The organism is Actinosynnema pretiosum, from assembly GCF_024171695.1.
Lineage (GTDB): Bacteria > Actinomycetota > Actinomycetes > Mycobacteriales > Pseudonocardiaceae > Actinosynnema > Actinosynnema pretiosum.
In genome coordinates, this window is sequence record NZ_JAMTCF010000002.1 from 115,343 (window position 1) to 346,028 (window position 230,686).

Consider the following 230,686-nt stretch of genomic DNA (forward strand, 5'->3'; position numbering starts at 1 on the left):
TTGCCCGTCCGGGCTCCACGCGAGCCCGCCGCCCGGCCCGAGGTCCTTGCGCACCACGGCCGCGTCGCCGTTCGCGTCCACCCGCGCCAGCCAGCCGTCGGCCGCCTCACCGCCGTACCGGGTGGTCCCGGCCCAGATCCGCCCGGTCGGGTCGACCTCGGCCCCACCGGCGGACACCCCGTCGCGCGCCCAGTACACCAGCCACGTCTTGGTCTCGTTCGGGTCGATCAGCGCCACCCCGTCGCGCAAGTTCAGCACCAGCCCGCCGCGCGTGCGCGGCTTGGCCGCCCCCACCGGCTGGGGTATCACCAGCACCGCGTCGTCCCCGGTGGCGGGGGAGTGGCGGTGAACCCCGCAGGCCGGGACGTCCACCCAGACGAGCGTCGAACTAACGGGGTCCCAGGTGGGGCTGGCGCCCCAGGTGGCCCCGGAGCGCACGGCGACATCGGTCAGCACCGGGCCACCCTAAGGGCAAGGCGCCCGGCGGCACCCCAGCGCCCGAGCGGGACGCGCGCACCGCGACCGGGCCCGCCGCGCTCGCCCACCGCGTCCGCCCGCCGCGTCCGCCCGCCGGTGCAGCCGCCCGGCGGGACCGGACGTCGCCAAAACCGGCCGGTGCGCCCGAACCCGCAGGTAGCCTCGAAGTCGTGGACCCCGCTGCCCCGTCCTCCCGCGCTCCCCGCCCGCTCTCCCACCGCGTCATCCCGCCGAAGCCGCTGCTGTCGGCGGCGGTCGTGCTGCTGTTCACCGGCGCCCTCTACGTCATCGAGGGGATCGACACGGTCCTCCTGGGCGCGCTCGACGCCAACGGCGTCCGGCCGCGCGTGTGGTCCGAGTGGGACAACCTGCTCTGGGCCCCGGTGCTGCACGCGGGCTGGGACCACCTGATCGCCAACTCGCTGCCGCTGCTCGTGCTCGCCTTCCTGGCGTCCTCGGGCGGGGTCAAGCAGTTCTTCCAGGTCACCGCCGTCATCTGGCTCGCCAGCGGCCTGGGGGTGTGGGTGTTCGGCTCGGTCGGCGTGCACCTGGGCGCGTCCGGGCTGATCTTCGGCTACCTGACGTTCCTGCTGGTGCGCGGGATCTTCGTGCGCAGCCCGTGGCAGATCGTGGTCGCGATCGCGGTGTTCGCGGTCTACGGCGCGGTGCTGTGGGGCGTGCTGCCCGGCCAGCCGGGGATCTCCTGGGAGGGTCACCTGTTCGGCGCGGTCGGCGGCGTCCTGGCCGCTTGGGGCGTGGCACAGGACGCGAGGGCCGAGAGCAAGCGGACTACTGTCGGGATGTGACTTCCGCCGACGCGCCGATCGGGATCTTCGACTCCGGTGTGGGCGGGCTGACCGTCGCGCGAGCGATCATGGACCAGCTCCCCGCCGAACGCATCCGCTACGTGGGCGACACCGCCAACGGCCCCTACGGGCCGCTGCCGATCGCCCAGGTGCGCAAGCACGCGCTCGACCTGGCCGACAAGCTGGTCGCGGACGGCGTCAAGATGCTCGTGATCGCGTGCAACACCGCGTCCGCCGCGTGCCTGCGCGACGCCCGCGAGCGCTACGACGTCCCCGTGGTCGAGGTCGTGCTGCCCGCCGTGCGCCGGGCCGTCGCCACCACCCGCAGCGGCCGGGTCGGCGTCATCGGCACCCAGAGCACCATCACCTCCGGCGCCTACCAGGACACCTTCGCCGCCGCGCGCGACGTCCAGGTCACCGCCGTCGCCTGCCCGAGGTTCGTGGACTTCGTGGAGCGCGGCACCACCTCCGGCCGCCAGGTCCTCGGCATCGCCGAGGCCTACCTGGAGCCGCTGCAGCGCGCCGACGTGGACACCCTCGTGCTCGGCTGCACGCACTACCCGCTGCTCACCGGCGTCGTCCAGCTCGTCATGGGCGACGGCGTCACCCTGGTCTCCAGCGCGGAGGAGACGGTCAAGGACGTCGTGCGCGTGCTCACCGAGCGCGACCAGTTCCGCGAGGGCGAGCCCGATCAGCGGTTCACCTCCACGGGGTCGGTGGAGACCTTCGAGCGGCTCGCCCGCAGGTTCCTGCCGCAGTTGGCGCACGCCTCCTTCCACGCGTACGGCTGACCTGCCAGGCTCCCAGGCGTGCTGCTGACCGTGCTCGGCTGCTCAGGCAGCCTCCCCGGCCCCGAGTCCCCGTCGTCCGGCTACCTGGTCGAGTCCGGGGGGTGCGCCGTCGCCCTCGACCTGGGCAGCGGGGTGCTCACCGCGATGCAGGGGCGCGATTTCGACCCGTTCGACCTGGGAGCGCTCCTGCTCTCGCACCTGCACCCCGACCACTGCGCCGACTTCACCACCCTGGCCGTCATGCGGCGCTACCACATCACCCCGCCGTACGACGCCTACCAGCGCAAACTCCCCGTGCACGGGCCGAGCGAGGTCGCCGACCGGCTCGCCCGCGCCTACGCGGAGAGCGCCGAGGAGCTGGCGACCACGGACCTGTCCGACGTGTTCGACTTCCGCGTCCTGGACGGCGGGCCGTTCGAGGTCGGGCCGTTCCGGGTGTGGTCGCGCCCGGTCGAGCACTCCTGCGAGGCGCACGGCTTCCGGCTGGAGGCGGAGGGCGCGGCGATCGCCTACACGGGGGACAGCGGGCCGTGCGCCGCGCTCGCCGAGCTGGCGTCCGGCGCCGACCTGCTGCTCGCCGAGGCCACCTGGACCGACCACCCCGACCGGCCGCTCGGCGAGCACCTGTCCGGGACCCAGGCCGGGCGGCTCGCCCACGAGGCCGGGGTCGGCGAGCTGGTGCTCACCCACCTGGCCCCCTGGACCGATCCCGACGCGGTGCTGGCCGAGGCGCGGGCCGAGTACTCCGGTCCGGTGACGCTGGCCCGCGCGGGCGGGATCCACGAGGTTGCCGGACCGGCGGCACGGGTAGTAGGTGGCCGTGGCAACTGACGTCGTAGAGCTGATCCTGGCCGACCACCGCAGGTTCGAGGAGCTGTTCCGCGCGCTCCGCGACCGCACCAACGACCGCGCCGCCCTGCAGGGCGAGCTGTCCGCGCTGCTCGTCGCGCACGCCGAGGCCGAGGAGGCCGAGGTCTACCCGGCGCTCAAGCGGTACAAGCGCATCGACGACGAGGAGGTCGACCACGGCGCCGAGGAGCACGCCGAGGGGCACCAGGCGCTGCTCGCGCTGCTGGAGGTCGAGGACACCTCGTCGCAGGCGTGGGAGGACAAGCTGGAGGAGCTCGTCCAGGCGATGACGCACCACGTGGACGAGGAGGAGCGGACGATCCTCAACGACACCAGGTCGCGGGTGGCCGACGACCGGCGCGAGGAGCTGGGGCGGCTGTTCCTGCGGGTGCGGCAGGAGAAGCTGGACAGCGGGTGCGGCGACCTGGAGAACGTGCGCCGCGTCGCCGAGGCCACCGAGGAGCGGATCGACTAGCTCGGGCGAGGTGCGGGAGGACCGGGTCGGTTGAGCAGCCAGCCGGACCGGTGACCCGCTTCCCGGCGTTCCGCGCGGAGCCGGGGTGTTCCGCGCAGGGCCGGGGTGTTCCGCGCCGGGGCCGGGACGCGCTAGCGTGCCCGCCGTGTCCGGTGTCGAGGTGACCAGGGTCGGGGAGCACGTCTTCGAGGCGCGGAACGAGCGCGGCGCGGCCGTGCGGTTGGGGCGGGCCGGGCAGGACGGGGTGTTCAGCCCCGTCGAGCTGCTGCTGGCCGCCGCCGCCGGGTGCGCGGCCGTCACCGCCGAGAGCCTGGTGGTGCGCCGGGTCGGGGACCTGTCGGCGCGCGCCGAGGAGGTCAAGTCCGAGGGCGGGCACGAGCTGGCCGAGGTGCCGGTCGCGCTGGACTACGACCTGTCCGCGCTGGACGAGGCGCAGCGCGAGGCGCTGGCCGCCGCCGTCCGGCGGGCCGTCGAGGGGCTGTGCACGGTCACCAGGACGCTCAAGCTCCCGGTCCCCGCGCCGCTGACGCTGCCCGAGGCCTGATTCCCCGCGCCGCTGGCCCCGGCGCCCCCAGCCTCCGCGCCGCCAGTCCCGGCGCCGCTAGTTCCCCACGCCGTCGTACACGGCCGTGGAGCCGCTGTGGCCGATCCGCACCACCTGCGCGGTCGCCGCCGCGCCGGTCGCGATCACCAGCACCGCCACCACCACCGACACCCGCCGCCACGTCTTCGGCACGCCCGCGCTCCCCGGCTCCCCGGCGCCCCCGGCCTGCTCCGCCGAGGCGGCCCGCTCCCGGTCGGCCAGCCTGCCCGCCACCAGCAGCAGCACCACCGCCACCCCGAACCCCAGCGCGAACGGCAGCAGCGTGTCGCCCATGTCGGCGTGCTCGGTGATCAGCGGGTTCTCGAACCGCTGCGAGATCCGGTGCTCCAGCTGCTCCCCGGTCTTCGCCGCCACCGGCACCGCCAGCACCCCCAGCAGGGTCACGCCCAGCAGCGGCGCGCTGTAGCGCTGCCGCCAGCGCGGGACCAGCGCGGCGGCGATCGCGGCCAGCGCGGCCAGCGGCAGCAGGACGACCACCGCGTGCACCACCAGCGGGTGCGCCGGGAGCCCGAACACGGTGAACAACTCGCCTGTGGGTTCCATGACTCTCCTACGCCGGTGGGCTGCCACGGGCCTCAGCGGCCTAGGGTAGGGCTGTGCTGAGGACCGATGGCAGGAACGATGACGTGCTGCGTGACATCAGGATCACACGCGGCTTCCAGCAGTGGCCTGCGGGATCGGTGCTGATCGAGTTCGGCAGCACCCGCGTGCTGTGCGCCGCGAGCGTCACCGAGGGCGTGCCGAGGTGGCGCTCCGGCTCGGGCCTCGGCTGGGTGACCGCCGAGTACGCGATGCTGCCGTCGGCCACCCACACGCGTGGTGACCGCGAGTCCATCAAGGGCCGGGTCGGCGGGCGCACCCACGAGATCAGTCGCCTGATCGGGCGGTCTTTGCGCGCCTGCATCGACCTCGCCGCGCTGGGCGAGAACACCATCGTGATCGACTGCGACGTCATCCAGGCCGACGGCGGCACCCGCACCGCCGCCATCACCGGCGCCTACGTGGCGCTGGCCGACGCGGTGACCTGGCTGGGCGCGGCGGGCAGGCTCGCCGACCCGCAGCCGCTCTCGTGCGCGATCTCCGCGGTGTCGGTCGGCGTGGTCGACGGCCGCGTGCGGCTCGACCTGCCCTACGAGGAGGACTCGCGGGCCGAGGTCGACATGAACGTCGTCGCGACCGACGCGGGCACCCTGGTCGAGGTGCAGGGCACCGGCGAGGGCGCCACGTTCGCCCGCAGCACCCTGGACAAGATGCTGGACCTGGCGCTGAAGGGCTGCGCCGAGCTGAACCGGCTCCAGACCGAGGCGCTGGCGCAGCCGTACCCCGGCGTGCTCCCCGAGCCGAAGCCGAGGAAGAAGTGAAGCTGCTGCTCGCCTCCCGCAACGCCAAGAAGCTGCGGGAGCTCAAGAGGATCGTCGCCGCCGAGGGCATCGAGGTGCTCGGGCTGGACGACGTGCCGGAGTTCCCCGAGGCCCCGGAGACCGCCCCCACGTTCGAGGGCAACGCGCTGGCCAAGGCCCGCGACGCGCACGCGGCCACCGGCCTGCCCGCCGTCGCGGACGACTCGGGCATCTCGGTGGACGCGCTCAACGGGATGCCCGGCGTCCTGTCGGCCCGCTGGGCGGGCGCGCACGGCGACGACGCGGCGAACCTGGAGCTGGTGCTCGGCCAGCTGCGCGACGTGCCGGACGAGCGGCGCGGCGCGGCGTTCGTGAGCGCGGTCGCGTACGTCGCGGCGGACGGCTCGGAGGTGGTGGTGCGCGGCGAGTGGCGCGGCACGATCATCCGCGAGGCGCGCGGCGCGAACGGCTTCGGCTACGACCCGATCTTCCGGCCGGACGGCCTTGAGGTGACCTCGGCCGAGCTGTCGGCGGAGGAGAAGGACGCCCTGTCCCACCGGGGCAAGGCGCTGCGGCTGCTCCTGCCGCACCTGAAGGGTCAGTCGTCCAGGTAGCGCAGCTCCACGCCCGGTCCGAGTCCGTCGACGCCCGCGTGCCCGGCGGACCGGAACAGGGTGAGCCGCAGCGACGCCCCGGTGAGCGGGGTGAGGTCGAGCGGGTCGGTCTCGTCGTAGATCGCCAGCTCGGCCAGCCACTCCAGGTCGAGCAGCGGTTCGAGGTCGGCGACGCGGGTGTCGTAGAGGCCGACGCGCCCGGCGTTGGGGGCGAAGTCGGCGATGCCGGTCAGGTCGAGGTCACCGGACAGCGCGAAGTAGAGCGACGCCGCGCTCTCGCTGGTCGGCCAGCCCTCGAACCCGCCGATGGGGTGCTCGAAGAACCCGACGTGCACCAGGTTCTCCGGGACGCCGAGCGCTGAGCGGTCGGTCGCGTCGTCCAGCCCCGACAGGCGCAGCGACTCGACGTTCGGGCAGTGCGCGAGGAAGTCCAGCGACTCCCACGTCCGGCCGGGCGCGAGCCCCAGGTGCAGGTAGGCCAGCCCCGGAAGCTCGGCGAGCCGCTCCAGGTCGGCGTACCCGTCCGCGCCCTCCAGCTCCACGGCCTCCAGCCGGGGGTGGGCCGCCAGCGGCGCCAGCGACACCTCGCCCGCGACCTTGAGCGTGGCCCAGGTCAGGTTCGGCACGTCGGCCAGCACCGACAGCGGCTGGGGCCCGGAGCCGATCACCACGCTCACCCCGGTGAGGTGGCGCAGCGCCTTGAGGTGCGGGAGCAGGGCGGCGTCGGTGACCGCGATCGCGCCGTCGGCCAGCGGTGCGTCCGCCAGCACGACCTGGGCGTACGCCTCGGCGTCGTGGTGGCACCATCCGTCGCCCACCGCCTCCTGCACCGCCCGCCTGCCGTCCCGCGCGCACGCGGCCAACCACGGCAGGTCCTCGGCGGCCCCGGCGCGCGCGACCTCCTCGACCACCTCGGCGGCGGCCTCCTCCGACAGCTCCAGCAGGTCTTCCGGCGAAGGCCGCGACACCCTGGCAGTCCCCTCGATCCCGTGCCAGCCTCAGGAGGCGGGCAGCTCGCGCAGCAGCTTGGCGACGTGCCCGGTCGCCCGGACGTTGTACATCGCCTTCACGATCTTCCCGTCCGGCCCGACCAGGAACGTCGAGCGGATCACGCCCTGCACCACGCGCCCGTAGTTCTTCTTCTCGCCGAACGCCCCCCACGCCGTCAGGACGGTCTTGTCCTCGTCCGACAGCAGCGGGAAGTCCAGGCCCTCGGCCTCGGCGAACCTCGCCAGCTTCTCCGGCTTGTCCGGGGACACGCCGACGACCTCGTACCCGGACTCCGCGAGAGCGCCGGTGCTGTCGCGGAAGTCGCAGGCCTGCTTCGTGCACCCCGGCGTGCTCGCGGCGGGGTAGAAGTACACCACCACGCTCCTGCCGAGGTAGTCCGAGAGCGACACCGGCTTCCCGGAGCTGTCCGGCAGGGTGAACGCGGGGGCCTCGTCGCCCGGTGCCAGGCGGTTGTCCGTCATGGGGGTGAGCTTATCGAGGCCTCAGGCCTGACCCCCGAACGTCGCCACGGGCTCCTGGTCCGCGCCGTTCGGCTCGACGACCAGCCGGACGCGCACCGGCTGGGTGGGCACCGCGTAGGCCAGCGTGACGACCGCCTCGCTGCCCGGCGGCACCTCGGCCACGGCCGAGGCCATGCCGTTGAGGCCCTGCACGGAGTCCATGACCTCGGCTATCGGCTCACCGCCCTGCTGCGCGCGGACCGCCAGCTGGTTGGTGCGGTAGCTCGACGTGCTGCCGTTCGACACGGTCAGCGTGAACACCGCCGTCCGCGCGGACGGCGGGTAGGAGGTCTCGCTCGGCCTGAGCGACTTGGGTTCGGACACTGTGATGGACAGGCCGTTGGACCACACCCGCTCGGTGCCGAACGGCGATTCCGCCGCGGCGCCCTGGCTTGCGGTGGCCGCTGCTTGCGCGGGTGCCTGTGGCGCGGTGCTGACCTCGGGTTCGGTACCGCACCCGACGAGAGCCAGAGCCAGGCACGCGCAGGCGGCCAGTCCGGCGAACTTCACGAACTCCCCTTCCCGCCCCGGCGGTGGGCTTGCTGCGACTGCCACCACCATGACGGGCCGGACGGGGTGCGGGGGAGCTGAAAGGGCGCTTGATTCGGACCTGGTGCAGGCCTGTGGCCAACCCGTGATGACGCGCCGCCGCCCGCGCGGACGCCTCGGTTGGCCGAGGTGTCCGCGCGGGACCCGGCGGCGGCCGGATCGGGTGGCCGAGCCACCCGGAAGTTAGGGAGCGCGTCGGGGGGCGTGCGCGCTCACTCACATCATCGCGCTCAGTAGGCCTTCCGCTACACCTCTACTTCAGTCTTCACTCGTTCGGACGAACGAAGATCGGCGATCAGCTCGAAGGACCTGAGGCGGTCCGCCTGGTCCGCGACCATCGTCGTCACCATCAGCTCGTCCGCGCGGGTGCTCTCCAGCAGCCGTTCGAGTTCTTCGCGCACCGTCTCCGGCGAGCCGATGACCTGCGAGGACATCCGCTCCTCGAACACGAACCGCTCCAGCTCGTCGTACGGGTAGTCGGCGGCCTCCTGCGGCGTGGCCAGCGGGCCGGGCTTGCCCGAGCGCAGCCGCGCGAACGACAGGGCGCCGGGACCGGCGATCCAGCGCGCGTGCTCGTCGGTCTCGGCGGCGATCACCGAGGCGCACACCATCGCGTGCGGCTCGGACAGCACCTCGGACGGGCGGAACCGCCGCCGGTACAGCTCCAGCGCGGGCAGCGTGTTCTGCGCGCTGAAGTGGTGGGCGAACGCGAACGGCAGCCCGAGCACGCCCGCGACCTGCGCGCTGTAGCCGCTGGAGCCCAGCAGCCACAGCGGCGGCCGGTAGCCCTTGGCCGGGACCGCGTCCAGCTCCTCGGTGCCGTCGAAGTAGCCCATCAGCTCGTTGAGCTGCTGCGGGAAGTCGTCCACGGACAGCGGGCCCTCGGTGCGGCGCAGCGCCCGCGCGGTGCGCTGGTCGGTGCCGGGGGCGCGGCCGATGCCCAGGTCGATGCGGTCCGGGTGCAGCGCGGACAGGGTGCCGAACTGCTCGGCGACCACCAGCGGCGCGTGGTTGGGCAGCATCACGCCGCCGGAGCCGACCCGGATGCGCTCGGTGGCCGAGGCGACGTGGCCGATCAGGATCGTCGGGGACGAGCTGGCGATGCCGGGCATGTTGTGGTGCTCGGCCAGCCAGAAGCGGGTGTAGCCGAGCCGCTCGACGTGCTGGGCCAGCTCCGTTGTCTCGCGCAGCGCGGTCCTGGCGTCGGTGCGCGTGGTGACCGGCGCGAGTTCGAGGACGGACAGCGGCACCTCGCTGAGACGGCTCATGCCCTGTCCCAACGCGCGGGAACGCCCCTGGCTTCCACGAACGGGTGTGATCGAGGGCTCACGATGGGGTGAGCCGGTGGCGGCGTTGACCTGGGTGTGGAGAGCGCGGCGGGAGTCCTGGACGTCGTCGTGATCGGGGCGGGTCAGGCGGGGTTGGCGAGCGCGCACGCGCTGCGCCGCTCCGGGCTGGGCCACGTGGTGCTGGACGCCGAGGACGGCCCCGGCGGGGCGTGGCGGCACCGCTGGCCGACGCTGCGCATGGCCACCGTGCACGGCATCCACGACCTGCCGGGGATGCCGTTCGACCCGCCGCCGCCGGACGTCCCGGCCCGCGAGGCGCTGCCCGCGTACTTCGCCGACTTCGAGCGCCGCAACGGCGTCGAGGTGCTGCGGCCGGTCCGGGTGTCGGCGGTGCGCGACCGGGACGGGCTGCTGGTCGTGGAGACCGACCGGGGGGAGTGGGTCACCAGGGCGCTGATCAGCGCCACCGGGACGTGGACCCACCCGTTCTGGCCCCGCTACCCCGGTCAGGAGCTGTTCCGGGGGCGGCAGCTGCACAGCGCCGGGTACGCGGGGCCGGAGGAGTTCGCCGGGCAGCACGTGGTCGTGGTCGGTGGCGGGACCTCGGCCGTGCAGCAGCTGCTGGAGATCGCCGGGCACGCCACCACCACGTGGGTCACCCGGCGCGAGCCGGTGTTCCGGAGCGAGCCGTTCACGCCCGAGGTGGGGCGGGCGGCGGTGGCGCTGGTGGAGGAGCGGGTGCGCGCCGGGCTGCCGCCGCGCAGCGTCGTCAGCGTCACCGGGTTGGTGCTGAACGACGCCGTGCGGGCGGCGGTGGACAGCGGGGTGCTGCGCCGCGAGCCCGCGTTCGAGCGGATCACCGAGGACGGCGTGGTGTGGGCGGACGGGCGGTTCCAGCGGGCCGACGCGATCCTGTGGGCGACCGGTTACCGCGCGGCGCTGGACCACCTCGCCCCGCTGCGGCTGCGCGCGCCCGGCGGGGGCGTGCGGGTGGACGGGACCGAGGTCGTCGCGGACCCGCGCGTGCACCTGGTCGGGTACGGGCCGTCGGCCAGCACGGTCGGGGCGACCCGCGCGGGGCGGGTGGCGGTGAAGCGGATCAGGGAGCTGCTGGGGGAGCGGGTTCCGGCTTGAGGGGGCTGAGGCGGTCGTGGTGCGCGGCGGGGGTGCGGGCGGGGTGATCACGTCGGTGTGCGGCGCGCGTTCGCCTGCGGGGCGCACGGGGGTCGGGAACGCGGCGGCCGGGGGAGCGGGAGCCGGGGCGCGGGGTCGGAAACGCGAACGCCCGGTCGGGGAGGTCCCCGGCCGGGCGTTCGTCTGGTCGTCGTGCCCGCTGCGCGGGTCGCTAGCGGTCCATCGGGCGGAACTGCTGCGTGCGGTCCGCGTCCACGGTCCGGAACTGCTCCGTCGCGTCCTGGTGACCGGGGCCCTGGTGACCAGGCCCGTGGTGACCGGGACCGGCGTGGCCGGGACCGTGGTGTCCGGGGCCCGCCTGCGGGTGCCCGTGGTGCGGCTGACCTGGCCGCATCGGGACCCGCCCCGCCTGCACCGGAGCGGTCCGGTCCGAGGCTCCGGGCCCGGTGGTGCCCGGCCCGTCGAGGTCGGTCGGCTCGATGCGCGCGGTGCGCTCCGAGTCGCCCTCGTCCCCGCCCGGCTTGGCGTCGCCGCCCGCCGAGGCGTCCGCGCGCCGCTTGCGCAGCTTCCACACCACGAAGGCGACCAGGCCCACCAGGACCAGGACCACGACCACCTTCGACAGCACGCCCGCGTAGGTCTCCACCAGGTGCCACTGCTCACCCAGGAAGAAGCCCGCCAGGATCAGCACCGAGTTCCAGATCGCGCTGCCCGCCGTGGTGAGCAGCGCGAACTTGACCAGCGGCATCCGCTCCACCCCGGCCGGGATGGAGATCAGGCTCCGGAAGATCGGGATCATGCGCCCGAAGAACACCGTCGCCGAACCGTGCTTGATGAACCACTGCTCGGTCTTGTCCACGTCCGCGACGTCGACCAGCGGCATCTTCTCGACGATCCGGCGCACCCGCTCGCGCCCGAGAGCCGCGCCCACCCAGTAGAGCGCGAGCGCGCCCACCACCGATCCGATGGTCGTCCACAGGATCGCGGCGAACAGGCTCATCCCGCCCCGGCTGGCCGTGAAGCCAGCCAGCGGCAGGAACACCTCGCTCGGCAGCGGGGGGAACAGGTTCTCCAGCGCGATCGCCAAACCCGCACCGGGCGCACCCAGGGTCTCCATCAGACCGGTGGTCCAGTCGACGATCGAGTCGATCACTGACAACTCCCCGCACCTCCAATCAGGTGAAGGATATCCGGCGCGAAACGTGCATAACGCCCTAGGTGGGGCGAATCGACGCTGCGTAGCGGTCCGTGCACAATCCCTCCCCGTGAAGCGGACGCCGGTGCTCGTCGTCGCAGGGTTCCTCGGCGCGGGCAAGACCACACTGCTCAACCACCTCCTGACCGGTGCGCGGGGCACCAGGGTCGGGGTCGTCGTGAACGACTTCGGCAGCATCGGGATCGACGCGATGGCCGTCGCGGGGCAGGTCGACTCGACGGTCTCCCTTGACGGAGGGTGCCTGTGCTGCGCGGTCGACGTGAGCGGGCTGGACGACATGCTGGGCAAGCTCGTCGGGCGCGTGGACGTGATCGTCGTGGAGGCCAGCGGGCTCGCCGAGCCGCAGAGCGTGGTGCGGATGGTGCTGGCGAGCGAGCAGCCGGGGATCGGGTACGGCGGCTTGGTGCTCGTGGTCGACGCGGCCGAGTTCCCGGACGAGCCGGACCTGCGGGTCGCGGACCTGGTGGTGCTGAACAAGGTCGACCGGGTGGGTGATCCGGACGCGCTGGTCGCCGCGCTGCGCGCGCGCAAGCCGGGCGTCGCGGTGGTCGCGGCCGAGCACGGGCGGGTCGACCCGGCGCTGCTGTTCGACCTGGCCCCGAGGCGGCGGCACGGGCAGCTGACCCTGGACGACCTGGCGGCGGAACTGGGCGAGGACGACCACGCGGATCACGCGCACCACGCGTGGTCGAGCGTGGAGCTCACCGCGGAGCGACCGCTGAACCCGCTGCGCCTGATGGCGTTCCTGTCCGACCGCCCGGCGGGCCTGTACCGCGCGAAGGGGCACGTGTGGTTCGACGTGCCGGGGCACGGGCAGCGGTTCGAGGTGCAGGTGGTGGGGGACTACCTGCGGTTCGACCGCACCCCGTGGCCGGGGGGACCGCGCACCGAGCTGGTGCTGATCGGGGTGGACCTGGACGCGGAGGCGATCACGGCGGACCTGCGCGCGTGCGAGGAGCCGGACCCGTCGTCGGTGAACCCGCAGTCGATGCTGGAGGTGCTGCGGTACCTGGTGTGACCTGCGGTGAGACTGAACCGCTACCGCGAAGTGGTGGGGTTTACCCCGTCCGAGGGGGGTAGACTGAATCACAGAGATCGAAAGTGATTCAAGCCTGGGAGGCGGCAGTGGCGGAGGACGTCGGGACGCGGGTGAGAAGAGCGTGCGCGGATCTGGGGCTCAGCCAACGGGATCTCGCCGAGGAAACGGGGATCTCGCAGCCGACCCTCTCGCGGATCATCTCCGGAGACCGCGTGGCCAAACTGCCCGAACTGGTCGCGATCGCGGGGGCTACCGGACGCACCGTCGCCCAACTCGCCGGAATCAGCTCGGTGGCGGATCGGGTCCAGCACGCGGCCCGGTCGACGAACGAGTCGGAGATGACGGCCATGCGCGAAGCCCTGCTGCATTTCCTCGAACTCGACGACTACCTGGAAGAACAGGCCATCCCGGCCGTGGATTGAGCCGAAAGCGGAGAACGTGAGCGCTGAGAACGAGGGGCGTGAAGCCGCTGAGCGGTTCCGCCGTGAGCACCACTTGGGCGTGCAACCGCTGGGCGACCTCGTGGCGCTCATCGAGCAGACGGTGAAGGTCGACGTCGCCGTGCTCAAGGCCGAGCCGGATGAGCACGGCCTGATGATGCGCGATCCGAAGCACGGTTCCGTGTTCATCGGCGTGGCCAGCACGGAGAACCCGATGCGTCAACGGAGCACGCTCGCGCACGAGCTGGGCCACGTGCTGTTCGAGGACTGGGAGTCCGCAGACGCTCCCGTCGAGCGGCAGTACGCCGAGGACCGGGCGGCGGCTTTCGCCCGACACCTGCTCGTGCCGCTCGACGGTCTGGTGGATTTCCTGGGCGAGCGGAGGCAGGTGGGGCTGCTCACCTTGTCCAACGTCGTTCAGCGGTTCCTCGTGTCGCCCGCGATCGCCGCGATCGCCCTGCGACAGGCCGGGCGGATCGACGAGGAGACCGAGCGGGAGTGGAAGGAGGGGGTCTACACCCCCCAGCTCGCCACCAGGTTCGGTTGGATGGACCAGTACCAGGCCTTGCAGGGCAAGTCCGCCGGGCAGCGCGCACCGCAGCGGTTGCTGGCCAGGGCGATCAACGGGTACCTCGAGGGCGTGCTCTCCGCGAAGGCCATCGCCACCCTGCGGAAAGTGCCGGTCGCCACCGTCGAGGCTGATCTGCGCGAAGCGGGGATCGTCCCGGCCGATCACGTCGTGGAGTGGGCGGACGCCGCAGACCTTCCTGAGGTGGACGTCGACCTGACCGAGCTGGACGAGGTGCTCGGCAAACCCGAGGGGGAGGGCGAGGTGGGGCGGGAGCACGGGTGAGCAGCCGACCGATCATCGACGCGGGACCGAGCCTGAACTTCCTGTCGATCAACAAGGAGCGCCTCCTCATCGGGGTTCTGGGAAAGCTGAGCACCCCCGAAACGGTGGAGGCGGAGGTGCTGCGCAAGGCCCACGCGGACCGGAGGTTCAAGGCGGTTACGGCAACGTGGGGGAAGCTCACCCGGAGCTGCATCCAAGTGCTCTCCGACGATCTGACCCCCGAACTCGCGGCCGTCATCAGCCGAATCGCCGAAATGCCCGCAGAGCAACGGCTCAAGACGCCGAAGGACCTCGGCGAACTCATGGTCGTCGCGCACGCTGTCGTCGCCGCTGAACGCGGTGACGTGGTGACCGTGCTCATCGACGACGGCGCGGGCGCGCGGCTTGCCGCAGCCGAGAAGCGACGCCTCGACCGGTCCAGGCGCGCCGGGCGACAGGTCGGCGGGATCAGCCTGGTGAGCACGCTCACCGTCCTGGAGGGCGCCGCGAAGACCGAGCACCTGCCTGATCGAGGGGCGATGCGCGAGACCTACCTCAGGCTCCGAGGCCTGGACGACGGGCTCCCGCCGATCGAGCGCACCAGGCTGCTGGAGCCTGCTCTCTGGACCTGATTCCCCGCCCACTCACGCGAGCGGGACCCCACGCCGCAGCGCGAGGTCCCACCAGCCCGTTGTGGGGTCGGAGAGATTCGAACTCTCACTGGACGGCACCTAAAGCCGTTGCCTCTGCCGTTGGGCTACGACCCCCGCCGCGTCACCCTATCGACCGCCCCGCCCACGCCCCCGACCAGCCCGCCCACCCGCCGCCACCCGGTCCGGACCGCGCCCGACCCCGCGCCCGGCCCCCGGCGGCGCTCCCGGCACCACCGGGTCGCTCCACGTCGCCGCCCCAGGTCAACTACGGTAACTGCCAGCAGCCCGCGAGGAGGAGATGTGGCACGCGACCCCGACGCCATCCAGCGCGAGATCGAGCAAGCACGCGACGCGCTGGCGGCGACCCTGGACGAGCTCGGCACCAGGGCCAACCCCCAGCGCTTCGTGGAGGCGGGCAAGGCAGGCGTGCAGGCGAAGCTCGACGACCCCCGCGTCCGGTACGCGCTCATCGCGGTGGGCGCGGTGGTGGGCTTCGCCTTGCTGCGCAAGCTCTTCCGCTGACCCGGACGATCTAGCCGGGGCAACCGCGACCGCCGTCGCCCCGCCCGGCCGGTGCTACTGCCCCTTGGCCACGAGGGGCAGTAGCACCTGCTCCACCACGCGCTCCACGAAGGCCTCGTCCAGCGGTTCGCCGGTGAGCATCAGGCGGTACGTCAGCGCCGCGCCCGCCAGCTCCACCGCCATCGCCCTCGGCGCCCCGTCGCGCAGCTCGCCGCGCCCGTGCGCCCGCTCCAGCACCTGCCGCAGCACCTCGCGCTGCGCGATCAGGAACGTCTCCCGGAACGCCACCGCCAGCTCCGGCTCGTGCGGCAGCTCGCCCACCAGCGCCTGCGCCGCCTTGCCGATCGGCCCGGACAGGAACGCCGCGAACGAGCGCAGCGACTCCCTCAGGTCCCCCTCCAGCGACCCGGTGTCCGGCTGCACCAGGTTCTGGCTCGCCAGCTGCGCGCAGGTGTCGATGACCAGGTCGAGCTTCGACTCCCAGCGCCGGTAGATCGTGGCCTTCCCGGCCCGCGCCCGCGCCGCCACGGCGTCCATCGTCAGCGCCCGGTAGCCGACCTCCGCCATGACCTCCAGCGCCGCTCGCCGCAGCGCCTCGTCGCGGCTGGCGTCCCTGGGTCTGCCCCGCTGCGGAGTCCGCGTCGCCCCGCTGTACACCGGTGTAGCCATCCCTGCTCCCGTCGCCTTTGGCCGGACATCCTAGGCGTGCCCAGCGGAGCGGAATCCCCAGATCACCCAGGTCGTGAGGGGTGCTCGGATCACGATTCGCGCCGTCACCCGGCTTATCGCTCCAGAGGCCCGGTGTTGAACTCCGCCCGAAGCGATTCCGGTTCGGCCGATCACCGGAAGCACCCCCTCCTGGTCCGTTCGGGGTTACCGCGCTGCCCGGTTCGGGGGCATCCTCGGGTGGTGCGCGTCCTCACCCTCCTGTTGATCTTCCTCCTCACCGCCTGCACGACCACCGCCCCGAGCAGACCCGCCGACCCGAGCGGGTCGCCGAGCGGAACGGGCGCCGGCCGGGTCGTCGACCTCGACCTCCCCTCCGCGGCGCTCGGCCGCGACGCCCAGGTCCGGCTGCTGCTCCCCGACGGCTGGGCCGACCAGCCCGACCGCCGCTGGCCGGTCCTCTACCTGCTCAGCGGCTGCTGCGGCTCCCACCTCGGCTGGACCTCGCCCGGCCAGGCCGACCGGCTCACCCGCGACCTCGACGTGATCGTCGCCATGCCCGAGGGCGGCCTCGCGGGCTTCTACACCGACTGGGCCGACGGCCCGGCCTGGGAGACCTTCCACCTGGTCGAGCTGCGCGCGGCACTGGAGCGCGACTACCGCGCGAGCGGCGACCGGGTCGTCGCCGGCTACTCCATGGGCGGCTTCGGCGCGCTCTCCTACACCGCCCGCCACCCCGGCTTCTTCCGCGCCGCCGCCTCGTTCAGCGGCGTCGTCCACACCACCGGCACCGAGGACTCGCGCGCCCTGGTCCGCCGCATCGTCACCCAGGCCGACCTCGACCCGGCCGCCCTCTGGCCCACCGACGCCGACTGGGCCGCGCACAACCCGCACGACCTCGCCGACGCCCTGCGCGACGTCCCGGTCTACCTGTCCTGCGGCGACGGCGCCCCCGGCCCGCTCGACCCACCGGGCAACGAGGTCGTCGACGCCCTCGAAGCCGAGCTGTGGGCCGAGAACCGCGCGACCGCCGCCAGGCTCACCGAGGCGGGCGCTCGGGTCACCACCGACCTGTACGGGGCGGGCACCCACACCTGGCCGTACTGGGACCGCGCGCTGGAGAACGCCCTCCCGCTGCTCACCGCCGCCCTTCCCGGCTGACGCCAGGGGTCGCGCGAATTCGAACTCTCACTGGACGGCACCTAAAGCCGCTTCCCCTGCCGTTGGGCGCCGTCCCCTCAGCCGGTGCCCGCCCCCGCCTCGGGCGACAATGGCCACTGGTGCGAACGGGTGAACATCCACGAGGAGGAGCGACAAGTGCGGGCGACCACGATCCACGGTGCACGGGACATCCGAGTCGAGGAGGTCCCCGACCCGGTGATCCAGCTCCCCACCGACGCCGTCGTGCGGGTCGAGCTGGCGTGCGTGTGCGGCAGCGACCTGTGGGGCTACCGGGGCGTCTCGAAGCGCGCCCAGGGCCAGCGCATCGGCCACGAGTTCGTCGGCGAGGTGGTCCAGGTCGGCTCCGAGGTGTCGACGCTCAGCGTCGGCGACCGGGTCATCGCCCCGTTCTGCTGGAGCGACGGCACCTGCGCGCACTGCGTCGCGGGCCTCCAGACCTCCTGCCCCGATGGCGGCTCGTGGGGCTCGAAGGGCTCGGACGGCGGCCAGGGCGAGGCGGTCCGCGTCCCGCACGCCGACGGCACCCTCGTGCCCGTGCCGCGCGACGCGGACCAGTCCCTCCTGCCCGCCCTGCTGTCCCTGTCCGACGTCATGGGCACCGGCCACCACGCGGCGGTCGCGGCGGGCGTCGGCCGGGGCTCCACGGTGGTCGTGGTCGGCGACGGCGCGGTCGGCCTGTGCGGCGTGCTGGCCGCGAGCAGGCTCGGCGCGGAGCGGATCATCTCGCTCGGCCGCCACGAGGACCGGGCCGCCGTCGCCCGGCTGTTCGGCGCCACCGACCAGGTGCCCGAGCGCGGCGAGGCGGCCGTGGAGCGGGTCAGGGAGCTGACCGGCGGGCTCGGCGCGCCCGCCGTGCTGGAGTGCGTCGGCAACGAGCAGTCCTGGTCGACCGCGCTCGGCGCGGTGCGCGACGGCGGCCGGATCGGCTACGTCGGCGTCCCGCACGAGGCGCCCCCGCCGCCGCTGGGCGAGCTGTTCCGCCGCAACGTCGCCCTCGCCGGCGGGGTCGCGCCTGCCCGCGCCTACCTGCCCGAGCTGCTGGCCGACGTGCTCGCGGGCCGCCTCGACCCGTCCCCGGTGTTCGACCGCACGGTCGCGCTGGCCGACGTCGCCGAGGGCTACCGCGCCATGGACGAGCGCACCGCGCTCAAGGTCCTCGTCCGCCCCTGACCGAGCCGGGAAGAGCGACGGGGGCGGCGCCGAAGCGCCGCCCCCGTCACAACAGCCCGAACCGGATCAGACCCCGGCCGCCTTCGCCCGCTCCCGGCGCAGCCGCGTCACGGCCTCCAGGTCGAGCGGCTGCGGCTTGGTCCCGGTCGCCCACTCGATCAGCAGGTCGGCGATCTGCGGGTTGCGCGGCAGCACCGGCCCGTGCAGGTAGGTGCACAGGATGCGCCCCTGCACCAGGCCCTCCACCGACCCGTCGTTGCCCGTGCCGACCTTCACCTTGGCCAGCGGCCGGGCGGACGGCCCGATCACGGTGCGGCCCTGGTGGTTCTCGAACCCGGTCAGCAGGCCCTCGAACAGCCCGTCCACCGGCTCCGCGATGACCTCGCCGATCGCCCGGCTGCCACCGGCGTGCGAGCTGGAGTCGACCAGCCCGAGACCGGGGTGGGTCACGTCGTCGGCGCGGGTGAACTTCTCGCCGAAGATCTGGATGCCCGCGCACACGCCCAGGATCACCGCGCCGCGCGAGGCGGCCCGCTGCATCCCTGGGTGGTCGCGCAGGTGCCGCACCGCCAGGGTCTGCGCGGTGTCCTCACCGCCGCCGACCACGTAGATGTCGCACGAGTCGGGCACCGGCTCGCCGAACCGCACCGGCACGATCTCGGCCGGGATGCCCCGCCACGTCATGCGCTTCTCGAGCACGACCGCGTTGCCGAAGTCGCCGTAGGTGCCCAGCAGGTCGGGCAGCACCAGGGCGATCTGGACCTTACTCGCCATCAGCGGACCTCGCGTTCAGGTCGCGGAACGCCGTGTAGTTGGCGATGACCTCGACGTCGCCCTGCGGCATCGCGTCGATCGCCTCCAGCGGGTCCGGGATGATCGTGTGCTCGACCTCGGCGTACGTCAGCCGCACCGCCAGGTCCGTCGCGCGCTCGCCCGAGGCGATCACCCGCCTGCCCTGCAGCTGCTCGAACGGCACGTCCCACAGCCAGGACAGGTCCCGGCCGTCGGCCTCGTGCGCGTTGATCGCCAGCACCGCCGGGTGCGCGGACTCCCGCACCACGGTCAGCGTCTCGCTCCAGCCCGCCGGGTTCTTCGACAGCAGCAGCCTGGCGCGCCTGCCGCCCCGCTGGATCGTCCGGTAGCGACCGGCCACGTTGGACACCGTGCGGAGCCGCTGCACGGCGTCCGGCACCGCGACGCCCATCTCGGCGGCGGCGGCGGCGGCCATGACCGCGTTGGCCATGTTGAACTTGCCGGGCAGCCGCAGCGACAGCTCGACCCGCTCGCCCCTCGGCGTGATCAGGAAGCCGTCGCCGGTCACCCAGTCCGGCTTCGGGCGGGCCAGGTCGCAGCCGGTGCAGTGCCAGTGCTCGCCCTGCCAGCGGATCGGGTCGCCGCAGCGCGGGCACGAGGCCGCGTCGTTGTGCCAGCCGGTGCCGGTGGACACCCAGATCACCCGCGCGCAGTCCCGCGCCGCCGAGGTGACCATGATGTCGTCGCAGCTCGCCACGACGACGCCGGTGACCGTGTTCAGGGCCTCCCGCAGGTTCCGCTCGATCGTGCGGACCTCGCCGACCCGGTCGAGCTGGTCGCGGCTGAGGTTCAGCAGCACCGCGACGGACGGGTTGGACGCCCGGACGACCTCGGGGAAGTACCCCTCGTCGACCTCCAGCACCGCGTACGGCGCCTCCTGCTGCTTGCTCAGCGCGGTCACGTGCCCGTCCGGCATGTTGGCGCCGCCGTGGTTGGTCGCGACCTCGCCCAGGGCCGACACGGCCCTGCTGAGCATCATCGTGCTCGTGGTCTTGCCGTTGGTGCCCGTGACGAGCGCGACCCTGCGCCCGGACGTGAGGTGGGCCAGTGCCTGCGGGTCGAGCTTGAGGGCGATGCGGCCACCGATCATGCCGCCCGCGCCCAACCCCATCTTCTGCGACAGCTTCGAGCTCATGTTGCCCAGTCGCACGGCCGCCGCGGTGCGCAGCGGGAGGCGACCTGGGTCTGCACCTGGAGTGTTCGGCAAGCGACTTCCTGCGTTAGTAGGACAATGCGCCAGCGAGATGCTACCCGTGGCGGTTGTCCATCTCGCGCAGGGTCCTGATGAGGTCCACCGTGCTGAGCTGGCACAACTGGGCCATGTAATCGAGCGCGGGCAGGTCCAGGTGCACCTCGGGCGGCTGCTCGGGCCCGATCTGGGCGATCCTGCCCTGGGCCCACCGCCGCAGCGGCGCCAGGTGCGGCCTGCCGTCCGCCACGACGGCGGCCAGGTTCACCGGCAGGTGACCGGACGGCGAGTCGCCGAACACCCGCTCGTGCACTTTCGCCAGCACCCGGTGCGCGGGCACTCCCAGCGCGACGCAGATCTCCACCAGGCGCACCACCGAGCACTGGCGGGTGCCCAGCTCGTAGGTCGCCAGGGTCTGCAGCGAGATGTCGCTCTGGAGCCTCTGGTTCAGCTCCTTGCGCGTCCACCCGCGCTGCTTGCGGAGACTGCGGAGTTCGTCCCCCAGGACGCGCTGGTACTCCGCTGTGTCTATCTCCACCGTCAGGTCCTCCATGTCCGCATGTTCACGGAGATGGAAAGCGCGCGGGCGGCACCACTTACGCGAGTTGCATCAGATATCGCCCAATCAGGCTAAGCAAGTGATACCCAAAGTAGTCATTCAGCTTTCCAACGCCCTGCTGACCCCGGACTCCTGGGGACCCAGGAACCGGGGGTCGCGCTTCGTCACGGCCCCGTCCCAGAACGCCTTGACGCTCGCGACCGATTCGCGGAAGTAGCCGTAGAGGGTCGTGGTGCGGCGGGCGCCCCACGTGTCGTGCCCGACGCCGTACGCCTCGATGCCCGCCGCCCGGCACAGCGCCACCGCGCGCGGCAGGTGGAACCGCTGGGTCACCACGGTCGCGGAGGTCACGCCGAAGATCCGGTTGGCCCTGGCGCACGAGTCCCAGGTGTCCAGACCGGCGTAGTCGGACACGATCGCCGCGTCCGGGACCCCCTGGCGCAGCAGGTAGTTCCGCATCGCGGTCGGCTCGTCGTAGTCGGGGCGGCTGTTGTCCCCGCTGACCAGCAGCACCTTCACCTTGCCCCGGTGGTACAGGTCGGCGGCCACGTCCAGCCTGCCCGCCAGGAACGGCGTGGGGCGGCCGTTCCGGATTCCCGCGCCCAGCACCAGGGCGACCGGCGTCTCGGGCACCTCGGCGGCGGTGAGCCGGTACGGGGCGCTGGTGGCCTGCACCCAGGCCCACGGGGACGCGGCGAGCGCGCCCAGCAGGCCCACCACGCCCAGGGTGAGCTTCCAGCGGCGCAGCGCGGCGACGGGGGCGCGGCGGGCCGCCCCGAACCCGGCGCGGCCCGCCGCGCCGAGCAGCCTGCGCAGGCGCGCCCCGGTCGCCCTGGAACCCCGTGCGGTCATGCGACTACCCCCGTGCCCGTGCGTGCTTCGTGATGGCCGTGCCGTGCCGCCGCGCTCGCGCCGGTCCCCTCAGGACGCGCGAGGCGGCCCGCAGGTTCAACGCTCCGCGCCTCGAACCTGGTTCCCGAGGCCGGGAGCGCGGAAACCGGTTCCGCGCGCCAGGAGCCCCGAGCCCGCCAGGCGCGGACCGGACCGGCGCGGACCGGACCGGATCAGACCGGCGCGGGCCGGGCCTGCGCGGGCGGGCGCACCCGGAAACGGCGGCGGCCCGGCCGGACCCGAGGTGGGTCCGACCGGGCCGCCGCCAGGCCTCGCGCGCGACTAGTTCACGCAGCGGATGCCGCCCGCGTTGATCTCCGCGCCGGTCTGGTCCTCCTGCGGCCCCTGCTGGGTGCGGAACCCGCCGTCCAGCGCGAGCAGCCGCTGGCCGAGCAGGTTCGCCACGCCGGGACCGTCGTAGCTGGACCCGACGACCACGCGGGCGGTGCCCGCCGCGATCGTGGCGTCCTCCTCGATGGCCACGTCGCCGAGCGCGTCGGCGACGGCCTGCGCACCCGCCTCGCCGCCCTTGCCGTAGAGCACCGCGGTGTCGACCTGGTCGGCGTCGGCGTTGTCCGCGTCGCCCGCGACGAACTTCAGCGCCACCAGCTCCTGGAGCACCCTGGAGGCCAGTCCGGGGATGCCGGAGGCGTTGCGGACCTCGACGGTCACCGTCGCCGGGTCCACCGCGGCCTTGTTCTTCTCCTCCTCGGTCTTGGCGAGGTCCTTGAAGAACTTCTTCACCTGCGAGGGGATGACCTCGACGGCGTCGCCGTCGTCGGTCTTCAGCTCCGGGTTGCCGGTCGGGACGGTCTTGAACTCCATGCCGCCGCCGGTCAGGCCCTTCATCTGGGTCGCGAACTGGAGCACGTCCCAGCCCTCGTCCAGGGTGATGGACTTGGACAGCGCGGTGATCATGTCGCTCAGCTTCGTCGGGTCGGTCAGGGTGCCCGCGGAGAGCACCTTGTTCGCCAGACCGGCCATGAACACCTGCTGGCGCACGACCCGGTCCAGGTCGCCGCGCAGCAGGCCGTAGCGCTGCCGCACGAAGGACAGCGCGTCCTTGCCCTGGATGGTCTGGTTGCCCTTCTTGAAGTTCGCCCCGGACATCTCCTCCCGGACGGCGTTGTTCAGGCACACCTCGACGCCGCCGACGGCCTTGGTGATCTCGTAGAAGCCCACCAGGTTGACCTCGGCGTAGTGGTCGATCTTGACGCCGGCCAGGTTCTCGATGGTGCCGATCAGGCTCTTGCTGCCCGCCTGCCTCGCCCTGAGCTCCAGGTCGTTGCCGGTGACGCCCTCGGCCCCCAGCTTCTCCAGCGCGGCGTTCTTGCCGTAGCCGTACGCCGAGTTGATCTTGTGCTTCTCGCCGAGGCCCGCGATCTCCACGTAGGAGTCGCGCGGGAACGACACCGCGACCGCCTTGCCGCTGTCGTTCGGGATGTGCAGCAGGATCAGCGTGTCGGTGTTCAGACCGCCGTCCTCCGAGCCGCCCGCCTGGAGCTCGTCCAGGATCTCCTGCGGCAGCGGGTTGCCCTTGTTGTCCTTGCGGCTGTCCATGCCGACCATCAGGATGTCGATCGAGCCGTCCTGCGGCTTCTCGCCGCCCGCGTCGGCGCTGATGACGTCCGTGGTGGCGATGTTGTCCGTCAGGGCGTTCAGGTTCTTGTAGCCGTACCCGGTGGCCAGCAGCACGGCCGTCGACACCAGCGCCAGCGCCGTGCGCCCGACCAGCCTCACCCGCGACGGGGCGGGGGTGCGCTGCGAGGGCCGCCGCGCGGGCGCCGGCCTCGGCGGGATCGTCCTGGGGCGGGGTGACCTCGGCGGGGCGCTCTCGGCGTCGTCCTCGGCGTCCACGACGACGCCCTTGACGACCCGTCCGCGCCGCTCCGGCCTCGCCGGGCGGTCCTCCTCGCCGGGGCGCGCGCCGCTCCTGGGCCGCGACAGCTCCTCGGCCTCCGCCGCGCGGGCCGCACGGGCCGCGCGCCTGCGCTCCATCGCCTCGTCGCGCGCGCGGTCCAGCGCGGGCTCGCCGCTCCGGCCCTGGTTGCGCGCCCGCTCGCTGCGCATCGCCCGCGCGGGCGTGGTCCGCTCCGTGGGCGCGTGCCCGTTCGCCTCGCGGCGCTCGGCCGGGCGCCTGCGCGGGTCGTCCAGCCTCCCGGCGCGCGGCGGCTCGTCGCGCGCGCGGTCGGCGCGGACCGGCGCGGTGCGCTCGGTGGGCGGAGCCACGTTCCGGATCGGCGGACGGCTCCGCGCCCCCTCCGGCGGGCGGCTCCTGGCGCCCTCCGGGAGCGGCCTCCCGCCCTCGGGGGTCGGCCTGCCGCCGCGCTCGCCCTCCACCGGGCCGCGCCTGGGCGGGAGTCGGTCCCCACCGGCGGGCGCTCTGCGCGCGGAGGGGTCCCGTGGCGGGACGGGGCGCCTGCCGAACCCGTCGGGGTCGCCCTGCCTCGGCGGCCGGTTGTCCACTCGCACTCCCTCCCTTGTCTCACCGGTACACCCCTGGTGACGCACCGGAGGGGCTCCGGGTTGCGCACATAGAGTGGCACAGCGCGCTGTGCGAGCGGTGCTACCGCCTTGTTACGGCCTTTGACCAGGTGAGCCGACCGATTGTGAACCTCCCCATGCGCGCTTCGTAGACTGTCGCCCCGTGCTGACCATGCAGGACGCGCTGCTCGCGCTGACCAGGTACTGGACCGAACGGGGTTGCGTCGTCGTGCAGCCCTACAACACCGAGGTCGGGGCGGGGACGCTGAACCCCGCGACCGTGCTGCGCGTGCTCGGTCCCGAGCCGTGGCGGGTGTCCTACGTGGAGCCCAGCGTGCGGCCCGACGACGCCCGCTACGGCGAGAACCCCAACCGGCTCCAGACCCACACCCAGTTCCAGGTCATCCTCAAGCCCGACCCCGGCAACCCCCAGGAGCTGTACCTGGGCAGCCTCTCCGCGCTCGGCATCGACGTGCGCGCCCACGACGTGCGGTTCGTCGAGGACAACTGGGCCTCGCCCGCGCTCGGCGCGTGGGGCCTGGGCTGGGAGGTCTGGCTGGACGGCCTGGAGATCACCCAGTTCACGTACTTCCAGCAGGCGGGCGGCATGTCGCTCGACCCGGTGTCGGTGGAGATCACCTACGGCATCGAGCGGATCATGATGGCGCTGCAGGGCGTGTCCCACTTCAAGGACATCGCCTACGCGCCCGGCATCTCCTACGGCGAGGCGTTCGGCCAGGCCGAGTACGAGATGAGCCGCTACTACCTGGACGACGCGGACGTCGAGGCCAACAAGCGGCTGTTCGAGGAGTACGCCTCCGAGGCCAGGCGGATGCTGGACGCCCGCCTGCCCGTCCCGGCGCACAACTACGTGCTCAAGTGCTCGCACGCGTTCAACGTGCTCGACGCGCGCGGCGCGATCAGCACCACGGAGCGGGCGCGCGCGTTCGCCAGGATGCGCGGGCTGGCCCGCGAGGTGTCGCAGCTGTGGGCGGCCCGCCGCGAGGAGCAGGGCCACCCGCTGGGCCTGGTCGAGCCGCTGCCCGCCGCGCAGGCGCCGACCTCCTTCGCCGAGGTCGACGGCGCGCGCACGCTGCTGTTCGAGATCGGCACCGAGGAGCTGCCGCCGCACGAGGTGACCCGCACCACGCGGGCCGTGCGGGACGCGGTCGCCGCCAAGCTGGCCGCGACCAGGCTCGCCACCGGCGAGGTCACCGCGCACGGCACGCCCCGGCGCGTGGTCGTCGTGGTGCCGGACGTGCAGCCGCGCGAGCCGGACGCCGAGCGCACCGCGCGCGGCCCCCGCGCCTCGGCCGCGTTCGACGCCGACGGCAACCCCACCAAGGCCGCGCAGGGCTTCGCGCGCGGGCAGGGCGTCGACGTGTCCGAGCTGGGCCGGGTGGTCGAGAACGGCGTCGAGCACGTCGCGCTGACCAGGACCGTCACCGGTCGCGGCGCGGTCGAGGTGCTCTCCGGCGTGCTCGGCGAGGTCGTGTCCGAGCTGCGCGCCGAGAAGAACATGAAGTGGAACGACCCGAAGCTGTCGTTCACCCGCCCGGTGCGCTGGCTGCTCGCCCTGCTCGGCGACACCCCGGTGCCGGTGGTCGCGTCCGCGCTGGCCTCCGGGACCACCACGCGGGTGCACCGCACCGCCGACCAGCCCGTGGTGGAGGTCGCCTCCGCCGACGGCTACCGGGAGTTCCTGGCCGGTCACGGCGTGGTGCTGCCCGCCGACGAGCGGCGCGCGGAGATCGTCCGCAGGGCGCGGGAGCTGGCCGCGTCGGTCGGCGGCGAGGTCGACCTGGACGGCGTGCTGGACGAGGTCACCAACCTGGTCGAGCAGCCGACCCCGATCCTGGGGTCGTTCAACGCCGACTACCTGGAGCTGCCCGCGCAGATCCTGACCACGGTCATGCGCAAGCACCAGCGCTACCTGCCGGTCCGGTCCGCCGACGGCTCGCTGCTGCCGCACTTCGTCGCCGTCGCCAACGGCGAGGTCGACGAGGACCTGGTGCGCGCGGGCAACGAGGCCGTGCTGCGGGCCCGCTACGAGGACGCCGCGTTCTTCTGGCGCGCCGACCTGCGCACGCCGCTGGAGACCATGAAGGGCGGGCTGGACAAGCTCACCTTCGCCGACAAGCTCGGCTCCATGGCCGACCGCAGCGCCCGCATCGCCGCGCTCGCGGACAGCCTCGCCGAGGTCGTCGGCGCGGGCGACGAGACCCTGCGCCGGGCGGGCGAGCTGGCCAAGTTCGACCTCGGCTCGCAGATGGTCATCGAGCTGTCCAGCCTCGCCGGGACCATGGCCCGCGAGTACGCGGTCCGCGCGGGCGAGACCCCCGAGGTGGCGCAGGCGCTGTACGAGATGGAGCTGCCCCGCTCCGCCGGTGACGCGATGCCCGCGTCCGCGGCGGGCGCGCTGCTCTCCCTCGGCGACCGGTTCGACCTGCTCGCCGGCCTGTTCGCCACCGGGGCCAACCCGACCGGCAGCTCCGACCCGTTCGGGCTGCGGCGGGCCGCGCTCGGCGCGGTGAGCGTGCTGCGGCACTTCCCCGAGCTGCGCGCGATCACCCTGCCCAGGGCGCTGGAGCTGGCCGCCGCCGGGCTGCCCGATGGCGTCGCGCTGTCCGCCGAGGCGCTCGAGGGCGCGCGGGAGTTCGCGGTCCGCCGCTACGAGCAGCAGCTGCTCGACGCCGGGCACGACCACCGCCACGTCAACGCCGTGCTCGGGCTGGCCGACGCGCCCGCCGTCGCGGACGAGACGCTGGCCGAGCTGACCGCGCTGGTCGGCGACGAGGCGTTCACCGCGCTCGTGGCCGCGCTGCAGCGGGTCCGCCGGATCGTGCCCGCAGGAACCTCGGGCGGCTACGACCCGAGCGCCCTGCGCGAGCCCGCCGAGCTGGCGCTGCACGAGGCGCTCGGCTCGGTCAAGCCGGACGGCGAGGGCCTCGCGGCGTTCGTCGCCGCCGCCACGCCGCTCACCGACCCGGTCAACCGGTTCTTCGACGACGTGCTCGTGATGGCCGAGGAGCCCGAGCTGCGGGCCGCCCGCCTCGGCCTGCTGGCGACCATCCGCGACCTGGCCGCTCCCGTGCTGGCCTGGCAGGAGCTGCCGTCCTGATCGGACTCCGGTCCTGACGCGAGCGGCCCCCGCACTCCAGGAGTGCGGGGGCCGCTCGTCGTTAGGGAAGGTGCGGCTAGATCAGCCCGCCGCCCCTGGTCACCGCGCCGTACGCGTCGACGATGCCGTGGCCGTAGAAGCCGTTGAACTTCGCGTCGCCGACGCAGGTCGCGTCGAACTCGGCCGAGCGGCCGACGTTCACGTACGACACCGTCCTGGGCACCGGGCACGGCCGCTTGGTCGCGGTCCCGGTCAGCACGGTCTTCACCTTGTCCGGCGCCAGGGTCAGCGTGCCGGGGTGCTTCTTGTCGTTCTTGCCGTACTGGCTGACCACCAGCGCGGCCACGCCGGACGCGTGCGGCGCGGCCATCGAGGTGCCCTGCAGGAACTGGTAGTAGGCGCAGGTCCCGGTGGAGCAGTCCTTCCGCACGCCCGCCGACTCACCGGCCGGGGTGATGTTGCCGTCCGCGTCGATCGCCCCGTCCGCCAGCGCGACGTTGCGCGGGTAGGTCGACAGGATCAGGTTCTCGTTGGTGCGGTACCAGTCGGTGCCCAGGCCGTCGCGGAAGTACCCGCCGGGCGCGGACAGCTCGGTCTGCTCGGTGCCGTAGTTCGAGAAGTCCGCCTTGGTCAGCGACGGGCCGAGCGCCGACACCGAGATGACGTGGTTCCCCTCGGTCGGCAGGTTCAGGCAGCTGGAGTCCACCGGGCGCGGCCTGGCGTGGCCGGGCGGGTAGTTCGGGCTGAGCACGTCGGTCCTCGGGTTGCCGAGGTCCTCGTGGTTGTTGCCGCCCGCGCCGATCAGCGTGACGCCCTTGCCGTGCGCGTAGTCCAGCGCGCGCTGCACGGCGGTGATGGTGGTGCGCTGCTCCAGCTGCTCCTCGGCGGTGGCCGTCGGGTCGTTGCCGCAGTTCATGTACCACGGGTCGACGTAGAAGGACATGTTCACCACGTCCAGGCCCGCGTCCGCGCTGTAGGTGAGCGCGTCCACGACCGGCTGCAGGAAGAACGAGCCCGAGTCCTGGCCCGCCCGCACGTTCACCAGGGTGACGTTCGGGGCGACGCCGGAGACGCCGGAGCCGTTGGCCGCCGCGCCGATCGTGCCCGCGACGTGCGTGCCGTGGCCGCCGTCGTCGTGGTCGGCCGGGTCGACGCAGCCCCGGAACTCGCACGGGCCGTCGAACTCGTTGCCGTCCGCGTCGTAGGGCAGGTCGACGGTGAAGTTGCGGGACAGGTCGCGGTCGAAGTTCGGCGCGATGTCCGGGTGGCTGCCGTCGACGCCGGTGTCGATCACGCCGACCTTGACCCGCTTGTCGCCGGGCTGCTTGGCGCGGGCGATGTCGGAGCGCACCGCGCGCAGGCCCCACAGGTCGCCGTCCAGCGGGTCCAGACCGGCCTGCGCGGCTGCGGCCCTGCCCGCTGCGGAGGGAGCCCGCTTCGCCGCGCCCAGCGCGGTGTTCTCCTTCTCCACGTCGGACCACTCGCGGTTGCCCACCGAGCCGGGGGTCCGGCCGATCGGCTTGGCGGTGGCCGCGCCCAGCACCGAGGGCGACGCGGAGACGCGCCCGGCGAAGCCGGACTCCGGCGCCCGCACGACCAGCATCCCGACCGCGCCGTTCTCGCGGACCAGGTGGCCGCCCGCAGCGCGCACCGCCGCGACCGCGGCGTCCCGGCTGGCCCCGTCCTCGACCAGCACGGTGTACTCGGTGGTGGCCTGCTCGGCGGCGGCAGGCGTCGTCGCGGCGGCGACGAGTGCGGCGGCCCCCACCAGCACCAGGGCCGGGTGGGCGATTCTGCGTGATCTCACCTGAGCTGTCTCCTCACGCCCGTTCGACGACGTCGGGTCGGCCGTCACCCTGGCACAGAAAGCGATCGTGGTCAGGGTCCGTTCGTCGGACACCGAAGCGTAGTGGGGTATGCACCCTGAGTGATTTGCCCACGCCGGGTAACAATTCCCCGACCTGCGGCGATGTCGCGTGGAAGGTCGTGGACGGCCTCGGCGGCGGCGCGCTGGACCGGTCGGCCGCACCCCGCCGCCGGGCTCGCGCCCCCGGTCGGGGAAGGTGGCTTCGGAATCCCGCCCACCCGTGCGGGTGAAGGTTCGCGAGGGGTTGGCTTGATGCGAAGGCTCGGGAGGGCGCTCTGCGCCGGACTGCCCGCGCTGCTGCTCGCGGCCTGCGGCGGCGCCGAGGGGCCGCCGGAGCGCTCGACCAGGCCGCTCGTCGGCGTGATCCTGCCCGACACCGAGTCCTCCGCGCGCTGGGAGGAGCAGGACCGGCCGCAGCTCCAGCGCGCCCTGGAGGCCGAGGGGCTCGAACCGGTCATCGAGAACGCCCGCAACGACGAGTTCCGGTTCGCCTCCATCGCCGACGACCTGATCGCCAGGGGCGTCGCGGTCCTGCTGATCACCCCGCTGACCCCGGAGGGCGGGGCCACCGTCGTGCACAAGGCCCGCAAGGCGGGCATCCCCGTCATCGACTACGACCGGTTCAGCGTCGGCGGCGCGGCCGACTACCACGTGTCGTTCGACAACGAGGCGGTCGGCGAGCTCCAGGCGCGCGGGCTCGTGACCTGCCTGGGCGACCGGCCGGGCGCGCGGGTGATCGAGCTGCAGGGCGCGCCGCAGGACAACAACGCCGTGCAGTTCGCCGACGGGCAGCGCCGCGTCCTCGGGCCCCGCTACGAGCGCGGCGACTACCGGCTCGCCGCCAGCACGAGCGCCGACCGGTGGGACCCGCTGCTCGGGCGGGCCCGGTTCGAGCAGGCGCTCAACGACAGCGGCGGGCGCGTCGACGGGGTGCTCGCGGCCAACGACCGGCTCGCCGCCGCCGCCATCCAGGTGCTGCGCGCCAGGGGGCTGGCCGGGAAGGTGCCGGTGACCGGGCAGGACGCCACGGTGGACGGGCTGCGCGCGGTGCTGCGCGGCGAGCAGTGCATGACGGTGCACAAGTCCGTCCGGGACGAGGCGGAGGCGGCGGCGCGGCTCGCCTCGGCGCTGGCCGACGGGGACTCGGCGCGCGCGGACGCGCTGGCGAGCGCGGTCACCGAAGACCCGGCGAACGGGCGCTCGGTGAAGGCGGTGCTGCTGGGGGCGGTGCCGGTGCACCGGGACGGCGTGGCGCTGCTGGTGGCGTCGGGCGTGGTGCGCGCCGAGGAGCTGTGCGCGCCCGACCTGGAGCGGGTCTGCGCCGAGCTGGGCATCGCGCCGAGGTGACGGCGCCGGGCCGCCCGGCCCGGCACCCGCGCGGGCCGGTCACACCTCGTCGTGCCTGCCCGAGATGAACTCCTGCACCCGGATCTTCGCCTGGATCAGCGGACGCCGGATGCGGTGCTCCCTGCGCTCGGCGCGGCGCAGCTTCCGCGAGCCGTCCGGGTAGTGCCAGCGCGCCCACGGCGACCTCGGCCTGGCCAGCCGCAGCGCCCCGATCTGCGGCAGCAGCGGGACCAGCAGCCCCAGCAGGCCCGTCCACACCTTGCCCTTGAGCAGCGCCACGATCGCGAACCCCAGGTTCCCCAGCAGCAGCGCCACCCGCACCGGCACGCTCTCGCCGAGCACGTCGTTGTAGCCGAGCACGTCGTCGTAGCCGAGCGGCCGGGCGCCGAGCAGCAGCAGGCCGGTCATGCCGATCGCCAGGAACACCGCGTCCACCGACAGCCGCCCGTCCTTGGACCAGTACACGTCCCGCAGGTGCAGGATCAGCGCGAACTCGTCCAGCACCAGCGCGGCGCCGACGCCGAGCAGCGCGGCGGCGGCCAGCCGCAGGCCCTGCGCCTCGTCCGGCACGGCGATCCCGGTGACCCCGCCCACCATCATGAACACCGCGCCGAACACCACGTGGTGGATGTGCGTGCCGCCGGGGGTGAAGTTGCCCGGCCACCAGCGCACGCCCGCCCTGATCAGCCGGACGCTGATCCGGATGAACACGAAGGTGACCACCAGGCCCAGGAAGAAGAACATCAGCCTGGCCTGGCCGTGGTGGAGCGCGCCGAGCACCCCGCCTCACCGCCCCCCGAAGTCGTGGAAACCGGAACCCCGCCGGGGGTGCGCGCCACCGGATCACGCCCGGTGCTCGCACGCGGGCGTCACCGGAGACGACCTTCACCCGGTCGGTCGAACGCGGCACTGGCGACGATCTTCCCCCGAGCGGCGGCGACCCGCCCGCGCGACCCGCCGGGCGACGTGCGCGCGCTCCAGCTGCTCCCGGTCGGCCGCACCCACCTGCGGCGAAGCCGGATCTTCCCCCTCGTGCCCCCGCGCTGCCCGACCGGGGTCCTCGGCGCGCACACCGCTCACCCAGCGCGACCGGTTGACCGGTAGTGGCGTCCGTTCGGCCGCGAACACCCCCTGTGACCGCCGCCACGTCCACGGTAGCAGCGCAGAAGACCCGTTCCATCGCTCGACTCACGGGGCGCAGTCGTGGTTGACTATCTGCGGTCGTACCTTTCTGTGTTCGTGTTCCACCACGCTCGCGGAACGGAAGTTGCGGGCGCGTGTCCTTCCTCTGCGGTACCGGCGGAGAAGCCCTCGCCCTGACTGACCCGGTGGTCGCAAGCGCGATCCGGCACCTGTTAGAGGAGAAGTAGCAAGATGGCAGTTCAGGGCACCGTCAAGTGGTTCAACGCGGAGAAGGGCTTCGGCTTCATCTCCCCCGATAACGGTGGCGCCGACGTGTTCGTGCACTACTCGGAGATCCAGGTCAACGGCTACCGCACGCTGGAGGAGAACCAGCGCGTGGAGTTCGAGATCGGTCAGGGCCAGAAGGGCCCGCAGGCTCAGGCCGTCCGCCCGGTCTGAACCGCGGTTCGCGGTAACTGATCTTCCGTGCGCGGGCCGCACCCCCGGTGGGGTGCGGCCCGTTCGCACGTCGTGGTCCCGAAGCGGACCCGCTAGGACGGCTCGTCGCCGTAGAGCCGCTTGCCGACCAGGCTCGGCCCGTCGAACTCGAAGAACGCCGTGGTCCTCGCCCGGCAGGCCCGCCCGGTCCCCGGCTCGGTGCCCGCCACCTCCAGCTCCACGATCGCCGCGTCGTCCGCGTGGTGCACCCGCACGACCTCGCTGCGCAGGTCCGGCCACGCCCGCAGCGACCTGCTGTAGTACGCCGACACCTCGGCCCTGCCCTCGTACACCTCGCCGGTCGCCGCGATCTCGTAGCGCGTCCGGTCGAACGCCGCGATCGTGGTGGCGAAGTCGCGCTCGTTCTCCGCTTCCAGGTGTTCCAGCACGATGGCCTCGCGCAGCGCCCTGAGCGCCATGGACCCGGTCATCCGCCAGTCCTCCTCACGCGTCGCGTCGGGGGTCGAGACAACACTGGCGGTGACCGCCAGTCAAGACGCCTCACCCGGACAGTCGGAGCGGTGTCGCCCGAACGTCACCCGAGGGTGATCACTCGCAGGTGGCTTTCAGGTCGCCCCAGTCACCGTGGTCGCTGTCGACCCCGTTGCCCGCGTCGGTCACCACCAGCCGCACGGTCTGCGCGCCGGTCACGTCCGCGACCAGTTCGACCGCGTCGTCGCGGGTGGTCAGCACCCCGCTGTCGGCGACCTTCCGGTCGTCCGCCCACACCTGGAACACCACCGACCCGGCCGCGGGCTTCTCGTCGTCCACGCCCACGAACGCCGACACGCTCGTGCAGCGGCCACCGGTGAAGTACTCGACCGAGCTGGGCGCGTGCACCCCGAGGCCCTTCTCGAACACCCTCCCGTTGACCGTGAGCGGCCCGCCGTCGCCCGCCTCGGCCTCGCCGTTGCTGGTGTCGACCTCGACCGGCCCGAACCCGTTGCTCGCCCGCAGCCACGGCGCGTCGCTCAGGTACGAGGTGCCGGACGGCAACCGGTGCGGCACCACCACCTCCAGGTCCGCGCTCACCCGCCGCCCCCACCCGTACAGGTAGGCGAACAGCGCGGTCAGCCGGTACCGGCCGGGTTCGAGCCCGGCGGGCGGCAGCACCTCCCAGGTGGTGTCCAGCCGGTCCCCGCCCGCGAGCACCGACCGGGCCCGCTGGCCCCTCGGTCGCACCCGCCACCCCGGCGGGACCTCCAGGTCCACCCGCGCGCCGAGCACCGGCAGCCAGCCGTTGTTCCCCAGCGAGGTGGTCACCACCGACGGGGCGTCCGGGTCCACCAGCGGCAGCGCGCCCGGCCGGGACAGCACCGGCTCCAGCCCCGCGTCCACGGCGGGCGGCAGCAGCAGCCACGCCGGTTCGGGCGTCACCCGGTGGACGACGACGCCGTGCGGCGGCACCCACGCCGTGATGTCGCCCGCCGAGTGCGCGTCGGTCCGCGCCCACACGTCCCGCAGCCGGTAGCCGGTGGACCGGGGCAGCCCCGCCTCGGCCGCGCTGGTGGCGATCCGCGCGGGCACGTCGTTCTCGTTGAACAGCGCCACCGCGCGCCCGCCGTCGTGCAGCCGCTTCACCAGCACGTGCAGCCCGCCCTCGGACCGCACCACCCGCGCCTGCTCGCCGAGCGGGTCCTGGTCGAGCGCGATCACCTCGGCGTTGGTGAGGATCTCCACCGCCTCGGGGGCGACCGACCGCAGGTCGACGCCGATCAGCAGGGGAGCGGCCATCATCGCCCACAGGCTGAAGTGCGTGCGGCACTCCTCCCAGGTGAGCCCGCCGTTGCCGACCTCCAGCATGTCCGGGTCGTTCCACCGGTTCGGCCCGGCGTGCTCGGCCAGCGCCATGTTCGCCTTGGCGATCTCCAGCATCGAGTCCCAGCTGTCCCGGATGTCCGGGGTGGTGCGCCACAGCTGGCCGACCTCGAACGCCCACTCCCACGGCCGGTTCTCGCCCCACTCGCACACGCTCAGCACCATCGGGCGGCCGGTGGCGGCGATCGCGTCGCGCATGGCCCGGTAGCGCAGCCTCGCGTCGATCCCCTGGTTGTGGCAGTTGTCGTACTTCAGGTAGTCCACGCCCCAGGAGGCGAACAGCGCGGCGTCCCGCACCTCGTGCCCGAGCGCGCCGGGGAACCCGCGCTCGCTGCACGTCCGGGTGCCCGCGCTGGTGTAGATGCCGAACTTGAGGCCCTTGGAGTGCACGTAGTCGACCAGCGGCTTGATTCCCTCCGGGAACCGCGCCGGGTCGGGCACGAGGTCGCCGTCGGCGTCGCGCTGCGGGAGCGCCCAGCAGTCGTCGATGTTGACGTACTCGTAGCCCGCGTCCTTGAGGCCCAGGGTGAGGAACAGGTCGGCGACGCCCCGGATCATGGCGTCGGTGAACTCGGGGCCGCACTGGGTGGAGTTCCAGTTGTTGAAGCCCATCGGGGGAGTGGGGGCCAGCGGGGGCGGCCTGGTGTCCCGCGCCGCGCCGTCGCTCGCCGTCGCGCCGCCTGCTGCCGCGCCGTCCGGTGTTGTGCCGTCGCCTGGTGCGCCGTCCTGGTCGACCGGGGCGTACCCGGTCGCGTTCGTCGCCTCGTCCACTCAGCTCTCCCCGCCGGTCGTCGGAACGCCGCTCGCCGTGGCGAGGGCGGTGCTGGGAACGGCGGGCCATCTTCGCTGACGCACGCGCACTCCTCGGGGGTCCGGGTCCGGCGGCGGCCCTCCCGATCACACGGGCGGGCGGGGGCGTCCGTCAAGGGTGCAGACGGGTGCCCCCGCCCGGAGCGGGGTGCGCGCGGCGACCGCTAGGGCCGCATCTCGTACGCCCCCGACAGCCCCTCGACCCGCCGCCACACCCGGTCGAACCGCTCGCCGTCCACGACCGGCTTCACCACCTGCGCCAGCGCCCAGGCCTGCTGCTCCGGCGTGGACGCGGACTTCCCGTGCAGCGCCACCGCGCCCGCCGCGAAGTCCCGCACCAGCACGTCGAAGACCTGGTCGACCAGGTCCCGGTCCACCCCGGTCAGCGCGGCCTGCTCCAGCACCAGCTGCCCGTACACCACCAGCGTGAACAGGTGGCCGAGGGAGAGCAGGAAGTCCAGGTCGGCGCGCTGCCCGTCCAGCACCTGCAGCTCCCGCAGCGCGCGGGCCCGCTCGTGGAAGCGCGCCACGTTCGGCACGTCCGAGGCGGCCCGGTAGGGCTCCTCCCAGTCGGCGAACCGGATCGCGCCCAGCCCGCGCGCCGGGCCCTGCTCCCAGAAGAACGCGTCGTCGGCCGGGTCGTGCCTGGTCGGCACCGGCGGGTGGGCGTCGGTGGGGGAGAACAGGTAGTTCGGCAGGAACTTCAGCACCAGCGCCAGGTTGACGTGGACGGTGCCCTCCAGCTTCGGCAGCGCGCGGATGTCGCGGGCGGCCATGGAGAAGTACGTGTCCTTCTCGAACCCCTTGGCGGCGATCACGTCCCAGAGCAGGTCGACCACCCGCTCGCCCTCGGTGGTGACCTTCATCTTGGTGATGGGGTTGAACAGCAGGTAGCGGCGGTCGTCCGGGGAGGCGGAGCGGAAGTAGTCCACGGCGCGGTCGGCGAAGAGCTTCATCGCGGCCAGGCGCGCGTAGGCGTCCACGAAGTTCTGCCGCACGTGCGGGAAGTCGGTGACCGGCTTGCCGTACAGGACGCGGTTGCGCGCGTGGGTGATGGCCTCGTGGAACGCGTGCTCGCAGATGCCGATCGAGGCGGTGCACAGGTTGAACTTGCCGACGTTGACCGTGTTCAGCGCGGCGCTGAACGCCTCCTGGCCGGTGTGCAGCAGGTCGTCCCCGGTCACCGGGTAGTCGCGCAGCTCGAACTCGCTGACGAACATCTGCGAGTCCACCACGTTCTTGACCAGGTGGAACGCCGGGTGCTGCGAGTCGGCGGCGAAGAACACGTACGCGTCCGGGCCGTCCAGGTCGGCCCGCCGCCCGAAGACGGAGACCATGCCCGCGACGTTGCCGTTGCCGATGTAGTACTTGCTCCCCGACGCGCGGAACCCGCCGTCGCCGTCCGGGGTGAGCACCAGGTCGGTGGAGTAGACGTCGGCCCCGTGCTCCTTCTCGGACAGGCCGAACGCGAACACCGCGCCGTCGTCGAGCAGGTCGGCGGCGCGCTTGCGGGCGAGGGCGTTGCCGCTCATCCAGATCGGGCCGAGGCCCAGCACGGTGACCTGCCAGGCGTACCAGTACTGGAGGCCGTAGAAGCCGAGCACCTCGCTCAGCGCGGCGTTGCGCGCGGTGTCCCAGCGCTTGTCCGGGTTCCCGCCGGACTCGGCGGCCGGGGTGCAGAACGTGGCGAACAGCTTCTCGCGGGCGGCGAACTCCAGGAACTCCGAGTACCAGACCTTGGCCTGGTCGTCGGCGATCAGCCTGCGCTTGCCGCGCTCCTCGAACCAGTCGACCACCGCGCGCAGCAGGCGGCGGCTCTCGTCGTCCAGGTGGGCGGCGTCGTAGCGGTTGGGGTCGAGCAGCACGGGGGCTCCCTTCGTCGGGACCCGCACGTTACCAGTGGGTAACTTGGGCCGCTCGCGGCTCACCCCCGTCCGGGGAGGCGTCGGTACAGCTCGCGCAGCACTGGCCGCACCGGACGCTCGTCCACGAGCAGCTCGCCCAGCTCGTCCAGCACCGAGTCCACCCGCTGCCCGCTCACGTCCGCGCCGGTCAGCGCGTCCTGCCCGACCGAGGCCGCGCGCGCGGGCGGCCGAACCCAGAACGAGTCCAGCACCGCCGCCAGCGGGGGCGCGGAGCGCTCGTCGTCGCCGGGCGCGCGCGAGGCCCGCAACCGGTCGAGCAGCTCGTCCCGCTCCCGACCGCGCCAGGCGAGCAGCGTGAACGGGTCGTCGTCCAGCGCGGACGCCAGCACCTGGCAGGCGGCGGCGAGGTGCTCGCACGGCACCTCCCAGGCGGGGCAGGAGCAGTCCATGCCCAGCTCCCGCGAACCGCGCGGCAGCAGCGACAACCCCAACTCCCCGAACACCCCCTCAACCCCAGGGGGCAGCGTCCCGGCGAGCAGCTTGGCCACGAACACCGCCCGCCCGGCCAACGCCTCCTCCACCGCCGCCCACTCCCCGTCGTCGAACCGCCGAACCGCGATCCGAGCCCGGAACGGCCCCTGCCCGTCCCGCTCCCCGGCGACGAGCGCGACCACGAGACTGGAGGAGACGGAGAAGCTCATCACCCGCCCACCCCGAACCAGCACCCGCCCGCGCTTGACGGCGTCCGCCATCCCGAACGACCCGAGCACGTCGAGGAACCGCTGCGACCAGGGGAGGTCGGGGGAGGGGACGGGCGCGCTGGCCACCACGTTCCGGCCGGGGCCTGATTGTCCTGGACCTGCCTGCCCTGGACCTGCCTGCCCCGCGCCGCCCTGCCCAGCCACCGCCGGTCCCGCCACCCGCGCTGCTTCCGCCCGCTCGGTCGCGGCCCGTGCCGCCGCCTCCGCCTCCGCTTCCTCCCTGGCCACCCGAGCCGGTCGCCACTTGTCGCCCCCGCCCCACCCGGAGCCGCCACCCCCACCTCGGCTACTCATCGAAGACCTCCCCGGTCAGCGACAGCAGCTCGCGCAGCTGCTCGGTCGACAGCTCGGTGATCCAGTCCTCGCCCGTGCCGACCACCATCCGCGCCAGCCCGCGCTTCTGCTCCACCATCCGGTCGATCCGCTCCTCCACCGTCCCCGCGCACACGAACTTCCGCACCTGCACGTGCCTGCGCTGCCCGATCCGGAACGCCCGGTCGGTCGCCTGGTCCTCCACCGCCGGGTTCCACCACCGGTCCAGGTGGATCACGTGGTTGGCCGCGGTGAGGTTCAGCCCCGTGCCACCGGCCTTCAGCGACAGCAGGAACACCGACGGCCCGCCCTCGCCCTGGAACCGCTCGACCATCGCGTCCCGCGCCCGCTTGGGCGTCCCGCCGTGCAGGAACAGCACGTCCTCGTCGAACCGCGCGGCCAGGTGCGGCGCCAGCAGCGACCCGAACTCGGTGAACTGGGTGAAGCACAGCGCCTTGTCCCCGTCGGCGAGCACCTCCTCCAGCACCTCCTCCAACCGGTTGACCTTCCCGGACCGCCCCGCGACCCGCGACCCGTCGCCGAGCAGCTGGGCCGGGTGGTTGCACACCTGCTTCAGCTTGGACAGCGACGCCAGCACCAGCCCGCGCCGCTCCGGCCCCTCCGACTCGTCGACCTTGGCCAGCATGTCGTCCAGCACCGCCTGGTACAGCGACGCCTGCTCGGGCGTGAGCGGGCAGAGCTGCTTGACCTCGATCTTGTCGGGCAGGTCCGAGATGATCCGGGGGTCGGTCTTGAGCCTGCGCAGCACGAACGGCGCCGTGACCCGCCGCAGCCGCACCGCCGCGTCCTCGTCGGCGTGCCGCTCGACCGGCACCGCGAACCGCGCCCGGAAGGTGTTCACCGTGCCGAGCACGCCGGGGTTGGCGAAGTCCATGACGGACCACAGCTCGGCCAACCGGTTCTCCACGGGCGTGCCGGTCAGCGCGACCCGGTGCCGCGCGTCCAGCGACCGCACCGCCTGGAACTGGCGGGTGGAGCTGTTCTTCACGTTCTGCGCCTCGTCCAGCACCACCCGGTCCCACCGGATCGCGCGCAACGCCTCGACGTCCCGCACCACCACGGCGTAGGTGGTGAGCACCAGGTCGCACCCCTCGCCGAGCCCACCGACGTCCCGCTCGGGCCCGTGGTGCACGCGCACCCGGAGACCGGGCGTGAACCGCTCGGCCTCGCGCTGCCAGTTGCCGAGCACCGAGAGCGGGCAGACCAGCAGCGTGGGCGCCCGCGACCCGTCGTCCCCCTGGCGGCACAGGGCTTCGAGGGCGAGCAGCTGCACCGTCTTGCCGAGCCCCATGTCGTCGGCGAGGCACGCCCCGAGCCCGAGCGAGTCCAGGAACGCCAACCAGGCCAACCCGCGCGCCTGGTAGGGCCGGAGCACGGCGGTCAACCCCTCGGGCGCGGGAACCTCCTCCAGCACCCGGTCCCCACCCCCGGCGAGCAACGCCCCCAGCGCCCCGTCCCCGCGCACGGCGGTGACGGGCAGGGGCAACGCCCCGAACCAGCCGGAGGGGAGAGCGGAGGCGGTGGTGCTGGGCGGGAAGGGCTCCCCAGCACCACCGCTACCGCCACTCATCCCGCCGCTACCGCCACTCATCCCGCCGCGCCCGTCGCCACCATCGCCGACCCCACTGCTGCTGCCGACCCCACTGCCGCCGCCGATGCCGATGCCACTGCTGCTGGCGTTGTTGCTGCCGTCGCTATCGGGTCCGCCGTCGCCGTCGCCAACGCCGCTGCCGGGGGTCACGGTGTCGGCACCGGTGTTCCCATCGGCCTGAATCGATGTCTGGTCCGGGTCCGGGTCCGGGTTCGGCCTCGGGTTCGGGCTCGCGCTCGGGTTCGGACTCGGGTTCGGACTCGGGCTCGGGCTCGGGTTCGGGTTCGGGTTCGGGTTCGGTCGTGCCAGTGCGCCCGCGTGGGCGAGCGCCTGCCCGACCGTCATCCGCCCGCCACCACCGCGCCGCAGGAACGCGAGCCCGGCGGCGAGTCCGCGCTGGTCGACCTGCACCCACTGCCCGCGCAACCGCACCAGCGGCACCTTCGCCTCGGCCAGCGCCCGCAGCTCCGGTTCGGCCAGCTCCTCGTCCCCGAGCGCCAGCGACCACCGGTAGTCCAGCAGCACCTTCAACCCGAGCGAGCTCTCCTTGGCCACCGCCCCGGCGGCCCCGCCCCGCCCCGGTCCGTCACCGCCGCCGGACACCGACAGGGCCAGGCCCACCCGCCGGGGTTCGCGCCACCACGAGGGCACCAGCACCCCGAACCCGGCCTGCGACAACTCGTTCGCGCGCAGCAGGAACTCGTGCGCGCCCGCCACGTCCAGCACCATCCTGGCGGGCCGCCGCTCGGCCAGCGCCCGGTCGAGCGCGGGGTAGAGCCTGCTCGCCCGCCCGAGGTCGGCGAGCAGCACGTCCTCCGGCCGGGTGGCGAACCGCCGCAGCACGTTGTTCCCGAGCGACCACAACTGCTCGGCGGGCACCACGACGCTCGGCTCGTCGACGGCCTGCACCAGGAACTCCAGCTCCCAGCGCCCACCCCCGTCCGCGCCCGGCGCGGTCACCGGGACCGCGCTGACGTCCTCGTCGGCGGTGCTCTGGTCGGGCGCGGTGAGGCGGAAGCAGGTGCGCAGCAGGGGGCGTTGCAGCGCGCTGCCCTGCCAGCGGTCGACCCACTCCCGGAGCCTGGCCACGGCCCCGCTGGCCGCGCCCAGCACCGGGTCGCCGACCAGCGCGCGCAACCAGATCCCGGTGGCGCCGGGCTCGTCGAGGTCGACGCCGGAGAAGTCCCCGGCCCGAACCCGCCCGTCCACCGCCCGGTCCAGCGCGGCCCTGGTGAGCCGGTCCGGCTCGACCGACTCCTGAGCCGCCCGGAACGACGGGGGCATGTCCGCGCGCAACGCGGCGAACCGCACCGCGTCCACCCCGGACAGCACCGCACGCCACCGCGCCGTCCCACCGTCCACACCGGGCACCACGCGCCCCCTGGCCACCAGGTCGTCGGCGAACGCCAGGACCTCCAGGTAGAACCGCGCCGAAGCCCCGAGCCTCCCGTCCACCACCCGCTCGGGCAACGAGTCCACCCGCACCGCAGGAACGAGCCAGGTGTGCAACTTGGGCGCCCCGCGCACCGCAGCCGCGGCAGCAGACCCCCTGACCAGCTCAGGAGAAGCGATCGGCCCGGTCCCGGCGGTAGGCAACCGAACCGGCAACCGCAACGGCACGGAATCCACCGCACCCCGCAGAAGCCGCCCCAACCCCTTGTCCGCAACCGCGAACGGATGCCGAACAGCCCGCCCGGAAAGCCGCCGCCCGGTCCGAGGCGGCAACCCGGAGTCCTCACCCCAAGCCGCCACCCACCCGTCCTCGCTTCCCACGGCATGTACGACCAGCACGGCCCGACCCTATGCGTGCCACCCCACAAACCCGACGGCAGCCAGCGACCCGCAACCCGCAACCCGCAACCCTGACAGCAGGCCAGCAACCGCGACCCGCAAACCGCGCCCCTGATGGCAGCCAGCGACCAGTGCAACCAGACCGGGGAAGCCCCAGCAACCAAGGCAGGCGACAACCCACAGCCGGAAGCGGCAAGCCGGGACCGGTGACCGGTGACCGGTGACCGGTGCCGGTGACCAGTGCCGGTGACCGGTGTAGGGGGACGGCAGCCGGGATCGAAGGACCGGCAACCCGCTCCCCGACCGACAGCCACCTCTCAGCCCGCCAACAGCCCGGACCGCCTGACCGCCGACACCCTCGGACGCCAGCAACATCAGACTGGGCAACCAGGCCCAGACCGACCACCGGCATCACTGACACCGGCCCGGTGGACCATCGGCCCGCAAGCCCGCAAGCCCGCAAGCCCGCAAGCCCGGCGGCCCAGCGGCTGACTGCCAGCCCGGCGGCTGGCCGGGGTGGGCTGGCACTCCGGTGCGTTCGCGTCCGGTGGTGCCAGCCTCGTCCGGGCCGTGGTCTGTCCTAGCCGTGGTCCGCCTTGGTCGGGGCGTGATCGGGTCGTGGTGCGCCTGTTGTCCGGTGGTGTGGTCGTGCGAGGGGTCAGTGGTACTGGTGGGCCCTGCTGCGGTCGGACAGGAACGTCACGCCCGCGCCCGCCAGGCCCACCTGGAGCGCCAGTTCGATCCAGTCGACGCCCGCTGTGTCGGCGACACCCAGGACGGTGGCGCCGACGGTGCCCAGCAGGGCCGCGCCGATGCCGACCAGCACGGTCGTCAGCAGTGACATCCGCTGCTTGCCCGGCACCACCAACCTGCCCAGACCGCCCACGACGGCGCCGATCAGCAACGTCGAGATGATCCCGGTGATCTCCATGACGCACCCCTCCCCCTGCAACGCCCCGAACCCGGCGTTCCGCGACGCCGTGCTCACCACCGAGCATCGTCGGATCGGGTCGTCCCCGGATCAGGCTTGCCCCTGAGCCACCCCCTGATCCGCACCCTGAGAGGCCCCGATCCCAGGGCTGGTCCCGGCGCCGGTGTCGGTGCTGGCACCGGTGCCGACGTCCACGTCAGCGCTCGCACTCACGCCAGTGCCAGCACCCGCGCCCGTGGAACGCGCCGTCGACCGCGCAGTCACCGGCCCGGCCACCGCCGGTTCCCCGGCTGCCAGCCCGGCCACCAGCCCGGCCGACACCGGACCCACCGACCCCGCTCCCACCACCGGCCCCACCGCCGACCCCACCACCACACCCACCGCAGGCGGCGGCAACCCCACCGCCCCCGGCTCCCCGACCCCCAGCACCCCCGCGCCCGCCGGTGCCAGCGCCCGCCCCGGCACGTCCGGATCGCATCCCACCCGCGCCAAGCGCGCCCGGATCGACCAAGCCGACCGCCCCATCTCGCGAGCCGCCGCCCGCACCACCTCGGCCGCCGTCGCACCGGGCCCCGCCGCCAACCAGGAAGCCCGCAGCCGCCCGTCCAGCTCCGCGCTCCACGGCTGGTTCGCGTTCGCGGGCCGCCCGCGCCCGGTCGTCCCCGGCGCGCCCAACCGCCCCAGCGCCCCCAGGACCTGCCCCAGCAGCCTCCCGACCGCCACCCCGGAATCCGCGGGCAGCCGCAGCGCCCCCTCCGCCACCAGGGCCCCCGAGGTGTCCACGCCGGTCAGCTCCACCACCAGGTCGGGATCGGCCGAGGCCACCACGCGGTAGCTCGTCGTGCCCAGCAGAACAGTGCTCTCGTACGTCGCTGTCATCATGTCGACGACGCTAGGGGCGACCCCCGACAAAAACCGGCCCGGTCACGGGCAGAGCGGGCAGAAGTCACCCGGTCGAGCGACGCCGGTCAGCGCCCCGCGCACGTGCTCGGCCACCGCCCGCGCCAACAGCGGCGGCACCGCGTTGCCGATCTGGCGCGCCACCTCGCCCTTCGTCCCGCACCACTCGAACCCGTCCGGGAACCCCTGCAACCGCGCCGCCTCCAGGTGCGTGATCGGCCGGTCAACCCGGTGCCCGTCCTCGCCCGGCTCCCACTGCGGGTGCAGGTACTGCCCCTTCTCCGGCTTGTAGAACTCGGTCCGGATGGTCAGCGACGGCTCGTCCCACCGCATCCGCCCCATCACGTCCGTCGTCCCGGTCTTCTTCTCCCGCCAGCACCTCGGCAGCAGCTCGTCCGGCAGGTCGAACCGCCCGCCGCCGGGCGGCACGTGCCGGTACCGCAGCAGCGACAGCGGCGTCGGGTTGCGGCCGACGTGCAGGTCCGCGCTCGTGAACCGCCCCGGCACCGACCGCCCGAAGAACTCCGTCGCCGCCTTGGGCAGCGCGGTCGACCGCGGAACCTCGGGCAACCCGGTCAGCACGTCCCGCACCGAGTGCCACCGCGCGCGCTCGTGCGTGGGCGACGGCAGCTCCACCCTTCCGACCCGCGACCCGATCACGATCGCCCGCCGCCTGCGCTGGGGCACCCCGAAGTCGGCCGCCAGCAGCACCCCCGCCGACAGCTCGTACCCCTCGGTCTCGGCCTGGAGCAGCGCGAACTCGGTCGACGCCAGGAACCGCCCGACGTTCTCGATCACGAACACCGACGGCCGCGCCGCCCGCACCACCCGCAGGTACTCCCGCCACAGCGAGTTCCGGGGGTCGGTCACGTCCCGCGACCCCAGCGTCGAGAACCCCTGGCACGGCGGCCCGCCGACCACCACGTCGACCTGAGGCACGTCCGAGTCCGGCACCGCCGCGATGTCGGCCCACCGCACGTGGTCCTCGCCGAAGTTCGCCGCGTACGTCGACGCCGCGTGCAGGTCGTGCTCCACCGCCATGACCGGCTCGAACCCCGCCGAGGTGAAACCGGAGGTCATGCCGCCGCACCCGGCGAACAGGTCGATCATGGACAGCACACCGGTCAGGCTAGCCGAGACCGCGCCGCCCCAGGACCGCCTCCCGGACCCGCTCCGCCGCCACCGCCGGGTCCTCGTGCTCCCACACCCGCACCGCCGCCCACCCGGCCTCGGCCAGCACCAGGTCCGTGTTCGCGTCCCGCGCCCGGTTCGCCTCGATCTTGGCCCGCCAGAACTGGCCGTTCCGCTTCGGCCAGGTGCCGTGCTCGGGGCAGCCGTGCCAGAAGCACCCGTCCACGAACACCGCCACCCGCGTCGGCCCGAACACCACGTCCGCCTCGCGCCGCACGCCCCTCACCGGCCGCCGGTGCACCCGGTACCGCAGGCCCAACCGGTGCAGCTCCCGGCGCAGCGCCACCTCGATCCCGGTGTCGCGCGAGCGCTGCCTGCTCATCCTGGCGCGGACGTCGTCCGTGGTCTCCAGCTCCGGCACCCGCCCATGCTCCCGCACCGGCGAGGCGCACGTCACGGGGAGGGGAACGTCACCGCGCGCGTCACCGCCCGGCGTCCAGGTCCGCCCGAGCCGCCGCGTCCCACCCGGCGTCCCACCCGGCCGCGCTGCGCACCACCGTCGTCTTGGACACGGTCCGCGCGAACAACCGCCCGAACAACGTGTCCACCTCCTTGCGCCGCTGCGCCAGCACCGGCAGCAACCGGTCGTCCGACACCTCGTTCACCACCCGCAGCCGCTCCCCGACCCGCTGCGCGTACGCCAGCAGGAACGACTTGCGGAACCCCAGCGACCGCTCCTCCGAGGCCTTCCCGGCCCGCTCGCCAGCCGCGACCATCGCGCGCGTGGCCTGCACCAGCAGCGACCGCGACAGCAGCTCCACGATCTCCAGGTCCACCTCGGCTCCCACCAGCGCCACGAACCCCAGGTCGGAGTGCACGACCGCGCGCGCCCGGTTCGCCTCGGCGACCACGTGCACCACCTGGGCCTTGCCGTCGAAGTACTTCCGGTCCAGCCACAACCGCCGCGACCCGGCCGACGGCTCCTCGTCCGGCATCCGCTCCAGCGCGTGCCGCGTCACCAGCTCCTGCGCCTTCGCCGACAGCGCCTCCGCCTCCTCGGGGAACGCGGTCGACTCGGCCTTGGCCAGCAGCCCGCGAACCCGCTTCAGCACGCGCGCGTCCACGCCCCGGTGCTCCAGCCCGGCCAGCGGCGACCCCGGCGGCGGCGCGATCGCGGGCAGCGGCGGCAGCCCGATCAGGCTCCCGAGCACGCCGACCGCCACCTCCACCGCGTCGTCGCGCAGCTCGATGTGCCTGGCCGCCCACTGGTCCAGGTGCGGCAGCTCCGCGTCCCACCAGACCCGCGCGTCCAGCTCCGCCAGCTGCTCGCGCCACAGCGGCGGCAGCGCGCCCAGCCGCTCGGACTCGGCGGCCAGCACGTCCACCAGGTACGCCACCGCCCGCGCGTCCCCGGCCCTGCCCACCACCTCGCGCACGTCGCCGGGCGTCCAGCCGCGCTCCCACAGCGGGTCCAGCGCGTCCCGCAGCGCGGCGCGCACGGCGCCGTCCACCTCGGACGGTGACAGGGTCGAGGTGCGCGGCAGGCGCGCCCTCCGGGTGGTGGCGGCCCGCCACACCGCCTCGCGAAGTGACTCCACGAGCGGCCATTGTCCCCGTTCGGGTGCGGTGTCGCGCCGGCCGGTGCGGGGTGGCGCGCCCCGTGCCAGCCTCAGCCTGTGAGCCGCGACACGCAGAGCACGTTGCGGCGCCCGGCCCTGGTGGTGAGCCGTCCACAGGGGACACCCCTGACCCCGGCGCAGCGCAGGGTGGTGCGCCGCTGCCGGGACCTGCCCGCCGTGGCCGACCCGCTGGAGGCCGAGCTGACGCTGAGCAGCGCGGTGGCGGACTGCGCGGTCGACGACGAGTTCTGGGCCGGGCTGGTCGAGCACGCCGTCGCCCGTTCGGGGCCCTGCTCCGACGCCCTCCTGGGCGTCCTGGCGTCGGCGGTCACCGGGCGGCCTGGGCAGTGGGCCAGGAACGCGGTGCGCCCGGCGGGGCCGCCGCTCAAGGTCGGCGGCTCGTGGACGTGCGACCGCACCATCGACGCCGGTTACCTCGCGGTGCTCTGCGCCTACCGGTTCGGTGACCGGGAACACGCTCTCGTGTTCCTGATAGACGAATTGGTCGGCAGCGTCGTGCGAAAGGCGTTCGTCACCCGGCAGGTGAGCAGGACCTTGGCCGAACTGGCCGGGCAGGGACCGCTGACGCCGCTGGGCTCGGAAGCCGCGCACTGGTTGTTGGCGAAGTCCTACGAACGGCTCGACCGACGCGCTGACCTGCGGGTCGACCCCGATGTCGGCCTGACCAGGCTGATGGTGAGGAGACGGATAGCGCTGGCCTTCGGCTGAACGCAGAAATGGGGCCTTCGATTTCTCGAAGGCCCCATTTCTGGAGTGCGCCGCCAGGGACTCGAACCCCGAACCCGCTGATTAAGAGTCAGCTGCTCTGCCAGTTGAGCTAGCGGCGCTCAGACGGTCTTGCTTTCTTGCTTTGTTCTTGCTCCGTCCGACATGGAGAACATTAGCACAGCATCTGCCGCACTTCCCAATCGCCTGGTCAGGCCGGGTTTGCGGCTCCGGACGGCGCGGTCGGGTGCCGGTAACGATCCAGCATCTCCGGCAACGAGGGCAACCCCTATGACGTCCCCTATGCAGGGGACGCTGAACAGGGCGGATGTAGCTACGTTCGGTGTTCGGAATGGCACGGAAACGGACGGGGCAGGGGATGGGCAAGTCGCGCAAGCGGGGGGCGCTGGGAATCGCTGTGATCGGGGTCGTCGCGACCTTGCTCACGGCGTGTTCGAGCGGTGCGGGCGATTCAGCGGGCAACGGGAGCGACACGACGCCGGTGGCGGCGCAGTCCTCGGAGCCCGCGAAGCCGGTGTCGCTCAGCCTCGGGCCCGCCAACCAGACGGCGGACGTCGCACCGGGTCTCCCGGTCGTGGCCACCGCCACCGACGGCAAGATCACCGAGGCCGTGCTGACCAACGCGGAGGGCAAGACCGTCGCGGGCCAGCTCTCGGCCGACGGCGCGCAGTGGGTCAACACCGAGGCGCTCGGCTACCAGAAGCAGTACACGCTCGCGGTCACCGGCCAGGGCGCGGACGGCAAGCCGGTCACGCAGACCTCGACCTTCACCACGGTGAAGCCGAGGACGCAGACCTTCCTGTCGGTCAACCCGATGGACGGCACCACCGTCGGCGTCGGCCAGCCGCTGGCGTTCTACTTCGACGAGCCGATCGCGGACAAGGCCGCCGCCGAGGCCATGATCTCCATCACCACGGAGCCCAAGGTCGACGGCGCGTTCTACTGGTTCAAGAACGACGAGGTGCACTGGCGCCCGCAGAACTACTGGGCGGCGGGCACCAAGGTCACCATCGACGCCAAGGTCTACGGCAAGCACCTGGGCAACGGGGTGTACGGCGAGAAGGACCGCCACATCCAGACGACCATCGGCGACGCGGTGATCCACGAGGCGGACGGCCAGAGCCACCAGGTCGTCACCAAGATCAACGGTCAGGTCGCGCGCACCATGCCCACCTCCATGGGCAACGCGGCCAACACCACCCCGGTCGGCACGTACGTGCTGACCGAGAAGCACGACCACATGGTCATGGACTCGCGCACGTACGGCCTCGCGCTGGACGCGGGCGGCTACGTCACCCCGGTCGACTGGGCGACGCGCATGTCCAACAGCGGCATCTTCTTCCACAGCGCCCCGTGGTCGATCGGCGACCAGGGCGTGCGCAACGTCAGCCACGGCTGCCTGAACCTGTCGCCCGAGAACGCGAAGTGGGTCTTCGACCTGTCGAAGCCCGGCGACATCGTGATCGTCACCAACTCGGGCGGCCCGCGCCTGGAGTCGTGGGACGGCTTCGGCGACTGGCAGGTGCCGTGGGAGGAGTGGGTGAAGGGCGGCAACAAGTAGTCACCGCCCCAGCCCGTCAGCGGTCCGCGACGCGACCCGCCGCCACTTCCAGGCGGCGGGTCGTTCGCATCGTGGCCAGCATCCTGCGGTCGTGGGTGACCAGGAGCAGGGTGCCGGTGAAGCTCTCCAGCGCCGACTCCAGCTGCTCGATCGCGGGCAGGTCCAGGTGGTTCGTCGGCTCGTCCAGCACCAGCAGGTTCACCCCGCGCGCCTGGAGCAGCGCCAGCGCCGCGCGGGTGCGCTCGCCCGGTGACAGCGACGCGGCCGGGCGCAGCACGTGGTCCGCCTTCAGGCCGAACTTCGCCAGCAGCGTGCGCACCTCCGCCGACGGCAGGTCGGGCACCTCGGCGCCGAAGGCGTCGGCCAGCGGGAGCTCGCCCAGGAACAGCCCGCGCGCCTGGTCGACCTCGCCGACCACCACGCCCGGTCCCAGCGACGCCGAGCCCTCGGCCAGCTCGACCCGGCCCAGCAGGGCGCCCAGCAGCGTCGACTTGCCCGCGCCGTTCGCCCCGGTGATCGCGACCCGGTCCGCCCAGTCCACCTGCAGGTCGACCGGCCCCAGCACGAAGTCGCCGCGCCGCACGACCGCGCCGCGCAGCACCGCCACGACCGCGCCCGAGCGCGGGGCCGAGGCGATCTCCATCCGCAGCTCCCACTCCTTGCGGGGCTCCTCGACCACCTCCAGCCGCTCGATCAACCGCTCGGTCTGCCTGGCCTTCGCGGCCTGCTTCTCGGTCGACTCGGAGCGGAACTTGCGGCCTGCCTTGTCGTTGTCGGTGGACTTGCGCCGGGCGTTCTTCACGCCCTTCTCCATCCACGAGCGCTGCGTCCTGGCCCGCTCCTCCAGGTCCGAGCGCTTGTCCGCGTACTCCTCGTAGTCCTCGCGCGCGTGCCGCCTGGCGATCTCGCGCTCCTCCAGGTACGACTCGTACCCGCCGCCGTAGGACCGCACCTGCCGCTGCGCCAGGTCCAGCTCGACCACCCGCGTCACGGTGCGCGCCAGGAACTCCCGGTCGTGCGACACCAGCACCGCGCCCGCGCGCAACCCCGTGACGAACGCCTCCAGCCGCTCCAGCCCGTCCAGGTCCAGGTCGTTGGTCGGCTCGTCCAGCAGGAACACGTCGTACCGGCTCAGCAGCAGCGACGCCATGCCCGCCCGCGCCGCCTGCCCGCCGGACAGCGAGGTCATCGGCTGGTCCAGGTCCACGCCCAGCCCCAGCTCGGCGGCGACCTCCTCGGACCGCTCGGCCAGGTCCGCCCCGCCGAGCGCGAGCCACCGCTCCAGCGCCTCCGAGTACCCCTCGTCCACGCCCTCCGACAGCAGCTCGGTGAGCCTGTCCAGTTCGGACTGCGCCTGCGCGACCCCGGTGCGGCGGGCCAGGAAGTCCCGCACGGTCTCACCGGGACGGCGCTCCGGCTCCTGCGGCAGGTGCCCGACCGTCGCGGACGCGGGGGAGAGGCGGATCACACCGGACTCGGCGGGGACCAGGCCCGCCAGGGTGCGCAGGAGCGTCGACTTGCCCGCGCCGTTCACCCCGACCAGGCCGACCACGTCCCCCGGCGCGACCACCAGGTCCAAGCCGGAGAACAGCACGCGGTCGCCGTGCCCGGCGGCCAGGTCCTTGGCGACGAGAGTGGCGCTCATCGGCGAAAACCCCTCAAGACGTGGGAAACGCCCCCCGACCTTGTGGTCGAGGGGCGTTCTCTCGGGGTGAGTGACGGGACTTGAACCCGCGACACCTGGGATCACAACCCAGTGCTCTACCGACTGAGCTACACCCACCATCACCGGGCTGGCCCGGCGGATGAAGCATACAGTGCCACACCGCCAAGCCTGAAATCGCCCCTATTTCACGCGGTCGGCGGGCGTCACGCCGTCCGCCGCGAGCAGTTCGGCGGCCACCGACTGCGCCTGCTCCGAGGTCGGCCCCGGCTGCGGCACGAACGCGGTGCGGCGGTAGTAGGCCAGCTCCCGGATGGACTCCTCGATGTCCGCGAGCGCCCGGTGCGCCAGGCCCTTGCCGGGCTGCGCGAAGTAGATGCGCGGGTACCAGCGCCTGCACAGCTCCTTGATGGAGGACACGTCCACCATCCGGTAGTGCAGGTGCGCGTCCAGCTCCGGCATGTCGCGGGCGATGAAGCCCCGGTCGGTCGCGATCGAGTTGCCCGCCAGCGGCGCGGTGCGCGCGTCGGGCACCCACTCGCGGATGTAGGCGAGCACCAGCGCCTCGGCCTCGGCGAGCGTCGTCGTCGAGCGCCGGACCTCCTCCGTGAGGCCGGACTTGGCGTGCATCTTCACGACCACTTCCGGCATCGCGGCGAGCGCCTCGTCGTCGGCGTGGATGACCACGTCGACGCCCTCGCCGAGGACGTTCAGCTCCGCGTCGGTCACCAGCGCCGCGATCTCGATCAGGGCGTCGGAGCCCAGGTCCAGGCCGGTCATCTCGCAGTCGATCCACACCAGGCGATCCATCACCCCCCGAAGCCTAGTCGCCGCGCCCGCGCCGGACCGCGCGCTCGGGCCCGCGTCCACCTTGCGATTCCGTCACGCGCGCGCCGGTTCGTCCTGCGGGCTCGCCGAGGCGGCTCTCCGCCTCACCGCGAGGGACAGCCCGGCGGCGGCCACGGACAGCAGCCCGGCGGCGTACCAGGCGGGCGCGTAGTCGCCGAAGCCGTCCCTGACCAGTCCGGCGGCGGTCGCGGCGAGCGCGGCGCCGACCTGGTGCGAGGCGAACACCCAGCCGAACACGACGGCCCCGGACGCGCCGAACACCTCGCGGCACAGCGCCACCGTCGGCGGCACGGTGGCCACCCAGTCCAGGCCGTAGAAGACGATGAACACCAGCATGGACGGCTCCACGGAGTGGTGGAACAGCTGCGGCAGCACCAGCAGCGACAGCCCGCGCAGCGCGTAGTAGGCGGTGAGCAGCAGGCGCGGGTCGACGCGGTCGGTGAGCCAGCCGGACAGCACGGTGCCCGCGACGTCGAACACGCCGACCAGCGCGAGCAGCCCGGCGGCCGTGGTGGTGGGCATCCCGTGGTCGTGCGCGGCGGGGATGAAGTGCGTGCCGACCAGACCGTTGGTGGTGGCCCCGCAGATCGCGAACCCGCCCGCCAGGAACCAGAACGGGCCGGTGCGCGCGGCGGACGCGAGCGCGCCCAGCGCCCGCCCGGCCGCGCCGGTGGTGCGCTCGGGCCGGGGCACGACCTCGGTCCCGCCGTGCGGCGGCACGCCCAGGTCGGCCGGGTACTCGCGCAGGAGCAGCAGCGCCAGCGGCACCACCGCCAGCGCCGCGCCGGACACGACCAGCGACGCCACCCGCCACCCCGACGACTCGGCGAGCGCGGCCACCACCGGCAGGAACACCAGCTGCCCGGTCGCGCCGCCCGCCGTGAGCACGCCGGTGACCAGGCCCCTGCGCCGGACGAACCAGCGGTTGGTGATGGTGGCCACGAACGCCAGCGCCATCGACCCGGACCCGATGCCGATCATCAGGCCCCAGAACAGGACCAGGTGCCAGCTCGCGGACGACAGCGTGGACAGCGCGCTGCCCGCCGCGACCAGGGCCAGCGCGCCCGCCACGACCCGGCGCACGCCCAGCTGCTCCATCAGCGCGGCGGCGAACGGCGCGGTCAGGCCGTAGAGCAGCAGGTTCACCGACACGGCGAACCCGATGGAGCCGGTCGACCAGCCGAACTCGCGCTGCAGCGGCTCGACCAGCGCTCCGGGGGCCGCGCGGAACGCGGCGGCGCCGACCAGCGCGGTGAAGGCGACGGCGGCGACCACCCACGCCTGGTTCTGCTTGTTGCGGATCACGCGGCAAGCGTGCGCCGCCTGGGCGCGCCCGCAGAAGTGGCCGGTGGGCCATCATGTGCAAACATCCGGCCATGTCACCCCACCGCGTGGTCGTGCTCGTGCTGCCGGACGTGGTCGCGTTCGACCTCGGCGTCCCCGGCCAGATCTTCGGCGGCGCCCGCGACGCGGCGGACCGCAGGCTCTACCGGGTCGACGTGTGCACCCCCGGCGGCGCCCCGGTGCGCTCGGCCTCCGGGTTCACCGTCACCGCCGACCGGGGCCTGGGCCTGCTGGACGAGGCCGACACCGTCGTGGTGCCCGGCGTGCACGACCCCGCGCTGCTCGACCGGGGCGAGCTGCCCGACGGGGTCGGGGCGGCGCTGCGGAGGGCGTCCGCGCGGGGCGCGCGGGTGATGTCCATCTGCACCGGGGCCTTCGCCCTCGCCGCCGCGGGCCTGCTCGACGGGCGGCGCGCCACCACGCACTGGCTGCACGCCGACGAGTTCCGCCTGCTGTTCCCGCAGGTCGAGCTGGACCCCGGCGTGCTGTTCGTGGACGGCGGCGACGTGCTCACCTCGGCGGGCGTGGCGGCGGGCATCGACCTGTGCCTGCACGTGGTGCGCGCCGACCACGGCAGCGAGGTCGCCAACCGGGCGGCCAGGCGCAGCGTGGTGCCGTCCTGGCGACCGGGCGGGCAGGCCCAGTTCATCGACCGCCCGCTGCCTCGGGCCACCGGGGACTCGTCGACCGCGACCGCGCGCGCGTGGGCGCTGGAGCACCTGGACGAGCCGCTGGACCTGCGGGCGCTGGCCGAGCGCGCCCGGATGAGCGTGCGCACGTTCACCCGCCGCTTCCGCGAGGAGACCGGCACGAGCCCCGGCGACTGGCTGCTCGGCCAGCGGGTCGACCGGGCGCGCAGGTTGCTGGAGACCACGGACCTGCCGGTGGACCAGGTCGCCAGGCACGCCGGGTTCGGCACCGGCGCCGCGCTGCGCCAGCGGTTCGCGGCCGTCCTCGGGGTGTCCCCGAGCGGTTACCGGACCACGTTCCGCTCCGCAGGGTGATGCCCGGTTCGGTTTGCTGTCACCCGAACGGCCCATTGCCTGCGGCGTGATCCCGAGCAGAATCGGGTAGCAACGGGCAACAACGGAGGTAAACGGGCATGTACGCGGCGGAGCGGCACGCCCTGCTGGCGCAGCGGGCGCGGCGGGACGGCAGGGTCGACGTCAGCGACATGGCCGAGGAGCTCGGCGTCGCCCCCGAGACCATCCGCCGCGACCTGGGCGTCCTGGAGCGCCAGGGCCTGGTCCGCCGCGTCTACGGCGGCGCGGTCGCCGTCGACCGGCTCGACGTCGAACCGGGCGTCGCCCAGCGCGACCGCACCAACGCCGCCGAGAAGGACCGCATCGCCCGCGCGGCCCTGGAGCACCTGCCCGAGCGCGGCTCGGTCCTGCTGGACGCGGGCACCACCACCGCCCGGCTCGCCGCGCTCCTGCCGACCGACCGGGAGCTGACCGTGATCACCAACTCGGTGCCCATCGCCACCGCCGTCGCCGCCCGGCCGGGCGCCACCCTGCACCTGCTCGGCGGCCGGGTCAGGGGAGCCACCCTCGCCTCCGTCGAGTCCTGGGCGCTGGACGCGCTCGAAGGGCTCCTCGTGGACGTGGTCTTCCTGGGCGCCAACGGGTTCTCCGCCCAGCGCGGCTGCACCACCCCCGACCTAGCGGAGGCCGCCGTGAAGACCGCGATGGTCTCGGCCGCGCGCAGGCGCGTGCTGCTCGCCGACCACGGCAAGCACGGGACCGACCAGCTCAGCCGGTTCGCCAAGCTCTCCGACCTGGACGTGCTGATCAGCGACAGCGGGCTCGACCGGGCGGCGGCGCGCGAGCTGGAGGCCGAGGGCCCCTCGGTGGTGCTGGCGTGATCGTCACCGTCACCCCCAACCCCAGCCTGGACCGCACCGCCGCCATCGGCTCGCTCACCAGGGGCGAGGTGCTGCGCGCCTCGTCCGTGCGCCTCGAGCCCGGCGGCAAGGGCGTCAACGTGGCCCGCGCGCTCACCGCGGCGGGCGCGGACGCCGTCGCGCTGCTGCCCGTCGGCGGCGCGTCCGGCGGGCTCCTGCTCGACCTGCTCGGCGAGGTCCCCGCCGTCCCGGTGCCGGTCAACGGCCACACCCGCACGAACACCGCGCTGGTCGAGGCGGACGGCACCACCACCAAGATCAACGAACCCGGCCCCGAGCTGTCGCCCGCCGAGGTCGCCGCGCTCGTCGAGCAGTCCGCGCGGCTGTGCGCGGACGCCGAGTGGCTGGTGTGCTGCGGCAGCCTGCCGCCCGGCGCGCCCACCGACCTGTACGCCCGCCTCGCCGCCGGTTCCGGCCGCGCGCGCGTCGCCGTGGACAGCTCCGGCGCGCCGCTCGCGGGCGCCGGTCCCGTCGACCTGCTCGCCCCCAACCACGCCGAGCTGGCCGAGCTGGCGGGCGCGGAGCTGCCCACGCTCGGCGCGGTCCTCGGCTTCTCGCGCGCACTGCTCGCCGACGGCGTCGGCGCGGTGCTGGTCACCCTCGGCGCGCACGGCGCGCTGCTGGTCGACCCCCGAGGCGCGCACCACGCGATCGCCCCGCCCACCACCGTCCGCAGCACGGTCGGCGCCGGGGACGCGGCGCTCGCCGGGTTCCTGCGCGCGGGCGGCGGCGGACCGGACGCGCTGCGCGCCGCGGTCGCCTACGGCACGGCGGCGGTGGCCGCCGAGGGAAGCCGGATGCCCGGCCCCACCGAGGTGCACCCGGACGCGGTGCGCCTCGTCGACGTCGACGAGAACCTCACCCTCAGCGGAGGCGCCCCATGACCGAACTCATCACAGCCGACCTGGTCGACCTCGACCTCGCGCCGACCTCGCGCGAAGCGGTCGTGCGCGCCCTCGCGGAGCGGCTCGTGGCGGCGGGCCGCGTCACCGACCTCGACCTGTTCCTCGCCGACGTCGCCGCCCGCGAGGCGCAGATGCCCACCGGCCTCGAAGGCGGCATCGGCATCCCGCACTGCCGCTCGGCCGCCGTCACCGCGCCCACGCTCGCGTTCGGCCGCAGCGCGGCCGGTGTCGACTTCGGCGCCCCGGACGGCCCCGCGCACCTGGTGTTCCTGATCGCCGCGCCCGAGGGCGGCGGCACCGACCACATGAAGGTGCTCGCCGCGCTGGCCCGCAGGCTGGTCCGCGCCGAGTTCACCACCACCCTGCGCGAGGCGACCGACGCCGAGCAGCTCGCCTCCTACGTCCGGACCGAGGTCGCGCCGTGAGGTTCGTCGCGATCACCGCGTGCCCCACGGGCATCGCGCACACCTACATGGCCGCCGAGTCGCTGGAGCAGGCGGCGAAGGCGTCCGGCGACGAGATCACCGTCGAGACGCAGGGCTCCGCCGGGTCCGACCCGCTGCCCGAGGAGGTCATCGCCTCGGCCGACGCGGTCATCCTGGCCGCCGACGTCGCGGTGTCCGGCCGGGAGCGGTTCGCCGGGCTGCCGGTGGTGGAGGCCAGCGTCAAGCAGGCCATCAGCGGGGCGGCCGGGCTGCTGGAGCAGGCCAGGGCCGCCGCCGCGGAGGGCAAGCGGGAACCCGCAGCCGCCGCCGACCCGGCCGAACCCGCGCTGACCAGCAAGGCCAAGGCGGGCGACGGGTTCGGCACCCGGCTGCGCCAGTGGCTGATGACCGGCGTCAGCTACCTCATCCCGTTCGTCGCGGCGGGCGGCCTGCTGATCGCGCTCGGCTTCGCCCTCGGCGGCTACGACGTCACCGACGCGCCGCCGGTCACCGAGCACTTCGACCCGGCCAGCATCGCCAGCTGGGGCGCGCTCAGCCAGCAGACCGGCGCGCTCGCGTTCGGGTTCCTGGTGCCGGTGCTCGCGGGCTTCATCGCGTTCGCCATGGCCGACCGGCCCGCCATCGCGCCCGGCTTCGTCGGCGGCGCGGTCGCCTCGGCGACCGGCGCGGGCTTCCTCGGCGGCCTCGTCGCCGGTCTCCTCGCGGGCGCGGTGGTGCTCGGGCTCAAGCGCGTCAAGGTGCCGAAGTGGATGGCCGGGGTCATGCCGGTCGTGGTCTACCCGCTGCTCGGGTCGGCCGCCGTCGGCGTCCTGATGTACCTGGTGGTGGGCAAGCCGGTCGCGGCGGCGACGACCGGGTTGACCGAGTGGCTCGGCGGGCTCACCGGGACCAGCGCGGTCCTGCTCGGCGCGCTGCTCGGCCTGATGATGGCGTTCGACATGGGCGGCCCGGTCAACAAGGCCGCCTACACGTTCGCCATCGGCGGGCTCACCACCGACGCCCAGGCCTCGCTGGAGATCATGGCCGCCGTGATGGCCGCGGGCATGGTGCCGCCGCTGGCGCTCGCGCTGGCCACGGCCGTGCGCGGCGCCCTGTTCACCCCGGTCGAGCGGGAGAACGGGCGCGCCGCGTGGCTGCTCGGCGCCTCGTTCATCACCGAGGGCGCCATCCCGTTCGCCGCCGCCGACCCGCTGCGGGTCATCCCGCCGCTCATGCTCGGCTCGGCCGTGACCGGCGCGATGTCGATGGGCCTCGGCGCGACGCTGCGCGCCCCGCACGGCGGCCTGTTCGTGATCGGCTTCATCGGCGGACCGCTGCAGTTCCTGCTGTCCCTGCTGGTCGGCACGCTCGTGTCGGCCGCCGCCGTGGTGCTGCTCAAGCAGTTCACGGGCGCAGCAAGAACGGCCTGAGCAGGTCCGGGACGGCCTCGTCGGCGACGGCGAGGCCGTCCGCCTCCCCGACGTCCACCACGGCGTAGTGCCCGTCGCCCGCCGCCGTCGTGGCCACCACGGTCACCAGGCCCGCGCGGCGCTGGAAGAACGTCCGGCGCACCCGCCAGCCGATGATCCCGGTCCGCTGCAGCGCCACCGTCTCCCGCAGCAGCGAACCCGACCGCACCACCAGGTAGCGGTCGGTCAGCGCGTGCCCCAGCGAGCGGTAGCGGTCCCAGCCGACCAGCGCGGCCAGCGGCGCCAGCGGCAGCGACGCCTGCCACGCCCACGACGGCGCCCACACCACCAGCGCGGCCACCAGCACCAGCGCCGGGAGCACCGCGCGCACCATCCGCCTGCGCAGCGCCGCCGCCGGGTGCCCGCGCAGCGGCGCGGTCGTCGGCGGGTCCTCGACCCGCAGCACCTCGCTCGTCACCCGGTGCGCCTCGGCGCGCGGGGCGGGCGGCAGCAGCAGGCTGCTCTCGCCCTTCCTGCCCAGCCCCGTGGTCACCGCGACCGCCTTCGCGCCGCGACCGGCCCGCAGCAGCAGCGCCTCCTGCACCTCCACGCCGCGCAACCGCTGCTCCGCCAGCGACACCGAGCGCGTGGTCAGCAGCCCCCGCTGGACCCGGACCGTGCCGTCCGGCTCGCGGGTCAGCCGGTAGCCCCAGAACTGGAGCACGTACAGCAGCAGCGCGCCCAGCGTCGACAGCACCGCCACCACCAGCACCGACACCGCGATGGTCTGCGCGAGCGGCTGCCCGACCACCCAGTGCGCCGCGTCCACCGCCGGGTCCAGCACCTCGATGTCCAGCTCGCGGGCGAAGTTCACCACCACGCCGAACAGCGCGCCGATGCCGACCAGGCCGGACAGGGTCAGCGGGGCGTAGCGCAACCAGCGGGTGTCCAGCTCGGCCAGCGTCCTGCCCGGCTCCACCGGGCGCGGTGCCTGGTCGGGCGCGCCCGCCGTGCGCGGGGCGTGGTCGAGCAGCAGCACGCGCAACCGCTCGCCCTCCGCCGAGGTGACCGCGTCCAGCGTCAGGCCGTCCTCGCCCGGCTGGTCGCGGCTGCCGGTGCCCAGCCGAACGGCGGACAGGCCGAACAGGCGGTGGCCCAGCTTCGCGGTCAGGTCCACGCTGCGGATGCGGTCGCGCGGCACCGCCAAGCGCTTGCGCACGAACAGGCCGGTGCGCAGCTCGACCTGCTCCGGGGTGATCCGGTAGCGGGTGGTGACCCAGTTCAGCACGCCCAGCGCGATGACCAGGACCACGACGCCGACGCTCATGGCGATCCGCCAGCCGTCGCCGTTGCCCAGCACCAGCAGGCCGATCAGCACCGGGACCAGGCCGATGATCTCGTTGAGCGGGCGGACCACGACCATGCGCGCGTCCAGCCGGTGCCAGTCGACGACCAGCTCGTCGTTCAGCTCGGGGGCGGTCGGGTAGGCGGGGAGGGCCGGTTCCGCTCGGGGCGCCGGTGCTTCCGCGACCGCCGGGGCTTCCGGGTTCGCCTGCCCGCGCTCGTCCGGGGTCACGTCGCGTCGCCCGGCGTCGCCTGGGTCGTGGAGGTCAGCTCCTCGGCCAGCCGGACCGCCTCGGCGTGGTCGAGGCCCGCGATCTCCACCGGCCCCGCCGCCGACGCCGTGGTCACGGTCACCGTCGACAGGCGCAGCAGCTGCTGGAGCGGCCCGCGCTTGGTGTCCACGGTCTGGATGCGCGAGACCGGCGCGATCCGCCACTCCTGGGTCAACCAGCCGGACAGCGTGTACACCGCCTCCGGCGTGGCCTCCCAGCGGTGCACGCGGTACCGCCAGCGGGGCATCACCAGCGTGTGCGCCACTCCCGCGACCACCGTCGCGATCAAGCCCGCGACCTGCCAGGTCGACGCGTCGGACACCAGGAAGTAGGGGACCAGCTGGATCGCCAGCAGCACCAGCCACCCGATCGCCGCGTCCAGTGTCCAGAGGGTGATCGCCCTGCGGCTGACCCGGTTCCGGGGCGCGCGCAGGCGCAACACGTCGGTGCTCACTCACTCACTGTGCCCGAAGGACCGGGGTCGCGTCACACGACCCCGGCCGGTGAGCGGGTGCTCAGGGCTCGATGGAGTAGGGCGGGGTGAAGGTGTCCTCGATCGCGGAGGCGTTGACCGAGGGGCTCGCGCTCGCCGCGACGGCCGTGACCACGCCGAAGGACGCGCAGAGAGCGGCGACCGCGAGGATTCTGCGGAGAGAGTTAACAACCATCGTCAAGCTCCGTTCGCTCGGTGGCACCGCGGCCCGCGGCAGCGGTTCGCGGCCCTGGGACGCAGGGGAGGCAAACGTCCTTGCGGAGCATGGCACACATGGCGGCGCGCGCTCACCCCCGAGTTCCGCCCGATCACGCTCCGAGTTCGCGCTTGAGGACCTTGCCGGTGGCGTTGCGCGGCAGTTCCCGGTGGAAGACCACGGCGCGCGGCACGGCGAACCGCGCGAGCTCCGCCCGCACCCGTGCCAGCACGGCTTCCTCCGACGGGCCGTCGTCGTCCTTGACCACGTGGGCGACCAGCCGCTGCCCGAACCGCTCGTCCGGCACGCCCACGACGGCCGCCTCGCGCACGCCGGGCATAGCGGAGATCACGTCCTCGACCGCCGCCGGGTGGACGTTCTCGCCGCCGGAGACGACCATCTCGTCGTCCCGGCCGACGACGAACAGCAGGCCGTCCACGACCTTGCCGAGGTCGCCGGTGGGCATGAGGCCGCGCACCCGGTCCTTGGACCCGGCGTGGGTGTAGCCGTCGAACAGCATGTCGTTGCCCGCGAAGATCCGGCCGGTCTCGCCGGGGGGAACGGGGTCGCCGCGCTCGTCGAGGATCTCCAGGGCGGTGCCGGGCGGCGGTTTCCCGGCGGTGGTCGGGTGCGCGGCCAGCTCGTCGGGGCGGGCGACGGTGACCCAGGAGACCTCGGTGGAGCCGTAGAGGTTGTGCAGCGCGGGGCCCGTGCGGCGCAGGCAGTCCCGGACCACGCGCGGCGGCAGCGCGGAACCGCTGGACGCGATCACCCTGGGGCGGGGGAGGGGGCCGTTCACCTCCAGGAGGCGCTGGAGGTGGACGGGGACGGTGAACAGGGCGTCGCACCCGCGCAGGTCCTCGGCCAGTGCTTCCGGGGTCGGGTGGCGGCGCAGGACGAGCGTGCCGCCGAGCACGAGGGCGAGCTGGAACGCGGCGAAGCCCCAGGTGTGGAACAGCGGGGCGGGGATCGCGCAGACGTCGCCGTGCCGCAGGGGGATGCGTGAGAACAGCGCCGCGGCGGGCGCGAGGCTCGGCGGCTCGGGGCGGCGGGCGCCCTTCGCGGGGCCCGAGGTGCCGGAGGTGAGCACGACGACGTGACTGCGGCTCGTGCGGGCGGGGAGGGGCGCTGAGGTGGCGCGCAGGTCGTCGAGGGTGGTGCGGGGGTGGTCGCGGGTTCCGCCGGGCAGGCCGCCCGACCCTGCCCTGCCCGCTTCCGCAGGACTGCCCACGTGCTCGGCTCGCGTGCTTCCACCCGCTTCCGCAGGTCCGCCCACGTGCTCGGCCCGCGCGCTTCCGCCCGCCTGGTCGGCCTGCGCAGTTCTGCCCACGTGCCCGGCCCGCGCGTTCCCGGTTCCCGAGTTCTCCGCGTTCCCGCCCGCGTCCCTTGTCCCCGTGCTTCCCGTTCCCGCGCCGTCCGTTCCCGCGCCGCCTGTCCCCGCGCCGTCCGTCCCCGCGTCGTCCGCGCTCTCGCCGTCCTCCGGCCAGGCCGTGACGCGGATGATCCCGCCGGGAGCCCCGCTCAGCGCTCCGTCGAACTCGGCGTCGGCCACCAGCGCCACCGGTTCCTGCTCGCGCAGCACGCCGACCAGCCGCGCCGGGCTCAACCCGCTGTTGAGCAGGACCACGTCGGCGCCGAGCTTCGCGCACGCCACGACGGTCTCCACGAACCCCCGGTGGTTGCGGCACAGCACGGCGACCCGGTGCTCACCGCCCACCCCGAGCGCGGCGAGCCCCGCCGCGAGCCGGGTGGTGCGCTGGTCGACCTCGGCGTAGGTCAGCGCGCCGAGGTCGTCCACCAGCGCGGTCCGACCGGGGTGCCGAGCCGCGCCGGTGGCGTAGCCGAAGGGCAGGGTGACGCGCCAGCGCAGGTAGGCGCCGAGCACGCCGAGCAACCGGTCCGGCCGCATCGGGCGCACCACGCCCGCGCGGACCAGGGTCGCCAGCGCCCGTGCTGCCGAGTAGGTGCCCATCACTCGATGGTGGCACTACCTACCCGCGAGTAGGAAGAGGTTCAGGCTTCCGGGGCGTCGGAGGCGTTCACGACGGCGTCCCGCAGCGCGGCGCGCAGCCTGCCCACCTCCAGCGGGGTGAGCACGGCGGCCTCGCCGGGCGGCACCGTGACCACGACGTGCCCCTGGCTGACGAAGACGGTCATGTCACGGCGACGGGAAGCTATGTCGCGGCAGGCGATCTGCCACTCCTTACCTGTGCTCACAGGTTTCTACCTCCATTTTCCTCGACGCGGGGCGCTGCGGACGACCGGCGCGCGCCCGTGCGGGCGCGCTGGACCGGCCCCGTGGCGACGAGCGCCGGGCAGCCGTGTCGAGCCGTCCTTAGCGTCGCACGGCCCCTTCGGTCCTGTCCCCGAGAAGGGTGAAAATGACGGAACCGGAGCGTGCCGTGTCGACCCTGTTGCGTATCGGCTGTGCGTGAGAATGCGCTACTAGCTCTCACCTGTTCGGTGGATTATTACACCCGAATGGCGGAGCGTGCTGTGCACGTACCGTGCGTCTGGGTCGTTCTGCGTCGTTCCGTGCCGGTGCTGAGGCCGGGCGCGGGGTCAGAGGCAGGAGCCGCTGTCCGGGGTGCCCCGCTCGGCGCTGATCAGCCGGTACAGCAGGGCCTTGAGCAGGTTCGCCTCGATCGGGCTCAGGTCGGCCGTGAACTCCGCCTCGGCGGCCCCGTGCACCACCGCGACCTCTTGCTGCAGGGCGCGCCCCTGCTCGGTGATCGAGGGCGTGCGCACCCGGCGGTCGTTGGGGTCGGGCTTGCGCTCCACCAGCCCGGCCCGCTCCAGGCGGTCGAGCTCGGCGGTCAGCGTCGTCTTGTCCAGGCCGAGCATGTGGCCGAGCGAGAGCTGGGTCCTGGCGCAGCCGTGGCTCACGAGCGCGGTGAGGATCACCTGCCCGCGCGAGCTGATGCCGTGCTTGGCGGCGACCTCCTGCGCGGTCGCGTTGAGCTTCTGCGCGGCGCGGTGCAGCAGCCAGTTCAGGTCTTCGCCGCGGTTGTCGGGCTGAGGCGCGGTGAGGTCCATACCCGTGGATGGTACCCCCACGTTCGGATGATCCGCAGCAAGAACGTCTTGACTCGGAACGTTTTCACTCGTAACGTCTTCCCCAGGAACTTCCGAGAGGGGATCGAAATGCTGCTGCACATCGACACGAGCCTTCGCACCGAGGGATCGGTGTCCAGGGAGGTCACCGCCGCGTTCGCCGAGGCCTGGCGCGAGTCCCACCCCGGTGGCGGGTACGCGTACCGAGACCTGGGCGCAGAACCGCTCCCGCACCTCGACGCGGCGGCGCTGGCCAGCCGGATGCGCGGCGAGGAGAGTCCGCTGGCGCGCGAGTTGGGCGCCGAGCTGGAGGCCGCGGACACCGTCCTGCTGGGCACCCCGATGTACAACTTCACGATCACGTCGTCGCTGAAGGCGTGGCTGGACTGGGTGACCCAGGGCTCGTACATGGCCGACCGGGAAACGGGCCGGGGCGTGCTGAGCGGCAAGCGCGTCGTCGTGGTGACCGCCCGAGGCGGCTCGTACGCGCCGGGCACCCCGAGAGAGGGCTTCGACTTCCAGGAGCCGTACCTGAAGGCGACGCTCAGCCTGATCGGCCTGCACCACGACCTGGAGTTCGTGCACGCCGAACTGACCAACGCCAACGTGGTCCCCGACCTGGCCCAGTTCAAGGACCTGGCAGCCACGTCCCTGGCCAACGCCCACCGCACCGCCCGAACCCTGGCAGCCGCCTAGCCGCGCGCCACCTCAGCCGCCCACCCCAGGCCGCCCCCATCCCGCGCAGCCCTCACCACCTAGCCGCGCGCCACACCCACGCCCACTCGCGCTGACCAGCACCGACCAGCACATCACCGGGCCGCCGGCCTGCACGCCACTGTCCGGCTGACCTGCACTGACTCGCACATCACCGTGCTGCTGGCCTGCGTCGTCACCGTGCCGCAGACCTGCGTTGTCGCCGCGTCACCCCACGCTGCCACCACGCACCGCTGCGCCACTCACACCGTCACCGCGCACTGCCGCACCACTCCGTGCTGCCACCGCGCACCGCCACCTCATCCCAAGCCGCCGCTGCACACTGCCGTCACGACATGCAGCCACCGCGCCGAACTACCACCGCCGCCCCGCTGCCACCATCCGTCGCCAACCGCAACCTGCTCAACAATCCGCCAGCCACCAGCCGCTCCACCGCTGGTCGCCTAACCACCAGCCGCTCAACCACCGGCTGCCCAACCGCCAGTCGTTCAACTGCTGCTGCTCAACCCTCGGCTGCTCAACCGCCAGTCGCGCAGCCACCAGCCACTCGGCCAGCAGCCGTCCAACCGGCAGCCACCCGGTCGCCAGCTGCCCAACCACCCAGCTGTCCGGCTACCTGACTACCTGGTTGCGGTCTTGCCCGGCTGCTCTCCGCGCTTCTCCAGGGGTGTTCCCTTCTGCGCCCCTTTCTGATGTCTCTTCTACTTGCCGTGCACGGCACTGACGCGTCGCAGCCGGTCGTGACTGGCTGCGCAACCAGCCGCGCGCCGACAGCCACGTCACGGTCCGCAGCCTCAACTCCCGAAGGAGGTGTCGAACGAACCCACAACTGAATGAACGCACCAACCTCGTTGTCCGGTAAGGCCTCCGGTCGTCCAGCACCCCCGATCCCGGTGTGGTGACAGCGGTTCACGACTGCGGGACCTGGGCGCATCGCCCATTGGTGTCCGTAGTGGCGCTGTCACACTGGGTGAGACCTCCGGGAGGTGCCATGTCCGAACCGATCACCGCGGTGCTCGTCCGGGCGGCGGAGTTGACCGCGAAGGGCTTGCCCCACAAGGCGATCGACCTGCTCCGCCCGGTGCTGGCGGTCAACCCTCGGCACGCGCAGGCGTGGTGCGAGCTGGCTGCGGCGCTTCTGGACATCGACCAGCCCGATCCCGCGCTGTCGGCCGCGAAGCGGGCGCTGGTGCTGGACGGCGACCACTCGTGGGCGCAGCGCTTGGCCGCGTTGGCGCTGAGCGAGCTGGGGCGGCACCGGGAGGCGGTGGTGTCGGCGCGGGAGTGCGTTCGGCGCAAGCCGGGGGACTGGCGCTGCCTGGTGGTGCTGGCGGACGTGTTAGCTGCCGCGCCGGACGGCAGGCGGGAGGCGGTGGCCGTGGCGCGGGAGGCGACGCGGCTCGCGCCCGAGCAGGCCAGGACGTTCCAGGTGCTCGGTGACGCGGCGCTGCGCGTGAGCGACTGGGACACCGCCGAGCACGCCTACCGCACCTCGCTGCGGCTGGACCCGGAGAACGAGGACGTCAGGGCCAACCTGGCCACGGCCTGGCGCAAGCGCGGCGGCAAACCCACCGCCTCGCCCGCGCACGAGTCGCTGACCAAGGCGCACGCCCTGATCTGGTCCGCGCTGACCAGGCTGGCCGCACTGCTGGCGGCGGGCAACCTCCTCCTGCTGCTGGCAGGAATGCCCAAACCGACCCCGGCGCTGGCCTACCTGGCGGCGGCACTGGTGGGCGCGTGCGCGGTGACGGTCCTGACCGTGCTCTTCCGCGCGCGCAAGGGCACCCGCCGAGCACTGCTGGCAGTCCCACTCCACCGCCCGAAGGTGGCCCTGGCCGGTGTGGCCTTCACCGCCTCGACCGCCGTCCTGGTGGTGTGGACAGCCAGCCTGTTCCTAGGCGCGACCACGATGCAACCCCTGGTCCTGTCTTGGATCTTCGCCGTGCTCGGCGGCGCGGTGGTCGTCCTGAGCGGCAACCACCGCTAACCCGACCCAAGCCCAGCAGACCAACCCCAGCCCGCAGACCACCCCCACCTTGCAGGCTGACCCCAGCCCGCAGGCCGACCCCCACCCTGCGGACCAAACCCCAGCCGCAAACCGACCGCCAGCCCAATCCGTCCCGCCCTACCTGCCTGGCCTGACCCCAAGCCTGCGCCCCGAGCGGGACTCGCATCCAGGTCCACAACCGCCACCCCACCCAGGCCACCCCGGTTCGGCCCCGGCCCGGCTCGCTCAGCTCAGCTCGGCCCGCCCTGGACCCCGGCCCCGCTCGGTGTCCACCCCGCACCCTGCTCCAGGCACGGGCTCGCCCCCAACCCGCGCCTCCCCCCGTTCCCCCCGGCTGCCCGTTCCCCCTGCCCCACCCCCGTCCCCCCTGCCTCTAGCCTGGGTCAGGCAGGTCGTTCACCCGGTTCGTCCGGTTCAACTCGGCCAACCCGTCCGGTCCACCTGGTTCGACGTTCGGCTCATGGGGGAGGTGGAGTGGTCCACAGGGCTGTTCTGCTGGTCCTCGGGCTGGTCGCTGGCTACCTCTTCGCCAGTCCAGTCGAGCCCACCGACCCCCGTCCCGTCGTCGCCATCGCGTCGGCCGTCGCCGATGCCGCGCACCTGCCCGCCACCTCGCGGCCCACCGGGCACCCGGTCAAGCACGCCCCGGCCGGTCAGGTCGGGCAGCCGCTCGACGGGGTGCTGCCCGCCGTCCACCGGCCTCGGGCGCCGCAGGCGCGGCCCGCCGCCGTTCCGGCCGCGCACCTCGACCTCGCCCGCCGCGCCCAGGTCCCGCTCAACGACCGCGCGCCCCCACCCGACCTCCGGTAACGCAACCCGCTCGCCCCAACCCCCTCACCGGAGGTCATCCACCCATGCCGCGCCCAGCCGCGCGGCGGGAACTGCTCGTCCGGGGACTGCTGTCCCTGGGCGTTCTCGCCGCGTCCGCCTTCCTCCTGCTCACCACCGCCCCCCGCCTCGGCCTCGACCTGCGCGGCGGGACGCAGATCGTGCTCGAAACGCCCGACGGCAGCGCCTCCGAGGCCACCGACCGGGCCATGGAGGTGCTGCGCCGCCGGGTCGACGAGCTCGGCGTCGCCGAACCCGTGCTCGCCCGCTCCGGCGACCGCCGCATCGTGGTCGAGCTCCCCGGCGTCCAGGACCCGGCCGAGGCCGTCGAGGTCCTCGGGCGCACCGCGCAGCTCTCCGTTCACCCCGTCACCGGAACCGGTGACACGCCCTCCCCGTCCGGGGGCGGGATCGCGCTCGGTGACGCCGTCATGACCGGTGACGGCATCAAGAACGCCCAGGCCTCACCCGCTCAGGGCGGCATCGGGTGGACCGTCGGCATCGAGTTCCAGGGGGACGCCCCCGCCGCCTGGCAGCGGGTCAGCGCCGAGGCGGCCTGCGCCCCACCCGGTGACCCGCGCAGGCAGATCGCGTTCCGGCTCGACGACGAGGTGATCTCGTCACCGCAGGTCGACCCGTCCGTCGGCTGCGGCACCGGGATGATCGGCGGCAGCACCCAGATCACCGGCTCCTTCACCCAGGACGAGGCCGAGGACCTGGCGCTGGTCATCCGCTCCGGCGCGCTGCCCGTCCCGGTGGACGTGGTCGAGCAGCGCACCGTCGGCCCGACGCTCGGCGCCGAGGCCATCGACGCCAGCGCCCGCGCCGCGATCATCGGCGTCGCCCTGACCGGCCTGTTCCTGATCGGCGTGTACCGGCTCGCCGGCCTCGTCGCGGTGCTCGCGCTCGTCGCCTACGCCGCCGTGTCCTACGCCGCGCTGCTCGCGATCGGCGCCACCCTCACCCTGCCCGGCCTCGCCGGGTTCGTGCTGGCCGTCGGCATGGCCGTGGACGCGAACGTGCTGGTGTTCGAGCGCGCCCGCGAGGAGTTCGCCCGCCGCCGCCGGATGCCCCGGTCGGTCGACCTCGGGTTCCGGGGCGCGTTCAGCGCCGTCGCCGACTCGAACGCCACCACCTTGCTCGCGGCGGGCCTGCTGTTCTGGTTGGCGGTCGGACCGGTCAAGGGCTTCGGCGTGACGCTGTCCATCGGCGTCATCGCCTCGCTGTTCAGCGCGCTCGTGCTCAGCCGCGTCCTGCTCCAGCTGATCATGCCGGTGCTGGAGCGCCGCCCGCGCTGGAGCGGCCTGCACGACCTCGGCCGGGTGCGCACCTGGCTGACCGGGCGCGGCATCGTGCTGTTCCGCCGCCCGGCGCGCTGGCTGGTCGCCGCCGCGCTGATCGCGGTGGCCGCGCTGTCCGGCCTGGTCGTGCGCGGTCTCGACCTCGGCGTGGAGTTCACCGGCGGCCGGATGCTGGAGTTCACCGCCGCCTCCGCCGACACCGGTCGGGTGCGCGCCGCGCTCGCCGACGCGGGCTTCCCGGACGCCGTGGTCGTCACCTCCGGCGACAGCGGCGTGTCGGTGCGCACCGGCCCGATCGACGAGGCCGCGTCCGCGCGGGTCGGCGAGGCGGTCGACCGCGCCACCGGCGGCGCGGAGCAGGTCGCCAACGAGCTGATCGGCCCCAGCCTCGGCGACGAGCTGCGCCGCAACGCGCTGATCGCGCTGGCCATCGCCGTGGCCGCGCAGCTGGCGTACCTCGCCTACCGCTTCGACTGGCGCCTCGGCCTGGCCACGGTGTCCGCGCTGGTCGCCGACGTGGTCGTGCTGGTCGGCGCGTTCGCCTGGATGGGCAAGACGGCGGACGGCGTGTTCCTGGCCTCGCTGCTCACCGTGATCGGCTACTCGGTCAACGACTCGGTGGTGGTGTTCGACCGGGTCCGCGAGCTGCGCAGGGCCGATCCTAGGCGCGACTACCCGGAGCTCGTCGGCAGCGCCGTGCTCCAGACCATCCCGAGGACGGTCAACACGGGCATCGGCGTCCTGTTCGTCCTGGCCGCCCTGCTCGTGCTCGGCGACGGCTCGCTCGCCGACTTCGCCACCGCCCTGCTGATCGGCCTGGTCGCGGGCACCACGTCGACGATCGTCACGGCGGCCCCGATCGCGATCGCCCTGGACGGCCGGTGGGGGCCGAACGCGGGCCGCGCGAAGCGCCCGACCCGCAAGCGCAACGTGAAGCAGAGCGTGAAGCAGGGCGTGAAGCGCGACGTGAAGCGCGACGTGAAGCGGGACGTGCGAAGGGACGGCGAGCGGGACGAGGGGTGACCTGCCCGCCGCGCACCGGTTGACGCCACCGGGGGCCGCCGCCCCGTCCACGTGAGAGCCCCACCCGCAGGCCTGCGCCACGCGGGTGGGGCTCTCACGCGTCCACCGCCGCGCCCGTGCGCGACCGTGCGCCCGCGCACGACCGCGCCCCTGCGGAGTCGCGGCTTGCGGGTGCGGCGGGGTGGCACCAGCATGATCTGGAGTCCGAAGCGGTGCGGTGCGGCCCAGCGGAGGGTGGAACGACGTGACTGCTCAGTTCGCCGCCTACCAGAACGAGATCTACCTCCAGGGCTTGGCGGGCACCGTGCCGCCGTTCACCACCGACCCCGAGGGGTTGGCCGAGTCGGCCCGGCAGCGGCTCGGGCCCGGTCCCTACTGGTACGTCGCCGGGGCCGCCGGGAGCGGGGCGACGGCCCGCGCCAACCGGGAGGCGTTCGACGGGTGGCGGATCGTGCCCCGGATGCTCACCGGCGCCAGCCAGCGGCACCTCGGCGTCACCGTGCTCGGCACCGAGATGCCCGCGCCCGTGCTGCTCGCCCCGATCGGCGTCCAGTCGATCCTGCACCCGGACGGCGAGCTGGCCACCGCCCGCGCCGCCGCCGAGCTGGGCGTGCCGTTCGTGCTGTCCACCGCCTCCTCGCACACCGTCGAGGAGGTGGCCGAGGCCGCCGGTGACGGGCCGCGCTGGTTCCAGCTCTACCGGCCCAACGAGCCCGAGGTGTGCGCCAGCCTGCTCGACCGGGCCCGCGAGTCCGGGTTCACCACCCTCGTGGTCACCCTCGACACCTGGACCCTCGCCTGGCGCCCGCACGACCTCGACCACGCCTACCTGCCGTTCATCCGGGGCATCGGCACCGCCACCCCGTTCAGCGACCCGGTGTTCCGCGCGGGCCTGAGCGCGCCGCCCGAGGAGGACCTGACCGAGGCCGTGCTGCGCTGGGTGCAGATGTTCACCGGCACCGACCACCGCTGGGAGGACCTGCCGTTCCTGCGCGAGCACTGGGGCGGGCCGATCGTGCTCAAGGGCGTCCTGCACCCGGACGACGCGCTGCGCGCCGCCGACGCCGGGATGGACGGGGTCGTGGTGTCCAACCACGGCGGCAGGCAGGTCGACGGCGCGGTGGCCGCGCTCGACGCGCTGCCGGACGTCGTGGACGCGGTCGCCGGTCGGATCGAGGTGCTGTTCGACTCGGGCGTGCGGGGCGGGGCCGACGTGCTCAAGGCGCTCGCGCTCGGGGCGCGCGCGGTGCTGCTGGGCAGGCCCTACGCGTACGGGCTCGCGCACGGCGGGCAGCAGGGCGTGCGGCACGTGCTGCGCTCCCTGCTCGCCGACTTCGACCTCACCCTCGGCCTGTCCGGGCACCGCAGCCCGGCCGAGCTGGGGCGGGACGCCCTGCGCCCGGCGCCGGGGCGCTGACCCCGGCTCCCGCACCCGGCCGCAGGACCTGCCCCCGCCGCCTGACCCGCCGTCGCCTGCCTCCCGTCGCCTGGCCTGCCGCCGCCTGGCCTACCGCCTGCCCTCCGCCGCCTCGCCCCCGCCCGGCCGCCCCCGAGCGCAGCCCCGTCCGCCCACCCCGTTCGGGGGCGTGTCCGTTTCCTTCAAGACCGCGCCCCCGCCGCGCGCCTAAGGTCGGCCCCATGATCGAACGAGCCCGGAAATTCGTCTGGTTGCACGCCCGCGCCCTGGAGCAGCGGCGGTTCGCCCTGCTGTTCGACGGCGGCCCCGCCGAGCCCGTCGTCAACGCCGTCCTGGCGCACCGCAACGACGACGGCGGGTTCGGGCACGCGCTCGAACCCGACGGCCGGGGGCCCGCGAGCCAGCCGCTGCACGTCCACACCGCGCTCAGCCTGCTCGACGAGGCCGGTGACCGCTCGCACGGCTCCGCCGCCTGCGACTTCCTCGCCACGATCACCAACGACGACGGCGGCGTGCCCAACTCGCTGGCCTCGGACGGCCCGTCCGCGCCCTGGTGGGTCGCCGACCCGGCCAGCGACCTGCTGATGACCGGCCTGCTCGCGGGCACCCTGCACAAGATCGGCGCCGTCCACCCCTGGCTCGACGCGGCCACCGCGTTCTGCTGGGAGCGGGTCGAGTCGCTGGAGAAGTCGCACCCGTACGAGGTCAACGGCTGCCTGCGGTTCCTCGACCACGTCCCGGACCGGCCGCGTGCCGAGCGGGCCGCCGAGAAGCTCGGCGAGCTGGTGCGCGCGCAGGGGCTGGTCGAGCTGGGCTCGGGCGCGGTGCACGAGGGGTACGCGGCGGGCGAGGTGCACAAGCCGCACGACTACGCGCCCACCCCGGACTCGCTGGCCGCCCGCTGGTTCACCGCCGAGGAGCTCACCCGCGACCTCGACGCGCTGGCCGCCAAGCAGCAGGACGACGGCGGCTGGACGTTCCCGTGGCCGGTGTGGACGCCCGCCACCGAGCACGAGTGGCGGCCCATCGTCACCATCGAGGCGCTGCTGGCCCTGCGCGCGCACGGCAGGCTCGACGGCTGAGCCCTACCGCCCGACCAGCACTCCGAGCGGCACCCCGGCCAGCTCCCGCACCTCGCGCGCCAGGTGCGCCTGGTCGGCGTACCCGGTGCGCGCCGCGGTCTCCGCGAACCCGGTCCCGGCGCGCGCCAGCGCCACCGCCCGGTCGAACCGCAGCACCCGCTGCAGCACCTTCGGCCCGTACCCGAACGCCGCCGCGCTGCGCCGCCGCAGCTGCCGCTCGCCGAGCCCGACCCGGTCCGCGATCCCCGCCACCCCACCGGGGCGCACGACGGCCGCCGCGATCACCCGCGCCACCGGGTCCGGCGGGGACTCGCGCAGCCGCCGCACCGACTCCTCCGCCAGCACCGCCTCGGGGTCGGCGGCGGTCAGCAGCCGGTCGAGCAGGGCGTCGACCGGGCCCCACAGCGCGTCCAGCGGCACCCGCCGGTCGCGCAGCTCGTCACCGGGCACCCCGAACACCGAGGGCCCCACACCCGGTGGGAAGCGGACCGCGTGCAGCGCGCCCGACTCGGCGCTCAGGTGCGCCCGCGTGTCCGGCCCGGCGACGAACAGCCTGCCGTCGCCGGGGGAGAACAGCAGGTCCGTGCAGCCGTCCGGCACGACCCGCACGTCGCCGCCCGCCGCACCCGCGTCGACCTCGCGCCGCCACACGCAGCGCAGAGCCGGGTGCGCCCGCCTCTCCCGGTACACGCGTCCCACGGTAGCCGGGAGGGCGGGCGGTCACCCGTCAACCGATCAGTTGCCGAACTTCACCCAGTTCACGCTCACGAACGCCGAGGGCTGACCGCTGGTGAACGTGACGTACACGTCGTGCGTCCCGGTCACCCGGCTGATGTTCGCGGGCACCGTCCGCCAGCTCTGCCAGCCACCCGTGCCGCCCACCGAGAAGCTGCCCACCGGCGCCGCGGTCGGGCTGCCCAACCGCACCTCGACCAGCCCGCTGATCCCGGCGCCCGCGCCCGACGCGACCCGGCCGAGGAACTGGCTCGCCCCGCCGCCGCCGAACCGCACCCCGGAGAACTTCAGCGAGTTCCCGTTGCCCAGCCGCGCCACGGCCTGCCCGCCGCCGGTGTCCGAGGCGGACTCGACGGTCCCGCCGCTGCGCGTGGTCGCCTGCTCGGCCTGGATGTCCGCGTACGCGTCCCAGCCGCTGCCGCCGGGCGGGGGAGTGGTCGTGGTGGTCGGGTTCGTGCCGCCACCGCCCGCCGACCACACCGCGACGTAGTCGACCACCAGCGAGTGCCCGGACTGGGTGGCCGCCGTGGGCGTGCCGAAGCCCGCGACGCCGTTGGGGAACGCGCCGCCCATCGCCAGGTTCAGCAGCACGAAGTACCCGGCGTGGCCGGTCATGTTGCTCCACGTCGTGGCGTCGAACTGGCCCTGGTTGACGCTGTGGAACTGCTGCCCGTCGACGTACCAGCGCAGCTGCTGCGGGCTGACCGAGGTGTCCCACTCGAACCGGTAGGTGTGGAACGCCGACTGGCACGAGGAACCGGGGCACGCCCGGCTGGCGCCGAGGCCGTTGGTCTCGTTGCACGGGCCGCCGGGGTTGACGCCGCAGTGCAGCACGCCCCACACGCTGTTGAGGCCGTTGACGTTCTCCATGATGTCGAACTCGCCGATGGCGGGCCAGTTCCAGTAGTTGCCCCGGTACGGCGAGCCGAGCGCCCAGAACGCGGGCCAGTAGCCGAGCGCGGCGTCACCGGTCACGTTCGGCATCTGGAGCCGGGACTCGATCGCGAGCTTGCCGCCCGACGGGGGCTTGAAGTCGGCGCGCTGGGTCTCGACGCGGCCGGACGTCCAGTTGCCCGCGCCGTCCTTGAGGGCGGTGATGCGCAGGTTGCCGGAGCCGTCGAGCTTCAGGTTGCTGGTGCTGTTCGTGTAGTTCTGGATCTCGCCGGTGCCCCAGTTGGCGGGGCCGCCGGGGTAGCCGTGGCCCTGGTCGATGATCCAGTTCGACGACGACGGCAGGGTGTTCGCCGGACCGTCGAAGTCGTCGCTCCACTGGAGCGTCCATCCGGGCTGGCTCGGGACGGACGCGCTCGCCGAGACGGCCGCGAGCGTTGCCGCGGGGACCACCACGGCCAACGCGGCCGCGGCCGCCATGAGTCGTCTGCGCTTGGTGTCGGACATGGCTCGGGTGACCTCCTCGTCACGCGGCGGCCACATCATGAGAGCGCTCTCACGGGCCGAGGGCAAGGGGCCGACCGGCGCTACTTGCGACAAAACCGAAGTTCCGGCACCCAACGGACGGGGTGCGAGCGCCGCCGGAGGGCCGAGCCGGACCCGGCGGACGGATCGACCGGACCCGGCGGACGGATCGACCGCGCCAGGTGCGGCAGGTCCTCCCACCAGTCCGCCTACTTCGCGTCCGAGTACCGCTCCACCGCCACCGCCTTCAGCGGGAACCGCACGTCCGTCCCCCCGAACACCAACCGCGACGCCTCCTCGCCCGCCCCGACGACCTCCGCGCACACCACCTCCGCCACCCCCGCCGGGCAGTGCACCAGCACCTCGTCGTGCTGGAAGAACACCAGGTGCGCCTCCGGCGCCCGCTCGTGCAGCCGTCTTCGCAGCGCGCCCAGCAGCGCCGCCGTCCAGTCGGCCGCGCTCGCCTGCACCACGAAGTTCCGGGTGAACCGCCCCCACTCCCGCGCCGCCCGCTGCCCCTTCCGCAGCGCGTCCTCCCCGTCGTCCGCGCTGCCGGTCACCTCGTGCCAGGCCTGCGACGGCGCGGGCGAGGTCCGCCCCAGCCGCGACCGCACCACCCCGCCCCGCTCACCGGTGCGCGCCGCCCGCTCCACGTACCCGACCGCGTCCGGGAACCGCCGCCGCAGCACCGCCAGCAGCTCCCCGGCCCCGCCGCTGGTCCCGCCGTACATCGCCGACAGCATCGCGATCTTCGCCTGCCCCCGGTCGCCGCCGAACGAGTCCGCCGCGAGCGTCGTGTACAGGTCGTCCTCGCCCGCCACCTCGGCGAGCCGCCGGTCCTCGGACAGCGCCGCCAGCACCCTGGGCTCCAGCTGCGCCGCGTCCGCCGCCACCAGCACCCACCCCGGATCTGCCCGCACCGCCGTGCGCAGCGAGCGCGGGATCTGCAGCGCCGCCCCGCCCCTGGTCGCCCACCGCCCGGACACCACCCCGCCGACCACGTAGTCGGGCCGGAACCGCCCGTCCGCCACCCACGCGTCCAGCCACGACCAGCCGTGCGCCACCCACAACCGCGCCAGCTCCTTGTACGCCAGCAGCGGCTCGGCGGCCGGGTGGTCCAGCTCCTTGATCACCCACGCCCGCGCGGACGGCACGTCCACGCCCTCCCTGGCGAACGCGCGCACGATGCTCGCCGGGTTGTCCGGGTTCACCGCCCGCCCGCCGAACGCCGCCGCGATCCGGTCGGCCAGCTCTGCGAGCCTGCGCGGCCTCACCCCCGGCGCGGTCCTCGGCCCGAGCAGGTCGGCCAGCAGCTCCTCGTGCACGTCCCGCCGCCACGGCAGCCCGAAGTGCGTCATCTCCGCGCCCGCCAGCGCGCTCGCGGACTCGGCGGCGAACAGCAGCCGCAGCGACGGCGGCAGCCCGGCCGCGACCCGCCGCTGCTCGGCGTGCACCCGCAGCACCGCGTCCAGCGGATCGGCCCCGCCCGGCAGCGGCGCGCGCTCCGGCTCGAACAGCACCGGCTGGTCGTCCTTCTTGCGCGGCGCCACGTCGTCGGGCGCGGGCAGCCCGTCCAGCCTGGCCACGGCCGCCGCCAGGTCGCGCGGCTCGCGGTGCCCGCCCCGGTGCGCGAGCAGCAGCTGCTCGACGTGCCGCAGGTCGTGGCACCGCTCCACCCGGACCCCGCGCGCCAGCAGCTCCGGGTACACCTCCTCGGTCGACGCCCACAGCCAGCGCGGCCGGTGCGCGGCCTCGTGCGCCGCGACCTCGGCGGCCAGGTCGTGGGTGCGCACGGGCGCGCCGACCGGCACGCCGTCGTCGGACAGCGCCTGGAGGCGTCCCGCGTTGTCGCCCTCGCGGACCAAGGCAGCGAACATGTGTTTGATTCTGCGCGCCACCCCCGACAACGACGGCGGGGATGTCTCTTTCGTGTCACCCGCCGCTGAGGACGATGTGCGCCGTGGACCGGACGCCCTCCCCCGCTCAGCTGCTCGACCCGCTGCGCGCCGCCGTGCCCCTCCACGGGCGCACCGCCGAGCTGGGCCGGTTGCGGCGCTGGCGCGACAGCTCGCGCGGCCCGTCCCTGCTGCTGCTGCACGGCCCGGCCGGGGTCGGCAAGACCCGGCTCGCGCACGAGGCCGGGATCGTCGCGGTGATCGACGACGCGGACCTGCTGCCCGCCGCCGACCTGCGCGGGGCGCTCGCCGAGCACCCCCGGCTGCTGCTGATCGCGCGGGAGGCGGGCTGGTGGTGGTCGGCCGCCAGGCAGCGCGCCGCCGACTTCGACCACACCTCCGGCGAGCTGCGGCTCGACCCCGACCCCGGCGACTTCGCCCAGGCCTGCGGCTACTACGCGGCGGCCCTCGGCCTGCCCGCCCCGAACCCGCTCGCGGGCACGATCACCGGCGCGCGCGGCGCGTCCAGCACCGATTCGGTGTTCCGCACGGCGTTCGACCTGCACCTCGCCGCGCTGGCCGAGGTGCACGGCGTGCGCGGCGGCCAGGTGGAGCTGGTGCGGTGGCTGGTCAGCCTCGACCCCACCGCCGAACCGCCGCCGGGCAGGCTCGCCGAGGACGTGCTCGCCGTGGCGCTGCTGGACGAGCGGATCGACCCCGAGCGCACCCCCGGCTCCCTGCAGACCCTGGTGCGCGCCGCCCGGCGCTGGCCGCACGTGCTGCACCGGGTGGAGGAGCTGTTCACCGCCCGCCCCGAGCTGGTGCCGACCGCGACCGCCGCCACCCTGGCCGGACTGCCGCCGCGCGCGGTGGCGGCCGTGGCCAGGCGGGTGTTCGACGACGAGCGCTTCCACGGCGACCCGGTGGCCGCCCAGCTCACCCGCGCCCTGCTCGACCACGCCGGGGACGACCCGGTGGAGCGGGCCGAGCTGCACGGGACGCTCAGCGCCCGCGCCGCGCTCGCCCACCTGCGCGCGGAGGCCGTGGAGGCCGCGCTCGCCGAGGTCGAGCTGTACCGGGACCTCGCCGACGCCGACCCGGTCGAGCACCGCAGCGCGCTGGCCGACGCGGTCGGCGACCTCGCGGTGCGCCTGGTCGCGGCCGGTCGCCCGGTGGACGCGCTGCGCGCCTCGGAGGAGGCGGTGGCGCTGTGCGAGCTGGCCGCCGCCGAGGACGAGGACTGCCTGCCCCGGCTGGCCGCCGCGCTGGAGCAGCTGGGGCTGCGGCACGCCGGGCTCGGCGACCAGTCCGCCTCGCTGCTCGCGCTCACCGAGGCGTGCGCGCTCCAGCAGCGGTTGGCCGAGCACAGCCCGGCGCTGTTCCGGATGGACCTGGCCCGCGTCTCGCACCAGCTCGCGGTGCGCGCGTTCGAGTCCGGGAAGGACGGCGCGCAGGCCACCGACGCGGCGGTGCGGCGGTGGCGGCGGGTCGCGGCGGACGACCCGCGCTACGAGCCGGACTTCGCCCGCGCCCTCACCAGTGCCGCCGACCTGCTAGCGCCGCGCGGGCACCGCGAGCGGGCAAGGGCGCTGGTGGACGAGGCGATCTGGGTGCTGCGGCGGCTCGCCGACGTGAACCCGGTGGCGTTCGGGCCGCAGCTGGCCGCCGCGCTGGAGCGGCTGAGCAGGCTCGCCGGACCGGCCGAGGCGGGCGAGGCGGTGAAGGCCGCCGGTGAGGCGGTGCTCGCCCGGCGCGACCACGCGGCGGGCGGCGCGGAGCGGGCCCTCGCCGCGCTGGCCGGGTCGCTGGTCGGGCAGGCCGCGCTGCTCACCGGCGGGCAGCGGCTGTGCGCCTCGCAGGAGGCCGTCGACATCGCCGGTCGGCTGCGCGGCTACCCGGCCGAGCTGGTGGTGGCGCGGGTCGGGCTGGTGCGGGCGCTGCTGCACAACGGGCGCGGGCACGAGGCGGTCAGCGCCGTGGACGACGTGCTGGAGGCGGTGCGCGCGCTGCCGAGGCGGGTGCTGGTGGCGCAGGCGGACCGGGTCACCGGCGCGCTGCACGACCTGGTCGACGACCTCGCGGGCGCCGACCACGGGCCCACCGCGCTCCGGCTGGCCGAGCTGGTCGCCGAGCTGTGGCGCGACCTCATCGGGCACCACCTCGGCGCGCCGGTCGCGTACGCGGCGGCGGCGCACCGGGTGGCCGAGCACGACCGCGAGGGAGCGGGCCGGGCGCGGGCCGCCGTGCTGCTGTGGCACCTGGCGCGCGCGCCCGAGCAGCTGCGGGCCGACCGCCGGTACGCGGACGCGCTGGCCCTGCACGCCAGGCTCGCCGCCGCCGAGGGCGGTGCGGCGGCCCTGGAGGCGGCGCACCGGGCGGCGACCGTGCTGCGCGAGTCGGGCGCGCCCGCCGACCTGGTCGTCGGCGCGGTGGACGCGGTGGTGCGCGCCCACCCGGACCCCGAGGAGGCCAGGGGGCGGTTGCGCGAGCTGGGGGAGCGGGAGCGGTTCAGCGGCGCGGAGGAGCGCACCCGAGGCGCGCGCTAGGTCACGGCTTGCGGGCCAGCAGGAACAGGTGCTCCTCGGGCTCGGCGCCGGGGAAGTCCGGCCGGAACACCCCCGGCCGCTCGTGCTCGACCCGCAACCCGGTGGACTCGACCAGCGCGCGGAACGCGGGCGCCGGGAAGCTCGTGCAGCGCACCGGCTGGCCCAGCCAGAGCAGGTCGACGCCCTCGACGTCGGCGGGCACGGTCGCCACGGCCAGCAGACCGCCGGGGACCAGCCGGTCGGCGAGGTCGGCCAGCACGCGGGCCTGGTCGGCGCGCGGCATCTGGAGCAGCGGGAAGAACGCGGTGACCGCGTCCAGCGACTCCGGCGCGGCGGGCAGCTCGCGCACGTCCACCAGCTCGAACCGCGCCCCCGGCACCCGCTCGCGGGCCAGCTCGACCATCGTCGTGGACACGTCGCACCCGGTCACCCGGTGCCCGGCGGCCACCAGCCGCTCGGCGGTCGGCCTTCCGGTGCCCGACCCGACGTCGAGCACCCGCGCCCCCTCGGGCAGCTCCGCCAGCAACCAGTCGAGCGCGGCGAGCTGCTCGGGCAGGTCCGCGAAGGCCCGCTCGTAGTCCGCGCCGAGCGCGTCGAACGCCCGCGCGGCCGGATCGGGGAGGTGTCCGCCGTGGACGGTCATCGCGCAGCGCTCCTGTCCCGGCGCCGGGGGCGGCCCGGCACCACGATCGCCGGTGCTCCTGCCCCGGCACGCTAGCGCCGAGCGCGCCCGGCCGACACCGCTGCCGGTGGGATCAGCCGTCGTCGAGCCGGAACTCCTCGGCCCGCACCCAGCGGCTCCCTGGGGTCAGGTCGCACAGCCACACCTCGTCCGGGGAACCCAGGACGAGCTCGGTCGGCACCGGCCACCCCGCGCGGTCCTCCTTCAGCGGGCGCAGGCCCACCGCCCGCAGCTTCGCGGTCGCCTTCCGGCGCGACTCGGCGGCGGTGGCCGCGTACGCCGACGTGCAGCGCGCGTACGGGTTGTGCACCGTGAAGCCGTGCGCCTTCACGCGCTCCTCCAGAGCCGGAGAACGACGGAACCGGGACCCGCCTCGAAGGCAGGCCCCGGTCCCGAGTCCAGCACACCTCACGCGCGCCCGCGCGTCACCCCGTGGTCGCCAGCGACCTCAGGAAGAACGCCACGTTCGCCGGGCGCTCGGCGAGGCGGCGCATGAAGTACCCGTACCACTCCCCGCCGTACGGCACGTACACCCGCATCCGCCGCCCCTCGGCCGCCAGGCGCACCTGCTCGTCCGGCCGGATCCCGTACAGCATCTGGTGCTCGTACCCGTCCGCCCCGCGCCCCGCCGCCAGCTCGCCCGCGATCGCGATCAGCCTCGGGTCGTGCGAGGCCACCATCGGGTAGCCATCGCCCGCCATCAGCACCTTCAGGCAGCGCACGTACGCCAGGTCCACCTCGGCCTTGGACTGGTGCGCCACCGACTCCGGCTCCTGGTACGCGCCCTTGCACAGCCGCACCCGCGACCCCGCCACCGCCAGGTCGCGGCAGTCCTGCTCGGTCCGCCTCAGGTACGCCTGGAGCACCGCGCCCACCCACGGGAAGTCCACCCGCAGCTCGCGCAGCACCGACAGCGTCGAGTCGGTGGTGGTGTGGTCCTCCATGTCCAGGGTGACCGTCGTGCCCGCGTCGGCCGCCGCCGAGCAGATCGCCCTGGCGTTCTCCAGCGCGATCTTCTCGCCGTCCACCGGCAGGAACTGGCCCACCGCCGACAGCTTCACCGACACCTCGGCGCGGTCCGCGTACCCCGCGTCGTCCAGCCGCTTCAGCAGCTCCACGTACGCGCGCACCGTGCCCGTCGCCTGCGCGGCGTCCTTGGTGTCCTCGCCCAGGTGGTCGAGGGTGACGAGCCTGCCGTCCGCGAGCAGCTCACCGGTCGCGGCGATCGCGTCCGCGGTGGTCTCGCCCGCCACGAACCTGCGCACCACCGGCTTGGTCAGCGGGGTGCTCTCCACCAGGGACCTCGTCGCCGCCGAGCGCGAGGCCGCGAGCAGTGCCGAGCGCAGCACGGGTCAGCCCTCCTGGTGGGGGTAGGCGACCGAGGTCGGGGCCACGAAGGTCTCCTTGATGGAGCGCGGGCTGACCCAGCGCAGCAGGTTGTGCACCGAACCGGCCTTGTCGTTGGTGCCCGAGGCCCGGCCGCCGCCGAACGGCTGCTGGCCGACGACCGCGCCGGTCGGCTTGTCGTTGACGTAGAAGTTGCCCGCCGCGAACCGCAGCACCTGCTGGGCGTGCGCGACGGCCGCCCGGTCGCGGGCGATGATCGCGCCGGTCAGGCCGTACGGGGACACCGACTCCATCTGCTTGAGCACGGTGTCGTAGTCACCGTCCTCGTACACGTGCACGGCCAGCACCGGGCCGAAGTACTCGGTGCGGAACACGTCGTGCTCCGGGTCCGAGCCCAGCAGCACGGTCGGGCGCACGAAGAAGCCCTCGGAGTCGTCGGCCGTGCCGCCCGCCGCGACCTCCAGCGACGAGTCCGAGCGCGCCGCCTCCAGCACGCCGGACAGCTTGTCGAACGAGCGCCGGTCGATGACCGCGCCCAGGAAGTTGGAGAAGTCGGTGACGTCGCCCATCTTCAGCGACTCGACCTCGGCCAGGAAGTCGTCCTTGATCCGGTTCCACACCGAGCGCGGCACGTAGGCGCGGGACGCCGCCGAGCACTTCTGGCCCTGGAACTCGAACGCGCCGCGCACCAGCGCCGTGCGCAGCACCTCGGGGTCGGCCGACGGGTGGGCGAGCACGAAGTCCTTGCCGCCGGTCTCGCCGACGATCCTCGGGTACGAGCGGTACCCGGCGATGTTCGCGCCGACCTGGCCCCACAGGTGCTGGAACGTGCGCGTGGACCCGGTGAAGTGGATGCCCGCCAGGTCCGGGTCCGCGAGCGCGACCTCGGACACCGCGAGGCCGTCGCCGGGCAGCAGGTTGATCACGCCAGGAGGCATCCCCGCCTCCTCCAGCAGCCGCATGGTCAGGTGCGCGGCGAAGCTCTGCGTGGGCGAGGGCTTCCACAGCACCACGTCGCCCATCAGGGCGGGCGCGGTCGGCAGGTTGCCCGCGATCGCGGTGAAGTTGAACGGGGTGATCGCGTAGACGAAGCCCTCCAGCGGGCGGTGGTCGGTGCGGTTCCACACGCCGGGGCTGGACTGGGGCTGCTCGGCCAGCAGTTGGCGGCCGAAGTGGACGTTGAAGCGCCAGAAGTCGATCAGCTCGCAGGCCGCGTCGATCTCGGCCTGGATCGCGGTCTTGGACTGGCCCAGCATGGTGGCCGCGTTCAGCGTCGAGCGCCACGGGCCCGCCAGCAGGTCGGCGGCGCGCAGCAGGATCGCCGCGCGGTCGTCGAAGGACAGGGCGCGCCACGCGGGCGCGGCGGCGCGGGCCGCCTCCAGCGCGTCGCGGGTGTCCTGGTGGGTGGCCCCGTGCAGGGTGCCCAGCACCGCGCGGTGGTTGTGCGGCTGCACCACGTCGAACCGCTCGCCGCCGCCGACGCGCTGCTCGCCGCCGATGGTCGCGGTCAGCTCCAGCGGCTCCTTGGCCAGCTCGGCCAGCTTGGCCTGGAGCTCGGCGCGCTCGGGCGTTCCGGGGGCGTAGCCGAGCACCGGCTCGTTGACCGGGGCGGGCACTGAGGTCACGGCATCCACGGCAGGCTCCTTCGCGACGTGCTGCTGGGGTACCGCAACGGTAGGTCGCGGTCACCTGCACACCGTTGTCCGCACGTCTAGGCTTGCCATTCCGCCGTTGTACGAATGGACAAAGAGCATGAGCCTGCGCCAGGTGCTGATGGCCTTGGGCGAGGAGCTGGTGGAGGTGCGGGCCGCGCCGCGCGGGCTGGAGGCGGAGGTCCGCGACATCGTCATCCTCGACCCGGACGACGTGCCGGACGTGCGGCCCGGCGACCTCGCGCTGGTCATCGGCGCGCGCGGCCGGGCGGCGCTGCCGCTGGTCAGGGCGGCGGGCGCGGGTGGCGCGGCGGCGGTGGCGGTCAAGCTCGACCGGCCGACCCCGCAGCTCGGCCAGGCCGCCGCCGACGCCGGCGTCGCGCTGCTCGCGGTGCGGCCCGAGGTGCGCTGGGAGCACCTGGAGTCGCTGGCCAGGGCCGTGGTGCGCAGCGCCAGGCTGGCCGCCGACGCTGGCTCGGGCGAGGTCGCGGGCGACCTGTTCGGGCTGGCCCAGACCATCGCGGCGCTGACCGGCGGCGTCGTCAGCATCGAGGACACCGCCAGCCGCGTGCTCGCCTACTCGCGCTCCACCGACGACGTGGACGAGCTGCGCAGGCTGTCCATCCTGGGCAGGCAGGGGCCGGAGCCGTACCTGGCGATGCTCCGCGACTGGGGCGTCTACCAGCGGCTCCGCGCGGGCGAGGAGGTCGTGCGGGTCGACGAGCGGCCGGACCTGGGCATCCGGCGGCGGCTCGCGGTCGGGGTGCTCGCGGGCGACCAGCCGCTCGGCTCGATCTGGGTGCAGGAGGGCGCCACCCCGCTCACCGAGCAGGCCGAGCGCGCCCTCGTCGGCGCCGCCCGCGTCACCGCGCTGCACCTGGTGCGCCAGCGCGAGCCCCGCTCGGCGTTCCGGGAGAACCTGCTGACCTCCCTGCTTGACGGCCGCACCGACGCCGCCTCCGTCGCGGGCCAGATCGGCGCGGACCCGGCGAGACCGGCCGCCGTCGTGGTGTTCGCGCTGCGCGGCGACGCGGGCGACCGCACCGAGGGCGAGCTGCGCAGGGCCGAGGTGACCGGGCTGATCTCGGTGCACGCCGCCGCGTACCGGCGCAGCGCCCTGGTCAGCCGCAGCGGCGGCCGGACCTACGCCCTGCTGCCGGACCTCCAGCCCGGCGCGGCCCTGCTGCCGCTCACCCGCGAGATCGTCGCGGCGGCCCGCAAGCACACCGGGCTGGTGGTGCAGGCGGCGATCGGCGCCGAGGTGCCCACGCTGGACGAGGTCGCGGTGTCCAGGGTCGAGGCGGACCGGGTGCTCGACGCGATGGCGCGCGACCTGGACGCCCAGGTGGCGACCCTGGCGGACGTGCGGTCGCGGGTGCTGGTCAGCGAGGTGCTGGCCCTGCTCGCCGAGCACCCGCGCGTGCGCGACCCCCGGCTGGAGGCGCTGGACCCGGAGCTGGGGCGGTCGCTGCTGGTGTACCTGGACGCGTTCGGGGACGTGCGGTCGGCGGCGGCGGAGCTGCACGTGCACCCGAACACGCTCCGGTACCGGGTGCGGCGGGCGGGCGAGCTGACCGGGGTGGACCTGACCGATCCGCTGGTCAGGCTGTTCGCGCAGCTCCAGCTCAGGCTGCGGTGACCGGCGGGTCGGGCGGCCCGCCGGTCACCGCCGATCACCGCGCCTGGGCGCGGGCCCGAGCGGCGGCCTTGCCGCGCTTGCCGGCGCCCGCCTTCGGCTTCCGCGCGGGCTGCTTGGCCGGCGAGGCGGGCTCCTCGGCGGCCGGTTCCCCAGGCTCCGGCTCGACGGCGACCGGTTCGACCTGGGCCACCGGCTCGGGCTTCCCACCCGGCAGCGACCGGTGCAGCCAGGCCCGTTCCGCCAGCGTCCACGCGCCGCTGGTCAGCAGGTACAGCCCCGCCGCCAGCGGCAGCGAGGCGCCCAGCAGCACCGGGGTGAACGCCAGCAGGCGCAGCACCCGCACCAGCGTCGGCTGCGGCGCGCCCGAGCGCGCGGCCTGCCTGCCCTGCCACAGGTAGCTGCCCAGGCACACCGCCGCCAGCGCGGCCAGCAGCCCGAGGAACACCGGGACGCCCGCGCCGCCGTCGGACCAGTGGTCGCCCAGCCGCACCCCGAGCAGGGTGCCGTCGAGCAGCGGGTTCGGCGTGGTCACCAGCTGGTAGACCACCATGAAGAACGGGGCCTGGGCGAGCATCGGCAGGATGCCCGCGAACAGCGAGGTCCCGGCGTCCTTGTACAGCGCCAGGGTCTTCTCCTGGAGCTTCACCGGGTCCTTGCGGTGCTTCTCGGTCAGCTCGCGCAGCTGCGGCGCGAGCGCGGCCTTGGCCTTCTCCCCGCGCACGGCCGCGCGGGTCAGCGGGTGCAGCAGCAGGCGGACCAGGGCGGTGAAGGCGACGACGGCCAAGGCGGGGTCGAGCAGCGCGGCGAGGGCCGCGCCCAGGGTGTGGAACACGGGCGGTTGCTCCGATCACGAGCGTGGGAGGGGGGCTCAGGCGAGGCTGAGCGCCGCTCCCGGTGCTCGCGGGCGGGGTCGGCCCGCCGCGTCCGGATCGCGCAACCGCAGGAACGCCGTGCGCAGGGCCTTCTCGCGCAGCGACAGCGAACGCGCCCACGCGGGCGCGTCCAGGACCAGGGGAGCCGTGGTGAGCACCAGCACGACCAGCGTCACGGCCGTGACCACGGCCAGCAGCTCGGCGGGGCTGTTCACCAGGGACAGGGCGATCAGCGCGGACAGGCACAGCGCGAGCAGCAGGCGCAAGCGGTCCACGGCGGTCACCTCCCCCTAGTCACCCGCCACTGTACGCACCAGCGCAGGCCTCGTGGGGTGGTCGTAGCGGACCAGCACGTCCGGCTCCGGCTCGTACCCCTCGTACGCGGGCAGCGTCCACGCCAGCTCCGGCGGCGTGCGCCTGGCCAGCGCGGCGTCCGACAGCCACAGGTGCACGGACAGCTCGAACGGCAGCCACTTGTCCAGCAGCAGCGCCCCGTCGAGCAGCAGCACCCCGCCCTCGCCCAGGCGCGCGTACCCGGCCCGGCTGGCGCGGTCGGTCTCGGCGTTCCACAGCGACGGCAGCACCTCGCCCGACCCGCCGGGTTCGAGCGGGTCCAGCACCTCGCGCAGCAGGCCGCCGGTGTCCACCCACGAGTCCCGGTACGAGTCCGGGTCGGTCCGCCCGTGCTCAAGGCGCACCGAGGCCGGGCGCAGGAAGTCGCGCGCGGACACCCGCAGCACCGGGCGGCCGAGCGCGCGCAGCGGGTCCACCAGCGCGTCGGCGAGCGCGCCGGGATCGGTGGCGTCCGCGCCGTCGACCACCACGCGCGCGTGCCGGTCGCGGGGCAGCGCGTCGATCCGGCCGACGAGCTCGGCGACCAGCGCGTCCTGGGTCAGCGGGACGACCTTCACGGGAGGGGGTAGTCCTGCCAGCCGTCCGGCAGCACCGGCACCGGCCAGCTCGGGTCCGGCTCCCACTTCGCCCAGTCGCGGTCCCACCACAGCTCGCCCGACTCGGCCATCGCCTCGATCGCGCCGCCCACCGCCCGGATCGACCCGGCCTGCGCCTCGGTGTACTTGCCCGCCACGACCTGCTCCTCGAACTCCACCCGGTCGCGGTCCTGCCAGCCGCCCTCCGCAGGCAGCCAGTAGTCCAGCTCGTGGTCCAGGGTGTCGATGCCCAGCGGGGTGCGCCGGAACGGGTCCTGCAGGTTCAGGTACCAGCCCTTGAACCGCCGGTCCTCGCCCTCCCAGTACACGTCCACCGAGTACGCGTCGCCCGGCCGGTGCATCTGGAGCTTGCCGTTGCCGCGCCAGTGCGTGCTGCCCGACGCCCGCCAGCCGTGCGGCCACGGGTGCTCGGGGAAGCCGAACCGGGTGCCCGGCACGGTGAACAGCACCAGCAGGTCCGGCTCGTCCACGACCACGCGGGTCGGCGTCACCGCCCACGGCCTGCCCCACAGCACTTCCCGGCGCAGCGCCACGTCACCAGGCTGGAAGAACCCCATGCGCCGAGCCTAACCGCGCCCGCCCGACCGGATGCCGATCTTGGTCGGATCACGCCCCTGGATCACGCCCTGGGATCACGCCTCGGCGAGCGCCCGCCGCAGCCGCGACACCACCAGCTCCCGCCTCGGGTCGGCTCGCGGCAGCAGCCTGGCCAGCCGGTCCAGCGCCTCGGCGTCCTCGTCGCGGGCGAACCGCCACAGCGCCTCCGCGTCGCCCCGGTCCAGCACGGTCCGCCGCACCGCCGCCGCCAGGTCCTCCCGCTCCGCCCGCACCACCGGCGCGTCCGAGCGCGGCAGCAGCTCGTCGCCGTACCCGGCCGCCGCGGCGGTGACGTCCCCCGAGCGCAGCGCCGCCCGCACCGCCAGGAAGTCCCCGCGCACCTCGGCGTCCAGCCGGTACGGCCTGGTCAGCAGCACCCCGCCGAGCTGCGCCCGCAACCGGTGCAGCTCCGCGCGCACGGTCACCGGGTTGCCGCGCTCCCCGTACAGCCGCAGCGCGAGCTGGTCGGCGGTGAGCCCGCGCGGGTGCAGCGCCAGCGCGACCAGCACCTCGGCGTGCCGCAGGGTCAGCGCGACCTCGACCCCGTCCAGGGACGCGCTCGGCCCGCCCAGGAACCGCAGCGACAGCACCGGCCTTCGCCGCGCGCCCCGCTCCACCCGCAGCAGGTAGCCCTCGTCCAGCGGCTCCAGCACGCCGGTGCGCCCGTCGGCCAGCCGCACCCGGTCCCGCCCGACGTCGACCCGGCCGCCCAGCCCGGTGCCCGGCTCGGCGGCCAGCACCCGCCCGGTCGGGCTCAGCAGCGCGCCGGGACCGCCGCGCAGCGCCAGCAGGTGCCGCATGTTCGCCGACCGAAGCCGCTCGTCCCGCTCGGCCAGCCCGGCCCGCAGGTGCCCCTCGGCCAGCCGCGCCGCCGCCGACACCAGCGCGGGCATCGCCGGGTGCAGGCTGGTCAGCGGCCCGCTCACGTCCACGACGCCGAGGGTGCGCCCGCTGTCCGGGTCCCGCACCGGGCTCGCCGCGCAGGTCCAGCCGTGGCAGGTGCGCACCAGGTGCTCCGCCGAGTGCACCGTCACCGGGCCGCCGGTGGCCAGCGCCAGCCCCATCGCGTTGGTGCCGATCGCGTCCTCGCTCCACCGGGCGCCCTCGGTCAGGTGGACCCGCTCGGCCACCCCGCGCACCCGCGCCGAGCCCTCGCACCACAGCACCCGGCCGTCCGCGTCCGTGATGATCATGACGTGCTCGGCGTCGTCGGCGATGCTCACCAGCGTCTCCCGCAGCACCGGCAGCGCCTGCGCCAGCGGGTGCGCGGCCCGCAGGTCCGCCACCTCGGCCCGGTCCAGCACCAGCGGCGCCTCCCGGCTGTCCGGGTCGACCCTGGCGGCGAGCGAGCGCCGCCACGACTCCAGGATCACCGGCCGCGTGCCGCGCGCGGGACCGCCGGACAACGCCGCCTCGTGCTCGCGCGCGAGCAGAAGGGGGTCACCGCGCATCGTCGCCTCCAGGTCCCTCGACCCCAGGATGACCGGGGCGAACCCGCACGGCAAGGACCCGGCAGGCCGTTCGGCACTGGCGCTCCGAGCGTGCAACGCCGCTGCAACGTAGCGCGGCCTACGTTCTGCGGCCATCCGACGCAACGACGCGGGAGGCGACCACATGGCGAAGTACGCGGCACCGGGGCAACCGGACAGCGTGGTGAGCTACCGGAGCAGGTACGACCACTTCATCGGCGGCGAGTTCACGGCCCCGGCGAAGGGCGGCTACTTCGAGAACCCCACGCCGGTCACCGGCGAGGTCTTCACCGAGGTCGCCAGGGGCACCGCGGAGGACGTCGAGCGCGCCCTGGACGCGGCCCACGGCGCCGCGCCCGCGTGGGGCCGCACCTCGCCCGCCGAGCGGGCCAACGTCCTCAACAAGATCGCCGACCGCATCGAGGCCAACCTCGAAGCGCTCGCCGTCGCCGAGACCTGGGACAACGGCAAGGCGGTGCGCGAGACCCTGGCGGCCGACCTGCCGCTGGCCGTCGACCACTTCCGCTACTTCGCGGGCGCCCTGCGCGCCCAGGAGGGCGGCATCTCGCAGATCGACGAGAACCTCGTCGCCTACCACTTCCACGAGCCGCTCGGCGTGGTCGGCCAGATCATCCCGTGGAACTTCCCGATCCTGATGGCCGTGTGGAAGCTCGCCCCCGCGCTCGCGGCGGGCAACGCGGTCGTGCTCAAGCCCGCCGAGCAGACCCCGGCGTCGATCATGGTGCTGGTCGAGCTGATCGCCGACCTGCTGCCGCCGGGCGTGCTCAACGTGGTCAACGGCTTCGGCGTGGAGGCGGGCAAGCCGCTGGCCACCAGCAAGCGCGTCGCGAAGGTCGCGTTCACCGGTGAGACCACCACCGGCAGGCTGATCATGCAGTACGCCAGCGAGAACATCATCCCGGTCACCCTGGAGCTGGGCGGCAAGAGCCCGAACATCTTCTTCGGCGACGTGGCGGCCCAGCGCGACGAGTTCTACGACAAGGCGCTCGAGGGCTTCACGATGTTCGCGCTCAACCAGGGCGAGGTGTGCACCTGCCCGTCCCGCGCGCTCATCCAGGGCTCCATCTACGACCAGTTCCTCGGCGACGCCGTCGAGCGCACCAAGGCCGTGAAGCAGGGCCACCCGCTCGACACCGACACGATGATCGGCGCGCAGGCCAGCAACGACCAGCTGGAGAAGATCCTCGCCTACATCGACATCGGCAAGGCCGAGGGCGCCAAGCTGCTCACCGGCGGCGGTCGCGCGGACCTGGGCGGCGAGCTGTCCGGCGGCTACTACGTCACCCCGACCGTGTTCGAGGGCGACAACAAGATGCGGATCTTCCAGGAGGAGATCTTCGGCCCGGTCGTGTCGGTCGCCCGCTTCGACGACTACGCCGACGCCATCAAGATCGCCAACGACACGCTGTACGGCCTCGGCGCGGGCGTGTGGTCCCGCGACGGGTCCACCGCCTACCGCGCGGGCCGCGAGATCCAGGCGGGCCGGGTGTGGGTGAACAACTACCACACCTACCCGGCGCACGCGGCGTTCGGCGGTTACAAGCAGTCCGGCATCGGCCGCGAGAACCACCGGATGATGCTCGACCACTACCAGCAGACCAAGAACCTGCTGGTCAGCTACGCCCCCGGCGCGCAGGGCTTCTTCTGATGGACCGGGTCGCGCTGACCGAGGAGGCGGCGGAGCTGATCCGCCGCCTCCGGGCCGACCACGGGGAGCTGATGTTCCACCAGTCCGGCGGGTGCTGCGACGGCAGCGCGCCCATGTGCTACCCGGCGGGGGAGTTCCGCACCGGCTCCTCCGACGTGCACCTGGGCGACCTGGTCGTCGACGGCTCGCCGGTGCCGGTGTGGATGTCCTCCGCCCAGTTCGAGTACTGGAAGCACACCCACCTGACCATCGACGTCGTCCCTGGCCGGGGGAGCGGGTTCTCCCTGGAAGCCCCGCTGGGGGTGCGCTTCCTGGTCCGCTCCAGGCTGTTCACCGACGAGGAGGTGTCAGCCCTGCCACGGGACGGTGGGTGAGCGGTGGAAGGCGACGCCCCGCGACGCCCACCGGGGGCCCTGCGCGGCCAGCCGGGACCGGAACTCCGACCAGTCCCGGCCCGCCGCGCGGGTCCAGCCCACCTCGGCCGCCGAGGCCAGTCGCGGGAAGGCCATGAACTCCAGCTCGTCCGTCGTCGTGAGCGTCTCGGTCCACAGCGGCGCCTCCACGCCCAGCACCGCCGACTCGGGCACGCCGTCGAGCAGGGTCGCCGGGTCCCAGTCGTAGCTCGCGTCCACCTCGACCGTCCCGGCCCACTTCAGGCCCAGCTCGGTCTCCTCGGTGTACTTCATGTCCAGGTAGACCCGGTTCGCCGGGGACAGCACGAACCGCACCCCGCGCGCGGCGGCCTCGGCCAGCTCGGGACCGGGCGGGCGTTCGGTGTCCCAGTACTGCGCGACCGCCGTCGCGGGCAGGTCGGCGCGGGTGAACTCGGACCAGCCCATGGCGCGCTTGCCGTGCTCCTCGACCATCGGCAGCACCCGCGCCATGAAGGCCCGGTAGTCCTCGGGCTCGGTCGCGAACGCCTCGTCGCCGCCGATGTGCAGGTACGGGCCGGGGGTGAGCGCGGCGACCTCGCGCAGCACGTCGGCCACGAACCGGTAGGTGGTCTCGGAGGCGATGTCCAGGGTGGAGAAGCCCACCTCGATGCCGGTGTAGAGCTTGGGCGCGATGCCGTCCGGGTTCAGCTCCGGGTACGAGGAGAGCGCGGCGGCGGTGTGGCCGGGCAGGTCGATCTCCGGCACGACGGTGACGTGCCTGCGGGCCGCGTAGGCGACGATCTCGCGGTAGTCGTCCTGGGTGTAGAAGCCGCCGGGACCGCCGCCGACCGAGCTGGTCGACCCGTGCGCGGTCAGGTTCGGCCAGCTCTCGATCTCCAGCCGCCAGCCCTGGTCGTCGCTCAGGTGCAGGTGCAGGGTGTTGACCTTGTGCGCGACGGCCAGGTCCAGGTAGCGCTTGACGTCGGCGACGCCGAAGAAGTGCCTGGCCACGTCCAGCATCACGCCCCGGTGCGGGAAGCGCGGGTGGTCGAGCACGTGCACGGCGGGCGCGGTGAACGGACCGTCCTGCCGCTCCGGGCTCTCGACGGCGGCAGGCAGCAGCTGCCGCAGCGTCTGCACCCCGGACCACAGGCCCGCCGGGGTGTTCGCCCTGATCACGGCGGTGTCCCCGGCGGTGTCCAGCTCGTAGCCCTCGGCGCCGACCTCGGCGGCGGCGCCCTCCAGCAGCAGCACCACGCCGGGGCCAGCCGTGCCCTCCACCACCGGGAGCGGGTAGCCGGTCGACGGGCGCAGCAGCTCCGCCAGCAGCTCGCCGACGTCACGCGCGCCGGGTGAGCCCTGCGGGACGCGGACCTCGGCGTCGGGGGCGAGGGTGAACGCCGCGCCGGGGCGCGGTTCGACCAGGACGGGCGCGGGCACGATCGTGTGCGGCAAGGGGCTCTCCGAGGCGGTTCGGCGCCCCCGCGCTCGGCTCGGCGGGGGCGCGGTGCTGGCCGCCCCCACCGTGGCAAGCGCCCCCGAGAGGTGTCAAGGTCTGGACCAATCAGGCGAACTTGGGCTTGCCCAGCGCCGCCCACCGGGCGGGGAACCGCTCCTCCACCAGCGCCGCCCGCCTGCTCTCCAGGCCGTGCAGCACGCCGAACGCGAACCCGTTCTCCCCGGCCGCGCCCGCCTCCGCGCCGAGCTGCCGCAGCACCGGCCGCGCCACCACGCTGTCCTGGTGGTCGCCCAGCAGCGACTGGAGCGCCTTGACCTCCTTGCGGTAGCGGCGCGCGGGCTTGCCGTGCAGCGGCTCCACCGCCTCCACCGCGTACCGCAGCCGCTTCGCGCCCTTGCGCGCCTCGTGCAGCCCGGCGTCGTCGTGCGCCCGCGCGACCTGCCCGGCCAGCTTCCGGTAGGCCTTCGCGGCCAGACCCGGCAGCTCGTCCTCGGCCCTGCCACGCGCCCGCCTGGTCAGCGGCGGGTCGGCCAGCAGCGCGTCCACCGCGTCCAGCAGCGCGAAGTAGCGCGGGCTGTCCAGCGCCTCCACCGCCGACCGCTTGGCCTGCGCCTCGCGCGGGGCGAAGTGCCTGGTCAACCGGGCCGCCACCGGGCCGGGCCGCAGCTCGGGCTCCAGCCCGTCCAGCACCAGCTCGAACCGCTCCCGCAGCACCTCCAGGTCGCGGGCCTGCCCGAGCACCCCGGCCAGCCACTTCAGCTCGCCCGCCAGGTCCGAGGTCCGATCCTTGTCCACGATCCCGCCGAACACCTTCAGCGCGCTGCGCATCCGCCGCGTCGCCACCCGCATCCCGTGCACCGCGTCCGGCTCGTCCCGGCGCACCCTCGGGTCCTGGGTCCGCAGCGCGTCCGCCTGCTCGCGCAGGTAGGCCAGCACCACGCCGCCCGCCGACTTCCGGCCGACGTCCGGACCGGTCGGCCGCGCGGGCACCCGGTCGCCGAGCAGGCGGGTCAGCTTCGCCGAGGACCGCGACCGGCGCATCCCGGCCTTCTTCAGCCGCCGCTCCACCGCGTCGAGCAGCGCGACCGTGCCCCGCTCGCCCAGCTCGACCTCGATCTCGCGCCACGACCGCGCCTCGTCGCCGTCCTCGCCGCCGGTCGCCGACACCCGGTCCTCGACCACCTCCACCAGCAGGTCGCCGCGCCCGTCCACCAGCTGCCAGCGCTGCCGCTCGGTGCTGATCAGCGCCACCGGGGCCAGTTCGCCGCCCCTGGTGTGCACCCGCACCAGCGCGCCCAGCTCCTCCGGCGGCGCGCTGTCCTCCCCGCCGGGCGGCAGCCGCAGCTCCTCGCGGGTGTCGACCCCGGCGGGCAGCTTCAGGTGCCACCCCGCGTCGTCCCCGCCGGTGCGCCTGCGCAGGGTCAGGCCCGCGCTCGCCAGCCGCAGGTCGCCGGTGTCGTAGTACACCGCCTCCAGCAGCTGCTCGTGCGGACCGGCGTTGGCGGCCACCCCCGGCAGCCCCGTCATCGCGGGCAGCCGCACCCCGTCCGGGGCCTCGTACTTGCGCTCCGTCTCCTTCACCGAGGTCGTCATGGGGAAGGCATACACCGAAATCGGGCACTTCACCCGTTCACGCTCGGTGATCATCGGTTGCCCCGCGCGGGGGTTCCGCGCAGCCGTTTGCGTGGTTGTGCCTGCTCCGCCGTGAAGAGCCCCTATCCGTGCGGTTGGCTTGGGGGCATGGCCCCCACCGAGAAGGAGCGGCTCGACGTCCTGGAACCCGTGGTCGAGAGCCTCGTGGCGACGACCACCCAGCTGATCGCGGACCTCGGGCGGGTCAGTTCCCGCCTGCTGGTGCTGGAGCGGCGGCTGGCCGGGTTGGGCGCGGGCGCGGACGAGGATCTGGACCGGGTGGACGAGGAGATCGCCGGAACAGTCTCCGCGCTGCGCGCGGCCTGGGACGCCGAGCAGGACCTCCTGGCCGACGAGGTCCGGGCCGAGCTGCGCGGCGAGGTGGCCGAGTACGAGTCGCTGCAGGAGCGCAGGGACACCGGCCGGGCCCGGCTGGAGAAGCGGATGCAGCGCTTCGAGCGGGACGCCCTGCAGCACTCGGTGAGCCAGGCCGAGTGGCAGATCCACGCCCGCGAGGCCGACGCGACCGAGGCCTACCGCAGGCTGGAGGCCGACCGGAAGGCGGGCGAGGAGGCCTGGCGGCAGGAGGCCGTCGCGCTCGGCGACAAGGCGCGCGGCGAGATCCACGCGCAGTCCCGAGCCAGGCTGCAACGCGCGCTGGCGGCCGACGCCCGGCTGCCGGTGTGGTTCCGGGTGGGCCTCGGCGAGATCACCGCGCCTGACCCGACGCCGTGGCTGCGCGCCGCGATCGCCCTGGTGGCCTACCGCCTGGAGTACGAGGTGACCGACCCGGTGCGCCCGCTCGGCGACACCCCGTCGGCGGCCTCCGGCTCGGCCGCGTGGGTGCGGCGGGCGAGGGTGCACGGGGACCTGGTCAAGCAGTTCGAGGAGATGCGCCCCGACTCGCGCTCCTACTCGATCACCTGATCCGCACGGCTCGACCCGGCAGGCCCAGGACCGGCCTCACCCCGCGCGTTCGGCGAGCACGACGAACTCGCGGCCCGGCCGGTCCGGGGCCTGCCGCACGTCCAGGACGGGGTCCACGCCCAGCGCGGGCGCGTCGGCGGCCCCGCCGAGCAGCCAGCGGACCCGGTCGGCGCCCGCCTTGCCGCGTGCGACGTCCAGCGACGCCCCCGCCGGGTCCAGCCCGACCACCTCGATCCCGGCGCCCGCCAGCCGCACGGCCGGCGACCCCGTGCCGCAGCCGACGTCGAGCACCCGGCGGGCGCCCGGCTCGGCGACCAGGGCGGTGTAGGCGTCCAGGTCGACCCGGTCGCCGTCGAACACGCCGTGGAGCGCGGCCAACCTCGGGTCCGCGAAGATCGCATCCGGCACCGGGCGACCGTAGCGCCGCGTCCTGAGCGGGCTCGACCGCTTTCCGCCTGACCGCTTCCGCCCGACCGGTTCCCGCCCCGCCCCGTCTGGCCCCGTCCGGTCCCGGAAGCGCGAACGCCCCCTGCGCCACGGGGGCGAGGGGGCGTCAGCGAGGTCGGTCAGGTCGTCAGCACCCGGCGAGCGTGCTCGCCAGCGCGTCGTGCTCGGCCTGGTCGACGGTCAGCGCGTACTGCGCCTTCACCTGGATCCAGTGCGCGACGTACGTGCACGCGTAGTCCGCCTTCGGCGGCATCCACTTGGCCGGGTCCTGGTCGCCCTTGGCGCGGTTGGTCTTCGCGGTCACCGCGATCAGCTGCACACCGCCCAGGTCGTTCGCGAACGCCTTGCGCTTCTCGTCGTCCCACTTGTCCGCGCCCGAGCGCCACGCCTCGGCCAGCGGCACCGTGTGGTCGATGTCCAGGTCACCGGCCTTGGTCACCTCGACGCCGTCGTAGGCGCTGACCCAGGTGCCGGTGGTGGCCTTGCACTCGTCGTCGGTCTGCACCCCGGCGCCCTGCTCGCGCAGGACGACCTCGCGGGTGTCGCACGAGTTGCCCTGGCCCGCCCAGTGCGGGAACCGGTCCCGGCTGTAGCCCGCCATCTTGCCCTCGGCGGCGATGGTCAGCCCGGCCAGCTGCTCGCCCGCCTGGCCGCTGTTCGCCGCGGGCGGCTGCTGCGGCGAGGACGATGTGGGCAGTTGGCCGTCCAGCACGCCCTGGCAGCCCGTCAGGGCCAGGAGGAGCACCGCCACGAGAGTCGTCCGCTTGCCGCTCATAACACTGAATGATTACACAACGGGGTCACCAAACCTCACTTCAGCGACGGACCGTATCTCCGTCGTGGGATTGGTGACCCCGTTGGCACGCGCTACTGCGGACGGCTGGTGAGGTAGCCGCCCATGTGGGTGAAGTACTCGGTGGCGCCCAGCTCGACGCCCTCGTCGGTGCGGACCCGCTTCACCAGCAGCGCCCGACCGCGCCCGCGCCTGGCCTCGGGGCCCGCGACGATCGCGACGCCGTCGCCCTCGCGGTAGAAGATCCGGCCCGGCGTGCCGCCGTAGTTCTCCCGCGACACCTCGGCCTCCACGATCTCCAGCCTGCGGCCCCGGTGGAACGCGTAGGCGCTCGGGTAGGGCGCGCACTGCGCCCGCACCAGGCGGTCCAGCTCCTCGGCGGTCCAGGTCCAGTCGATCCGCAGGTCCTCGTCGGAGCGCTTGTGGAAGAAGCTCGCCTTCGAGCGGTCCTGCTTGGTGAACTCGGTGCGCCCGGACGCCAGCTCGGCCAGCCCGTCCACGGTGATCGGCCCGAACAGCGCCAGGGTCTTGTGGAACAGGTCGGCGGTGGTGTCGCGCGGCCCGACCGGCACGGCGCGCTGGAGCACGACGTCCCCGGCGTCGAGGGTGTCGTCCATCATGTGCGCGGTGACGCCGACCTCCTTCTCGTCGTTGATCAGCGCCCAGATCAGCGGCGAGAACCCGGCGTAGGAGGGGAGCAGCGAGTCGTGCACGTTCAGCGTCCCCCGCTTGGGGAGGTTGAACACCGTCGGGGGAATCCAGGTGCGCCAGTTCGTCGCCACGATGACGTCCGGGTCGACCTCCTCGAGGCGGGTCAGCAGCTCCTCGTCGTCCGGCCGCTCGCGGATCAGCACCTCGATGCCGTGCTCCTCGGCGAGATCGGCGACCGAGTCGCTCCAGATCCGCTCGTAGGCGTGGTCGCTCTTCGGGTGGGTGACGACGAGCGCCACCTCGTGCTCGGAGTCCAGGAGCGCCTGGAGCGTGCGGTGCCCCCAGGTCTGGTAGCCGAACATGACGACCCGCATGAACTCCTCCTCGGAATGGCAAGGCTAACCTAAGTTATCCAACCCTAACGGAGCTCGTCGTGATTACTCTGCGCGTGTGATCCTTGACGTGAAGTTGGTGCGCGGACGGGTCGTGACGCTGGACCCCGCCGGGACCGGGTCGGACGTGGTCGGGGTGTGGCGCGGTCGCGTCGTCGGGGTGGGGGACCAGGTCCGCGACCTGCCCGCCCGGCGCGTGGTGGACCTGGACGGCGCGGTGGTGCTGCCCGGTTTCGTGGACGCCCACACCCACCTGGCGTGGACCGGCCGGGCGGCCCGGATGCCGGACGTTTCGGGTTGCCGCACGGTCGCCGAGGTCGTGGCGCTGCTGGCGGCCCACCGGACCGAGGCCGGACTGGAGGCGGCGGGCTACGACCACCGCCTCCTGGACCGCCCGCTCACCGCGCGCGACCTGGACGCGGTGGGCGGGCGCGTCTACCTGCAGGACGTGTCCGGTCACGCCTGCGTGGTCGACTCCGGCACGCTGGCCGAGCTGCCCGAGCACGCCCTGGTCGAGGCCGAGCGCGACGCCGAGGGCGCCCTCACCGGTTTCCTGGCCGAGGGCGCCCAGAGCGCGGCCAGGTCCCTGCTCCTCCCGTATCCCCTCGACGGCGTGGTCGCCGACATCGAGGCCGGTGCCGGGCAGTGCCTGGCGGAAGGCGTCGTCCTGGCCGCCGAGGCGGGCGTGGGCGGTGGCCTGATCGGCGCCACCCCGCTGGAGGTGGCCGCCTACCAGCGCGCCGACCTCCCCATCCGAGTGCAGCTCATGGTCGCCGCGGACCAGCTGCGCGCGGCAGGCGGCCACCCGTCCGACAACGTGGACCGAGCCGTCCAACTGGGCCTGCGCACCGGCCTGGGCGGCGACCGCCTGGCCATCGGCGCCCTGAAGGTCTTCACCGACGGCGGCATGATCGCCAGGACGGCGGCCCTGACCGAGCCCTACGAGGGCACCGCCAACACCGGCCAGCTCCAGGACGACCCGGACCTGATGCGCGCCTGGATCCGGGACGGCCACCGAGCGGGCTGGCAACTGGCCGTGCACGCCATCGGCGACCGCGCGATCGACTTCGCCCTGGACGCCCTGGAGCACGCGCTGACCGAGCAGCCCAGGGACGACCACCGCCACCGGATCGAGCACTGCGGCCTGGTCCGCCCCGACCAGCTGGACAGGATCGCCGCGCTGGGCGTGGTGCCGGTGGTCCAGCCGACGTTCCTCTGGGCGTACGGCGACGACTACGCCGAGATCACCGGCCCCAGAGCCCCGTGGCTGTACCGAGGCCGCTCCTTCCTGGACCGGGGCATCCCCCTGGCAGGCAGCTCGGACCGCCCGGTGGCGGACGGCAATCCACTGCGCGCCATCCAGTTCCTGGTGGAACGCCGCTCCCGCACCGGCAGGCAGATCGGCCCGGACGAGGCGGTGACCGTGGAGCAGGCACTACGCGCGCACACGGCGGGCGCGGCGCACGCGTGCAGGCGCGACCACGACCTGGGCACGATCGAGGAGGGCAAACTGGCCGACTTCACCATCCTGCAAGACGACCCGCGCACGGTGCCCACCAGCCGCATCGCAACCATCCCACTGGCCGCGACGGTGATCGGCGGCGAGTTCGCCCACGACCCAGCAGGCCTGGCCTGACTCCACGACACCTCTTGGTCACGGCGGCCCCGCCCTGCCTGATGACACCCCCTGATCCAGGTGGCCCCGACCCGCGTGACGACACTCCCCGACCCAGGTGGCCCTGTCCTACCTGGCGGAGCCTTCCGACTCAGGCGGCCCCGTTCCGCTCGACGGAGCCACCTGCCCCAGGGGCCCTGTCCCGCCCGATGGAGCCACCTGCCCTCGGTAGGGCCGCCTCGTTGCTCGGTCCCGGCTGAGCCCGACCGCCGCAGCAGCTCGGCACTCCGTGCCAGAACGGCGCAGAACGCTGCCCCGCGCCTGCCCGCCCCTAGTCGGGCAGGCGCGGGGCAGCCGCCCAGCTCACGCCAGACGCACGAGGTCCCGCCCGGCAGGTCCGGTCAGGCGCACGAAACCCCGCCCACCCTGTCCCGCCAGCCGATCATGAGGCGCTGGCACAGCGGCGCGCCCAGCTCACGCGCTCGCCCTCCCTCCAATCCCGCTCAGCCCCAGTCCTCCTCCACCCCCGGCCCTTCCCCGCCTCCACCCCAACCGCTCACCCCTCCACGCCGCTCAGCGCCCCGTCCGCGCTCCCTTCCCTCTCAAGCGCTCATCCGCCAATGCACCACGTACCCCGCAGCCTCAGCCGCGATCAACGCGTCCAACTTCGCCAGGTTCGTCCGCCGCGACAACCGGAACGCCCGCCCCCGCCGAGCGTCCAGCACCAGCGCCCCCATCCCCGGCAACGCCTGCTGCACCACCCGCAGCCCCACGTTCGCCGCCTCCTGCGTCATCTCCTGCTCCTTGCAGTGCACCAGCACCGCCGATACCGACCCGTCCGGGAACCGCAACCCCAACTGCGGTCGCACCCGCAGCTCCAGGTCCCCCGACCGCCACACCGCAGCAGGCATCGCCACCCCGGTCGCCCGCGTCGACCGCAACCACGGCAGGAACCCGTCCCTGATCTCCTCGAACGCCCGCAACTGCCCGCTCCGCGTCGCCCCGTCCAGCGCGACGTCCAGCTCCGCGCCGGGGTCGGTCGAGTTGGCCGCGCGCCGCATCGCCGCGCGGACCGGGTTGTAGAACCCGCAGACCCACCGGTCGACCGCCAGGTAGATGCTGCGCTGCTCGGAAACGATGGTGATGCGGCCCCGCTGACCGCTCATCGCGTACTCGGTGAAGGACAGGGCGGTGACGCTGACCGGCTCCACGGCAGGCTCCCCTCGCAGCTGGTCGAACTACTGTTCGATTCTACCGCCGCACACCGACAAAAACGGTGCCCCGATCGGGTCGTCATCAGGCGTGTGACATGGGATAACAGCCCGAGCGGATCGACCTCACCTGAACGGGTGCCGCCCACGTGTGCGTCTACTGCCCAGGAGGCGCGCACAGCTTCGCGGCCGACCGCGAGATGGCCGACCGGGCGATCGCGATGTGGCCCGAACCGCCGCTGATCACGCAGGCCAACCGGGCGTTCCTGCGCCACCCCGCCGACGTGCCGCGCGCTGGTGCTCTCGCGCGCCACCCGCGACGGTCAGGACGCCCCCGTCGACGAGCACCGCGACCTGTGCCAGCAGCGCACCACCCCCGATGATCACGCGCTCCAAGGCGCACGTCGAAGAGCTGCTGACCCGCTTCACCCGCCCGTAGAGTTTTCACTCTCCCGTGTGAAAAAACCCGCACCCAACCGTCCACATCGGACACGTTCCGCAACCGCCACCCACGGGTCACCGCTGGCGGCGCGCCGTCGCCGGGGCCATCATCCAGCGGGTCCCCGCGCGGCGCCCGGACACCCGACCCCCGGAGCGCCGCAGGTCACCCGGAGCGGCACCGCCATGCGCTGTCAGCGAACACCGCGCCCTGTCGACCGGAGGCACGCCCACCTCTCCGATATCGTCGGGGTACGCAAGATCGGTCAACACCGTGGATGGGGTAACGAGGATCATGAACGCACGGAACAACCTCACGCTGCCGCGCATGGCGTCGACCGGCGGCATGACGCTCACCGACTCCGTCTTCGAGCAGCTTCTCCGGTCGCGCATCGTCTTCCTGGGCTCCGAGGTCAACGACGAGGTGGCCAACCGCCTCACCGCGCAGCTGCTGCTGCTGTCCGCCGAGGACCCGAAGTCGGACATCAAGTTCTACATCAACTCCCCCGGCGGCTCGGTCACCGCGGGCATGGCGATCTACGACACCATGCAGCTCATCGAGCCGGACGTGCAGACCTGGGGCATGGGCATGGTCGCCTCGATGGGGCAGTTCCTGCTGTCCTCGGGCACGCCCGGCAAGCGCTACCTGCTCCCGCACACCCGCGTGCTGATGCACCAGCCGTCCGCGGGCGTCGGCGGCACTGCCACCGACATCGCCATCCAGGCCGAGGCGTTCGCCTACACCAAGCGGCAGATGGCGGAGATCACCGCGCAGCAGACCGGTCAGACCTTCGAGCGGATCACGGCGGACGCCGACCGCGACCGCTGGTTCACCGCCGAGGAAGCCCTCGAGTACGGCTTCGTGGACCACATCCTCAACCGCGAGGAGCTCACCCGCTCGTCGGTCAGCTGACCCTGAGCCCACCTCACCGGCCGCCCGGCCGGCCGACCGCCTTGGGGACCCCCAGATGAACCCGAACCACCTGCCGCAGGCCAGGTACGTGCTCCCGTCGTTCGTCGAGCGCACGAGCTACGGCGTCAAGGAGTCCAACCCGTACAACAAGCTGTTCGAGGAGCGCATCATCTTCCTCGGCGTGCAGGTGGACGACACCTCGGCGAACGACGTCATGGCCCAGCTGCTCGTGCTGGAGTCCGACGACCCGGACCGCGACATCTACATGTACATCAACTCGCCGGGTGGCTCGTTCACCTCGCTGATGGCGATCTACGACACCATGCAGTTCGTCCGCCCCGACATCCGCACGGTCTGCCTCGGCCAGGCGTCCTCGGCGGCGGCGGTCCTGCTGGCGGCGGGCACGCCGGGCAAGCGCACGGCCCTGCCGAACGCCCGCGTGATGATCCACCAGCCCGCGATGGGCGGAGTCCGCGGCCAGGTCTCCGACCTGGAGATCCAGGCGGCGGAGATCACCCGGATGCGCAAGCAGATGGAGGAGGCGCTGAGCAGGCACACCGGCCGCAGCGCCGAGCAGGTCCACACCGACATCGACCGCGACCGAATCCTGACCGCCACCGAGGCGCAGGAGTACGGGATCATCGACGAGGTCATGCCGTACCGGAAGCTGTCGGCGAAGCGCTGACCCCTCCACCCCAGGCTGAGCGCCCGGCAGGTTCCCCGGAACCCGCCGGGCGCTGGCTTTTCCGCGTCAGTCCTGCGGCAGTGGGCGCACCCGCTGCCGCATGGCGTCGACGGTCTCCTCGGGCGAGTCGGGCACCTGGCACGTCGAGTCCGGGGCGCGCGGAGTAGTGGACGGCGCTCGGGTGCAGCCCGATCGACAGGACGGCGTTGTTGTGCACGGCTGTTCCCCAGGGACACCGCTGTTCCCGCAACCGTGCCACGTGGGCTGTTCTGGGCTCTGGCTCACCTGAACGGCCGAGCCTGGGCGGCCGAAAGAACTGGGTAAAACATGGATGGCACCCGTCCGTGATCACGGACCGGTGCCACCACCAGCGCCGAAGCGCCCCCGGCAGGATTCGAACCTGCGACCTCGGGATTAGAAGTCCCTCGCTCTCTCCACTGAGCTACGGAGGCTCGGGGTCGGTACCGCAGCAGTGCGGTCGGCCCCACCGGACACATCGTCCGGGAAGCGCTCACCGTTTCCGTTCCGGGGGTGGAAGAGTGATCAAATTGCCCAGAAGTGGCGCAAATCACGTTAGACGGGCGGTGGAAGCGCGTTCGATCAGTGAAACGGGGAGTCTCACGGGGGCGCTCGGTCTCGCTCCGTCCAGCAGGCTCAGCGCTAGTTCACCCGCTTGGCGGCCCTTCTCCGCCAGGGGTTGACGCACCGTGGTGAGCGGGGGTTCGGCGTGCTCCGCCGCCGGGACGTCGTCGAAGCCGACCACTGACAGGTCCTCCGGGACTCGCAAGCCCAGGTCGCGCGCCGCCGTCAGCGCGCCGAACGCCAGCTCGTCCGACGTGCACAGCAGCGCGGTCGGGCGGTCGGGGCGCGACAGCAGTTCCCTGGCGCCCGCCCTGCCCAGGGCCCGGTCGCTCAGCGGGCACTCCCACACCGGAACCCCGCCCAGCACGTCCAGGTAGCCGCGCACCCTCCGGCCCGCCACCGGGAACGGTGTCGAGCGCAGCCTCGCCCCGTCGGCAAGGCCTGTCACCCCATCGGGGTGCAACGCGAACGTCAGCACCGCCGCCCGCCGGTGTCCCAGCGCGCGCACGTGCTCCGCCGCCAACCGCGCCCCGCCCTCGTCGTCCACGCCGACCCACGCGACCCCCGGCGCCTCCGGCTGGTCCACCACCACCAGCGGCAAGCCCCGCGCCCGCGCCGCCAGCAGGCCCGGCGCGCCCTCGGGCAGCGAGTACGCCACCACGACGTCCGCCTGCGCCCGCGCCACGGTCTCCGCGCGCGGCCCCGCGCTCCCGGCCATCAGCACCAGCGAGTGGTCGTGGCCGTCGACCGTCGTGGCCAGGCCGTCGAGCACGATCGACAGCGCCGGGTCCGAGAACGCGGCCGTCAGGCGCTGGCCGAGCAGGAAGCCGACCGCCGCGCTGTGCCTGGTCGCCAGGCTCCTGGCCACCGGGTCCGGGCCCGCGTAGCCCAGGCGCGCGGCCTCGGCGAGGATCCGCTCGCGCAGCGCCGCCGACAGCTGGTCCGGCCGGTTGTAGGCGTTCGACACCGTCGCGCGCGACACGCCCACCACATCGGCGACGGTGTCGAGGGTGGGCCTGCGGGGGCGGGTGGTGTCCACTTGCCCGAGCCTAGTCAGCCTTGCCCTGCTGAAGCGCTTCAGTCACCCTGGGGCGCGTGCCGACCCCGCGCTTCGCCGTGTTCGCCGTCTTCGCCCTCAACGGGATCGTCTTCGGCTCGTGGGCCGCCAGGGTCCCCGCGCTCGCCGCCCGCACCGGCGCCACCGAGGGCGTCCTCGGCCTGTCCCTGCTCGGCGCCAGCGTCGGCCTCGCCGTCACCGCCCCGCTGGCCGCCCGGCTGTGCGTCGCGGTCGGCGCGCGGACCGTCGTGCTCGTCAGCGCCCTACTCGGCGCCCTCGTCCTGCCCGCGATCGGCCTGGTCGGCTCACCGCTCCAGCTCGGCGCCGTCCTGCTCGTCGTCGGCGCGCTCAACGCGGCCCTGGACGTGGCCATGAACCTGTCCGCCGTCACGGTCGTCCGCGCGACCGGTCGCGCCCTCATGCCCCAGTTCCACGCGGGTTTCAGCGTCGGCGGGCTGATCGGCTCGCTCGGCGCCGCCGCAGCCGCCTCGGCGGACTGGACCCCGCTGCGGCACTTCCTGGTCGCCACCGCCGCGTGCCTGGTCCTGCTCGCCTGGATCGCCCGCGCGATCCCCGGCGCCGCGCCCGAGCGCGGCCACCACGCCGGGGGCGGCTCCCCGCTGCGCCGCCCCGCGCTGTGGCTGCTGGCCGCCGTCGCGCTCTGCTCGGCCATCGCCGAGGGCGCCTCCGCCGACTGGTCCGCCCTGTTCCTGGTCACCGAGCGCGGCGTCGAGGACGGCGCGGCGGCGATCGCCTACGCCGCGTTCTCCACCGCCATGGCCACCGCCCGCCTGCTCGGCGAACCCGTCCAGCGCCGCCTCGGCCCGCACCGGCTGCTCCTGGTCGGCGCCCTGGTCGCCGCGTCCGGGCTCGCGCTGGCCGTGCTCGTCCCGCTGCCCGCCGCGGGCTTCGGCGGGTTCGCGCTCGCCGGCCTCGGCCTGGCCTTCTCGTTCCCGGTCACCATGGACCTGGCGGGCGAGGCCGGTCGGCGCGCGGACGGCGGTGGTGGCGAGCGCGAGATCGGCCTGGTGACCACGATCGCCTACACCGGCTTCCTGGCCGGTCCACCGCTGGTCGGCGGCATCGCCCAGGTGTCGTCGCTGGTCGTGTCGCTGGGTCTGGTGGCCGCCGTGGTCGCGCTCATCGCGCCGCTGTCCCTGCTGGCCCGCCGCGCCCGCGACCGCGAGGTCACGCCGGGGGCAGCTTCTCCAACCCGGTCTTGAGCAGCACCAGCATCGTCGCGGTCATCTCCTCGGCGTTCCCGGCGCTCTTGGTGTACCCGAGCAGCAGGCTCTTGTCGGCGCTCACCGCGAGCGTCGCGGTGCACACCATCACCCGGTCGTCCATCTCGCACGACACCCAGGCCGAGTTGCCCTCCACGAGCTCCTCGTGGCCGCCGGGCTGCTTCGTCCGCGACTCCGAGTACGGCCGGTACGGCGCGATCACGACGCTGGAGCGGGTCGCCGAGCCGTCCTTGAACATGAACTGGCACGAACCGGCGAGGTCGCTGTCCCTCGGGGTCGGCTCGCCGTCGAGCGCGCCGACCACCTTCATGTCGTTCGCGGACAGCAGCTCGCACGCCTCCAGGTCCGCCACCGAGCAGGCGTGCGCGACCTTGGCCGCCGCTCCCGAGGACTTGGGCGGCGCTGTCGAGGAGGGCGCCGTCGCCGACAGGCACGTGGGCGCGGCTGACTCGGGCGCCGAGACCGGGGTGCCGTTGACGGAGTAGCTGCACCCCGTGACGGTCAGCACAGCCACCAGGGGCGCGAGCCACGATCGGGAGCGTCTCACCCGGCCCAAGGTAGTCGAAGCCGTCCGGCGGTTGCCGGTGCCTTCACCGGTCCGCCTACGCTCGGTGCGTGTCCCCCACCGAGGTCCGCTCCAGCGCCCGCCCCGCCCGCACCGGGCTGATCCCCCTGCTGGCCGTCGGCGTCGCGCTCGCCGCGCTGCTGGGAGCAGGGCTCGTGGGCGGTCCGGCCGCCGGGCTCGTGGTGGTCAGGGTGGTGACCGAGAGCGCGGCGGTGCTGACCATCGGCTCGCTGCTGCTGGCCGCGTTCCTCGTGCCGCCGCAGGAGTCCGGCACGCTCGCCGCCGATGGTTACGCCGCGTTGCGCACCGCCGCGTGGGCTTCACTCGTCTGGACGGCGGGCGCGGTGCTGTCCGTGCCCTACACGGTCGCGGACGCGCTCGGGCAACCGGTGTCCGTGCTGCTCGACCTCTCGGTGCTGTCCGAGGTCGCGGGCGTGGTGGAGCAGAGCGAGGCGTGGATGGTGACCGCCGTCATCGTCGTGCTGCTCGCCCTCGGCTGCCGCCTGGTGCTGTCCTGGGGCTGGACCACCGTGCTGTTCTTCGTGTCGGTGTTCGCGCTGTTCCCCGTCGCGGTGACCGGGCACTCCTCGGGCGGCGGCTCGCACGACGTCGCCACCAACAGCCTGCTGTACCACCTGGTCGCCGCCGCGCTGTGGGTCGGCGGGCTGATCGCGCTGCTCGCGCACGGCCGCAGGCGCGGCGAGCACCTGGGCCTGGCCGCGTCCCGGTTCTCCTCGATCGCGCTGGTCTGCTGGATCGTCATGGCGGTCTCCGGCGTGGTCAACGCGTACGTGCGGCTGCCGCTGGACCAGCTCCTCACCTCCGAGTACGGCCTGCTCGTGCTGGGCAAGACCGCCGCGCTGCTCGCGCTGGGCGTGTTCGGCTACCTCCAGCGCGCCAAGGGCGTCAAGCAGGTCGTGGCCACCGGGTCCGGGCGGGCGCTGGTGCGGCTGGCGGGCGTCGAGGTGCTGCTGATGCTCGCCACGATCGGCCTCGCCGCCGCCCTCAGCCGCACGCCGCCGCCCGCCGAGGGCCGCACCCGGCCGAGCCCGGTGGAGCTGAGCATCGGCTACGACCTGGCGGGCGAGCCCACGCTCTACCGCATCCTCTTCGACTGGCGCTTCGACCTGGTCTACGGCACCGCCTTCCTCGCCGCCGCCGTCGTCTACCTGCTGGGCGTGCGCCGGTTGCGCAAGCGCGGCGACGCCTGGCCGGTCGGCCGCACGATCGCGTGGGTGCTGGGCTGCCTGACCGTGGTGTTCGCGACCTCGTCGGGCCTCGGCCGCTACTCGCCCGCGATGTTCAGCGTCCACATGCAGGCGCACATGCTGCTGGCCATGCTCGCGCCGATCCTGCTGGTGCTGGGCGCCCCGGTGACGATGGCGCTGCGCGCACTGCCGGTCGCCGGTCGGGGCAACCCGCCGGGGCCGCGCGAGTGGGTGCTGGCGCTGGTGCACTCGCCGGTGGCGAAGGCGCTGACCAACCCGTTCGTGGCGCTGGCGTTCTTCGTCGGGTCGTTCTACGGGCTGTACTTCTCCGGGCTGTACGACGTGGCGCTGGACCACCACTGGGCGCACCTGGCGATGAACGCGCACTTCCTGATGGCCGGGTACGTCTTCTACTGGCCGGTGATCGGGGTCGACCCCGCGCCGAACAAGCTGCCGCCGCTGGGGAAGCTGGGGCTGCTGTTCGCCTCGATCCCGTTCCACGCGTTCTTCGGCGTGGTGCTGATGAGCGCGCAGTACGTGATCGGCAGCGACTTCTACCGCAAGCTCGCGCTGCCGTGGGTGCCGTCGCTGCTGGAGGACCAGCGGCTCGGCGGCGGCATCGCGTGGGCGGCGGGGGAGATCCCGCTGCTGGTGGTGATGGTCGCGCTGCTCGCGCAGTGGGCCCGCTCCGACAGCCGGGACGCCAAGCGCGCGGACCGCAAGGCGGACGCGGACGGCGGCGCCGACCTCGCGGCGTACAACGAGATGCTGCGCAGGATGGCGGGCGGGGGCGGGTCGTCGGTCGCGGTCGCCGAGCCGAAGGCCGGGACCGAGGCCGAGATCGAGGCCGGGAACGCCGAACCCGGCGCCGCGAAGCCGAAGCCGGGCGCCGGGGGAGCGGGGCCGGACGAGGGCTGAGCCCCCGCGCCTGCCCGGTGGTCAGCCCGCCATCGGCCGCTTGAACCCGCGCTCCGCCGCCCACCACCCGGCGGCGGCCAGCACCGCGGTCGCCACCAGCGCCGACAGCACGCCCTCGGCGGGCTGGGCCAGCGACAGCGACCGGGCCGCGTCCACCGCGTGGGTGAGCGGGTTGATCGTGGCGACCGCCTGCAACCAGCCGGGCAGGTTGCCCACCGGCACGTACGCGCTGGACGCGAACATCAGCGGGAACATCGCCAGGAAGCCCACGGTCTGCATCAGCTCGGTGTTGCGCAACCAGGCACCCACTGCCAGGAACACCCAGCCCAGGCCCCACCCGACGGCCAGCGACAGCAGCAGCGCGGCGCCGACGCCCACGACCCCGCCGGACGGGGAGAAGCCGAACAGCACCGCCGCGAACAGCACCATCAGCAGCAGCTGGCCGGTGGTGCGCACCAGGTCGGACAGGCTGCGCGCGACCAGCACCGAACCCGGCCTGATCGGCAGCGAGCGGAACCGGGCCAGCACGCCGTTCTTCATGTCCGACACCAGCCCCACCCCGGCCTGGAGCGCGGACTGCATCGCGGTGTTGACCAGGATCGCGGGAAGCAGGTAGTCGATGTAGTCCACCCCGGCCGGGAAGCCGGGGGTCTGGGCGATGCTGCTGAAGATCTGGCTGAACAGCGCCAGCATCACCAGGGGTTGCAGGACGCTGAAGATGATCATTCTGGGATCGCTGACCAGCGCGCGCAGCGAGCGCTGGGTCAGCACGAGCACCTGGGTGCCGAAGCCGGTGCCGCGCCAGCGGGTCCGGGCGGGGGCAGCGGCGGCGAGGGTGGTCATGGTGGGGCTCCTCCGGGGTGCCGGGCGCTCAGGCCGCGTGCCGGGACAGGGTGAGGTAGACGTCGTCGAGGGTCGGCTCGCCCAGCGCCAGCTCGCTGGCCTCCAGGCCCACCTCGTCCAGCGCGCGGACCACGACGGCCAGCTCGCGCGAGGAGCCCACCGGCGAGGTGAGCGCGTGCTTGGCCGGGTCGGGCACCGGTTGCAGGCCCGCCCGCTCCAGCGCCGCGCGCGCCCGCCCGACCTCGTCGGCGCTGCCCAGGGTGACCGTGACGCTGCGCTGGCCGACCTGCGCCTTCAGCTCGGCGCTGGTGCCCGAGGCCACGACCTTGCCGGAGGACAGCACGGTGATCGAGTCGGCCAGCCGGTCGGCCTCGTCCAGGTACTGGGTGGTCAGCAGCACCGAGGTGCCGTCGGTGACCAGGTTCTCCACGATGCCCCACAGGTCGAGCCTGCTGGCCGGGTCGAGACCGGTGGTCGGCTCGTCCAGGAAGATCACGTCGGGGTGGCCGACGAGGCCGGCGGCCAGGTCGAGCCGCCTGCGCATCCCGCCCGAGTAGGTGCGGGCCGCGCGCCTGGCCGCGTCGGCCAGGCCGAACAGCTCCAGCAGCTCGCCCGCGCGGGCCTTGGCCTCGCGGGGGCTCGCGCCGAGCAGCCTGGCGATCAGGACGAGGTTGTCGGTGCCGGACAGCTGCTCGTCCACGGCGGCGAACTGGCCGGTCAGGCCGATCAGACCGCGCACCCGGTGCGCGTCGGACACCACGTCCAGCCCGGCGACCCTGGCGGTGCCCGAGTCCGGGGGCAGCAGGGTGGTCAGGACGTTGACCAGGGTGGTCTTGCCCGCGCCGTTGTGGCCGAGCAGGCCGAGGACGCTGCCCCTGGGCACGGCGACGCTCACCCCGTCCAGGGCCTTCTGGTCGCCGAACGCCTTGACGACGTCCACCGCTTCGATCATGAGGTCGTGCATCGGGTCCCCCTCAGCGCTCCGTGCAGGAAGAGATCGACGAGCTGTTCTGGTGAGGCGTCGGCCCCGGTGGTGGGCGCGCCGGGGCGGGCCCGGTTGGCCATGACCAGGCCGAGCAGGAGCTTCGCGGCGAGCGCGGGCTCGACGGCGAGGCGGTCGGCGTCGGGCTCGAACACGGCGGCGGCCTCGCGGTGCAGCCGCTCGAAGTGCTCGCCGGGGTTCTTGGGCTTGCCGCCGTGCTTCCGCTCGTGCGGGTCGAACCCGCTCTCGCGCAGGACGCCCGCCAGCGACCACATCCGCTCCAGGTAGCTGGAGAGGGCGTTGATCGTCCAGATCGCGCGGTCCCTGAGCTCGGGGAGGTCCGTGGTCCGGTGGAGCAGGTCGATCACCGGTTCGGGGGACAGCGCCTCGTGGACGCAGGCGTGGATCAGCTCCTGCTTGTCCCTGAACGCCCGGAAGACCGTGCCCTCGGCGATGCCGGCCGCCTGGGCGATCTGGCTGGTGGTGACGTTGGCGCCGTGCAGTTCGAGCAGCGGGAGGGTGGCCTGGACGATCGCGCTCCTGCGCTCCTCCTGGCTCATCGCCGGTGCTCGCCTGCGCTTGGGGGTGGTCTCCTCGGGCATGGGGCCAATGTATGAGTGAGCACTCACTCAAGTCAAGGAGTGAGTGCTCACTCATATGGGTCCATACCACTGGACGGGTGCGGAACCCCTGGGCATTTGGCTCGTTGTCCACAGGCGTGCGGGTTGTCCACAGCTCCGTTCCCGCCGCTTTCCGCGCGGCTCGGCGGGGGTGAAGCTGGACGGGAAAGAGGTGTCCGGCGGTGCGGAGGTGCGTGGTGGCGATCAACGAGACGAGGGTGACCCTGGTGGGCACGGTGGCCAGCGAGGTGGCGCTGAGCACGGTGGGGACGGGGTACCCCAGGGCGGTGTTCCGGATGGTCAGCGTGGAGCGGCGGTACGACCGGGACCTGGGGCGGTTCGTGGACGGGGACCGGCTGTTCGTGTCGGTGACGTGCTGGCGGGGGCTCGCGGAGAACGTGCGGGCCAGCCTGGGGCGGGGCGACCCGGTGCTGGTGACGGGCAAGCTGCGGCTGCACGAGCTGCGCACGGACGACGTGCGGCGCACCCACCTGTCGGTGGAGGCGTCCGCGGTGGGGCCGAACCTGCTGTGGTGCCGGGCCGCGCCCCGGCGGGGGGAGAGCGGCGAACCCGGTCCCGATGTCGGTTCCGAACCGGTTTCCGGCGCGGCCGGGCGCGGTATTTCAGAGTCGGCGGGTGCAGCGCCTACGCTGCCCGACGTGCTCGCGCCGCGCACCGAGGAGCAGTCGGTCTCCGTCGCGGAGGAGGCCCTCCCGGTGCCCTTCTGAGCCGAACAGCCCAACCGCCGGGATATCGCGCCCCACCGGGGGTTCGAGCGGCGGACAATGTGACGAAGTTTCCGCAGACGAGCAGCACTGAGGAGGGAGGTCGTGGACGGCGCCGGGTGATGCCCACGTCCAGGTGACAGTCCTTGACATTCCGGTAGAACTGCGCAGTTCACGACGTTCGCAGGTCACGGCTCCGGGTCCACGGGACCCGGTGCGCGGTGCCCCCGTTCGGGTGACAGCTGTGCGTCCTGGCTCCGGAAGATCAGGTTGCGCGTTGCCGACGACCGAGGTTCTTGCCCGAACGGCTCCGCTCTACGATCGCGGCTATGGCCGAGTTCATCTACACCATGAAGAAGGTGCGCAAAGCGCACGGGGACAAGGTCATCCTCGATGACGTCACCATCATGTTCTACCCCGGTGCGAAGATCGGCCTGGTCGGCCCCAACGGCGCGGGCAAGTCGAGCGTGCTGAAGATCATGGCCGGTCTCGACAAGCCCGGCAACGGCGAGGCCTACCTGTCGCCCGGCTACACCGTCGGCATCCTGCAGCAGGAGCCGCCGCTCAACGAGGAGAAGACCGTCCTGGGCAACGTCCAGGAGGGCCTCGGCGAGATCAAGGTGAAGCTCGACCGCTTCAACGAGATCGCCGAGAAGATGGCCGTCGACTACTCCGACGAGCTGATGGAGGAGATGGGTCAGCTCCAGGAGGAGCTGGACCACGCCAACGCGTGGGACCTCGACTCCCAGCTGGAGCAGGCGATGGACGCCCTGCGCTGCCCGCCGCCGGACGCCGACGTCAAGCTGCTCTCCGGTGGTGAGCGCCGCCGCGTCGCGCTGTGCAAGCTCCTGCTGAGCAAGCCCGACCTGCTGCTGCTCGACGAGCCCACCAACCACCTGGACGCCGAGAGCGTGCTGTGGCTGGAGCAGCACCTCGCGCAGTACGCGGGCGCCGTCCTGGCGGTCACCCACGACCGGTACTTCCTGGACAACCTCTCGCAGTGGATCCTGGAGCTGGAGCGCGGCCGGGCCCACGTGTACGAGGGCAACTACTCCACGTACCTGGAGAAGAAGGCCGAGCGCCTGGCGGTCCAGGGCAAGAAGGACCAGAAGCTCCAGAAGCGCCTCAAGGACGAGCTGGACTGGGTGCGCTCCGGCGCGAAGGCCCGCCAGGCCAAGTCCAAGGCCCGACTGGACCGGTACGAGGAGATGGCGGTCGAGGCGGAGAAGACCCGCAAGCTCGACTTCGAGGAGATCCAGATCCCGCCGGGCCCGCGCCTGGGCAGCATCGTCGTCGAGACCGACAAGCTCAAGAAGGGCTTCGGCGAGCGGGTCCTGATCGACAACCTGTCGTTCACCCTGCCCCGCAACGGCATCGTCGGCGTCATCGGCCCGAACGGCGTCGGCAAGTCGACCCTGTTCAAGACCATCGTCGGCCTCGAGCAGCCCGACGCGGGCAAGGTCAAGGTCGGCGAGACGGTCAAGCTGTCCTACGTCGACCAGAACCGCTCGGGCCTCGACCCGAAGAAGACGGTCTGGGAGACGGTGTCGGGCGGCCTGGACTACATCCACGTCGGCAACGTCGAGATGCCCTCGCGCGCGTACGTCAGCGCGTTCGGCTTCAAGGGGCCGGACCAGCAGAAGCCCACGGGCGTGCTGTCCGGCGGTGAGCGCAACCGGCTCAACCTGGCGCTGACCCTCAAGCTCGGCGGCAACCTGATCCTGCTGGACGAGCCGACGAACGACCTGGACGTCGAGACCCTGGGCTCGCTGGAGAACGCGCTGGAGCAGTTCCCCGGCTGCGCCGTGGTCATCTCGCACGACCGGTGGTTCCTGGACCGCGTCGCCACCCACATCCTGGCGTGGGAGGGCACCGAGGAGAACCCCTCGCAGTGGTACTGGTTCGAGGGCAACTTCGAGGGCTACGAGAAGCACAAGGTCGAGCGCCTCGGGGCCGAGGCGGCGAGGCCGCACCGCGTCACCTACCGCAAGCTCACGCGGGACTGATCGACGACGGAGCACGCTGGTCCGGTCGGCGCAAGCTCGTGCGGGACTGATCGCTGGTAGGGGAGACGTGGCGGCAAGGGGCGAGGCGGCGAAGGTCGACGTCGAGGTGAGCACCCTCGTGGTGCCCGCCTGGAGGTTGCGCCTGCGCGCGCCGGAGTTGGCGCTGGTGCTGGGTGAGCGCGCGGTCGCTCTCGCCACCGCACGCCGCGACGAGGTCGACCGGTTGCGCGCGGAGGCCATCGTGGTCTTCGCGGGCAACCGGATGGAGCGCCAGGTCAAGGTGGCCGACCGGGCCATGGACGCCCTGACGGCGGCCGAGGCCGTCCAGGACCTGGAGACGGCGTGGCGGCTGCGCGTCGAGCTGGCGGGCAGCGCCCGCTCGGTCGGCGCGCCGCTGACCGGGTTCGCCGCCGTCCGGCCGGTGCTGGAGGCGGCGGGCGTCCCGGACGGCCTGCGCGCCTCGGCGCTGGTGCAGGCCACCCAGTGCCTGGTCTCCGTGGGACGTGGTCCCGCGCTGGCCAAGGCCCTGGAGGACGCCGACCGGCTCTACCTGGCGGACGAGTCGCTCGACCACGACGTCACGCTGCTCATGCGGGGCCTGCTGCGGGTCGCCGCGGCGGGCCAGCAGCGCCGCTGGGGCGACCTGTCGGCGGCGACCGCGTCCGCGCGGGAGGGGCTCGGCCTGCTCGACGGGCTGTCCGACCCCACCGCCGACAGCGGGCAGGTCCGGGCGGCGCTGGCGCTGGAGCTGGTGTGCGCGCTGATGGACGCCGGTGAGACCGGTGCGGCGTCCGAGGTGGGCTCGCCGCTGCTGGAGGTTCCGGTGCGGGCCCCCTCCGCGTCCGCGCTCGGCTGGTTGCGGGTGGCGCTGGCGACCAGGCTGCACCTGCCCGCCGGGCGGGTCGACCAGGCGCGGGAGCTGCTGCGCGACGCTGCCGACAGCGCGCAGCGGCACCAGCTGGACACCCTCCTCGCGGAGAGCACGCTGGCGCTGGCCCACGTGCACGAGGTGTCCGGCGACCTGTCCGAGGCGCTCGTCGACCTGCGCGCCGCCCACGCGGCCGAGCGCAGGCGGGCCCGCGCCGTGTACGCGGTGCGGGCGAGGCTGGCGGCCGAGTTCTCCGGCGTGCGCCGCCAGCCGTCCGGACTGCACGACCAGCTGGCCGCCCTGCTCACCCCGGACGGCAAGGCGCCCGCGCAGCAGGCGGACAGCCAGCTCACCCCGGAGGCCAAGCAGCAGCTCCGCCAGTGGCGCCCCGGCCAGCAGGCCCGTCCCGAGGCGGCCAGGGGCAAGCGCGTCGGCGGCAGGCGCGCCGCCGAGGACATGACGGTGGACGGCCTGTCGGCGGCACGGGCCCACGCGGCCGACCGCTGGCGCCTGGTCTCCCCGTTCGGCGACCCGGCGCAGCCCGAGTCGGAGACCGGCTTCGCCGCTGCGGCGGCGGCCCAGGCGGGCGGGCGCAGGCGCGCGCCGGACCCCGCAGACCCCGCAGCCCCCACGAACCCCGCGGACGCGGACGGCGGGGGCAGGCCCTCCTCGGAGCCGAAGTCGGTGGCGGACATCATCAGCCACCTCCCCTTCCTCAACCGCGTCACGCGCCCCGACGGCGCCAGCCGTGGAACCGGCGCCGAGGTCGCGCCCCCGCCCGGAACCGGGACGGGGAGCGGCGCGCCGGCCGGGAGCGGCCCGACCGCCGGCCCGGAGGCCGGGACGCACCGGACGTCCGCCTCCCACCAAGCAGGCGCTCCCCACCAGGAAGCCGCTCCCCACCGGGCAGGCGCTTCCCACCGGGCAGCGGGTTCGCCGACCTCGGCGTCGCAGGACGCCCAGGGCGCGGCAGGCGCCGGTGGTGGGACCACCGCTGCGGGCTTCGAGGCTCCCGGTTCCGCGCCAGGGGGCGCGGCGGCCGGGCGGGCGTCGGCCACTGGCGCGCACGGGCGGGAGAGCGGTGGTGGGCACGCCGCGCAGGACTCCGGCGAGCACTACGTGACTCCGCTGCACGGGTCCGAGCAGCCGACTCCGGGGTACCACCCGGCCCGGCCCGGATCGTCGCGGCACAGTTCGCCCGACGTCGACTCGACGCAGGCGCACGCCGGGCAGGCGCCTGCCGGGCAGGCGCACACCGGCCAGGCCCACGCTGAGCCGTCGGCTGGCGGGCCGTCAGCAGGCGGGCCGTCGGCTGGCGGGCAGCCGGGTAGTGGGCAGTCGACCGGCGGACCGCTGGACAGCGGGTTGTCGGGCAGCGGAGTGCCGGGCAGTGGGTTGTCAGGTGGTCCGCAGGTCGGTGGCGCGCAGGTCGGTGGCGCCGATCGGCAGGGTGCTCCCGCGTCGCGCTCGGCGACCGAGGGCGGGCGGTCCAGGCACGGGCAGGACGAGGTCGAGGAGTCGACCGCCGCCCAGGTCGCCGCGCTCAAGGCGATGATGGCGCAGGCCGCGGCGACCAGTGGTGGCGCAGGTGACTCGGCTGCCGCGCACGCCGCCGCGCAGGCCGCGATCGCGGCTCGGATCGCCGCGCACTTCGCGGGCGAGAAGAAGGACGACGAGGGGTGGCAGGGGCCCGCTGAGCCGGTCGTGGGCGGTCCGATCGCTGACGGCGCCGGTGGTCAGCCGTCCGGGGTCGAGCAGTTCGCGGACTCCTGGCGGTCCGCCGTGCAGGCCGGGTGGCCGAAGGCCGCTTCCGCCGAGGAGCGCGGTGACGAGGACGAGGCGGGCGGGATCGAGGACGTCGACGACGACCTCGGGCTCCCCGACATCAGCCACCTCCCCACGCCGGTGCTGAACCTGCCGTTCAGCTCGTCCGCGCCCGGTTCCGCGTTCGGCGCCGGGGTTGCGGGGCGGTCGCGGGAGTCGGAGGGTGAGGTGGTGCCCGCCGCCGAGCAGACGGTGTTGATCCCTCCGATCCGGATCGAGTCCGATGACCGGGAGGACCGTTCCGCTGCCCGGACCGGCGCGGCTCCTGCGAACCCGGCGGACACCGCTTCCGGGAGCGCGGGTCCCACCCGTGGGGACTCCCGAGCCGACTCCGCTCGTGGGGACTCCTACGCGGACGCCGCGCAGTCCGCTTCCGCAGGTGACAGCGATGCCGTCGGGGAGCGGTCCGTGTCGGCCGCCGGGTTGATCGCCGCCTCCGGCGCGGTGCGCAGCGGGCGGCGCAGGGCCGCTCGGGAGGCGTCCGAGGACGGTGTGGACGGTGTGGCCCCCGAGGGTTCCGGGGTGCTGGAGAACTTGAAGGCCGCCGGACTGCTCGGCGGGCGGCGGCGGGCCGGTGGTCGACGGCGGGCCGCAGCCGACGAGGGTGGTGACGACGGCGGTGACGACGGTCGAGCGCGAGCTGGGACGGAGGCTTCGGTGCCCCCTGCTGACGAGGTTCCCTGGCGGGTCGAGGTGCCCGCGCGCTTCCGCGAGGAAGCCGCTGACCAGGGCGCTGAACGATCCGCTGACAAGCACGACCGGGCCGTGGACATGTTCGACTCGCCGACCATGGTCCAGCCCGTCGTGGGCGTGGACGGGTACCCGGTGGACGAACCGTCCGGGCTCGGTGTCGCGTTCGCCAAAGGACCGCTGATCCCGACGGCCCGCGTCCCCGAGGGGTACGGGCACGACCCCAAGCGGGACGAGTTCCCCGGCGACCCGCGACCCAGGGCCGCCGTCGACCCCAGGAAGCCGCTCGGCGCGCCCGACCCCTTCCCCGTCAGCCGCACCACGGGGGAAGACCGGGGCGCGACCCCGGCTGATCAGGGCTCGGGCGATCCGGTGACCGGTGAGCGTGGCGTGGACGGCTCCAGCGCGCGCGGTTCGGCCGGTGGGCACGGCGTGGACGGCTCCGGCGCGCGCGGTTCCGCTGCGGGTGGCTCTGCCACGGGCGGTTCCGGAGCGGACGGCTTCAGCTTGGCCGAGTGGGCGCTCGGCGGGGTCGGCTCCACCAGCGGTGGCTCGGGTGACGGTGGCTCGGGTGACCGGGGGGCGGACAGCCGCACCTCGGCCGACTGGGGTGCCTCGGACCGGAGCGCCTCCGACTGGAGCGCCTCGGACCGGAGCGCCTCGGACCGGAGCGCCTCGGACCGGGATGTCTCCGACTGGGGCACTGCTGGTGAGGACTGGCGGGTCGCCGGTTCGTCCGCTGGGCGCGGGGCCGGGAGCGACTACCTCGACGGGATGGACGCTGGCGCCTCGGGTGGGGCTGCCGCGTTCTTCGGCGGGACGCACGCCGCCGCGAGCGAGGCGAGCGCCGCCCCCCGGAGCGCCGACCCCCGGAGTGCCGACTCCTGGAGTGGTGACCCTGGGAGCGCGGGCAGCTCCTTCCGCGAGGAGGAGCGGTCGGGCAGGCATGGTGGTGGGGAGCGGGGCGGCGCCGGTGGGCTGCACAACCCCGGTGACACCAGCGGTGGGCTGCCGTTGCAGGGGCGGGGTGGGCCTGAGGTCGAGCGGGATGGTTCCGGGGCGGCCGGTGGCTCCTCCGGGCTCGGAGGGCACTCGACCAGCGGCGACTACAGCCTCGGGGACCACTCGACCAGCAGCGACTACGGCCTCGGGGACGGGAGCTGGTCGCGGCGGTGGGCCGAGGCCGGTGGGACGGTGCCGCCGGTTCCCACGCCCGACCCGATCCCGCCCGTTCCGACGCCTGAGCCGTCCCCCGCGCCTGAACCGGTCCCGACGCCGGTTCCCGAGCCCGAGCCGCCGCTGGGCGGGGGTTCGGACAGCTCCGGGTGGTCCGGTGGCGGGTACGCCGAGCTCGACGACTGGCGTGCGCGCTTCGCCGCCGAGAACGGCGACGAGGTCTTCGGCGCAGGCAGCAGCTTCGGTGGCGGCGCCACCAGCGGCGCGGACTTCGGTGGCAACGCCGCCGTGAGCACCGGTTTCGGGGACCCCGCCGGTAGCGGCTTCGGCGATGGCGGGGATGACGTCGTCAGTGCTGGTGACAGCGCCGACGTCAGCGCGGACAGCAGCGCGGACATCGGCGCCGTCGCCGACAGCGGCAGCTCCACCACCGGCGCCGAAGGCGAGGGCGAGAAGAACCCCTTCGTCACCTCCGTCGTCGTCGGCGGCCGGACGATCGACCTGCCCGTCGTCCCCGACCCCGCTCCCGCGCCCGACCCCGTCCCCGGTTCCCCCAGCGCCACCCGCGCCTCCCGCAGGCCCAAGAGCGACCTCAGCCTCGCCGAGCTGCTCGCCGAGGCCCTCGTCGCCTACGAGGCCGGGCGGCGGGAGGACGAGGAGGAGCAGCGGGCCAGGGCGGAGAGCAACGAGAGCACCGGGATCATCACGCGGCTGGACGACTGGGCGCCGCCCGAAAGGTGAGACGAATTCTTTGAGGTTTTAATAAGGTTCCAGGTTTCCTGCCGGTGACCAGCGTGAGTCCGGTAAATGACTTCGCTGGTCCCGGTTTTCCGTGCTTTGCCGCCGGGAACCCCGTGGTACTGCTGGGGAAGCGGCTGATCGATCAGGTGAACGATCCAGCTCGTGAAAAACGCGGGTCCCGCCTGCGCAGTTCCGAGTGTCTGGTTAAGTGGTGCGCAGACCCGGCACACAGAGGTGCCGGATAGCGTGGAGTCGCCTGAACATGACCTCGACTGGATTCCCGACCCGTTCCGAGCGCACCGCCCACGCCGCGGGTGGTGCCGCGCGTGCGGCCAGTCCTGAACACACCCGAGACGAATTGATCGGCAGAGCCGCCGAGAACGCGCCGGAGCTCGCCGAGCTGATCCGCCTCTACTACCGGCACGTGCCCGCCGAGGAAGTCAACGACGACGACCCGGCCGACCTGCTGGGCGCGGTGCGCTCCAACCACCGGCTCGCCGAGAGCCGCGTGGCGGGCCGTCCCACGGTGCGGGTGCTCAACCCCACCAGGGAGCGGGACGGCTGGCAGTGCCCCGCGACCGTCGTGCAGATCGTCACCGACGACATGCCCTACCTGGTGGACTCGGTCGCCTCCGAGCTCACCCGCAACGGCGTGCAGGTGCAGCGCGTGATCCACCCGATCGTCGTCGTGCGCCGCGACCCGGCCACCGGCGCCCTCCTGGAGGTGCTGCCCACCGCCGACCCGGCCGACCCGCCGCAGGGCGCCGCGGCCGAGTCGTGGATGCACATCGAGGTCGACCTGCTCACCGACGCCGACCGGGCGCACGAGCTGGAAGCCGGGCTGCGCTCCGTGCTCGACGACGTCCGCGAGGTCGTCGAGGACACCGACCTCATGGTCGCCACCGCCCGCAGGCTGGCCAAGTCGCTGCCGAACGACGGCCTCCCGCTGCCCGAGCACGAGGTGCAGGACGGCGCGCGGCTGCTGGAGTGGCTGGCCGACGAGCACTTCACGTTCCTCGGGTACCGCCGCTACGAGGTCGTCCGCGCCGAGGGCGGCGAGCCGGTCCTGCGCCCCTCCGACGAGGCCGGTCTCGGCGTGCTGCGCCAGGACAGCCCCGCCGCGCACGCCCTCACCGCCGGGCCCGACGCGGGCGCGCCGGACCAGGAGCTGCTGGTCCTCACCCAGGCCAGCGCCCAGGCCAGCGTGCACCGCTCGGTCTACCCGTACTACGTGGGCGTGCGGACCTTCGACGCCGAGGGCCGGGTCAGCGGCGAGCACCGGTTCCTTGGCGTGCTGTCCACGACCGCGCTGCACGAGGACGTCCTGGACATCCCCGTCATCGAGCGCCGCGTCCGCGAGGTCATCCACAGCGCGGGCTTCCCGCTGCACTCGTACTCGGGCCAGCGGATGCTGGAGGTCATCCAGAACTACCCGCGCACCGAGCTGTTCTCGGTGGACGGCGACACGCTGCACACCACCGTCACGGGCGTCATCGCGCTCGCCGAGCGCCGCCGCCTGCGGCTGTTCCTGCGCCGCGACCCGTACGGCCGCTTCTACTCCTGCCTGGTCTACCTGCCGCGCGACCGCTACACCACCACCTCGCGGCTGGCCATGCAGGAGGTGCTGATCGACGAGCTGGGCGGCGTCAACCTGGAGTACAGCGCCCGCATCGGCGAGTCCGCGCTGGCCCGCGTGCACTTCACCGTGCACACCGACCCGTCCGCCGACCAGGGCGCCACCCCGGACACCGGGAGCATCCAGCAGCGGCTCGCCGAGGCCGTGCGCTCCTGGGACGACCGCATGGTCGAGGCGGTGCTGGCCGAGACCGCGCGCTCGAACGAGCTGGGCGCCGAGTCGGCCGGTGAGCAGGGCCAGCGGATCGCGGGCGCGTTCCCCGAGGCCTACAAGGAGGACTTCACCGCCACCGAGGGCCTGTCCGACTTCCGCCGCATCGAGGCGCTGGGCCAGGGCGACCTGGACATGGTGTTCTACGTGCCGCGCGACGCCGAGCCTGGCGAGCGCCGGTTCAAGCTGTTCCTCGCGGGCGCTCGGGTCACCCTGTCCGACGTGCTGCCGATGCTCCAGCGCATGGGCGTGGTCGTGGTCGACGAGCGGCCGTACGACCTGATCCGCGACGACGGCGTCGAGTGCTGGATCTACGACTTCGGCCTGCGCCTGGAGCAGGCCACCCTGGACAAGCTCACCGGCGAGGACCTCGACTCGGTGCGCGTGCGCTTCCAGGACGCGTTCGCCGCCGCGTGGCGCGGCGAGTCCGAGGTCGACGGCTTCAACACCCTGGTGCTGCGCGGCGGCCTGACCTGGCAGCAGGCGGCCATGCTGCGCGCGTACGCCAAGTACCTGCGCCAGGCGGGCGTGTCCTACAGCCAGGACTACATCGAGGACGCCGTCCTCGGGCACACCGGGGTCGCCACCGCGCTGGTCGAGCTGTTCGAGACCCGCTTCGACCCGGCGCTGGACGAGGACACCCGGATCGAGCGCACCGACGGCCTGGCCGACCGGATCACCGGGCTGATCGACGACGTCACCAGCCTGGACGCCGACCGCATCCTGCGCAGCCTGCTCACCCTGGTGCTGGCGACCCTGCGGACCAACTACTTCGTCCGCGACGCCGGTGGCGCGCCCCGCCCGTACCTGGCGGTCAAGCTCAACCCGAGGGCCATCCCGGAGCTGCCGCAGCCCCGCCCCCGGTTCGAGATCTTCGTGTACTCGCCCCGGATCGAGGGCGTGCACCTGCGGTTCGGGCCGGTCGCGCGCGGCGGGCTGCGCTGGTCCGACCGGCGCGAGGACTTCCGCACCGAGGTGCTGGGCCTGGTCAAGGCGCAGGCGGTGAAGAACGCGGTGATCGTCCCGGTCGGCGCGAAGGGCGGCTTCGTGGTGAAGCGCCCGCCCGCCCCCAGCGGTGACGCCGGCCTGGACCGCGAGGCGTTCCTGGCCGAGGGCATCGCCTGCTACCGCCAGTTCATCTCCGGCCTGCTGGACCTGACCGACAACCTCAAGGCGGGCGTCACCGTCCCCGCCCCGCAGGTGGTGCGGCACGACGGCGACGACAGCTACCTCGTCGTGGCCGCCGACAAGGGCACCGCGTCGTTCTCCGACATCGCCAACGAGGTGTCCCGCTCCTACGGCTTCTGGCTCGGCGACGCGTTCGCGTCCGGCGGCTCGGTCGGCTACGACCACAAGGCCATGGGCATCACCGCCAAGGGCGCGTGGGAGAGCGTGAAGCGGCACTTCCGGGAGCTGGGCACCAACACCCAGACCGACGAGTTCACCGTCGTCGGCGTCGGCGACATGTCCGGCGACGTGTTCGGCAACGGGATGCTGCTGTCCGAGCACATCAGGCTGGTCGCCGCGTTCGACCACCGGCACGTGTTCCTCGACCCGAACCCGGTGGCCGCGCCCTCGTTCGCCGAGCGCTCCCGGCTGTTCGCGCTGCCGCGCTCCTCGTGGGACGACTACGACCGGTCGCTGATCAGCGAGGGCGGTGGCGTGTTCCCGCGCACCGCCAAGTCGATCCCGGTCAGCGAGCAGGTCAGGGTCGCGCTCGGCCTGCCCGAGGGCACCGTGAAGCTGTCCCCGCAGGAGCTGATGCGGGCCGTGCTGGTCGCCCCGGTCGACCTGCTGTGGAACGGCGGCATCGGCACCTACGTGAAGTCCTCCACCGAGTCGCACGGCGACGTCGGCGACAAGGCCAACGACGCGATCCGGGTCAACGGCCGCGACCTGCGGGTCAAGGTCGTCGGCGAGGGCGGCAACCTGGGCCTGACCCAGCGCGGTCGCATCGAGTTCGCCCGCACCGGCGGCAAGGTCAACACCGACGCGCTGGACAACTCGGCGGGCGTGGACTGCTCCGACCACGAGGTCAACATCAAGATCCTGCTGGACGAGCTGGTCAGGCAGGGCGCGCTGGACGCCGGGCAGCGCAACGAGCTGCTGGGCGAGATGACCGACGAGGTCGGGCAGCTGGTGCTGGCCGACAACTACTCGCAGAACGCGGTGCTGGGCGTCAGCCGGGCGCACGCGGCCCCGATGCTGTCCGTGCACGCCCGCCTGGTCACCGACCTGGAGTCGCGCGGCGTGCTCGACCGGGGCCTGGAGGCGCTGCCGAGCCAGGCCGAGTTCAAGGCGCTGGAGAAGGCGGGCGAGGGTCTGACCTCGCCGGAGCTGGCGACGCTGCTCGCGCACGTGAAGCTGGCGCTGAAGGAGGAGGTGCTGGCCAGCGACCTGCCGACGATGGACTCGGCGGCGCGCAAGCTGCCCGACTACTTCCCCAGCCAGCTGCGGGCCCGCTTCGGCGACGCCATCCCGGACCACCCGCTCAGCCGGGAGATCATCACCACCGTCCTGGTCAACGAGGTCGTGGACGGCGGCGGCATCTCCTACGCGTTCCGGCTGGCCGAGGAGATGAGCGCGTCGACCACCGACGCGGTGCGGGCGTACACGGCGGTCACCTCGATCTACGACCTGCCGTCGCTGTGGCGCAGCATCCGCGAGCTGGACAACGCGGTGCCCAGCGAGGTCCTGGACGACATGCTGCTGGAGACCCGGCGGCTGCTGGACCGCGCGTCCCGCTGGCTGCTGACCAACCGGCCGCAGCCGCTGGCGATCGGCGCCGCGATCTCCCGGTTCCGGGGCGTGGTCGAGCGGATCACGCCGAGGATGGTGGACCTGGTCAAGGGCCGCGAGCAGGAGTCGGTGCTGGCCAACGTCGACCGGCTGGTCGGCCACGGCGTGCCGCAGGAGCTGGCGACGCGGATCTCCACGCTGCTGTTCACCTACGGGCTGCTGGACGTCACCGAGATCGCCGAGCTGGCCGAGCACGAGGAGCTGAGCGCGTCGGCGGGCGCCGAGCGCAGCCACGAGGAGACCGCCGAGCTGTACTTCGCGATGTCCGACCACCTGGACATCGACCGGATGCTCAGCTCGGTGTCCTCGCTGGAGCGGGAGAACCGCTGGCACGCGCTGGCCAGGCTCGCGCTGCGGGACGACTTCTACTCGTCGCTGCGGGCGATCACGGTGGACGTGCTGCGCACCTCCGACCCGGAGGACAGCGGCGAGGAGAAGATCGCCGCGTGGGAGCAGGCCAACGCGTCCCGGCTCGGCCGGGCGCGGGCGGCGCTGGAGGAGATCAACCGGGCGAACCGGCTCGACCTGGCGACGCTGTCGGTGGCGGCGCGGCAGGTGCGGAGCATGGTGCGCTGACGGGGCGGTAGGACGACGAGGGGCGGTTGGCAGGCGCCAACCGCCCCTCGGGCGTTCACGGGACCGGTCGCGCGGGCTTCCTCCCGCGCGACCGGCCTCCGGCTAGTTCCGCCAGGTGTCGTTCAGGGTCGCGGGCGCGGTCGCGGTGCGGTTCGCGCCGCTCTCCCACGTCACGGTCCCGTTCGCCTCCTTGCGGATGTACTTGTAGGCGAACTGCGTCCCGCCCGGCAGCGACACCGAGGCCTTCCACAGCGGGTACGACGCCGAGGACAGCGCCACCGCCCGCGCCGGGTCCCAGCCGCCCAGCGAGGCGTGGTCGCCCACCACGAAGATGTTCTGCCCCATGACCGTGGTCGCGTTCACCGAGAACGCCGCCGCGCCCGTGCCGGGGTTCGACCCGTTGCCCATCGCGCCCACGTGCAGCGCGATCGCCTCACCGGCGTTCACCGTCGCGGTGAACTGCCCGGCCGAGTTGACCACGTGCGTGGCCGTGCAGCCGTCGCGCTGCACGTCGCAGTAGGTGCCCGCGGGCAGCGAGGTCTGGAACGTCCGCGACACCGCTGAGGACTCCCGGTTGACCACGGCGTAGCCCTTGTCGCCCCGGCCGAACGCGATGGCGTTGCGGCCGTTGTCCCACCAGTTCGTCACGGCCGTGCCGGAGGTGGTGTTGCGGAAGCCGACCATGTTCGCGATCTGCGGCCACCGGTGCTGGCACTCCCAGCCGCTGCTGTAGCACTCGCCGGGCGCGGGCGGGCCCTGGTCCTTGTTCGAGAACTCGTAGCCCGAGTACACCTGCGGCGAGCCGTACGGCCAGGCCAGCATGAACACGTTCGCCAGGGTGTAGTTCGAGCCGTCCTTGTACGACAGCGTCGACCCGTTGCGCTCGGTGTCCCAGTTGTCCACGAACGGGCGGGACTGCCCGCTCGGCAGGTGGCCCCAGCCCTCGCCGAAGTTCTTCAGGTAGGCCAGGTTCTCGCTGGTGAACACCCGCTTGAGGTCGTAGGCGTAGCGGAACTCGTCGACGTCGCCCGAGCCGGTGTACTCGCCGGGCTGCACCGCCTCGCCCGCGCCGTAGATGACCTCGTGCACCCAGAACGCGTCGCGCTTGGTCAGCTTCGCCTTGATCGCGGACAGGTCGGCGGCGGGCATGTGCTTGGCCGCGTCGATCCGGAAGCCGTCCACGCCCATCGACAGCAGGTTGTTCAGGTACTCCGCGATCTCGCTGCGGACGTACTCGCTGCCGGTGTTCAGGTCCGACAGGCCGCTGAGCTCGCAGTTCTGGACGTTGTCCCGGTTGCGGTAGTCGTTGATGTCGGTGCGGCAGGTGTGGAAGTCCTGGTCGCCGTAGTGACCGGGGTAGTTGTACTTCGTGTACTGGGTGCCGCCGGTCCCGGTGCCCGAGCCCGCCGACATGTGGTTGATCACCGCGTCGGCGATGACCTTCACCCCGGCGTTGTGGCAGGTGGTGACCATGTTCCGGAACTGGGCCTCGCTGCCGAGCCGACCGGCGATCCGGTAGCTGACCGGCTGGTACGAGGTCCACCAGGTCCCGCCCTGGATGTGCTCGGTGGCGGGGGAGACCTCGACGTAGCCGTAGCCCTTGGGGCCGAGGACGCCGGTGCACTCGGCGGCGACCCGGTCGAAGGTCCACTGGAACAGGGTCGCGGTCACGGTCTTGGCGCCGGGCGGGGTGGCGGTGGCCGTGGGCGGGGTCGAGGCCAGCTGGGTGGCCCCGGCGGCGACGACACCGGCTATCAGGGCTCCGGCGGCGAACAGGGCGATCTTCCGTGCAGGGGGTGCCACGGTGGCTCCTCTGGTGCAGGGGTGTTGTGCAGGGATGTGTCCTGGTCTTACCAGTTGCGTAAATTGCTGAAAACCGCTGCAACCTCTTTCGCGCACTGCTCCGAACGGGTGGCAGTGCTTCGGGATGGCCCCAGCGGTGGTTGCGAGCGCCCCACCGCGCCGGCCGTAAAGTCACGGAAGCGGAGCGGTGAGCGCGCGGTGGCGTTCTTCCCCCGCGCGCTCAGGCCGGAGCTTCTAGGAGTGACACAGTGACAGCTCGGCTCAGTGACATCGCGTCCCAGGCTGGTGTCAGCGAGGCCACGGTCAGCCGGGTCGTCAACGGCAAGGCGGGCGTGTCGCCCACGACCAGGCAAGCCGTGGTGGCCGCCATGGACGTGCTCGGCTACGAGCGCCCGCTGCGGCTGCGCCAGCGCACCCAGGGGCTGGTCGGCCTGATCATCCCGGAGCTGACCAACCCGATCTTCCCGGTGTTCGCCCAGGTCATCGAGCAGGTTCTGACCAGGGAGGGCTACACGCCGGTGCTGTGCACGCAGACGCCGGGCGGTTCGTCGGAGGACCAGCTGACGGAACTGCTGGTCGACCGGGGGGTGACCGGGATCGTGTTCGTGTCCGGTCTCCACGCGGACACAACAGCCGACCCCGACCGCTACGTCAAGCTCGCCGGTCGCGGTGTGCCGTTCGTCATGGTCAACGGCTTCACCGAGCACGTGTCCGCGCCGTTCGTCTCGGTGGACTACCGGGCCGCCGCCCGGCTGGCCGTCTCGCACCTGCTGGAGCTCGGCCACGAGCGGGTCGGGCTGGCCGTGGGACCGCCCCGGTACGTGCCCACGCAGCGGCTCGCCGAAGGCTTCGCGGCGGCCTTCCCGGCAGGCGTCGCGACCGGTCCGGTGGAGCACTCGCTGTTCACCGTCGAGGGCGGGCAGGCCGCCGCCGACGCCCTGCTCGACCGGGGCTGCACGGCGGTCGTGTGCGGCAGCGACCTGATGGCGTTCGGCGCGATCCGGGCCGCGCGGGGCCGTGGCCTGCGGGTTCCCGGCGACGTGTCGGTGGTCGGCTTCGACGACTCCCCGCTGATCGGGTTCGCCGACCCGCCGCTGACCACGCTGCGCCAGCCGGTGGAGGCCATGGGGCAGGCCGCCGTGCACGCGCTGCTGGAGGAGGTCGCGGGCACGCCCGCGCCGCACGCCGAGTTCGTGTTCCAGCCCGAGCTGGTGGTGCGCGGCTCGACCGCCGCCCGCCGGAGGCGACCCGAGGGGGAGTGACCCGCGTGTCACCTCCGGGCGAAGCGAAAAACCTTCACGACGGCCCGCTTAACCTGGACGCGGCACGTCGATAGGGTTTCGGCAAGGCGACTAAGCGGGAGGCGCGTTCAACTTGGGTGTGTTCGTCACCGGCGTCCGTCCGAGGTGGTCCGACATGGACGCGTACGGGCACGTCAACCACGCCAACACGGTCACTCTGCTGGAGGAGGCCCGCGTCGACCTGCTGTTCACCGAGGCCGTCCGGCTGGGGGTCCCCGACCTCCGCGAGGGCGTCGTGGTGGCCAAGCTCGTCGTCGAGTACCTGCAACCGCTGCTGTTCAGCGGTGACGAGGTGGTCGTGGAGATGTCGGTCCGCGAGCTCAAGTCCGCGTCCTTCACCCTCGACTACGCGGTCAGGGGCAGCCGCAGGCCGGACAGCCCGGTCGTCGCCAGGGCCGAGACCCTGATGGTGCCCTACAACGTCGCGGCGGGCCGCCCCCGCCGACTGTCCGAAGCCGAGCGCGACTTCCTCGCCGGGTGGCGCGCCGGAACGCCCGGAGGTGCCGGTGCCTGAGCTCGTCTTCAGCGACCCCAGCGAGCGCGACGACCTGGGGGCGTTCGTCGCCCGCGCGGTCCGCCTCGACCAGCAGGTGGTCGTCCGATTGCGCAACCGGCCGTCGGGCGAGCGCGTCGACGCCTGGGTGGCCACCCCGTTCGACACCCTCGCCACCCGCACCGTCGCGGGCCGCGTCGACCCCGGTGACGTCACCGTCTCCGGCAGCGACCTGCTCACCGGGCTGGCCGTGCTGCGCGGCGACACGGTCGACGCCGGTCCCGCCAAGGACCTGATGTGGCGCTCGGCCCTGCCGCCCCTGGAGGGCTGGCAGCGCGTCGACCTGCTGCCCGGCGCCGTGGTGACCGAGCTGGCCGACCAGGGCGTCGCGCTGGCCAGGGAGAACACCGGCCCGCACGGCACCCCGCCCGCGTCGCTGCTCGACCAGACCGTGCTGACCGTCTCCGGCTCCGGCCTGGACGTGAAGGTGCCGCTGCGCTGCCTGTTCGCGCTGTCCGGCATGGGCTTCCTGGGCGGCGACGACGTCCGGGTGACCGCGACCGACTCGTGGCTGCGCATCGACGCCCGCTTCGGCGCGGTGGTCAGGCGTCGGCACTCGATGCTGCCGCTGCTGGTGTGAGGACGAGGGCCGGGAGGCTGTGTCACTCCTAGAAGCGGAGGCTGTGTCACTCCTAGAAGCGGAGGCCTGACTGCGCACGGGGAAAAGCGCCCCGTGCGCAGTCACCGCTCCGCTTCACAAAGCAGGTCGGGGGTGCCGTTGGGTGTGGCTCAGACGAGCCAGACGGCGGTGTCCGGGGGGAGCTGGTCGCCGTCCATCGGCCCGCTGGAGAGCAGGACCTCGCCCGGCGGCAGCGGCACCGGTGCGCCCGAGGTGTTCAGGGCGCAGATCAGCCCCCCGCCCTTGCGGCGGAACGCGAAGCAGCCGGGGGGCGCCCCGTACCACTCCAGCTCGGTGCCGGACATGCCCTCGGTGGACTTCCGCAGCTCCAGCGCCTGCCGGTACAGCGACAGCATCGAGTCCGGGTCCTCCAGCTGCCGCTCGGCGGTCAGCCCGGCCCACTCCTCCGGCTGCGGCAGCCAGGTCCCGTGCCCGGAGGTGAACCCGAACGGCGGGGCCGAGCCCTCCCAGGGCAGCGGCACGCGGCAGCCGTCGCGGCCCCGGTCGGTGTGCCCGGAGCGCTCCCACGTCGGGTCCTGGAGCGCCCAGTCGGGCAGCTCCACGTTCGGCAGGCCCAGCTCCTCGCCGTTGTACAGGTAGACCACGCCCGGCAGCGCCAGCTGCACCAGCGCCATCGCCCGCGCCCGCTGCGCGCCCAGCGCGCCGCCGCCGTACCGGGTCACGTGCCGCACCACGTCGTGGTTGGACAGCGTCCAGGTCGGCGGGGTGCCGGTCGGCGCCACGGCGGCCAGCGCGTGCTCGATCGCCGCGCGCACCTGCTCGGCCTCGAACCCGGCCTGCACCAGGCGGAAGTTGAAGCCCAGGTGCAGCTCGTCCGGCCGCACGTAGCGGGCGAACCGGTCGTCGCCCTGCACCCAGATCTCGCCCACGGCCATCCGGCCGGGGTAGGAGTCGATCACCTTCCGGATCATCCGGTGGTGCTCGTGCACGCCGTCGTCGTCGAACCTCGGGTCGAGCGCGTTGTCGTGCAGCACCCCGGAGGCCTGCTCGGCGCGCACGTCCATGTCCGGCAGGCCGTGCGGCTTGGCCATGCCGTGCGCGACGTCGATCCGGAACCCGTCGACGCCCCGGTCCAACCAGAACCGCAGGGTCCGCGCCAGGTCGGCGGGCACCTCCGGGTTGTCCCAGTTCAGGTCCGGCTGCTCCGGCGCGAACAGGTGCAGGTACCACTGGCCGTCCGCGACCCGCGTCCACGCCGGGCCGCCGAAGATGCTGGTCCAGTTGTTCGGCGGCTGCGAGCCGTCGAAGCCCTGCCCGTCGCGGAAGATGTAGCGGTTCCGCTCGGGGCTGCCCGGCCCGGCCAGCAGCGCGGCCTGGAACCACTCGTGCCGGTCGCTGCTGTGGTTCGGCACCAGGTCGACGGTGATCTTCATGTTGTGCTCGTGGGCCTCGGCGACCAGCCGGTCGAACGCGGCCAGGTCGCCGAACAGCGGGTCGACGTCGCGCGGGTCCGCGACGTCGTAGCCGTGGTCGGCCATCGGGGAGGTGTAGAACGGCGTGAGCCACAGGGCGTCGACGCCCAGCAGTTCGAGGTAGCCGAGCCGGGAGCGGATGCCGTCCAGATCACCGACCCCGTCGCCGTTCGAGTCGGCGAACGAGCGGACGTAGACCTGGTAGAAGACGGCGTCGTGCCACCAGGCTGACTCGTCGGCCTGCTCGGGGCTGAGGTCGGAGGAACGTCGCACGAGGGTTCATCCTGCCATTCGGTGTGGTCGGCCGGGACCCGGTCGGGGCAGTCGCGGGAGTGCGGTCGGGGTACCGCTCAGCCCCAGGTGTTGACCAGGCTGTTCGCGGCCATCTCCAGGTACCCCCACAGCTGCTCCCGCTGCTGGGGCGTGAGGTCGGCCTCGTCCACGCCGACCTTGGCGCAGCGCAGCCAGGCGTCCCGCTCCCTCGGCCCGATCTCGAACGGCATGTGCCGCATCCGCAGCCGGGGGTGGCCCCTGCGCTCGGAGTAGGTGTGCGGGCCGCCCCAGTACTGCATGAGGAAGAGCCGGAACCGCTCCTCGGCGGGCCCCAGGTCCTGCTCCGGGTACATCGGCCGCAGCACCTCGTCCTTGGCGACCTCCTCGTAGAAGCGGGCGACGATGCGGCGGAACGTCTCGTACCCGCCCACCGCTTCGTAGAAGTTCTCCGGCGTGGTCACCCGTCCATCCTGACTCACCGCCGCCCGCGAGCGCGCACGGGGGCGGCCATCAGGACTTCTTGATCACGGGCGTCGGCGTGCCGTAGTTGCGGGGCGGGGCGGGCGTCACGGAGGGCGCCGTCGCGGCGGCCGGGCTCAGCGAGATGCCCTGGTCCTCCAGCGCGGGCATCAGCTTCGCCCGCAGCGCCCGCTGCACCGCCCACTGGCGGCCCGGCCGCACCTTCGTCGTCACCCGGATGGTCAGGCCCTCCGGGGTGACCTTCTCCACACCGAGCACGTCCGGCTTCGCGATCACGTCGTCGGACAGCGGCTCGGACTCGGTCGCCTCGGCGGCGGCCTTGGACAGGATCGCGGTGACGTCGGCCAGGTTCGCGCCGTACGCCAGCGGCAGGTCCACCACCGCCACGGCGAAGCCCTGCGAGGAGTTGCCCACCCGCAGGATCTCGCCGTTGCGCACGTACCAGACGGTGCCGTTGGTGTCCCGGATCGTGGTGATCCGCAGGCCGACGCTCTCCACGGTGCCGGTGGCCGGGCCGAGGTCGACCACGTCGCCGACGCCGTACTGGTCCTCCAGCATCATGAACATGCCGGACAGGAAGTCCTTCACCAGGTTCTGGGCGCCGAAGCCGATCGCGACGCCCAGGATGCCCGCGGAGGTCAGGATCGGCGCGACGTTCATGCCCAGCTCGGTGAGCACCTGGATGAACGCCACGCCGAACACGACCATCGTGACGACGGACTTGAGGACCGAGCCGATGGTGCGGGCGCGCTGCTCGCGGCGCTCGGACACCAGCGCGCCCAGCGCCTGCGGGGCCCGCTCGCGCAGCGGTCGCAGCAGCCGGGGCTTGCGGTCCTTGCCGTTCCCGCCGAGGGTGAGCCGGTCGATCAACCGCCGGAGCAGGAACCGGACGATCACGGCGATCAGCACCGTGAGCGTGATCCGGATCGCGCCCTCCGCGAGCTTCGGCCCGTTCTCCACCCACCAGTCAACGGCCAACGTCGACTTCACGTCGTCCACGACCTCCACCTGCGAATCCTCCCTAGCGGCTGACAACCCGGCGGTCCACGGCCCAGCGGCTCACAGCTCCAGGCCGGTCGCCCACGCCAGGAACGACACCTGGTCCGCGGCCAGCGCGACCGACCTGCTCACCGACCGGCCCGCGTGGCCGACCTCGGTCTCCCGGCGGATCAGCACCGGGTGCTTGACCGGATCGCTCGCCGTGGCGGCCTGGAGGGCCGCGCACATCTTGCGGGCGTGGTTGGGGTCGACCCGGCTGTCCGACTCGAACACCGTGAACAGCACCGAAGGGTACTCAACTCCGGGTGCGACCCGGTGGTACGGAGAGTAGGACAGCAGCCAGCCCAGCTCCTCCGGGACGGCCGCGCTGCCGTACTCCTCGGCCCACAGCCTGCCCAGCAGGAACCGCTCGTACCGGACCATGTCGAGCAGCGGCGCCGAGCAGACCACCGCCGCGTACAGCTCCGGCCGCTGGGTCAGCGCGGCCCCGACCAGCAGTCCGCCGTTGGACCCACCCATGATCGCCAGTTGCTGCGGGGTCGTCCACCCCTGTCCCACCAGGTGCTCGGCGGCGGCGTGGAAGTCGTCGAACACGTTCTGCTTGCGCTCGCGCCTGCCCGCCCGGTGCCACTCCTCGCCCTCCTCGTCACCGCCGCGCAGCGACACGTGCGCCCACACCCCGCCCGCCTCGGCCCAGGCCAGCGCGGTCGAGGTGTAGCCGGGGCCCCGGCCGACGGCGAAGCCGCCGTAGCCGGTGAGCAGCGCGGGCCTGGGCAGGTCGGGCTCGGCCGAGCCCGCGACCAGGAACATCCGCACGGTGGTGCCGTCCGGCGAGGTGAACTCGACCTGCCGGGTGGTCACGTCCGGCAGCCGCACCGAGCCGGGGTTGGGGGTGTCCAGGACGGTCTCGCCGGTCGAGATCGAGAAGCGGTGCACGGACACCGGCGTGGCGAAGTCGGTCCAGCCGAACCACAGCCGGTCGTCGTCCGGGTCGGTGAGCGCGTCGGTGGTCGTCCAGCCGTGCACCGAGCCCGTGCCCGGCGTCGGGATCTCGCGCACGTGCGCCCCGGACGCGTCGTGCAGGTGCAGCTCGGACACCGCGTGCCGGGTGCGCAGCAGCACCAGCGACCCCGCCACCAGGCCCGAGCCCTCCAGCACCGAGTCCTGCTGCTCGGGCACCAGCTCGGTCCAGTCCTCGGGCGCGCCGGGGTCGGCCGGGTCGGTGACGCACAGCCGGAACCTCGGGGCGCCCAGGCTCGTGGTCAGGTACAGCCTGCCGTCGCGGGCCACCGACGCGCCGGTCCGCGCGCCCGCGTCGGCGGTGATCACCGGGCGCAGGCCGCCGCCTGCCGGTGAGTCGGACGCGGCCAGGTCCGCGATCCACACCGAGTTGTGCTGCACCGTGCCCGCCGCGCCGCTGACCACCAGCCAGCGGCCGTCCGCCGACACCGACAGGCCGTAGTAGTAGGTGTGGTCCAGCTCGTCGCCGTGCACGTTCGCGTCGGTCGACGGGTCGGCGCCCACCCGGTGCCGCCACACCCTGCGGTGGAACAGCCGCTCGTCCTCCGGCACCAGCTCGGGGGCGAGCTGCCGCACGTAGAAGAACTCCTCGCCGCCGGGCAGCCAGCCGACGGGGGAGTAGCGGCAGCGGTCGATCGGGCCCTCGACCAGCTCGCCGGAGTCCACGTCCAGCACGTGCAGCAGCGAGTGCTCGTCGCCGCCCACCGACACCTGGTAGGCCAGCCGGGTCCCCTCGCGCGAGGGCGACCAGCCGTCCAGGGTCGTCGCGCCGGTCGGGTCCAGCGCCACCGGGTCGAGCAGCACCCGCTCCGAGCCGTCCGGCTCGCGCACGCGCAGCACGGCGTGGTCCTGGTCGGGGTCGCGGCGGGTGAAGAACGCGCGGCCCGCCCGCCACACCGGCGCGCCGACCGACCCGGTGCGGCTCAGCTCGGCCAGCCGGGCGGCCAGCGCCTCGCGGCCGGGCAGCGCGCCCAGCCAGGACGCGGTCAGCTCGTCCTGCGCCGCGGACCAGCGCTCGGTCTCGGGGGCGGCCGGGTCCTCCAGCCAGCGGTACGGGTCGGCGACCCGGCGCCCGTGCAGGTCCTCGACGAGGTCCAGCCGGGTGGCCGGTGGGTACGCGGGCGTCGCGGGCAGTGTCGCGGGACTGTGCTCGGTCACCTCGCCGAGCGTAGCCCCGCCGTTGAAAACGATCGCCGATAGGAGGCGGCGCGTCGGGGATCGGGCTTCCGGTCGACGACAGGTCGCATATCACAGGTGATTTTTGGGGGTGAAGTGTGGTCTGCTAGGCGCAGAACCGGTGGAGGTGGTCGCGTGCCAGACCGACAACCCACCCCGATCGGCGCCCTGGTGAACGCCGGGATCGCGCCGCCGGCCCCGTCCGGCCAAAAACAGCCAGGTGTGCACGCTGTGGCCGGTGGGGAGGGGTCCGGGTCGGTGGTCACGCCGATCGTGTTCCCCTGGGGTAGACGCAAGGTGCTGCTGCTCAACACGACCTTCGAGCCCCTGACCGCGCTGCCGCTGCGCCGCGCCGTCGTGCTCGTGGTCTGCGGCAAGGCCGAGGTGGTGCACGGGGACCCGGACGGGACCGTGCTGCACTCCTCGACGGCCGAGGTGCTCGTGCCCTCGGTGATCAGGCTGAGCAACCACGTCCGGGTGCCCTACCGCGGGCGCGTGCCGCTGACCAGGGCGGGGCTGATGCACCGCGACCGGTACCGGTGCGCCTACTGCGGCGGGCGGGCCGAGACGATCGACCACGTCGTGCCGAGGAGCCGGGGCGGCCCCCACACGTGGACCAACTGCGTGGCGTGCTGCGCCAAGTGCAACCACCGCAAGGCCGACAAGCTGCTGTCGGAGCTGGGGTGGCGGTTGCGCGTGGTGCCCGCCGCGCCCAGGGGCCCGCACTGGCGGCTCCTGGCCGGGGTGACCGAGGCCGACCCGCAGTGGCTCCCGTACCTGGGGGAACCGGCTGCTTAGGGGCTGACCCGGCCCCCTCTCACGCGGCGAGCGCGGTGATGCGCACGCTGTCGTCCTGGCGCGCCGTGATGCGGACGCTGTCGTCGTCGCGCGCCGTGATGCGCACCGAGTCGTCGTGCGCGGTGATGCGGACGCTGTCGTCGTGCGCGGTGATGCGCACCGAGTCGTCCGCCGCCGTGATGCGCACGGACCCGTCGTCCTGCCGCGCCGTGATGCGGACCGAGTCGTCGGCCGCCGTGATCCGGACCGAGTCGTCACGCCCCGTGATCCGCACGCTCCCGCCCGCCGTGATCCGCACGCTGTCGTCCGCACTGGTGCGGAGAGGGCCCGGCGCGCCCTCGAAGCGCCGGTCGGCCGCCGCGGTGCGCGCGCTGCCCAGGCAGGTGATCCGGACGGAGTCGGTCGCCGTGATGCGGACGGACTCGTCCGCCGTGCCGAGAGCGGCTCTGGCGGTCGCCGCGAACCGCCGAGTGGCCGTAACAGATTGCGTCCAGTGGGTGTCCGGCAAAAGGGTGACGACAACAGCCTGGGGGGACTCCGAGGTGTACATGTCGTGCCTTCCGTGGCTCAATGTGTGGGATTTGCCAACCTGGGGCGGAACCGCAAGGTCCGTACAGGTGAAAAGTTAGAAGGCTTGACCGGGAAGGACAAGACGCCAAACCGGCACCCGTCCACACCCGTCCGGTGGCAGACCGTCCGGCCGTGCGGGATGCTGCGCCCGGCTCGGGGCGCTGGGCCGAACGGTTGCCGGAGCCCTCGTGGCGCGGCTCGGCCGTTCACAGCCGGGAGACCCCTGGGGTCGCCCGCTGACCAGCGAAGGGGCGCTCGCCCCCGATCGGACGGCGCGCGGCTGATCGGTTACGGTAGCGGCCGTGACCATCGTGGAGACCGTTCTCGTCTTCGCGCTGATCCCGCTGGCCCTCTTCGGCGTGATCGCGCTACTGACGCTGAGGCGGAAGACGAACCGCGTCCAGCGCTACCGACCGGGCCAGGAGTGGACCCACCCGCCGGTCTGGTGGAGCGCGAACGCGGTGGGACAGCAGGCGACCAGCAGCACCGGGACCGCTCAGGCGGCAGGCGGAACGGCCAGGGGAGGCGCTCGTGGGAGCTGGTGAGGTGGCCCGTCCCGCGATCGACCCGGCGGACCTGAAGCCCGGTGAGGCGATCACCGGCAGCGGCCGGATCTCCGCGGCGCGGATGCACGAGGCCCAGACCCCGAGCCTGCCGTTCACGCCGGTGCAGCTCGCCGCCCTGGACGACGCCCTGACCCTGGCCAGCCGCACGACCGGCCTGGACTTCAGCGTCTACCTGGGCGAGCTGGGCGGCAAGGAGAGCAGGGCGAAGGCGGAGCAGCTGCACGCCTCGACCCCGAGGCCGTCGACCGCCGTGCTGGTCGCGGTGTCGCCCGGCGAGCGCGTGGTCGAGGTCGTGACCGGAGAGGAAGCGCACCGCAGGCTGGCCGACCGGGGCGCGAAGCTCGCGGTCATGAGCATGATCGCCTCCTTCAAGGAGGGCGACCTGTCCGGCGGCATCGTCGGCGGGCTGCGAATGCTGACGGACCAGGCAGGCAGAAAGTAAGTACCCCCGAACACCGAGAGCCCCGGTGGACACCGTCCACCGGGGCTCTCGCACGTCAGCACCCGTGAAGACGCCGAGGAGCGGTGCCTGCGCAGAGACGCTTTTCCTCTGCGCAGGCAGGCCTCCTCGGCGTTAGGAGTGTTACAGCCGGTCGAACTCCTGCGCCGCAAGCGCGCGCACGATGCCCGCGCGCCCCTCCGACACCAACCGCCGCAGCGCGGGCGGGCGCTCCTGGGCCAGCCACTCGTCCGAGGCCGCCACCGTCTCCTGGGTGATCGACCACGACGGGTACAGCCCCACGACCACGGACTGCGCCCGCTCGCTGGACCGCCGCTCCCACACGTCCGCCACGTCCCGGAAGTACCGGGCCGCGTACGGCGCCAGCAGCTCCTTCTGCGCCGGGTGCTGGATGCCGAAGACGATCGCCTCGCTCACCGCGTTCGGCAGGGCGTCGTCGTTCACCGCCCGGTCCCAGGCCTCGTCCTTGGCCTCCACCGTCGGCCGCATCGCGCGCGCCGACTGCGCCCGCCGGTGCCCGGTGGAGGTGGGGTCGCGCTCCTCCTCGGCCGCGATCTCCTCGGCACCCGCCGCGCCGTGCGCCACCAGCGCCTGGAGCAGCCGCCACCGCAGGTCGGTGTCCACGTCGAGCCCGGCCAGCGGCGCGGAGCCGTCCAGCCAGCCCTTCAGCACCGCCACGGCCTCCTCGTCCAGCACCGACCCGGTGAGCGCGTTGACGAACGCCAGCTGGTGGTCCGAGCCCGGCTCCGCGCTCCGCGCCAGGTCCAGGGTGGTGGCGGTGAACCGCGACCAGCCCTCCGCGCGCCACGACGCGTCCGCGTAGGACGACAGCGCGGTCTGCGCCTGGAGCAGCAGCCGCTGCACCACGCCCACCTCGGACTCCGAGCCCAGCCCGCCCAGCACCAGGTTCACGAAGTCGCGGGCCTTCAGCTCGGCCTCGCGGGTCATCTCCCACGCGGCCGACCAGCACAGGGTGCGCGGCAGCGGCTCGGCGATGTCGGAGATCCGGTCGACCAGCGTCGCCAGCGAGTCCGGGTCCAGCCGCATCGTGCAGTAGGTGAGGTCGTCGTCGTTGACCAGCACCAGCTTGCCCCGGTGCACGCCGACCAGCTCGGGCACGTCCGTGCTCTCGCCGGACACGTCCAGCTCGACCCGGTGCTTGCGCACCAGCTTGCCGTCCTCCTCGTCGTACACGCCGACGGCCAGCCGGTGCGTGCGCAGCTCGCCCGCGCCCGGCCGCGCCCCGCCCTGCACGACGGCGAACTCGGTGAACCGGCCCTCGGCGTCCACGGAGTACTTGGGGCGCAGCAGGTTCAGGCCGGTGGTCTCCAGCCACTGCGCGCTCCACCACGACAGGTCGCGGCCGGAGGCCTCCTCCAGCGCGCCCAGCAGGTCGGCCAGCGTGGCGTTGCCCCACGAGTGCTTGGCGAAGTAGACCCGCAGGCCCGCCAGGAAGTTCTCCAGGCCCACGTACGCCACCAGCTGCTTGAGCACCGAGGCGCCCTTGGCGTACGTGATGCCGTCGAAGTTGACCTCGACCGCCTGCACGTCCGGGATGTCCGCGGCCACCGGGTGCGTCGACGGGAGCTGGTCCTGCCGGTACGCCCAGGACTTCTCGATCTTCGCGAACGTGGTCCAGGCGTGCTTGTACTCGGTCGCGCCCGCCTGCGCCAGCACCGACGCCCAGGTGGCGAACGACTCGTTCAGCCACAGGTCGTCCCACCAGCGCATGGTGACCAGGTCGCCGAACCACATGTGCGCCATCTCGTGCAGCACGGTCTCGGCGCGGCGCTCGTACAGGTAGCGCGTCACCCGGCTGCGGAAGACGTAGTCCTCCAGGAAGGTGACGCAGCCCGCGTTCTCCATCGCGCCCGCGTTGAACTCCGGCACGAAGCACTGGTCGTACTTCCCGAACGGGTACTTCACGCCGAACGCCTCGTGGAAGAACCCGAAGCCCTGCTTGGTCTCGGTGAACAGCCGCTCGTGGTCCATGTGCGCGGCCAGCGAGGCGCGGCAGTAGATGCCGAGGGGGATCGTGGTCTCGCCGTCGGTGAACTCGTCGCGCCACTCGGCGTACGGTCCGGCGACCATCGCCACCAGGTAGGTGGACATGGGCTTCGTGGTGCCGAAGACGTGCTTGGCGGCGCCGCCCTCGCCCTCCGAGGTGGACTCGACCGCCGCGTTGGACACCACCTTCCAGTGCGCGGGCGCCTGCACGGTGATGTCGTAGACGGCCTTGAGGTCGGGCTGGTCGAAGCAGGTGAACATGCGCTTCGCGTCGGCCGTCTCGAACTGCGAGTACAGGTAGACCTCGCCGTCGACCGGGTCGACGAACCGGTGCAGGCCCTCACCGGTGTTCATGTACCGGCAGTCGGCCTCGACCAGGAGCTCGTTGGTCTCGGCCAGGTCGGACAGCGCGATGCCGTCCTCCTCGCGGTAGCCGGAGACGTCGAGCTCGACGCCGTTGAGCACCGCGCGGCGCACCGAGGCGGCCACGAGGTCGATGCGGGTGGAGGCACCCGCCTCGCGGCTGCGGAAGGTCACCGCCGTGGTCGAGCGGAACGTCTCCGAACCCGGCTTGCCGCCTCCGTCGGTCAGGTCCAGCTCGATCCGGTAGGAGTCGACTTCCAGCAGTCCGGCGCGCTGCTGCGCCTCGTCGCGGGTGAGGTTGGGTGCCGCCACTGGTCACCTCGTCTGTCGTCGCGCGGAGCGCCGACCTCGTCGGTACGGGGAAATGGAAATGGTGTCGTGTTGGTGAACACGGCCTCCGCATCCAATCACGCGCGGGCGGATCAGGTGGACTCCATCGCCGGGAAGAGGACGGGCGGCCGGGTGGTTGTCTGTTGACGGGGGACCGCAGTCGGGCACCCCGTCACGACCGCACCGGCAGTGAGGACAGCAGCATGTCGTCAGCAGGCAGCACCAAGGTCGACTTCTACTTCGACCCGCTCTGCCCGTTCGCGTGGATCACCTCCCGGTGGATCCTGGAGGTCGAGAAGCACCGGGACCTCGACCTGGAGTTCCACGTCATGAGCTTGTCCGTCCTCAACGAGGGCCGCGACCTCGACCCGCAGTACCGCGAGATGATGGACAAGGGCTGGGGGCCCGTCCGGGTGGCGATCGCGGCCGAGAAGGCGCACGGCAACGCGGTGCTGCGCGACCTGTACACCGCGCTGGGCACCCGCATCCACAACGAGGGCAACAAGGACTGGGACGAGGTCATCAAGCTCGCCCTGGAGGAGGTCGGGCTGCCCGCCGAGCTGGCCGCCGCCGCCACCTCCACCGAGCACGACGAGGAGCTCAAGGCCAGCCACCACCGCGGCATGGACCCGGTGGGCATGGACGTCGGCACGCCCACCATCCACATCGACGGGGTGGCGTTCTTCGGGCCCGTGCTCACGAAGATCCCGCGCGGCGAGGACGCGGTGAAGGTCTTCGACGGCGCCAGGCTGCTCGCGGGCTTCCCGGAGTTCTTCGAGCTCAAGCGCACCCGCACCGGGTCGCTCGACTTCTCCTGAGACCGGCTCCCCGCAGCGGCGCGAACCCGTGCCGCTGCGGGGCGGCTTCACCTTTAAGGGTGAAAAGTTAAGCGCTTTCCGGCCGTTGATCGGGCACCCGTCCGGGTGAGTGCGCCCGCAGCACGCCGTCGACGAGCCGGGGCGCGGACGTGCTCGCGCCGACCAGTGCCGCCAGCTCCACGTCGGCCGCGCGTCCCGCCGCGATCAGCTCCCGGCCCGAGCCGCACCCGCGCAGCGCCGCCGCCACGTCGGCGCCCGCCCACGCCGTCGCGGCCAGCCGGGCCTCCACCGACAGCAGCCCGTCCGGCGGCAGGTCCCCCTCGCCCGCCAGCGCCCTCACCAGCCCGGCCACGACCGCGCCCGCGCCCAGCAGGTCCTCGGCGCACGGCCGCAGCGGTCCCGCCGAGGCGGGAGTCCCCGAGGTCAGGTCCACGCCCCACCGCTCCCCGGCCGGGACCACCCCGATCGGCCCGCCGCCCGCCAGCTCCACCGCGGCGGCGGCCACCGCGCCCGCGTTGCGCAGGCAGCCGGCCAGCACCACCGCCCCCGTCGCCCCGGCGAGCGCGCACAGCGTCGCCCCGTTGGGCGAGGCCAGCACCACCTCCTCGCCCGGCGGGACCTCCAGCAGCGCCGAGGGCCGCAGCGCCCACCGCGACCCCTCGGCCGAGTCCCGCTCGCCCCACACCACCGGCCGCACGCTCGCGTCCCGCCCGACCACCACATCCACCGCCGTGGTGAACGACAGAACGTCGACCACCACGAGGACCGCGCACTCACCGCCCAGCGCGGACACCCCCTCGCCGCCCCACTCCACCCTGACCCGGCAACCCTGTTGTCCGAACACGGCGCGCAGGATGGCAGACTTCACCGACGTGCGCGTTTACCTTGGATCGGACCACGCGGGCTTCGAGCTGAAGACCCACCTCGTGCAGTACCTGACCGAGACGGGCCACGAGGTCGTCGACGTCGGCCCGGCGGTGTACGACGCCGAGGACGACTACCCCCCGTTCTGCATCGAGGCGGCCCGCCGCGTCGTCGCCGACGAGGGCAGCCTGGGCATCGTGATCGGCGGCTCCGGCAACGGGGAGCAGATCGCGGCCAACAAGGTCCCCGGCGCCCGCTGCGCCCTGGCCTACAACACCGAGACCGCCCAGCTCGCCCGCCAGCACAACAACGCCCAGCTGATCGGCGTCGGCGGTCGGATGCACACCACCGAGGAGGCCACGGCGATCGTCGAGGCGTTCCTCGCGACCCCGTTCTCCGAGCAGGAGCGGCACGCCCGGCGCGTCGAGATCCTCGCCGAGTACGAGCGCACCGGTCAGGCCCCGGCCCTGCCCTGATGCCCACCGCACGCGACCTGCTGTTCCGCGACGCGGACGGCGAACCGCTCTCCGAGCCCGACGAGGTGCTGTACTCCGGCGACCCGCGCTACCTGGCGCGGGTCGCGGACCTCAGGGCGCTGCTCACCGACGAGTCCGCCGAGGGCTACCACCGGTTCCTGGCGGTCCTCGCGCTCACCGCCTGGGGCCACGCCCCGGTGTACCCGGTCGTGGCCGCGATCGCGCGGGCCGGTCGGGGCTCCCCCTGGTACGGCAAGTTCCGCGCGGGCACCGACGGCGACTACTCGTTCCCGGAGCTGGCGGGCGCGGTCGCCGAGGGCAGGGGCCGCACCGACGACGAGCAGGCCAGGCTGACCGCGCTGCGCGAGCTGCTGGCCCGCGCCGACGAGGTCCGCTTCGACTGGCAGCTCGCCCACGCGGCCGACGAGCCGGAGCTGGCCGACGCGCTGGCCGAGGCGATCGGCCGCTGCCTGGCCCGCACCGACGAGCCGGACTTCGACCGGGTGCTGCAAGCGGCCGACCTGTGCGCGGTCCTGGCCCGCCACGACCGCCCGCGTGCCGAGGCGCTGGCCCGCGAGCTGCTGGCCCGCGACGCCCGCACGACCGTCCGCACCCACCTGTGCCCGGTGGTCCCCTTCACGCCCGAGGCGCGACCGGGGCGGACCGATGCCTGAGGGCCACGTCCTGCACCGCATCGCGCGGCTGCACCAGCGCACCTACGCGGGCCGGGCGCTCACCGTCACCAGCCCGCAGGGCCGCTTCGCCGCCGAGGCGGTGGACGGCCGGGTGCTGGTCAAGGCCGAGGCGCACGGCAAGCACCTGCTGCACGTGTACGGACCGGACGCGATCGTGCACGTCCACCTGGGCCTGTACGGCAAGTTCGCCGAGCACGAGCCGCCGATGACCGAGCCGGTGGGGCAGGTGCGGATGCGGATCGAGGCCGAGCACCACTGGACCGACCTGCGCGGCCCGGCCGCGTGCGAGGTGCTGACCCTGGACGGGGTGGCCGCGCTGCGCGCCCGCCTCGGCCCGGACCCGCTGCGCCGGGACGCGAAGCCCGCCGAGGCGCTGGCCAGGATCCGGCGCTCCAAGCAGCCGCTGGCCACCCTGCTGATGGACCAGAGGGTCGTGGCCGGGATCGGCAACATCTACCGCGCGGAGCTGCTGTTCCGCCACGGCATCGACCCGATGAAGCAGGGCAGCGCCGTGGACGAGGAGCTGTGGTCGGCGATGTGGCCGGACCTGGTGGCCCTGATGCGCGACGGCGTGAAGGCAGGCCGCATCGACACCGTGCGCCCGGAGCACCTGCCGGAGGCGACCGGCCGCGCCCCGCGCGAGGACCGGCACGGCGGCGAGGTCTACGTCTACCGGCGGGCGGGACAGCCCTGCCTGGTCTGCGGGACCCCGGTGGCGCACGCGGTCCTGGCCGCCCGCAACCTGTACTGGTGTCCTTCTTGCCAGCGACATTCCTAGAAGCGGAGCGGTGACACTCCTAGAAGCGGAGGCCTGACCCCGCAGGAGGAAAAGCGCCTCCTGCGTGGTCACCGCTCCGCTTCACAGGGCTTGCAGCGCTGAGGGCGGTTTCCCTGCGGGGAAACCGCCCTCAGCGCCGTCACGGCTCAGAAGTCGAAACCGCCGCCGAAGTCGCCGCCACCGTCGAAACCGCCGCCGCTGTCGAACCCGCCGAAGTCGCCACCACCGAAGTCGTCGCCACCCATGTCACCGCCGCCGTCGCCGCCGTCAGCGCCCTCGGCGCCGTCCGCGTACCCGTCGGCGTAAGCCTCGTTCAGCACGTCCGGCGACACCCCGGACATCCCGGAGAACATCGCGCTCATCAGCAGCATCGAGCCGACGCCCCAGGCGCCCGCGACCAGCGCGGGCTTCCACCAGGGCTCGCTGTACCAGCCCTGCGGCACCGGCCGCCCGGCCACCACACCGCCGGGGTAGTAGTGCGGCGTGTTCTGCCCCGGCTGCGGCGATGCCGCGTAGCTGTGGCCCTCCACGCTGACGTTCCGGTCCTCGGAAACGCGGCCCGCCTTGCCCTGGCCGGTCAGGTCCGGCAGCTCGGGGCCGGGGTCGATGCCCATGGCGGTCCGCGCGGCCCGCACGTAGTACAGGCCCTCCATCGCGGTCTGCGTCACGAGCCTGCACTGCTCGACCGTCTTGGCCTGCTCCATCTGCGACCCGGCGGCGGTGAACCGCTCGGAGGCGTCGGCGAGGGCCTGCGTCGACGCGGTGTCGGTGCCCGTCAACGACATCACCTGCCCGCCGAGCCGCTCGACCCAGCGCCGCGCGTCGGCCTGCGCGTCCTCAAGCTCGCGCTGCCGGGCCGCCGCGCGGTTGCGCGACGACACGAAGATCGCGCCCGCCACGACCACGAGCAGCACGAGCACGACTGCGGTGCCCACGGTTCCCTCCAAGGGGTCTCGGCTGTCCGTCCTGCCCGGTAGAACGAGCGCGGCCGTCCCCCGGTTCCCCTCCCGAGGCGGGAAACCGCCCGTTCGGGTCGAATCCGGCTCAGAACACCTCCGCGCAGTGCGGCTCCTGCTCGCCCAGGAACGCCTGCGTCAACCGGGAGAGCGCCCCCGGCGCCACCTCCCGCACCTCCTGCGCCGCGCCCAGGGTGCTCAGCCTCACCCCGCCCAGGAACGCCGCGCCCAGCGCGCGGGCGCTCGCCACCACCTCCGCGTCCGCCTCGGTCCGCACCACCGACGCCACCCCGTCCCGCACCGAGAACCGCCACCGCCCCGCGTTCCACGGGCAGAACGCGTCCACGACCTCCAGCACGACGTCCACGTCCACCGCGTACCGCCGCAGCGGCAGCGCCCGCTCCACGTCCACCAGCCGCACCCACAGCGAGTCCACCAGCCGCCGCGACGCCGCCCTCGGGTCGGCCAGCAACCGGGTCACCGGCTCGCCGGACCCCGCGTACTGCTCGACCGAGCCGACCATGTCCAGGTCCAGCAGGTACCGGTACAGCGCCGCGTACGCCTCGTCCGTGCGCGCCACCAGCTCCCGCACGTGCGCCTCGTGCCGGGGCCCGGAGTGCCCCCAGTCGTGCTTGACCCGGTACACCGCGTACCCGTCCGGGTGAACCGCGTACCGGTAGGCGCTGAGCCCGTCCCGATCGCCCGGCTCGTCGGCGAAGTGGATCTGCCAGTTCGCCGCGCTCCTGGACAGCCACCCGGTCCGCAGCGGGGTCAGCTCCTGCCGCAGCTCCACCATGAACGGCATCGCCTCCGCGCGCGATAGCTCCGCCACCCGCGTGCCGCCGACGTCCACGTGCGGCGCGAACGCGGCCCCGCGCGGGAGCGACAGCGCCTGGAAGTCGGCCGCGTGCCCGTACCCGAACCGCCCGTAGATCCCCGCCTCGGACGCCCACAGCGCCGCGATCGCCTCGCGCCCGCCCTCGCGCAGCCCGTGCAGCTGGACCCGCATCAGCTCGGTGAGCACCCCGCGCCTGCGGTGCCCCGGCTTGACCGCCACGCCGGTCACCGCCGCCACCGGGTGCTGGCCCGCGCCGGGCAGGGTGAGCCGCCGGGAGCAGATCGCCGCCCCGCCGATCAGCTCGTCGCCGTCCAGCACGGCCGTGCTGCGGGGCGCCTCGAACAGCGGCAGCCACCGCTCGGGCTCGGTGGTGTCCTGGAGGAAGGCGGCGTCGGACAGCCGCTGGAAGTCGCCCAGCTCGGTGATCGAGAAGCTCCTGGTGGTGAACGCCATGCCGCGTTCTTACGCCCGCACGGGGGAGAGCGCGAAGCGATTTCCCCCCGACCGGCGGCGCCTGCCCGCGCGCGCACCCCCCGGTGTGCACACTGGCCCGATGACGCGCGCGAAGCTGCTGGTGCTGCTCAGGTGCCTGTCCACCACCCTGATCGGGTTCCTGGTCGTGGTGCTGGCCGTCCACCTCGGCCCCCGCCTGCTCGGCTAGCCGCGCTCACCCCGGCGCGAGCGTCGACGTCGACACGATGATCTGCTCGGCCACGAACCGCGCCAGCGGCACCTCCGGCGCCAGGTGCGCGTCGTCGGCGAACGGCGTGAACCGGCCCTTGATGCCCTCGCGCCCGTGCACCAGCGCGTTGCGGGTCTTGAGGATGCGGCGGCTGAGCGCGCTGAACACCAGCGCCGAGTCCCGCCCGCGCAGGTCCACCTTGTCGCCCTCGGCGAACCGGACCGCCCGCGTCGCGTAGTGCTCGACCAGGCCCCGGTCGTACGTGGTGAGGTCCTGCGCGAGCACGGCCAGGTCCACGTGCCGCTGGAGCACCAGCCGCAGCGCGACCTGCTCGTTGACCACGATCTCGTCGCCCTCCACCCGCGCGGCTCGCCCGACCTTGCGGATCAGCTCCCGCAGGTCCTTCTTGCGGCGGTAGGAGAACGCGGGCGCGGTGAGCGACTGCTGCACCTGGTTGATCAGGTCGTCCTGGTACGCGGTCTCGAAGAAGTGCTCGGCGACGTGGTAGTAGGACAGGAACTCCAGCACCGGGCTGTCCGCCGAGACCCCCAGCTGGTAGTGGTGCACCAGGTCGCCGACGTACGCGCGGCGCGGCACGTCCACGTCGCCCGCGCGGGCCCTGCGCACCCGCGAGATCACCGAGGGGCGGACCACGTCGTCGAAGTCGCGCGCGGGCACCAGCGCCACGTCCAGGTTGTAGGCGAGGTGGAACAGCACGGCCTGCGCCGAGGCGGCCCAGGACGCGGCCGTGCGCGGGCGCTCCGAGGTGATCCGCAGGGTGAGCAGGCTGGTGGCCTCGCGCAGCAGGTCGAACACCGTCCAGTCGCGCTCCTGCCGGTCCTCCACCAACCGCTTGGGGTCGAAGGGCCCGAACACGATCCGGTCGGCGGGCACGCCGCGCTCCTTGAGCCCGTCCCGCATCCGCAGCAGGTAGCCCACGCTCGGCGGGCCGACCTCGTAGCGCACGCCCTGCTGGTCGTCGGCCAGCACCAGGCCCTCGCCCAGGAGCCTGCGCAGGTTCCCGCTGGGCCTGCTGAACTGCACCAGCACCTCGAAGGACTTGTCGGAGGCGACGGCGGTCCCGTCGAGCGGCCGGTGCGCCTCCACGGAGGCCGCCACCGAGGCCAGCTCCGAGGTCGCGGTGGAGATCGAGTGGAAGTCCCCGATGCGGTACGTGTAGGCCTCACCCGACCGCGTGACCTTCAACCGAAGGATCTGCGCGATGGCGTCGGCAAGGGAATCGACGTCGAGTTCCACGGCCCGCCTTCCGTCCTCTGCTGTCCCCCATTCGTGGTTAATCCGAATGGGAGAAGCAATTTTGCTAGTAGTCGAGCGCTCTTCCGGGCCGGACAATGCTAACCGCTGCGCCATTGTTCTCCGGGCACCCGTGGAATGCCGTGTCGCCCGCGCGCGGCCCGCGACCAGCGCGGTTGCCCGCCCCCGTTCCGGCGCGCCCCGGAGGGAAAAGCGCGCGGCCGAATTCCCGGTTCCGCATTCGGCGCGGGGGAGGGGTGCGCGAGTTCGCGGTTCGGGGCAGTTCTCCGAACGCCGACGGGCGGAGTCCGCGCGCCCGATCGGACCGCCGGGTCCCCACGCCGCGCCCCGACACCCGTGCGGCCGTTCGTGGACCGCGCCGCCCCGACCGGACGAGCGCCACCCCGCGCCCGCCGCCCGCGACACCCCGAGCGCGGCGGGCGGGCCGAGGGGGCGCGGGCGGTGCGCGAGCACCTGCCCCGGAAACGCCGAAGACCGTCCACGTGGGACGGTCTCCAGGTCTGCCACCAGCGATGATGTTGTGGAGCGGGTGACGGGAATCGAACCCGCATGACCAGCTTGGAAGGCTGGGGCTCTACCATTGAGCTACACCCGCGCAGCGCCCACCGGGTGGGTGCTGAAAACAGCTTAGCGCGTCGCGCTAAGCTCCTGGTGACCGGGGCGTGGCGCAGTTTGGTAGCGCACCCGCTTTGGGAGCGGGGGGTCGCAGGTTCAAATCCTGTCGCCCCGACGGTCTCGGCCCCCTCTGCGCAGCACGAGGGGGCCGCTCCGCATCACGGCCCTGCACGTCGGCGCCCCTAGGCGGGCGTCGCGGCCACCTGCTCGCTCACCACCTGCGCCGCCGCCGAGACCAGCGCGGTCACCGACGGGTTCGCCGAGTTGTCCTGGCGCCAGGCGAACTGGGTGAACACCCGGAACGGCGGGGTCCAGCCGATCCGGCTGAGCCTGCCGTCCGCCAGCTCCGCCGCCACCGTGACCTCCGGCACCAGCGAGATGCCCAGCCCCGAGGCGACCGCCCGCTTGGCCGCGTCGACCGAGTCCAGCGCCAGCACCGGCGACCGAGACTCGGCCTCGTGCAGGCCCAGCGCCCGCTCGAACTGCTCGTGGTAGCTCGCCCCGTTCTCGGCCCTGACCAGGGTGCTGCCCCGCAGGTCGGCCTCGGTCACGGCGCCCGTCCTCGCCAGCGCGTGGCCGGGGCCCGCGACCATCACCAGCGGTTCGGGGCACAGCACCGTCGTCTCCAGCCCGTCCCGCTGCTCGACCGGGCCGATGAAGAACGCGCAGTCGAGCCTGCCCTCGCGCACGGCGGCCAGGTTCGACCGGGTTGTTCGCGAGTGCAGCGAGATCTGGACGCTCGGGTAGCGCCAGCACATGTACTCGATCAGGGGTAAGAGCCGGTAGTCGGTGAGGCTCTGGGCGCTGCCGATCACGAGGTGCCCGTGCGGCTCCCCGTTCATGGTGATGGCCTTGCGGGCCTTGTCGGTGAGCGTGATGATGTTGCGCGCGAACGGCAGCAGCTCGACCCCGGCGGAGGTCATCTGGATGCCGCGCGGCAACCTGCGGAACAGGGCGACGCCGAGGGTCTCCTCCAGCGCCTTGATCCTGGTGGTGATCGTGGGCTGCGAGCAGTTCAGCGTGGCGGCGGCCTTCGTGAAGCTGCCGGTCTGCACCACTGTGGTGAACGCCAGAAGCTGACGGGTCTCCATGGAACTCCCCAAGGTCCGTGAGTGGATCACGGCGAGAGGCGGTTCGCCGTGGGTTCCGCGCGTGGCGGTGGTCGGCCGGTCCCGGCTGGTGGCCGGGCTCCTGCTCAACATCGCCTCGCGGCCGGGCCCTGGGGTTCCGGGTGGCGCGCAAGCCCGTGGTGCGGTTGCCCGAGCGGCGGACGGGCGGTCGCCCGCGTGTTCGGGGGAATCGGCGGAATGGTCTTCATCGGGGTCATCGGCACCTTTTCTGGTAGGTGGTAAAGAGCGCGATGACATGTCTCGCTCGTTCCGTGCCCGGTCGCCCGTCGCGTTCACTCGTTCGACGGTGGGGCGTCCGGATGACTTAATCTTCTTTCCTGGCCGCCTTCTTGCGGCCTGCGGCGCAACGGTACCGGAATCCCACACTAATGGACTACGGCGAGTGGAGTCATCTCCGGGCGTGAAAGTTTTCTGCGTACCGGTGCTCCAAATGGCCTCACTTCACCTGGAAAGGGTAGCGTTCCGCCCCGTTCGTCGCTGTGGGTAATAGTGCGCTGCGGCGCCAGTGTTACCCCACTTGAGCCCGCCGCTGTCCGGTTACGTTCGGTTTCACGCTCCCGGTGCACGGCGGGGGCCTGCGAACGGAGCAACGGGTGCTGGTCCAGGTGTCCGCTCCGGGGTGCTGGTACGCGGATGTTCCCCGCAACGGCGGAATGGGTGACCGCAAGGGCGGTAAAGGCTGCCCAAACCGGCGCGCCCGCCCGGTCGCACTCGTTGTCCGCACGACTGCCCGCGCGATCGGGCGTGCCGCGACCGCCCGGTTCGTCCGCTTCCGCGACGGCCGGGAAAACCCGGCCCGAGGTGATTCGACGGCGCCCGGCGCGCCGAAAACTATTTCGTGCGGGGAGTCATGTCGGAAAACCGCGCGCGCCTGCCGGGGCCTCGACTCGCTCACGCGCGCGGCGCGGGCCGCCCGCACCGACGCGCGAACCACCCGGTCGCGGGGTGCCACCCCGGCCGGGGGCGGCCTCGCCTAGACTCAGGCGAATCCCGTTTCGCCCCTGGGTGTCGCCCTGGGCGTCGCGGGATGTTCCGCACGTCCCGTTACGAGGAGACCACGTTGAAGAGCACCGTCGAGCACCTGAGCCCGACGCGGGTCCGGATCAACGTCGAGGTGCCGTTCGACGAGCTCAAGTCGGACTTCGACCGCGCGTACCGCAAGCTGGCCAAGCAGGTCCGCATCCCCGGCTTCCGCCCCGGCAAGGCCCCCGCCCGCGTCCTGGAGAGCCGCATCGGTCGCGCTCCCGTCCTGGACGAGGTCGTGCAGGAGGCCATCCCGGCGAAGTACCTGGAGGCCGTGAACTCCGGTGAGCTGCGCACCCTGGGCCGCCCCGACTTCGAGGTGACCAAGATCGAGGACGGTGGGACCATCGAGTTCACCGCCGAGGTCGACGTCCGCCCCGAGATCACCGTGCCCGCCTTCGGCGAGCTGTCGGTGAGCGTCGGCGAGCAGGAGGTCACCGACGAGGACGTGACCACCCAGCTCGACGAGCTGCGCGCGCGCTTCGGCACCCTCGCCGGTGTGAAGCGCCCCGCCCAGCAGGGTGACTTCGTCGTGGTCGACCTGTCCGCCACCGTCGACGGTGAAGAGGTCGAGGAGGCCAAGACCTCCGGCCTGTCCTACGAGATCGGCTCCGGCCAGCTCGTCGAGGGCATCGACGAGGCCCTGGTCGGCGCCTCCGAGGGCGAGACCAAGAACTTCACCACCAAGCTGGTCGCGGGCGACCACGCGGGCCGCGACGCCGACGTCGTCGTCGTGCTGAGCAGCGTGAAGGAGCGCCAGCTCCCCGAGCTGGACGACGAGTTCGCGCAGCTGGCCAGCGAGTTCGACACGCTCGACGAGCTCAAGGACGACCTGCGCACCCGCCTCGGCCGGGTGAAGAAGATGCAGCAGGGCGTCGAGGCCCGCGACAAGGTCCTGGAGGCGCTGCTCGCCAGCGTCGAGGTGCCGCTGCCCGAGGCCGTCGTGCAGAGCGAGATCGAGGTCCGCGAGCACGACGCGGTCCACTCGTTCGACCACGACCAGGAGCGCTTCGACGCCTGGCTGGCCGAGCAGGGCCAGACCAAGGAGGAGTTCGACGCCGAGGTCCGCACCGCGTCCGAGCAGGCGGTCAAGACCCAGCTCGTGCTGGACGCCATCGCCGACGCCGAGCAGCTCACTGTCTCCGACGCCGAGCTGACCGAGCGGATCATCTACCAGGCGCAGCGCTTCGGCATCAGCCCCGACGAGTACGTCAAGCGGGCGCAGCAGTCCGGCCAGCTCGGCGCGATCTTCGCGGACGTGCGGCGCGGCAAGGCCCTGGCCACCGTGGTGCGCCAGGCGACCGTGACCGACGAGTCCGGCGAGAAGCTCGACCTGGACGAGCTGTTCGGCGAGGCCAAGCAGGACGACTCCACCGAGGAGTGAAGCCCTGAGCGAACGCGGGCGGTGTCGGGAAGGCGACGCCGCCCGCCTTCGTTAAGGTCGAGGTGAAGGGGTTCGCACGGCGCAGCGGGCGCACCGCAGGCCTGAACCAGGCGGGCGGGCCCCACTGAAGACCGGCGAGCACAGGACCAGGAGATTCCAGTGAGCCAGTTCCACGCGCCGCAGTCCCGGTACGTGCTTCCCTCGTTCGTCGAGCGCACGAGCTACGGCGTCAAGGAGTCCAACCCGTACAACAAGCTGTTCGAGGAGCGCATCATCTTCCTCGGCGTGCAGGTGGACGACGCCTCGGCGAACGACGTGATGGCCCAGCTGCTCGTGCTGGAGTCCGAGGACCCGGACCGGGACATCCTGATGTACATCAACTCGCCGGGTGGCTCGTTCACCTCGCTGATGGCCATCTACGACACCATGCAGTTCGTCCGCCCGGACATCCAGACCTACTGCCTGGGCCAGGCGTCCTCCGCGGCGGCCGTGCTGCTGGCGGCGGGCACGCCGGGCAAGCGCCACGCGCTGCCGAACGCGCGGGTGCTGATCCACCAGCCCGCCACCGAGGGCGTGTACGGCCAGGTGTCCGACCTGGAGATCCAGTCGAACGAGATCCAGCGCGTGCGCAGGCTCCTCGAGACGACCCTGGCGCACCACACCAACCGCTCCCCGGAGCAGGTGCGCGCCGACATCGAGCGCGACAAGATCCTGACGGCCGAGGAGGCCAAGGAGTACGGGATCGTCGACACCGTTCTGCCTTACCGGAAGCTCTCGGCCCGGTCCTGACGGCGGGCCCCCGACACGCCGTGCCCGACGGGTTGCCGCCGGGTTCGCCGGGTCGGGGGCACGCTGGTGCTCCCACCCACGAGGGTGGGCCAGGTACCTTCGAGGGGAACACGGCGGTTTCCCGCTCTTTCCGCGGGTTCCCGCCTCATCAGCAGTCAGGCGCGCCGACCCCCGGTGCGCCGGAGGGGACAGAGGTCAGCGGTCATGGCGCGTATCGGTGACGGCGGCGACCTGCTGAAGTGCTCTTTCTGCGGCAAGAGCCAGAAGCAGGTGAAAAAACTCATCGCCGGTCCCGGCGTCTACATCTGCGATGAGTGCATCGACCTCTGCAACGAGATCATCGAGGAAGAACTCGCGGAGGCGGGCGACGTCAAGCTCGACGAGCTGCCCAAGCCCGCCGAGATCCACGACTTCCTCGACCAGTACGTGATCGGCCAGAGCGAGGCCAAGCGGACCCTCTCGGTGGCGGTCTACAACCACTACAAGCGCATCCAGGCGGGTGACCGGGGGCGTGAGGGGCGGGACGACGGGGTCGAGCTGGCCAAGTCGAACATCCTCATGCTCGGCCCCACCGGCTGCGGCAAGACCTACCTCGCGCAGACGCTCGCGAAGATGCTGAACGTCCCGTTCGCCATCGCCGACGCGACCGCGCTGACCGAGGCGGGCTACGTCGGCGAGGACGTCGAGAACATCCTGCTCAAGCTCATCCAGGCGGCGGACTACGACGTCAAGCGGGCCGAGACCGGGATCATCTACATCGACGAGGTCGACAAGATCGCCCGCAAGAGCGAGAACCCGTCGATCACCCGCGACGTCTCCGGCGAGGGCGTGCAGCAGGCCCTGCTGAAGATACTGGAGGGGACCACGGCGTCGGTGCCCCCGCAGGGCGGTCGCAAGCACCCGCACCAGGAGTTCATCCAGATCGACACGACGAACGTGCTGTTCATCGTGGCGGGCGCCTTCGCGGGCCTGGAGAAGATCATCCAGGACCGGATCGGCAAGCGCGGGCTCGGCTTCGGCGCCGAGGTCCGCACCAAGGCCGAGGTCGACGCGGCGGACTACTTCGCCGAGTCGATGCCGGAGGACCTGATCAAGTTCGGGCTGATCCCGGAGTTCATCGGCCGCCTGCCGATGGTCGCCAGCGTGACCAACCTGGACCAGCCGTCCCTGGTGCGCATCCTCACCGAGCCGAAGAACGCCCTGGTCAAGCAGTACCAGAAGCTGTTCGAGATGGACGGCGTCGAGCTGGAGTTCACCAAGTCCGCGCTGGAGGCGGTCGCCGACCAGGCGATCCTGCGCGGCACGGGGGCTCGCGGCCTGCGGGCGATCATGGAGGAGGTGCTGCTGCCGGTGATGTACGACATCCCGAGCCGCACCGACGTCGCCAAGGTCGTCATCACCGAGCAGACGGTGAAGGAGAACGTGAACCCGACCATCGTGTCCCGGCAGCCCAGCCGCCGGGAGCGCCGCGAGAAGTCGGCCTGACCGGTGTCCCCGCCCCACGTCCTGCTGCTGCACGGCCTCGGAGGTTCCGGGCCCGAGCACTGGCAGACGTGGCTGGCGGGGGAACTGGCGGCGCACGGTGCCCAGGTGGACGTCCCGTCGTTCACCGATCCCGACGCGCCGGAGCTGGAGGTGTGGCTGGGTGAGCTCCGCGCTCACCTGGCCGCGGCTCCCACCGGCGTGGAGCGGGTCGTCGCCGCGCACTCCCTGGCGTGCCTGCTGTGGCTGCACCACGCCGCCACCCTGACCGACCCGGCGCTGCGCGTGGACCGCGTGCTGCTGGTCGGCCCGCCAAGCCCGCGCTACGCGGGTGAGATCGCGATCCCCGCGCGGTTCCTGGACTGCCCGCTGGAGCCGGACGCCCCGCGCGCCGCCTCGGCCGACACCAGGCTCGTGGTCGGCGAGGGCGACCCGTTCTGCAGCCTGGAGCAGGCCAAGGAGTTGGCGGGCGCGCTGAGGCTCGAACTGGACGTCATCGTCGGCGGCGCGCACCTCAACACGGACGCGGGCTACGGCCCGTGGGGCGCGGCGCTGAAGTGGGTCCGCAGCAACCGCACCCCCCTCACGCCGCGCTGATCACCCCTGCGCCGACCGCCGCGCGGGCGGCCCTCGTGCCGACCTTCCGCGCGCCGCGCCACCCGGTCACGTCGCGCTGAGCTGCTTGCCCAGGAAGCGGACCACGTCCGGGGTGATGGTCTTGTAGAACTCGTCGTTGTGCCCACCGGACGTCACCGAGCCGACCTCGGGCCTCACCGTCTGGATGAACTTCTTGGTGCCCTCGATGAACGGGTCCCGGTCGCCGACCCACACCCCGACCGGCAGGTTCTTCAGCTTGTCCGGGTGCCGCAGCGGGTCCAGCGACTCCCACTGGCCGACGTTCTGGAACGCCTTGCGCTTGGACATCTCCGTCCAGGAGGTCAGCAGCCCCGGCGAGATCGCGGCGACCGCCTTGATCCGCTCCTTGCGCTCGATCTTGCGCCGCGCGTACAGCAGCGCCCCGAACCCGCCCATCGACACGCCCGCGCAGGCGACCGGCCGGGAGAACCCGCGGTCGGCCAGCCACCGGGGCACCTCCTCCAGCAGCATCCCCATCGGGTCGTCGCCCGCCACGTTCTCGTGCCAGTAGTTGTTGTCCCCGTCCACCGAGACGAACCCGAACGGGGGAACCGCGCCCTTGGCCACGGCCGACACCAGCACGTCGGGCAGGTTGCCCACGAGCGCGTCCTGCGCCTTGCCGTAGAGGCCGTGCAGCAGCAGCACCATGGGCAGCTTCAGCGTCTCCACACCGGGGGGCGCGACCGTCAGGAACGTGACCTCCTTGCCGCGCTGGGCGGAGTACAGCCGTTCCGACTGGACGAGCAACCGCCGCACGGCGGGCTTGAAGCCGTTCGAGCCGCCCTTGGGGGTGCTCATGGCGCCCCCGGCCGCGGCCTGGTTCGCGCGCGGCGGCAGTGGCTCCTCGCCGCCCAGCGCGGCGGACACCCCCGCAGCGCCCGCCCCCAGTGCCCCGAGCGCGCCGAGCGCGCCCAGAACCGCGCGCCTGCTGACCATGCACCCTCCCACACCGGCCCTCGCGCGCTCACCGCTCGCGAGGGCGACCGTCTTCTCCCACCGGACGCGGGACCGGGGTCGAGCCCCAGCCCTTGGTGACAGGACGGCGTCGGCACGTCACCCGCAGTGCTGGAATTCGTCGCACAGCGGAGCGGCCACCGCCCGTCTGGCGGTGGCCGTCCGTGGTGGACGAGTCAAGCGGTCACCCGCTCGTGTCCGGTGTACACGTTCATCGAGTCTCCGCGCAGGAATCCGACGAGGGTCACGCCCTGCTCCTCGGCCAGGTCCGCCGCGAGCGACGAGGGCGCCGACACCGCTGCCAGCACCGGAACGCCCGCCATCGCGGCTTTCTGCACCAGCTCGAACGAAGCCCGCCCGGAGACCATGAGAACCGTACCGGTCAGGGGAATCCGGTTGTTCAGCACCGCCCACCCGAGGACCTTGTCCACGGCGTTGTGCCTGCCGACGTCCTCCCGCACGACCAGCGCCTGCCCGTCCGCCGTGAACAGCCCGGCGGCGTGCAGCCCCCCGGTCGAGGCGAACACCTTCTGGCGTTCCCGCAGGTCGTCGGGAAGCGCGGTGAGCACATCCACGTCTACCGTGGTCGAATCCCCAGCGGGGGAGAAGCGGGTCTTGAGCTTGACCGCGTCCAGCGCGGCCTTTCCGCAGACCCCGCACGAGGAGGTGGTGTAGAAGTTGCGCTCGACCCCGACCTCCGGCGGCGCCACGCCCTCCGCGAGCGCCAGGTCCAGGACGTTGTAGGTGTTCTCCCCGTCCGGGCCGGTGCCCTCGCAGAAGCGCGCGATCGCGACGTCGGACAGGTGGCCGATGACGCCCTCGCTGAGCAGGAACCCGTGCGCGAGCTCCACGTCCTTGCCCGGAGTGCGCATGGTGACGGCGAGTGCTTTGCCGTTCACCCTCAGCTCCAACGGCTCCTCGGCCGCCAGCGAATCGACCTTCCGACGTTCTGCCCGGCGCGAATAGGTCACCACTGGGCGACGAACTGTGACACGGCCCACCTGGAACTCCTTTCGCAGGCTAAGTTTCCCGTGGTTCGACACACAAGGTTACGGAGGTGATGAACAGTGGGGTTCCTCGACCGTTCGCGGACAGTGGCTTCACCTGATTGGAACAGGTGGTTGGTGCCACCGGCCGCACTGTCAGTGCACCTGTCCATCGGACAGGCGTACGCGTGGAGCGTATTCAAACCCCCGCTGGAGAAGGCGCTGGACCTCAACGGCACGCAGAGCGCGCTGCCGTTCCAGCTGGCCATCGTGATGCTCGGCCTGTCCGCGGCGTTCGGCGGCACGTTCGTCGAGCGCAACGGCCCGCGCTGGGCGATGTTCGTCTCGGCGACCTGCTTCTCGACGGGCTTCCTGATCGCGGCGCTCGGCGCGTGGACCGAGCAGTACTGGCTGGTCGTCCTCGGCTACGGCTTCGTCGGCGGCATCGGCCTGGGCATCGGCTACATCTCGCCGGTCTCCACGCTGATGAAGTGGTTCCCGGACCGCCCCGGCATGGCCACCGGTATCGCGATCATGGGCTTCGGCGGCGGAGCGTTGATCGCCTCGCCGTGGTCCGCCCAGATGCTGAGCTCGTTCGGCAGCACCCCGCACGGGATCGCCACGGCGTTCCTGGTGCACGGCCTGGTCTACGCGGTGTTCATGTCCCTCGGCGTGCTGCTGATCAGGGTGCCCAAGGCCCTGCCCGCGGCGGCCACCTCGGGCGTGTCCGCCGGGTCCGGCCAGGGCGGCGTGTCCGCCCCGCCGGTCAACGTCTCGGCCCGCAACGCGCTGCGCACCCCGCAGTTCTGGTGCCTGTGGGTCGTGCTGTGCTTCAACGTGACGGCGGGCATCGGCATCCTGGAGAAGGCCTCGCCGATGATCCGGGACTTCTTCGCCGACACCGCGACCCCGGTCGCGGCCAGCGCCGCCGCCGGTTTCGTGGCGCTGCTGTCGCTGATGAACATGGCGGGCCGGATCGTGTGGTCCTCGGTGTCCGACATCGTGGGCCGCAAGAACATCTACCGGCTGTACCTGGGCGCGGGCGCGCTCGTGTACCTGGTGCTGGCGCTGTTCGGCGGCTCGTCCAAGCTGCTGTTCGTGCTCTGCGCGATGCTGATCCTGTCCTTCTACGGCGCGGGCTTCGCCACGATCCCGGCCTACCTGAAGGACCTGTTCGGCACCTACCAGGTGGGCGCGATCCACGGCCGCCTGCTGACCGCGTGGTCCACGGCGGGCGTGCTCGGGCCGCTGATCATCAACGCGATCGCCGACAGCCAGAAGGCGGCGGGCAAGGTCGGTCCCGACCTGTACTCGACGTCGCTGTTCATCATGATCGGGCTGCTGGTCATCGGGTTCGTCGCCAACGAGCTGGTCAAGCCGGTCGCGGCCAAGTACCACGAGCCGGTGCTGCAGGAGGTGAAGTCGTGAGCGAGACGACGGGAGAGCGGACCGAGGTCGGGCAGACCGGGAACAAGCGGACCGCGCTGGTGGTCGTGTCCTGGCTGTGGGTCGGCGTGCCGCTGGCCTACGGGCTGTTCGAGCTCATCCGCAAGGTGACCGCATTGTTCACCGGATAGGAGGACCGGCGGTGGACGGGTTATACGACGCGGTAGTCGTCGGCGGAGGCCACAACGGCCTCGTCGCCGCCGCTTACCTGGCCGGGGCCGGTCGTTCGGTCCTGGTGCTGGAGAAGCTGCCGCAGGTCGGAGGGGCCGCGGTCGGCGAGCAGGCGTTCACAGGCGTGCCTGCCCGCTTGTCGCGGTACTCCTACCTGGTCAGCCTCCTGCCCGATCGGATCATCACCGATCTGGGCCTGAGGCTGGAACTGCGCTCACGCGCGGTGTCGTCCTACACGCCGGTGATCGGCGGGGCCGGGCTCCTGGTGGAGCGGGAACCCGGTCCCGCCACGGCCTCCTCGTTCCGGGCCCTCAGCGGCTCGGAGAGCGACTGGGAGGCGTGGCGGGGGTGGTGCGGCGAGGTGGACGCCCTGGCGTCCGCGCTGGCCCCCACGCTGCTGGGACCGCTGCCCTCGCGGGAGCGCGTCGAGCACCTCGCGGGCGGGCTGTGGGGCCCGCTGTTCGAGCGGCCGATCGGCGAGGCGCTGCGGGAGCGGTTCGCGCACGACGTGGTGCGCGGGGTCGTGGCCACCGACGCGCTGATCGGCACGCACGCGTCGCTGGACGCGGACCTGGCGGCCAACCGGTGCTTCCTCTACCACGTGGTCGGCAACGGCACGGGGGAGTGGCGGGTGCCGGTCGGCGGCATGGGGGCGGTGACCGCCGAGCTGCTGCGGGTCGCCCGCGCCGCCGGGGCCGAGGTGGTGACCGGGGCCGAGGTGACCTCGGTGCGCGCCGACGGCCGGGTGGCCGAGGTCGAGTTCCGCGACCGGGACGGGGACGTGCGCGCGGTGGGCGCCCGGTTCGCGCTGGCCAACGTCGCCCCGGCGGAGCTGGCGCGGTTGCGCGGGCTGCCGGTCGGCGCGGTCGCGGACGGGTGCCAGCTGAAGGTGAACATGCTGCTGGAGCGGCTGCCGAGGCTCCGGTCCGGGGTGGACCCCGAGGTGGCGTTCGCGGGCACGCTGCACTTGGACGAGTCCTACGAGGCCTTGGAGAGCGCCTACCGGGACAGCGCGGCCGGTCGGGTGCCCGAGGTGCTGCCCGCCGAGATGTACTGCCACACGCTGACCGACCCGTCGATCCTCGATCCGGGCCTGGCCGGGCGCGGGTGGCACACGCTCACCCTGTTCGGCCTGCACACCCCGGCGCGGCTGTTCGACGGCGACAACGCCGGACTGCGCGAGCACCTGGTCAGCCGGTACCTGACCGCGCTCAACGAGCACCTCGTGGAGCCGGTCGAGGGCTGCCTGGCCGTGGACGCCGACGGTCGCCCGTGCCTGGAGGCCCGCACCCCGCTCGACCTCGAAGCCGAGATCGGCCTGCCGCGCGGGCACATCTTCCACGGCGACCTGGACTGGCCGTTCGCCCAGGAGCCCGAGCAGGTCGGGACGTGGGGCGTGGAGACCGACGTCGACAACCTGCTGGTGTGCGGGGCGGGCGCCCGGCGCGGCGGCGGGGTCAGCGGGATCGGCGGGCACAACGCGGCGATGGCCGTGCTGACCCGCCTGAACGGGTCCGCCTGAGCGGACCCGCCCGAGGAGATCCGCTCGGGGGCCCGCCTAGCTCCGCCGCTCGATGAGCTGGGTGACCAGCTCGCGCGCCGAGGTCTCGCTCGCGCCCGAGGTCACCGAGACCTCCAGCCCGCCCTGCCTGGCCACCACGCTGGTCTGCACGACCTCGCCCGAGCCCCTGGTGGCCGCGTACGCCTGCTCGTGGAAGTCCGGCAGGTCCACCACCCGCAGCCCGTCGTCCTCGGCCGCCTTCCGGCCACCGGCGAACGCCTCGGCGTCCACCCCGGACCGGAACCGCACCTCGGTCTCCACACCGCCCCGCGCGTACTCGCAGGTCAGGGTCTGCCCGTCGACGAACTCGCGCGGGTTGCCGAGCACCAGCCCCAGCGCGGGGCCGACCACGTCGGCCGGGGCGAACCGCGCGCAGTTCGCCCCGTTGGCCGCGCCGGTCGACGTGGGACCTGCCGCCGTCGTCCCGCTCGGAGCGGGCTCCTGCCCACCCGTGCAGCCCGCGACCACGAGCACCAGGAACCACGCCGCCGGCGCGCGCCTCACGCGATCTTCTCCAGGCGCAGGACGACCGACTTGGAGGTGGGCGTGCCCGAGATGTCCGCCGTGGACTCCAGCGGGATCAGCGGGTTCGCCTCGGGGAAGTACGCCGCGGCGCACCCCTTCGCGGTCGGGTACGACACGATCCGGAACTTCTCGGCCTTGCGCTCCACGGTCCCGCTCGGGTCCTCCGGCCACTCGCTGACCAGGTCGACCATCTCGCCGTCCCGGAAGCCCAGCGCGACCAGGTCGTCCGGGTTGACGAACACCACGCGCCTGCCGTCCTTGACGCCGCGGTAGCGGTCGTCCAGGCCGTAGATGGTGGTGTTGTACTGGTCGTGGCTGCGCATGGTCTGGAGCATCAGCCTGCCCTCGGGCACCGGCAGCACGGTCAGCTCGTTGGCCGCGAACTGCGCCTTGCCGGTCCGGGTGCCGGTGAACTCGCGGGCGTCGCGCGGCGCGTGCGGCAGCACGAACCCGTCGGGCTGGCGCACCCGCCGGTTGTAGTCCTGGCAGCCGGGCACGACGTTCGCGATGTGCTCGCGGATGACGTCGTAGTCCTTCTCCATCTCCTCCCAGCGCACCGGGTGCTCCGGGCCGAGCAGCGCGCGGGCGAGCCTGCACACGATGGAGATCTCGGACAGCAGCTGGTCGCTGGCGGGGGTCAGCCTGCCGCGCGAGCGGTGCACCACGGACATGGAGTCCTCGACGGTGACGAACTGCTCGCCGGTGTGCTGCACGTCCTCCTCGGTGCGGCCCAGCGCGGGCAGGATCAGCGCGACCTGGCCGTGCACGGCGTGCGAGCGGTTGAGCTTGGTCGAGACCTGCACGGTCAGCGTGCACTGCCGCAGCGCCGCCTCGGTGACGCGGGTGTCCGGGGTGGCCGACACGAAGTTGCCGCCCATCGCGATGAACACCTTGGCCTCGCCCGCGCGCATCGCCTTGATGCCCTCGACGGTGTCGTGGCCGTGCTTGCGCGGCACCTGGATGCCGAACTCCTCCTCCAGCCCGACCATGAACTTCTCCGGCATCTTCTCCCAGATGCCCATGGTCCGGTCGCCCTGGACGTTGGAGTGGCCGCGCACCGGGCACAGGCCCGCGCCCGGCTTGCCGATCATGCCGCGCGCCATGATCACGTTGCTCAGCTCGCGGATGGTCGCGACCGAGTGCTTGTGCTGGGTCAGGCCCATCGCCCAGCACATGATCGTCGCGTTGGACTCGGCGACCATGCGGGCGAACTTCTCGATCTCGGCGCGGGTGAGGCCGGTCGCGCCCAGGATCACGTCCCAGTCGATCTCGCGGACGCTCTCGGCGTAGGCCTCGAACCCGTCGGTGCTGTTCTCGATGAAGTCCTTGTCGATCGCGTCCCACGCCAGCAGCAGGTGCCCGACGGCCTGGAACAGCGCCTGGTCGCCACCGAGCTTGATCTGCAGGAACTCGTCGGTGAGGGCGGTGCCCGAGCCGATCAGGCCGCTCAGGTTCTGCGGGTTCTTGAAGCGCAGCAGCCCGGCCTCGGGCAGCGGGTTGACCGTGACGATCTTCGCCCCGGCCTTCTTCGCGTCCTCGAGGGCGGCGAGCATCCGGGGGTGGTTGGTGCCGGGGTTCTGGCCCACCACGACGATCAGCTCGGCCTTGGTGAAGTCGTTGATGCTCACCGAGCCCTTGCCGATGCCGGTGGTCTCGGACAGCGCGGCGCCGGAGGACTCGTGGCACATGTTGGAGCAGTCCGGCAGGTTGTTCGTGCCGAACGAGCGGACCAGCAGCTGGTAGGCGAACGCGGCCTCGTTGCTGGTGCGGCCCGAGGTGTAGAACAGCGCCTGGTCGGGGTCGTCGAGCGCGTTGAGGTGCTCGGCGACCAGCTCGAAGGCGGCCGTCCAGGAGATGGGCTCGTAGTGGGTGGCGCCCTGGCGCAGCACCATGGGCTCGGTGAGCCTGCCCTGCTGGCCGAGCCAGTAGTCGGTCTTCTCGGCGAGCTCGGCGACCGGGTGGGCGGCGAAGAACTCGCGCCCGGCGCGGCGGCGGGTCGCCTCCTCGGCGACGGCCTTGGCGCCGTTCTCGCAGAACTCGGCCAGCTTGCGGTGCCCCTGCGGCTCCGGCCAAGCGCAACCGGGGCAGTCGAACCCCTCGCGCTGGTTGAGCAGCCGGAGTGTGGTGACGGTGCGCGTGACGCCCATCTGCTCCACGCCCCGGCGCAGCGACACCGCCACACCGGGAATGCCAGCGGCCCACTGCTTGGGACCGGTGACTTCCAGCTGGGACTCGTCGACGTCGTGCAGCGGTGGCCTGGTGGTCATGGGCCCATTGTCACTTCCGACCAGGACCATTGTCACTCGCGGGGCCGGGATTGGTCTCCTACTCGTAGCAACCGGCCAGGGCCTCGGTCACCCGGTCGAGGTCGAAGTACCGGAGCGTGAGCGGTCGGGGATTCCGGGTAACCGACTCCGCCGAACGGCCTCGGACCGAGTGCGCCGGGGCCAGGTAGCCGTGCGCGTAGGCCTCGCAGGACACCGAGTAGGCGTAACCCGAGTGGGTCTCCTGCCACAACTGCTCGTGGTCGGCGTCCTCCACCACGACGAGGTAGTCCGCCTTGTGCCTGACCAGCGCCACGACCTCCATCGGCGAGCGCACCCCGTCCGGGTCGGGGTAGGCGAAGGCGTGGGCGAACAGGTAGTCGGTGCGCACGACCAGCAGACCGTCCGGGCGAACCTCGGCGCGCATCGAGCCGGTCACCCTCGGCGCGACCGGGAGCAGCGCCTGGTCGCCCGCGATCCTGGTCAGCACCGCGTCGGCGTTCACGCCCAGCTCGACCGCCGTGCGCGCGTGCGCCCGGTAGGTCGTGGCGAACAGCGCCAGCGCGGGCTCGGCGTCGTGGCCCAGGAGCGAGCGGTGGTCGAGCCGGGCGGTCACCAGCATGGCGCGCACCCGGTCGTAGGCGTTGGCGACCTCGTCCGAGGTGAGCCCGACCAGCGGTCCGGCGGGCGGCGGGACGATGCCCGCCGAGCCCTCGGCCCAGTCCTCGGCCGGGGTCCCCCGGAAGGGGTGCGCCGGGTCGTACCGGTAGTCGGCGGGCACGCCTACGCCCACCGGGGACGCGGCGGCGGGCCACCAGCCCGACCGCGCCACCAGCACGCCCGTCGACGCGACGAGCGCGAGCGCCACCAGCGCGGACAGCGCCCGCCTGCCTCTCACCGCCGCACCAACCCCGTTCGCGCTCACCCCCTCGGCCCGGCCGTCACTGCTCGCAGCCGTCCTCTTCCAGGGCGACGGGCATGGACGGGTCGAAGTAGCGCTCGGGCGGGGCCGTCGTGCTGGGCGCGGTCTCCAACGCCTGCTCGGAGTAGGCGGGGGCGATGAAGCCCTCGCGGGCGGGGCCGCAGGCCATCGAGTAGGTGTACCCCTCCGACGAGGTGAACCAGGCGCCCTGGCTGCCCGGCGCGTACTGGTTGCCGGAGACCAGCGAGTACTCCGTCCTCATCCTGGTCACCACCACCGTCTGCATGGGGTTGAACACGCGGTCCCGGTCGCCGAAGGCGAACGCGTAGGCGAACAGGTAGTCGGTGGTGACCAGGAGGTTGCCCTCGGGGTCGAGGCCCGCGCTCATCGAGCCCGTCACCTTCGGCTCGACGGGCAGCAGCGCGAACCCGCGCGCCACCCTGGTCACGAGGCTGGAGCCGGAGGAGGCGGCGAGGCTGTCGCGCACCTGCTGGTGGCTGTCCGGCGCGAGCAGCGACAGCAGGGGCTCCGGGTCGTGGTCGACCAGCGTCCTGCGGTCGAGCCTGGCGGCGACCACGAGCTGCCGCGCCCGCTCGTAGGCCGCCGCGACCTCCTCGGCGCCGTACGGGCCCACCGGCGCGGCCTGCGGCACGGTGACGCCCGCCGCGCCGTCCGCCCAGGTGGCGGCCGGGGTGCCCGCGAACGGGTCGGCCGGGTCGACCCGGCGCCAGTCGTCCACGGTCGAGACCGCAGTGGCCTCGGTCGTCGTGGTGGCGGTCGACCCGGTCGCCGCCGCCCCGACCCGCGCCGCTCCGCCCGGCAGGTCCGCGCCGCGCAGCCAGAACGCCGCCCCGGCGGCGACCGCCAGCGCCAGCGCCGCGTACCCGGCCTTCGCGCCCCGCGAGCGCAGCCGCGCCCGCCTGCGCTCCCGCTTCGAGCGGGCGAGCGCCTGCCGCACCCACGGCTCGTCGGCGTTCAGGTCGGGATGGTCCTCGAAGCCCTGCACGTTCCCCCCAGTTCCGAATAGCTCGTTCACTCGATCGGCCTAGCCGGGGGTGGTGTTACGGGTGTCGCAGTGGGTGACGAGAGCTCCTGGATGGGTGAATCCGTCAGGGTGGTCAAGGGAGTGTGCCGATCCCACCCAAACCCGCTCCCACCTGCTTGAACGACCGTCCGCAGCGTCGCGTCACCCGCTGTCGCGATCACCGCGCGTCGGCGGGCCGGGTGAGGCTTCCGGGTGCGCCTGCCCGGAATGTGTGCCGCGAGGCCCCCGGCGCCGGGTATCTGGTTCGAGTCGGCGGTGTCGTTCTTCGTAGACTTCCCGGCGTGACTGAGAAGCCCTCCGCACCCCAGCGTCCCGAACTCCCGCCGGCGTGGAACCCCGCCGAGGTAGAGGCGGGGCTCTACGAGCGGTGGGTCGAGCGCGGGTACTTCACCGCCGACGCGAACAGCGACAAGCCGCCCTTCTCCATCGTCCTGCCGCCGCCCAACGTCAACGGCAGCCTGCACATGGGCCACGCCCTCAACCACAGCGTCATGGACGCCCTGTCCCGGCGCCGCCGGATGCAGGGCTACGAGGTGCTGTGGCTGCCCGGCACCGACCACGCGGGCATCGCCACCCAGACCGCCGTGGAGCGCGCGCTCGCGAGCGAGGGCGTGTCCCGGCACGACCTGGGCCGCGAGAAGTTCGTGGAGCGGGTCTGGGAGTGGCGCGAGGAGGTCGGCGGTCGCATCCTCGGCCAGATGCGCCGCCTCGGCGACGGCGTCGACTGGTCCCGCGTCCGGTTCACCATGGACGAGGGCCTGTCCCGCTCGGTGCAGACCATCTTCAAGAAGCTGTTCGACGACGGCCTCATCTACCGCGCCGAGCGCATCATCAACTGGTGCCCGCGCTGCCAGACGGCGCTGTCGGACATCGAGGTCGACCACTCCGACGACGACGGCGAGCTGGTGTCCATCCGCTACGGCGAGGGCGACCGCTCGATCGTCGTGGCGACCACGCGCGCCGAGACGATGCTCGGCGACACCGCCGTGGCCGTGCACCCCGAGGACGAGCGCTACCAGCACCTGATCGGCACCGACGTCGAGGTGCCGCTGACCGGCCGGTTCGTGCCCGTGGTCGCCGACGAGCACGTGGACCCGGAGTTCGGCACCGGCGCGGTCAAGGTCACCCCCGCGCACGACCCCAACGACTTCGAGATCGGCCAGCGGCACGACCTGCCCGCCATCACCGTCATGGACGGCCGGGGCAACATCACCGTGAAGGGCCCCTTCGAGGGCCTTGACCGGTTCGAGGCGCGCCCCGCGGTCGTGGCCGCGCTGCGCGAGCAGGGCCGGATCGTCGCCGAGAAGCGCCCGTACCAGCACAGCGTCGGGCACTGCTCGCGCTGCGACACGGTCATCGAGCCGCGCCTGTCCATGCAGTGGTGGGTCAAGGTCGAGCCGCTGGCCAGGGCCGCCGCCGAGGCCGTGCGCGACGGCCGCACCACCATCCACCCGCCGGAGCTGGCCAAGCGCTACTTCGACTGGGTGGAGAACCTCAACGACTGGTGCATCTCGCGCCAGCTGTGGTGGGGCCACCGCATCCCGGTCTGGTACGGCCCGAACGACAAGATCGTGTGCGTCGGCCCCGACGAGGAGCCGCCGTCGGGCGAGGGCTGGACGCAGGACGAGGACGTGCTCGACACGTGGTTCTCCTCGGGCCTGTGGCCGTTCTCCACGCTCGGCTGGCCCGCGCAGACCGCCGACCTGGCGAAGTTCTACCCGACCAGCGTGCTGTCCACCGGCTACGACATCCTGTTCTTCTGGGTCGTCCGGATGATGATGTTCGGCCTGTACGCGATGGACGGCAAGCAGCCGTTCGACCACGTGTTCCTGCACGGCCTGATCCGCGACGCGCACGGAAAGAAGATGTCCAAGTCGCGCGGCAACGGCATCGACCCGCTGGACTGGATGGACTCCTACGGCGCCGACGCCACCAGGTTCACCCTGCTGCGCGGAGCTAACCCCGGCTCCGACCTCGCGCTCGCCGAGGAGTGGGCGGCCGGTTCCCGCAACTTCACCACGAAGCTGTGGAACGCCACCCGGTTCGCGCTGGGCAACGGCGCGAACGTGGAGCGCCCGCTGCCCGACCGGTCCGAGCTGACCGACGTCGACCGCTGGGTGCTCGACCTGCTCGACGGCCTGATCACCGAGGTGGACGCCCAGTTCGAGGCGTTCCAGTTCTCCCGGATCAGCGACGCGCTCTACAAGTTCACCTGGGACGAGTTCTGCGACTGGTACCTGGAGCTGGCCAAGGTCCAGATCGCCGAGGGCGGTGAGCGGGCCGAGTCCACCCGCCTGGTGCTCGGGCACGTCCTGGACAAGCTGCTGCGGCTGCTGCACCCGCTGACCCCGTTCGTCACCGAGGTGCTGTGGACCACGCTCACCGGCGGCGAGTCGCTGGTGGTCGCCGAGTGGCCTGCGGCGAGCGGCGCGCAGGCCGACGCGGACGCGGCGCGGCGGGTGGAGGGCGTGAAGAAGCTCGTCACCGAGATCCGCAGGTTCCGCTCCGACCAGGGACTCAAGCCCGGTCAGAAGGTCGGCGGCGCGGTGCTCGGCGCGGACGAGGTCGACCTGGCCGGTCTGGTCGAGTCGGTGCGCTCGCTCACCAGGATGACCGAGCCGGGCGACGGCTTCACCGCCTCGGTGTCGCTGGACGTCGGCCTGACCGGTGGCACGGTGAAGGTCGAGCTGGACCTGTCCGGCGCGATCGACGTGGTCGCCGAGCGCAAGCGGCTGACCAAGGACCTCGCGGCGGCGCAGAAGGAGCAGGCCCAGTGCCAGGGCAAGCTCGGCAACGCCGCGTTCACCGCGAAGGCCCCGGCCGACGTGGTGGCCAAGATCCAGGGCAGGTTGGAGGCCGCGAGCGCCGACATCGAGCGCATCAACGCCCGCCTGGCCACACTGCCGGAGGCGTGATGGGGTTCGAACCGGGGGCGCTGGGCATCCTCAGCGTGGTCGAGGCGGAGCTGAACGAGCGCTGGCCCGAGACCAAGATCGAGCCGAGCCTCGACCGGATCAAGGCGCTGGTCGACGTGCTGGGCGAGCCGCAGAAGGCCTACCCGGTGATCCACGTCGGCGGCACCAACGGCAAGACGTCGACCGCGCGCATGGTCGAGGCGCTGCTCACGCGCGTCGGCCTGCGCACCGGTCGCTACACCAGCCCGCACCTCCAGCTGGCCACCGAGCGGATCAGCGTCGACGGGGCGCCGATCAGCCCGGAGCAGTACGTCGAGGCGTACCGGGACGTGAAGCCGTACGTGTCCATCGTGGACGCGCGCGGCGACGTGCCGATGAGCAAGTTCGAGGTGCTCACCGGCATGGCGTTCGCGGCGTTCGCGGAGACGCCGGTCGACGTCGCCGTGATCGAGGTCGGGCTCGGCGGCTCCTGGGACGCCACGAACGTGGCCGACGGGCGGGTCGCCGTGATCACCCCGATCGGGATCGACCACGTCGAGTTCCTCGGCGACGACCTGGCGGGCATCGCCGAGGAGAAGGCCGGGATCATCAAGCCCGGCGCCACGGTCGTGCTCGCCCAGCAGCGGCCGGAGGCGGAGCAGGCGCTGCTGCGCCGGGTCGCCGAGGTCGACGCGACGGTGGCGCGGCAGGGCTCGGAGTTCCGGGTGCTGCGGCGCGACGTGGCGGTCGGCGGTCAGATGCTGGCGCTGCAGGGCCTCGGCGGCGTGTACGACGAGGTGTTCCTGCCGCTGCACGGCGCGCACCAGGCGGCCAACGCGTCGCTGGCGCTCGCCGCCGTGGAGGCGTTCTTCGGCGCGGGGCCGCAGCGGCAGCTCGACGTCGAGGCGGTGCGCGAGGCGTTCGCGGGCGTCGAGTCGCCGGGCAGGCTGGAGCGGCTGCGCGCCGCGCCCGCCCTGCTGGTCGACGCCGCGCACAACCCGCACGGCGCCGAGGCGCTGGCGAAGGCGCTCGACGAGGAGTTCGGCTTCCGCAGGCTCATCGCGGTCGTCGGCGTCATGTCCGACAAGGACGCCGTCGGCATCCTGACCGCGCTGGAGCCGAGGGTGGCCGAGGTCGTGCTGACCCAGAACTCCTCGCCGAGGGCCATGGACGCCGACCACCTGGCGGGCGTGGCGCTGCCGATCTTCGGCGAGGACCGCATCGTCGTGCAGCCGAACCTGGCCGACGCGATCGAGGACGCGGTCCGCATGGCGGAGGACACCGAGGACGGCCTGGTGTCCGGCGGAGGCGTCATCGTGACCGGCTCCGTGGTGACGGCGGGGGAGACCCGCGCCCTGTTCGGGAAGGAACCGGCATGACGACCCCGGCGGCCCCGACGCCAGCCCCCAAGAAGGACCCGATGAAGTCCTTCCGGGGCATCATGGCGGGCACCCTGATCCTGGAGGCCATCGTCACCGCGCTGGCCCTGCCGGTGGTGGCGAACCTCGGAGGCGGCGTCGGCACCGGCACCGGCTACCTGGTGCTGGCCCTGATCCTGGCGTTCGTGGGCGCCTGCGCGCTGCTCAAGCACCCGTGGGTGGTCTGGCTGATCATCGCGCTGCACGTCGTGATGGTCGCGGGCATCGTCCTGATGACGGCCCTGGGCGCGGTCGGCATCATGTTCAGCCTGGTGTGGGCCTACCTGCTGTGGCTGCGCCACGACGTCACCAAGCGCATGGCCGAAGGCCGCCTGCCGAGCCAGCAGCAGGCCGCCCAGGCCCAGGCCGAGCAGGCGGCAGCCTGGAAGTCGGGCGAGCAGCCGAAGGCGTAGCGGAGAGCTCCCCACGATCGCCGCGCACCGGGTCCCGGTGCGCGGCGATCGGCGTTTTCGGGGCCGCGCTTGGTGATCGGCGTTCCGGGGCCGTGCTGGGCGACCGGTGTTTCCGGGCTTGCGGAAACCCGGTGGAATCCCCTCGCCTGGCTTGCGCCTTGCGGAGAAGGCTCTCTAGTGTTCCGCTACGGCTCTTCACGGAGTCGCGGGGAACCACCGCTTGGACCGGGTCGACCGGCCCCTTCCACCTCGGTGGACGCAGCGGCCTCGGGCTCCGTGGGGAGCCCTCGTCCTTCGGACGACGGCCACCAGGGCTGCCCGGTGATGAGCGAGTCGTGGCCCAGCACGGTGAAACCGTGGCCGAGCATCCGCCCGAGCGGGTCCCGGCGCACCTGGTGCAAGCACTCCGCCAGGTACTCGTCGCTGTGATTCCCGTACTTGTCACGGGTAATAGCCGCGTTGAACATCCCGAGGTAGAGGTCCGCGGCTTGAAGGCCGTCCCGATCGGCCGCCCCCCTGACGGTGATCTTCGACGTCGCGAGCCGCCACGAAAAGCTGTCGTGGGGGGAGAGCGCTCCGATGTGCTTTAGCGTCGCGAGGTGGTCGTGCCCTCGGGTGTGGGAGATTTCCGCTATTACCCGCCGGTGTCCGCCGGGCCACGTCCGGGCGGCCACCGCGATTCGCTCGAACAGCAGTTGGGTGGTCCTGGTGTAGGTCAGCGCGGCGTCGCCGTGCACGTCCGACGCGGGGGCGAGCGCCCCCTTGTCGACCAGGACGTAGATCAGCTGGACGCCGGGCACCTCGGACAGCGTCTTGGCCGCGTGGCGACGCCGGTCGTGGTTGCGCGCGCGCAGGTGGTCCGCCCAGTGCAGGGCGTGGCCTTCCGGGATGCCGAAACCGGTTCGCAACTCCCGGACGGTCTTGCGGAGTTCGTGGTCCAGTTCGTCCGGGACCAGCACGGCGCACAGGCCGAACAGTCGGGAAGCCGAGGGGCCGAACCCGCGATCGCCGGTCTCGTCGACATACGCCCGGAGTACCGGTGTGGTCGGGTTGACTTGGTGCATTGAACCGTTGCTCCCGCACTTCTCCTCCGGGGCATAGCCCTTAGTGCGGGAGACTATAGAGCGCTCTGCGTCGTCACGTCACCTTGGTAGGTGACCATCTAAAGAGGGGACAACGGGGTGCATAGCCACCCTTATGGAGCAAAACTTGCGCTAAAGGGTGAAATTTAGCGGCTTATTCTCTCAGTTGAGGAATCACTGCTGAGCTCTGCCCTGCGTCCTTCGGGGGAGTGAGAGCGCTCTCGCCACGTCATCCATCGGAGCGGGGTCACTGTCCGCTTTGTGGCGCCGGCTGCGCGTCCCGACGTGTGCGACCTGATGCGTGCGTTCCCGACGCCTCACCTGTCCGGTGCGTTCACCCCGTTGTCGCCTGCGCCCACTACACACGAGGGGCATGAGCGAAGGCGTGGTGAACAGGCGGACGCTTCTGAAGGCGAGCGCGGTCGGGGTCGCCGGGGCCCTGGTGCCCGGTGTCGCGCTCGCGCGCGGTGGGCGGCCCGAGTTGACGCACGGGGTGCAGTCCGGCGACGTGTCGTGGGACGGCGGGCTGGTCTGGACGCGGGCCGACCGGCCCGCGCGGATGGTGGTCGAGGTGTCGGCCGACCCGGACTTCCGGCGGGCGCGCGTGGTGCGCGGGCCGCTGCTGACGCCGGACACCGGTGGCACCGGCAAGGTCCGGGTGCGCGGGCTGCCGCCCGGCCGGTCGGTGCACTACCGGGTCGTCGCCGAGGACCTCGACGGGCGCGTCAGGAGCGAGGCGGTGACCGGCAGCTTCCGCACCGCCCCGCTGGGGCGCGCGGACGTGCGCTTCACCTGGTCCGGCGACGTGGCGGGCCAGGGGTGGGGCAGCAACCCGGACCTCGGCGGGATGCCCGGCTACGCGGCCATGACCGCCCGACGACCCGACTTCTTCCTGCACAGCGGCGACACGGTCTACGCGGACGCGCCGCTCCAGGAGCGCGTGGTGCTGCCCGACGGCCGCGTGTGGCGCAACACGACCACCCCGGCGAAGGCCAAGGTCGCCGAGACGCTGGACGAGTACCGGGGCCAGTTCGCGTACACCATGCTCGACCCGAAGGTCCGCGAGTTCACCGCCGCGGTCCCCTCGTTCGTGCAGTGGGACGACCACGAGGTGGTCAACAACTGGTACCCCGGCGAGATCCTGGACCTGCCGCAGTACACCGAGAAGCGCGTCGACGTGCTCGCGGCGCGCGCGTTCCGGGCGTTCCACGAGTGGCAACCGGTCGATCCGGCCCGCGCGGTGGACGGGCGGGTCTACCGGAAGTTCGGGTACGGCGCGCACGTCGAGGTGTTCGTGCTCGACATGCGCTCCTACAAGGACGCCAACACCTCCCCGCGCGACAAGGCCGGGCGCGTGCTGGGGACCGCGCAGGCCCGCTGGCTGGTGGACGCGCTCGACCGCAGCACCGCCACCTGGAAGATCATCGCCGCCGACCTGCCCATCGGCTTGGTCGTGCCCGACGGCGACGGGATCGAGGGCGTCGCGAACGGCCTGCCGGGCGCACCGGGCGGGCGCGAGCACGAGCTGGCGTGGGTGCTGCGCGAGCTCAAGCGCCGCCGGGTGCGCAACACCGTGTGGTTGACGGCGGACGTGCACTACACGGCCGCGCACCACTACTCGCCGGACCGGGCGGCGACCTTCGACTTCGACCCGTTCTGGGAGTTCGTGTCCGGGCCGCTGCACGCGGGCGCGTTCGGGCCGAACGCCCTGGACCCCACGTTCGGCCCGCAGGCGGTCTTCGTGAACGCCCCGCCCGCAGCCAACACCTCGCCGCTCGACGGGTTCCAGCACTTCGGCGAGGTGTTCGTGGACGGCGGGACCGGCGAGCTGACCGTGTGGCTGCGGGACACGACGGGCAGGTCGTTGTGGTCCACGACCCTGGAGCCGCAGCGCCGCTGACGCCACCGCCCCGGCCCGGTCCGGTCGACCGGCCGGGCCGGGGCCCGCGCGGCACCCCGAACCTCCTGCAAGTCTTTTCCACCGCTCGGCCCTTGTCGCCCCCACCGCACCGTGATGCGCTGCCCCTGTCCCGGTGGAGCCGCCGGGCGCAGCCGCAAGAACTTGCGACAAGGAGGTCGCGGTGCGTCGGTCCGTCGCCGCGCTCATCGCGCTGGTCCTCGTCCAGCCCGCAGCCGTCACCCACCAGGCCCAGGCGCAAGCAGCCCCGGAACCGGGAGCCCGCTTGGCCGTCGGCAAGACCACCGACCTCCCACCGGGCGCCCGCGCGGGCGACCAGGCCCTCGCCAAGGACGCACTCCGCGACGCCCCCACCGGTGAGCGCTTCTACTTCGCCCTCCCCGACCGCTTCGCCAACGGCGACCCGTCGAACGACCGCGCCCACACCGAGGGAACCCGCGAGCAGCACGGCTTCGACCCCACCGACAAGGGCTTCTACCACGGCGGCGACCTCAAGGGCCTCCAGCAGAAGCTCGGCTACCTCGACGACCTCGGCACCACCGCCCTCTGGCTCACCCCGGTCTTCCGCAACCGCTGGGTCCAGGGCTCGGGCCCCGACGCGTCCGCCGGCTACCACGGCTACTGGACCACCGACTACACCTCGCTCGACCCGCACTTCGGCACCACCGACGACATGCGCCGCCTCATCCGCGACGCGCACCGCCGGGGCATCAAGGTCTTCTTCGACATCGTCGCCAACCACACCGCCGACGTCATCGACTACGCCGAGGGCTCCCACGCCTACGTCAGCTCGAAGGCCGTCCCGTACCTGGACCGCGAGGGCAACCCGGTCGACGTCGAGGAGCTCGCGGGCAGCCCGGACTTCCCCGACCTGGACCCGGCGACCTCGTTCCCGTACACCCCGGTCCCCGACCCGGCCCACCCGAAGTCCCCGGACTGGCTCAACGACCCCGCGCTCTACCACAACCGCGGCGACTCGACGTTCAGCGGCGAGTCCAGCCTGCAGGGCGACTTCTCCGGCTTGGACGACCTGATGACCGAGCACCCGCGCGTGGTCGCGGGCATGAAGCAGGTCTTCACCCACTGGATCGACGCCCTCGACATCGACGGCTACCGGGTCGACACCGTCAAGCACGTCAACACCGCCTTCTGGCAGGCCCTCGCCCCGTACGTGAAGTCCTACGCCGCCCAGCGCGGCAAGCCGGACTTCTTCGTCTTCGGCGAGGTCTTCGACGCCGACCCGGCCACCACCTCGCGCTACACCACCGACGCGAGGCTCCAGTCCGTGCTGGACTTCCCGTTCCAGTCCGCCGCGCTCGACTTCCTCTCCGGCCGGGGCGCGACCCGCCTCGGCGACGTCCTGCTCGCCGACGACCGCTACACCGACGCCGACTCCAACGCCTCGTCCCTGCCCACGTTCCTGGGCAACCACGACCTCGGCCGCGTCGCCCACCTGCTGCGCCAGAACCGCCCCGACGACACCGACCTGCTGGAGCGCCTCAAGCTCGGCAACGCCCTGCTGCACCTGTGGCGCGGCAACCCGGTCGTCTACTACGGCGACGAGCAGGGCTTCGCGGGCGCAGGCGGCGACAAGGACGCCCGCCAGGACCTGTTCGCCAGCGCCACCCCGTCCTACGCCGCCGAGCGGCTCATCGGCACCACCAGGACCGGCGCCGACGACAACCACGTCCCCGACCACCCGCTGTACCGCCAGCTCGCCGACCTGGCCCGCTTCACCGACTCCGACCCGGTGTGGCGCGGCGGCAACCAGGTGCTGCGCCGGGCCGAGGGCGACGTCATCGCGTTCAGCCGCTTCGACCGCCGCGCCCAGGTCGAGCACCTCGTCCTCGCCAACGCGGGCGCCGCCCCGAGCACCCTGGACGTCCCGGTCGGCTCGACCGCGCTGCGCCAGGTGTTCCCCGAACCCGGTCCCACCACGACCCGAGGCGCGGACGGCACGGTCCGCGTCACCGTCCCGCCGCTGTCGGCGCTGGTGCTGCGCGCCACCGGCAAGGCCGTCGCCACCAAGCCCGCGCCGACCCTCGTCACCCCGGCCGAGGGCACCGCCCTGGACGACCGGGTCGAGCTGCGCGCGGACGGGATCACCGCGCCCTACGCGCAGGCCACGTTCGCCGCCCGCGTCGACGGGAGTCCGGAGTGGACGGTGCTCGGCACCGACGACGCCGCCCCGTACCGGGTGTTCGCGGACCTCGCCTCCCTGCCGGGTGCCGCAGCGGGCGAGAACGTCGAGGTGCGCGTGGTCGCCAAGGACGCGGCCGGGCGGGTGGGCGCGGACGGCGCGCGGTTCGCCCTCGTGCCCGCGCCCCCGGTCGAGCAGCCGCCCACCGGCAGCCCGGACTGGCTGGTCGTGCACTACGCCCGCCCGGACGGCGACTACACCGGCTGGGGCCTGCACGCCTGGGGCGACGTCGAGTCCGAGCCGACCTGGCAGGAACCGCTGCCGTTCGCGGGGCAGACCCCGTACGGCCGGTTCGCCTGGGTGAAGCTCACGCCGGGCGCGCGGCAGGTCGGGATCGTCGTGCACCGGGGCGACGAGAAGGACACCTCGGCCGACCGGTTCGTCGACCCGTCCACGAGCCCGCAGGTGTGGCTCGCGCAGGGTGACCCTGCGGTTCACCCGAGCCAGGCCGCCGCCACCGGACGGGTGCTGGTGCACCACCTCGGCGACACCACCGGCCGCACGGTGCGCGCGGGTGGGGTGGAGGTCCCGTTCACCAACGGCGTCGCCACCGTTCCCGCCACCGGCCCGGTCGACTTCACCGTGCTGCGGGACGGGACCGCCGAGGCCACCGGCCGCACCGACGGCCAGGCCTGGGTGCGCGAGGACCGGGTGTTCCCGTCACTGGCGGCGGCCGAGAACCGCGCCGTCATCCACTACCACCGCCCGGACGGCGACTACGCGGAGTGGACCCTCTACCACTGGACCGGGTCGGCCGAGCCCAGTCCGGGGTGGAACCAGTCCCGACCGCCGGACGGGGACGACGGCTTCGGCGTCCACTGGTCGGTGCCGCTGGCGCAGGGCGCGCCGGGCCTGTCCCACATCATCCACCGCGGCGACGCCAAGGACCCCGGAGCCGACCAGTTCCTCGACGTCACCGGCACCGGCCACGAGGTGTGGTTCGCCTCGGGGTCGGCGAAGCCGGACGGCTCGGCGTCCTACGTGCTGCCGCCCTCCGGAGGCGACCCCGTGGAAGACGACCTGACGAAGTCCAAGGCCGCCTGGGTGCGGGAGGACCTGGTGGTGTGGGACGTGCCGGTGGTCGCCTCGGACGGCTACCGGATCGAGCACGGCGGCAAGGTCCTGCGCCTGGAGCCGAGCGCCGAGGCGGTGCCGGAGCAGTTCCCGCACCTGCGCGGCAAACCGGTGTTCCGGGTCCGCGACACCGACCGGGTGGACGCGGCGCTGCGCGGGGGCGCGCTGTCCGCCGTGCACGTCGACGCGGCCGGGACGCTGAGGCACCGCACCGGGGTCCAGCTCGCGGGCGTCCTGGACGACCGGTTCGCGCCCGCCGCGACGGCCCTCTCCTACGGCCCGGCGTTCGACGGCGACCGCGTCACCACCCGCCTGTGGGCCCCGACCGCGTCACGGGTGCGGCTGCGCCTGTTCGACGCCCCCGAGGGCGACCCCGCCGAGGTGCTCGACCTGGCCCGCGACGACGCCTCCGGCTCCTGGTCCGGCGCGGGGACCTGGAAGAACCGCTTCTACCAGTACGAGATCACCGCCGCCGGTCGCGCGGTCGTGGTCACCGACCCGTACTCGGTCGCGCTCGCGGTCGGCTCCACGCACTCCCAGTTCGCCGACCTCGCCGACCCGGCCACCGCCCCGGACGGCTGGTCGACCGAGGTCGCGCGCGGCCTGGGCGCCAACCCCGTCGAGCACGGCATCACCGAGCTGCACGTGCGCGACTTCTCCATCGGCGACGACTCCGTCCCGGAGGCGGACCGGGGCACCTACCGCGCGTTCACCCACCGCGACTCCACCGGCATGGCGCACCTGCGCCTGCTCGCCGAGGCGGGCCTGGACACCGTGCACCTGCTGCCCACCTTCGACATCGCCACCATCCCCGAGCGCCGCGCCGACCAGCGCGCGCCCGACTGCGACCTGCCCTCGCTGCCCCCGGACTCGCCGCGCCAGCAGGAGTGCGTGGCCGCCACCGCCGCCGACGACGGCTTCAACTGGGGCTACGACCCGCTGCACTACAACACCCCCGAGGGCTCGTACGCGACCGACGCCGCGCAGACCGGCGCGGCCCGCTCGCGCGAGTACCGCGAGATGGTGCGGGCCTTGCACGCCAACGGGAACAAGGTCGTGCTGGACGTGGTCTACAACCACACCGCCGCGTCCGGCGACGGGCCGCTCTCGGTGCTGGACAAGGTGGTCCCCGGCTACCACCACCGGTTCGCCGACGACGGCTCGATCGCGAACTCCACCTGTTGCGCCAACACCGCGCCGGAGAACGCCATGACGGGCAAGCTCGTCGTGGACTCGGTGGTGTGGTGGGCCAGGACCTACAAGGTCGACGGCTTCCGGTTCGACCTCATGGGCCACCACCCGAAGGCGAACCTGCTGGCCGTGCGCGCCGCCCTGGACGCGCTCACCCCCGAGCGCGACGGCGTCGACGGCCGCTCGATCCGGCTCTACGGCGAGGGCTGGGACTTCGGCGAGGTCGCCGGGAACGCCCGGTTCGAGCAGGCCACCCAGGCGAACCTCGCGGGCACCGGCATCGGCACGTTCAGCGACCGGCTGCGCGACGCGGTGCGCGGCGGCGGCCCGTTCGACGAGGACCCGCGCGTGCAGGGCCTGGGCACCGGGCTCGCGGGCGACCTCAACGGCTCGCCCGCCAACGGCGACGTCGCCGTGCGGCTGACCAACTACAGCGACCTGGTGAAGCTGGGCATGGCGGGCAACGCGGCCGGGTTCCGCTTCCGGTCCACGTCCGGCGGCGAGGTCAGCGGCCGGGACGTGCCGTACAACGGCTCGCCCGCGGGCTACGCGGGCGTCCCGGCGGACGTGATCAGCTACGTGGACGCGCACGACAACGAGACCCTGTTCGACGCCCAGGTGTTCAAGCTGCCGCCGTCCACGCCGATGGCCGACCGGGTCCGGATGCACCGCGTCGCGCTCGCGCCCGTGCTGCTCGGCCAGGGGCAGCCGCTGCTGCACGCGGGCAGCGAGTTCCTGCGCTCGAAGTCGCTCGACCGCAACAGCTACGACTCCGGCGACTGGTTCAACCGGTACGACCCGTCGTTGCGGGACAACGGGTTCGGCCGGGGCCTGCCGCCCGCGCCGGACAACGCCGACAAGTGGCCCCACTCGGCGCCGCTGCTGGCCGACCCGGCGCTCAAGCCCGCGCCCGAAGACCTGCGGTCCGCGCTGGAGCACACCCTGGAGCTGCTGCGGCTGCGCGGGTCCTCGCCGCTGTTCACCCTGGGCGACGCGGCGCAGGTGCAGGCGAAGCTGTCGTTCCCGGCGGCCGAACCGGGCGTGGTCGTGGCGCACCTGGACGACACCGCCGGTCCCGACCGCGACCCGGCGCGCGACGGGCTGATCGTGGTGGTGAACCCGTTCCCGGTGGCCAAGGAGGTCACCGCCCCGGTCGGCGGTTGGCGGGCGCACCCGCTGTGCACCGACCGCGCGGTGGTCGACGGCGCATCGGTGCGGGTGCCGCCGAGGTCGGTGGTGGTGCTGGAGCGCTAGCCCCTGGAGCCAGCCGGGCTCAGTGCCCGGCCAGCTCGTGCCGGGAGCGGATCTCGTCGGTGCGCAGGATGCGGAACTCGCGGTGCTCGGCCTCCAGCACCTTCACGAACCCGTGGCTGGTCTCCACGACGTACCCGCGCAGCTCCCCGTCCACCAGCTCGATCCGCTCCAGCGGCACCCACGGCGTCCCCACCACCGCCGCCACGAGCAGCGCCGCGCCCAGCACCAGCACCCCGAACCGGCGCAGCAGGAACGTCACCACGCCCTGCGCCGCCGGGTTGCGCCGGGCGCGCTCCACCAGCAGCAGCACGCCCCCGAGGAGCACGGCGGCCAGCGGCACCCACCAGCCGCGGTAGGTCAGCACGTGCGCCACCAGGAACGCCAGCAGCACCACCGCGCCCAGCGCCGTGGCCGTCGACCTGCGGTTGATCGTGTAGAAGACGGTCAGCGGGACCAGCAGCGCCAGCAGCGGTCCGCTGATCCGCGAGTCCGCGAGGAAGGTGCCCAGGAACAGGCCGGGCGCGTCCTCCAGGTCCAGGCTGTGCAGCACGGCGAAGGCCACGTGCAGGTCGTACCGGGACACCGCCAGCAGCCGCAGCAGCACGAACAGCACGGCCGCCCCGGTGAGCGCGGTCGCCGCGTGGCCCTTCTCCTCACCCGTCACGGCCGGTGACTATGCCACGGCGCCCCGCCGGATACCCTTTGCGGCACCACCCCATCGAGCAAGGAGAACCACCGCCGTGAGCGAGCGCACCCTGGTCCTGGTCAAGCCCGACGGCGTCGAGCGCGGCCTGGTCGGCGAGGTGATCTCCCGCATCGAGCGCAAGGGCCTGAAGCTGGCCGCGCTCGAACTGCGCAACGCCGACCGCGCCACCGCCGAGCAGCACTACGCCGAGCACGAGGGCAAGGGCTTCTACGAGAGCCTGCTGGACTTCATCACCGGCGGCCCGCTGGTGGCGCTGGTGATCGAGGGCCCGCGCGCGATCGCGGCGTTCCGCCAGCTCGCCGGTGGCACCGACCCGGTCGAGAAGGCCACGCCGGGCACCATCCGGGGCGACTTCGGCCTGGAGGTCCAGTTCAACCTGGTGCACGGCTCCGACTCAGTCGAGTCCGCCGAGCGCGAGATCAAGATCTGGTTCCCCTCGCTCTGAGGCGCCGCTGATCGGCACGCCGGTCAGCATCGCGGCCCGTCCCCGCAGCCCTGCGGGACGGGCCGTCGCGCGTCTTCGAGCGGTGTGAAAAAGCGTTGCCCCGCCCCCGTGTCAGGTGGTTACAGTCGGCGACCGTGACCACACCCCTAGTTGAGGCCAGCGGGCTGACCAAGCGCTTCGGGGAGTTCGAGGCGGTCCGGGGGATCGACGTCCGCGTCGAGCGCGGCGAGGCGTTCGGGTTCCTCGGGCCCAACGGCGCGGGCAAGTCCTCGACCATGCGGATGATCTCCTGCACCTCCCCGCGCTCCGGCGGCGACCTGCGCGTGCTCGGCATGGACCCGGACCGGGACGGGCCGCGCATCCGGGCCCGCATCGGGGTGGTGCCGCAGCAGGACACGCTCGACAACGAGCTGACCGTGCGGCAGAACCTGGAGGTGTACGGCCGCTACTTCGGGCTCTCCCGCGCCGCCGTGCGCGCCAAGGCGGTGGAGCTGCTGGAGTTCGCCCAGCTCACCGAGCGCGCGAGCAGCGAGGTCGAACCGCTGTCCGGCGGCATGAAGCGGCGGCTCACCATCGCGCGCTCGCTGGTCAACGAGCCCGAGGTGCTGCTGCTCGACGAGCCCACCACCGGCCTTGACCCGCAGGCCCGCCACCTGCTGTGGGACCGGCTGTTCCGGCTCAAGGCCGAGGGCGTCACGCTGATCATCACCACCCACTACATGGACGAGGCCGAGCAGCTGTGCGACCGGCTCGTGGTGATGGACGGCGGGCGCGTCGCCGCCGAGGGCTCGCCCGCCGAGCTGATCTCCCGCTACTCCACCCGCGAGGTGCTGGAGCTGCGCTTCCCGCCCGGCCACCAGTCCGCCGACCGGCTGGAGGACCTCGCCGAACGGGTGGAGGTGCTCCCCGACCGGGTGCTGCTGTACACGCGGGACGGTGAGAGCGCGCTCGCCGCCGCCCAGGAGCGCGGGGTGCGCCCGGTGTCCAGCCTGGTGCGCCGCTCCAGCCTGGAGGACGTGTTCCTGCGCCTCACCGGCCGGACGCTGGTCGACTGATGGCCGCCGACACCACGCGCGCGGACGCCGCGCCCACCGCCCGGACCGCGACCGGCCGCCCGTCGGGCCACGTCCGCGCGGTGCTGATCTACGTGGAGAGCCGCTGGGTCTGGTACCGCCGCAACTGGCGCGCCACCGCCGTCTCCGCGTTCGTGCTCCCGGTGCTGTTCCTGCTGTCCATGGGCTTCGGCCTCGGCAGCCAGATCACCCCGGACCAGCTCCCCGGCGGCCTGTCCTACCCGCAGTTCCTGGCGCCCGCGCTGCTGGTCGTGATGGGCCTGCAGGCCGTCGTGCACGAGTCGACCTACCAGGTCATCGACGTGTTCAAGTGGAGCAAGCGGCACCACGCGGTCGTCGCCTCCCCGATCACCCCGGCCCAGGTCTTCCTGGGCACCATGCTGTGGAACGCCCTGCTCGTCCTGATGGCGGGCACGTTCTTCCTGGTCTCCGCGACCCTGCTCGGCGCGCTGACCTCCCCGGCCGCCGCGCTGGCCGTGCCGGTCTCGGTGCTCACCAGCACCGCCTACAGCGCCCCGATCACCGCGTTCAGCGCCACCAGGGACAAGGCCGACTCGTTCAGCACCGTGTTCCGCCTGATCGTCATGCCGATGACCCTGTTCACCGGCGCGTTCTTCCCCGTCGAGCAGCTGCCGGACTGGCTGCTCCCGCTGGTCTGGATCGCCCCCACCTGGCACGGCGTCGAGCTGGCGCGGGGCGCCGCGTTCGGCGGGCTCGGCGCGCTCGCCGCGCTCGGCCACGTCGCCTTCCTGGTCGCCCTGCTGGCGGTCGGGACCCTCATCGGAACCCGCGTCTACCGGCGGAGGCTCGTCCCGTGACCACCCGAGAGGCCAGGTCCGCGCTCAGCCTGCGGATCGTCCCGCCCGGCCTGTACGCGGGCCGCTCGCTCGTCCTGCTGGAGCGCTCCTACCTGGTGTACCGCCGCGCGTGGGTGCCCCTGCTCACCGGCCTGGTCGAGCCGCTGCTGTTCCTGTTCTCCCTCGGCTTCGGCATCGGCAGGCTGGTCGCCGACGTCGAGGGCGTGCCGTACGCGCAGTACGTCGCCCCGGCGCTGCTGGCGACCGCCGCCATGAACGGGGCCGTCTACGACGCGGTGTTCGGCGTCTTCGTGAAGTTCAAGTACGCCAAGACCTACGACGCGGTGCTGGCCACCCCGGCCGGTCCGATGGACATCGCGCTCGGCGAGGTGACCTGGTCGCTGCTGCGCGGCGGCCTCTACTCGGCCGGGTTCACCGTCGTCATCCTCGCCCTGGACCTGGCGGGCTCGGCGTGGGCGCTGCTGATGCTGCCCGCCTCGCTGCTGGTCGCCGCCGCGTTCGCCGCCGTCGGCATGGCCGTCACGACCTTCCTGCGCGGCTGGCAGGACTTCGACCTGGTGCAGCTGGTCATCATGCCGATGTTCCTGTTCTCGGCGACCTTCTACCCGGTCTCGGTCTACCCGGAAGCGGTCCGCGGACTCGTCCAGGTCATGCCGCTGTACCAGGCGACCACCCTGATGAGGGACCTGAACAGCGGAAACGTGCACTGGGGGTTGCTCTGGCCGGTCCTGTACTTCCTCGTCCTCGGCGCGATCGGGGTGGTGGTGGCCGCGCGCAGGCTCGGCAGGCTGCTGCTGCGCTAGGTCCGCGCAAGGGCTCAGTTACCCTGGTCGGTTGTGAGCGTCGACTCTGTTTTCCCCTTGCTGGAGCCCCTGCTCCCCAGGGTCTCCAAGCCGGTGCAGTACGTCGGCGGGGAGCTGAACGCCACCACCAAGGACTGGGACTCCGCCGCGGTGCGGTGGGCCCTGATGTACCCGGACGCCTACGAGGTCGGGCTGCCCAACCAGGGCGTCATGATCCTCTACGAGGTGCTCAACGAGCAGCCTGACGTCCTGGCCGAGCGCACCTACGCGGTCTGGCCGGACCTGGAAGCGCTCATGCGCGAGCACCGCGTCCCCCAGTTCACCGTGGACTCCCACCGGCCGGTCGGCGCGTTCGACCTGCTCGGCGTCAGCTTCTCGACCGAGCTGGGCTACACGAACCTGCTGACCGCACTCGACCTGGCGGGCGTGCCCGTGCACGCCGCCGACCGCACCGAGGACCACCCGATCGTGGTGGCCGGTGGGCACGCCGCGTTCAACCCCGAGCCGATCTCCCGCTTCGTCGACGCCGCCGTGCTCGGCGACGGCGAGGAGGCGGTCCTGGAGATCACCGACATCGTCCGCGCCTGGAAGGCCGAGGGCCGCCCCGGCGGGCGGGACGAGATCCTGACCAGGCTGGCCGAGACCGGCGGCGTGTACGTGCCCCGGTTCTACGACGTGGAGTACCTGCCGGACGGCCGCATCCAGCGCGTCGTGCCCAACCGCGAGCGGGTCCCCTACCGGGTGTTCAAGCGCACCACGATGGACCTGGACGCCTGGCCCTACCCGAAGCAGCCGCTGGTCCCGCTCGCCGAGAGCGTGCACGAGCGGATGAGCGTGGAGATCTTCCGGGGCTGCACGCGCGGCTGCCGCTTCTGCCAGGCGGGCATGATCACCCGCCCGGTGCGCGAGCGCTCGATCGAGGGCATCGGCGCGATGGTGCAGCGCGGCCTGGAGGCGACCGGCTTCGAGGAGGTCGGCCTGCTCTCGCTCTCCAGCGCGGACCACTCCGAGATCGCCGAGGTCACCAAGGGCCTGGCCGACCGGTACGAGGGCACCAACACCAGCCTGTCGCTGCCCAGCACGCGGGTGGACGCCTTCAACATCGACCTGGCCAACGAGCTGTCCCGCAACGGGCGCCGCTCGGGCCTGACCTTCGCCCCCGAGGGCGGCAGCGAGCGCATCCGCCGCGTCATCAACAAGATGGTGTCGGAGGAGGACCTGATCCGGACGGTCAGCGCGGCGTTCGCGGCGGGCTGGCGGCAGGTGAAGCTGTACTTCATGTGCGGCCTGCCGACCGAGACCGACGACGACGTGCTCCAGATCGCCGAGATGGCCAAGAACGTCATCCGCGCCGGTCGGGAGGCCAGCGGGCGCAAGGACGTGCGCTGCACCATCTCCATCGGCGGGTTCGTGCCCAAGCCGCACACCCCGTTCCAGTGGGCCGGGCAGTGCGACCCGGAGACCGTGGACCGCAGGCTGCGCAAGCTGCGCGAGGCGGTCAACTCGGACCGGAACCTGGGCCGCAACATCGGGATGCGCTACCACGACGGGCAGCCGTCGCTGATCGAGGGACTGCTCTCGCGCGGCGACCGGCGGATCGGCGCGGTCATCGAGCGGGTGTGGCGCGAGGGCGGCCGGTTCGACGGCTGGTCCGAGCACTTCTCCTACGAGCGCTGGGTGCAGGCGGCCAAGACCGAGCTGGAGCCGGTGGGCGTGGACCTGGAGTGGTTCACCACCCGCGAGCGCGAGGAGCTGGAGGTCCTGCCCTGGGACCACCTGGACTCCGGGCTGGACAAGGAGTGGCTCTGGGCGGACTGGCAGGACGCCCTGGACGAGCGCGAGCAGGACGACTGCCGGTGGACGCCGTGCTTCGACTGCGGCGTGTGCCCGGCGATGGGCACCGACATCGAGGTGGGGCCGACCGGTCGGACGCTGCTGCCGATCTCCCCGGTGGGCACCGGCTCGCCGGTGCGCAACCCCGCCCTGACCCACCAGCACTGACCCACCAGCACTGATCCGCTCGCGCTGATCCGGCGGCCTGCGCGCCGCCCACCGCACCGCCGAGGGCGCGGACCCACCGAAGGGTCCGCGCCCTCGGCGCGTCCGCACCCCCTCGGCGACCCCGGTATTGGTCGCCAATGCGCTTCGGTGAACCGCGCTCGTGCGCCGGAAGAGCGGTTCACGTCGCACGTGTGATCTGCATCACCGGCACTTCGCGGAACGCGCGGTGATGCACGAGTCGCACTTCCCCTACAAGCGGCCACGACGTGGACAGGGGGCGTGGTTATTGGATCGAGACGTAGTCGTGTAGTACGTTCACGTGGTCTCCGCAACTTCGCAGGCGTGTTACCCCCGCACCGCTCGGCACGCCTTCCGCCGCACGAACTCTCAGGAGGTTCGCACTCCATGAATTCACCGGGCGGAACGCGGGTGGAGCCCCGGTCGGGCGCCGCCGCGCGGAGCCGGGCCGAGGAGTTGGTCACGACCCTCTACGCGCAGTTCGAGGGGGTCCTGCTGGCTCACGTGCTCAAGCTGACCGGCAACGACCGGCAGTGGGCCGAGGACGTCGTCCAGGAGACCCTCATCCGGGCGTGGCGGAACGCGGAAACGCTGGTCAGCGACCCGCGGATGTTGCGAGGCTGGTTGCTGACGGTGTCCCGCCGCATCGTCATCGACGACTGGCGCGGGCGTCGCGCCAGACCCGTGGAGGTGGAGCTGACCGGCGACGACGTCGTCGAGGAGCCCGACCGGACCGAGCAGGGGCTGTCCCGCATGGTGCTCGCCGATCTCATCGGAAAGCTCGGTGCCGAGCACCGGGAAGCCATCTGCGAGACCTACGTGCGCGGCCGGACGGTGCGCGAGGCGGCGGTCGTGCTGGGTATTCCCGAAGGGACCGTGAAGTCCCGCGTCTACTACGCCATGAAGATCCTGCGCCGATCAATGGAGGAGTCGCGCTGAGCTACTCCGAGTAATTCGCGCACGACTCACCGGCATTTCCGCTCGATGCCGGAGGTGCTCCCCGGAATTCATCGGCGCCCGCTGGAGAGCATGCTCGGCGGAAATGCTTCCGCAGTTTTGGCGATCCGGGCCGCGTGGCGCGGTCCGCCCGTTCGCACGCCATTCTGGGGGGAAGCGCCCCCGGAAGTCTCTACGGAGGGCACCGAAGGAAATCCCGCCGGTCTCCCCGGCGCGGCTCTCGGTGCCCGCTCACGGCTCTCGGCGCCCCCTCGCCGGACCCGGCCGGGAACGCGGTTCCCGGTCGGGTCCGAGGGGTGGACAGATGCCATACGGTGGTGCTCCGCCCGCTCCCCGCCGCCGCGACGCCGCAGAACGGAGTCCACAGGTGAGCGCATCGAGCCCCGCGCGGCAGGTGGACCCGAGAACGCGGGGCGCGCACCGCCCGCCGCTGGTCGGCAGGGCGGGGGAGCTGCGCGCCTTCAGGTCGCTGCTGCGCGCCGCCTCGGCCGGGCGCACCGTCGGGGTGCTGGTGGACGGCGAGTTCGGCTCCGGCAAGTCCGCGCTGCTGGCCGAGGTCGCCGCGCAGGCCAGGGAACTGGGCTTCACCACCGCGTCGGCGGTCGCCTGCCGGTTGGAGAGCGAGCTGCGCGGAGCCGTCGTCGGCCAGCTCGCCGAGGAGCTGCTGGACGGCCCCGGCGACGCGGCGCCCTCGCTGGAGGCGTTCCTGCTGCTGGTGCGCGCCCGCGTCGAGCGGGCCCCGCTGCTGCTCGTGGTCGACGACGCGCACGTCGCCGACGCCTGGTCCCTGCGCTGCCTGGCCTACCTGCTGCGCAGGCTCCGCGACCGCCCCCTGCTGGTCGTGCTGTCCTCGGTGACCGGCCGCCCGCCCGCCGCCGACCTGCTGCTGTCCGAGCTGCTTCCCGTCGACCACCACCTGCTGCGCCTGCCCCGCCTGTCCCGCGGCGCGGTGGCCGACCTGCTCGCGGGCGTCCTGCCCGCCCCCCTGCCCGACGGCCTGGCCGCCGCCGCCCACGAGGCCACGGCCGGTAACCCCCGGCTGCTGGAGTCGCTGGTCTCGGTGCTCCGCGCCCGCGCGGCCCTCGGTCCGAAGGCCCCGGCCGCCCGCGCACCAGGCCCCGCAGGTCTCGGCGTCCCGGCGCCCGGCCGTTCCGGTGCCGACGACCCCGGTCGTCCAGGTCGGGGGGACACCGCCGGAGGCGGTCCCGGTTCCGGTCCTGCGGCTCGCGGTCGTTCCAGCGCGGGCGGCGTCCCCCGAGGCGGCGCCGCGCCCGACGACGCCGTCCGGAGCCCCGTCGATCCCGGCCAGGGCCCAGGAGTCCCCGCTGCCGCCGGTCCCGGAGCCACACCGCCGGGCCGTGCCGGGTTCGTCCCCGCGCCGTTCGCCCCGACCGGGTTCGACCCCGGCGCGCCCGCCGCCTTCGACGTCGCACCGCTCGTCCCGGCCGGGTTCGGCTCCGGCTCGCTCGTGCCCGCCGCGTTCGGAGCCGCCGCGCTCGCCGCCGACTTCGACGCCGACCTGGACCCCACCGCCCTGGATCCCACCGCTCTCGACCCCGCCGCTCTCGACCCCGCCGCCCTCGACCCCGCCGGGGTGCCCGCGCTCGCCGCCCCCGAGCTGGGGGAGCTGCTGCGCCTGCGCCTGCGGGTCCGCCCCGGCGCGGCCGAGGTGGTGCGCGCGGTCGCCGTCCTCGGCGAGGACGCCACCGTCGACCGGGTCGCCGAGCTGTCCGGCGTCGCCCACCGCGAGGTGCTCTCCCTGGTCGACGCCCTGGTCCGGCTGCGCCTGCTCCGCGACGGCACCCCGCTCGCCTTCAGCCACCCCTACCTGCGGGCCTGCGTGCTCGCCGACCTGCCGGTCGCCACCCGCGCCGCCGACCACGCCCGCGCCGCCTCGGCGCTGGCCGAGGCCGGGGAACCGGCCGCGCGGGTCGCCGCGCACCTGCGCCAGGCCCACGACGTTCCGCTGCCCTGGGGCGTCCCGGTGCTGCGCGAGGCGGCCCGCTCGGCGCTGCGCGCGGGCGACCCCGTCGAGGCCCGCGCCTGCCTGGAGCGCGCGCTGCGGGAGCGCGCCACGCCCGCCGAGCGGCTCGGCGCGCGCCTGGAGCTGGTGCACGCGGTGTTCCTCGCCGACCCGGCCGAGGGCGCGGCGCTGCTGCGCGAGAGCCTCGTCCTGGCCGAGGACACCGGCCTCGCCGCCGACCAGGCCGCCCAGCTGCTGCTGCGGCTGTGCCGCCCGGTGGACGCCCGGTTCGCCCTCGCGCTCGGCCCGCAGCTGGTGGCCAGGCTCGGCCCCGCCGACCACGACCGCTCGTGGCGGCTGCGCGCCCTGTGCTTCCTGGCGGGCGCGGGCAACAACCCCGGCCTGGCGCTGCGCGCGGGCGTCCTGCTGCACGAGCTGGAGGCCGAGCCGCCCACGTCGCCCGAGCTGCGGCAGACCCGCTCCGCGCTGCTCGCGCTCGGCCACGCCCTGCGCGGCGACTCGGCCGCCCGCGCCGCCGGTCACGCCGAGCTGGCGCTGACCGGCCAGGACACCGAGGTGCTCACCCGGCCGTTCGCGTTCGCCGTCGCCACCTGCTTCCTGGCCGACTCGCCCCGGCTGTCCGAGCGGCTGCGGCACGCGCTCGGCTCCCGCGCCGAACCGCGCGAGCACCACCTCGACCGGGGCTCGGCGCTCGCCCTCGCGCAGGGCCTGCACCACCTGGCCACCGGCGACCTCGTGCGCGCCAACACCTTCCTGAAGTGGCAGCTGCGGCTGTTCGCCGAGCAGAGCGCCCCGCCGAGGGACCGGCTCGCGGGGAGCGGCCCGGCGGGGGAGTGGACCAGCTCGGTCGAGGACTGCCCGATGGCGGTGCTGTGCGCGGCCAGGCTCACCGAGGCGCTGGTCGACCTCGGCCGGTTCGACGAGGCGCGCGAGCTGCTGGCCAAGCACGGCCTCACCGACCGGCTGCCCGAGGTGTTCGGCCACAACACCACCCTGTGGGCGCGCGGCAGGCTCAAGCTGGCGGGCGGCGACGCCGAGGGCGCGCTGACCGACGCGCGCGAGTGCGGCAGGCGGTTGGCCGCCGCCCAGCTCGGGTCGGCCCCGCTGCTGCCGTGGCGACCGCTGGCCGTGCGCGCCCTGCTCGCGCTGGGCCGCCGCGAGCAGGCGGTGCGGTTGGCGCAGGAGGAGCTGGCGGTCGCCCGCCGCTGGGGCACCCCGAGGGCGCTGGGCGTCGCGCTGCTCGCGGTGGGCCTGACCGGTGAGGACGACGCCGGGACCCGCGCGCTCGCCCAGGCCGTGCAGCACCTGGAGGGGACCACCGCCCGGCTCGCGCTGGCCGAGGCGCTGTGCGAGCTGGGCGCGCGGCTGCGCAAGCGCGGCAGGCCCGAGCGGGCCATCCCGCACCTGCGGCGGGCCGTGGAGCTGAGCGCGTCCTGCGAGGCCAAACCGCTCATCGCGCGCGCGGGCGAGGAGCTGCGGGCCTGCGAGCCGACCACCGCCCAGGGCACCGAGCACGGCCTGACCAGGCAGGAGGTCCGGGTCGCGGGCATGGCCGCGCAGGGCCTCACGAACCGGCAGATCGCCGAGGCGCTCTTCCTCACCCGGCGCACCGTCGAGCTGCACCTGTCCGGGGCCTACCGCAAGCTCGGCATCGCGGGCCGCGCCGACCTGCCCGCCGCCCTCACCCCCCAGGTTCCCCCGGCAGGGTGAACCCGCACGAGTGGCCCCGCCCAGGCCGCAGCCCGACCACCTACGCCCCGGCCCGGTTCACCGCGCGCCCCCGCACGAGGACGCGCCCGGCGCCGCGCCTGCTCCCGCCGACCGCCTGCGGGTTCCCGGCGCCCGGTCAGCGCGCCCCCGCGCCCGCGGCGGTCACACCGCGGCCTTCTTCGGCACGGCCACCCGCCACGCCACCGAGAGCGCCACCGCCGCCAGGCACAGCACCGCCAGCAGCACCACCGGCAGCACCCCGCTGTCCACGTCCGCCAGCAGCAGCGCGTGCGCCAGCGCCACCGGCCACAGCGCGCACCCGGCCCAGTGCGCCGCCCGCCACACCCGGTGCGGCAGCCGGGTCCGCAGCGCGCCGGTCACCAGCACCGCCACCAGCAGGTCCAGCGCCACCGCGCCCAGCCCGACCGCCACCGGCCGGTGCTCCGAGGCGAGCGGCAGCAGCGCCGCCGCCACCGGGACGTCCACCCGCTCGCCCGCCACCGCCGCGCCGACGTGCACCAGCAGGAACACCACCGCCAGCAGCGACACGTCCCGGCGCAGGTCGCCCACCGCGAACCGGGGCCAGCGCGCCGACGCGACCCGCCGCACCCCCAGCACGCCCAGGACCACCACCGCCGTCAGCAGCACCAGCGACACCAGGCCGGTCGCCCGGCCCGCGAACCACAGCGCCTCCTCGCTCACGCCGCGCTCCTCCCCTCGGCGGGCCAGCCGCCGACCTCCACGACCCGCCCGTCCTCGCCCACCAGCCGGGCGTGCAGCCCCCGCTCGGCGAGCCACGCGGGCGCGTCCTCCCCCAGCAGCACCGCCGCGGTGCTCGCCGTGTTCCCCGTCACGCAGTCCACCGCCACCACGCTGGCCGTCCGCCAGCAGGGCGCGGGCACGTCCCCGGTGCGCGGGTCGACGATGTGGTGCACCACGCGGCCCGCGCGCTTCCAGCGCCGCCGCACGGTGCCCGACGTGGCCAGCCCGCCCGACCGGATCGTCACGATCTGCGACGCGAGCCCCACGTGGTCGTCACCCACACCTATGTGCCAGCCACCTTCGGGTGGTTCTCCCGCCGTGGCCAGGTCCCCGCCCAGCGACACCAGCACCCCGCAGCCCAGCGCCGCCGACACCGCGCGCGCCGCCCGGTCCGCGCACAGCGCCTTCGCCGTCGCGCCCAGGTCCAGCAGCACCCCGCGCGGCACGACCAGCCGCGACCCGGCCGCGTCGAAGCCCACCCGCCGCCAACCGGGCGCGGGCACCGGCTGCACCGGTCGCGGGTCGATCCTCCTGACCTGCGCGAAGTCCCGGTCGTAGCCCAGCGCGCACAGCGCCGTCCCCACGGTCGGGTCGACCAGCCCACCGGTCAGCTCCGCCGCCCGCAGCGCCGTGCCGACCGCCTCGGCCAGCAGCGGCGACACCTCGACCGCGCGCCCGGCGGCCCGGTGCACCGCGCTGATCTCCGAGTCCGCCCTGAACCGGCTGCACGCCTCGTCCACCGCCCGCACCTCGGCCCTGACCAGCGCCTCCGCCTCGGCCAGCGGCCCGTCGCCGAGCACGACGACGGCCGTGGAGCCGAGCGCGGGGAACACGGCGGTCCTCACGACGCCCCCGTGCCGGTGCGCACGCGCCCCTGACCGGGCACGGGCCCCGCACCACCCCGGTCGAGCCCACGCCGCCCGGTCGCGCCGGTGCCTGCCGCGCTGGTGCTCCCCGAGCCGCTCACCGCCGATCCGAAGCCCGCAGACCCGGTGCCCGCCGATCCGAAGCCCGCAGATCCGGTGCTCACCAAGCCGGTGCCCGCAGGCTCGGTGCCCGCCGATCCGAAGCCCGCAGATCCGGTGCTCACCAAGCCGGTGCCCGCAGGCTCGGTGCCCGCCGCGCCGATGCTCGTCGAGCCGAGGCCTTCCGCTCCGCTGCCTGTCGAGCCGCTGCCCACCGACCCGCTGCCTGTCGAGCCGCTGCTCACTGACCCGCTGCCCACCGAGCCGAAGTCCACCGAGCCGAAGTCCGCAGACCAGCCGCCCGCCGATCCGGCGACCGCAGCTCCAGGGCCCGCCGATTCGGCGACCGCGAACTTGACGCCCACAGGACCGCTGCCCGCCGAGTCCGTACCCGCCGAGTCCGTGTCCGCCGAGCCCATGTCCGCCGACCCGCTGCCGACCGCGCCCGGTCCGCCCGAGGTCCGGGGTCCGGCGGTCGCGCCCGAGGGCAGCACCGCGACGAGGGCGGCGGCCCGCGCGGTCGCGCCGACCCCCGCTGCCGGGGTGACGCCGGTCACCGGGCGTCGGGCCGCGTCCCGCCGGGCGACGCGCGCCGCGCGGTCCTGAGGGTGGTCCATGGCGCAGAGCGTGCGCCGAAAAGCTATGAACGCGCTGTGAGCGAGCCCGGAAGAACCCCAGCTAGGCCATAGTTCACCCGATGGTGGCGGCCTTGCCGGTGCTCCCGGTCCCGGTCCCCGCGCCGCCCGCCTCGGTCCGGTCGCCCGAACCCCCGGTCCGCACCGCGCCGGACTCGTCCGAACCGGACTCCCCTGCCCCCGGACCGGCCTGCCCCGACCCGCCGGACCCGGTCTGCCCGGCGCCGGTCTGCCCCGCGCCGGTCTGCCCCTGGGCGCCGCCCGCCTGCCCGCCGCCCCCGGTCAGCGGCGACTTCACCGCGGCCTCGGCGTCCACCAGCCCGTGCCCGTAGAAGCCGTTGTACTCGGAGTACCCGGTGCAGTAGCCGTCCTGCGCGCCCGTGCCGTTCAGGTCGTAGTCCGCCGGGCACGGCAGCGTCTCCGCCTGCTCGCCCAGCATCTTCGTCAGCTCGGCGGGCGAGGCCTCCGGGTGCCCGGACGCCAGCAGCGCCGCCACCCCGGACACGTGCGGCACCGCCATCGACGTGCCGCACGAGTAGTCGTAGCCCGACGGCACCGTCGACAGCACGCACCCCGGCACGCCGTCGTCGGCGGGCTGCTTGCGGTCGCCGCCCGGCCCGGTCAGGTCCACCGCGCCCAGCCCGTACGAGCTGTACCCCGCCTTCACCTTCGTCGACCCCACCGACGACACCGCCACCACGTTGCGCAGCTGCGCGGGCAGCACCAGGCACGAGCTGTCCACCGGCCTCGGCTTGGCCGCCGCGTTCGTCGGGCTCAGCGCGTCCCGGCCCGGTCTGGTCAGGTCCGCGCCCTCGTTGCCCGCCGCCGCCACGCTCAGCACGCCCCGGTCCGCCGCGTAGTCCACCGCGCGCCGCACCGCCTCGTGCACCACCGACTGACCGCCCTGGTCGCGGCAGGTGAACACCCACGGGTCGATGTAGTAGCTGTTGTTCGTGATGGTCATGCCCCTGGTCGCGGCCCACATGAACCCGCACACCGCGTACTCCGGGTAGATGAACCCCTCGTCGTCCACGACCTTCACCGACGCGATCCGCACCCCCGGCGCGACGCCCGTGGTCCCCCGGCCGTCGTCGGCCGCCGCGATCGTGCCCGCCACGTGCGTGCCGTGCGGCGACGTCGTCGGCGACCAGGCCGCCCGCGCCGGGTCCGCCACGCCGCTCGTGCAGCCCGCCGACAGCGCCGGGTCCAGCGCGCCGACCAGGTCCGGGTGGTCCGGGTCGACGCCCGAGTCCAGCACGCCCACCACCACGTCGCGGCTGCCCGTGCTCACCGCGTGCGCGGCGGCGGCGTTGACCAGCTCCATGTCCCACTGCTGCGCGGTCAGGTCGCCGGTCTCCGGCACGGCGGACCGCAGCTGCGCCGTCTCGTCCGGCTTGCGCTTGGTCCGGCTCGCCGCCCCCGCCTGCGCGCTGTACGCCCGGTCCTCGCCCAGCCGCGCCCCGAAACCGGGGTCGGTCGAGGTCGCGACGGCCACCGCGATCTGCGGGTGGTAGGTCTCGACCCGCCCGCACGCCGCTCCCACCTCGGCCGAGGCCAGCGGCTCGCTGGTGCCCCGGTCGAACACCACCAGGTAGCGCAGCTCGCGCCCCGTCTGGGCGCACCCCGGCGCGGTGGACCCCGGCTGACCTGCGCCTTCGGTGGCCGGAGCCGACGCGGAGGCGGACGGTGCCGCGGCGAGACCGGTCGCGAGCAGGGCGGCGCTGACCGCTGCCGCCCTGGCGCGGCGGAGCAGAGGCACTGGGGACCTCCAGACTGGGCTCGGGAGACTGTGTCGGGCAGATAACAAGTTGACCGGGGGTTGACCTCTGGTGCCGGACGGTATCCAGACGGGACGACGCAGACAAGCGCAACGGGCTCCGAGGGCGGCGCTGTACCGTCCGGTGGAGTACGCAGCGTGGACCGCCTGGGCGCGTACCCCGGCGGAGATCACATGGGGAGCAGCACTGAGCCGCCAGCAACAACCCAACCCGTCCGCCGCCGCGGTGCAGAAGCTGCGCGTGCGCTACGCCAAGCGCGGCAGGCTCCGGTTCACGTCGCACCGCGACGTGGCCCGCACCTTCGAGCGCGCCCTGCGCCGAGCGGGCGTGCCCATGGCCTACTCCCAGGGCTTCAGCCCTCACCCGAAGGTGTCCTGGGTGGGCGCGGCGCCGACCGGGGTGGCCAGCGAGGCCGAGTACGTGGAGGTCTCGGTCGTCGACGCGGTCGACCCCGAGGCGCTGCGCGCCGAGCTCGACAAGGCCCTGCCGCCGGGGCTCGACGTCCTGGAGATCGTGCAGGCCGGGACCGGGTCGCTCACCGAGCGCATCGAGGCGAGCGCCTGGCGGGTGGAGCTGCCCGGCGTGGACCCCGAACGGTTGTCCGAAGCGGTGTCCGCCCTGCTCGCGGCCGAGTCCGTCGAGGTCGAGCGGCTCACCAAGAACGGCAAGAGGATGGTCGACGTGCGCCCCGCCGTGGTCACCGCGTCGGTGGTCGAGCCCGCTTCGGGCGAAGCCCCTTCGAGCGACGCGGAACACGATGCAGGGGGTTTGTCACTTCCGTGTGGGATACTTGTCATGGTCGTCCGGCAGCTAACCCCTACCGTGCGACCCGACGACGTGCTGAGCGCGCTCGGAGTCGTCGCCGACCTCGTTCCGCCGGTCCCCGCGAAGGCGACCCGGATGGCGCAGGGGCGGCTCGACGACGAAGGCGGCCTGGTCGACCCGTTCGCCCTGGACAGGGCGTCGGTGGAGGAGGGCTGACCGGGCGCTGTGAGCGGCGCTGACGGCGTCGTCGACCGGGACAGGACCTGCTGTGCCGCGTGCCGACAGTCGGTGCGCGCGCAGCGCGAGGCAAGGATTCCCGCCGCCAGCCGCGGCGGAGAGCGGACAAGAGAGGCCCCTGCGCGGCCGCGTCACTTCCAACCATGACGCGCCCGGGGGCGGAGGAGTTGCATGTCGAACACGGACAAGCCCGCCGGCCCCGCCGGCGGGGGTAGCGCCACACCCGGACACCCGGCGCTCGCCGACCTGCCCGCCAAGCTGCGGGTGCACGCCCTGGCGAAGCTGCTCGGCACGACCAGCAAGGACGTGCTGGCGGCGCTGGCCGACCTCGGCGAGACGGTGCGCAGCGCCCAGTCGAGCGTCACCAGGGACCTCGCGATCAAGGTCGGCGAGAGCCTGCTGAACTGGGACGACATCGTCACCGGCGACGTCGACGAGCTGACCGTCACCGAGGTGGAGGCGGCCGTGCCCGCCCGCGAGGTGGCCGCGCTCACACCGCTGTTCGCCCCGCCGTCGGCGATGTTCCTGCCGCCGACGCCGGTCGCGACCACCGCGGTGCCCGTCACCAGGGCCGAGCCCGAGGACGAGGACGACGACGCCGACGACCAGCACGCCGACCACGCCGACGCGTCCGACGACGCGGACGGCGACGGCCGTCGCCGCCGCCGTCGCGGCCGTCGCGGTCGCGGTCGCGGCAAGGGCGTCGGCGAGGACAGCCAGGACGAGTCGGCCGAGGAGGTCGAGGAGGCCCCGGCCGCCCAGGCCGAGCCCGAGGCCGACGAGCCTGCCGCCGACGCGTCCGACGACGACGAGGAGGGTGGCGGCAGCCGTCGCCGCCGTCGCCGCCGCCGCCGCAAGTCCGGCGCCGACGACGAGTCCGCGCCGAACGAGGACGACCCGCCCAACACGGTCGTGCACGTCCGCGAGACCCGCGACGCGCGCGACGACCGGGCCGACTCCGAGGCCGCGCAGAACGAGGTGCGCAGCGTCCGGGGCTCCACCCGCCTGGAGGCCAAGCGCCAGCGCCGCCGGGACGGCCGCGAGGCCGGTCGCCGCCGCGCGCCCGTGCTCTCCGAGGCCGAGTTCCTGGCCCGCCGCGAGGCCGTCGAGCGCACCATGGTCGTGCGCGAGCGCGGCGACCGCACCCAGATCGGCGTGCTGGAGGACGGCGTCCTCGTCGAGCACTTCGTGACGTCCGCGGGCTCCGGCTCGCTGGTCGGCAACGTCTACCTCGGCCGGGTGCAGAACGTGCTGCCCAGCATGGAGGCGGCGTTCATCGACATCGGTCGCGGTCGCAACGCGGTGCTCTACGCCGGTGAGGTGGACTGGGACGCGGCGGGCCTGGAGGGCAAGGCCCGCAAGATCGAGCAGGCCCTGTCCAGCGGCGACAGCGTCCTGGTGCAGGTCACCAAGGACCCGGTCGGCCACAAGGGCGCCCGCCTGACCACTCAGATCAGCCTGCCCGGCCGCTTCCTGGTGTACGTGCCCGGCGGCGGCGCGACCGGCATCAGCCGCAAGCTGCCGGACAACGAGCGCAAGCGCCTCAAGGACATCCTCAAGCGGGTCGTCCCGGACGACGCGGGCGTCATCATCCGCACCGCGTCGGAGGGCGTCGCCGAGGAGGAGCTGGCGCGCGACGTCACCCGCCTGCAGGCGCAGTGGCAGATCATCAAGGACAAGGCCGCCACGCCCAAGGCCCAGGCCCCGCAGCTGCTCTACGAAGAGCCGGACCTGCTGGTCAAGGTCGTGCGCGACCTGTTCACCGAGGACTTCTCGGGGCTGGTCGTCCAGGGCTCCGAGGCCTGGGACACGATCGACGGCTACGTGCGGCACGTCGCGCCTGACCTGCAGGAGCGGCTGCACCGGCACGTCGGCAACTCCGACGTGTTCGGCGAGTACCGGATCGACGAGCAGCTGATGAAGGCGCTGGACCGCAAGGTCTGGCTGCCCTCCGGCGGCTACCTCGTGGTCGACCGCACCGAGGCCATGACGGTCATCGACGTCAACACCGGCAAGTTCACCGGTTCGGGTGGAAACCTGGAGGAGACCGTCACCAGGAACAACCTGGAGGCGGCCGAGGAGATCGTGCGCCAGCTCCGGCTGCGCGACGTCGGCGGCATCATCGTCATCGACTTCATCGACATGGTGCTGGAGTCCAACCGGGACCTGGTGCTGCGCAGGCTCACCGAGTGCCTCGGCCGGGACCGGACCAGGCACCAGGTCGCCGAGGTGACCTCGCTGGGGCTCGTGCAGATGACCCGCAAGCGGGTCGGCACCGGGCTGCTGGAGGCGTTCAGCAGCACGTGCGAGCACTGCCGCGGTCGCGGTGTGGTCGTGACGACCGACCCGAACGCGCACTCGCACGGCGGCGGGTCCAACGGCGGCGGCTCGAACGGTGGGTCCAACGGCGGCTCCAACGGGGGCAACCAGCAGTCCGGCGGCGGTCGGAAGTCGCGGCGCAACAAGGGCGGCGACTCGGGCGAGCACCAGGCCGAGGCGCAGGCCGCCCCGGTCGAGCAGGCCCCGGCGGCCGAGCCCGAGGCGCCCGTCGTGCATTCGGAGCCCCAGGTCGACCACGACCTGGAGCCCGAGGTGCAGGAGCGCCGTCCGGGTGGCCGCAGGGCCGCCAGGCAGGCCGCCCGCGAGGCCGCGAAGGAAGCGGCCAAGCAGGAGGCCGCCGAGCGCGCCGCCGCGAAGCGCGAGACCGAGGAGCAGGCCCCGGCCGCCGAGGTCGCGGCCGAGCCGTCGACCCCGGTCGTCGCGGCGGAGGCCGTGGCGCCCGAGGTGTTCGCCGAGCCCGCCGCCGAGGAGGCCGAGGCGCCCGCCAAGCGCGGTGGCCGCCAGCGGCGCCGCGCGGTGCGGCGCGAGGCGGGTGCGGCGGTGAGCAAGGAGGCCCCGCCCGCCCCCGTGGTCGTCGTGACCCCGCAGCCGGTCGTGGCGGAGCCCGCCGTCAACGGCCACGCGCCGGAGGTGAAGGCGGAGTCCCTGGTGACCACCACGACCCGCCGCAGGGTCTCCCGGCGCGCGGCGACCCGCCCCGCGGGCCCGCCGACGGAGAGCTGAGCCGGTAACGCCCGAACGCCGCCGGTCCCACCCCACCACGGGGCGGGACCGGCGGCGTTCGCGCTTTCCGCCTCGGGCCCCTCAGCGCGCGGCAGCTCCGCGTCGGGCACTGCCGCTGACCGTGCCACCTGCTCCTGCCGCGCCGCGCGTCCGCTGTTCCACGGCTGCCGTGCCGAGCTTCCGGCGTCCTGCCGCGCCGCACTCCACTTCCACTGCGCTTCCACTGCCCTGCGGCTGTCGCGTCCGGCGTCCCGCGCCCGCCGTGCTCTCGGGCCGCTCCGGCGCACCCCCGCTGACCTGCGCGGGCGGTGCTCGCGCACCCCGGTTTGACCCTGCGGTCCACCGCCACGTAACCTATCGCATGGCTTGCCATCCGGCGGGCCCAGTCGTGCGAAGCCCGATCCACCGCAACACCGTGGAACTGAGGCGCGCGCGATCCCGTCACCGTCGAGTAGCAGGAGACTTCCGTCCCGATGTACGCGATCGTCAAGACCGGCGGCAAGCAGTACAAGGTGGCTGTCGGCGACGTCGTCGAGGTCGAGAAGCTCGATGGCACTCCGGGCACCGAAATCACCTTCCCGGCGCTGCTCGTCGTGGATGGCTCTGACGTCACCGCGGACGCGGAGGCCCTGGGGAAGATCTCGGTGACCGGCGAGGTCGTCGAGCAGACCAAGGGCCCCAAGATCCGCATCCACAAGTTCAAGAACAAGACCGGCTACCACAAGCGCCAGGGTCACCGCCAGAAGCTGACCCGCGTCAAGGTCACCGGCATCACCGGTAAGTGAGGATCTGACTAGCCATGGCACACAAGAAGGGTGCATCCAGCTCCCGCAACGGCCGTGACTCCAACCCCCAGTACCTGGGTGTGAAGAGGTTCGGCGGTCAGGTCGTCAAGGCCGGTGAGATCCTCATCCGCCAGCGCGGCACCAAGTTCCACCCCGGCGTGAACGTCGGCCGCGGCAAGGACGACACCCTGTTCGCCCTGTCCGCCGGTGCGGTGGAGTTCGGCTCCAAGCGTGGCCGCAAGACCGTGAACATCGTTCCGGTCGAGGCCGCTGCCTGATTTTCGTTCCACCTGGGCGCCGTGTTGTCCGCTGAAACGCGGACCACGGCGCCCAGTGGCGTCTCCAGGGGGCGAACGCCCCTCCTGAACTCAAGAAGCAAGGAAGTGATTCTCGGTGTCCCGCTTCGTCGACCGGGTGGTCATCCACGCGGCTGCCGGTGACGGCGGCCACGGCTGCGCCTCGGTGCACCGGGAGAAGTTCAAGCCCCTCGGCGGCCCCGACGGCGGCAACGGCGGCAAGGGCGGCGACGTCGTCCTGGTCGTCGACTCGCAGGTGCACACCCTGCTGGACTTCCACTTCCGCCCGCACGCCAGCGCGGGCAGCGGCAAGTCCGGCGCGGGCGCGAACCGGGACGGCGCGAACGGCGCCGACCTGGAGCTGCGCGTCCCGGACGGCACGGTCGTGATGACCGAGGACGGCGAGGTCGTCGCCGACCTGGTCGGCGAGGGCACCCGCCTGATCGCCGCCAGGGGCGGTCGCGGCGGCCTCGGCAACGCCTCGCTCGCGTCCAAGGCCCGCAAGGCGCCCGGCTTCGCGCTGCTCGGCGAGCCCGGCGAGTCGCAGGACCTGGTGCTGGAGCTGAAGTCCGTCGCGGACGTCGGCCTGCTCGGGTTCCCGTCGGCGGGCAAGTCGTCGCTGATCTCGGTGCTGTCCGCGGCCAAGCCGAAGATCGCCGACTACCCGTTCACCACGCTCGTCCCGAACCTGGGCGTGATCACCGCAGGCGCGACCGTGTTCACCATGGCCGACGTGCCCGGCCTGATCCCCGGCGCGTCCGAGGGCAAGGGCCTCGGCCTGGACTTCCTGCGGCACATCGAGCGCTGCGCGGTGCTGGTGCACGTCGTGGACTGCGCGACGTACGAGGACAACCGCGACCCGCTGTCCGACATCGACGCGCTGGAGACCGAGCTGGCCCAGTACACGCCGTCGCTGTCCAAGGACCTGGCGGAGCGCCCGCGCGTCGTGGTGCTCAACAAGATCGACGTGCCGGAGGCGCGGGACCTGGCCGAGATCGTCCGCGCGGACGTCGAGGCGCGTGGCCTGCCGGTGTTCGAGATCTCCACCGCCACCCGCGAGGGGCTGCGCGAGCTGACGTTCGCGCTGGCCCGCGTGGTCGAGGAGTACCGGGCCTCGCGGCCGGTGCAGGAGTCCACCCGGATCGTGCTGCGGCCGACCGCGATCGACGACCAGGGCTTCACCGTCGTCGAGGACCCGGAGGAGGAAGGCGGCTTCATCGTGCGGGGCGAGCGCCCCCTGCGGTGGATCAAGCAGACCGACTTCAGCAACGACGAGGCCGTCGGCTACCTGGGCGACCGGCTCGCGCGGCTCGGCGTCGAGGACGTGCTCATCAAGATGGGCGCGGTGCCCGGCGCGCAGGTCACCATCGGCGACCTGGTGTTCGACTGGGAGCCGTCCACGCCCGCGGGCATCGCCGCTGCGGCCCTCACCGGGCGCGGCACGGACGCCCGTCTGGAGCCCAGCAACCGCGTCGGCGCCGGTGAGCGGCTCGCCGCGAAGAAGGCCCGCAGGCTGCCCGGCTCGTACGGCGACTGGGTGGAAGACCTCGAAGAGGACTCGTGAGCGTGACCGGTTCGGTGGTGCTGTCCCAGGCCAGGCAGGCGGTCGCCGCCGCAGGCAGGGTCGTTGTGAAGGTCGGGTCGTCCTCGCTGACCACCGCCGAGGGCGGCTTGGACCGGTCGAGGCTCGACGCGCTGGTCGACGCGGTCGCCGCGCGGCGGGCGGCCGGTGGCCAGGTGGTGCTGGTGTCGTCCGGCGCCATCGCGGCTGGTCTGGCCCCGCTGGGCATCACCCGGCGGCCGAGGGACCTGGCGACGCAGCAGGCCGCCGCGAGCGTCGGGCAGCTGGCGCTGGCGCACGCGTACGCGAACTCGTTCGGCCGGTACGACCTGACCGTCGGGCAGGTGCTGCTCACCGCCGAGGACGTGGTGCGGCGCGCGCACTACCGCAACGCGCAGCGCACCTTCTCCCGGTTGCTGGCGCTGGGCGCGGTGCCCGTGGTGAACGAGAACGACACCGTGGCCACCGCCGAGATCAAGTTCGGCGACAACGACCGCCTGGCCGCGCTGGTGGCGCACCTGGTCGGGGCGGACGCGCTGTTCCTGCTGTCCGACGTGGACTCGCTCTACGACGGCGACCCGAGGCTGCCCGGCGCCCAGCGGGTGCCCGAGGTGACCGGACCGTCCGACGTGGACGGCGTGCGCGCGGGCTCGGTCGGCGCGTCGGGCCTGGGCACCGGCGGCATGGCCTCCAAGCTGGCGGCGGCGCGGTTGGCCGCGTCGGCGGGCATCCCGGTGCTGCTGGCGGGCGCGGCGGACGCGACGCGCGCGCTGAGCGCGGCGGACGTGGGCACCGCGTTCACGGCGACCGGCACGAGGCTGTCGGCCCGCCGCTTCTGGCTCGGCCACGCCTCGGCGGCGACCGGCAAGCTGTTCCTGGACGCGGGCGCGGTCACGGCCGTGGTCACCCGCCGCCGCTCGCTGCTCGCGGCGGGCGTCACGGCGGTGGAGGGCGCGTTCGAGGCGGGCGACGTGGTGGAGCTGGTCGACCCGGCGGGTGCCGTGGTGGCCAGGGGAGTGGTGGCGTTCGACGCGACCGAGCTGCCCGCCCTGATCGGCCACTCCAGCGGCGAACTCCCCCCGGAACAGCGCCGCGAGGTCGTGCACGCGGACGACCTGGTACCGCTGACCGCTTAGCACGGGTGCTCGTGCCGGTTCCGGCTCCCTGAACCGCCCAGTGCCGGTGCCGCTGACGACCTGGCTCTCGTGCTGGTGCCGCTGACGACCTGGCCCTCGCTGGCGCTGCTGCCCGCCTGTTCTTGGCCGCCGTGCTTGGGCCTGTCCCGCTGCCCGCCTGGTCTTGGTGCCCGTGCTGGTTCCGGTGCCGCTGCCCGTCCGGCGGCTGTGCCTGCCCGGCGCCCGTGCCTGTTCTGGTGCGCGTGCTGCCTAGCGCAGCGTGCTGCCCCTGGTCTCGGGCAGGGTGAGCACGACCAGGAACGCGAGCCCTGCCCCCACCGCGACGTACCAGAAGAACTGGGTCCCGGTCAGCACGTTGATCACCAGTGGCGCGGTGCCGCCGAACAGGGCGACGGTCAGGTTGTACCAGGCGCCGATGCCCAGCCCGCGCAGCTCGGTGGGGAACAGCTCGCTCATCACGGCGGGCGCGATGGACGTCATCGCCGCGTACAGCCCCAGCCCCGCGCAGAACACCACGAGCAGCCCACCGATCCCCGGCCCGATCAGCGCGGACAGCGGCACCACGCCCACCGCCGTGAGCCCCGTCCACACCAACATCTGCGGCCTGCGCCCGATCCGGTCGGACAGCGCCCCCATCGGGTACTGGAGCGCCACGAACAGCACGGTGCCGACCGACAGCGCGAGGAACACGTCACCCGCGTCGGCGCCCCTGGTCTTGACCGCGAACGGGGTCAGCGCGCTGAAGAACGTGTAGTAGCAGAGCGTCGAGGCCGTGCTGAACCCGACGAGCCTGCCCACCGCCGCCGGGTGCTCCCGCAACGTCGTCAGCAGCGGCCTGCGCAACGAGACGGCCTTGTCGCGGTTGCGGGCGAAGTGCTCGGTCTCCTCCAAGCTGCGCCTGAGCCACAACCCGACCAGCCCCAGCACCGCCCCGATCAGGAACGGCACGCGCCACCCGAACGAGGCGAGTTGCGCGGCGGTGAGCACCCTGGCCAGCACGAACCCGAGCAGCGAAGCGGCGAGCAGCGCGCACCCGGTGGAGATGTAGAAGAACGCCGAGTACCGCCCGCGCCGGTCGGCGGGCGCGATCTCGGCGAGGTAAGCGGACGCGTTGGACACCTCACCGCCCAGCGAGAGCCCCTGGGCGATGCGGGCGAGCAGCAGCAGGGCCGGGGAGAGCCACCCGACCTGCGCGTACGTCGGCAGCAGAGCGATCGCGAGCGACCCGCCCGCCATGAGCACGATGCTCAGCAACATCGCGGTCTTCCGCCCGCGCAGATCCGCGAACCGCCCGAGCAGGTAGCCGCCGAGCGGCCGGAAGAAGAACGCGAGCGCGTAGGTGGCGAACGTGTTGATCAGCGCGAGCCGCTCGTCCGACGCCGGGAACACCTGGGTGGCGAAGTAGATGCTGAACGTGGCGTACACCGTCCAGTCGAACCACTCGATCGCGTTACCGGCACTGGCCGCGACCAACTTGCGCACCGGTAACCGATGCCGCACACCACCACCGGCGCCGCCCGACTCACCCATCTCCGGACCTTGGCACACCTCCCCGCCGACCGGAAAGCCCGACGTGCGGACCTCCGCCAAGACGAGTGACCCCAGCCGCCCCAATCCCCAACCGCCCTCAGCCCAACCGCCCACCCCTGTTCCGCCGCCACTCCCAAGCCGACAACCGGAACACCAGGCTGTCGATCAACTCCCCCTTGAACCACTCGGCCTGCTCGACCCGCTCCACCAACCGGAACCCCAACCGCGCCACCAACTTCGCCGAGGCGACATTCCGCGAGTCGCACTCGGCCCCGACCTCCTCCACCCCGCGCACGGTGAACAGGTCCTCCAACACCCGCGCGACAGCCTCGCTCGCATACCCCTTCCCCTGGTGCGACCGAGCGAACGTGTACCCGATGTCGGCGTTGCGCAGGTCCTCGTGCAGGTGCACCCCGATGTCCCCGACCAACTCCCCGTCGAGCACCACGGCGTACTGAAACCACCCCGGCACCCCGGGATCGGCCTCACCCATCTCGTCCGCGAGCAGCAGAGCCCGTGACAACGGCACAGGCGGATCCCAAGACTGGTACCGAGCCACCTCAGGATCAGACCGATAGGCGGACAACGCCCCAGCGTCCTCAGCACTGAACCGCCGCAACACCAACCGCTCAGTCCGCAACACGAAGGCCCACCCGCCCCCACCCGCCGCCGCAGCCCCTCCAGTCACCCCTCCACCACTACCGCTGCCCAGCCCACCCCGCCACGCGCTCCCGAACACACCACCCGGACACGTCACCCATCAGAACGCCCCCCACCCGAAGTTCGGACTGGCGGCGAGCTGAGTGAATGCACAACACTGTTTCGACCGGCAAAACGGCAGGTCAAAAAGTGTCTTCCCCGTGCACGCGAGGGTGCTCCCTGCTGCAGGGCCTTGAACTTCGACTTGGCCGAGTCTTCCCCGTGCACGCGGGGGTGCTCCGCCCACGGTCAGCGGCACGCCGCCGCCTCGGAGGTCTTCCCCGCGCATGCGGGGGTGCTCCGAGCGCCCTCCGGGCGCACAGCCTTGACGAGAAGTCTTCCCGCGCACGCGGGGTGCTCCCCAGCTCCAGAAGTGGGCCGAGAAGCTCGCCGAGTTCTCCCCGTGCACGCGGGGGGCGGAGTGGGAGTGGCAGGCGTACGACCTGCGCGAGTCCTCCCCGCGCGCGGGGTGCTCCCGCGTCGCTCTGGATCTCGGCTGCTTGCGCGGCGTTCTCCACACATGCGTGGGGGCGTCGCCTCCCCCTCGCCCGCCTCAGCTCACCCCCGTCCCCGGCCCCACCCCGCCCTCACGCCGTCACCGCCAGCGCGAACGGCAGCACCTCCGGCGCCCCCGCCCCGCGCAGCAGTCGGGCCGCCACCGTCATCGTCCAGCCCGTGTCGACCTGGTCGTCCACCAGCAGCACCGGGCCGTCCACGCCGCTCAGGTCCGGCACCCGCGACGCCGACACCAACCCCGCCAGGCGTTGCGCGCTGTTCGCCCGGCGCACCGCCGACCCCAGCCACACCGTCCCCAGCTGCGGCAGCCTGCCCACCTCCGAGATCCGCCGCGCGAAGCTGTCCACCAGCTCCGGCCGTGACCGCGACCCCACCGACACGACCCCCACCGGCCGCCGTTCCCAGCCCCACGCCGACAGCACCTGCACGCACGCCTGGAACACCTCGTCCGGCAGTTCCCGGTCGCCCTCGGCGAACAGCGAGCGCAAGCGGTTGCCCCACCCGATGTCCGTCAGCCTGCCCAGCGCCCGCCCGGTCGCCGCCTGCTCGCCCGCCGGGATGCGCCCCGACAGCGACACCCCCGCCGACGCCATGCCGGTCGGCCACATCTTGCGCGGCGCCACGTCCACGCCCGGTCGCAGCAGCCGTTCCCGCGCCGCCGTCGCCGCGCCCTCCGACACCGCCGCCGACACCCGCTGCCCCGTGCAGTTGTCGCACCGGCCGCACGGCGCGGCGTGCGGGTCGTCGAGCTGGCGCAGCAGGAACTCCATCCGGCAGCCCTCGGTGTCCAGGTAGTCGAGCACCGCCCGCTGCTCGGCCTGCCTGGCCCGCTCGATCCGCCCGTACCGCTCCTCGTCGTACTCCCACGGCCGCCCCGTCGCGACCCACCCGCCGCGCACCCGCCGCACCGCGCCGTCGACGTCGAGCACCTTCAGCACCACCTCCAACCGGGTGCGCGACAGCTCCACCACCGGTTCCAGCGCGGCCGTGGACCGGGGTTCGTCGGTCAGCGCCGCCAGCACCTGCCGCACCACCCGCTCCGGCGGGAACGCCAGCGACGCGAAGTACGCCCAGATGTCCCGGTCCTCCGGCCCCGGCAGCAGCAGCGCCTCCGCCCGCTCCACCCCGCGCCCGGCACGGCCGATCTGCTGGTAGTACGCGATCGGCGACGGCGGCGCGCCCAGGTGCACCACGAACCCCAGGTCCGGCTTGTCGAACCCCATGCCCAGCGCGGAGGTCGCCACCAGCGCCTTCACCCGGTTGGCCAGCAGGTCCTCCTCGGCCCGCTGCCGCTCCGCCGGGTCCGTCCGCCCCGAGTACGCCACCACCTCGTACCCGCGCTCGCGCAGGAACGCCGCCACGTCGTCCGCCGCCGCGACCGTCAGCGCGTACACGATCCCCGACCCCGGCAGCTCGGCCAGCCGCTCGGCCAACCACGCCAGCCGCGCCTCGGCCGTGGGCAGCCGCACCGCCGCCAGCCGCAGGCTCTCCCGGTCCAGCGGCCCCCGCAGCACCAGCGCGTCGGAACCCGCGCCGAGCCCCAGCTGCTCGGTCACGTCCCGCACCACCCGGTCGTTGGCCGTGGCCGTGGTCGCCAGCACCGGAACCCCGGCGGGCAGCTCGGTCAGCAGCGTGCGCAGCCGCCGGTAGTCCGGCCGGAAGTCGTGCCCCCAGTCGGAGATGCAGTGCGCCTCGTCCACCACCAGCAGCCCGGCCGACGCGGTCAGCGACGGCAGCACGGTGTCCCGGAAGTCCGGGTTGTTCAACCGCTCCGGCGACACCAGCAGCACGTCGACCTCGCCCGCCGCCACCCGCTCCTGGACGTCCTGCCACTCGTCCGTGTTCGCCGAGTTGATCGTCGCCGCGTGCACGCCCGCCCGCGCCGCCGCGTCGACCTGGTTGCGCATCAGCGCCAGCAGCGGGGACACGATCACCGTCGGCCCCTCGCCCAGCGAGCGCAGCAGCGCGGTGGCGATGAAGTAGACCGCCGACTTGCCCCACCCCGTGCGCTGGACGACCAGCGCCCGCCTGCGCAGGGCCACCAGCGCGTGGATCGCCGTCCACTGGTCCTCGCGCAGCACGGCGCCCGGACCCGCCAGTGCCCTGAGCCTCTCCTCCGCCAGTGCGCGGAGCGCGTTGTCGTCCATGGGGGGAACCATTCCAGACGGGACCTTTGGCGAATCTATGGTCGATAACCCCGACGACAATCTCGATCGGGTGAAAGTAACCTGGGTCGCGTGACTGATGACCTGCGGGAACAGGTGCACGCGGCGGCTCGTCGGGCCCGTGTCGCCGCGGACGAGCTGGTGCTGGCCACCCGCGAGCGCAAGGACGCCGCGCTGCTGGAGATGGCCTCCGCGCTGCGCGCCCGCGCGAGCGAGGTGCTGGAGGCCAACGCCAAGGACGTCGAGTCCGGCCGGGCCGGGGGCACCCCGGAGAACATCCTCGACCGCCTCACCCTCACCGAGGCCAGGATCGAGGGCGTCGCGGCCGGTCTGGAGACCGTCGCGGGCCTGGCCGACCCGGTCGGCGAGGTGCTGCGCGGCTCGAACCTGCCGAACGGCCTGGAGCTGCGGCAGGTCCGCGTCCCGATGGGCGTCGTCGGCATGATCTACGAGGCCCGCCCGAACGTCACCGTCGACGCCGCGGGCCTGGCGCTCAAGTCCGGCAACGCGGCCCTGCTGCGCGGCTCCTCCTCCGCCGAGCACTCCAACGCCGCGCTGGTCGCGATCCTGCGCGACGCCCTGGAGTCCACCGGCCTGCCCGCCGACGCCGTGCAGCTGCTGCCGTCCCACGACCGCGCCTCGGTCACCCACCTGATCACCGCGCGCGGCCTGGTCGACCTGGTGATCCCGCGCGGCGGGTCCGGCCTGATCAACGCGGTCGTGCAGCAGGCGACCGTGCCCGCGATCGAGACCGGCGTCGGCAACTGCCACGTGTACGTGGACGCCGCCGCCGACCTGGACTCGGCCGAGCGGATCGTGCTCAACTCCAAGACCCGCCGCACCAGCGTGTGCAACGCGGCCGAGTCGCTGCTGGTGCACGCGGACGTGGCCGCCGAGTTCGTCCCCAGGATCACCGCCGCGCTCCAGGCCGCGGGCGTGACCGTGCACGGCGGCGAGGGCTTCGCGGGCGAGGGCGTCGTGGCCGCCGCCGACGAGGACTGGGACACCGAGTACCTGTCGATGGACATCGCGGCGCGCGTCGTCGGCTCGCTGGACGAGGCCGTCGCGCACATCGCCGCGCACGGCTCCGGCCACACCGAGGCCATCGTGACCGACGACGTGCGCGCGGCCAGGCTGTTCACCAAGCGGGTCGACGCGGCGGCGGTCATGGTCAACGCCTCCACCGCGTTCACCGACGGCGGCGAGTTCGGCATGGGCGCGGAGATCGGCATCTCCACGCAGAAGCTGCACGCCAGGGGCCCGATGGGACTGGCCGAACTGACCTCCTCGAAGTGGCTGGTCTGGGGCGAGGGGCACATCCGGCCCTCGTCCTGAGCGGGACGCGACCCCCGGCGGCGCCCAGCCGCCGGGGACCGCCGAATGTGGTTGACCCTCGGTAGTCGACTGCCTACTGTCGGGCGACAGCAACCGCTCGCGTCCGGGGGTGCCTGGTGGAGGTCCGCAACTACCCGTTCAACGAGGCCGTCGAGCTCAGGCCCGACCCGACCGCGCTCCGGTTGCAGCAGCAGGAACCGGTCTCCCGGGTCCGGCTGCCCTACGGCGGCGACGCCTGGCTCGTCACCCGGCACGGGGACGTCAAGACCGTCCTGGGCGACCCGAGGTTCAGCCGCGCGGCCACCCTGGAGTTAGGCGCCGACCTGCCGAGGGCGTTCCCGCTGCACCGCACCGAGGCCAACATCCTCACCATGGACCCGCCGGACCACACCCGGTTGCGCAAGCTGGTCGCCAAGGGCTTCACCGCCCGCCGCACCGAGCTGCTGCGCGCCAGGACCCAGGAGATCGTGGACGGCCTGCTGGACGCCATGGAGGAGCAGGGGCCGCCCGCCGACGTGGTCGAGGCGCTCGCCCTCCCGCTGCCGATCACGATCATCTGCGAGATGCTCGGCGTCCCGGTCGCTGACCGCGACCGGTTCCGGACCTGGTCCGACGCCGCGATGTCGATCACCGCGTTCACCCCCGACGAGGTGCTCGCCGCGGCCCAGTCGCTGCGCGAGTACATCGCCGGGCTGGTCGAGGACAAGCGCGCCCACCCCGGTGACGACGTGCTCACCGACCTGGTGACCGCCCACGACGGCGGCGGCTCGCTCACCGCGACCGAGGTGGTCACCTTCGGCGTCACGCTGCTCGCCGCCGGGCACGAGACCACGGCCAACCAGATCGCCAACTTCACCCACACCCTGCTGGCCAACCCCGACCGGATGGCCGAGCTGCGCGCCGACCCCGCGCTCGTGCCCAAGGCGGTGGAGGAGCTGCTGCGGTTCACCCCGCTGGGGGGCTCGGCCGGGTTCCCGCGCATCGCCACCGAGGACGTCGAGCTGAGCGGCGTGACCGTGCCGAAGGGCGCGGCGGTGTTCGTGGACATCCCGAGCGGCAACCGGGACCCCGAGGTGTTCGAGCGGCCCCACGAGATCGACTTCCACCGTGCGGCCAACCCGCACGTCGCGTTCGGCCACGGCGTGCACCACTGCGTCGGCGCCCAGCTCGCCAGGGTGGAGCTCCAGGTCGCGATCGGGACCTTGCTGGCGCGCTTCCCCGGCCTCGAACCCGCTGGTGAGGCGGTGTTCAAGCGGGGCAGGCTGGTGCGCGGCCCGCAGCACCTGCCGGTGCGGTGGTAGCCGTGCCCGAGTGGAGCGTCGAGGTCGACCGGGACACCTGCATCGGTTCGGGGATGTGCGCAGCCATCGCCGCGGGCCACTTCCGGCTGGACGACGGCAGGGCCGCGCCGCTCGCGTCCCCGGTCGAGCCGGCCGACGACGTCGTGGACGCCGCCGAGTCCTGCCCCGTCGAGGCGATCCTGGTGCGCGACCAGGGCGGCGAGGTCGTCGCACCACAGGACTGACCGTGGGGAACGTCACCCGATCAAGTGACGCGCGTACCGGGCCGAACGGCTGACCGGAACTACGCTGACCACTCATGTCCAAGCGTCGCATAGGCGTCATGGGTGGCACCTTCGACCCGGTGCACCACGGTCACCTCGTCGCGGCCAGCGAGGTCCAGGCCAGGTTCGACCTGGACGAGGTCGTCTTCGTGCCCACCGGCAGGCCGTGGCAGAAGTCCGCCAGGGAGGTCAGCGCCGCCGAGGACCGCTACCTCATGACGGTCATCGCCACGGCGTCGAACCCGCGCTTCTCGGTCAGCCGCGTCGACATCGACCGCGCGGGCCCCACCTACACGGTCGACACCCTGTCCGACCTGAAGGCCGCGCACCCCGACGACGACCTGTTCTTCATCACCGGCGCGGACGCCCTGGAGCAGATCCTGTCCTGGCACCACGCCGACGAGGCCTTCGGGCTCGCCCACTTCATCGGCGTCACCCGGCCGGGCTACACCCTGGACGACAAGCACCTGCCGCCCGGCGCGGTCAGCCTCGTCGAGGTCCCCGCCATGGCCATCTCCTCCACCGCCGTGCGCGACCGCACCGCCGACGGGCTGCCCGTCTGGTACCTCGTGCCGGACGGGGTCGTGCAGTACATCTCCAAGCGCGGTCTCTACTCGCTGCCCGGTTGAACCCCGCCCCCGGCGTGACCTGCGCCCGGTCCGGCGTTACTCGGTGCCGGAGCGGGCCGGGACGCAGGTACCCTCATTGACTCGTGCGGGCGCACCAGTTCCCGCCGAGGTGATGAGGAGAAACGTGGCAGCCACCGACGAGGCACGACGGTTGGCGCTGGTCGCCGCGAGCGCGGCGTCCGACAAGAAGGCGCACGACGTGATCCTCCTCGACGTGTCCGAGCAGTTGGTCATCACCGACTGCTTCGTGATCGCCTCCGCTCCCAACGAGCGGCAGGTCGGCGCGATCGTGGACGGCGTCGAGGAGAAGCTCCGCGAGGCGGGGCGCAAGCCGGTCCGCAGGGAGGGCGCCCGCGAGGGCCGCTGGGTCCTGCTCGACTTCGTGGACCTCGTGGTGCACGTCCAGCACTCGGAGGAGCGCAGCTTCTACGGCCTGGAGCGGCTGTGGAAGGACTGCCCGAGGATCGAGTTCGACGCGGGCCCCTCGTCCCCGGACGAGGACGCCACCGGCGAGGACACCACCGCGAGCAGCACCGGGGAGGCTGCCGCCGACGAGGTCGACCGGGCATGACGCTCTCCCGGCTCGTGCTGTGGCGGCACGGTGAGACCGACTACAACGCGACCGGCCGGATGCAGGGCCACCTCGACTCGGAGCTGACCGAGACCGGGTGGAACCAGGCCCGGTTCGCGGTCCCGGTGCTCACCGCGTTCGCACCCGAGCTGGTGGTGGCCTCGGACCTGCGCAGGGCGCGCGACACCGCGACCGTGTTCACCGAGGCCACCGGCGTGCCCCTGCGCATCGACGCCCGGCTGCGCGAGACGCGGCTGGGCAAGTGGCAGGGCCTGACCGTCGACGAGATCGAGGCCGAGTGGCCCGGCGCGCTCGGCGCGTGGCGCTTCGACGGCACGATCTCCCCGCCCGACGGCGAGGCGCGCGTGGAGGTGGCCGACCGGGCCGCCGAGGTGGTCGCCGAGGTCGACGCGGAGACCGACGGCACGGCGCTGCTGTGCGCCCACGGCGGGCTGATCAGCTCGCTCACCGGCAGGCTGCTGGAGCTGCCGGTGGACCGCTGGGGGCTGCTCGGCGGCATCAGCAACTGCCACTGGACGGTGTTCACCCGCCGACCCGGCGGCGACCCCCGGTGGCGGCTGTCGTCGTACAACGCCGGAACCACCAGGTGAGACTGCTCGTCCTCGGCGACTCGCTCACCTTCCACGGCCCCTCGGGGCCGCTGCCCGCCGACGACCCAGGGCTGTGGCCGAACGTGGCCGCCGCCGCGCTGGGCGGGCGGGCCGAGCTGGTCGCCGGGTTCGGGTGGACCGCCCGCGACGCCTGGTGGGCGCTCACCGGAGACCCGAGGGTGTGGGCGCTGCTGCCGCGCACCGACGTGCTCGTGCTGGCCGTGGGGCACATGGACACGCTGCCCTCGCCCCTACCGACCTACCTGCGGCAGGGGCTGCGCTACCTGCGGCCGGACGGGCTGCGGCGGCGCGCCCGCGCGCTCTACCGGGCCGCCCAGCCCGCGCTGGCCCGCGCGACCGGCGGCCGTCCGGTCGCGCTGCCGCCCGCGCTGACCAGGCGCTACCTGTCGGACTCGCTGCGCGCCGTCCGGCAGTTCCGGCCGGGGCTGCCCGCCGTGGGGATGGTGCCCTCGGTGCACCGGTCGCCGCTGTACGCGAACGTGCACACCGGGCGCGCGGCGGGGGAGCGGGCGGTGCGGGAGTGGGCTTCGGCCGACGGGGTGCCGCTGCTGGACGTCCCTGCGCTGGTCGGGGCGCACCTGCGGGACGGGCTGGGCAACCCGGACGGGATGCACTGGGGCTGGGAGTCGCACCGGGCGGTCGGGACCGCGATGGCGGCCTTGGTCGAGGCCGCATCCGTGCGGCGGGAGTCGCCGGGCGGCCCGTAGTCTCGGCAGCCGTGGCCCTTGCGATCGTCACCGATTCCACCGCTTACCTGCCGGACGGCTTCGCGGCCTCGCGCGGGATCCGGGTAGTCCCGCTGCACGTGTCGGTGAACGGCAGGAGCAGGCTCGACGGGGTCGACTTCGGGCCTCGGGAGCTGACCGCCGCGCTCGGCGAGCGCCGCAGGGTCACCACGTCGCGCGCCACGCCCCAGGAGCTGGCCGAGGTGTACCGGGAGCTGCTGGAGGGCGGGGCCGACGGGGTGCTGTCGGTGCACCTGTCGCGCGCGCTGTCCGGGACCTGGGAGGCCGCCCGGCTGGCCGCCGCGCAGGTCGACCCGGTGAAGGTGCGGGTGGTCGACTCGCGGGCCACCGCGATGGGGCTGGGGTTCGCCGCGCTGGCCGCCGCCGCTGCCGGTCCCGACCTGGACCTGGCCGAGCGGGCCGCGACCTCGGCGGCCGAGCGGGTCAGGGTGTTCTTCTGCGTCGAGACCCTGGAGCACCTGCGCCGGGGCGGGCGGATCGGGACCACGGCCGCGCTGCTGGGGACGGCGTTGGCGGTGAAGCCGCTGCTGCACGTCGAGGACGGCAGGCTCGTGCCGCTGGAGAAGGTGCGCACCGCGGGGCGGGCCGCCGCGCGGCTGGTCGACCTGGCCGCTGCCGCCGCCGGGAGCGGACCGGTGTCCTTGGCGGTGCACCACCTGGCCGCGCCGGAGCGGGCCGTGGAGCTGGCCGCGCTGCTGGACGAGCGGGTTCCGGGATCGTCCGGGTGCCTGATCTCCGAGGTCGGGGCCGTGATCGGGGCGCACACCGGGCCCGGCGTGCTGGGGATCGTGGTGCTGCCGGGCGGGTTCGCTTAGCACGTTTTTGCCCGGACGCGCGGGAGTTCTCCACAGGCTCCGAGTTGTCCACAGATCCCGAGTTCGTCGCTGGTTCCCCTTGCCCACCCGGACCTAGCGTCGATTCCGTGTTCGACAACCACGTGAAGGACAAGGACTCCTCCGACCGGCTCCGCACCCTGATGGCGGACCCACCGGGCAAGCACCGGTCCGAGGACGCGCCGACGGTCGTGTTCGCCACCTCGGAAGGCGGCGTCGACCCGCCGGGGCTGCTGCTCAGGCTGCGCCAGCTGCTGCCCTCCGCCGCGCACCACCGGCGGCGGGTCGCGGTGCTGGGCGTGGCCGGGGCCGGGGCCGCGCTGGCGGCCGTGCTCGCCGCCGGTGGGCGCGAGGCGGTGGTGGAGCAGGTGCCGGTGCTGCCGGTCGCCGAGGCCACGTCGAGCAGCGCCGCGCCCCCGGTGCTGGTGGTCGACGTGGCCGGGGAGGTGCACGCGCCCGGCCTGGTCACCGTCGAGGACGGGGCGCGGGTCGCCGACGTGCTCAGCCGGGCGGGCGGGGTGAAACCGGGGGCGTCGCTGACCGGGCTGAACCTGGCCCGCAAGGTCACCGACGGCGAGCAGATCGCGGTCGGGGTGCCCCCTGCGGTGGGCGGTGGGACCGGGCCGCCCGCGCCGGTCAACATCAACACCGCGACGGTCGAGCAGCTGGACGCCCTGCCAGGGGTCGGTCCGGTGACCGCGCAGCGCATCGTCGACCACCGGGCGCGACGCGGGCGGTTCGCCTCGGTCCAGCAGTTGGGGGAGGTGGAGGGGATCGGCGGGAGCAAGCTCGCGAAGCTCACCGACCTGATCCGCGTCTGACCGGCCCCCGCCGCGTCGCGGACAACCGCCCACACCGGACCCACCGCCACCCGTGGCAGCCGCACCGCCCGACGGCTCGTTCCCGCACGGGCTGATCCAGCCTGCCCTCCTTCATCGCCCGCCTGCCCCGAGCAGGCCCGTTCCCCGACGTTCGGCCCAGCCGGTTCCGCGCTCTCCCGTTCCCTCTCCGCTCAACTCGTTCCTCCCGGAGGTAGTCGTGGCATTCCCGTGGAAGGCGCTCGCCGACCCGAGAGCCCATCTCGTCCCCGCCGCGCTCGCGGTGTGGCTGGCCGTGCTGTGCGGTCTGCTGTGGACGTGGTGGGCGGTGATCGCCGTCGTGGTGGTCACGACGCTCCTCGCGCTCGTGCTGCTCCGCCGGTGCCGACCGGCCGCGCTCGCGCTGCTCGTCACCGGCCCGATCGCGGCCTGCTGGCTGACCCCGCCCCTCCACGCCGCCGAGCACCACCCGCTGCGGGCCGCCGCAGCGCGGGCCGAGGCGGCGGAGCTCCGGGTGGAGGTGGTGGACCGCCCGCGCGGTCTGCGCTCCACCGGGTTCGCGGCCAAGCAGGGCGGTGTCGACTCGGTGCTCGTGCGCGCGGAACTGGACGACGGCGGTCAGGTCCTGCTCCTGGCGCCCGCGAAGCGGTGGCGGGACCTGCTGCCCGGACAGCTGGTCACCGCGCGGGGCTCGCTCGCCCCGGCCCGCGAGGGCGAGCTGACCGTGGCGCTGCTGCGCGTGCGCGGCCCGCCCTCGGAGGTCGGAGCCGCCCCGGTCTGGCAGCGCGCGGCCGAGTCGCTGCGGGCCGGGCTGCGCGAGGCGAGCACCGCGCTCGACCCGGAACCGGCGGGTCTGCTGCCCGCGCTGGTCGTCGGTGACACGGACGGCGTGCTGCCCAGGGTGGACCACGAGTTCCACACCTCCGGCCTGTCCCACCTGCTCGCCGTGAGCGGGGCGAACCTGGCGATCCTGTGCGGGGCCGTGCTGCTCGTGCTGCGGGCGGTGGGCGCGGGGCCGAGGACGTGCGCGGCGGGCGCGATGGCGGCGCTGGTCGGGTTCGTGGTGCTGGCGGGCGCCGAGCCGAGCGTGCTGCGGGCGGCGGTCATGGGCGCGATCGCGCTGCTCGCGCTCGTGCTGGGGCGGGAGCGGTCGGCGCTGCCCGCGCTGGCGGCCTCCGTGGTCCTCCTCGTCCTGCACGACCCCGCGCTCGCGGTGGCGCCGGGGTTCGGGCTGTCCGTGGCGGCGACCGCCGCGCTGGTGCTGCTGGCGCCCCGCTGGGCCGAGGCCATGCGGGACCGGGGCGTGCCGCGTGGGATCGCCGAGGCGCTGGCGGTGCCGGTGGCCGCGCACCTGGCCACCGCGCCGCTGGTGGCCGGGCTGTCCGGCGAGGTGAGCCTGGTGGCGGTGCTGGCGAACCTGGTCGTCGCGCCGGTCGTGGCGCCCGCGACCGTGCTCGGCGTCGCGGCTGCGGTGCTCGCCCAGGTGCACACCGGGGCGGCGCGGTTGGCCGTGCACCTGGCGGGTCCGGAGGTGTCGTGGCTGGTGACCGTGGCCAGGCACGCGAGCGAGGTGCCCGGCGCCTCGGTGCGCTGGCCGGGCGGCTGGACCGGTGGCGCGCTGCTGGCCGTCGCGCTGGTGGTCGGGTGGGCGCTGCTGCGGCTCAAGCGGTTGCGGGCGCTGCTGGTCGCGCTGGTGCTCGGCGCCGGGCTGGTCCTGGTGCCGCTGGACGTGGTCGCGCCGAGGTGGCCGCCGTCCGGCTGGTCGGTCATCGCCTGCGACGTCGGCCAGGGCGACGCCGTGCTGCTGGCGACGGCCGAACGGGGCCGCGCGGTCCTGGTCGACACCGGTCCCGACCCGGTGCCGGTGCTCGGCTGCCTGCGGCGGCTGGGGGTGCGGCGCATCCCGCTGGTGGTGCTCAGCCACCTGCACGCCGACCACATCGGCGGGCTGGCCGAGGTGCTCGCCGAGCGGGAGGTGGGCGCGGTGGCGGTCGGTCCGGCCCGGATGCCGGGCTGGGCGTGGGCCGAGGTCGTCGCGCGGACCAGGTCCGCCGGGGTGGCCGTGCTGGAGCTGACGGCCGGTCAGCTCCTGGACTGGCCGGGTCTGCGGTTGGAGGTGCTGGGTCCGCGCGCGGGCCCGGTGGAGGACACGAACACGGCGGTCAACAACGCCTCGCTCGTGCTGCGGGCCACCACCGCGGCCGGACGGGTGCTGCTGACCGGTGACGTCGAGCTGGCCGCGCAGGCGGAGCTGCTCGACGGGGGCGTCGACCTGCGGGCCGACGTGCTGAAGGTGCCGCACCACGGCGCACGGGCCACCTCGCCCGCGTTCCTGGAGGCGGTGCGGCCGAGCGTTGCGCTGGTCAGCGTCGGCGCGGGCAACCGCTACGGCCACCCCAGCGGCGTGCTGCTCGACGCGCTGGCCCTGCGGGGCGCGCTGGTCCTGCGCACCGACCGGGACGGCGACACCGCCGTGCTCGGCGGTGGGCCGGGGACCAGGGTCGCCCGCCGGGGCGACCCGCTGCCCCCGTGAGGCGGGGCAGATCGCACGACCCGCGCGGACGCGCGGGTCTGGACAACTGAGAGGACGAACCGTGGGCACCACCAACGAGACCTGGGTCCGGCTGCACGGCGACTGGATGCCGAACCACCACGACGGCGCGCTCGGCTGGGCGCTGTGGCAGCCCGGTTACCACGCCGAGCCGTGGCCGACCGAAGCGCTGCGGCCGTCGTTCGCCTACTACGTGTGCGAGAAGCTCGACGGCGGGCGCAGGGGCGTGGTGGCGAAGGCGACCGTGCAGGCCTTCCTGGGCCCCACCCAGGTCGACTCGCTGGACGACGCCTACCGCCTCGTGGCGGACGAGCTGTTCGACGAGGAGCTGAACTTCCCGCCGGAGGCCTGGCACGCGCACCCGTACAACCAGCTCAAGGAACGGGTGCCGTGGCCGCAACGGCTGACCGCGTGGCGGGTCCGCACCGAACCGGTGGGGCCGCACGTGCTGTCGGGCCTGGAGAAGTTCCCCAGGACCGGCTGGCTGCGCACCTCGGACGAACTCCGGTGACCGACTGCCGGGGAGCCCCGCCCCGCACCCCGCGACTGGGCATCCCCTTGTCAGGCATCCCGCTGCCGAGGACCGGTGATCGGGAACGCCCACGCGGTCCGGACACCGGTTCCAGGGCGAAGTGGGGTCCGGAGCGCGGAGTGGACGGTGCGCAGCGAACCGGCCGCTCGACCCCGCCGTGCACGGGTCTGCCCTGCGCGGCGGGAGCCTGCACGGCCGGGTTGCCGCGTGCCGACCCGCTCAGCGCGTGGCCACCGACGAGCCGGGTCGGTGACGCGGGGAGCACCGTCCCAGGAAGCGCCGCCGCAGGAAGTGCGACGGTGGAGTGCTGCTGCGGAAAGGAGTGCTGGGTGAACTGATCCGCAGCCGAGTGCCGCTCCCGGCGGTCCGGTGGCTGGTGACCGGTGGCGACCGTCGCGCGCCGCGTGCCGGGTGGGTTGGTCTCGCCTTGGACGAGGCGTCGTGGCGGTGCCAACCCACCCGAAGCGGGCTTGTTCGGCGCTTGGGACTGCTCGGCTCTTCGGGCTCGGTCCTCGAACCTCGAAGGTCCGAGCTCAGTCCTTGAGGGCGTTGATGACGGCCTCGGCGCTCGCGGCGACGGTGGCGCGCGGGCCCACGCGGTCGCCGAGGGCGTCGAGGGTCTTCAGGCCGTCGCCGGTGATCAGCAGGACGGTCTCGGCGTCGGGGTCGAGCTTGCCCGACTCGATGAGCTTCTTCGCGGTCGCGACGGTCACGCCGCCCGCCGTCTCGGCGAAGACGCCCTCGGTGCGGGCCAGCAGGCGGATGCCCTCGACGACCTCCTCGTCGGTGACGTCCTCGATGGCGCCACCGGTGCGGCGGACGCTGTCCAGGGCGTACGGGCCGTCGGCGGGGGCGCCGATCGCCAGCGAGCGGGCGATGGTGTCCGGGCGGACCGGGATGACCGTGTCGTGGCCCGCCTTGAAGGCGGTCGCGACGGGGGAGCAGCCGGTGGCCTGCGCGCCGAAGACGCGGTACGGGGTCTCGTCGACCAGGCCGAGGGAGCCGAACTCGCGGAACGCCTTGTCGACCTTGGTGAGCTGGGAGCCGGAGGCGATGGGGATGACGATCTGCTCGGGCAGGCGCCAGCCGAGCTGCTCGGCGACCTCGTAGCCGAGGGTCTTGGAGCCCTCGGCGTAGTACGGGCGCACGTTGACGTTGACGAACGCCCAGTCCTCGTTCTCGGCGGCGAGCTCCTGGGCGACCCGGTTGACGTCGTCGTAGGTGCCGTCGATGGTGATCAGCGAGCCGTCGTACACAGCGGACATGAGGATCTTGGCCCGCTCCAGGGAGGAGGGAACGAGCACGACCGACTGCCAGCCCGCGCGTGCCGCAGCGGCCGCGACGGCGTTGGCGAGGTTGCCGGTGGACGGGCAGGCCAGCACGCGGAAGCCCAGTTCGCGGGCGGCGGCCAGCGCGACGCCGACGACGCGGTCCTTGAACGAGTGGGTGGGGTTGCCGGTGTCGTCCTTGACCCACAGCTTGCGCACGCCCAGCGCCTTGGCCAGGTTGTCCGCCTCGATGAGGCGGGTGCCGCCGGGCTCGGTGTTCGGGTGGGCGGAGACGTTCGGGGGGACCGGGAGCAGGCCCTTGTAGCGCCAGATGGAGCGGGGGCCGGCTTCGATGTCCTCGCGCCGGATCCGGCCGAAGTCGTAGGCCACTTCCAGGGGGCCGAAGCACTCCTGGCAGGCGTACTCGGGGGCGAGCGGGGTCTCGTGGCCGCACTCCCGACAGGACAGCGCCCGAGCGGGGCCGAGGTCGAAGGAGGTGCTGGTCGAGGGTGCGCTGCTGACAGCGGTCATCGCGAGGTTCTCCTCATCTTTCCCGCTTGCGCGGGTCGGAATTGGCACCGTGATCACCCAGTCGACGACTGGTGACAGGTTGCCGGGGCTTCTTCGGGCCGATCCCTCTGCCCCTCTGGATGAGCGGTATTCGGTTGTGCTGCGAACGTACGGCACGCTCCCGGCCCGTGGCCAGTGACGTCCACCATGCGGACCCGGCGGGGCGGCCGGGGGCGGGGTGGCGGCGTGGGAGGATCGGGTGGTGAGCCTTGGCGTGCAGTTGGTGATCGGGGACGAGGAACTGCTGGTCGAGCGGGCCGTGCGCGCCGCACTGGTGGCCGCGCGCGAAGCCGACTCGCAGGCCGATCTGACCCGCGTCCGGGTGAGCGACCTCACGCCTCCCGAGCTCGCTGAGTTGGTCAGCCCGTCGCTGTTCGCGGAGGGGCGGGTCATCGCGCTTGAGGCGGCGCAGGAGGCGAGCAAGGAGATCGCCGACGCGGTGATCTCCTACGTGAAGGCGCCTGCGGAGGGCGTGACGCTGGTCGTCGTGCACACCGGTGGTGGGCGCAGCAAGGCGGCGAAGGAGCTGCCCGCCGCGCTGCGCAAGGCCGGGGCCGAGGTGACCGAGTGCCCGAAGATCACCAGGGCGCCGGAGCGCGAGGCGTTCGTGCGCAACGAGATCCGCGCGGCCGGTGGCAAGGCCGATCCGGCGGCGATCGGGGCGCTGATCGAGGCCGTGGGCTCCGACCTGCGCGAACTGGCGGCGGCGGCGTCCCAGATGGTCGCCGACACCGACGGCAAGATCGATGAGGAGGCGGTCCGGCGGTACCACCGGGGACGGGCCGAGGTGACCGGGTTCGCGGTGGCGGACAAGGCCGTCGTCGGTGACCGGGCGGGGGCGCTGGAGGCGTTGCGGTGGGCGTTGCAGCTCGGTGTGCCGCACGTGCTGGTGGCCGACGCGCTGGCGGACGCCGTGCGCACGGTCGCGCGCGTGTCGGCGGTGGGGCGGGGCGATCCGTTCAAGCTGGCGGGTGAGCTGGGGATGCCGCCGTGGAAGATCAAGAAGGCTCAGGGGCAGGTGCGCGGCTGGGACGGCGACGGCCTGGCGCGGGCGATGACGGTGGTGGCCGACCTGAACGCCGAGGTGAAGGGCATGGCGGCGGACGCGGGTTACGCCCTGGAGCGGGCGGTGCTCAACATCGTCCGGGCCCACGGCGGCGCTCGGCGCTGACCGAGAACCCACCACCGCTGCGATGAGGCGGGTAGCGCTGGCACAGGCTGCCCGCTGCTGACGTGGGCAACCCGTTGACGCAGATGAATTGCGGCTGGCATGGGCCGCCCACCGGCTGGTGCGAGCCGTCCGCCGCACTGCGGTGTCCGCCAACGCGACGGGCGCCGCACCCCGGTGGGGTGCGGCGCCCGTTCAGCCGCTGCGGTCGCAGCCTGCCGGATCTGAGGGGATCAGATCTGGTTGGCGCGCTTCGCCATGGCCGACTTCTTGTTCGCGGCCTGGTTGGCGTGGATCACGCCCTTGGACACGGCCTTGTCCAGCTTGCGGGACGCGTCCTGCACCAGGGCGAGGGCCTTGTCCTTGTCACCGGCCTCGGCGGCCTCGCGGAACTTGCGGATCGCGGTCTTCAGCGACGACTTGACGGCCTTGTTGCGCAGGCGCGCCTTCTCGTTGGTCTTGATCCGCTTGAGCTGGGACTTGATGTTCGCCATGCGAAAGCCACCTTTTCCTCGGTCTTGGGGTCGCACCGCGCTGGTTGATCAGCTCCACCGGCCGTGATCCGGCGTCCCTCGCGGGGTGCTCGACCTGGCTGGCGGGTTTCCTCCACGGCGGAATGCCGCGCGGTACGCGGCGACAACGGTAGCAAACGGTCACGGTGCGCACCCAATCCGGGTCCACGTGCCGTGACCTGCGCCGGTAAGGAGTCAACTGCACCACACCACTGAGGTAGCCGTACACCTGTCCGGTTACCGTGCGCCCGTGACGACCCCGCTCGACTGGTCCGGATTCGGCCACGTGTCCCTCGCCGGACTGCTGTTCCTCTGCCTCGCCGCCGCGCTCGCGGGCGCGGTCGACGCCGTCGTCGGCGGTGGCGGGCTGATCCAGCTGCCCGCGATGCTGCTGATCGGGCCCGGTGGGCAGCCGATCTACTCGCTCGCGACCAGCAAGGTCGCCGCCGTGGTCGGCACCGCCGCGGCCGTGCGCACCTACACCGTGCAGACCACCGTGGACTGGGCCGCAGCCCTGCCGATGGCGTTCGCGGCGTTCGTCGGCGCGGTCGGCGGCGCGGCGTTCGCGGGCAGCCTCGAACCGGGCGTGCTCAACGCCGTGGTGCTCGTCGCGCTGCTCGGCGTCGGTCTCTACACCTGGCGCAAGCCCGAGCTGGGCGTCGCCGACCGGCCCCGGTTCAGCCGTCCCGCCCAGCTCGCCGCGATGGCCACCGGCGGTGCGGTGATCGGCTTCTACGACGGGCTCGCCGGGCCCGGCACCGGGGCGTTCCTGGTGTTCCTGCTGGTCGGGCTGATCGGGTTCGCGTTCGTGCCCGCCTCGGCCACGGCCAAGATCGTCAACGTGGCCACGAACCTCGGCGCGCTGCTCTACTTCATCCCGGCGGGCAAGGTCCTGTGGGGACTGGGCGCGGTCATGGCGGTGTGCAACGCGGGCGGCGCGGTCGTCGGGGCCAGGCTCGCCGTGCGGCGCGGGTCCGGGTTCGTGCGCCGGGTGTTCCTGACCGTCGTGGTCGCGCTGGTGGTCAGCCTCGGGGTGAAGGCGGTGGCTGGATGATCCGGAACGTCGCGCCGGACGGGTCGCCGAGCGTGGTGAACCGCCCGAACGGGACCTCCACCACCGGGTGCACCACCACGCCGCCCAGCTCGCGGGCGCGCGTCGCGGCCAGGTCGGCGTCGGGCACGGTGAAGTAGGCCATCCAGTGCGCCGGGATCCCCTCGGGGACCGCGTCGTCCATGCTGAACACCCCGGCCACCACCTGCCCGTCCAGCGACAACCGCTGGTAGCCGGACCCCGGAGCCGGGTCCGGCTCCAGCCCGAGCACCGCCCGGTAGAACTCGACCGCGCCCGCCGCGTCCCTGGTGGCCAGCTCGTTCCACCACACCGCGCCCGGCTCGCGCACCACGTGCGCCCCGATGTGCGTGCCCGCCTCCCACAACCCGAACGCCGCGCCGGTCGGGTCGACCGCGAGCGCGCCCCGGCCGTCGGCGCCCGCGTCGAACGCCGGGCCGAGCTGCGTGCCGCCGTGCGCGACGAGCAGGGCGAGCGTGTCGTCCAGGTCGTCGGTGGCGAAGTAGGTCGTCCAGACCACGGGCAGCAGCGAGTCGTCCGGCACCCCGGTGAACCCGGCGACCGGCTTCCCCCGCACCAGCGCCCGCGTGCGCCCGGCCTCGACCTGCTCGAAGTCCCAGCCGAACAACCCGCCGTAGAACTCGGCGGCGCCCGCCCGGTCGCCGGTCATCATGTCGACCCACGCGGGGGCGCCCTGCGGGTGCGGTTCGGTCAGCTCGGTCATGGGGCCTCCTCGGCGGCAGCGCAACGACGGTGGCACCTGACCGCACCGGTCGCCACTCGGGGACGGGCGGTGGGTGAGGTGGCGGATGGGGGAGGGGTGTGGTGGGGAGGGGCGGCGGGGGACTCCGGTGACCGAGGGCTGGTGGCTGGCGGCCGACCACCGATGGTGAGCGACGGCGTTGGGTGAGCGGGGGCGAGCGACGGCGTTGGGTGGGCGATGGCGGGCGGCTGGTGGTCGGGTGCTGTGGGGAGGGGTGACTCGTGAAGGAACGGAGAGGGGCGGGGAGGGGCGGAGCGCCTCTGGAAGCGGAGGCTGGGGCGGGGCAGGGGCGTGCTGTCCGGTGTGGCTGAGGCGGCTGAGAGGGCTGAGGCTGTCCGCGCGAGCGAGTGGTGGAAGCCCGCGCGTGGAAAAGCGCCGGCCCCGGCGGCCACCTCTGGTGAGGTGTGACGCCGGGGCCGGTGTCCCCCTAGTTCCCCCTTGTCCCCCTTCGCCGCCCCCGACCTCCCAGCCCCCCGACTGGGAAGTCACTCGTTCCGGGGAGGCGGCTCCAGGGGTGTCGTCGGATCGGGTTCCTGCGGCTGGTCGTCGTCCTTCCGCGCCGCCTTGCGGGGGCGGCCCCTGCGGGCCGGGGCGCCCGTCCCCGTGGGCAGCCTGCCCGCCTCGGTCAGCGCCCGGCGGAGCAGGAACTCGATTTGCGCGTTCGTGCTGCGCAGGTCGTCGTTCGCCCACCTGGTCAGCGCGTCGTGCACCGCCGGGTCCAGGCGCAGCAGGACGCTCTTGCGCTCGGCCACGTCAGTGGTACAGCGACCCCGTGTTGACCACGGGCTGCGTCGCCTTGTCACCGCACAGGACCACCAGCAGGTTCGACACCATCGCCGCCTTCCGCTCCTCGTCCAGCTCCACCACGTCCTCCTCGGCGAGCCGGTCCAGCGCCAGCTGCACCATGCCCACGGCGCCCTCCACGATCCGCGACCTGGCCGCGACCACCGCGCCCGCCTGCTGCCGCTGGAGCATGGCCTGGGCGATCTCCGGCGCGTACGCCAGGTGCGTCAGCCGCGACTCGATGACCTTGACCCCGGCCGCCTGGACCCGCGCCGCGATCTCGACCGACAGGGTCTCGGTGATCTCGTCCGCGTTCTCCCGCAGGGACAGCCCGGCCTCGTCGTGGTTGTCGTACGGGTAGCTGGTCGCGATGTGCCTGACGGCGGTCTCGGTCTGGGTGGCCACGAACTGCACGAAGTCGTCCACCTCGAACATCGCCCGCGCGGTGTCGTCGACCTGCCACACCACCACGGCGGCGATCTCGATCGGGTTGCCGTCCGCGTCGTTGACCTTCAGCGTGGTCGTCTCGTGGTTGCGGATCCTGGTGGAGACCTTCGCCTTCGTGGTGAACGGGTTCGTCCAGCGCAGGCCGTCGGCGCGCACCGTGCCGGTGTAGCGGCCGAGGAACTGGACCACGCGCGCCTCGCCCGGCGCGACCGTGAACAGCCCGCCCAGCACCACCATGGCGACCGCCGAGACCAGGGCCCCCACCAGGATCAGCGGGATGTTGGCCGCCTGCGCGACCCCCAGCGCGACGAGCCCCGCGCCGCCGAGCACGGCCAGGAAGCCCACCACGGCCACGAGCGCGCCGCCCACCCCCGTCAGCTCGTGCTCGCGCACCGCCGGAGCCGGCATCCGCGCCTGCACCTCGCTCGTCGTCACGCTCATCGCGCCACCCCTCTCCCCCTCGCCGCACCTTGGCGGCTCTAGCAAAGTGATATCACTTTTATAGCACCCTGGGTGGGGGTGCGCGCAACTCCGGGTTCGCGGGGGACCGGCGGGGCGACCGGTGCGGAGGCGGGGCAACCGGTGGGCGCGGCGGCGCGTCCCACTGCCGTGGAACCGATCCTGCGCAGGCCGATCGGGCGCGACACCGCCCCGCTCGTCGAGCTCTACGTCCGCGCCCGTCGCAGCTACTACGAGGGCCACCTCCCCGAGGCCGAGCTGGTGGAGTGGGCCGAGGGGCTGCGCGCCGAGGGCTTCGACTACGACCGGCCCGACCGGCTGTGGACCTGCGCCGAGGTGGGCGGCGTCCCGGCGGGCTTCGCGCTCGTCAGCTTCGACGGCGAGCTGCTCCAGCTCCAGGTCGACCCGCCGCACTGGGGGACGGGCGTCGGCCGCGCGCTGCACGACGCCGCGCTCGACGACCTGCGCGGCGCGGACAACACCACCGCCTGGCTGCACGTGTTCGCCCCCAACGCCCGCGCCCGCGCCTTCTACACCCGCCTCGGCTGGCGCGACGTCGGCCCCGCCGAGCACGACCACCGGCGGATGGAGCTCGACCTCGGGTGAGCGGCCGGTCGTCCCGGCGGCGGGGCGACCGGTGGGTGCGTCGGGTGGGTGCGTCGGGTGGTGGGCGACCCGCCGAGCCGTCGCCGTGCCACCGCCGACCCACCGCCGAGGCGGCCTGCGGGCCGTCGCCGGCGCTGGGCCGATCGGCTGGTTCCCGACGCCGGTCCACACCGGACGGTCCGGGACGCCCGCCCGATCGGCCGCCGGGGACACCCCCGTTCCCCCGCCCGAAGCACCCGACCGCCGTCCCGCCGCGCCCCTCTCGCCCGACCGCCGCCCACCGCCGGACTCCGCGCGGCCCACCGGTCCCGCCGCCGCCCGCCACCACCGGAAACCGCTTTCCGCACCACCCGAAATCACCTCGTGTTTCCCCGGTGTTTCAGTCCTGCTGCCACCTGCTTCGGGCTGGTGCGAACCGGGTAAGCCCACGTCAATGATGTGGACCATGGACGAGAGCCGACCCCGCACCTCGCAGCTGCGTCGCACGGGGCCACGCGCCGAGGCCCGGCTCGGCGAGCTGTTCGAGGGCTACCTCGACCCCCGGCGCCCCCATGCGGGCGCGTACGACGAGATGTTCGGCGCCGACGCCTCCGTACGCTCCGCCTACCGCGCCCTCCACGACTCGATCGCCCCCTCGCGGGCCCCGGAGCTGAACGCCCGCGCCGAGGCGCTCGACCGCGCCTTCGTCGACCAGGGCATCACGTTCTCCCTGTCCGGCCAGGAGCGCCCGTTCCCGCTCGACCTCATCCCCCGCGTCATCACGGCGGGCGAGTGGAGCAAGCTCGAACGCGGCATCGTGCAGCGGGTCCGCGCCCTGGAGATGTTCCTCGCCGACATCTACGGCGACGCCCAGATCGTCCGCGACGGGGTGATCCCGCGCCGCCTCATCACCTCCTGCGAGCACTTCCACCGCGAGGCCGCCCTGATCAACCCGCCCAACGGCGTGCGCGTGCACGTCTCCGGCGTCGACCTGGTCCGCGACGAGGCGGGCGTGTTCCGGGTGCTGGAGGACAACCTGCGCTCCCCGTCCGGGGTGTCCTACGTGATGGAGAACCGCCGCACCATGGCGCGCGTCTTCCCGGACCTGTTCGCCCAGCACCGGGTCCGCTCGGTCGGCGACTACGCCGTGCACCTGCTGCGCGCCCTGCGCAACGCCGCCGCCCCCAACGCCGCCGACCCGACCGTCGTCGTGCTCACCCCCGGCGTCGCGAACTCGGCCTACTTCGAGCACTCCCTGCTGGCCCGCCAGATGGGCGTCGAGCTGGTCGAGGGCCGCGACCTGTTCTGCCGCGACAACCTCGTCTACCTGCGCACCACCGAGGGCGAGCGGCAGGTCGACGTGATCTACCGGCGCATCGACGACACGTTCCTGGACCCGGTGCACCTGCGCCCCGACTCGGTCCTCGGCGTCGCCGGGCTGCTCAACGCGGCCCGCGCGGGCAACGTCGTCATCGCCAACGCGGTCGGCAACGGCGTCGCCGACGACAAGCTCGTCTACACCTACCTGCCCGAGATCCTGGAGTACTACCTGGGCGAGAAACCGCTGCTGCCCAACGTGGACACCTACCGCTGCTGGCTGCCCGACGAGCGCGGCCACGTGCTGGACTCGCTGGACGAGCTGGTCGTGAAACCCGTCGAGGGCTCCGGCGGCTACGGCATCGTGTTCGGCCCGCAGGCCACCGCGAAGGAGCTGAACGCGCTGCGCCGCAGCATCCGCGCCAACCCGCGCGGCTGGATCGCGCAACCGGTGGTGCAGCTGTCGACCGTGCCCACCAAGATCGGCGACCGGCTCGCGCCCCGGCACGTGGACCTGCGGCCGTTCGCGGTCAACGACGGGAACTTCGTGTTCGTGCTGCCCGGCGGCCTCACCCGCGTCGCGCTGCCCGAGGGCAGCCTGATCGTGAACTCCTCGCAGGGCGGCGGCTCCAAGGACACCTGGGTGCTGGCCGCGCGCTCGTCCACCGTGGAGCGCGAGCTGGCCGAGCCGGGACTGGTCGCGCAGGCGGGCGTCGACTCGCCCGCCGCCGAGCGCGGTCCCGAGCTGACCACCGCCCAGCAGCAGCAACAGCAGCAGCAGTCCGCGAAGGAGGCCTGATGCTCGCCCGCAACGCCGAGTCGCTGTACTGGATCGGCCGCTACGTGGAGCGCGCCGACGACACCGCCCGCATCCTCGACGTCTCGGTGCACCAGCTGCTGGAGGACGCCACCGTCGACCCGGACAGCACCAGCCGCAGGCTGCTCGCCGTCCTCGGCATCGCGCCGCCCGCCGGGCTCAGCCTGGACGTGTGGTCGCTGACCGAGCTGGTCGCCTACTCCGAGGACAACGCCGGGTCCATCGTCGCCTCCGTCAACAGCGCCCGCGAGAACACCAGGGGCGCGCGCGAGGTCGTCTCCACCGAGATGTGGGAGTGCCTCAACGCCATGTACAACGCCGTCGAGGAGCGGCAGGCGTACGCCCGCGCGATGGGGCCGCACGCGTTCTTCGCGTTCGTGGAGGAGCGGGCCGCGATGTTCGCCGGGCTCGCCGACTCCACGATGAGCCGCGACGACGGCTGGCGGTTCCTGGTGCTGGGGCGGTCGGTCGAGCGGGTCGACATGATCGTGCGCCTGCTGCTGTCCCGCGTCGGCGACCGCGCGTCCTCGCCCGGCTGGGTGACCGTGCTGCGCTCGGCCGGGGCCCACGACACCTACCTGCGCACCTACCGGGGCGCGCTGGACGCCGGGCGCGTCGTGCAGTTCCTGCTGCTGGACCGGCTGTTCCCGCGCTCGGTGTTCCACGCCCTGCGGCAGGCCGAGGCGTGCCTGGAGCAGCTCGACCACCAGCCGACCGTGCGCGTCGGGGCGCGCGCGGAGGCGCTGCGGCTGCTCGGCCGGGCCCGCAGCGACCTGGAGTTCCTGCGCCCGCACGACCTGCTGGACGACCTGCCGCGCAGGCTGGCCGCGCTCCAGGCCACCGTCCGCGAGGTCGGCGAGGCGGTGTCCCAGCAGTACTTCCACACCGCGTCCTGGGTGGCCTGGACGAACGCCGAGGTGCACTAGATGAGCTGGCGCGTGCGCGTGGTGCACACCACCGGGTACCGGTACGACCTGCCGGTCACCCAGTCCTACAACGAGGCGCGGATGACCCCGCGCGCCGACCGGCGGCAGAACGTGGTGGTGTCCAGGGTGGAGACCACGCCCGCCACCCGCGCCTACCGGTACACCGACTACTGGGGCACCGAGGTGACCTCGTTCGACCTGCACGCGCCGCACGTGGAGCTGAAGGTCGTGGCGTCGTCGGTGGTGGAGACCGGGAGCGAGGAGGAGCCGGTCCGGACCGCGACGTGGGCGGACCTGCGGGCGGACTCGCTGCTGGACCGGTACACGGAGTTCCTGGGACCGACGCGGTACGTGCCGGTCGACCGGGAGCTGGCGGCGGTGGCGCGCTCGTTGCGCAAGGGGCGGCAGCCCGCGGACGCGGTGCTCGCGGCGAGCGCGTGGGCGCACGAGCGGCTGCGGTACCAGTCGGGGACGACCGGGGTGCACAGCTCGGCGATCGACGCGCTGCGGGCGGGGGAGGGCGTGTGCCAGGACTTCGCGCACCTGACCCTGGTGCTGCTGCGCGCGATGGGCGTGCCCGCGCGGTACGTGTCGGGGTACCTGCACACCAAGCCGGACGGGGCGGTGCGCGAGACGGTGCACGGCGAGAGCCACGCGTGGGTGGAGGCGTGGACCGGCGGCTGGTGGGGCCACGACCCGACGAACGCGATCCCGGTGGGGCCGAGGCACGTGTGGGTGGCGCACGGCCGCGACTACGCGGACGTGCCACCGCTGAAGGGCATCTACTCGGGCGGCGCCTCGTCGGGCCTGGCGGTGACGGTGGAGATCACCCGGTTGGCGTGAAAGCCCAAACCCAAGCACTAGCAGGCTGCAAGCTCACCGCCTCGCGGGCTGCAAGCTCACCGCACTAGGGCATGTCTTCAAATGATCGTTGCTGGTGGATCATGGTGTTGTGATACGTCGCCATGAACTGTCGGACGCCGAGTGGGAGTTCGTCCGGCCGCTGCTGCCCGAGTCGTCGCGGGGACGTAAAAGGCTGGACGACCGCAGGGTCCTGAACGGGATCGTGTGGAAGTTCCGGACCGGGACGGCCTGGCGGGACGTGCCCGAGCGCTATGGCCCGTGGGCGACGCTGCACACCCGTTTCCGCAGGTGGGCGGCGGACGGCACGTTCGACCGGATGCTGCGGGCCGCCCAGGCGCAAGCGGACGCGGCAGGCGACGTCGACTGGCTGGTGTCCCTCGACTCCACCGTCGTCCGGGCCCACCAACACGCGGCCGGGGCCCGAAAAGGGGGCTCCGCGACCCGGCCCTCGGCCGGTCCAGAGGTGGCCTGACCAGCAAAATCCATCTCGCCTGCGACGGCCGGGGCCGTCCGCTCGCGTTCGTCGTCACGGGCGGCAACATCAACGACTGCACCCGGTTCACCACCGTCATGGAGGCGATCCGGGTACCACGGACCGGCCGGAGGCGGCCCAGGGTCCGGCCCGATCACGTCCTGGGCGACAAGGGCTACAGCTCGAAGGCGATCCGCGCCTGGCTTCGCCGCCGAGGCATCGCCCACACGATTCCCGAGCGGGCCGACCAGGTCCGCAACCGGGCCCGGCGGGGCAGTCGCGGAGGCCGCCCGCCGGGCTTCGACCGCGAGATCCACAAGCACCGCAACGTAGTGGAACGATGCTTCAACCGCCTCAAGCAGTGGCGCGGCATCGCCACCCGCTACGACAAGACCGCCGAGTCCTATACAGCAGCCGTCACCCTCGCATCACTCCTGATGTGGGCGTGACATTTGACGACAGAACCTAGCGGGCTGCGGGGCGAGCGCAGCGAGCCCGCAGCCAGCCCATCCCGCGTCCCTCGTCTCCGTTTGGCCTGGCGAAGCCCGAGCACGCTCGTCAAGATGCCGCCGCACCGCCACGGCAGACCGCCCGAGCCGTACGGCGTCTTGACGAGTGTGCTTGCCTGAAAGGAGGCCAAACGGAGACGAGGGACCCCACCCACCGCAGTGGTAAACGGGACCACCGCCCCAACAGCCACCGGCCGGCAGAGCTCGTCCCCCTCGTTTTTGGAGGCCTGCCCCGCCGGCGAGGCGAGCCCTTCAGCTCTTGCCCCTCCACCCCCACGAACGCCGAAGGGCGGCACCCGACTCGGGTGCCGCCCTCCGCGCCAAACCAGGGAACTACTTCTTCCCCTTCTCCTTCGCGTCGTCCGTGGAGAGCGCGGCCACGAAGGCCTCCTGGGGGACCTCCACGCGGCCGACCATCTTCATGCGCTTCTTGCCCTCCTTCTGCTTCTCCAGCAGCTTGCGCTTGCGGGTGATGTCACCGCCGTAGCACTTCGCCAGCACGTCCTTGCGGATCGCGCGGATCGTCTCGCGGGCGATCACCCGAGAGCCCACCGCCGCCTGGATCGGCACCTCGAACTGCTGCCTCGGGATCAGCTCGCGCAGCTTCGTCGCCATCCGCGTGCCGTACCCGTACGCGTGGTCCTTGTGGACGATCGCGCTGAACGCGTCCACCGCCTCGCCCTGCAGCAGGATGTCGACCTTGACCAGCTCGGACTCCTGCTCGCCCGACTCCTCGTAGTCCAGCGACGCGTACCCGCGCGTGCGGGACTTCAGCGCGTCGAAGAAGTCGAAGATGATCTCGCCGAGCGGCATCGTGTAGCGCAGCTCCACGCGGTCCTCGGACAGGTAGTCCATGCCGCCCAGCTGGCCGCGCTTGGCCTGGCACAGCTCCATGATCGCGCCGATGTAGTCGCTCGGCGCGATGATCGTGCACCGGGTGACCGGCTCGTACACCTCGGCGCGCTTGCCGTCCGGCCAGTCCGACGGGTTGGTCACCACGTGCTCGGCGCCGTCCTCCATCACGACCCGGTACACCACGTTCGGCGCGGTCGAGATCAGGTCGAGGTCGAACTCGCGCTCCAGGCGGTCGCGGGTGATCTCCAGGTGCAGCAGGCCGAGGAACCCGCAGCGGAAGCCGAAGCCCAGCGCCGCCGACGTCTCCGGCTCGAAGGTCAGCGCCGCGTCGTTGAGCTGGAGCTTCTCCAGCGCCTCGCGCAGCACCGGGTAGTCCGAGCCGTCGACCGGGTACAGGCCCGAGTACACCATCGGCCTCGGCTCGCGGTAGCCCGCCAGCGGCTCGGTGGCGCCCTTCTTGTCCCAGGTCACGGTGTCGCCGACCTTGGACTGGCGCACGTCCTTCACGCCGGTGATCAGGTAGCCGACCTCGCCGACGCCCAGGCCCCTGCTGGGCTTGGGCTCGGGCGAGATGATCCCGACCTCCAGCAGCTCGTGCGTGGCGCCGGTGGACATCATCTTGATCCGCTCGCGCGGGGTGATCTTGCCGTCGACGACCCTGATGTAGGTCACCACGCCCCGGTACGTGTCGTACACCGAGTCGAAGATCATCGCCCTGGCCGGGGCCTCGGCGTCGCCGACGGGGGCGGGCACCTTGCGCACGACCTCGTCCAGCAGGTCGCCGACGCCAAGGCCCGTCTTGGCCGAGACGCGCAGCACCTCGTCCGGGTCGCACCCGACGATGTGGGCGATCTCCTTGGCGTACTTGTCCGGGTCGGCCGCGGGCAGGTCGATCTTGTTCAGCACCGGGATGATGGTGAGGTCGTTCTCCATCGCCAGGTACAGGTTGGCCAGCGTCTGGGCCTCGATGCCCTGCGCGGCGTCCACGAGCAGGACCGCGCCCTCGCACGCCTCCAGCGCGCGGGACACCTCGTAGGTGAAGTCGACGTGACCCGGCGTGTCGATCATGTGCAGGACGTGGTCGGTCCCGTTCACGGCCCACGGCAGGCGCACGTTCTGCGCCTTGATCGTGATGCCGCGCTCGCGCTCGATGTCCATGCGGTCGAGGTACTGCGCGCGCATCGCCCGCTCCTCGACCACGCCGGTGAGCTGCAGCATCCGGTCGGCCAGGGTGGACTTGCCGTGGTCGATGTGCGCGATGATGCAGAAGTTCCGGATGAGCTCCGGAGGCGTGAACGTCTGGTCGGCGAACGTGCTCACTCAGGTTCCTCGCACAAGGAAAAGGACAGGGGGAATCACCCCATTCTCGCACGCTCCGGCACCGGCGGACCGGGTGCGTGCTCGGCCGGGCGCTTAGGCTCTCGGGATGTACGCGAACGGAGAGGACCCGAAGCCCGAGCGGGGCGCGGTCCGCGAGGTCTACCGACCCGATCGAGCGGCGAGGCTGGAGTACTCCCCGGAGCTGGACGGCCTCGCCGATCCGGGGGAGATCGTGTGGGCCTGGGTGCCCTACGAGGAGGACGCGAGCCGGGGCAAGGACCGGCCGCTGCTGGTGGTGGGGCGCAACGCGCGCGGCGGGCTGCTGGCGATGATGCTGACCGGCAGGGCGCCGGACCACCCCGCGGAGTACGACGACCACGTGGAGCTGGGCTCCGGCCGCTGGGACCGCGACGGGCGGCAGTCCTACCTGCGGCTGGACCGGGTGTTCGAGCTGTCCGAGGACGACATCCGCCGGGAGGGCTCGATCCTGGAGCCGGAGCGGTTCTCGCTGGTCGTGGACGCGGTGCGGGAGCGGCACGGCTGGCGCTGAGCCCGCTCGGCGCCCGCTCGACCTGCACGCGGTCGACCTGCGGGAAGTGCCTGGGAAGTTCTCCGAAAGTCCCCGAGAAGTCCCCGGAAAAGACGGAAGGGCTCAGGACCACTGTGTCCTGAGCCCTCGTTTTTATCTAGCCGGTCAGCGGTAGTGGCGGACCAGGCCGTGCAGCGCCTGCAGGCGGAGCATCGCCTCGAGCTCGCGCGCCTCGTTCGAGGAGTTGCGGGCGAGGACGGCTTCCAGGTCGAGCCGGGCGCTCGGGGTGTCGTACGCGGCGAGCTCGTTGGCGAGGGCCTTGTCCCGCCTGCGCAGCTCCCGCCGGGTGGCGAAGTAGGTCCGGACGGTCTTGATGGCGTTCATGACACCTTTCGGGTCGGTCTTTCTGTATCGGTTCACTTACTATGATGCCGCACTTCAGGGCATAGATCGAGTGATCTACGCGTGAGCTGCGACGCACTATCGGGGCCCCGGTCAACGGAGTGTGTCCAGCAGGTGCACCGCGCGTGCGTACTTGGCCGCCAAGCGCGTCCGGGTGGCCTCGTCGAGCTTCGCCGTCCGCTCCGGCGAGGTGTTGTCGGCGATGTCCGCGCGCTTGACGACGGGGGCCACCGGGTCGGCCACGACCCGCGCCAGGTACGCCTCCTGCGGCTCGTCCGGCAGGTGGGTCAGCGCGACGACCGTGGCGACCACCTCGGGCGGGCACCCGGCGGCCAGCAGGTCCTCGGCGGTGACGGGCGTGTCCTCCAGCACGTCGTGCAGCGCGGCGGCCATCCGCGCGTGCTCGCCCTCCACCCGGCCCATGACCCGCAGCGGGTGGCCGATGTACGGCTGCCCCGACTTGTCCACCTGCCCGGCGTGGGCGTTCCGGGCGATCTCGACCGCGTTCTGCACCGTGAAAGCCATGCCACCGATGGTCACACGTCGTCACGATCCTTGACAGCCCACATTGGTCTAGTCCACTTTGGCGGTGTCCGGTCGACCGGCCGGACGTCCGCGAAACCACCAAACCCTGCTGAGGTGGCCTGTGGCTGGAAAGACCGCGAGGGCGCTGGGCGCCCTGACCGCGGCAGCGCTGACGATCACCGGGGCGATCCTGCTCGCCTCGGGGAGCGCGTCGGCCGCGAACCTCGTCTCCAACGCCGGTTTCGACACCGGCTCCACCAGCGGCTGGACCTGCTCCGGCAAGTCCTCCGCCGTGACCTCGCCCAAGCGCAGCGGCTCGCACGCGCTGTCCGCGACCCCCGAGGGCTCGGACAACGCCCGCTGCTCCCAGACCGTCCAGGTGCGCCCGAACACCGCCTACTCCCTGTCGGCGTGGGTCCAGGGCAGCTACGTCTACCTGGGCGTGAGCGGCACCGGCGGCGACGACAAGAACATCTGGACGCCCGGCTCCACCGGGTTCTCCGAGCTCAAGCTCAGCTTCACCACCGGCCCGAGCGCCACGAGCGCGACGGTCTACCTGCACGGCTGGTACGGCCAGCCGACCTACTACGCCGACGACGTCGTCCTGGACGGCCCCGGCGGCACGCAGCCCACCACCACGACCCCGCCGGTCACCACCACGAAGCCGACCACGACCACCACCAAGCCCACCACCACGACGCCGCCGACCACGACGACGACGTCGAACAACCCCGGCCAGCCCGACCCGGCGCTGCCCAAGCACCTGCTCACCGGGTACTGGCACAACTTCGACAACGGCTCGAAGGCGCTCAAGCTCGCCGACGTGCCGCGCGCCTACGACGTCGTGGCGGTCTCGTTCGCGGACGCGGTCCCGACCAGGCCCGGCGCCGTCTCGTTCACCCTCGACCCCGGTCTCGCGGCCAAGCTCGGCGGCTACACCGACGCCCAGTTCAAGGCGGACGTGAAGACCCTCCAGTCGCGCGGCCAGAAGGTCATCATCTCGGTCGGCGGCGAGCGCGGCACCATCTCCGTGGGCGACTCGACCGCGTCGGCGAACTTCGCGAGCAGCGTCAAGGACCTGGTGGCCTCCTACGGCTTCGACGGCGTGGACGTCGACCTGGAGAACGGCGTCAACGCCACCCACATGGCCCCGGCGCTGCGCGCGATCCACGCGGCGGGCGGCAAGATCATCACGATGGCCCCGCAGACCATCGACATGCAGTCCACCGGGACCGAGTACTTCAAGCTGGCGCTCGCGGTGAAGGACATCCTCACCGTCGTCAACATGCAGTTCTACAACTCCGGCGCGATGCTCGGCTGCGACCAGAAGGTCTACTCGCAGGGCAGCGTGGACTTCCTCGTGTCGCTGGCCTGCGTGCAGCTGGAGAACGGGCTGCGGCCCGACCAGGTCGGCCTCGGCCTGCCGTCCTCCGGCTCGGCCGCGGGCGGCGGCTACCAGTCGCCCGCCAACGTCAACGCCGCGCTGGACTGCCTGGCCAAGGGCACGAGCTGCGGGAGCTTCAAGCCCGCGAAGACCTGGCCCGGCATCCGGGGCGCCATGACGTGGTCGATCAACTGGGACGCCACCGCGAACTGGCAGTTCTCGAACACCGTGGCCCCGCACCTGAAGACCCTGCCCTGACGGCGGCGCCCCGTGGGGAGGGGCGGTGAACTCCGCCTCTCCCCACGGGCGAGCGCGCCGAACCGGACTAGCCTCCGACCATGCTGCTGGAATCGCTCCCGGTCCCGGTGATCGCCGCCCCGATGGCGGGCGGCCCGTCCACCCCCGAGCTCGTCGCCGCCGTGGGCGGCGCGGGCGGTCTCGGCTTCCTTCCGGCGGGCTACCTGGGCGCCGACGCGCTGGCCGACCGCATCGCCCGCACCACCGCGCTGTCCTCCGCGCCGTTCGGCGTCAACCTGTTCGTGCCCGGCCCGGACTCCGGCGCCGACGCGGCGCGCGCCTACCGGCGGCTTCTGGTCGAGGAGTCCGGCCTGGAACCGGGCGAGCCGCGCTGGGACGACGACTCCTACCCGGCCAAGCTGGAACTGGTCCTGGCGCTGCGCGTCCCGGTGGTCTCGTTCACGTTCGGCCTGCCCTCCGCCTCCGACGTGGACCGGTTGCGCGCGGCGGGCTCCACCACCGTCGCCACCGTCACCGCCCCCGCCGAGGCCGAGCAGGCCGCGCGGGTCGGCGTGGACGCGCTGTGCGTGCAGGGCGTCGACGCCGGTGGCCACCGGGGCACCTTCTCCGACGACGGCCGCAGCCCCGGCGGTGGCGAGCTGCTCGGCCTGCTCACCGCGCTGCGCCTGGTCAGGGCCCGCGTCGGGCTCCCGCTGATCGCGGCGGGCGGCATCGCGCACGGCGCGGACGTGGCCGCCGTCGTCGCCGCCGGGGCGGTCGCCGCGCAGCTCGGCACCGCGTTCCTGGCCTGCCCCGAGGCGGGCACCGCGCCCGCGCACCGCCGGGCCATCGCCGAAGGCGCCCGCCGCACCGCGCTGACCAGGGCGTTCAGCGGCAGGCCCGCGCGCGGGCTGGTCAACCGGTTCCTCACCGAGCACACCCCGCACGCCCCGGCCGCCTACCCGAGGGTGCACCACCTGACCAAGCCGATCCGCGCGTCCGGCGACCCCGAGCTGATGTCGATGTGGGCCGGGCAGGCGTACCCCCTGGCCCGTTCGGTCCCGGCCGCCCAGCTGGTGGCCGACCTGAACGGGCAGGCCGTCGAGGCCATCGCGCAGGCCAACGCGCGGATTCGCCCGCTCTAGCGAGGCCCGCGCGGTGACAATGTGCCCGTGACGACCGCGCGCGAGTTAGCCGACGACCTGTTCACCCTGGTCCTGACCTCGGACCCGCTCATGGCGACCCTCATCGGGGTGCCGGGGTGGGACGACCGGCTGCCCGACCCGAGCGCGGCGGCCGAGGCCGGGGCCGCGCGCCGCGCGGGCGAGCTGGCCGCCCGCGCCGCCGAGGGCGACGACGACCCGATCACCAGGGCCGTCGTCGCCCAGCAGGCCACCGGAACGGTCGCCAAGCTCGGGGCGCGCCTGGTCGAGCACACCCACGCCGAGGGCTTCAACGCCCCCGTGCCGCTGCTGCTCACCTCGCTGTCCATGGTCAGACCCGCGCCCGGACAGGGCGAGCTCGACTACCTGACCCGCCTGCGCGCCGTCCCCGGCTACCTGGAGGCGCTGGCCACCCGCCAGCTCGACTCCGACCGCCGCCCGCTGGCCCACCTGGTCGCCGCCGCCGTCACCCGGCTCGACCGCCACCTCGCCGACCCGGTCGGCCCGCTGCGCCTCCCGCCGCTGTCCGAGGCCCGCGCCGCCGAGCGCGATCGGCTGATCACCGACCTGGTCGACCCCGCCCTCGCCCGCTACCGGGACGTGCTGCGCGAGCACGTCGCGCCGCGCGGGCGGAGCGCCGACGAGCCCGGCCTGTGCTGGCTGGCCGACGGCGAGCGGCACTACGAGGGGCTGGTCGCCGCGTACACCACCACCGAGCGCACCGCCCGCGAGCTGCACGAGATCGGCCTCGGGCTGGTGGCCGAGCTGGACCGCGAGTACGAGGAGATCGGGACGCGCGTGTTCGGGCCGCTGCCGGGGGCGAGCGCGTGCGAGCGGGCGGCCGGGGTGCGGGCCAGGCTGATCGCGGACCCCGCGCTGCGCTGGACCGACGGCGCCGAGATGGTCGCGCTGGCCGAGCGGGTCCTCGCGCGCGCCGAGCTGGCGGCGGGGGAGTGGTTCGGGTCCGTGCCCGCCAAGCGCTGCGCGGTCGCCACCGTGCCCGACGACGAGGCCCCCAACGCGCCGCTGGCCTACTACGTCGACCCGGCGATGGACGGCAGCAGACCGGGCACCTACTTCGTCAACACCCACCGGGCGGCCGAGCGGAACCGGGTCAGCGCCGAGGCGGTCGCGTTCCACGAGGGTGTGCCGGGGCACCACTTCCAGATCTCGCTGGCCCAGGAGCTGACCGACCTGCC

Annotated in this window: 193 protein-coding genes, 6 tRNA genes, 1 pseudogene and 1 riboswitch (2 of these 201 cut by a window edge); of the genes and pseudogenes, 104 read left to right on the forward strand and 96 right to left on the reverse strand. The window is 73.3% G+C overall.

The genetic code is table 11. The features are described 5' to 3' along the window. Nucleotides 1-456, reverse strand: partial view of an SMP-30/gluconolactonase/LRE family protein gene (locus tag LV78_RS03805; protein WP_253843335.1) — the 5' portion only. Its footprint begins 381 nt before the window's first position; only the first 456 of its 837 coding nucleotides appear in the window; it begins with the start codon at nt 454-456; its stop codon lies off the left edge, out of view. Nucleotides 457-647: 191 nt separating this feature from the next. On the opposite strand from LV78_RS03805, the gene LV78_RS03810 reads away from it, so the two are divergent. The 5 genes from LV78_RS03810 to LV78_RS03830 all read left to right on the forward strand — a co-directional run bounded on the left by LV78_RS03810 (nt 648) and on the right by LV78_RS03830 (nt 3,942). Further along, on the forward strand, nt 648-1,283 hold the full coding sequence (locus LV78_RS03810) for a rhomboid family intramembrane serine protease (RefSeq protein WP_253843336.1): 636 nt from the start codon (nt 648-650) through the stop codon (nt 1,281-1,283). Further along, on the forward strand, nt 1,280-2,074 hold the full coding sequence (gene murI / locus LV78_RS03815; RefSeq protein WP_253843337.1) for a glutamate racemase: 795 nt from the start codon (nt 1,280-1,282) through the stop codon (nt 2,072-2,074). The genes LV78_RS03810 and murI overlap by 4 nt, the downstream gene beginning before the upstream one ends. A gap of 18 nt (nt 2,075-2,092) precedes the next feature. Further along, on the forward strand, nt 2,093-2,905 hold the full coding sequence (locus LV78_RS03820) for an MBL fold metallo-hydrolase (protein WP_253843338.1): 813 nt from the start codon (nt 2,093-2,095) through the stop codon (nt 2,903-2,905). Next, the gene (locus tag LV78_RS03825; protein WP_253843339.1) at nt 2,895-3,398 is read left to right on the forward strand and encodes a hemerythrin domain-containing protein; all 504 of its coding nucleotides are present in this window, start codon (nt 2,895-2,897) and stop codon (nt 3,396-3,398) included. The genes LV78_RS03820 and LV78_RS03825 overlap by 11 nt, the downstream gene beginning before the upstream one ends. A gap of 136 nt (nt 3,399-3,534) precedes the next feature. After that, on the forward strand, nt 3,535-3,942 hold the full coding sequence (locus LV78_RS03830; RefSeq protein WP_253843340.1) for an OsmC family protein: 408 nt from the start codon (nt 3,535-3,537) through the stop codon (nt 3,940-3,942). A gap of 57 nt (nt 3,943-3,999) precedes the next feature. Here LV78_RS03830 and LV78_RS03835 read toward each other — a convergent pair whose 3' ends face one another. Next, on the reverse strand, nt 4,000-4,545 hold the full coding sequence (locus LV78_RS03835; protein WP_253843341.1) for a DUF2231 domain-containing protein: 546 nt from the start codon (nt 4,543-4,545) through the stop codon (nt 4,000-4,002). Between the two features lie 53 nt (nt 4,546-4,598). Here LV78_RS03835 and rph point away from each other — a divergent pair, with 53 nt between their 5' ends. Beyond that, a complete protein-coding gene (gene rph / locus LV78_RS03840) occupies nt 4,599-5,363 on the forward strand; it encodes a ribonuclease PH (protein WP_253843342.1) in 765 nt (254 codons plus the stop codon). Continuing rightward, nucleotides 5,360-5,956, forward strand: a complete 597-nt coding sequence (gene rdgB / locus LV78_RS03845) for an RdgB/HAM1 family non-canonical purine NTP pyrophosphatase (RefSeq protein ID WP_253843343.1) — start codon at nt 5,360-5,362, stop codon at nt 5,954-5,956. The genes rph and rdgB overlap by 4 nt, the downstream gene beginning before the upstream one ends. On the opposite strand, the gene LV78_RS03850 is transcribed toward rdgB, so the two are convergent. The 4 genes from LV78_RS03850 to LV78_RS03865 form a co-directional block, all read right to left on the reverse strand. After that, nucleotides 5,941-6,924: a hypothetical protein gene (locus tag LV78_RS03850; RefSeq protein ID WP_253843344.1), complete on the reverse strand. Its 984-nt coding sequence runs from the start codon at nt 6,922-6,924 to the stop codon at nt 5,941-5,943. The genes rdgB and LV78_RS03850 overlap by 16 nt on opposite strands. Nucleotides 6,925-6,954: 30 nt before the next feature. Then, nucleotides 6,955-7,428 carry a thioredoxin-dependent thiol peroxidase gene (gene bcp / locus LV78_RS03855; protein ID WP_253843345.1) on the reverse strand — a complete coding sequence of 158 codons (474 nt, stop codon included), beginning with the start codon at nt 7,426-7,428 and terminating at the stop codon, nt 6,955-6,957. Nucleotides 7,429-7,449: 21 nt separating this feature from the next. Then, on the reverse strand, nt 7,450-7,977 hold the full coding sequence (locus LV78_RS03860) for a hypothetical protein (protein WP_253843346.1): 528 nt from the start codon (nt 7,975-7,977) through the stop codon (nt 7,450-7,452). A 284-nt stretch (nt 7,978-8,261) separates the two neighbouring features. Next, on the reverse strand, nt 8,262-9,284 hold the full coding sequence (locus LV78_RS03865) for an LLM class flavin-dependent oxidoreductase (protein WP_253843347.1): 1,023 nt from the start codon (nt 9,282-9,284) through the stop codon (nt 8,262-8,264). A gap of 96 nt (nt 9,285-9,380) precedes the next feature. Here LV78_RS03865 and LV78_RS03870 point away from each other — a divergent pair, with 96 nt between their 5' ends. Beyond that, nucleotides 9,381-10,439: an NAD(P)-binding domain-containing protein gene (locus LV78_RS03870; protein WP_253843348.1), complete on the forward strand. Its 1,059-nt coding sequence runs from the start codon at nt 9,381-9,383 to the stop codon at nt 10,437-10,439. A gap of 211 nt (nt 10,440-10,650) precedes the next feature. Here LV78_RS03870 and LV78_RS03875 read toward each other — a convergent pair whose 3' ends face one another. Next, nucleotides 10,651-11,592 (reverse strand): VTT domain-containing protein, encoded by a 942-nt coding sequence (locus LV78_RS03875; RefSeq protein WP_253843349.1) that lies wholly within the window; start codon nt 11,590-11,592, stop codon nt 10,651-10,653. Nucleotides 11,593-11,704: 112 nt separating this feature from the next. Between LV78_RS03875 and LV78_RS03880 the strand changes: the two genes are divergently transcribed. The 4 genes from LV78_RS03880 to LV78_RS03895 all read left to right on the forward strand — a co-directional run bounded on the left by LV78_RS03880 (nt 11,705) and on the right by LV78_RS03895 (nt 14,598). Beyond that, nucleotides 11,705-12,673, forward strand: a complete 969-nt coding sequence (locus LV78_RS03880) for a CobW family GTP-binding protein (protein ID WP_253843350.1) — start codon at nt 11,705-11,707, stop codon at nt 12,671-12,673. Between the two features lie 107 nt (nt 12,674-12,780). Beyond that, nucleotides 12,781-13,116, forward strand: coding sequence for a helix-turn-helix domain-containing protein (locus LV78_RS03885; protein ID WP_253843351.1), 336 nt, complete (start codon nt 12,781-12,783; stop codon nt 13,114-13,116). 16 nt (nt 13,117-13,132) lie between these two features. Beyond that, entirely contained in the window at nt 13,133-13,987 is an 855-nt protein-coding gene (locus LV78_RS03890; RefSeq protein ID WP_253843352.1) for an ImmA/IrrE family metallo-endopeptidase, read from the forward strand. Beyond that, on the forward strand, nt 13,984-14,598 hold the full coding sequence (locus LV78_RS03895; RefSeq protein ID WP_253843353.1) for a PIN domain-containing protein: 615 nt from the start codon (nt 13,984-13,986) through the stop codon (nt 14,596-14,598). The genes LV78_RS03890 and LV78_RS03895 overlap by 4 nt, the downstream gene beginning before the upstream one ends. Before the next feature lie 62 nt (nt 14,599-14,660). Here the strand turns inward: LV78_RS03895 and LV78_RS03900 are convergent. Further along, nucleotides 14,661-14,733: transfer RNA gene (locus LV78_RS03900), tRNA-Leu, on the reverse strand. A 186-nt stretch (nt 14,734-14,919) separates the two neighbouring features. Between LV78_RS03900 and LV78_RS03905 the strand changes: the two genes are divergently transcribed. Beyond that, nucleotides 14,920-15,141: a DUF3618 domain-containing protein gene (locus tag LV78_RS03905; RefSeq protein ID WP_012783647.1), complete on the forward strand. Its 222-nt coding sequence runs from the start codon at nt 14,920-14,922 to the stop codon at nt 15,139-15,141. 54 nt (nt 15,142-15,195) lie between these two features. On the opposite strand, the gene LV78_RS03910 is transcribed toward LV78_RS03905, so the two are convergent. Further along, entirely contained in the window at nt 15,196-15,810 is a 615-nt protein-coding gene (locus LV78_RS03910; RefSeq protein WP_253843354.1) for a TetR/AcrR family transcriptional regulator, read from the reverse strand. 240 nt (nt 15,811-16,050) lie between these two features. On the opposite strand from LV78_RS03910, the gene LV78_RS03915 reads away from it, so the two are divergent. Beyond that, a complete protein-coding gene (locus LV78_RS03915; protein ID WP_253843355.1) occupies nt 16,051-16,968 on the forward strand; it encodes an alpha/beta hydrolase in 918 nt (305 codons plus the stop codon). 156 nt (nt 16,969-17,124) lie between these two features. Further along, on the forward strand, nt 17,125-18,159 hold the full coding sequence (locus LV78_RS03920; protein ID WP_253843762.1) for a zinc-binding dehydrogenase: 1,035 nt from the start codon (nt 17,125-17,127) through the stop codon (nt 18,157-18,159). 66 nt (nt 18,160-18,225) lie between these two features. On the opposite strand, the gene LV78_RS03925 is transcribed toward LV78_RS03920, so the two are convergent. The 5 genes from LV78_RS03925 to LV78_RS03945 all read right to left on the reverse strand — a co-directional run bounded on the left by LV78_RS03925 (nt 18,226) and on the right by LV78_RS03945 (nt 23,840). Continuing rightward, the gene (locus LV78_RS03925) at nt 18,226-18,933 is read right to left on the reverse strand and encodes a type 1 glutamine amidotransferase (protein WP_253843356.1); all 708 of its coding nucleotides are present in this window, start codon (nt 18,931-18,933) and stop codon (nt 18,226-18,228) included. Beyond that, nucleotides 18,923-20,107, reverse strand: a complete 1,185-nt coding sequence (locus tag LV78_RS03930; RefSeq protein WP_253843357.1) for a MurT ligase domain-containing protein — start codon at nt 20,105-20,107, stop codon at nt 18,923-18,925. Before LV78_RS03930 ends, LV78_RS03925 begins: the two co-directional genes overlap by 11 nt. Nucleotides 20,108-20,219: 112 nt before the next feature. Beyond that, the gene (locus LV78_RS03935) at nt 20,220-20,699 is read right to left on the reverse strand and encodes a helix-turn-helix domain-containing protein (RefSeq protein WP_253843358.1); all 480 of its coding nucleotides are present in this window, start codon (nt 20,697-20,699) and stop codon (nt 20,220-20,222) included. Nucleotides 20,700-20,819: 120 nt separating this feature from the next. Next, a complete protein-coding gene (locus LV78_RS03940) occupies nt 20,820-21,572 on the reverse strand; it encodes a SanA/YdcF family protein (protein ID WP_253843359.1) in 753 nt (250 codons plus the stop codon). A gap of 321 nt (nt 21,573-21,893) precedes the next feature. Continuing rightward, entirely contained in the window at nt 21,894-23,840 is a 1,947-nt protein-coding gene (locus tag LV78_RS03945; RefSeq protein WP_253843360.1) for an LCP family protein, read from the reverse strand. Between the two features lie 427 nt (nt 23,841-24,267). Between LV78_RS03945 and LV78_RS03950 the strand changes: the two genes are divergently transcribed. Beyond that, nucleotides 24,268-27,216 carry a glycine--tRNA ligase gene (locus tag LV78_RS03950; RefSeq protein WP_253843763.1) on the forward strand — a complete coding sequence of 983 codons (2,949 nt, stop codon included), beginning with the start codon at nt 24,268-24,270 and terminating at the stop codon, nt 27,214-27,216. Between the two features lie 76 nt (nt 27,217-27,292). On the opposite strand, the gene LV78_RS03955 is transcribed toward LV78_RS03950, so the two are convergent. Beyond that, nucleotides 27,293-29,023: a S8 family serine peptidase gene (locus LV78_RS03955; protein ID WP_253843361.1), complete on the reverse strand. Its 1,731-nt coding sequence runs from the start codon at nt 29,021-29,023 to the stop codon at nt 27,293-27,295. Nucleotides 29,024-29,335: 312 nt separating this feature from the next. Here LV78_RS03955 and LV78_RS03960 point away from each other — a divergent pair, with 312 nt between their 5' ends. After that, nucleotides 29,336-30,430, forward strand: a complete 1,095-nt coding sequence (locus LV78_RS03960) for a sugar ABC transporter substrate-binding protein (protein WP_253843362.1) — start codon at nt 29,336-29,338, stop codon at nt 30,428-30,430. A 39-nt stretch (nt 30,431-30,469) separates the two neighbouring features. Here LV78_RS03960 and LV78_RS03965 read toward each other — a convergent pair whose 3' ends face one another. After that, the gene (locus LV78_RS03965) at nt 30,470-31,210 is read right to left on the reverse strand and encodes a hypothetical protein (RefSeq protein WP_253843363.1); all 741 of its coding nucleotides are present in this window, start codon (nt 31,208-31,210) and stop codon (nt 30,470-30,472) included. Between the two features lie 594 nt (nt 31,211-31,804). On the opposite strand from LV78_RS03965, the gene LV78_RS03970 reads away from it, so the two are divergent. Then, complete coding sequence (locus tag LV78_RS03970) at nt 31,805-32,011, forward strand: cold-shock protein (protein ID WP_012783660.1); 207 nt, start codon at nt 31,805-31,807, stop codon at nt 32,009-32,011. Between the two features lie 92 nt (nt 32,012-32,103). On the opposite strand, the gene LV78_RS03975 is transcribed toward LV78_RS03970, so the two are convergent. From LV78_RS03975 to LV78_RS04020, 10 genes are all read right to left on the reverse strand, one after another. Continuing rightward, the gene (locus LV78_RS03975) at nt 32,104-32,481 is read right to left on the reverse strand and encodes a nuclear transport factor 2 family protein (protein WP_096491750.1); all 378 of its coding nucleotides are present in this window, start codon (nt 32,479-32,481) and stop codon (nt 32,104-32,106) included. A 118-nt stretch (nt 32,482-32,599) separates the two neighbouring features. Continuing rightward, entirely contained in the window at nt 32,600-34,639 is a 2,040-nt protein-coding gene (locus LV78_RS03980) for an NPCBM/NEW2 domain-containing protein (protein ID WP_253843364.1), read from the reverse strand. Nucleotides 34,640-34,842: 203 nt separating this feature from the next. Further along, complete coding sequence (locus tag LV78_RS03985; RefSeq protein ID WP_253843365.1) at nt 34,843-36,543, reverse strand: acyl-CoA dehydrogenase family protein; 1,701 nt, start codon at nt 36,541-36,543, stop codon at nt 34,843-34,845. A gap of 59 nt (nt 36,544-36,602) precedes the next feature. Then, nucleotides 36,603-37,598 (reverse strand): SWIM zinc finger family protein, encoded by a 996-nt coding sequence (locus tag LV78_RS03990; RefSeq protein ID WP_253843366.1) that lies wholly within the window; start codon nt 37,596-37,598, stop codon nt 36,603-36,605. Then, nucleotides 37,591-40,737, reverse strand: coding sequence for a DEAD/DEAH box helicase (locus LV78_RS03995; RefSeq protein WP_301305827.1), 3,147 nt, complete (start codon nt 40,735-40,737; stop codon nt 37,591-37,593). Before LV78_RS03995 ends, LV78_RS03990 begins: the two co-directional genes overlap by 8 nt. Nucleotides 40,738-41,677: 940 nt before the next feature. Next, nucleotides 41,678-42,007, reverse strand: a complete 330-nt coding sequence (locus LV78_RS04000; protein WP_372494782.1) for a GlsB/YeaQ/YmgE family stress response membrane protein — start codon at nt 42,005-42,007, stop codon at nt 41,678-41,680. Between the two features lie 33 nt (nt 42,008-42,040). Beyond that, nucleotides 42,041-42,832, reverse strand: coding sequence for a hypothetical protein (locus tag LV78_RS04005; RefSeq protein ID WP_253843368.1), 792 nt, complete (start codon nt 42,830-42,832; stop codon nt 42,041-42,043). A 42-nt stretch (nt 42,833-42,874) separates the two neighbouring features. Continuing rightward, nucleotides 42,875-43,960: a DNA cytosine methyltransferase gene (locus LV78_RS04010; RefSeq protein ID WP_253843765.1), complete on the reverse strand. Its 1,086-nt coding sequence runs from the start codon at nt 43,958-43,960 to the stop codon at nt 42,875-42,877. A gap of 19 nt (nt 43,961-43,979) precedes the next feature. After that, on the reverse strand, nt 43,980-44,363 hold the full coding sequence (locus LV78_RS04015) for a very short patch repair endonuclease (RefSeq protein ID WP_253843766.1): 384 nt from the start codon (nt 44,361-44,363) through the stop codon (nt 43,980-43,982). 100 nt (nt 44,364-44,463) lie between these two features. Then, nucleotides 44,464-45,579 carry a DUF2786 domain-containing protein gene (locus LV78_RS04020; protein ID WP_253843369.1) on the reverse strand — a complete coding sequence of 372 codons (1,116 nt, stop codon included), beginning with the start codon at nt 45,577-45,579 and terminating at the stop codon, nt 44,464-44,466. A gap of 78 nt (nt 45,580-45,657) precedes the next feature. Between LV78_RS04020 and LV78_RS04025 the strand changes: the two genes are divergently transcribed. After that, nucleotides 45,658-46,329, forward strand: coding sequence for a hypothetical protein (locus LV78_RS04025; RefSeq protein WP_253843370.1), 672 nt, complete (start codon nt 45,658-45,660; stop codon nt 46,327-46,329). 46 nt (nt 46,330-46,375) lie between these two features. On the opposite strand, the gene LV78_RS04030 is transcribed toward LV78_RS04025, so the two are convergent. Further along, a tRNA-Lys gene (locus LV78_RS04030) sits at nt 46,376-46,448 on the reverse strand. A gap of 296 nt (nt 46,449-46,744) precedes the next feature. On the opposite strand from LV78_RS04030, the gene LV78_RS04035 reads away from it, so the two are divergent. Then, complete coding sequence (locus tag LV78_RS04035; RefSeq protein WP_308208673.1) at nt 46,745-47,908, forward strand: L,D-transpeptidase; 1,164 nt, start codon at nt 46,745-46,747, stop codon at nt 47,906-47,908. A gap of 16 nt (nt 47,909-47,924) precedes the next feature. Here the strand turns inward: LV78_RS04035 and LV78_RS04040 are convergent, their stop codons facing one another. The 4 genes from LV78_RS04040 to LV78_RS04055 all read right to left on the reverse strand — a co-directional run bounded on the left by LV78_RS04040 (nt 47,925) and on the right by LV78_RS04055 (nt 51,725). Then, on the reverse strand, nt 47,925-49,553 hold the full coding sequence (locus LV78_RS04040) for an ABC-F family ATP-binding cassette domain-containing protein (RefSeq protein WP_253843371.1): 1,629 nt from the start codon (nt 49,551-49,553) through the stop codon (nt 47,925-47,927). A 65-nt stretch (nt 49,554-49,618) separates the two neighbouring features. Next, nucleotides 49,619-49,691, reverse strand: a tRNA-His gene (locus tag LV78_RS04045). A gap of 63 nt (nt 49,692-49,754) precedes the next feature. After that, on the reverse strand, nt 49,755-50,384 hold the full coding sequence (orn, locus tag LV78_RS04050) for an oligoribonuclease (protein ID WP_041836592.1): 630 nt from the start codon (nt 50,382-50,384) through the stop codon (nt 49,755-49,757). Between the two features lie 69 nt (nt 50,385-50,453). After that, nucleotides 50,454-51,725, reverse strand: a complete 1,272-nt coding sequence (locus LV78_RS04055) for an MFS transporter (protein ID WP_253843372.1) — start codon at nt 51,723-51,725, stop codon at nt 50,454-50,456. 71 nt (nt 51,726-51,796) lie between these two features. Between LV78_RS04055 and LV78_RS04060 the strand changes: the two genes are divergently transcribed. From LV78_RS04060 to LV78_RS04080, 5 genes are all read left to right on the forward strand, one after another. After that, nucleotides 51,797-52,768: a GlxA family transcriptional regulator gene (locus tag LV78_RS04060; protein ID WP_253843373.1), complete on the forward strand. Its 972-nt coding sequence runs from the start codon at nt 51,797-51,799 to the stop codon at nt 52,766-52,768. Nucleotides 52,769-52,866: 98 nt separating this feature from the next. Beyond that, nucleotides 52,867-53,628 (forward strand): DeoR/GlpR family DNA-binding transcription regulator, encoded by a 762-nt coding sequence (locus LV78_RS04065; RefSeq protein ID WP_253843374.1) that lies wholly within the window; start codon nt 52,867-52,869, stop codon nt 53,626-53,628. Next, on the forward strand, nt 53,625-54,551 hold the full coding sequence (locus LV78_RS04070; RefSeq protein ID WP_253843375.1) for a 1-phosphofructokinase family hexose kinase: 927 nt from the start codon (nt 53,625-53,627) through the stop codon (nt 54,549-54,551). Before LV78_RS04065 ends, LV78_RS04070 begins: the two co-directional genes overlap by 4 nt. Continuing rightward, complete coding sequence (locus LV78_RS04075; protein WP_253843376.1) at nt 54,548-54,997, forward strand: PTS sugar transporter subunit IIA; 450 nt, start codon at nt 54,548-54,550, stop codon at nt 54,995-54,997. The genes LV78_RS04070 and LV78_RS04075 overlap by 4 nt, the downstream gene beginning before the upstream one ends. Continuing rightward, nucleotides 54,994-56,427: a PTS fructose transporter subunit IIC gene (locus tag LV78_RS04080; RefSeq protein ID WP_253843377.1), complete on the forward strand. Its 1,434-nt coding sequence runs from the start codon at nt 54,994-54,996 to the stop codon at nt 56,425-56,427. The genes LV78_RS04075 and LV78_RS04080 overlap by 4 nt, the downstream gene beginning before the upstream one ends. Here the strand turns inward: LV78_RS04080 and LV78_RS04085 are convergent. From LV78_RS04085 to LV78_RS04110, 6 genes are all read right to left on the reverse strand, one after another. Beyond that, nucleotides 56,402-57,829, reverse strand: coding sequence for a PH domain-containing protein (locus LV78_RS04085; RefSeq protein ID WP_253843768.1), 1,428 nt, complete (start codon nt 57,827-57,829; stop codon nt 56,402-56,404). The two genes, LV78_RS04080 and LV78_RS04085, sit on opposite strands and share 26 nt — an antisense overlap. A 149-nt stretch (nt 57,830-57,978) precedes the next feature. Further along, a complete protein-coding gene (locus LV78_RS04090; protein ID WP_253843378.1) occupies nt 57,979-58,476 on the reverse strand; it encodes a PH domain-containing protein in 498 nt (165 codons plus the stop codon). Nucleotides 58,477-58,537: 61 nt separating this feature from the next. Then, complete coding sequence (locus tag LV78_RS04095) at nt 58,538-58,690, reverse strand: hypothetical protein (RefSeq protein WP_253843379.1); 153 nt, start codon at nt 58,688-58,690, stop codon at nt 58,538-58,540. A gap of 133 nt (nt 58,691-58,823) precedes the next feature. Further along, complete coding sequence (locus tag LV78_RS04100) at nt 58,824-60,683, reverse strand: AMP-binding protein (RefSeq protein WP_253843380.1); 1,860 nt, start codon at nt 60,681-60,683, stop codon at nt 58,824-58,826. Nucleotides 60,684-60,724: 41 nt separating this feature from the next. Continuing rightward, nucleotides 60,725-60,928 carry a hypothetical protein gene (locus LV78_RS04105; protein WP_096491768.1) on the reverse strand — a complete coding sequence of 68 codons (204 nt, stop codon included), beginning with the start codon at nt 60,926-60,928 and terminating at the stop codon, nt 60,725-60,727. 345 nt (nt 60,929-61,273) lie between these two features. Further along, nucleotides 61,274-61,747 carry a MarR family winged helix-turn-helix transcriptional regulator gene (locus LV78_RS04110; RefSeq protein ID WP_253843381.1) on the reverse strand — a complete coding sequence of 158 codons (474 nt, stop codon included), beginning with the start codon at nt 61,745-61,747 and terminating at the stop codon, nt 61,274-61,276. 108 nt (nt 61,748-61,855) lie between these two features. Between LV78_RS04110 and LV78_RS04115 the strand changes: the two genes are divergently transcribed. The 6 genes from LV78_RS04115 to LV78_RS04140 all read left to right on the forward strand — a co-directional run bounded on the left by LV78_RS04115 (nt 61,856) and on the right by LV78_RS04140 (nt 70,138). Further along, entirely contained in the window at nt 61,856-62,461 is a 606-nt protein-coding gene (locus tag LV78_RS04115; protein WP_253843382.1) for an FMN-dependent NADH-azoreductase, read from the forward strand. Nucleotides 62,462-63,470: 1,009 nt separating this feature from the next. Next, nucleotides 63,471-64,466, forward strand: a complete 996-nt coding sequence (locus tag LV78_RS04120; RefSeq protein ID WP_253843383.1) for a tetratricopeptide repeat protein — start codon at nt 63,471-63,473, stop codon at nt 64,464-64,466. 495 nt (nt 64,467-64,961) lie between these two features. Next, nucleotides 64,962-65,297 carry a hypothetical protein gene (locus LV78_RS04125; RefSeq protein WP_253843384.1) on the forward strand — a complete coding sequence of 112 codons (336 nt, stop codon included), beginning with the start codon at nt 64,962-64,964 and terminating at the stop codon, nt 65,295-65,297. Between the two features lie 44 nt (nt 65,298-65,341). Continuing rightward, on the forward strand, nt 65,342-67,639 hold the full coding sequence (gene secD / locus LV78_RS04130; protein WP_253843385.1) for a protein translocase subunit SecD: 2,298 nt from the start codon (nt 65,342-65,344) through the stop codon (nt 67,637-67,639). Between the two features lie 244 nt (nt 67,640-67,883). Then, nucleotides 67,884-69,056 (forward strand): lactate 2-monooxygenase, encoded by a 1,173-nt coding sequence (locus tag LV78_RS04135; RefSeq protein ID WP_253843386.1) that lies wholly within the window; start codon nt 67,884-67,886, stop codon nt 69,054-69,056. A 221-nt stretch (nt 69,057-69,277) separates the two neighbouring features. Beyond that, nucleotides 69,278-70,138 (forward strand): hypothetical protein, encoded by an 861-nt coding sequence (locus tag LV78_RS04140; protein WP_253843387.1) that lies wholly within the window; start codon nt 69,278-69,280, stop codon nt 70,136-70,138. Between the two features lie 3 nt (nt 70,139-70,141). On the opposite strand, the gene LV78_RS04145 is transcribed toward LV78_RS04140, so the two are convergent. The 3 genes from LV78_RS04145 to LV78_RS04155 all read right to left on the reverse strand — a co-directional run bounded on the left by LV78_RS04145 (nt 70,142) and on the right by LV78_RS04155 (nt 74,166). Beyond that, a complete protein-coding gene (locus LV78_RS04145; protein ID WP_253843388.1) occupies nt 70,142-70,828 on the reverse strand; it encodes a helix-turn-helix domain-containing protein in 687 nt (228 codons plus the stop codon). 45 nt (nt 70,829-70,873) lie between these two features. Further along, on the reverse strand, nt 70,874-72,271 hold the full coding sequence (locus tag LV78_RS04150) for a carbohydrate-binding protein (protein WP_253843389.1): 1,398 nt from the start codon (nt 72,269-72,271) through the stop codon (nt 70,874-70,876). A gap of 227 nt (nt 72,272-72,498) precedes the next feature. Then, on the reverse strand, nt 72,499-74,166 hold the full coding sequence (locus LV78_RS04155) for a bifunctional 3'-5' exonuclease/DNA polymerase (protein WP_253843390.1): 1,668 nt from the start codon (nt 74,164-74,166) through the stop codon (nt 72,499-72,501). A gap of 83 nt (nt 74,167-74,249) precedes the next feature. Here LV78_RS04155 and LV78_RS04160 point away from each other — a divergent pair, with 83 nt between their 5' ends. Beyond that, nucleotides 74,250-76,730, forward strand: coding sequence for a hypothetical protein (locus tag LV78_RS04160; protein WP_253843391.1), 2,481 nt, complete (start codon nt 74,250-74,252; stop codon nt 76,728-76,730). Between the two features lies 1 nt (nt 76,731). Here LV78_RS04160 and LV78_RS04165 read toward each other — a convergent pair whose 3' ends face one another. From LV78_RS04165 to pruA, 4 genes are all read right to left on the reverse strand, one after another. Continuing rightward, nucleotides 76,732-77,373, reverse strand: a complete 642-nt coding sequence (locus LV78_RS04165) for a class I SAM-dependent methyltransferase (protein ID WP_253843392.1) — start codon at nt 77,371-77,373, stop codon at nt 76,732-76,734. A 112-nt stretch (nt 77,374-77,485) separates the two neighbouring features. Continuing rightward, nucleotides 77,486-77,743 (reverse strand): hypothetical protein, encoded by a 258-nt coding sequence (locus tag LV78_RS04170; protein WP_253843393.1) that lies wholly within the window; start codon nt 77,741-77,743, stop codon nt 77,486-77,488. 94 nt (nt 77,744-77,837) lie between these two features. Next, nucleotides 77,838-78,761 carry a proline dehydrogenase family protein gene (locus LV78_RS04175; RefSeq protein ID WP_253843394.1) on the reverse strand — a complete coding sequence of 308 codons (924 nt, stop codon included), beginning with the start codon at nt 78,759-78,761 and terminating at the stop codon, nt 77,838-77,840. A 3-nt stretch (nt 78,762-78,764) separates the two neighbouring features. Beyond that, nucleotides 78,765-80,393 carry an L-glutamate gamma-semialdehyde dehydrogenase gene (gene pruA / locus LV78_RS04180; protein ID WP_253843395.1) on the reverse strand — a complete coding sequence of 543 codons (1,629 nt, stop codon included), beginning with the start codon at nt 80,391-80,393 and terminating at the stop codon, nt 78,765-78,767. Between the two features lie 118 nt (nt 80,394-80,511). Between pruA and LV78_RS04185 the strand changes: the two genes are divergently transcribed. Continuing rightward, a complete protein-coding gene (locus tag LV78_RS04185) occupies nt 80,512-82,050 on the forward strand; it encodes a PucR family transcriptional regulator (protein ID WP_253843396.1) in 1,539 nt (512 codons plus the stop codon). A gap of 34 nt (nt 82,051-82,084) precedes the next feature. Here LV78_RS04185 and LV78_RS04190 read toward each other — a convergent pair whose 3' ends face one another. From LV78_RS04190 to LV78_RS04210, 5 genes are all read right to left on the reverse strand, one after another. Next, on the reverse strand, nt 82,085-82,882 hold the full coding sequence (locus LV78_RS04190) for a YidC/Oxa1 family membrane protein insertase (protein WP_253843397.1): 798 nt from the start codon (nt 82,880-82,882) through the stop codon (nt 82,085-82,087). Nucleotides 82,883-82,918: 36 nt separating this feature from the next. Further along, the gene (locus LV78_RS04195) at nt 82,919-83,197 is read right to left on the reverse strand and encodes a DUF6412 domain-containing protein (protein ID WP_253843398.1); all 279 of its coding nucleotides are present in this window, start codon (nt 83,195-83,197) and stop codon (nt 82,919-82,921) included. Between the two features lie 15 nt (nt 83,198-83,212). Beyond that, nucleotides 83,213-83,833, reverse strand: coding sequence for a nucleoside/nucleotide kinase family protein (locus LV78_RS04200; RefSeq protein ID WP_253843399.1), 621 nt, complete (start codon nt 83,831-83,833; stop codon nt 83,213-83,215). Next, the gene (locus LV78_RS04205; protein ID WP_253843400.1) at nt 83,830-84,429 is read right to left on the reverse strand and encodes a ribonuclease FAU-1 family protein; all 600 of its coding nucleotides are present in this window, start codon (nt 84,427-84,429) and stop codon (nt 83,830-83,832) included. Before LV78_RS04205 ends, LV78_RS04200 begins: the two co-directional genes overlap by 4 nt. A gap of 75 nt (nt 84,430-84,504) precedes the next feature. Continuing rightward, nucleotides 84,505-85,920, reverse strand: a complete 1,416-nt coding sequence (locus tag LV78_RS04210) for a GAF domain-containing protein (protein WP_253843401.1) — start codon at nt 85,918-85,920, stop codon at nt 84,505-84,507. A 163-nt stretch (nt 85,921-86,083) separates the two neighbouring features. Here LV78_RS04210 and adh point away from each other — a divergent pair, with 163 nt between their 5' ends. Together adh and LV78_RS04220 are read left to right on the forward strand one after the other, a co-directional pair. Then, nucleotides 86,084-87,607 (forward strand): aldehyde dehydrogenase, encoded by a 1,524-nt coding sequence (gene adh / locus LV78_RS04215; protein WP_253843402.1) that lies wholly within the window; start codon nt 86,084-86,086, stop codon nt 87,605-87,607. Next, entirely contained in the window at nt 87,607-87,981 is a 375-nt protein-coding gene (locus LV78_RS04220) for a DUF779 domain-containing protein (protein WP_253843403.1), read from the forward strand. The genes adh and LV78_RS04220 overlap by 1 nt, the downstream gene beginning before the upstream one ends. Here LV78_RS04220 and LV78_RS04225 read toward each other — a convergent pair. Beyond that, nucleotides 87,955-89,505, reverse strand: a complete 1,551-nt coding sequence (locus LV78_RS04225; RefSeq protein WP_372494784.1) for a beta-N-acetylhexosaminidase — start codon at nt 89,503-89,505, stop codon at nt 87,955-87,957. The two genes, LV78_RS04220 and LV78_RS04225, sit on opposite strands and share 27 nt — an antisense overlap. 40 nt (nt 89,506-89,545) lie before the next feature. Next, complete coding sequence (locus LV78_RS04230; RefSeq protein WP_253843405.1) at nt 89,546-91,033, reverse strand: CYTH and CHAD domain-containing protein; 1,488 nt, start codon at nt 91,031-91,033, stop codon at nt 89,546-89,548. A gap of 147 nt (nt 91,034-91,180) precedes the next feature. Here LV78_RS04230 and LV78_RS04235 point away from each other — a divergent pair, with 147 nt between their 5' ends. Then, on the forward strand, nt 91,181-91,999 hold the full coding sequence (locus LV78_RS04235; protein ID WP_253843406.1) for a hypothetical protein: 819 nt from the start codon (nt 91,181-91,183) through the stop codon (nt 91,997-91,999). A 36-nt stretch (nt 92,000-92,035) separates the two neighbouring features. Here LV78_RS04235 and LV78_RS04240 read toward each other — a convergent pair whose 3' ends face one another. From LV78_RS04240 to LV78_RS04250, 3 genes are all read right to left on the reverse strand, one after another. Continuing rightward, nucleotides 92,036-92,407 carry a class I SAM-dependent methyltransferase gene (locus LV78_RS04240; RefSeq protein WP_372494785.1) on the reverse strand — a complete coding sequence of 124 codons (372 nt, stop codon included), beginning with the start codon at nt 92,405-92,407 and terminating at the stop codon, nt 92,036-92,038. A 166-nt stretch (nt 92,408-92,573) separates the two neighbouring features. Next, entirely contained in the window at nt 92,574-93,221 is a 648-nt protein-coding gene (locus LV78_RS04245) for an HNH endonuclease family protein (RefSeq protein ID WP_253843407.1), read from the reverse strand. Nucleotides 93,222-93,313: 92 nt separating this feature from the next. Continuing rightward, nucleotides 93,314-94,264, reverse strand: a complete 951-nt coding sequence (locus LV78_RS04250; RefSeq protein ID WP_253843408.1) for a methionyl-tRNA formyltransferase — start codon at nt 94,262-94,264, stop codon at nt 93,314-93,316. A gap of 76 nt (nt 94,265-94,340) precedes the next feature. Here LV78_RS04250 and LV78_RS04255 point away from each other — a divergent pair, with 76 nt between their 5' ends. Then, complete coding sequence (locus LV78_RS04255) at nt 94,341-95,918, forward strand: amidohydrolase (RefSeq protein WP_253843409.1); 1,578 nt, start codon at nt 94,341-94,343, stop codon at nt 95,916-95,918. A 581-nt stretch (nt 95,919-96,499) separates the two neighbouring features. On the opposite strand, the gene LV78_RS04260 is transcribed toward LV78_RS04255, so the two are convergent. Continuing rightward, nucleotides 96,500-97,108 carry a hypothetical protein gene (locus LV78_RS04260; RefSeq protein WP_253843410.1) on the reverse strand — a complete coding sequence of 203 codons (609 nt, stop codon included), beginning with the start codon at nt 97,106-97,108 and terminating at the stop codon, nt 96,500-96,502. 733 nt (nt 97,109-97,841) lie between these two features. Between LV78_RS04260 and LV78_RS04270 the strand changes: the two genes are divergently transcribed. Further along, nucleotides 97,842-98,459, forward strand: a complete 618-nt coding sequence (locus LV78_RS04270) for a ClpP family protease (protein ID WP_012783716.1) — start codon at nt 97,842-97,844, stop codon at nt 98,457-98,459. Nucleotides 98,460-98,514: 55 nt separating this feature from the next. Further along, complete coding sequence (locus LV78_RS04275; RefSeq protein ID WP_253843411.1) at nt 98,515-99,144, forward strand: ATP-dependent Clp protease proteolytic subunit; 630 nt, start codon at nt 98,515-98,517, stop codon at nt 99,142-99,144. Nucleotides 99,145-99,523: 379 nt separating this feature from the next. Here LV78_RS04275 and LV78_RS04280 read toward each other — a convergent pair. Both LV78_RS04280 and LV78_RS04285 read right to left on the reverse strand, forming a co-directional pair. Further along, nucleotides 99,524-99,596: transfer RNA gene (locus LV78_RS04280), tRNA-Arg, on the reverse strand. 116 nt (nt 99,597-99,712) lie between these two features. Beyond that, nucleotides 99,713-100,765, reverse strand: a complete 1,053-nt coding sequence (locus LV78_RS04285; RefSeq protein WP_253843412.1) for a LacI family DNA-binding transcriptional regulator — start codon at nt 100,763-100,765, stop codon at nt 99,713-99,715. Nucleotides 100,766-100,821: 56 nt separating this feature from the next. Here LV78_RS04285 and LV78_RS04290 point away from each other — a divergent pair, with 56 nt between their 5' ends. Continuing rightward, complete coding sequence (locus tag LV78_RS04290; RefSeq protein WP_253843413.1) at nt 100,822-102,006, forward strand: MFS transporter; 1,185 nt, start codon at nt 100,822-100,824, stop codon at nt 102,004-102,006. On the opposite strand, the gene LV78_RS04295 is transcribed toward LV78_RS04290, so the two are convergent. Continuing rightward, complete coding sequence (locus tag LV78_RS04295) at nt 101,972-102,574, reverse strand: DUF3558 domain-containing protein (protein WP_253843414.1); 603 nt, start codon at nt 102,572-102,574, stop codon at nt 101,972-101,974. The two genes, LV78_RS04290 and LV78_RS04295, sit on opposite strands and share 35 nt — an antisense overlap. A gap of 68 nt (nt 102,575-102,642) precedes the next feature. On the opposite strand from LV78_RS04295, the gene LV78_RS04300 reads away from it, so the two are divergent. Next, complete coding sequence (locus tag LV78_RS04300) at nt 102,643-104,718, forward strand: bifunctional copper resistance protein CopD/cytochrome c oxidase assembly protein (RefSeq protein ID WP_253843415.1); 2,076 nt, start codon at nt 102,643-102,645, stop codon at nt 104,716-104,718. Nucleotides 104,719-104,739: 21 nt separating this feature from the next. On the opposite strand, the gene LV78_RS04305 is transcribed toward LV78_RS04300, so the two are convergent. The 3 genes from LV78_RS04305 to LV78_RS04315 are packed head-to-tail and all read right to left on the reverse strand — an operon-like array spanning nt 104,740 to nt 107,145. After that, nucleotides 104,740-105,561, reverse strand: coding sequence for an ABC transporter permease (locus LV78_RS04305; RefSeq protein ID WP_253843416.1), 822 nt, complete (start codon nt 105,559-105,561; stop codon nt 104,740-104,742). Nucleotides 105,562-105,589: 28 nt separating this feature from the next. Then, entirely contained in the window at nt 105,590-106,525 is a 936-nt protein-coding gene (locus LV78_RS04310; RefSeq protein WP_253843417.1) for an ATP-binding cassette domain-containing protein, read from the reverse strand. Next, on the reverse strand, nt 106,510-107,145 hold the full coding sequence (locus LV78_RS04315; RefSeq protein WP_253843418.1) for a TetR/AcrR family transcriptional regulator: 636 nt from the start codon (nt 107,143-107,145) through the stop codon (nt 106,510-106,512). Before LV78_RS04315 ends, LV78_RS04310 begins: the two co-directional genes overlap by 16 nt. Nucleotides 107,146-107,360: 215 nt before the next feature. On the opposite strand from LV78_RS04315, the gene LV78_RS04320 reads away from it, so the two are divergent. From LV78_RS04320 to LV78_RS04335, 4 genes are all read left to right on the forward strand, one after another. Further along, nucleotides 107,361-107,891, forward strand: coding sequence for a single-stranded DNA-binding protein (locus tag LV78_RS04320; RefSeq protein WP_253843419.1), 531 nt, complete (start codon nt 107,361-107,363; stop codon nt 107,889-107,891). A gap of 326 nt (nt 107,892-108,217) precedes the next feature. After that, on the forward strand, nt 108,218-109,894 hold the full coding sequence (ettA, locus tag LV78_RS04325) for an energy-dependent translational throttle protein EttA (RefSeq protein WP_253843420.1): 1,677 nt from the start codon (nt 108,218-108,220) through the stop codon (nt 109,892-109,894). 67 nt (nt 109,895-109,961) lie between these two features. After that, nucleotides 109,962-115,193, forward strand: coding sequence for a hypothetical protein (locus tag LV78_RS04330; RefSeq protein ID WP_253843421.1), 5,232 nt, complete (start codon nt 109,962-109,964; stop codon nt 115,191-115,193). Between the two features lie 262 nt (nt 115,194-115,455). Then, nucleotides 115,456-120,414, forward strand: a complete 4,959-nt coding sequence (locus LV78_RS04335; protein ID WP_253843422.1) for an NAD-glutamate dehydrogenase — start codon at nt 115,456-115,458, stop codon at nt 120,412-120,414. A 102-nt stretch (nt 120,415-120,516) separates the two neighbouring features. Here the strand turns inward: LV78_RS04335 and LV78_RS04340 are convergent, their stop codons facing one another. Further along, nucleotides 120,517-122,217 carry a carbohydrate-binding module family 20 domain-containing protein gene (locus LV78_RS04340; protein ID WP_253843423.1) on the reverse strand — a complete coding sequence of 567 codons (1,701 nt, stop codon included), beginning with the start codon at nt 122,215-122,217 and terminating at the stop codon, nt 120,517-120,519. Nucleotides 122,218-122,465: 248 nt separating this feature from the next. On the opposite strand from LV78_RS04340, the gene LV78_RS04345 reads away from it, so the two are divergent. The 3 genes from LV78_RS04345 to LV78_RS04355 all read left to right on the forward strand — a co-directional run bounded on the left by LV78_RS04345 (nt 122,466) and on the right by LV78_RS04355 (nt 124,651). Further along, complete coding sequence (locus LV78_RS04345) at nt 122,466-123,479, forward strand: LacI family DNA-binding transcriptional regulator (protein WP_253843424.1); 1,014 nt, start codon at nt 122,466-122,468, stop codon at nt 123,477-123,479. 112 nt (nt 123,480-123,591) lie between these two features. Continuing rightward, entirely contained in the window at nt 123,592-124,032 is a 441-nt protein-coding gene (locus tag LV78_RS04350) for an acyl-CoA thioesterase (protein ID WP_096491813.1), read from the forward strand. After that, the gene (locus tag LV78_RS04355) at nt 124,025-124,651 is read left to right on the forward strand and encodes a DUF8185 domain-containing protein (RefSeq protein ID WP_096497631.1); all 627 of its coding nucleotides are present in this window, start codon (nt 124,025-124,027) and stop codon (nt 124,649-124,651) included. Before LV78_RS04350 ends, LV78_RS04355 begins: the two co-directional genes overlap by 8 nt. A gap of 149 nt (nt 124,652-124,800) precedes the next feature. On the opposite strand, the gene LV78_RS04360 is transcribed toward LV78_RS04355, so the two are convergent. The 4 genes from LV78_RS04360 to LV78_RS04375 form a co-directional block, all read right to left on the reverse strand. Next, nucleotides 124,801-126,396 (reverse strand): glycoside hydrolase family 13 protein, encoded by a 1,596-nt coding sequence (locus LV78_RS04360; protein ID WP_253843425.1) that lies wholly within the window; start codon nt 126,394-126,396, stop codon nt 124,801-124,803. Between the two features lie 77 nt (nt 126,397-126,473). Next, complete coding sequence (locus tag LV78_RS04365) at nt 126,474-126,857, reverse strand: globin (protein ID WP_253843426.1); 384 nt, start codon at nt 126,855-126,857, stop codon at nt 126,474-126,476. A 49-nt stretch (nt 126,858-126,906) separates the two neighbouring features. Beyond that, complete coding sequence (locus LV78_RS04370; protein WP_372494786.1) at nt 126,907-127,884, reverse strand: mechanosensitive ion channel family protein; 978 nt, start codon at nt 127,882-127,884, stop codon at nt 126,907-126,909. Nucleotides 127,885-127,935: 51 nt separating this feature from the next. Continuing rightward, the gene (locus LV78_RS04375; RefSeq protein ID WP_253843427.1) at nt 127,936-130,053 is read right to left on the reverse strand and encodes a prolyl oligopeptidase family serine peptidase; all 2,118 of its coding nucleotides are present in this window, start codon (nt 130,051-130,053) and stop codon (nt 127,936-127,938) included. 153 nt (nt 130,054-130,206) lie between these two features. Between LV78_RS04375 and LV78_RS04380 the strand changes: the two genes are divergently transcribed. Next, nucleotides 130,207-130,869 (forward strand): HNH endonuclease, encoded by a 663-nt coding sequence (locus LV78_RS04380; protein ID WP_372494787.1) that lies wholly within the window; start codon nt 130,207-130,209, stop codon nt 130,867-130,869. A 19-nt stretch (nt 130,870-130,888) separates the two neighbouring features. On the opposite strand, the gene LV78_RS04385 is transcribed toward LV78_RS04380, so the two are convergent. Beyond that, on the reverse strand, nt 130,889-131,419 hold the full coding sequence (locus LV78_RS04385) for a DUF2345 domain-containing protein (RefSeq protein WP_253843429.1): 531 nt from the start codon (nt 131,417-131,419) through the stop codon (nt 130,889-130,891). 322 nt (nt 131,420-131,741) lie between these two features. Between LV78_RS04385 and ctaJ the strand changes: the two genes are divergently transcribed. Together ctaJ and LV78_RS04395 are read left to right on the forward strand one after the other, a co-directional pair. After that, nucleotides 131,742-131,984, forward strand: coding sequence for an aa3-type cytochrome oxidase subunit CtaJ (gene ctaJ, locus LV78_RS04390; RefSeq protein WP_253843430.1), 243 nt, complete (start codon nt 131,742-131,744; stop codon nt 131,982-131,984). Then, complete coding sequence (locus LV78_RS04395) at nt 131,971-132,447, forward strand: DUF5130 family protein (RefSeq protein WP_253843431.1); 477 nt, start codon at nt 131,971-131,973, stop codon at nt 132,445-132,447. Before ctaJ ends, LV78_RS04395 begins: the two co-directional genes overlap by 14 nt. Nucleotides 132,448-132,588: 141 nt before the next feature. Here LV78_RS04395 and pepN read toward each other — a convergent pair whose 3' ends face one another. Further along, entirely contained in the window at nt 132,589-135,147 is a 2,559-nt protein-coding gene (gene pepN, locus LV78_RS04400) for an aminopeptidase N (RefSeq protein WP_253843432.1), read from the reverse strand. 221 nt (nt 135,148-135,368) lie between these two features. Between pepN and LV78_RS04405 the strand changes: the two genes are divergently transcribed. Further along, nucleotides 135,369-135,983, forward strand: coding sequence for a mycothiol-dependent nitroreductase Rv2466c family protein (locus LV78_RS04405; protein ID WP_253843433.1), 615 nt, complete (start codon nt 135,369-135,371; stop codon nt 135,981-135,983). Nucleotides 135,984-136,050: 67 nt separating this feature from the next. Here the strand turns inward: LV78_RS04405 and LV78_RS04410 are convergent, their stop codons facing one another. Then, nucleotides 136,051-136,827 (reverse strand): 2-phosphosulfolactate phosphatase, encoded by a 777-nt coding sequence (locus LV78_RS04410; RefSeq protein WP_253843434.1) that lies wholly within the window; start codon nt 136,825-136,827, stop codon nt 136,051-136,053. A 28-nt stretch (nt 136,828-136,855) separates the two neighbouring features. Between LV78_RS04410 and LV78_RS04415 the strand changes: the two genes are divergently transcribed. From LV78_RS04415 to LV78_RS04425, 3 genes are read left to right on the forward strand one after another with little or no spacing between them, the layout of a single operon-like run. After that, complete coding sequence (locus LV78_RS04415) at nt 136,856-137,323, forward strand: ribose-5-phosphate isomerase (RefSeq protein WP_253843435.1); 468 nt, start codon at nt 136,856-136,858, stop codon at nt 137,321-137,323. Beyond that, on the forward strand, nt 137,323-137,997 hold the full coding sequence (locus tag LV78_RS04420; protein WP_253843436.1) for a hypothetical protein: 675 nt from the start codon (nt 137,323-137,325) through the stop codon (nt 137,995-137,997). Before LV78_RS04415 ends, LV78_RS04420 begins: the two co-directional genes overlap by 1 nt. After that, nucleotides 137,990-138,796, forward strand: a complete 807-nt coding sequence (locus LV78_RS04425) for an Fpg/Nei family DNA glycosylase (protein ID WP_253843437.1) — start codon at nt 137,990-137,992, stop codon at nt 138,794-138,796. Before LV78_RS04420 ends, LV78_RS04425 begins: the two co-directional genes overlap by 8 nt. 146 nt (nt 138,797-138,942) lie before the next feature. On the opposite strand, the gene LV78_RS04430 is transcribed toward LV78_RS04425, so the two are convergent. The 4 genes from LV78_RS04430 to LV78_RS04445 form a co-directional block, all read right to left on the reverse strand. Continuing rightward, nucleotides 138,943-139,731: a hypothetical protein gene (locus LV78_RS04430; protein ID WP_253843438.1), complete on the reverse strand. Its 789-nt coding sequence runs from the start codon at nt 139,729-139,731 to the stop codon at nt 138,943-138,945. Between the two features lie 109 nt (nt 139,732-139,840). Continuing rightward, nucleotides 139,841-141,043, reverse strand: coding sequence for a GNAT family N-acetyltransferase (locus LV78_RS04435; protein WP_253843439.1), 1,203 nt, complete (start codon nt 141,041-141,043; stop codon nt 139,841-139,843). Nucleotides 141,044-141,257: 214 nt separating this feature from the next. After that, entirely contained in the window at nt 141,258-142,529 is a 1,272-nt protein-coding gene (locus tag LV78_RS04440; protein ID WP_253843440.1) for a hypothetical protein, read from the reverse strand. Between the two features lie 539 nt (nt 142,530-143,068). Beyond that, a tRNA-Gly gene (locus tag LV78_RS04445) sits at nt 143,069-143,142 on the reverse strand. Between the two features lie 61 nt (nt 143,143-143,203). Between LV78_RS04445 and LV78_RS04450 the strand changes: the two genes are divergently transcribed. After that, nucleotides 143,204-143,277: transfer RNA gene (locus tag LV78_RS04450), tRNA-Pro, on the forward strand. Nucleotides 143,278-143,344: 67 nt separating this feature from the next. Here LV78_RS04450 and LV78_RS04455 read toward each other — a convergent pair. Further along, nucleotides 143,345-144,253, reverse strand: coding sequence for a LysR family transcriptional regulator (locus LV78_RS04455; RefSeq protein WP_096491828.1), 909 nt, complete (start codon nt 144,251-144,253; stop codon nt 143,345-143,347). Between the two features lie 1,099 nt (nt 144,254-145,352). On the opposite strand from LV78_RS04455, the gene tig reads away from it, so the two are divergent. From tig to LV78_RS04475, 4 genes are all read left to right on the forward strand, one after another. After that, nucleotides 145,353-146,699 carry a trigger factor gene (tig, locus tag LV78_RS04460; RefSeq protein WP_253843441.1) on the forward strand — a complete coding sequence of 449 codons (1,347 nt, stop codon included), beginning with the start codon at nt 145,353-145,355 and terminating at the stop codon, nt 146,697-146,699. Between the two features lie 159 nt (nt 146,700-146,858). Then, entirely contained in the window at nt 146,859-147,488 is a 630-nt protein-coding gene (locus LV78_RS04465; RefSeq protein WP_253843442.1) for an ATP-dependent Clp protease proteolytic subunit, read from the forward strand. 204 nt (nt 147,489-147,692) lie between these two features. Continuing rightward, on the forward strand, nt 147,693-148,973 hold the full coding sequence (gene clpX / locus LV78_RS04470) for an ATP-dependent Clp protease ATP-binding subunit ClpX (protein WP_015799999.1): 1,281 nt from the start codon (nt 147,693-147,695) through the stop codon (nt 148,971-148,973). Nucleotides 148,974-148,976: 3 nt separating this feature from the next. Continuing rightward, nucleotides 148,977-149,567 (forward strand): RBBP9/YdeN family alpha/beta hydrolase, encoded by a 591-nt coding sequence (locus LV78_RS04475; RefSeq protein ID WP_253843443.1) that lies wholly within the window; start codon nt 148,977-148,979, stop codon nt 149,565-149,567. Between the two features lie 66 nt (nt 149,568-149,633). Here LV78_RS04475 and LV78_RS04480 read toward each other — a convergent pair whose 3' ends face one another. Together LV78_RS04480 and fdhD are read right to left on the reverse strand one after the other, a co-directional pair. After that, complete coding sequence (locus LV78_RS04480; protein ID WP_253843444.1) at nt 149,634-150,542, reverse strand: alpha/beta hydrolase; 909 nt, start codon at nt 150,540-150,542, stop codon at nt 149,634-149,636. 194 nt (nt 150,543-150,736) lie between these two features. Continuing rightward, nucleotides 150,737-151,561 carry a formate dehydrogenase accessory sulfurtransferase FdhD gene (gene fdhD / locus LV78_RS04485; RefSeq protein WP_253843445.1) on the reverse strand — a complete coding sequence of 275 codons (825 nt, stop codon included), beginning with the start codon at nt 151,559-151,561 and terminating at the stop codon, nt 150,737-150,739. A 66-nt stretch (nt 151,562-151,627) separates the two neighbouring features. Here fdhD and LV78_RS04490 point away from each other — a divergent pair, with 66 nt between their 5' ends. Genes LV78_RS04490 through LV78_RS04500 form a run of 3 tightly spaced genes read left to right on the forward strand, consistent with a single transcriptional unit; the run spans nt 151,628 to nt 154,685 of the window. Continuing rightward, nucleotides 151,628-152,974, forward strand: coding sequence for an OFA family MFS transporter (locus tag LV78_RS04490; RefSeq protein ID WP_253843446.1), 1,347 nt, complete (start codon nt 151,628-151,630; stop codon nt 152,972-152,974). Beyond that, on the forward strand, nt 152,971-153,123 hold the full coding sequence (locus LV78_RS04495) for an MFS transporter small subunit (RefSeq protein WP_253843795.1): 153 nt from the start codon (nt 152,971-152,973) through the stop codon (nt 153,121-153,123). The genes LV78_RS04490 and LV78_RS04495 overlap by 4 nt, the downstream gene beginning before the upstream one ends. An 11-nt stretch (nt 153,124-153,134) precedes the next feature. Continuing rightward, nucleotides 153,135-154,685: a phytoene desaturase family protein gene (locus LV78_RS04500; RefSeq protein ID WP_253843447.1), complete on the forward strand. Its 1,551-nt coding sequence runs from the start codon at nt 153,135-153,137 to the stop codon at nt 154,683-154,685. Nucleotides 154,686-154,721: 36 nt separating this feature from the next. On the opposite strand, the gene LV78_RS04505 is transcribed toward LV78_RS04500, so the two are convergent. From LV78_RS04505 to LV78_RS04520, 4 genes are read right to left on the reverse strand one after another with little or no spacing between them, the layout of a single operon-like run. Further along, on the reverse strand, nt 154,722-155,228 hold the full coding sequence (locus LV78_RS04505; RefSeq protein WP_253843448.1) for a hypothetical protein: 507 nt from the start codon (nt 155,226-155,228) through the stop codon (nt 154,722-154,724). Beyond that, nucleotides 155,225-157,516 carry an FdhF/YdeP family oxidoreductase gene (locus LV78_RS04510; protein ID WP_253843449.1) on the reverse strand — a complete coding sequence of 764 codons (2,292 nt, stop codon included), beginning with the start codon at nt 157,514-157,516 and terminating at the stop codon, nt 155,225-155,227. Before LV78_RS04510 ends, LV78_RS04505 begins: the two co-directional genes overlap by 4 nt. Nucleotides 157,517-157,574: 58 nt before the next feature. Further along, nucleotides 157,575-158,411, reverse strand: coding sequence for a hypothetical protein (locus LV78_RS04515; RefSeq protein WP_253843450.1), 837 nt, complete (start codon nt 158,409-158,411; stop codon nt 157,575-157,577). Nucleotides 158,412-158,454: 43 nt separating this feature from the next. Continuing rightward, nucleotides 158,455-159,471, reverse strand: a complete 1,017-nt coding sequence (locus LV78_RS04520; RefSeq protein ID WP_253843451.1) for a hypothetical protein — start codon at nt 159,469-159,471, stop codon at nt 158,455-158,457. A gap of 290 nt (nt 159,472-159,761) precedes the next feature. On the opposite strand from LV78_RS04520, the gene LV78_RS04525 reads away from it, so the two are divergent. Genes LV78_RS04525 through LV78_RS04535 form a run of 3 tightly spaced genes read left to right on the forward strand, consistent with a single transcriptional unit; the run spans nt 159,762 to nt 164,205 of the window. After that, nucleotides 159,762-162,395, forward strand: coding sequence for a valine--tRNA ligase (locus LV78_RS04525; protein WP_253843452.1), 2,634 nt, complete (start codon nt 159,762-159,764; stop codon nt 162,393-162,395). Continuing rightward, complete coding sequence (folC, locus tag LV78_RS04530) at nt 162,395-163,753, forward strand: bifunctional tetrahydrofolate synthase/dihydrofolate synthase (protein ID WP_253843453.1); 1,359 nt, start codon at nt 162,395-162,397, stop codon at nt 163,751-163,753. The genes LV78_RS04525 and folC overlap by 1 nt, the downstream gene beginning before the upstream one ends. Next, nucleotides 163,750-164,205 (forward strand): DUF4233 domain-containing protein, encoded by a 456-nt coding sequence (locus tag LV78_RS04535; RefSeq protein WP_253843454.1) that lies wholly within the window; start codon nt 163,750-163,752, stop codon nt 164,203-164,205. Before folC ends, LV78_RS04535 begins: the two co-directional genes overlap by 4 nt. Before the next feature lie 185 nt (nt 164,206-164,390). On the opposite strand, the gene LV78_RS04540 is transcribed toward LV78_RS04535, so the two are convergent. Then, complete coding sequence (locus tag LV78_RS04540) at nt 164,391-165,269, reverse strand: DUF3800 domain-containing protein (RefSeq protein ID WP_253843455.1); 879 nt, start codon at nt 165,267-165,269, stop codon at nt 164,391-164,393. A gap of 391 nt (nt 165,270-165,660) precedes the next feature. Here LV78_RS04540 and LV78_RS04545 point away from each other — a divergent pair, with 391 nt between their 5' ends. Beyond that, on the forward strand, nt 165,661-167,187 hold the full coding sequence (locus tag LV78_RS04545; protein WP_253843456.1) for an alkaline phosphatase D family protein: 1,527 nt from the start codon (nt 165,661-165,663) through the stop codon (nt 167,185-167,187). Between the two features lie 181 nt (nt 167,188-167,368). Then, nucleotides 167,369-172,924, forward strand: coding sequence for a pullulanase-type alpha-1,6-glucosidase (gene pulA, locus LV78_RS04550; protein ID WP_253843457.1), 5,556 nt, complete (start codon nt 167,369-167,371; stop codon nt 172,922-172,924). A gap of 19 nt (nt 172,925-172,943) precedes the next feature. Here the strand turns inward: pulA and LV78_RS04555 are convergent, their stop codons facing one another. Beyond that, nucleotides 172,944-173,588 carry a hypothetical protein gene (locus LV78_RS04555; RefSeq protein WP_253843458.1) on the reverse strand — a complete coding sequence of 215 codons (645 nt, stop codon included), beginning with the start codon at nt 173,586-173,588 and terminating at the stop codon, nt 172,944-172,946. A 76-nt stretch (nt 173,589-173,664) separates the two neighbouring features. Between LV78_RS04555 and ndk the strand changes: the two genes are divergently transcribed. The 7 genes from ndk (at nt 173,665) to LV78_RS04590 (ending at nt 183,439) form a co-directional block, all read left to right on the forward strand. Continuing rightward, nucleotides 173,665-174,075, forward strand: coding sequence for a nucleoside-diphosphate kinase (gene ndk, locus LV78_RS04560; protein WP_253843459.1), 411 nt, complete (start codon nt 173,665-173,667; stop codon nt 174,073-174,075). Nucleotides 174,076-174,209: 134 nt separating this feature from the next. Continuing rightward, nucleotides 174,210-175,130 carry an ABC transporter ATP-binding protein gene (locus LV78_RS04565; protein WP_253843460.1) on the forward strand — a complete coding sequence of 307 codons (921 nt, stop codon included), beginning with the start codon at nt 174,210-174,212 and terminating at the stop codon, nt 175,128-175,130. Beyond that, a complete protein-coding gene (locus LV78_RS04570; protein WP_253843461.1) occupies nt 175,130-175,966 on the forward strand; it encodes an ABC transporter permease in 837 nt (278 codons plus the stop codon). Before LV78_RS04565 ends, LV78_RS04570 begins: the two co-directional genes overlap by 1 nt. Continuing rightward, nucleotides 175,963-176,769: an ABC transporter permease gene (locus tag LV78_RS04575; protein ID WP_253843462.1), complete on the forward strand. Its 807-nt coding sequence runs from the start codon at nt 175,963-175,965 to the stop codon at nt 176,767-176,769. Before LV78_RS04570 ends, LV78_RS04575 begins: the two co-directional genes overlap by 4 nt. Nucleotides 176,770-176,802: 33 nt before the next feature. Further along, on the forward strand, nt 176,803-178,770 hold the full coding sequence (locus tag LV78_RS04580) for a TIGR03960 family B12-binding radical SAM protein (RefSeq protein WP_253843463.1): 1,968 nt from the start codon (nt 176,803-176,805) through the stop codon (nt 178,768-178,770). A gap of 405 nt (nt 178,771-179,175) precedes the next feature. Next, nucleotides 179,176-179,727, forward strand: coding sequence for a sigma-70 family RNA polymerase sigma factor (locus LV78_RS04585; protein WP_253843464.1), 552 nt, complete (start codon nt 179,176-179,178; stop codon nt 179,725-179,727). A 385-nt stretch (nt 179,728-180,112) separates the two neighbouring features. Then, the gene (locus LV78_RS04590; protein WP_253843465.1) at nt 180,113-183,439 is read left to right on the forward strand and encodes an AAA family ATPase; all 3,327 of its coding nucleotides are present in this window, start codon (nt 180,113-180,115) and stop codon (nt 183,437-183,439) included. A 162-nt stretch (nt 183,440-183,601) separates the two neighbouring features. Here LV78_RS04590 and LV78_RS04595 read toward each other — a convergent pair whose 3' ends face one another. Both LV78_RS04595 and LV78_RS04600 read right to left on the reverse strand, forming a co-directional pair. After that, complete coding sequence (locus LV78_RS04595) at nt 183,602-184,141, reverse strand: ferric reductase-like transmembrane domain-containing protein (protein ID WP_253843466.1); 540 nt, start codon at nt 184,139-184,141, stop codon at nt 183,602-183,604. Continuing rightward, nucleotides 184,138-185,046, reverse strand: coding sequence for an FAD:protein FMN transferase (locus LV78_RS04600; protein WP_253843467.1), 909 nt, complete (start codon nt 185,044-185,046; stop codon nt 184,138-184,140). The genes LV78_RS04595 and LV78_RS04600 overlap by 4 nt, the downstream gene beginning before the upstream one ends. 87 nt (nt 185,047-185,133) lie before the next feature. Here LV78_RS04600 and LV78_RS04605 point away from each other — a divergent pair, with 87 nt between their 5' ends. Further along, nucleotides 185,134-185,772, forward strand: a complete 639-nt coding sequence (locus LV78_RS04605; protein WP_253843468.1) for a hypothetical protein — start codon at nt 185,134-185,136, stop codon at nt 185,770-185,772. Between the two features lie 84 nt (nt 185,773-185,856). Here LV78_RS04605 and LV78_RS04610 read toward each other — a convergent pair whose 3' ends face one another. Then, complete coding sequence (locus LV78_RS04610) at nt 185,857-187,560, reverse strand: S8 family peptidase (RefSeq protein ID WP_253843469.1); 1,704 nt, start codon at nt 187,558-187,560, stop codon at nt 185,857-185,859. A gap of 244 nt (nt 187,561-187,804) precedes the next feature. Here LV78_RS04610 and LV78_RS04615 point away from each other — a divergent pair, with 244 nt between their 5' ends. The 6 genes from LV78_RS04615 (at nt 187,805) to proB (ending at nt 195,422) form a co-directional block, all read left to right on the forward strand. Beyond that, nucleotides 187,805-188,560, forward strand: coding sequence for a TIGR03936 family radical SAM-associated protein (locus tag LV78_RS04615; protein ID WP_253843470.1), 756 nt, complete (start codon nt 187,805-187,807; stop codon nt 188,558-188,560). A 192-nt stretch (nt 188,561-188,752) separates the two neighbouring features. Next, a complete protein-coding gene (locus LV78_RS04620; protein ID WP_253843471.1) occupies nt 188,753-191,644 on the forward strand; it encodes a translation initiation factor IF-2 N-terminal domain-containing protein in 2,892 nt (963 codons plus the stop codon). A 473-nt stretch (nt 191,645-192,117) separates the two neighbouring features. Then, the gene (gene rplU, locus LV78_RS04625) at nt 192,118-192,429 is read left to right on the forward strand and encodes a 50S ribosomal protein L21 (RefSeq protein WP_253843472.1); all 312 of its coding nucleotides are present in this window, start codon (nt 192,118-192,120) and stop codon (nt 192,427-192,429) included. 14 nt (nt 192,430-192,443) lie between these two features. Then, on the forward strand, nt 192,444-192,707 hold the full coding sequence (gene rpmA / locus LV78_RS04630; RefSeq protein ID WP_015800030.1) for a 50S ribosomal protein L27: 264 nt from the start codon (nt 192,444-192,446) through the stop codon (nt 192,705-192,707). A gap of 115 nt (nt 192,708-192,822) precedes the next feature. Next, nucleotides 192,823-194,289 carry a GTPase ObgE gene (gene obgE / locus LV78_RS04635; protein WP_253843473.1) on the forward strand — a complete coding sequence of 489 codons (1,467 nt, stop codon included), beginning with the start codon at nt 192,823-192,825 and terminating at the stop codon, nt 194,287-194,289. 20 nt (nt 194,290-194,309) lie between these two features. Beyond that, complete coding sequence (gene proB, locus LV78_RS04640; RefSeq protein ID WP_253843771.1) at nt 194,310-195,422, forward strand: glutamate 5-kinase; 1,113 nt, start codon at nt 194,310-194,312, stop codon at nt 195,420-195,422. 249 nt (nt 195,423-195,671) lie between these two features. Here proB and LV78_RS04645 read toward each other — a convergent pair whose 3' ends face one another. The 3 genes from LV78_RS04645 to LV78_RS04655 all read right to left on the reverse strand — a co-directional run bounded on the left by LV78_RS04645 (nt 195,672) and on the right by LV78_RS04655 (nt 200,314). After that, nucleotides 195,672-196,952 carry an MFS transporter gene (locus tag LV78_RS04645; protein ID WP_253843474.1) on the reverse strand — a complete coding sequence of 427 codons (1,281 nt, stop codon included), beginning with the start codon at nt 196,950-196,952 and terminating at the stop codon, nt 195,672-195,674. Between the two features lie 97 nt (nt 196,953-197,049). Continuing rightward, on the reverse strand, nt 197,050-197,709 hold the full coding sequence (locus LV78_RS04650; protein WP_308208675.1) for a GNAT family N-acetyltransferase: 660 nt from the start codon (nt 197,707-197,709) through the stop codon (nt 197,050-197,052). A 529-nt stretch (nt 197,710-198,238) separates the two neighbouring features. After that, a complete protein-coding gene (locus LV78_RS04655) occupies nt 198,239-200,314 on the reverse strand; it encodes a RecQ family ATP-dependent DNA helicase (protein ID WP_253843475.1) in 2,076 nt (691 codons plus the stop codon). A gap of 90 nt (nt 200,315-200,404) precedes the next feature. Between LV78_RS04655 and LV78_RS04660 the strand changes: the two genes are divergently transcribed. From LV78_RS04660 to LV78_RS04710, 11 genes are all read left to right on the forward strand, one after another. Then, on the forward strand, nt 200,405-201,667 hold the full coding sequence (locus tag LV78_RS04660; RefSeq protein WP_253843476.1) for a glutamate-5-semialdehyde dehydrogenase: 1,263 nt from the start codon (nt 200,405-200,407) through the stop codon (nt 201,665-201,667). Between the two features lie 116 nt (nt 201,668-201,783). Then, on the forward strand, nt 201,784-202,968 hold the full coding sequence (locus LV78_RS04665; RefSeq protein WP_253843477.1) for a cytochrome P450: 1,185 nt from the start codon (nt 201,784-201,786) through the stop codon (nt 202,966-202,968). A gap of 2 nt (nt 202,969-202,970) precedes the next feature. Then, complete coding sequence (locus tag LV78_RS04670) at nt 202,971-203,192, forward strand: ferredoxin (protein WP_253843478.1); 222 nt, start codon at nt 202,971-202,973, stop codon at nt 203,190-203,192. A 74-nt stretch (nt 203,193-203,266) separates the two neighbouring features. Further along, complete coding sequence (gene nadD / locus LV78_RS04675; protein WP_253843479.1) at nt 203,267-203,860, forward strand: nicotinate-nucleotide adenylyltransferase; 594 nt, start codon at nt 203,267-203,269, stop codon at nt 203,858-203,860. Between the two features lie 124 nt (nt 203,861-203,984). Continuing rightward, nucleotides 203,985-204,431, forward strand: coding sequence for a ribosome silencing factor (gene rsfS, locus LV78_RS04680; protein ID WP_253843480.1), 447 nt, complete (start codon nt 203,985-203,987; stop codon nt 204,429-204,431). Next, nucleotides 204,428-205,042: a histidine phosphatase family protein gene (locus tag LV78_RS04685; RefSeq protein ID WP_253843481.1), complete on the forward strand. Its 615-nt coding sequence runs from the start codon at nt 204,428-204,430 to the stop codon at nt 205,040-205,042. The genes rsfS and LV78_RS04685 overlap by 4 nt, the downstream gene beginning before the upstream one ends. Next, nucleotides 205,039-205,770, forward strand: coding sequence for a diglucosylglycerate octanoyltransferase (gene octT / locus LV78_RS04690; protein WP_253843482.1), 732 nt, complete (start codon nt 205,039-205,041; stop codon nt 205,768-205,770). Before LV78_RS04685 ends, octT begins: the two co-directional genes overlap by 4 nt. 11 nt (nt 205,771-205,781) lie before the next feature. Continuing rightward, nucleotides 205,782-206,624: a DegV family protein gene (locus tag LV78_RS04695; protein ID WP_253843483.1), complete on the forward strand. Its 843-nt coding sequence runs from the start codon at nt 205,782-205,784 to the stop codon at nt 206,622-206,624. A gap of 107 nt (nt 206,625-206,731) precedes the next feature. Beyond that, nucleotides 206,732-207,463 carry a ComEA family DNA-binding protein gene (locus tag LV78_RS04700; RefSeq protein ID WP_253843484.1) on the forward strand — a complete coding sequence of 244 codons (732 nt, stop codon included), beginning with the start codon at nt 206,732-206,734 and terminating at the stop codon, nt 207,461-207,463. Between the two features lie 217 nt (nt 207,464-207,680). Next, nucleotides 207,681-209,993, forward strand: a complete 2,313-nt coding sequence (locus tag LV78_RS04705; RefSeq protein WP_253843485.1) for a DNA internalization-related competence protein ComEC/Rec2 — start codon at nt 207,681-207,683, stop codon at nt 209,991-209,993. Nucleotides 209,994-210,054: 61 nt separating this feature from the next. Next, on the forward strand, nt 210,055-210,522 hold the full coding sequence (locus tag LV78_RS04710; RefSeq protein WP_253843486.1) for a hypothetical protein: 468 nt from the start codon (nt 210,055-210,057) through the stop codon (nt 210,520-210,522). A gap of 554 nt (nt 210,523-211,076) precedes the next feature. Here the strand turns inward: LV78_RS04710 and thrC are convergent. Then, on the reverse strand, nt 211,077-212,342 hold the full coding sequence (gene thrC, locus LV78_RS04715; protein WP_253843487.1) for a threonine synthase: 1,266 nt from the start codon (nt 212,340-212,342) through the stop codon (nt 211,077-211,079). Between the two features lie 10 nt (nt 212,343-212,352). Further along, nucleotides 212,353-212,468, reverse strand: a riboswitch (SAM riboswitch). 115 nt (nt 212,469-212,583) lie between these two features. On the opposite strand from thrC, the gene holA reads away from it, so the two are divergent. Further along, a complete protein-coding gene (gene holA, locus LV78_RS04720; RefSeq protein ID WP_253843488.1) occupies nt 212,584-213,552 on the forward strand; it encodes a DNA polymerase III subunit delta in 969 nt (322 codons plus the stop codon). A 230-nt stretch (nt 213,553-213,782) separates the two neighbouring features. Here the strand turns inward: holA and rpsT are convergent, their stop codons facing one another. Next, nucleotides 213,783-214,043 (reverse strand): 30S ribosomal protein S20, encoded by a 261-nt coding sequence (gene rpsT, locus LV78_RS04725; protein ID WP_015800049.1) that lies wholly within the window; start codon nt 214,041-214,043, stop codon nt 213,783-213,785. Nucleotides 214,044-214,311: 268 nt separating this feature from the next. On the opposite strand from rpsT, the gene LV78_RS04730 reads away from it, so the two are divergent. Then, nucleotides 214,312-215,115, forward strand: coding sequence for a TSUP family transporter (locus tag LV78_RS04730; RefSeq protein ID WP_253843489.1), 804 nt, complete (start codon nt 214,312-214,314; stop codon nt 215,113-215,115). Here LV78_RS04730 and LV78_RS04735 read toward each other — a convergent pair. From LV78_RS04735 to LV78_RS04745, 3 genes are all read right to left on the reverse strand, one after another. Further along, on the reverse strand, nt 215,084-215,854 hold the full coding sequence (locus LV78_RS04735) for a VOC family protein (protein WP_253843490.1): 771 nt from the start codon (nt 215,852-215,854) through the stop codon (nt 215,084-215,086). The two genes, LV78_RS04730 and LV78_RS04735, sit on opposite strands and share 32 nt — an antisense overlap. Nucleotides 215,855-216,378: 524 nt before the next feature. Beyond that, nucleotides 216,379-216,645, reverse strand: a complete 267-nt coding sequence (locus tag LV78_RS04740; RefSeq protein ID WP_253843491.1) for a type II toxin-antitoxin system antitoxin — start codon at nt 216,643-216,645, stop codon at nt 216,379-216,381. Between the two features lies 1 nt (nt 216,646). Beyond that, entirely contained in the window at nt 216,647-217,564 is a 918-nt protein-coding gene (locus LV78_RS04745) for an SPFH domain-containing protein (protein ID WP_253843492.1), read from the reverse strand. 78 nt (nt 217,565-217,642) lie between these two features. Here LV78_RS04745 and LV78_RS41480 point away from each other — a divergent pair, with 78 nt between their 5' ends. The 5 genes and pseudogenes from LV78_RS41480 (at nt 217,643) to LV78_RS04770 (ending at nt 223,012) form a co-directional block, all read left to right on the forward strand. Continuing rightward, nucleotides 217,643-218,188 carry a GNAT family N-acetyltransferase gene (locus LV78_RS41480; protein WP_253843493.1) on the forward strand — a complete coding sequence of 182 codons (546 nt, stop codon included), beginning with the start codon at nt 217,643-217,645 and terminating at the stop codon, nt 218,186-218,188. Nucleotides 218,189-218,633: 445 nt separating this feature from the next. Continuing rightward, nucleotides 218,634-220,283 carry a circularly permuted type 2 ATP-grasp protein gene (locus LV78_RS04755; RefSeq protein WP_253843494.1) on the forward strand — a complete coding sequence of 550 codons (1,650 nt, stop codon included), beginning with the start codon at nt 218,634-218,636 and terminating at the stop codon, nt 220,281-220,283. Further along, nucleotides 220,283-221,227, forward strand: a complete 945-nt coding sequence (locus tag LV78_RS04760) for an alpha-E domain-containing protein (RefSeq protein ID WP_253843495.1) — start codon at nt 220,283-220,285, stop codon at nt 221,225-221,227. The genes LV78_RS04755 and LV78_RS04760 overlap by 1 nt, the downstream gene beginning before the upstream one ends. Next, on the forward strand, nt 221,228-222,070 hold the full coding sequence (locus tag LV78_RS04765; protein ID WP_253843496.1) for a transglutaminase family protein: 843 nt from the start codon (nt 221,228-221,230) through the stop codon (nt 222,068-222,070). It abuts the gene before it with no gap. Nucleotides 222,071-222,182: 112 nt separating this feature from the next. Beyond that, nucleotides 222,183-223,012 (forward strand): annotated as a pseudogene (locus tag LV78_RS04770) (IS5 family transposase). Between the two features lie 393 nt (nt 223,013-223,405). On the opposite strand, the gene lepA reads toward LV78_RS04770, so the two are convergent. Continuing rightward, the gene (gene lepA, locus LV78_RS04775) at nt 223,406-225,247 is read right to left on the reverse strand and encodes a translation elongation factor 4 (RefSeq protein ID WP_253843497.1); all 1,842 of its coding nucleotides are present in this window, start codon (nt 225,245-225,247) and stop codon (nt 223,406-223,408) included. Between the two features lie 106 nt (nt 225,248-225,353). On the opposite strand from lepA, the gene LV78_RS04780 reads away from it, so the two are divergent. Next, nucleotides 225,354-225,797, forward strand: a complete 444-nt coding sequence (locus tag LV78_RS04780; protein ID WP_253843498.1) for a type II toxin-antitoxin system PemK/MazF family toxin — start codon at nt 225,354-225,356, stop codon at nt 225,795-225,797. A gap of 144 nt (nt 225,798-225,941) precedes the next feature. Here LV78_RS04780 and LV78_RS04785 read toward each other — a convergent pair whose 3' ends face one another. Both LV78_RS04785 and LV78_RS04790 read right to left on the reverse strand, forming a co-directional pair. Further along, entirely contained in the window at nt 225,942-226,160 is a 219-nt protein-coding gene (locus LV78_RS04785; protein ID WP_253843499.1) for a hypothetical protein, read from the reverse strand. Between the two features lie 111 nt (nt 226,161-226,271). Then, nucleotides 226,272-226,703, reverse strand: coding sequence for an HD domain-containing protein (locus LV78_RS04790; protein WP_253843500.1), 432 nt, complete (start codon nt 226,701-226,703; stop codon nt 226,272-226,274). A gap of 121 nt (nt 226,704-226,824) precedes the next feature. Between LV78_RS04790 and LV78_RS04795 the strand changes: the two genes are divergently transcribed. The 3 genes from LV78_RS04795 to LV78_RS04805 all read left to right on the forward strand — a co-directional run. Further along, entirely contained in the window at nt 226,825-228,345 is a 1,521-nt protein-coding gene (locus LV78_RS04795; RefSeq protein WP_372494788.1) for a chitinase, read from the forward strand. A gap of 83 nt (nt 228,346-228,428) precedes the next feature. Beyond that, nucleotides 228,429-229,469 carry an NAD(P)H-dependent flavin oxidoreductase gene (locus LV78_RS04800; protein WP_253843774.1) on the forward strand — a complete coding sequence of 347 codons (1,041 nt, stop codon included), beginning with the start codon at nt 228,429-228,431 and terminating at the stop codon, nt 229,467-229,469. Between the two features lie 27 nt (nt 229,470-229,496). Continuing rightward, nucleotides 229,497-230,686 carry the 5' portion of a DUF885 domain-containing protein gene (locus tag LV78_RS04805; protein WP_253843501.1) on the forward strand. Its footprint extends 454 nt past the window's final position, so 1,190 of the gene's 1,644 nt are visible here — the first part of the coding sequence; its start codon is at nt 229,497-229,499; its stop codon lies off the right edge, out of view.

What these genes read in the sequence shown, in the direction of transcription:
- LV78_RS03835 (WP_253843341.1), bottom strand. Translation starts at nt 4,545, where the DNA reads ATGGAACCCACAGGCGAGTTGTTCACCGTGTTCGGGCTCCCGGCGCAC.
- bcp (WP_253843345.1), bottom strand. Translation starts at nt 7,428, where the DNA reads ATGACGGACAACCGCCTGGCACCGGGCGACGAGGCCCCCGCGTTCACC.
- LV78_RS03865 (WP_253843347.1), bottom strand. Translation starts at nt 9,284, where the DNA reads ATGAGCCGTCTCAGCGAGGTGCCGCTGTCCGTCCTCGAACTCGCGCCG.
- LV78_RS03910 (WP_253843354.1), bottom strand. Translation starts at nt 15,810, where the DNA reads ATGGCTACACCGGTGTACAGCGGGGCGACGCGGACTCCGCAGCGGGGC.
- LV78_RS03925 (WP_253843356.1), bottom strand. Translation starts at nt 18,933, where the DNA reads ATGGCGAGTAAGGTCCAGATCGCCCTGGTGCTGCCCGACCTGCTGGGC.
- LV78_RS03930 (WP_253843357.1), bottom strand. Translation starts at nt 20,107, where the DNA reads ATGAGCTCGAAGCTGTCGCAGAAGATGGGGTTGGGCGCGGGCGGCATG.
- LV78_RS03940 (WP_253843359.1), bottom strand. Translation starts at nt 21,572, where the DNA reads ATGACCGCACGGGGTTCCAGGGCGACCGGGGCGCGCCTGCGCAGGCTG.
- LV78_RS03950 (WP_253843763.1), top strand. Translation starts at nt 24,268, where the DNA reads ATGCAGGACGCGCTGCTCGCGCTGACCAGGTACTGGACCGAACGGGGT.
- LV78_RS03960 (WP_253843362.1), top strand. Translation starts at nt 29,336, where the DNA reads ATGCGAAGGCTCGGGAGGGCGCTCTGCGCCGGACTGCCCGCGCTGCTG.
- LV78_RS03970 (WP_012783660.1), top strand. Translation starts at nt 31,805, where the DNA reads ATGGCAGTTCAGGGCACCGTCAAGTGGTTCAACGCGGAGAAGGGCTTC.
- LV78_RS03975 (WP_096491750.1), bottom strand. Translation starts at nt 32,481, where the DNA reads ATGACCGGGTCCATGGCGCTCAGGGCGCTGCGCGAGGCCATCGTGCTG.
- LV78_RS03990 (WP_253843366.1), bottom strand. Translation starts at nt 37,598, where the DNA reads ATGAGTAGCCGAGGTGGGGGTGGCGGCTCCGGGTGGGGCGGGGGCGAC.
- LV78_RS04005 (WP_253843368.1), bottom strand. Translation starts at nt 42,832, where the DNA reads ATGATGACAGCGACGTACGAGAGCACTGTTCTGCTGGGCACGACGAGC.
- LV78_RS04010 (WP_253843765.1), bottom strand. Translation starts at nt 43,960, where the DNA reads ATGATCGACCTGTTCGCCGGGTGCGGCGGCATGACCTCCGGTTTCACC.
- LV78_RS04015 (WP_253843766.1), bottom strand. Translation starts at nt 44,363, where the DNA reads ATGAGCAGGCAGCGCTCGCGCGACACCGGGATCGAGGTGGCGCTGCGC.
- LV78_RS04040 (WP_253843371.1), bottom strand. Translation starts at nt 49,553, where the DNA reads ATGAGCGCCACTCTCGTCGCCAAGGACCTGGCCGCCGGGCACGGCGAC.
- LV78_RS04060 (WP_253843373.1), top strand. Translation starts at nt 51,797, where the DNA reads ATGTCACCCCACCGCGTGGTCGTGCTCGTGCTGCCGGACGTGGTCGCG.
- LV78_RS04065 (WP_253843374.1), top strand. Translation starts at nt 52,867, where the DNA reads ATGTACGCGGCGGAGCGGCACGCCCTGCTGGCGCAGCGGGCGCGGCGG.
- LV78_RS04075 (WP_253843376.1), top strand. Translation starts at nt 54,548, where the DNA reads ATGACCGAACTCATCACAGCCGACCTGGTCGACCTCGACCTCGCGCCG.
- LV78_RS04085 (WP_253843768.1), bottom strand. Translation starts at nt 57,829, where the DNA reads ATGGTCGTGGTCCGCCCGCTCAACGAGATCATCGGCCTGGTCCCGGTG.
- LV78_RS04095 (WP_253843379.1), bottom strand. Translation starts at nt 58,690, where the DNA reads ATGGTTGTTAACTCTCTCCGCAGAATCCTCGCGGTCGCCGCTCTCTGC.
- LV78_RS04100 (WP_253843380.1), bottom strand. Translation starts at nt 60,683, where the DNA reads ATGGGCACCTACTCGGCAGCACGGGCGCTGGCGACCCTGGTCCGCGCG.
- LV78_RS04110 (WP_253843381.1), bottom strand. Translation starts at nt 61,747, where the DNA reads ATGGACCTCACCGCGCCTCAGCCCGACAACCGCGGCGAAGACCTGAAC.
- LV78_RS04115 (WP_253843382.1), top strand. Translation starts at nt 61,856, where the DNA reads ATGCTGCTGCACATCGACACGAGCCTTCGCACCGAGGGATCGGTGTCC.
- LV78_RS04120 (WP_253843383.1), top strand. Translation starts at nt 63,471, where the DNA reads ATGTCCGAACCGATCACCGCGGTGCTCGTCCGGGCGGCGGAGTTGACC.
- secD (WP_253843385.1), top strand. Translation starts at nt 65,342, where the DNA reads ATGCCGCGCCCAGCCGCGCGGCGGGAACTGCTCGTCCGGGGACTGCTG.
- LV78_RS04140 (WP_253843387.1), top strand. Translation starts at nt 69,278, where the DNA reads ATGATCGAACGAGCCCGGAAATTCGTCTGGTTGCACGCCCGCGCCCTG.
- LV78_RS04150 (WP_253843389.1), bottom strand. Translation starts at nt 72,271, where the DNA reads ATGTCCGACACCAAGCGCAGACGACTCATGGCGGCCGCGGCCGCGTTG.
- LV78_RS04155 (WP_253843390.1), bottom strand. Translation starts at nt 74,166, where the DNA reads ATGTTCGCTGCCTTGGTCCGCGAGGGCGACAACGCGGGACGCCTCCAG.
- LV78_RS04165 (WP_253843392.1), bottom strand. Translation starts at nt 77,373, where the DNA reads ATGACCGTCCACGGCGGACACCTCCCCGATCCGGCCGCGCGGGCGTTC.
- LV78_RS04185 (WP_253843396.1), top strand. Translation starts at nt 80,512, where the DNA reads ATGAGCCTGCGCCAGGTGCTGATGGCCTTGGGCGAGGAGCTGGTGGAG.
- LV78_RS04205 (WP_253843400.1), bottom strand. Translation starts at nt 84,429, where the DNA reads ATGGGGTTCTTCCAGCCTGGTGACGTGGCGCTGCGCCGGGAAGTGCTG.
- LV78_RS04210 (WP_253843401.1), bottom strand. Translation starts at nt 85,920, where the DNA reads ATGCGCGGTGACCCCCTTCTGCTCGCGCGCGAGCACGAGGCGGCGTTG.
- adh (WP_253843402.1), top strand. Translation starts at nt 86,084, where the DNA reads ATGGCGAAGTACGCGGCACCGGGGCAACCGGACAGCGTGGTGAGCTAC.
- LV78_RS04220 (WP_253843403.1), top strand. Translation starts at nt 87,607, where the DNA reads ATGGACCGGGTCGCGCTGACCGAGGAGGCGGCGGAGCTGATCCGCCGC.
- LV78_RS04230 (WP_253843405.1), bottom strand. Translation starts at nt 91,033, where the DNA reads ATGACGACCTCGGTGAAGGAGACGGAGCGCAAGTACGAGGCCCCGGAC.
- LV78_RS04235 (WP_253843406.1), top strand. Translation starts at nt 91,181, where the DNA reads ATGGCCCCCACCGAGAAGGAGCGGCTCGACGTCCTGGAACCCGTGGTC.
- LV78_RS04245 (WP_253843407.1), bottom strand. Translation starts at nt 93,221, where the DNA reads ATGAGCGGCAAGCGGACGACTCTCGTGGCGGTGCTCCTCCTGGCCCTG.
- LV78_RS04250 (WP_253843408.1), bottom strand. Translation starts at nt 94,264, where the DNA reads ATGCGGGTCGTCATGTTCGGCTACCAGACCTGGGGGCACCGCACGCTC.
- LV78_RS04270 (WP_012783716.1), top strand. Translation starts at nt 97,842, where the DNA reads ATGAACGCACGGAACAACCTCACGCTGCCGCGCATGGCGTCGACCGGC.
- LV78_RS04275 (WP_253843411.1), top strand. Translation starts at nt 98,515, where the DNA reads ATGAACCCGAACCACCTGCCGCAGGCCAGGTACGTGCTCCCGTCGTTC.
- LV78_RS04305 (WP_253843416.1), bottom strand. Translation starts at nt 105,561, where the DNA reads ATGACCACCCTCGCCGCCGCTGCCCCCGCCCGGACCCGCTGGCGCGGC.
- LV78_RS04310 (WP_253843417.1), bottom strand. Translation starts at nt 106,525, where the DNA reads ATGCACGACCTCATGATCGAAGCGGTGGACGTCGTCAAGGCGTTCGGC.
- LV78_RS04315 (WP_253843418.1), bottom strand. Translation starts at nt 107,145, where the DNA reads ATGCCCGAGGAGACCACCCCCAAGCGCAGGCGAGCACCGGCGATGAGC.
- ettA (WP_253843420.1), top strand. Translation starts at nt 108,218, where the DNA reads ATGGCCGAGTTCATCTACACCATGAAGAAGGTGCGCAAAGCGCACGGG.
- LV78_RS04335 (WP_253843422.1), top strand. Translation starts at nt 115,456, where the DNA reads ATGACCTCGACTGGATTCCCGACCCGTTCCGAGCGCACCGCCCACGCC.
- LV78_RS04385 (WP_253843429.1), bottom strand. Translation starts at nt 131,419, where the DNA reads ATGTACACCTCGGAGTCCCCCCAGGCTGTTGTCGTCACCCTTTTGCCG.
- LV78_RS04405 (WP_253843433.1), top strand. Translation starts at nt 135,369, where the DNA reads ATGTCGTCAGCAGGCAGCACCAAGGTCGACTTCTACTTCGACCCGCTC.
- LV78_RS04420 (WP_253843436.1), top strand. Translation starts at nt 137,323, where the DNA reads ATGCCCACCGCACGCGACCTGCTGTTCCGCGACGCGGACGGCGAACCG.
- LV78_RS04425 (WP_253843437.1), top strand. Translation starts at nt 137,990, where the DNA reads ATGCCTGAGGGCCACGTCCTGCACCGCATCGCGCGGCTGCACCAGCGC.
- LV78_RS04435 (WP_253843439.1), bottom strand. Translation starts at nt 141,043, where the DNA reads ATGGCGTTCACCACCAGGAGCTTCTCGATCACCGAGCTGGGCGACTTC.
- LV78_RS04455 (WP_096491828.1), bottom strand. Translation starts at nt 144,253, where the DNA reads ATGGAGACCCGTCAGCTTCTGGCGTTCACCACAGTGGTGCAGACCGGC.
- clpX (WP_015799999.1), top strand. Translation starts at nt 147,693, where the DNA reads ATGGCGCGTATCGGTGACGGCGGCGACCTGCTGAAGTGCTCTTTCTGC.
- LV78_RS04480 (WP_253843444.1), bottom strand. Translation starts at nt 150,542, where the DNA reads ATGGTCAGCAGGCGCGCGGTTCTGGGCGCGCTCGGCGCGCTCGGGGCA.
- LV78_RS04510 (WP_253843449.1), bottom strand. Translation starts at nt 157,516, where the DNA reads ATGACCACCAGGCCACCGCTGCACGACGTCGACGAGTCCCAGCTGGAA.
- folC (WP_253843453.1), top strand. Translation starts at nt 162,395, where the DNA reads ATGGGGTTCGAACCGGGGGCGCTGGGCATCCTCAGCGTGGTCGAGGCG.
- LV78_RS04535 (WP_253843454.1), top strand. Translation starts at nt 163,750, where the DNA reads ATGACGACCCCGGCGGCCCCGACGCCAGCCCCCAAGAAGGACCCGATG.
- LV78_RS04540 (WP_253843455.1), bottom strand. Translation starts at nt 165,269, where the DNA reads ATGCACCAAGTCAACCCGACCACACCGGTACTCCGGGCGTATGTCGAC.
- LV78_RS04545 (WP_253843456.1), top strand. Translation starts at nt 165,661, where the DNA reads ATGAGCGAAGGCGTGGTGAACAGGCGGACGCTTCTGAAGGCGAGCGCG.
- LV78_RS04570 (WP_253843461.1), top strand. Translation starts at nt 175,130, where the DNA reads ATGGCCGCCGACACCACGCGCGCGGACGCCGCGCCCACCGCCCGGACC.
- LV78_RS04585 (WP_253843464.1), top strand. Translation starts at nt 179,176, where the DNA reads ATGAATTCACCGGGCGGAACGCGGGTGGAGCCCCGGTCGGGCGCCGCC.
- LV78_RS04620 (WP_253843471.1), top strand. Translation starts at nt 188,753, where the DNA reads ATGTCGAACACGGACAAGCCCGCCGGCCCCGCCGGCGGGGGTAGCGCC.
- rplU (WP_253843472.1), top strand. Translation starts at nt 192,118, where the DNA reads ATGTACGCGATCGTCAAGACCGGCGGCAAGCAGTACAAGGTGGCTGTC.
- rpmA (WP_015800030.1), top strand. Translation starts at nt 192,444, where the DNA reads ATGGCACACAAGAAGGGTGCATCCAGCTCCCGCAACGGCCGTGACTCC.
- LV78_RS04645 (WP_253843474.1), bottom strand. Translation starts at nt 196,952, where the DNA reads ATGGGTGAGTCGGGCGGCGCCGGTGGTGGTGTGCGGCATCGGTTACCG.
- LV78_RS04655 (WP_253843475.1), bottom strand. Translation starts at nt 200,314, where the DNA reads ATGGACGACAACGCGCTCCGCGCACTGGCGGAGGAGAGGCTCAGGGCA.
- nadD (WP_253843479.1), top strand. Translation starts at nt 203,267, where the DNA reads ATGTCCAAGCGTCGCATAGGCGTCATGGGTGGCACCTTCGACCCGGTG.
- LV78_RS04685 (WP_253843481.1), top strand. Translation starts at nt 204,428, where the DNA reads ATGACGCTCTCCCGGCTCGTGCTGTGGCGGCACGGTGAGACCGACTAC.
- thrC (WP_253843487.1), bottom strand. Translation starts at nt 212,342, where the DNA reads ATGACCGCTGTCAGCAGCGCACCCTCGACCAGCACCTCCTTCGACCTC.
- rpsT (WP_015800049.1), bottom strand. Translation starts at nt 214,043, where the DNA reads ATGGCGAACATCAAGTCCCAGCTCAAGCGGATCAAGACCAACGAGAAG.
- LV78_RS04735 (WP_253843490.1), bottom strand. Translation starts at nt 215,854, where the DNA reads ATGACCGAGCTGACCGAACCGCACCCGCAGGGCGCCCCCGCGTGGGTC.
- LV78_RS04745 (WP_253843492.1), bottom strand. Translation starts at nt 217,564, where the DNA reads ATGAGCGTGACGACGAGCGAGGTGCAGGCGCGGATGCCGGCTCCGGCG.
- LV78_RS04755 (WP_253843494.1), top strand. Translation starts at nt 218,634, where the DNA reads ATGGACGAGAGCCGACCCCGCACCTCGCAGCTGCGTCGCACGGGGCCA.
- LV78_RS04760 (WP_253843495.1), top strand. Translation starts at nt 220,283, where the DNA reads ATGCTCGCCCGCAACGCCGAGTCGCTGTACTGGATCGGCCGCTACGTG.
- LV78_RS04765 (WP_253843496.1), top strand. Translation starts at nt 221,228, where the DNA reads ATGAGCTGGCGCGTGCGCGTGGTGCACACCACCGGGTACCGGTACGAC.
- LV78_RS04780 (WP_253843498.1), top strand. Translation starts at nt 225,354, where the DNA reads ATGTACGCGAACGGAGAGGACCCGAAGCCCGAGCGGGGCGCGGTCCGC.
- LV78_RS04785 (WP_253843499.1), bottom strand. Translation starts at nt 226,160, where the DNA reads ATGAACGCCATCAAGACCGTCCGGACCTACTTCGCCACCCGGCGGGAG.
- LV78_RS04790 (WP_253843500.1), bottom strand. Translation starts at nt 226,703, where the DNA reads ATGGCTTTCACGGTGCAGAACGCGGTCGAGATCGCCCGGAACGCCCAC.